200 protein-coding genes, 1 tRNA gene and 2 pseudogenes (2 of these 203 running past the window's edge) are annotated in these 230,686 nt (G+C 59.5%); 97 read left to right on the top strand and 106 right to left on the bottom strand.

Annotated features, from left to right (window positions below; translation table 11 throughout):
* Together fadD1 and fadD2 are read right to left on the bottom strand one after the other, a co-directional pair.
* Positions 1-434, bottom strand: the 5' end (the start) of a protein-coding gene (gene fadD1 / locus B723_RS29720) for a long-chain-fatty-acid--CoA ligase FadD1 (protein ID WP_017340415.1). 1,267 nt of this gene lie to the left of the window's left edge; 434 of the gene's 1,701 nt are visible here — the first part of the coding sequence; it begins with the start codon at positions 432-434; its stop codon lies off the left edge, out of view.
* Between the two features lie 359 nt (positions 435-793).
* Entirely contained in the window at positions 794-2,482 is a 1,689-nt protein-coding gene (gene fadD2, locus B723_RS29725) for a long-chain-fatty-acid--CoA ligase FadD2 (protein ID WP_017340416.1), read from the bottom strand.
* 227 nt (positions 2,483-2,709) lie between these two features.
* On the opposite strand from fadD2, the gene B723_RS29730 reads away from it, so the two are divergent.
* Complete coding sequence (locus B723_RS29730) at positions 2,710-3,654, top strand: alpha/beta hydrolase (RefSeq protein WP_017340417.1); 945 nt, start codon at positions 2,710-2,712, stop codon at positions 3,652-3,654.
* Between the two features lie 40 nt (positions 3,655-3,694).
* The gene (locus B723_RS29735) at positions 3,695-4,165 is read left to right on the top strand and encodes a MaoC family dehydratase (protein ID WP_008151121.1); all 471 of its coding nucleotides are present in this window, start codon (positions 3,695-3,697) and stop codon (positions 4,163-4,165) included.
* A 153-nt stretch (positions 4,166-4,318) separates the two neighbouring features.
* Here B723_RS29735 and B723_RS29740 read toward each other — a convergent pair whose 3' ends face one another.
* The 4 genes from B723_RS29740 to B723_RS29755 form a co-directional block, all read right to left on the bottom strand.
* A complete protein-coding gene (locus B723_RS29740) occupies positions 4,319-5,182 on the bottom strand; it encodes an efflux RND transporter periplasmic adaptor subunit (protein ID WP_017340418.1) in 864 nt (287 codons plus the stop codon).
* 10 nt (positions 5,183-5,192) lie between these two features.
* Positions 5,193-5,399, bottom strand: coding sequence for a DUF1656 domain-containing protein (locus B723_RS29745; protein ID WP_017340419.1), 207 nt, complete (start codon positions 5,397-5,399; stop codon positions 5,193-5,195).
* The gene (locus B723_RS29750) at positions 5,386-7,374 is read right to left on the bottom strand and encodes an FUSC family protein (protein WP_017340420.1); all 1,989 of its coding nucleotides are present in this window, start codon (positions 7,372-7,374) and stop codon (positions 5,386-5,388) included. The genes B723_RS29745 and B723_RS29750 overlap by 14 nt, the downstream gene beginning before the upstream one ends.
* Positions 7,375-7,530: 156 nt before the next feature.
* Positions 7,531-7,998 carry a ferritin-like domain-containing protein gene (locus B723_RS29755; RefSeq protein WP_017340421.1) on the bottom strand — a complete coding sequence of 156 codons (468 nt, stop codon included), beginning with the start codon at positions 7,996-7,998 and terminating at the stop codon, positions 7,531-7,533.
* 203 nt (positions 7,999-8,201) lie between these two features.
* Here B723_RS29755 and B723_RS29760 point away from each other — a divergent pair, with 203 nt between their 5' ends.
* Complete coding sequence (locus B723_RS29760; protein ID WP_017340422.1) at positions 8,202-8,438, top strand: DUF3820 family protein; 237 nt, start codon at positions 8,202-8,204, stop codon at positions 8,436-8,438.
* A gap of 9 nt (positions 8,439-8,447) precedes the next feature.
* Positions 8,448-9,629, top strand: a complete 1,182-nt coding sequence (locus B723_RS29765) for an aminotransferase class V-fold PLP-dependent enzyme (RefSeq protein WP_017340423.1) — start codon at positions 8,448-8,450, stop codon at positions 9,627-9,629.
* 2 nt (positions 9,630-9,631) lie between these two features.
* Here B723_RS29765 and B723_RS29770 read toward each other — a convergent pair whose 3' ends face one another.
* The 4 genes from B723_RS29770 to zwf form a co-directional block, all read right to left on the bottom strand.
* Positions 9,632-10,357 carry an intradiol ring-cleavage dioxygenase gene (locus B723_RS29770; RefSeq protein WP_017340424.1) on the bottom strand — a complete coding sequence of 242 codons (726 nt, stop codon included), beginning with the start codon at positions 10,355-10,357 and terminating at the stop codon, positions 9,632-9,634.
* Positions 10,358-10,561: 204 nt separating this feature from the next.
* Positions 10,562-11,227: a bifunctional 4-hydroxy-2-oxoglutarate aldolase/2-dehydro-3-deoxy-phosphogluconate aldolase gene (locus B723_RS29775; protein WP_017340425.1), complete on the bottom strand. Its 666-nt coding sequence runs from the start codon at positions 11,225-11,227 to the stop codon at positions 10,562-10,564.
* Positions 11,228-11,244: 17 nt separating this feature from the next.
* On the bottom strand, positions 11,245-11,958 hold the full coding sequence (gene pgl, locus B723_RS29780) for a 6-phosphogluconolactonase (RefSeq protein WP_017340426.1): 714 nt from the start codon (positions 11,956-11,958) through the stop codon (positions 11,245-11,247).
* The gene (gene zwf, locus B723_RS29785; protein ID WP_017340427.1) at positions 11,945-13,414 is read right to left on the bottom strand and encodes a glucose-6-phosphate dehydrogenase; all 1,470 of its coding nucleotides are present in this window, start codon (positions 13,412-13,414) and stop codon (positions 11,945-11,947) included. Before zwf ends, pgl begins: the two co-directional genes overlap by 14 nt.
* Before the next feature lie 226 nt (positions 13,415-13,640).
* Between zwf and B723_RS29790 the strand changes: the two genes are divergently transcribed.
* Entirely contained in the window at positions 13,641-14,501 is an 861-nt protein-coding gene (locus B723_RS29790; RefSeq protein WP_172825977.1) for a MurR/RpiR family transcriptional regulator, read from the top strand.
* Positions 14,502-14,654: 153 nt separating this feature from the next.
* Here the strand turns inward: B723_RS29790 and B723_RS29795 are convergent, their stop codons facing one another.
* The 11 genes from B723_RS29795 to edd form a co-directional block, all read right to left on the bottom strand.
* Positions 14,655-15,509: a D-hexose-6-phosphate mutarotase gene (locus B723_RS29795; RefSeq protein ID WP_017340429.1), complete on the bottom strand. Its 855-nt coding sequence runs from the start codon at positions 15,507-15,509 to the stop codon at positions 14,655-14,657.
* Positions 15,510-15,623: 114 nt separating this feature from the next.
* Positions 15,624-16,970, bottom strand: coding sequence for a carbohydrate porin (locus B723_RS29800; RefSeq protein ID WP_017340430.1), 1,347 nt, complete (start codon positions 16,968-16,970; stop codon positions 15,624-15,626).
* Between the two features lie 217 nt (positions 16,971-17,187).
* Positions 17,188-18,348 (bottom strand): ABC transporter ATP-binding protein, encoded by a 1,161-nt coding sequence (locus B723_RS29805; RefSeq protein WP_017340431.1) that lies wholly within the window; start codon positions 18,346-18,348, stop codon positions 17,188-17,190.
* A gap of 2 nt (positions 18,349-18,350) precedes the next feature.
* A complete protein-coding gene (locus B723_RS29810) occupies positions 18,351-19,196 on the bottom strand; it encodes a carbohydrate ABC transporter permease (protein WP_017340432.1) in 846 nt (281 codons plus the stop codon).
* Positions 19,189-20,097, bottom strand: a complete 909-nt coding sequence (locus B723_RS29815; RefSeq protein ID WP_017340433.1) for a carbohydrate ABC transporter permease — start codon at positions 20,095-20,097, stop codon at positions 19,189-19,191. The genes B723_RS29810 and B723_RS29815 overlap by 8 nt, the downstream gene beginning before the upstream one ends.
* A 141-nt stretch (positions 20,098-20,238) precedes the next feature.
* The gene (locus B723_RS29820) at positions 20,239-21,540 is read right to left on the bottom strand and encodes an ABC transporter substrate-binding protein (protein WP_017340434.1); all 1,302 of its coding nucleotides are present in this window, start codon (positions 21,538-21,540) and stop codon (positions 20,239-20,241) included.
* 117 nt (positions 21,541-21,657) lie between these two features.
* Positions 21,658-22,917: an AGE family epimerase/isomerase gene (locus tag B723_RS29825; RefSeq protein WP_017340435.1), complete on the bottom strand. Its 1,260-nt coding sequence runs from the start codon at positions 22,915-22,917 to the stop codon at positions 21,658-21,660.
* A 224-nt stretch (positions 22,918-23,141) separates the two neighbouring features.
* Positions 23,142-24,611, bottom strand: a complete 1,470-nt coding sequence (locus B723_RS29830) for an ATP-binding protein (RefSeq protein WP_017340436.1) — start codon at positions 24,609-24,611, stop codon at positions 23,142-23,144.
* Positions 24,601-25,332, bottom strand: a complete 732-nt coding sequence (locus B723_RS29835; RefSeq protein WP_007903365.1) for a response regulator — start codon at positions 25,330-25,332, stop codon at positions 24,601-24,603. The genes B723_RS29830 and B723_RS29835 overlap by 11 nt, the downstream gene beginning before the upstream one ends.
* A 213-nt stretch (positions 25,333-25,545) precedes the next feature.
* Entirely contained in the window at positions 25,546-26,505 is a 960-nt protein-coding gene (locus tag B723_RS29840) for a glucokinase (RefSeq protein WP_017340437.1), read from the bottom strand.
* On the bottom strand, positions 26,502-28,328 hold the full coding sequence (gene edd / locus B723_RS29845; RefSeq protein ID WP_017340438.1) for a phosphogluconate dehydratase: 1,827 nt from the start codon (positions 28,326-28,328) through the stop codon (positions 26,502-26,504). The genes B723_RS29840 and edd overlap by 4 nt, the downstream gene beginning before the upstream one ends.
* A 220-nt stretch (positions 28,329-28,548) precedes the next feature.
* Here edd and gap point away from each other — a divergent pair, with 220 nt between their 5' ends.
* From gap to B723_RS29890, 10 genes and pseudogenes are all read left to right on the top strand, one after another.
* Complete coding sequence (gene gap / locus B723_RS29850; protein ID WP_017340439.1) at positions 28,549-29,550, top strand: type I glyceraldehyde-3-phosphate dehydrogenase; 1,002 nt, start codon at positions 28,549-28,551, stop codon at positions 29,548-29,550.
* Positions 29,551-29,696: 146 nt separating this feature from the next.
* On the top strand, positions 29,697-30,161 hold the full coding sequence (locus tag B723_RS29855) for a methylglyoxal synthase (protein WP_017340440.1): 465 nt from the start codon (positions 29,697-29,699) through the stop codon (positions 30,159-30,161).
* A 77-nt stretch (positions 30,162-30,238) separates the two neighbouring features.
* Positions 30,239-30,757 carry an RNA polymerase sigma factor gene (locus tag B723_RS29860; RefSeq protein WP_017340441.1) on the top strand — a complete coding sequence of 173 codons (519 nt, stop codon included), beginning with the start codon at positions 30,239-30,241 and terminating at the stop codon, positions 30,755-30,757.
* A gap of 81 nt (positions 30,758-30,838) precedes the next feature.
* Positions 30,839-31,804: a FecR family protein gene (locus tag B723_RS29865; protein ID WP_017340442.1), complete on the top strand. Its 966-nt coding sequence runs from the start codon at positions 30,839-30,841 to the stop codon at positions 31,802-31,804.
* A gap of 122 nt (positions 31,805-31,926) precedes the next feature.
* Positions 31,927-34,518, top strand: coding sequence for a TonB-dependent receptor (locus B723_RS29870; RefSeq protein WP_017340443.1), 2,592 nt, complete (start codon positions 31,927-31,929; stop codon positions 34,516-34,518).
* A 114-nt stretch (positions 34,519-34,632) separates the two neighbouring features.
* The gene (locus B723_RS29875) at positions 34,633-35,241 is read left to right on the top strand and encodes a biliverdin-producing heme oxygenase (RefSeq protein ID WP_017340444.1); all 609 of its coding nucleotides are present in this window, start codon (positions 34,633-34,635) and stop codon (positions 35,239-35,241) included.
* A 158-nt stretch (positions 35,242-35,399) separates the two neighbouring features.
* On the top strand, positions 35,400-35,795 hold the full coding sequence (locus B723_RS29880; RefSeq protein ID WP_017340445.1) for a YbaN family protein: 396 nt from the start codon (positions 35,400-35,402) through the stop codon (positions 35,793-35,795).
* 472 nt (positions 35,796-36,267) lie between these two features.
* Positions 36,268-37,227 (top strand): annotated as a pseudogene (locus B723_RS34250) (chemotaxis protein); the annotation flags it as partial.
* Positions 37,228-37,605: 378 nt separating this feature from the next.
* Positions 37,606-38,133 (top strand): annotated as a pseudogene (locus B723_RS34255) (methyl-accepting chemotaxis protein); the annotation flags it as partial.
* 135 nt (positions 38,134-38,268) lie between these two features.
* Positions 38,269-39,600: a CoA transferase gene (locus B723_RS29890; RefSeq protein ID WP_017340447.1), complete on the top strand. Its 1,332-nt coding sequence runs from the start codon at positions 38,269-38,271 to the stop codon at positions 39,598-39,600.
* A gap of 168 nt (positions 39,601-39,768) precedes the next feature.
* Here the strand turns inward: B723_RS29890 and B723_RS29895 are convergent, their stop codons facing one another.
* Both B723_RS29895 and arcD (B723_RS29900) read right to left on the bottom strand, forming a co-directional pair.
* Positions 39,769-40,632: a DNA-3-methyladenine glycosylase family protein gene (locus B723_RS29895; protein WP_017340448.1), complete on the bottom strand. Its 864-nt coding sequence runs from the start codon at positions 40,630-40,632 to the stop codon at positions 39,769-39,771.
* Positions 40,629-42,056: an arginine-ornithine antiporter gene (gene arcD, locus B723_RS29900; RefSeq protein ID WP_017340449.1), complete on the bottom strand. Its 1,428-nt coding sequence runs from the start codon at positions 42,054-42,056 to the stop codon at positions 40,629-40,631. The genes B723_RS29895 and arcD (B723_RS29900) overlap by 4 nt, the downstream gene beginning before the upstream one ends.
* 538 nt (positions 42,057-42,594) lie before the next feature.
* Here arcD (B723_RS29900) and arcD (B723_RS29905) point away from each other — a divergent pair.
* The 12 genes from arcD (B723_RS29905) to B723_RS29960 all read left to right on the top strand — a co-directional run bounded on the left by arcD (B723_RS29905) (position 42,595) and on the right by B723_RS29960 (position 57,253).
* On the top strand, positions 42,595-44,022 hold the full coding sequence (gene arcD / locus B723_RS29905; RefSeq protein WP_017340450.1) for an arginine-ornithine antiporter: 1,428 nt from the start codon (positions 42,595-42,597) through the stop codon (positions 44,020-44,022).
* 24 nt (positions 44,023-44,046) lie between these two features.
* On the top strand, positions 44,047-45,303 hold the full coding sequence (arcA, locus tag B723_RS29910) for an arginine deiminase (protein WP_017340451.1): 1,257 nt from the start codon (positions 44,047-44,049) through the stop codon (positions 45,301-45,303).
* Between the two features lie 68 nt (positions 45,304-45,371).
* Entirely contained in the window at positions 45,372-46,382 is a 1,011-nt protein-coding gene (locus tag B723_RS29915) for an ornithine carbamoyltransferase (protein WP_017340452.1), read from the top strand.
* A gap of 179 nt (positions 46,383-46,561) precedes the next feature.
* A complete protein-coding gene (arcC, locus tag B723_RS29920; RefSeq protein WP_017340453.1) occupies positions 46,562-47,491 on the top strand; it encodes a carbamate kinase in 930 nt (309 codons plus the stop codon).
* 12 nt (positions 47,492-47,503) lie between these two features.
* A complete protein-coding gene (locus B723_RS29925) occupies positions 47,504-47,866 on the top strand; it encodes a DUF5064 family protein (RefSeq protein ID WP_017340454.1) in 363 nt (120 codons plus the stop codon).
* A 242-nt stretch (positions 47,867-48,108) separates the two neighbouring features.
* On the top strand, positions 48,109-49,617 hold the full coding sequence (locus B723_RS29930; protein WP_017340455.1) for a sigma-54-dependent transcriptional regulator: 1,509 nt from the start codon (positions 48,109-48,111) through the stop codon (positions 49,615-49,617).
* 440 nt (positions 49,618-50,057) lie between these two features.
* Entirely contained in the window at positions 50,058-50,441 is a 384-nt protein-coding gene (gene gcvH, locus B723_RS29935) for a glycine cleavage system protein GcvH (protein WP_007949423.1), read from the top strand.
* 11 nt (positions 50,442-50,452) lie between these two features.
* Positions 50,453-53,305 carry an aminomethyl-transferring glycine dehydrogenase gene (gene gcvP / locus B723_RS29940; RefSeq protein WP_017340456.1) on the top strand — a complete coding sequence of 951 codons (2,853 nt, stop codon included), beginning with the start codon at positions 50,453-50,455 and terminating at the stop codon, positions 53,303-53,305.
* A gap of 202 nt (positions 53,306-53,507) precedes the next feature.
* Complete coding sequence (locus tag B723_RS29945) at positions 53,508-54,884, top strand: L-serine ammonia-lyase (protein WP_017340457.1); 1,377 nt, start codon at positions 53,508-53,510, stop codon at positions 54,882-54,884.
* Between the two features lie 42 nt (positions 54,885-54,926).
* Complete coding sequence (gene gcvT / locus B723_RS29950; protein WP_017340458.1) at positions 54,927-56,051, top strand: glycine cleavage system aminomethyltransferase GcvT; 1,125 nt, start codon at positions 54,927-54,929, stop codon at positions 56,049-56,051.
* A 404-nt stretch (positions 56,052-56,455) separates the two neighbouring features.
* The gene (locus B723_RS29955) at positions 56,456-56,668 is read left to right on the top strand and encodes a cold-shock protein (protein ID WP_007977299.1); all 213 of its coding nucleotides are present in this window, start codon (positions 56,456-56,458) and stop codon (positions 56,666-56,668) included.
* Between the two features lie 96 nt (positions 56,669-56,764).
* Positions 56,765-57,253, top strand: a complete 489-nt coding sequence (locus B723_RS29960; protein ID WP_017340459.1) for an RDD family protein — start codon at positions 56,765-56,767, stop codon at positions 57,251-57,253.
* Positions 57,254-57,348: 95 nt separating this feature from the next.
* Here the strand turns inward: B723_RS29960 and nadA are convergent, their stop codons facing one another.
* The 19 genes from nadA to B723_RS30055 form a co-directional block, all read right to left on the bottom strand.
* Entirely contained in the window at positions 57,349-58,407 is a 1,059-nt protein-coding gene (gene nadA / locus B723_RS29965; RefSeq protein ID WP_017340460.1) for a quinolinate synthase NadA, read from the bottom strand.
* A gap of 273 nt (positions 58,408-58,680) precedes the next feature.
* Positions 58,681-58,756, bottom strand: a tRNA-Lys gene (locus B723_RS29970).
* Between the two features lie 63 nt (positions 58,757-58,819).
* Positions 58,820-59,512: a 7-cyano-7-deazaguanine synthase QueC gene (gene queC / locus B723_RS29975; RefSeq protein ID WP_017340461.1), complete on the bottom strand. Its 693-nt coding sequence runs from the start codon at positions 59,510-59,512 to the stop codon at positions 58,820-58,822.
* A gap of 1 nt (position 59,513) precedes the next feature.
* Positions 59,514-60,161: a 7-carboxy-7-deazaguanine synthase QueE gene (queE, locus tag B723_RS29980; RefSeq protein ID WP_017340462.1), complete on the bottom strand. Its 648-nt coding sequence runs from the start codon at positions 60,159-60,161 to the stop codon at positions 59,514-59,516.
* A gap of 166 nt (positions 60,162-60,327) precedes the next feature.
* Entirely contained in the window at positions 60,328-61,167 is an 840-nt protein-coding gene (gene ybgF, locus B723_RS29985) for a tol-pal system protein YbgF (RefSeq protein ID WP_017340463.1), read from the bottom strand.
* A 6-nt stretch (positions 61,168-61,173) separates the two neighbouring features.
* A complete protein-coding gene (gene pal, locus B723_RS29990; protein WP_003178634.1) occupies positions 61,174-61,671 on the bottom strand; it encodes a peptidoglycan-associated lipoprotein Pal in 498 nt (165 codons plus the stop codon).
* Between the two features lie 52 nt (positions 61,672-61,723).
* Entirely contained in the window at positions 61,724-63,004 is a 1,281-nt protein-coding gene (gene tolB, locus B723_RS29995) for a Tol-Pal system beta propeller repeat protein TolB (RefSeq protein ID WP_191623732.1), read from the bottom strand.
* Between the two features lie 17 nt (positions 63,005-63,021).
* The gene (gene tolA, locus B723_RS30000; RefSeq protein ID WP_017340465.1) at positions 63,022-64,101 is read right to left on the bottom strand and encodes a cell envelope integrity protein TolA; all 1,080 of its coding nucleotides are present in this window, start codon (positions 64,099-64,101) and stop codon (positions 63,022-63,024) included.
* Positions 64,101-64,553 (bottom strand): protein TolR, encoded by a 453-nt coding sequence (gene tolR, locus B723_RS30005; protein ID WP_162491085.1) that lies wholly within the window; start codon positions 64,551-64,553, stop codon positions 64,101-64,103. The genes tolA and tolR overlap by 1 nt, the downstream gene beginning before the upstream one ends.
* A 23-nt stretch (positions 64,554-64,576) precedes the next feature.
* Positions 64,577-65,272: a protein TolQ gene (gene tolQ / locus B723_RS30010; protein WP_017340467.1), complete on the bottom strand. Its 696-nt coding sequence runs from the start codon at positions 65,270-65,272 to the stop codon at positions 64,577-64,579.
* Positions 65,262-65,729, bottom strand: coding sequence for a tol-pal system-associated acyl-CoA thioesterase (gene ybgC / locus B723_RS30015; RefSeq protein WP_017340468.1), 468 nt, complete (start codon positions 65,727-65,729; stop codon positions 65,262-65,264). Before ybgC ends, tolQ begins: the two co-directional genes overlap by 11 nt.
* A 127-nt stretch (positions 65,730-65,856) precedes the next feature.
* Positions 65,857-66,918: a Holliday junction branch migration DNA helicase RuvB gene (gene ruvB / locus B723_RS30020; protein ID WP_017340469.1), complete on the bottom strand. Its 1,062-nt coding sequence runs from the start codon at positions 66,916-66,918 to the stop codon at positions 65,857-65,859.
* Complete coding sequence (gene ruvA / locus B723_RS30025; protein WP_017340470.1) at positions 66,919-67,536, bottom strand: Holliday junction branch migration protein RuvA; 618 nt, start codon at positions 67,534-67,536, stop codon at positions 66,919-66,921. It abuts the gene before it with no gap.
* A gap of 114 nt (positions 67,537-67,650) precedes the next feature.
* Complete coding sequence (gene ruvC / locus B723_RS30030; RefSeq protein WP_017340471.1) at positions 67,651-68,175, bottom strand: crossover junction endodeoxyribonuclease RuvC; 525 nt, start codon at positions 68,173-68,175, stop codon at positions 67,651-67,653.
* A 157-nt stretch (positions 68,176-68,332) separates the two neighbouring features.
* Entirely contained in the window at positions 68,333-69,079 is a 747-nt protein-coding gene (locus tag B723_RS30035; protein ID WP_017340472.1) for a YebC/PmpR family DNA-binding transcriptional regulator, read from the bottom strand.
* A 120-nt stretch (positions 69,080-69,199) separates the two neighbouring features.
* Positions 69,200-70,975 (bottom strand): aspartate--tRNA ligase, encoded by a 1,776-nt coding sequence (aspS, locus tag B723_RS30040; protein ID WP_017340473.1) that lies wholly within the window; start codon positions 70,973-70,975, stop codon positions 69,200-69,202.
* Positions 70,976-71,075: 100 nt separating this feature from the next.
* Entirely contained in the window at positions 71,076-71,297 is a 222-nt protein-coding gene (locus tag B723_RS30045) for an FmdB family zinc ribbon protein (protein WP_010457489.1), read from the bottom strand.
* 137 nt (positions 71,298-71,434) lie between these two features.
* Entirely contained in the window at positions 71,435-71,773 is a 339-nt protein-coding gene (locus B723_RS30050; RefSeq protein ID WP_017340474.1) for a ribbon-helix-helix domain-containing protein, read from the bottom strand.
* Positions 71,774-72,029: 256 nt separating this feature from the next.
* Complete coding sequence (locus B723_RS30055) at positions 72,030-72,500, bottom strand: Dps family protein (RefSeq protein WP_017340475.1); 471 nt, start codon at positions 72,498-72,500, stop codon at positions 72,030-72,032.
* A gap of 308 nt (positions 72,501-72,808) precedes the next feature.
* On the opposite strand from B723_RS30055, the gene B723_RS33960 reads away from it, so the two are divergent.
* Complete coding sequence (locus B723_RS33960) at positions 72,809-73,411, top strand: cold-shock protein (RefSeq protein ID WP_017340476.1); 603 nt, start codon at positions 72,809-72,811, stop codon at positions 73,409-73,411.
* 87 nt (positions 73,412-73,498) lie between these two features.
* Here B723_RS33960 and B723_RS30065 read toward each other — a convergent pair whose 3' ends face one another.
* Together B723_RS30065 and B723_RS30070 are read right to left on the bottom strand one after the other, a co-directional pair.
* Entirely contained in the window at positions 73,499-73,705 is a 207-nt protein-coding gene (locus tag B723_RS30065) for a SlyX family protein (protein ID WP_008029236.1), read from the bottom strand.
* A 3-nt stretch (positions 73,706-73,708) separates the two neighbouring features.
* Complete coding sequence (locus B723_RS30070; protein ID WP_017340477.1) at positions 73,709-74,134, bottom strand: HIT domain-containing protein; 426 nt, start codon at positions 74,132-74,134, stop codon at positions 73,709-73,711.
* 902 nt (positions 74,135-75,036) lie between these two features.
* Here B723_RS30070 and B723_RS30075 point away from each other — a divergent pair.
* Entirely contained in the window at positions 75,037-76,308 is a 1,272-nt protein-coding gene (locus B723_RS30075) for an OprD family porin (protein WP_017340478.1), read from the top strand.
* 153 nt (positions 76,309-76,461) lie between these two features.
* Here B723_RS30075 and B723_RS30080 read toward each other — a convergent pair whose 3' ends face one another.
* Together B723_RS30080 and B723_RS30085 are read right to left on the bottom strand one after the other, a co-directional pair.
* Positions 76,462-77,304 (bottom strand): mechanosensitive ion channel family protein, encoded by an 843-nt coding sequence (locus B723_RS30080; protein WP_017340479.1) that lies wholly within the window; start codon positions 77,302-77,304, stop codon positions 76,462-76,464.
* A gap of 137 nt (positions 77,305-77,441) precedes the next feature.
* The gene (locus B723_RS30085) at positions 77,442-77,927 is read right to left on the bottom strand and encodes a YajQ family cyclic di-GMP-binding protein (protein ID WP_007906601.1); all 486 of its coding nucleotides are present in this window, start codon (positions 77,925-77,927) and stop codon (positions 77,442-77,444) included.
* A gap of 140 nt (positions 77,928-78,067) precedes the next feature.
* Between B723_RS30085 and B723_RS30090 the strand changes: the two genes are divergently transcribed.
* The 3 genes from B723_RS30090 to B723_RS30100 are packed head-to-tail and all read left to right on the top strand — an operon-like array spanning position 78,068 to position 81,652.
* A complete protein-coding gene (locus B723_RS30090; RefSeq protein WP_017340480.1) occupies positions 78,068-78,985 on the top strand; it encodes a putative 2-dehydropantoate 2-reductase in 918 nt (305 codons plus the stop codon).
* Between the two features lie 46 nt (positions 78,986-79,031).
* On the top strand, positions 79,032-81,068 hold the full coding sequence (locus B723_RS30095) for a sensor histidine kinase (RefSeq protein ID WP_017340481.1): 2,037 nt from the start codon (positions 79,032-79,034) through the stop codon (positions 81,066-81,068).
* A 2-nt stretch (positions 81,069-81,070) separates the two neighbouring features.
* The gene (locus B723_RS30100; RefSeq protein ID WP_017340482.1) at positions 81,071-81,652 is read left to right on the top strand and encodes a cob(I)yrinic acid a,c-diamide adenosyltransferase; all 582 of its coding nucleotides are present in this window, start codon (positions 81,071-81,073) and stop codon (positions 81,650-81,652) included.
* 108 nt (positions 81,653-81,760) lie between these two features.
* Here B723_RS30100 and B723_RS30105 read toward each other — a convergent pair whose 3' ends face one another.
* From B723_RS30105 to secA, 4 genes are all read right to left on the bottom strand, one after another.
* Positions 81,761-82,705, bottom strand: a complete 945-nt coding sequence (locus B723_RS30105) for a Nudix family hydrolase (RefSeq protein WP_017340483.1) — start codon at positions 82,703-82,705, stop codon at positions 81,761-81,763.
* Positions 82,702-83,334 carry a glutathione S-transferase family protein gene (locus tag B723_RS30110; RefSeq protein WP_017340484.1) on the bottom strand — a complete coding sequence of 211 codons (633 nt, stop codon included), beginning with the start codon at positions 83,332-83,334 and terminating at the stop codon, positions 82,702-82,704. Before B723_RS30110 ends, B723_RS30105 begins: the two co-directional genes overlap by 4 nt.
* A gap of 137 nt (positions 83,335-83,471) precedes the next feature.
* Entirely contained in the window at positions 83,472-84,689 is a 1,218-nt protein-coding gene (argJ, locus tag B723_RS30115; RefSeq protein ID WP_017340485.1) for a bifunctional glutamate N-acetyltransferase/amino-acid acetyltransferase ArgJ, read from the bottom strand.
* 122 nt (positions 84,690-84,811) lie between these two features.
* The gene (gene secA, locus B723_RS30120; RefSeq protein ID WP_031319088.1) at positions 84,812-87,547 is read right to left on the bottom strand and encodes a preprotein translocase subunit SecA; all 2,736 of its coding nucleotides are present in this window, start codon (positions 87,545-87,547) and stop codon (positions 84,812-84,814) included.
* A 307-nt stretch (positions 87,548-87,854) separates the two neighbouring features.
* Between secA and B723_RS30125 the strand changes: the two genes are divergently transcribed.
* Complete coding sequence (locus tag B723_RS30125; RefSeq protein ID WP_017340487.1) at positions 87,855-88,310, top strand: DUF721 domain-containing protein; 456 nt, start codon at positions 87,855-87,857, stop codon at positions 88,308-88,310.
* A gap of 19 nt (positions 88,311-88,329) precedes the next feature.
* Here the strand turns inward: B723_RS30125 and B723_RS30130 are convergent, their stop codons facing one another.
* Positions 88,330-89,817: a helicase HerA-like domain-containing protein gene (locus B723_RS30130; protein ID WP_031319089.1), complete on the bottom strand. Its 1,488-nt coding sequence runs from the start codon at positions 89,815-89,817 to the stop codon at positions 88,330-88,332.
* A gap of 174 nt (positions 89,818-89,991) precedes the next feature.
* Between B723_RS30130 and B723_RS30135 the strand changes: the two genes are divergently transcribed.
* The 4 genes from B723_RS30135 to B723_RS30150 all read left to right on the top strand — a co-directional run bounded on the left by B723_RS30135 (position 89,992) and on the right by B723_RS30150 (position 94,998).
* Entirely contained in the window at positions 89,992-91,881 is a 1,890-nt protein-coding gene (locus tag B723_RS30135; RefSeq protein WP_017340489.1) for a methyl-accepting chemotaxis protein, read from the top strand.
* A 234-nt stretch (positions 91,882-92,115) separates the two neighbouring features.
* Positions 92,116-93,237 (top strand): glycosyltransferase family 4 protein, encoded by a 1,122-nt coding sequence (locus B723_RS30140; protein ID WP_017340490.1) that lies wholly within the window; start codon positions 92,116-92,118, stop codon positions 93,235-93,237.
* Positions 93,230-94,006, top strand: coding sequence for a DUF2334 domain-containing protein (locus B723_RS30145; protein WP_017340491.1), 777 nt, complete (start codon positions 93,230-93,232; stop codon positions 94,004-94,006). Before B723_RS30140 ends, B723_RS30145 begins: the two co-directional genes overlap by 8 nt.
* A complete protein-coding gene (locus tag B723_RS30150) occupies positions 94,003-94,998 on the top strand; it encodes a lysylphosphatidylglycerol synthase transmembrane domain-containing protein (RefSeq protein WP_017340492.1) in 996 nt (331 codons plus the stop codon). Before B723_RS30145 ends, B723_RS30150 begins: the two co-directional genes overlap by 4 nt.
* A 78-nt stretch (positions 94,999-95,076) precedes the next feature.
* On the opposite strand, the gene B723_RS33875 is transcribed toward B723_RS30150, so the two are convergent.
* A complete protein-coding gene (locus B723_RS33875) occupies positions 95,077-95,268 on the bottom strand; it encodes a hypothetical protein (protein WP_017340493.1) in 192 nt (63 codons plus the stop codon).
* 85 nt (positions 95,269-95,353) lie between these two features.
* The gene (gene purU, locus B723_RS30160) at positions 95,354-96,202 is read right to left on the bottom strand and encodes a formyltetrahydrofolate deformylase (RefSeq protein WP_017340494.1); all 849 of its coding nucleotides are present in this window, start codon (positions 96,200-96,202) and stop codon (positions 95,354-95,356) included.
* Positions 96,203-96,541: 339 nt separating this feature from the next.
* Here purU and mvaT point away from each other — a divergent pair, with 339 nt between their 5' ends.
* Positions 96,542-96,919: a histone-like nucleoid-structuring protein MvaT gene (gene mvaT, locus B723_RS30165; protein ID WP_007933316.1), complete on the top strand. Its 378-nt coding sequence runs from the start codon at positions 96,542-96,544 to the stop codon at positions 96,917-96,919.
* An 87-nt stretch (positions 96,920-97,006) separates the two neighbouring features.
* Here the strand turns inward: mvaT and sbcB are convergent, their stop codons facing one another.
* Complete coding sequence (sbcB, locus tag B723_RS30170) at positions 97,007-98,437, bottom strand: exodeoxyribonuclease I (protein ID WP_017340495.1); 1,431 nt, start codon at positions 98,435-98,437, stop codon at positions 97,007-97,009.
* Between the two features lie 184 nt (positions 98,438-98,621).
* On the opposite strand from sbcB, the gene B723_RS30175 reads away from it, so the two are divergent.
* The 6 genes from B723_RS30175 to B723_RS30200 all read left to right on the top strand — a co-directional run bounded on the left by B723_RS30175 (position 98,622) and on the right by B723_RS30200 (position 105,532).
* A complete protein-coding gene (locus B723_RS30175) occupies positions 98,622-99,347 on the top strand; it encodes an RDD family protein (protein WP_017340496.1) in 726 nt (241 codons plus the stop codon).
* Entirely contained in the window at positions 99,344-100,321 is a 978-nt protein-coding gene (locus B723_RS30180) for a stage II sporulation protein M (RefSeq protein WP_017340497.1), read from the top strand. Before B723_RS30175 ends, B723_RS30180 begins: the two co-directional genes overlap by 4 nt.
* Positions 100,308-101,852, top strand: a complete 1,545-nt coding sequence (locus B723_RS30185) for a DUF4129 domain-containing protein (RefSeq protein WP_017340498.1) — start codon at positions 100,308-100,310, stop codon at positions 101,850-101,852. Before B723_RS30180 ends, B723_RS30185 begins: the two co-directional genes overlap by 14 nt.
* Entirely contained in the window at positions 101,849-103,012 is a 1,164-nt protein-coding gene (locus B723_RS30190; RefSeq protein ID WP_031319090.1) for a DUF4350 domain-containing protein, read from the top strand. The genes B723_RS30185 and B723_RS30190 overlap by 4 nt, the downstream gene beginning before the upstream one ends.
* Positions 103,009-104,010 carry an AAA family ATPase gene (locus B723_RS30195; protein WP_017340500.1) on the top strand — a complete coding sequence of 334 codons (1,002 nt, stop codon included), beginning with the start codon at positions 103,009-103,011 and terminating at the stop codon, positions 104,008-104,010. The genes B723_RS30190 and B723_RS30195 overlap by 4 nt, the downstream gene beginning before the upstream one ends.
* Positions 104,011-104,200: 190 nt before the next feature.
* The gene (locus tag B723_RS30200) at positions 104,201-105,532 is read left to right on the top strand and encodes a DUF58 domain-containing protein (protein ID WP_017340501.1); all 1,332 of its coding nucleotides are present in this window, start codon (positions 104,201-104,203) and stop codon (positions 105,530-105,532) included.
* Here the strand turns inward: B723_RS30200 and B723_RS30205 are convergent.
* From B723_RS30205 to B723_RS30225, 6 genes are all read right to left on the bottom strand, one after another.
* Positions 105,527-106,105 carry a hypothetical protein gene (locus B723_RS30205; protein ID WP_017340502.1) on the bottom strand — a complete coding sequence of 193 codons (579 nt, stop codon included), beginning with the start codon at positions 106,103-106,105 and terminating at the stop codon, positions 105,527-105,529. The two genes, B723_RS30200 and B723_RS30205, sit on opposite strands and share 6 nt — an antisense overlap.
* Positions 106,106-106,146: 41 nt before the next feature.
* Positions 106,147-110,775, bottom strand: coding sequence for a neuraminidase-like domain-containing protein (locus tag B723_RS30210; protein WP_017340503.1), 4,629 nt, complete (start codon positions 110,773-110,775; stop codon positions 106,147-106,149).
* Between the two features lie 106 nt (positions 110,776-110,881).
* Positions 110,882-116,107, bottom strand: coding sequence for a Tc toxin subunit A (locus B723_RS30215; RefSeq protein WP_017340504.1), 5,226 nt, complete (start codon positions 116,105-116,107; stop codon positions 110,882-110,884).
* Between the two features lie 87 nt (positions 116,108-116,194).
* Complete coding sequence (locus B723_RS33285; RefSeq protein WP_144425288.1) at positions 116,195-116,575, bottom strand: hypothetical protein; 381 nt, start codon at positions 116,573-116,575, stop codon at positions 116,195-116,197.
* A gap of 340 nt (positions 116,576-116,915) precedes the next feature.
* Complete coding sequence (locus B723_RS30220) at positions 116,916-117,275, bottom strand: PilZ domain-containing protein (protein ID WP_031319091.1); 360 nt, start codon at positions 117,273-117,275, stop codon at positions 116,916-116,918.
* A 233-nt stretch (positions 117,276-117,508) separates the two neighbouring features.
* A complete protein-coding gene (locus B723_RS30225; RefSeq protein WP_017340506.1) occupies positions 117,509-117,886 on the bottom strand; it encodes a tetratricopeptide repeat protein in 378 nt (125 codons plus the stop codon).
* 157 nt (positions 117,887-118,043) lie between these two features.
* Between B723_RS30225 and pyk the strand changes: the two genes are divergently transcribed.
* The gene (pyk, locus tag B723_RS30230) at positions 118,044-119,495 is read left to right on the top strand and encodes a pyruvate kinase (RefSeq protein WP_017340507.1); all 1,452 of its coding nucleotides are present in this window, start codon (positions 118,044-118,046) and stop codon (positions 119,493-119,495) included.
* 172 nt (positions 119,496-119,667) lie between these two features.
* Here the strand turns inward: pyk and B723_RS30235 are convergent, their stop codons facing one another.
* The 3 genes from B723_RS30235 to B723_RS30245 all read right to left on the bottom strand — a co-directional run bounded on the left by B723_RS30235 (position 119,668) and on the right by B723_RS30245 (position 122,515).
* Positions 119,668-120,417 carry an enoyl-CoA hydratase-related protein gene (locus B723_RS30235; protein ID WP_017340508.1) on the bottom strand — a complete coding sequence of 250 codons (750 nt, stop codon included), beginning with the start codon at positions 120,415-120,417 and terminating at the stop codon, positions 119,668-119,670.
* Positions 120,418-120,480: 63 nt separating this feature from the next.
* Positions 120,481-121,416 carry an iron-sulfur-binding ferredoxin reductase gene (locus B723_RS30240; RefSeq protein WP_017340509.1) on the bottom strand — a complete coding sequence of 312 codons (936 nt, stop codon included), beginning with the start codon at positions 121,414-121,416 and terminating at the stop codon, positions 120,481-120,483.
* On the bottom strand, positions 121,409-122,515 hold the full coding sequence (locus tag B723_RS30245; RefSeq protein ID WP_017340510.1) for a GGDEF domain-containing protein: 1,107 nt from the start codon (positions 122,513-122,515) through the stop codon (positions 121,409-121,411). Before B723_RS30245 ends, B723_RS30240 begins: the two co-directional genes overlap by 8 nt.
* 471 nt (positions 122,516-122,986) lie before the next feature.
* On the opposite strand from B723_RS30245, the gene B723_RS30250 reads away from it, so the two are divergent.
* From B723_RS30250 to B723_RS30280, 7 genes are all read left to right on the top strand, one after another.
* The gene (locus B723_RS30250) at positions 122,987-124,510 is read left to right on the top strand and encodes a fumarate hydratase (RefSeq protein WP_017340511.1); all 1,524 of its coding nucleotides are present in this window, start codon (positions 122,987-122,989) and stop codon (positions 124,508-124,510) included.
* A gap of 182 nt (positions 124,511-124,692) precedes the next feature.
* Entirely contained in the window at positions 124,693-129,339 is a 4,647-nt protein-coding gene (locus B723_RS30255) for a SpvB/TcaC N-terminal domain-containing protein (RefSeq protein ID WP_017340512.1), read from the top strand.
* Positions 129,339-131,999, top strand: a complete 2,661-nt coding sequence (locus tag B723_RS30260; protein ID WP_017340513.1) for an RHS repeat domain-containing protein — start codon at positions 129,339-129,341, stop codon at positions 131,997-131,999. The genes B723_RS30255 and B723_RS30260 overlap by 1 nt, the downstream gene beginning before the upstream one ends.
* A gap of 97 nt (positions 132,000-132,096) precedes the next feature.
* The gene (locus B723_RS30265) at positions 132,097-133,863 is read left to right on the top strand and encodes an ATP-binding protein (protein WP_017340514.1); all 1,767 of its coding nucleotides are present in this window, start codon (positions 132,097-132,099) and stop codon (positions 133,861-133,863) included.
* On the top strand, positions 133,857-135,191 hold the full coding sequence (locus B723_RS30270) for a sigma-54-dependent transcriptional regulator (RefSeq protein WP_017340515.1): 1,335 nt from the start codon (positions 133,857-133,859) through the stop codon (positions 135,189-135,191). The genes B723_RS30265 and B723_RS30270 overlap by 7 nt, the downstream gene beginning before the upstream one ends.
* A 299-nt stretch (positions 135,192-135,490) precedes the next feature.
* Positions 135,491-136,813 carry an MFS transporter gene (locus tag B723_RS30275; protein ID WP_017340516.1) on the top strand — a complete coding sequence of 441 codons (1,323 nt, stop codon included), beginning with the start codon at positions 135,491-135,493 and terminating at the stop codon, positions 136,811-136,813.
* A gap of 176 nt (positions 136,814-136,989) precedes the next feature.
* Entirely contained in the window at positions 136,990-137,619 is a 630-nt protein-coding gene (locus B723_RS30280) for a flavin reductase family protein (protein WP_017340517.1), read from the top strand.
* Here B723_RS30280 and B723_RS30285 read toward each other — a convergent pair whose 3' ends face one another.
* Both B723_RS30285 and B723_RS30290 read right to left on the bottom strand, forming a co-directional pair.
* Positions 137,620-137,850, bottom strand: coding sequence for a hypothetical protein (locus B723_RS30285; protein WP_017340518.1), 231 nt, complete (start codon positions 137,848-137,850; stop codon positions 137,620-137,622). It abuts the gene before it with no gap.
* A gap of 41 nt (positions 137,851-137,891) precedes the next feature.
* On the bottom strand, positions 137,892-138,245 hold the full coding sequence (locus tag B723_RS30290; RefSeq protein WP_017340519.1) for a putative quinol monooxygenase: 354 nt from the start codon (positions 138,243-138,245) through the stop codon (positions 137,892-137,894).
* Positions 138,246-138,579: 334 nt separating this feature from the next.
* Here B723_RS30290 and B723_RS30295 point away from each other — a divergent pair, with 334 nt between their 5' ends.
* The gene (locus B723_RS30295) at positions 138,580-139,509 is read left to right on the top strand and encodes an AraC family transcriptional regulator (protein WP_017340520.1); all 930 of its coding nucleotides are present in this window, start codon (positions 138,580-138,582) and stop codon (positions 139,507-139,509) included.
* 151 nt (positions 139,510-139,660) lie between these two features.
* On the opposite strand, the gene B723_RS30300 is transcribed toward B723_RS30295, so the two are convergent.
* The 6 genes from B723_RS30300 to B723_RS30325 form a co-directional block, all read right to left on the bottom strand.
* On the bottom strand, positions 139,661-140,716 hold the full coding sequence (locus tag B723_RS30300) for an ABC transporter ATP-binding protein (RefSeq protein ID WP_017340521.1): 1,056 nt from the start codon (positions 140,714-140,716) through the stop codon (positions 139,661-139,663).
* Between the two features lie 17 nt (positions 140,717-140,733).
* Entirely contained in the window at positions 140,734-141,582 is an 849-nt protein-coding gene (locus B723_RS30305; protein ID WP_017340522.1) for an ABC transporter permease, read from the bottom strand.
* On the bottom strand, positions 141,579-142,487 hold the full coding sequence (locus B723_RS30310) for an ABC transporter permease (protein ID WP_017340523.1): 909 nt from the start codon (positions 142,485-142,487) through the stop codon (positions 141,579-141,581). Before B723_RS30310 ends, B723_RS30305 begins: the two co-directional genes overlap by 4 nt.
* Before the next feature lie 204 nt (positions 142,488-142,691).
* Positions 142,692-143,795, bottom strand: coding sequence for an extracellular solute-binding protein (locus tag B723_RS30315; protein ID WP_010457579.1), 1,104 nt, complete (start codon positions 143,793-143,795; stop codon positions 142,692-142,694).
* A gap of 217 nt (positions 143,796-144,012) precedes the next feature.
* A complete protein-coding gene (locus B723_RS30320; protein WP_017340524.1) occupies positions 144,013-145,461 on the bottom strand; it encodes an aldehyde dehydrogenase family protein in 1,449 nt (482 codons plus the stop codon).
* A complete protein-coding gene (locus tag B723_RS30325; RefSeq protein ID WP_017340525.1) occupies positions 145,458-147,095 on the bottom strand; it encodes a 5-guanidino-2-oxopentanoate decarboxylase in 1,638 nt (545 codons plus the stop codon). Before B723_RS30325 ends, B723_RS30320 begins: the two co-directional genes overlap by 4 nt.
* A gap of 160 nt (positions 147,096-147,255) precedes the next feature.
* Here B723_RS30325 and B723_RS30330 point away from each other — a divergent pair, with 160 nt between their 5' ends.
* Entirely contained in the window at positions 147,256-148,137 is an 882-nt protein-coding gene (locus B723_RS30330; protein ID WP_017340526.1) for a LysR substrate-binding domain-containing protein, read from the top strand.
* A gap of 60 nt (positions 148,138-148,197) precedes the next feature.
* Here the strand turns inward: B723_RS30330 and B723_RS30335 are convergent, their stop codons facing one another.
* Together B723_RS30335 and B723_RS30340 are read right to left on the bottom strand one after the other, a co-directional pair.
* Positions 148,198-148,812, bottom strand: coding sequence for an NAD(P)-dependent oxidoreductase (locus tag B723_RS30335; protein WP_017340527.1), 615 nt, complete (start codon positions 148,810-148,812; stop codon positions 148,198-148,200).
* A gap of 174 nt (positions 148,813-148,986) precedes the next feature.
* The gene (locus B723_RS30340; protein ID WP_017340528.1) at positions 148,987-149,871 is read right to left on the bottom strand and encodes an MBL fold metallo-hydrolase; all 885 of its coding nucleotides are present in this window, start codon (positions 149,869-149,871) and stop codon (positions 148,987-148,989) included.
* A 114-nt stretch (positions 149,872-149,985) separates the two neighbouring features.
* On the opposite strand from B723_RS30340, the gene B723_RS30345 reads away from it, so the two are divergent.
* Together B723_RS30345 and B723_RS33525 are read left to right on the top strand one after the other, a co-directional pair.
* Positions 149,986-150,891 (top strand): LysR family transcriptional regulator, encoded by a 906-nt coding sequence (locus tag B723_RS30345; protein ID WP_017340529.1) that lies wholly within the window; start codon positions 149,986-149,988, stop codon positions 150,889-150,891.
* Between the two features lie 133 nt (positions 150,892-151,024).
* Positions 151,025-151,201 (top strand): hypothetical protein, encoded by a 177-nt coding sequence (locus B723_RS33525; protein ID WP_017340530.1) that lies wholly within the window; start codon positions 151,025-151,027, stop codon positions 151,199-151,201.
* Between the two features lie 9 nt (positions 151,202-151,210).
* Here the strand turns inward: B723_RS33525 and B723_RS30350 are convergent, their stop codons facing one another.
* Positions 151,211-152,107, bottom strand: a complete 897-nt coding sequence (locus tag B723_RS30350) for a helix-turn-helix domain-containing protein (RefSeq protein WP_017340531.1) — start codon at positions 152,105-152,107, stop codon at positions 151,211-151,213.
* A gap of 179 nt (positions 152,108-152,286) precedes the next feature.
* Here B723_RS30350 and pobA point away from each other — a divergent pair, with 179 nt between their 5' ends.
* Complete coding sequence (gene pobA / locus B723_RS30355; RefSeq protein WP_017340532.1) at positions 152,287-153,480, top strand: 4-hydroxybenzoate 3-monooxygenase; 1,194 nt, start codon at positions 152,287-152,289, stop codon at positions 153,478-153,480.
* Positions 153,481-153,559: 79 nt separating this feature from the next.
* The gene (locus B723_RS30360) at positions 153,560-155,077 is read left to right on the top strand and encodes an MDR family MFS transporter (protein ID WP_017340533.1); all 1,518 of its coding nucleotides are present in this window, start codon (positions 153,560-153,562) and stop codon (positions 155,075-155,077) included.
* Between the two features lie 133 nt (positions 155,078-155,210).
* Here B723_RS30360 and B723_RS30365 read toward each other — a convergent pair whose 3' ends face one another.
* From B723_RS30365 to B723_RS30380, 4 genes are all read right to left on the bottom strand, one after another.
* The gene (locus B723_RS30365) at positions 155,211-156,059 is read right to left on the bottom strand and encodes a cache domain-containing protein (RefSeq protein ID WP_017340534.1); all 849 of its coding nucleotides are present in this window, start codon (positions 156,057-156,059) and stop codon (positions 155,211-155,213) included.
* A 259-nt stretch (positions 156,060-156,318) separates the two neighbouring features.
* Positions 156,319-157,197: an ATPase gene (locus tag B723_RS30370; protein WP_017340535.1), complete on the bottom strand. Its 879-nt coding sequence runs from the start codon at positions 157,195-157,197 to the stop codon at positions 156,319-156,321.
* A 116-nt stretch (positions 157,198-157,313) separates the two neighbouring features.
* The gene (locus B723_RS30375) at positions 157,314-158,306 is read right to left on the bottom strand and encodes an NAD-dependent epimerase/dehydratase family protein (RefSeq protein WP_017340536.1); all 993 of its coding nucleotides are present in this window, start codon (positions 158,304-158,306) and stop codon (positions 157,314-157,316) included.
* 54 nt (positions 158,307-158,360) lie between these two features.
* A complete protein-coding gene (locus tag B723_RS30380; RefSeq protein WP_017340537.1) occupies positions 158,361-159,254 on the bottom strand; it encodes a LysR family transcriptional regulator ArgP in 894 nt (297 codons plus the stop codon).
* A 96-nt stretch (positions 159,255-159,350) separates the two neighbouring features.
* On the opposite strand from B723_RS30380, the gene B723_RS30385 reads away from it, so the two are divergent.
* From B723_RS30385 to B723_RS30430, 10 genes are all read left to right on the top strand, one after another.
* The gene (locus tag B723_RS30385; protein WP_017340538.1) at positions 159,351-159,752 is read left to right on the top strand and encodes an ACT domain-containing protein; all 402 of its coding nucleotides are present in this window, start codon (positions 159,351-159,353) and stop codon (positions 159,750-159,752) included.
* Positions 159,753-159,758: 6 nt separating this feature from the next.
* Complete coding sequence (locus B723_RS30390) at positions 159,759-160,361, top strand: LysE/ArgO family amino acid transporter (RefSeq protein ID WP_017340539.1); 603 nt, start codon at positions 159,759-159,761, stop codon at positions 160,359-160,361.
* Positions 160,362-160,537: 176 nt separating this feature from the next.
* On the top strand, positions 160,538-161,134 hold the full coding sequence (locus B723_RS30395) for a superoxide dismutase (RefSeq protein ID WP_017340540.1): 597 nt from the start codon (positions 160,538-160,540) through the stop codon (positions 161,132-161,134).
* 467 nt (positions 161,135-161,601) lie between these two features.
* On the top strand, positions 161,602-163,653 hold the full coding sequence (locus B723_RS30400) for a putative bifunctional diguanylate cyclase/phosphodiesterase (protein ID WP_017340541.1): 2,052 nt from the start codon (positions 161,602-161,604) through the stop codon (positions 163,651-163,653).
* 301 nt (positions 163,654-163,954) lie between these two features.
* Positions 163,955-165,298, top strand: coding sequence for an imelysin family protein (locus B723_RS30405; RefSeq protein WP_017340542.1), 1,344 nt, complete (start codon positions 163,955-163,957; stop codon positions 165,296-165,298).
* 210 nt (positions 165,299-165,508) lie between these two features.
* A complete protein-coding gene (locus tag B723_RS30410; protein WP_017340543.1) occupies positions 165,509-166,936 on the top strand; it encodes a di-heme oxidoredictase family protein in 1,428 nt (475 codons plus the stop codon).
* A 27-nt stretch (positions 166,937-166,963) separates the two neighbouring features.
* On the top strand, positions 166,964-168,028 hold the full coding sequence (locus B723_RS30415) for an imelysin family protein (RefSeq protein WP_017340544.1): 1,065 nt from the start codon (positions 166,964-166,966) through the stop codon (positions 168,026-168,028).
* A gap of 14 nt (positions 168,029-168,042) precedes the next feature.
* Positions 168,043-169,140: a DUF1513 domain-containing protein gene (locus tag B723_RS30420; protein WP_017340545.1), complete on the top strand. Its 1,098-nt coding sequence runs from the start codon at positions 168,043-168,045 to the stop codon at positions 169,138-169,140.
* Between the two features lie 173 nt (positions 169,141-169,313).
* A complete protein-coding gene (locus B723_RS30425) occupies positions 169,314-170,462 on the top strand; it encodes an efflux RND transporter periplasmic adaptor subunit (protein WP_017340546.1) in 1,149 nt (382 codons plus the stop codon).
* Between the two features lie 13 nt (positions 170,463-170,475).
* A complete protein-coding gene (locus tag B723_RS30430; protein WP_017340547.1) occupies positions 170,476-173,511 on the top strand; it encodes a multidrug efflux RND transporter permease subunit in 3,036 nt (1,011 codons plus the stop codon).
* A 114-nt stretch (positions 173,512-173,625) separates the two neighbouring features.
* Here B723_RS30430 and B723_RS32680 read toward each other — a convergent pair whose 3' ends face one another.
* The 5 genes from B723_RS32680 to colR form a co-directional block, all read right to left on the bottom strand.
* Positions 173,626-173,853: a hypothetical protein gene (locus tag B723_RS32680; protein WP_017340548.1), complete on the bottom strand. Its 228-nt coding sequence runs from the start codon at positions 173,851-173,853 to the stop codon at positions 173,626-173,628.
* Between the two features lie 2 nt (positions 173,854-173,855).
* Positions 173,856-174,566, bottom strand: a complete 711-nt coding sequence (locus B723_RS30435; protein WP_017340549.1) for a lipopolysaccharide kinase InaA family protein — start codon at positions 174,564-174,566, stop codon at positions 173,856-173,858.
* A gap of 3 nt (positions 174,567-174,569) precedes the next feature.
* Positions 174,570-175,238 (bottom strand): class I SAM-dependent methyltransferase, encoded by a 669-nt coding sequence (locus tag B723_RS30440; RefSeq protein WP_031319094.1) that lies wholly within the window; start codon positions 175,236-175,238, stop codon positions 174,570-174,572.
* A gap of 177 nt (positions 175,239-175,415) precedes the next feature.
* The gene (locus B723_RS30445; RefSeq protein ID WP_017340551.1) at positions 175,416-176,684 is read right to left on the bottom strand and encodes a sensor histidine kinase; all 1,269 of its coding nucleotides are present in this window, start codon (positions 176,682-176,684) and stop codon (positions 175,416-175,418) included.
* Positions 176,674-177,357: a two-component system response regulator ColR gene (gene colR / locus B723_RS30450; RefSeq protein WP_008032118.1), complete on the bottom strand. Its 684-nt coding sequence runs from the start codon at positions 177,355-177,357 to the stop codon at positions 176,674-176,676. The genes B723_RS30445 and colR overlap by 11 nt, the downstream gene beginning before the upstream one ends.
* Positions 177,358-177,573: 216 nt before the next feature.
* On the opposite strand from colR, the gene B723_RS30455 reads away from it, so the two are divergent.
* Entirely contained in the window at positions 177,574-178,317 is a 744-nt protein-coding gene (locus B723_RS30455; protein WP_017340552.1) for a phosphatase PAP2 family protein, read from the top strand.
* A 105-nt stretch (positions 178,318-178,422) separates the two neighbouring features.
* Here the strand turns inward: B723_RS30455 and groL are convergent, their stop codons facing one another.
* From groL to B723_RS30475, 4 genes are all read right to left on the bottom strand, one after another.
* On the bottom strand, positions 178,423-180,066 hold the full coding sequence (gene groL, locus B723_RS30460; RefSeq protein WP_008032122.1) for a chaperonin GroEL: 1,644 nt from the start codon (positions 180,064-180,066) through the stop codon (positions 178,423-178,425).
* Between the two features lie 49 nt (positions 180,067-180,115).
* Positions 180,116-180,409, bottom strand: coding sequence for a co-chaperone GroES (locus B723_RS30465; protein WP_017340553.1), 294 nt, complete (start codon positions 180,407-180,409; stop codon positions 180,116-180,118).
* 247 nt (positions 180,410-180,656) lie between these two features.
* Positions 180,657-181,133, bottom strand: coding sequence for an FxsA family protein (locus tag B723_RS30470; RefSeq protein ID WP_017340554.1), 477 nt, complete (start codon positions 181,131-181,133; stop codon positions 180,657-180,659).
* 66 nt (positions 181,134-181,199) lie between these two features.
* The gene (locus B723_RS30475; RefSeq protein WP_017340555.1) at positions 181,200-181,931 is read right to left on the bottom strand and encodes a HugZ family protein; all 732 of its coding nucleotides are present in this window, start codon (positions 181,929-181,931) and stop codon (positions 181,200-181,202) included.
* Positions 181,932-182,086: 155 nt separating this feature from the next.
* Here B723_RS30475 and B723_RS30480 point away from each other — a divergent pair, with 155 nt between their 5' ends.
* The gene (locus B723_RS30480) at positions 182,087-182,845 is read left to right on the top strand and encodes an SDR family oxidoreductase (protein ID WP_017340556.1); all 759 of its coding nucleotides are present in this window, start codon (positions 182,087-182,089) and stop codon (positions 182,843-182,845) included.
* Positions 182,846-182,976: 131 nt separating this feature from the next.
* On the opposite strand, the gene apbC is transcribed toward B723_RS30480, so the two are convergent.
* Positions 182,977-184,071, bottom strand: a complete 1,095-nt coding sequence (gene apbC, locus B723_RS30485) for an iron-sulfur cluster carrier protein ApbC (RefSeq protein ID WP_017340557.1) — start codon at positions 184,069-184,071, stop codon at positions 182,977-182,979.
* Between the two features lie 328 nt (positions 184,072-184,399).
* Between apbC and metG the strand changes: the two genes are divergently transcribed.
* From metG to B723_RS30525, 8 genes are all read left to right on the top strand, one after another.
* Positions 184,400-186,451 (top strand): methionine--tRNA ligase, encoded by a 2,052-nt coding sequence (metG, locus tag B723_RS30490; protein WP_017340558.1) that lies wholly within the window; start codon positions 184,400-184,402, stop codon positions 186,449-186,451.
* A gap of 139 nt (positions 186,452-186,590) precedes the next feature.
* Positions 186,591-187,160, top strand: coding sequence for an Rnf-Nqr domain containing protein (locus tag B723_RS30495; protein WP_017340559.1), 570 nt, complete (start codon positions 186,591-186,593; stop codon positions 187,158-187,160).
* A complete protein-coding gene (gene rsxB, locus B723_RS30500) occupies positions 187,157-188,371 on the top strand; it encodes an electron transport complex subunit RsxB (RefSeq protein WP_017340560.1) in 1,215 nt (404 codons plus the stop codon). Before B723_RS30495 ends, rsxB begins: the two co-directional genes overlap by 4 nt.
* Entirely contained in the window at positions 188,358-189,347 is a 990-nt protein-coding gene (locus B723_RS30505; protein WP_017340561.1) for an RnfABCDGE type electron transport complex subunit D, read from the top strand. The genes rsxB and B723_RS30505 overlap by 14 nt, the downstream gene beginning before the upstream one ends.
* Positions 189,344-189,952: an RnfABCDGE type electron transport complex subunit G gene (locus B723_RS30510; RefSeq protein WP_017340562.1), complete on the top strand. Its 609-nt coding sequence runs from the start codon at positions 189,344-189,346 to the stop codon at positions 189,950-189,952. Before B723_RS30505 ends, B723_RS30510 begins: the two co-directional genes overlap by 4 nt.
* Positions 189,949-190,458, top strand: a complete 510-nt coding sequence (locus tag B723_RS30515; protein WP_017340563.1) for an Rnf-Nqr domain containing protein — start codon at positions 189,949-189,951, stop codon at positions 190,456-190,458. Before B723_RS30510 ends, B723_RS30515 begins: the two co-directional genes overlap by 4 nt.
* Before the next feature lie 25 nt (positions 190,459-190,483).
* Complete coding sequence (nth, locus tag B723_RS30520; RefSeq protein WP_008032146.1) at positions 190,484-191,122, top strand: endonuclease III; 639 nt, start codon at positions 190,484-190,486, stop codon at positions 191,120-191,122.
* Between the two features lie 107 nt (positions 191,123-191,229).
* The gene (locus tag B723_RS30525) at positions 191,230-191,409 is read left to right on the top strand and encodes a PA3496 family putative envelope integrity protein (RefSeq protein ID WP_017340564.1); all 180 of its coding nucleotides are present in this window, start codon (positions 191,230-191,232) and stop codon (positions 191,407-191,409) included.
* An 89-nt stretch (positions 191,410-191,498) separates the two neighbouring features.
* Here B723_RS30525 and B723_RS30530 read toward each other — a convergent pair whose 3' ends face one another.
* A complete protein-coding gene (locus B723_RS30530; protein WP_017340565.1) occupies positions 191,499-192,125 on the bottom strand; it encodes a response regulator transcription factor in 627 nt (208 codons plus the stop codon).
* A 477-nt stretch (positions 192,126-192,602) separates the two neighbouring features.
* Between B723_RS30530 and B723_RS30535 the strand changes: the two genes are divergently transcribed.
* Positions 192,603-193,229, top strand: coding sequence for a hypothetical protein (locus B723_RS30535; protein ID WP_017340566.1), 627 nt, complete (start codon positions 192,603-192,605; stop codon positions 193,227-193,229).
* A 150-nt stretch (positions 193,230-193,379) separates the two neighbouring features.
* Here B723_RS30535 and B723_RS30540 read toward each other — a convergent pair whose 3' ends face one another.
* Both B723_RS30540 and B723_RS30545 read right to left on the bottom strand, forming a co-directional pair.
* Positions 193,380-194,597 (bottom strand): argininosuccinate synthase, encoded by a 1,218-nt coding sequence (locus tag B723_RS30540; protein ID WP_007898502.1) that lies wholly within the window; start codon positions 194,595-194,597, stop codon positions 193,380-193,382.
* Positions 194,598-194,726: 129 nt separating this feature from the next.
* A complete protein-coding gene (locus B723_RS30545; protein ID WP_017340567.1) occupies positions 194,727-195,635 on the bottom strand; it encodes a flagellar protein MotY in 909 nt (302 codons plus the stop codon).
* 159 nt (positions 195,636-195,794) lie between these two features.
* On the opposite strand from B723_RS30545, the gene pyrC reads away from it, so the two are divergent.
* A complete protein-coding gene (gene pyrC / locus B723_RS30550; protein ID WP_017340568.1) occupies positions 195,795-196,841 on the top strand; it encodes a dihydroorotase in 1,047 nt (348 codons plus the stop codon).
* The gene (rnt, locus tag B723_RS30555; RefSeq protein ID WP_017340569.1) at positions 196,838-197,515 is read left to right on the top strand and encodes a ribonuclease T; all 678 of its coding nucleotides are present in this window, start codon (positions 196,838-196,840) and stop codon (positions 197,513-197,515) included. Before pyrC ends, rnt begins: the two co-directional genes overlap by 4 nt.
* Positions 197,516-197,649: 134 nt before the next feature.
* On the opposite strand, the gene B723_RS30560 is transcribed toward rnt, so the two are convergent.
* Positions 197,650-198,252: a peroxiredoxin gene (locus B723_RS30560; protein ID WP_017340570.1), complete on the bottom strand. Its 603-nt coding sequence runs from the start codon at positions 198,250-198,252 to the stop codon at positions 197,650-197,652.
* A 315-nt stretch (positions 198,253-198,567) separates the two neighbouring features.
* Between B723_RS30560 and B723_RS32685 the strand changes: the two genes are divergently transcribed.
* Together B723_RS32685 and bfr are read left to right on the top strand one after the other, a co-directional pair.
* Complete coding sequence (locus B723_RS32685) at positions 198,568-198,786, top strand: bacterioferritin-associated ferredoxin (protein ID WP_008032160.1); 219 nt, start codon at positions 198,568-198,570, stop codon at positions 198,784-198,786.
* 199 nt (positions 198,787-198,985) lie between these two features.
* A complete protein-coding gene (gene bfr / locus B723_RS30570) occupies positions 198,986-199,459 on the top strand; it encodes a bacterioferritin (RefSeq protein WP_017340571.1) in 474 nt (157 codons plus the stop codon).
* Between the two features lie 134 nt (positions 199,460-199,593).
* On the opposite strand, the gene grxD is transcribed toward bfr, so the two are convergent.
* The 3 genes from grxD to B723_RS30585 all read right to left on the bottom strand — a co-directional run bounded on the left by grxD (position 199,594) and on the right by B723_RS30585 (position 202,563).
* A complete protein-coding gene (gene grxD, locus B723_RS30575) occupies positions 199,594-199,935 on the bottom strand; it encodes a Grx4 family monothiol glutaredoxin (protein WP_016773402.1) in 342 nt (113 codons plus the stop codon).
* Positions 199,936-200,032: 97 nt separating this feature from the next.
* Positions 200,033-202,138, bottom strand: a complete 2,106-nt coding sequence (locus B723_RS30580) for a molybdopterin oxidoreductase family protein (RefSeq protein ID WP_017340572.1) — start codon at positions 202,136-202,138, stop codon at positions 200,033-200,035.
* 134 nt (positions 202,139-202,272) lie between these two features.
* Positions 202,273-202,563 carry a hypothetical protein gene (locus tag B723_RS30585; RefSeq protein ID WP_017340573.1) on the bottom strand — a complete coding sequence of 97 codons (291 nt, stop codon included), beginning with the start codon at positions 202,561-202,563 and terminating at the stop codon, positions 202,273-202,275.
* A gap of 405 nt (positions 202,564-202,968) precedes the next feature.
* Between B723_RS30585 and argF the strand changes: the two genes are divergently transcribed.
* The gene (gene argF / locus B723_RS30590) at positions 202,969-203,889 is read left to right on the top strand and encodes an ornithine carbamoyltransferase (RefSeq protein ID WP_031319095.1); all 921 of its coding nucleotides are present in this window, start codon (positions 202,969-202,971) and stop codon (positions 203,887-203,889) included.
* Positions 203,886-204,995 carry an ABC transporter ATP-binding protein gene (locus tag B723_RS30595; protein WP_017340575.1) on the top strand — a complete coding sequence of 370 codons (1,110 nt, stop codon included), beginning with the start codon at positions 203,886-203,888 and terminating at the stop codon, positions 204,993-204,995. Before argF ends, B723_RS30595 begins: the two co-directional genes overlap by 4 nt.
* Positions 204,996-205,092: 97 nt before the next feature.
* Here the strand turns inward: B723_RS30595 and B723_RS30600 are convergent, their stop codons facing one another.
* Together B723_RS30600 and ybaK are read right to left on the bottom strand one after the other, a co-directional pair.
* On the bottom strand, positions 205,093-205,875 hold the full coding sequence (locus B723_RS30600) for a PhzF family phenazine biosynthesis protein (protein WP_017340576.1): 783 nt from the start codon (positions 205,873-205,875) through the stop codon (positions 205,093-205,095).
* Positions 205,876-205,890: 15 nt separating this feature from the next.
* The gene (gene ybaK, locus B723_RS30605) at positions 205,891-206,361 is read right to left on the bottom strand and encodes a Cys-tRNA(Pro) deacylase (protein ID WP_007971306.1); all 471 of its coding nucleotides are present in this window, start codon (positions 206,359-206,361) and stop codon (positions 205,891-205,893) included.
* A gap of 369 nt (positions 206,362-206,730) precedes the next feature.
* Between ybaK and B723_RS30610 the strand changes: the two genes are divergently transcribed.
* From B723_RS30610 to B723_RS30655, 10 genes are all read left to right on the top strand, one after another.
* Complete coding sequence (locus tag B723_RS30610; RefSeq protein ID WP_017340577.1) at positions 206,731-207,582, top strand: MIP/aquaporin family protein; 852 nt, start codon at positions 206,731-206,733, stop codon at positions 207,580-207,582.
* 75 nt (positions 207,583-207,657) lie between these two features.
* Positions 207,658-209,163 carry a glycerol kinase GlpK gene (glpK, locus tag B723_RS30615; protein ID WP_017340578.1) on the top strand — a complete coding sequence of 502 codons (1,506 nt, stop codon included), beginning with the start codon at positions 207,658-207,660 and terminating at the stop codon, positions 209,161-209,163.
* A 95-nt stretch (positions 209,164-209,258) separates the two neighbouring features.
* The gene (locus B723_RS30620; protein ID WP_017340579.1) at positions 209,259-210,014 is read left to right on the top strand and encodes a DeoR/GlpR family transcriptional regulator; all 756 of its coding nucleotides are present in this window, start codon (positions 209,259-209,261) and stop codon (positions 210,012-210,014) included.
* 328 nt (positions 210,015-210,342) lie between these two features.
* Positions 210,343-211,881: a glycerol-3-phosphate dehydrogenase gene (glpD, locus tag B723_RS30625; protein WP_017340580.1), complete on the top strand. Its 1,539-nt coding sequence runs from the start codon at positions 210,343-210,345 to the stop codon at positions 211,879-211,881.
* A 356-nt stretch (positions 211,882-212,237) separates the two neighbouring features.
* The gene (locus B723_RS30630) at positions 212,238-213,152 is read left to right on the top strand and encodes a glutamate/aspartate ABC transporter substrate-binding protein (protein WP_031319096.1); all 915 of its coding nucleotides are present in this window, start codon (positions 212,238-212,240) and stop codon (positions 213,150-213,152) included.
* Between the two features lie 192 nt (positions 213,153-213,344).
* A complete protein-coding gene (locus B723_RS30635) occupies positions 213,345-214,091 on the top strand; it encodes an amino acid ABC transporter permease (protein ID WP_017340582.1) in 747 nt (248 codons plus the stop codon).
* On the top strand, positions 214,091-214,762 hold the full coding sequence (locus tag B723_RS30640) for an amino acid ABC transporter permease (RefSeq protein ID WP_017340583.1): 672 nt from the start codon (positions 214,091-214,093) through the stop codon (positions 214,760-214,762). The genes B723_RS30635 and B723_RS30640 overlap by 1 nt, the downstream gene beginning before the upstream one ends.
* Positions 214,759-215,493 (top strand): amino acid ABC transporter ATP-binding protein, encoded by a 735-nt coding sequence (locus B723_RS30645; protein ID WP_017340584.1) that lies wholly within the window; start codon positions 214,759-214,761, stop codon positions 215,491-215,493. Before B723_RS30640 ends, B723_RS30645 begins: the two co-directional genes overlap by 4 nt.
* 234 nt (positions 215,494-215,727) lie before the next feature.
* On the top strand, positions 215,728-217,629 hold the full coding sequence (locus B723_RS30650; RefSeq protein WP_017340585.1) for a sensor histidine kinase: 1,902 nt from the start codon (positions 215,728-215,730) through the stop codon (positions 217,627-217,629).
* Positions 217,626-218,954: a sigma-54-dependent transcriptional regulator gene (locus B723_RS30655; protein ID WP_017340586.1), complete on the top strand. Its 1,329-nt coding sequence runs from the start codon at positions 217,626-217,628 to the stop codon at positions 218,952-218,954. The genes B723_RS30650 and B723_RS30655 overlap by 4 nt, the downstream gene beginning before the upstream one ends.
* A gap of 132 nt (positions 218,955-219,086) precedes the next feature.
* Here the strand turns inward: B723_RS30655 and B723_RS30660 are convergent, their stop codons facing one another.
* The 5 genes from B723_RS30660 to metE form a co-directional block, all read right to left on the bottom strand.
* Positions 219,087-219,992 (bottom strand): hypothetical protein, encoded by a 906-nt coding sequence (locus B723_RS30660; protein WP_017340587.1) that lies wholly within the window; start codon positions 219,990-219,992, stop codon positions 219,087-219,089.
* A complete protein-coding gene (locus tag B723_RS30665) occupies positions 219,989-220,684 on the bottom strand; it encodes a hypothetical protein (protein WP_017340588.1) in 696 nt (231 codons plus the stop codon). Before B723_RS30665 ends, B723_RS30660 begins: the two co-directional genes overlap by 4 nt.
* A gap of 100 nt (positions 220,685-220,784) precedes the next feature.
* Entirely contained in the window at positions 220,785-221,450 is a 666-nt protein-coding gene (locus tag B723_RS30670) for a DsbA family oxidoreductase (RefSeq protein WP_017340589.1), read from the bottom strand.
* Between the two features lie 134 nt (positions 221,451-221,584).
* The gene (locus tag B723_RS30675) at positions 221,585-222,619 is read right to left on the bottom strand and encodes an alpha/beta fold hydrolase (protein ID WP_017340590.1); all 1,035 of its coding nucleotides are present in this window, start codon (positions 222,617-222,619) and stop codon (positions 221,585-221,587) included.
* Between the two features lie 157 nt (positions 222,620-222,776).
* Positions 222,777-225,089 carry a 5-methyltetrahydropteroyltriglutamate--homocysteine S-methyltransferase gene (gene metE, locus B723_RS30680; RefSeq protein WP_017340591.1) on the bottom strand — a complete coding sequence of 771 codons (2,313 nt, stop codon included), beginning with the start codon at positions 225,087-225,089 and terminating at the stop codon, positions 222,777-222,779.
* 121 nt (positions 225,090-225,210) lie between these two features.
* Here metE and metR point away from each other — a divergent pair, with 121 nt between their 5' ends.
* Entirely contained in the window at positions 225,211-226,128 is a 918-nt protein-coding gene (gene metR, locus B723_RS30685) for a transcriptional regulator MetR (protein WP_017340592.1), read from the top strand.
* Between the two features lie 156 nt (positions 226,129-226,284).
* Here the strand turns inward: metR and B723_RS30690 are convergent, their stop codons facing one another.
* From B723_RS30690 to B723_RS30705, 4 genes are all read right to left on the bottom strand, one after another.
* A complete protein-coding gene (locus B723_RS30690) occupies positions 226,285-226,800 on the bottom strand; it encodes a GNAT family N-acetyltransferase (RefSeq protein WP_031319098.1) in 516 nt (171 codons plus the stop codon).
* 2 nt (positions 226,801-226,802) lie between these two features.
* On the bottom strand, positions 226,803-227,441 hold the full coding sequence (locus B723_RS30695) for a LysE family translocator (protein WP_017340594.1): 639 nt from the start codon (positions 227,439-227,441) through the stop codon (positions 226,803-226,805).
* A gap of 24 nt (positions 227,442-227,465) precedes the next feature.
* A complete protein-coding gene (locus B723_RS30700) occupies positions 227,466-227,900 on the bottom strand; it encodes an NUDIX hydrolase (protein WP_017340595.1) in 435 nt (144 codons plus the stop codon).
* A gap of 258 nt (positions 227,901-228,158) precedes the next feature.
* A complete protein-coding gene (locus tag B723_RS30705) occupies positions 228,159-229,538 on the bottom strand; it encodes an HD domain-containing phosphohydrolase (protein WP_017340596.1) in 1,380 nt (459 codons plus the stop codon).
* 259 nt (positions 229,539-229,797) lie between these two features.
* Here B723_RS30705 and B723_RS30710 point away from each other — a divergent pair, with 259 nt between their 5' ends.
* On the top strand, positions 229,798-230,686 hold the beginning of the coding sequence (locus B723_RS30710) for an EAL domain-containing protein (RefSeq protein ID WP_031319099.1). It continues 1,376 nt past the right edge of the window; the window shows 889 of its 2,265 coding nt (coding positions 1-889); it begins with the start codon at positions 229,798-229,800; its stop codon lies off the right edge, out of view.

The following is a 230,686-nucleotide window of genomic DNA, read 5'->3' on the forward strand; positions in this document are numbered from 1 at the left end:
ACGCCGGTTTTCGGCACGACGGTCTCGGCCAGGTGCGCCATGTTGGCCAGGCAAACCAGGGCTTTGGCGCCGGAGTCGTTGAACTGGTGTTCCATTTCCCGCGCGGTGTACAGCGGGTTGGTATTGACCACGATCAGCCCGGCGCGAATGGCACCGAACACAGCGACCGGGTACTGCAAGACGTTGGGCAGCTGCACGGCGATTCGATCGCCCGGTTGCAAGTCGGTATGCTGTTGCAGGTAAGCGGCAAAGGCACCGGACAATTCGTACAGTTCACCGTAGGTAATTGTCTTGCCCAGGTTGCTGAATGCCGGTTTGTCGGCGAAGCGTTGGCAGGACTGTTTCAGCACTGCCTGAATATTCGGATACTCGTCCGGATTGATGTCGGCAGCAATCCCGGCAGGGTACTTATCCTTCCAGAAGTCTTCGATCATGGAAGCCCACTCCTCAGCAACGCGAATTCAAATACCGCATTTTGATGCGGTTATTATTGGTGTTTGATTATGGGTGAGTCTGGCTGTTAAAGCCGCCGAGAGGTCCCAAAGCGCGCCGAGAGTAGCAGCTTTGCAAAGGGCCGACTAGAGCCAAAAGCGGCCTCTACAGTCACTTTTGTGACTCGAGAATAACAAGCGGTCATTTTAGAGCAATAATTCTATAAATCCCTGAAAGCCTTTAAAACCGCGCCATAAAAGCAAAAGATCGCAGCCTTCGGCAGCGCCTACGGAGGAATACGATTCCCTGCAGGCGCTGCCGAAGGCTGCGATCTTTTGGGACCGCCCGGATCTATGACCGATCAGGCGATATCCCGCAACTCCCGCCGCAGAATCTTGCCCACCGGCGTCATCGGCAACGACTCACGCAACACAATGTGCTTGGGGACTTTGTACGCCGTGAAGTTTTCCTTGCAGTAGGCCTTCAGCTCTTCAAGGCTGACCCCCGACTCTCGCGCCACCACAAACAACTTCACCGCTTCGCCCGAACGTTCGTCCGGCACACCAATGACCGCGCAGTTGGCGACTTTCGGGTGAGCCATCACCACGTCTTCGATCTCGTTCGGGTACACGTTGAAACCCGAGACGATGATCATGTCTTTCTTGCGATCGACGATGCGCACAAAACCGTCCGGATCGATCACGGCGATGTCGCCGGACTTGAACCAGCCTTCGGCATCCAGCACTTCGGCAGTGGCCTCGGGTTTCTGCCAGTAGCCCTTCATGATCTGCGGACCCTTGATGCACAGTTCGCCGCGCTCGCCCATTGGCTGCTCGACGCCTTCATCGTTGATGACTTTCAGCGTAGTGCCCGGCACCGGCAGGCCGACCGTGCCGATCCGCGATTTGTCGCCGTACGGGTTGGTGCACGCCACCGGCGAGGTTTCGGTCAAGCCATAGCCTTCGGTGATGCGGCACCCGGTCAGTTGCTCCCAGCGCTCCGCGGTGGCCTTGACCAGCGCAGTGCCGCCGGAGTTGGTCAGTTTCAGGCTGGAGAAATCCAGGGTCTTGAAATCCGGATGGTCCATCAACGCAACGAACAGCGTGTTGAGTCCCAGCAATGCCGAAAACCGCCAGTTCTTCAGTTCCTTGATGAAGCCCTTGATGTCCCGTGGATTGGTGATCAGCACGTTATGGTTGCCGGTCACCATCATGCACATGCAATTCGCGGTGAAGGCATAGATGTGATACAGCGGCAGCGGCGCGATCATCACTTCCTGGCCTTCGCGCAGCAGCGGCTGGCCATCGTTGCCGAACTGCCCCAGGCACGCCCGCGCCTGCTGCATGTTCGCCACCAGGTTGCCGTGGGTCAGCATCGCGCCCTTGGCCAGGCCGGTGGTGCCGCCGGTGTATTGCAGCACGGCGATATCGCTGAGGCCGGCGTCCAGCGGCTTGATGCCCAGGCCCCGGCCCATGCGCAACGCGCTCTTGAAGGAAACGGCCTGCGGCAAGGAATAGTCGGGGACCATTTTCTTGACCTTGCTCACCAGGGTGTTGACCAGCCAGCCTTTGGCGGTGGGCATCATGTCGCCCATCTTCGCTTCGATCAGGTACTGGATGTCGGTGTCGGCCAGCACTTCCTGGACCTTCTGCCCGAACATGTTCAGGTAGACCAGCGCCCGGGCACCGGAATCCTTGAATTGGTGACGCATTTCCCGTGCGGTGTACAGCGGGTTGGTGTTGACCACGATCAGCCCGGCGCGCAACGCACCGAACACGGCAATCGGGTAGTGCAGGACGTTGGGCATCTGCACCGCGATGCGATCCCCCGGCACCAGGTCGGTGTGGGCTTGCAGGTAACCGGCGAACGCGGCGCTGTAGCGTTCCAGTTCGGCGTAGGTCAGGGTCACGCCCATGTTGCTGAAGGCCGGGCGGTCCGCAAATTTTTTGCAGGAACGCTCGAACACCTCGATCACCGACTTGTAAGCCCCTTGATCAATGTCCAGGGGTACGCCGGCCGGGCGTTTGTCATTCCAGAAATCAGGTTGCATTGTTCTTGTCCTCTTTACCTGAACCGATCCGGGGCCACTCTCTGCACTGTCAGAAAAACAAAAAGCAAAAAGCGGAGCTTCACGGACACTAGCAGCTATGACGAATCAGGCAAATATGCCAACGTCCGTCATTGATCGTGTGAATCTTGGTGCCGTGGCGTGGCCTGATCAGACGCCCGGTGAAGGATGCGCTATACAATGCACCGAGCCCATGCAAAGGAATCGCCATGATCCACGACACCTTCTGGTTGACCGCGAGTGACCGCAGCCGCCTCTTCGTCAACCAGTGGCTGCCCGGCGCACCGTTGAAAGCGGTGATCCTGGTGGCCCACGGCATGGCCGAACACAGTGCCCGCTATGCCCGTCTGGCGGAAAAATGCTGTGAACAGGGCTATGGCGTTTACGCACCTGACTTGCGTGGACATGGCAAAACTGCCGAAAACGGGACACTCGGACATTTCTCCGATGACGATGGCTGGTGCAAGGTCGTCGGTGACCTCGCCAGCCTCAATCAGCACATCGGCCAGCAGCATCCCGGCGTGCCGATCGTGCTGCTCGGCCACAGCATGGGCAGTTACATCGCCCAGGCCTATCTGCTGCATCACAGCGCCAGCCTGTATGGGGCGGTGCTCAGTGGTTCGAACTTTCAACCGGTGGCGCTTTATCGCGCCGCCCGGCAAATCGCCCGCCTCGAACGCTTGCGCCAGGGGCCGAAGGGGCGCAGCGCGCTGATCGAATGGCTGTCGTTCGGCTCGTTCAACAAGAAGTTCAAACCGGTGCGCACCGCGTTCGACTGGCTCAGCCGCGACCCGGCCGAAGTCGACAAATACGCCAACGACCCGCTCTGCGGCTTTCGCTGCACCAATCAGTTCTGGATCGATTTGCTCGGCGGCTTGCAGCAAATCAGCAAAGCGTCCAATCTCGCCCAGATCGATCCGGGCCTGCCACTGCTGGTGATTGGCGGTGAATGTGATCCGGTGAGTGAGGGCAAGCGTCTGAAAGATCTGGCCGATGCACTGCGTGCCGCTGGCAGCCAGAGCCTGCAACTGAAGATTTACCCGCAGGCACGGCACGAACTGTTCAACGAGAGCAATCGCGATGAAGTGACAGCCGATGTGCTGAGCTGGATCGCGCACGCCCTGAGCCACCGCCGCCCACCCCGATCCGAATAGTTTTTTGTGGTTTTTTTATTTGTCACAGGAATTGAAACCGATGACCCAGGTTACCAACACCCCTTACGAAGCCCTTGAAGTCGGGCAGACCGCCAGCTACAGCAAGACGGTCGAAGAGCGCGACATTCAACTGTTCGCCGCGATGTCCGGTGATCACAACCCGGTGCACCTGGACGCTGAATTCGCCGCTGGCACCATGTTCAAGGAGCGTATCGCTCACGGCATGTTCAGCGGTGCACTGATCAGCGCCGCCGTTGCCTGCGAGTTGCCTGGGCCGGGCACCATTTATATCGGTCAGCAGATGAGCTTTCAGAAGCCGGTAAAAATTGGCGACACGCTGACGGTGCGCCTGGAGATCCTGGAGAAACTGCCGAAGTTTCGTGTGCGCATTGCGACGCGGGTGTTCAACCAGCGTGATGAGTTGGTAGTGGATGGCGAAGCGGAAATTCTGGCACCGCGCAAACAGCAAACCGTGACGTTGCCAACGTTGCCGGCGATCAGCATCGGCTGATTCACCGCTCCCCTGTGGCGAGGGAGCTTGCTCTCGCTCGGCTGCGAAGCAGTCGCAATAAACGTCACCTCGGTTCACCAGATTAAACGCGGTGCCTGATTTTGGGGGTGCTTCGCACCCCAGCGGGAGCAAGCGCCCTCGTCACAGGGACTGCTACCGGTCGCCTTCCTGCACCTGCACACTCGCCGTCATCCCCGAACTCAAATTGATCCCCTCGGGCACTTTGTCCAGTTTGATCCGCACCGGAATCCGCTGCGCCAGTCTCACCCAGTTGAACGTCGGCTCCACTTCCGCCAGCAACTGCCCATCCGGCGTGGTGTTGCGATCGGTGATCCCGCGGCTGACGCTTTCCACATGCCCTTGCAGCGCCTCGCCCGCACTCATCAACCAGACCTTGACCGGATCGCCAACGCGAATCCTCGGCAGTTTGGTTTCTTCGAAGTACGCCTGCACATAGAACGTTGAATCGTCGATCAGCGCCATCACCGCTTGCCCGGCATTCACGTAATTGCCCTGGGCCAGACGCAAGTTGGTGATGTGGCCGCTGCGCGGCGCGTGGACCTCGCTTCGGGCGAGGTTGAGTTCAGCGACCTTGGCTTCGGCCTGGGCTTCGCGCAGTTCACCACGGGCGATGCCGGCGTTGATTTGCGCGTTCTCGCGCAGCTCGGCACTGATCGCTTGCGGGCCGAGGGCAGCACGGCGACTGGCTTCGCGCTCACGCAGATTGAGTTGCTGCTGACGGGTTTGCACCACCGCTTGCGCCTTCTCCAGCGCGGCTTCGAACCGGTCGCGGTCGATGCTCAGCAACAGGTCGCCCGCCTTCACCGACTGGTTGTCGAAGGCCTTGAGCTCACGCACCCAGCCTGACACATCCGGAGCGATCACCACCACATCGGCGCGAATCCGCGCATCCCGGGTCCACGGCGTGAGCATGTAGTACTGCCACAAATGAAAACCGGCAAAAATCGCCACCGCCACCAGGCACAGGGTAACCGCGACACGTACGGATGTACGCATGTTCAACTCCTTATAAAGGTCCGAGGACGACGGTGATCAGGGTCAATACACAGACGTACAAGGCGCAATCGAATAACGCTTCGTGCCAGATCCAGCGGCCGGCCGGGGTCAGGCGCAACAGCAGGCGCAAGGCCCCGGTGACGAGCAGCGCCAGCAGCACATAAATCAGAAACGGGCTGAGCAGCACGCCCCCCACCGACCATTCACGCAAGCCCATGGCTTTGCTCCTGTTGACGGCACCACGCGCGCCAGCTGTTCTGCAATTGCAGCACCGCGCCCTGTGCCAGTTTCACGGCATCGCTGGGCGGCAACGCGTACAAGGTGTTCAAGAATGCTTCGCTGGGCTGTTCCAGGGCATCGGCATAACGACCGCTCGGGCCCTGTTCGAGGACTTTTTCCAGTGCCTCGAGATAGCGGCGCTGCGGCGCACTGACCGGCACCTGCGCCACGGCCAGGCTCAAGCGCAAATGCAGCAGTTCGTCGCCGATGTCCAGACCGAGCAAGCCGTCATCCCAGCGACTGCGCGCCGGCTCCGGCAACTCCGGATGGTGCCGCGCCAGTTGCAGCAAACGGTCGGCCATGCGCCCGCCGAACCAGCTTTCAGCGCCAGGCAAATTGCGCCGGGTCAAGCGCACGAGATCGTCGAGGGTCGCTGCCAGCAGACGTCGCCCATGCCAGGCCGGGTTGCGCAGGATCAGCAAGTGAAACGCCAACACTGCCGCGCCGACGCCGACCACCATGGCTTGAGCGCTGTTGAAGAACGTCGCGACGTCGAACTTCATCGCGTTGAGCGGTGACACCAGCACGATGAAATGCAGGCAAAACGAAGTGGCCGTGGCGCCGATCTGCGGCTTGGCCATGCCCAGCGCGCCCAGAAACAACGGCACGCCCATGCCCATGCAAAGCAACGCAAAACCACTCCATTGCGGCAGCAGAATCTGCCCGACAATAAACGCCGCCGGGATCGCCAGAAAAATCCCGCGCATGAAACTCATGCCGATCTGCGCGCCGTTCTCGCGACTGGCGAACAGGCTGCACACCACGCAGGTCAGCACCAATGCGCCCGAGGCGGCGGGCCAGGCCGTCGCCAGCCAGAAACACGACACCACCAGAAACGCCAAGGCACTGCGCGCCCCGAAGACCAGCGCCAATGACAGGTCGCGGTGCGGCGTCAGGGTGCGCGGCGGTTCAACGGTTTCCTTGCCCTCCTCCACCGCCTTCAACGCCGCGTTGGCCGCCATCGCGGTATCCATCAACAATGTGAAACGGACCAGGCAATAACTCTGCGCAGAGCTGATCCGTGGATCATGGGAGGCATCGAGCAAACGCGGTCGCAAGGCTTGCAACGTCGCTGTATCCGGGCTGGCGAGCGCTTCCTGAACCTCAGTCATCCACGGCGCCAACTGTACGGCTTCCTGCGGTTCCAACTGCTTCCACTGACGCCGTACTGAACGGGCGATGCGCAGCAGCATCAACAGTTTCTGGCTCAGTCCGCTGATGGCCCGCGCACGTTGCCGGCCGAGTCCGCCTTCGAACCAGGCGTGCTCGCGCTGGGCATCCACCGCGACAATTCGACCGAGGATTTCCAGCAGGCCCTTGCGCGCCTGACCGTCGCCGGCCAACGTCGCGCGCGCGGCATTCATGCCACTCTGCCACGCGGCTCGCGCCTGATCCGCCAGTTGCCGTTCAACCCGCATTGGCCACAGCAAGGCACTGGCGGCGGTGGCGCAGAGAATGCCCAGACAGATTTCCGTGCAGCGCGCCACCGCTTGATCGAACACCGTCAGCGGGTGAGTGATGGCGGGCAAGGCGATGATTGCGACCGTATAACCGGCCAACACAAACGAATAGGACCAGGCACTGCGCAGCAAGGTCGAACTCGCCGTACACAGCCCGAGCCACAACGCCAATGCCAGAAGAAACAACCACGGCGTCTGTGCGAACAGGCTCATGAACACCACCGACATGATCGTTCCGATCAGCGTCCCCAACAGCCGCGCCAAGCCCTTCTGCACCACCATCCCGGACAGCGGCTGGGCGACGATGAACGCCGTCATCAACGCCCAGGCCGGTTGCTCCAGCCCCCAGCGCAATGCCAGCCACAACGCGAGGCCGCCGCCGAGCAGGGTCTTGATCGCGAACTGCAGGGCACGGCGGTCGGGCGCAAACAAAGCCTGCAAAGTGATAGGCACGTAAAGCACTCTTCAAAGGACGATTTAACGATAGTCGGGTTCACCGAAGTGACTTGAAATCAAATTATTAGCTGGCTATCTATCTATCGTCCAGCGCTAAAAGCCGGGCACAAAAAAACGCCAGACTGGCTGGCGTTTCTGACAGGCTTTGCGCGCTTACGAGCGTGCGCGAGCCTGGTTACGCAGGGCTTTCACCTGATCGTGATTGCGTTGCACGCCGTGGTACTGACGTTCAACCAGATCACGAATGCCCACCAGGTTGTGCTTGTTGATTTTTTCGATGGCTTCTTTGTAAGCCTTCAGCGCATGGTCTTCACCGCGTTCGGCTTCGTTCAGCACAGCTTCTTCATCCTTGCCGGTGAACATGGCTTTCACGTCGACCCAGCGACGGTGCAGATCACCGCTGACGCTGGTGGAAGTTTCCGGATCGCCACCCATCGAACGCACAGCCGCTTGCAGCTCCGAAGCGGCCGTAGCGCAGTCGGCGGAGCGCTGGATGAACAGCGTTTTCAGTTCTGGGTGCTTGATGTCTTCAGCGCAAGTCTTGAACCCTTCCTGACCGTCTTTGCTGGTTTCAATCAGGTCATTGAGTACAGAGATCGCTTCTTTATTCATGTCGGTCATTTTCAATTCCTCGCGGGTTGATGAAAGATGCAATAGCTATTGCACCCTGCATGCCAGCTTTGAATTGATAATTTATTGCTTACATTTCAATAACTTAACTTTTACCCAGAAATCTGTATCCGCGTTATTTGCATGATCTGTCAATTGGCCTGCATGCAGAATGCCTGTATTTTCCAGCCTGACCGATTCAAGACGACTGATTGATGAACCCTGAAAAACTCGAACTGCTGATTACCCGTCAAATGCCCTTCGGCAAGTACAAGGGCCGCATCATTGCCGACCTGCCCGGCCAATACCTGAACTGGTTCGCCCGGGAAGGTTTCCCCCATGGCGAACTGGGCGGACTGCTGGCCTTGATGCAGGAAATCGATCACAACGGCCTGTCGGAGTTGCTTGAACCGCTGCGCGCCAAACACGGCAAACCCGCCCCTCGCCACTGAGCCATCCCCATGCCCGATAACACCCGCCGCGCCCGTGATGAAATGTTTTGGCAGACCTTTGCCGACCGCTATGCCGTCGAACCCGGCCCGATAAACCTCGAGAACGGCTATTTCGGACGCATGTCGCGCACGGTGATTGAGGAATACCAACGCAACATCGAACTCATCAACCGCAGCAACTCGGTCCATGTACGCCAGCGCTTCGAACGGGACGAAAACCTTGCGATCCTGGCCCAGCTCGCCGACCTGATTGGCGTGGCCGCAGAATCCGTTGCCCTCACCCGCAACGCGTCGGACGGTCTGCAATCGCTGATCCGCAATTACAACCGACTGCAGCCGGGCGATCAGGTGCTGATCTGCGATCTGGAGTACGACACGGTCAAAGGCGCCATGCGCTGGCTCGCGCGGCATCGCGGTGTTGAAGTCATCGAGATCGATCACGCGCACCCCGCCAGTTTCGACAGTTTGCTGGCCACTTATCGCGATGCATTCGCGCGTTATCCGAAGCTCAAGCTGATGGCCCTGACCCACGTCACTCACCGTACCGGGCTGGTGATGCCGGTGAAGGCGATTGTCGCTGCCGCCAGGGAACACGGGATCGACGTGATCCTCGATGGCGCTCATGCACTGGGCCAGATCGAATTCAAACTCGATGACCTCGGCGTCGCATTCGCCGGTTTCAACCTGCACAAGTGGATCGGTGCGCCGCTGACCCTGGGCTTCATGTATATCGCTCCCGAGCGCCTGGCCGACATCGACCCGGACATGGGCGAGATGCATTTCCCGGTCACTGACGTTCGCGCCCGCACGCCATACAGCACCCCCAACATCCCGGCGTTGCTGACCCTGCCGCTGGTGTTCGAGGAGCATCGGGCCATGGGCGGTTCGGCCGCCAAGGGTGCACGGCTCAATTACCTGCGCAACCGCTGGGTCAATGCGGTACGCGATCTGGCGGGCATCGACGTCATGACCCCGGACGACCCTCGACTGTATTGCGGCATCACGGCGATGCGCTTTACCCGGCACGCCGATCAGCAGGCAATGGCCGAGCGGCTGCTCAAGGACTACAACCTGTTCACCGTGACGCGCAGCGGTGCAGCGAGTGGCCCGTGCATCCGCATCACACCGGGGCTGACCACCACCGCTGCGCATATGGACGTGTTGACCCAGGCACTGCACGAACTGCGGTGACGTCAGACCGTGTATTTGTCGAAGTCCTCCGGTTTGATCTGCGATGACGCCGCGAACGTGTCGATGCCAATGGTCATTTGGCCGAAAAACCCGTCTTCTTTCGAGTCTCGACTGAGGGTGTGAACGGTCAGGGTCGAGGCTTCGCCGCCCATGGTTTCATAGAGAACATCCTGATCGTTGGTCAGTGGCGCGACGCTTCGGCCACTGTATTGCCGGGTGTTGAGCACCGAACGCGAAGCCGCTTCAGGGAAGTACAGCTGGCCGACCCAGGCGACATGCCGTTCTTCGAGATAGTTGTTGCCTGCGGTGACTCGGACTGCGACGTGGATGTGCAACGCGCGTCCGGCATAGAAACCCGGATAGATCGTGGTAAAGCGCACGATGCCTTTCTGATCCGTGAACTGCCCGCCGCGCAGGTAGGTATCGTCATCGGTACGCGGGATCGCGCCGATATCGCCGTTGTCGACTTCCTTGTCCGGGTCGATCCTGCTCCAGCCCGAATACGCACCACGCGCATTGCAATGCCAGATATCGACGATGGCGCCGGTGACCGGCTGGCAGGTCATCGCATCGACGATCGTCAGTTTCAGCACCAGAGGAACGCCGTCCATGCCTTCGCTGATGTTTCGCCTGATCAGTTTAGGGTTTCGAAAATACGGGCCGGCGATCTGTTCGGGTGACAGCAGGCAAGCCGGTTGTGCGGATGTCACTGAGGTGTTGTCGTCCATGACGTTCTCTCTTCCATAAGATGAACGCAGGTTAACGCCGGATGAGCGGCGAGATGCGGTAACTATGTATCGCGTGATGTCCTGTCTCGAATGCCACCCTCGCCACAGGTTCAGTGGTTTCCATTGGGCAAAAAAAAACGGTGCACCGACCAAGCGCACCGTTAAAGCCGTAGAACACACAACGAAGTGTCAGGTAAAAGCAGATCAGTCCAGCAGCGCCAAGGCCTCGGCGGTGCATTCCTGAATGCGGGCCCAGTCACCGTTCTTGATCCACTCCGGATCAAGCATCCAGCTACCGCCCACGCACATCACGTTTTTCAACGCCATGTAGCTCTTGATGTTGGCCGGGCTGACGCCGCCGGTCGGGCAGAATTTCACTTCGCCGAACGGGCCGCCCAGGGCTTTGATCGCCGCGACGCCGCCGCTGACTTCCGCCGGGAACAGTTTGAAGCGGCGATAGCCCAGACCGTAGCCTTCCATGATGCCCGAGGCATTGCTGATGCCCGGCAACAGCGGGATCGGGCTGTCGACGCTGGCTTCGAGCAAGTCACGGGTGATGCCCGGCGTGACGATGAACTGCGACCCGGCAGCTTCTGCGGCAGCCAGCATGTGGCGATCGAGCACGGTGCCGGCGCCGGTCACCAGTTCCGGACGCTGCTCGCGCAGGATCTGGATGGCCTTGAGGCCGAACTGCGAACGCAGGGTCACTTCCAGGGCTGTCAGGCCACCGGCCGCGAGGGCGTCGGCCAGCGGCAGCACGTCCTGTTCGCGAGCAATGGTGATTACCGGCAGGATCCGCGCCTTGGCGCAGAGGCTGTCGATCAGGGCAACTTTGTCCGCCATGGAAACGGTCGGGGATGGGGTTGTCATAGCGGCTGTTCCTTGGCTCATGGGCACCAGTAAATCTCTAACGTAGGTTGCAGAAACGCGCGAATCGGCATGGCGGCGACATCGTCACCGGCCAATGCGGCACTCAGGGTGGTCAGCTTGGACTGACCGGAAATCGATAGAACGGTGTGTTTGGCCGAAGCCAGCAGCGCGCGACTCATGGTCAGGCGCTGATGCGGCACGGTCGGCGCCAGCATCGGGTAGCAACGACGTGTGCCGTCGACTTTCAAGGCGTCGGCCAGGTTCGGACTGTTCGGGAACAACGACGCGGTGTGGCCGTCGTCGCCCATGCCCAGTACCAGCACGTCGATGGCAGGCAACTCGGCGAGCAAACGGTCGGCTTGCTCGGCCGCTTGTTCAAGGTTGGCGCTGGCGCTGTACAGACTCAGGAACTGAGCCTTCGCCGCCAGACCCTGCAACAGGTAACGCTTGAGCAGACCGGCGTTGCTGTCGGCGTGTTCCACCGGCACCCAACGCTCATCAGCCAGGGTCACGACGACCTTGGACCAATCCAGTTTCTGTTTCGCCAGGTTCTGGAAAAACGCCACCGGGCTGCGTCCACCGGACACCACCAGCGTCGCGGTCCCGCGAGCGTCGATAGCGTCACTCAGTTGCTTGGCCACCTTCAGCGCCAAACCATCGGCGAGCAACACCGGGCTCTTGAACTCATGGGCGCTGACGCCCTGAGGCAGTTTCAAATTAGATATCGCCATACCACGACCTCCCGTCCCGCGTGATCAGAGCAATGGAGCTCATCGGTCCCCAGGACCCGGCCGCGTACGGCTTGGGCGCATCACCGGATTTCTTCCACCCGGCGATCAACTGGTCACACCACTTCCACGCGGCTTCGATTTCATCTTTACGGACAAACAGGTTCTGATTGCCGCGCATCACTTCCAGCAACAACCGCTCGTAGGCATCGGGAATCCGTGCGCTGCGCCAGGTGTCGGAAAAATTCAGCTGCAACGGACCGCTGCGCAGCTGCATGCCCTTGTCCAGGCCTTGTTCTTTGGTCATCACACGCAAGGAAATGCCTTCGTCCGGTTGCAGGCGGATAATCAGTTTGTTGCTGATTTGCAGGCGCTGCTCGGGGGCGAAGATGTAGTGCGACGGTTCCTTGAAGTGGATAACGATCTGCGACAGTTTCTGCGGCATGCGCTTGCCGGTGCGCAGGTAAAACGGCACGCCGGCCCAACGCCAATTGCGGATGTCGGCACGCAGGGCGACGAAAGTTTCCGTGTCGCTCTGGGTGTTGGAATTCGGCTCTTCCAGGTAGCCGGGAACCGGTTTGCCTTCGCTGTAACCGGCGATGTACTGGCCGCGCACCACTTGGGTGGTCAGGCCTTCCGGGCTGATGGGCGCCAGCGCCTTGAGCACTTTGACTTTCTCGTCGCGGATGCTGTCGGCGGACAGGTCGGCCGGAGGGTCCATGGCGATCAGGCAAAGCAGTTGCAACAGGTGATTCTGGATCATGTCCCGCAGCTGACCGGCCTTGTCGAAGTAGCCCCAGCGGCCTTCGATCCCGACCTTTTCAGCCACGGTGATTTCCACGTGGGAGATGTAATTCTGGTTCCACTGGGTTTCGAACAGGCTGTTGGCAAAACGCAGGGCGATGAGGTTTTGAACGGTCTCTTTGCCCAGGTAGTGGTCGATGCGGTAGGTGCGGTTCTCCGGAAAGAACTGCGCCACGGCGTCGTTGACCTTGCGCGAGGATTCCAGGTCGGAACCGATGGGTTTTTCCAGCACCACACGGGTGTTCTCGGCCAGACCGACCTTCGCCAGGTTTTCGCAGATCGCGCCGTAGACAGCGGCCGGCGTGGCGAAGTAGGCGATCACTCGCTGGGCGCTGCCGGCCATTTCGGCCAGGGCCACATAGTCTTCGGACTTGAGGAAATCGACGTGCAGATAGGTCAGGCGGGCCAGAAAACGTTCGACCACCGCTTCGTCCAGCTCTTTGGCGCCGACGTAGCGGCGCAGCTCGGAAGCGATGAACGCCAGATGCTCCTGCTCGCTGCCCGGCTCACGGGCCAGCGCGATGATGCGCGTGTCCTCGTGCAACAGGCCTGCGCCATCGAGTTGATAGAGGGCAGGAAACAGCTTGCGCAAGGCCAGATCGCCAAGCGCGCCGAACAAGGCAAAGGTGCACGGTTCAACCGTAATCGAAGGCATGATGTTTGTTCTTTTATCAAGTTAAGCTACAAATACCTTTTTTCAAGGCATCGCTCAAGCAAAAATGTAGTAATAACCACAACATTTTCGCAAAATACAGATTCCGAGTGGTGGTCAGTCGGAGCCATCAGTAGGATAGGCCACCGCTTGGGGTCGCATCAAAGGCCCAATTTGCATAGCCGAGCCCTTATTTGCATTGCAGAACCTAGGAAATCATATGGACCGCGTGCGAAATCTGCTGGAACAGATCCAGAATCGCCTTGAAGACCTGAACAAGGCCGAACGCAAAGTCGCCGAAGTGATCCTGCTCAACCCAGAGCAGGCCACCCGGTTCAGCATCGCCGCCCTCGCCCAGGCCTCCAAGGTCAGCGAGCCGACGGTCAACCGCTTCTGCCGTTCGTTCGGCGTCAGCGGCTACCCGGAACTCAAACTTCAGCTGGCCCAGAGCCTGGCCAGTGGCGCAGCGTATGTCAGCCGTGCGGTCGAGGCCGACGATAATCCGGAAGCCTATACCAAGAAGATTTTCGGCAGCGCCATCGCGTCGCTGGACAGTGCCTTGCAGGCCCTGGACCCGAATCTGATCAGCCGCGCCGTCGACCTGTTGATCCAGGCCCGGCAGATCCACTTCTTCGGCCTCGGCGCATCAGCCCCGGTGGCGCTGGACGCGCAGCACAAATTCTTCCGCTTCAACCTCGCCGTCACCGCCCATGCGGATGTGCTGATGCAGCGCATGATTGCGTCGGTGGCCCACACCGGCGAGTTGTTCGTGATCATTTCCTACACCGGCCGTACTCGCGAACTGGTGGAAGTGGCGCGTATCGCCCGGGAAAACGGCGCTTCGGTGCTTGGGCTGACAGCCGAAGGTTCGCCGTTGGCCAAGGCCAGTACGCTGAGCCTGAACATCCCGCTGCCGGAAGACACCGACATTTATATGCCGATGACGTCGCGGATCATTCAATTGACGGTGCTGGATGTGCTCGCCACCGGCATGACGTTGCGCCGTGGTGTGGATTTCCAGCCGCATTTGCGCAAAATCAAAGAGAGTTTGAATGCGAGCAGGTATCCGGTGGGGGATGAGTTCAACTGATCCGAAATCTCTACTGACCGGTTCGGCCTCATCGCGAGCAGGCTCGCTCCCACATTGGATCTTCGGTGAACACAGCATTTGTGTTCAAAACCAATCCCCTGTGGGAGCGAGCCTGCTCGCGATGGCGGTAGTCCAGACACTGCCGCACCTGAACTAAACTCCCACCCGCGCCTGCAAACTCAAATGCGCCTTCTGCCCCGGCGCCAGGCTCAAGCTATCGGTCCCGCCGCTTGCCGCTTCCACACAGACAAACTCGGAAATCTCGTTCCAACTGACGCCCAATAGCGGACGCGAACCGGGATGCCAGACCACCGTGTCCGCATCCTCCCCGGTATCAATGCACAATTCCCGCTGCCAGGCGTGATCCCTGAGCTGCAATTCGCCGTCATGCTGGAACACGCGTTGACAGCCACCCTCCACCCGCAACTCGCCTTCCTGCTGGCAAGCCTGGCGGTTCAACTGGTCATAACCTTGCGCACCGTCGAGCCCAGACAGCGCTATCTCGCCAACATCGCCAATACGCCAGTAAGCATGCAACGCCTGACTCAATTGGCACGGCAGGCTGTCCTGATGCTCGGTACTCAGGCGCAACGCCATGCGTTCGCCAAGGTGGGCATGCAGGTCTACTTGCCAGTCACACAACTGCAGTTGCCAGTGCAGGTGCACGCCGTCGTCGTCATGGCTGCTGTCGAGCAGTTTCCAGTCGAGCAACCGCGCCCAGCCATGGGATGGCCATGCGTTTTCACTCGGATGCCGTCCGTACCATGGCCAACACACCGGCACGCCGCCACGAATCGCACCCACGTGGGGCCACTTCGCCGCGCACCAGAGCCACGGTTTCTGCCCTTTGGGCTGGAAGTGCAGCAATTGCGCGCCCTGCCGACTGAACACCGCCTGACACAGCGGATGATCGATCACCAGCACATCGCGCATCTGATAGCGCTCCCACGCAAACATCGGACGTTCGCGCAAGGATTTGAAGAAGCGTTGTAGCGGATGCTCATGCATGTGCCACTGTCCTGAAAATCATCTGTCACCGGGGTGCGCCGCCCCCAAAAAAAAGCGGACAGCCTGGGCTGTCCGCAAAAATGCGCACATAGAGAGGAGCTTATCGCAACAGCGTTAGAACACCGACTGAATTTTCAGGCCGGCCACCAGCGCGTTGTCGACTTCATCCACACCGCCCGGGTGAGTGATGTATTGCAGGTTGGGACGCACGGTCAGCCAGTTGGTAACGTGGAAGCCGTAGTTGATCTCGTAGTTGTATTCAGTGTCACGCAGTGGCGCAAACCGCGGATCTTCGTACTGGGTGACACCATTGTCGGCGTTGACCAGCTCGGCGTTTTTCTTCACGTCATCGTTGACATGGATACGGGCGAAACCGATACCGACGTCATCTTTCGGACGTGCATCGAACGGGCCCTTGTACACAAACATCAACGACTGATAGTTGTCGACGATGTTGGTGTCCTTGTCGTGGAACGTGGCGTTGGCCGATACGGTCAGACCACGGCTTTTGTCACCGTTGTGGTCGGTCAGCTGTTGCTGCGCCACGAACCAGTAGCCGGACTTGCTGCTGTGGCTGCGGTAAGCGTTGCCGCTGGTGGCCGCATCATTGCCGTTGTCGTCTTCACGAACGTCATCGGCGCTGGCCGTGCTTTTGTAGTAACCGACACGGTATTCGCCCGGCAGGTTGTTCAGGTTAGGCAACCAGACCAGTTCGACCGGCAACACGGTGCCCTTGGTACCACTGCCGCTAAGCTTGAAGCCGTTGCCGTGTTCCAGTTGCGACGGGTTCTGGTTGTACGCGCCGATCTGCGCATAGAACTCGGGCGAGATGTTGTACTTCACGCGGATTGCGGCCTGGCTGACGGGCCAGTTGTACCAGATGTTGGTCGCCCAGTTACCCACCTGGGAACCGCAGAATGCCAGGTTCTGGAATTCGCAAGGGAAGGTGTTGAAGTCTTCGCCTTCGCCGAAGTAACCGGCCTTGACGTCCAGTTTGCCGTCGAGGAACTGGTGCTTGATCCACAACTGGGTCAAACGAACCATATGGCCGCGACCGTAGACTTCCTGGGAGGAACTCAAGGTGCCGGCACGCGGGTCGCCAACACGGTCATTGGAGATGTTTTCACCATTACGGTTGGTCAGCTGGATCTTCGCCTGAGTGTTATCCCAGCCCCACAGCTTTTGCAGGTCGAGCGCCACGCCCAGGCCGAACTGGTCGGCGTAACGCGCCGTCTTGTCGTTGTTGTAGCCGCCGTGGAGGTTGCTGCCCACTTCACCGACGTAGTCCATCTTGATGTCGATGCCCTGCTCGATCAGCTTGGTCCGCTCACCACCCCAATCGCCGGTCATCCATTCGGAATCGGCGCTGAACGCGTCAGCCGCGTGCACACTGCCAGCCAGCATCATTGCCGCAATCGCCGACAACTGGCAGATAAGCTGAGCGTTTTTGTTCTTCTTCATCCCTACATCCTCGTTTTATTGTTATTAACTGTTTTTATCTAACGCGGTTACATCAGTTGCGAAGAGCGACAGGCCGCTCACCGCATATGCCCCTGTGAGACCGGGCTTGTGGGAGCTGGCCTGCCGGCGATGCAAACGACTCGGTTTAATGTCGAACCGATTTGATGCCATCGCTGGCAGGCCAGCTCCCACACAACCCCATTCCCACATTTGATCTTCAGCGGCCTTTGAATTGAGTCACGTTGGCGCTGTGCACTTCGGTCTTTGGCAGACCGGCCACCCCCAGGCGCTCCCCGGTCTTGGCATCGAACAGCAGCACTTTCGATGGATCGAATTGCAGGGTCAGGGTCTCGCCCACGGCCGGTGCAACGTCCGGCGCCAGGCGGCAGCAGACTTTGGTGTCGTTGAGATTGACGAAAACCAGTGTGTCGGGACCGGTCGGTTCGGTGACCTGGACTTCGGCGCGAATGGTCGGCAAACCGTTCGGCTCGCTACCCGCCAGCACGATCTGTTCCGGACGCATGCCGAGGATCACTTCGCGGTCTTCGAGCCCTGCGTCCTGCATGCCCAATGGCAATTCGCAACGCGCCTGACCGCTGTCGAGCAGCGCCACCAGACGACCGTCCTTGCGCTGCAAACGCAGGGGGATGAAGTTCATCGGCGGCGAACCGATGAAGCTCGCCACGAACAGGTTGGCCGGGTTGTTGTAGATGTCTTTCGGCGTGCCGAACTGCTGGATGATCCCGTCCTTCATCACCGCCACTTTATCGCCCAGCGTCATCGCTTCGATCTGGTCGTGGGTCACGTAGACCGTGGTGGTTTTCAGGCGCTGGTGCATCAGTTTCATTTCGGTGCGCATCTCGACGCGCAGCTTGGCGTCGAGGTTGGACAGCGGTTCGTCGAACAGGTAAATCTTCGGCCGCCGCGCCAACGCACGGCCCATCGCCACGCGCTGTTGCTGGCCACCGGAGAGCTGGCCCGGCTTGCGATTGAGCAAGTGTTCGATCTGCAACAGCTTGGCGACCCGCGCCACTTCCGCTTCGATATCGGCGGCAGGCATTTTGCGGATTTTCAAGCCGAAGGCGATGTTCTCGCGAACGCTCATGGTCGGGTACAGCGCGTAGGACTGGAACACCATGGCGATGTCACGGTCTTTGGGGCTCATGCCGCTGACGTCCTGATCACCGATCATGATCGCGCCGCCGGTGATGGTTTCCAGGCCGGCGATGCAATTCATCAGGGTCGATTTGCCGCAGCCCGAAGGGCCGACCAGGATCAGGAACTCACCGTCCTTGATCGACAGTTCGATGTTCTTGAGGGTGTCCGGCAGGCCTGGGCCATAAGTCTTGTTTACGTTGCGAAGTTCGAGCGTTGCCATGATTACCCCTTGACTGCGCCGGCCGTGAGACCGCGCACGAAATACTTGCCTGCGACCACATAGACCAGCAGGGTCGGCAGCCCGGCGATCATCGCCGCCGCCATATCAACGTTGTATTCCTTGGCCCCGGTACTGGTGTTGACCAAGTTGTTCAGCGCCACCGTGATCGGTTGCGAATCACCGCTGGAGAACACCACGCCGAACAGGAAGTCGTTCCAGATCTGGGTGAACTGCCAGATCAGGCAGACCATGATGATCGGGGTGGACATCGGCAGGATGATCAGCCGGAAGATGGTGAAGAAACCCGCGCCATCCAGCCGTGCGGCCTTCACCAGCGCATCGGGAACGCTGACGTAGTAGTTGCGGAAAAACAGCGTGGTGAACGCCAGCCCGTAGACCACGTGCACGAACACCAGGCCCGTGGTGGTGCTGGCCAGGCCCATTTTGCCGAGCGTGAACGAGGCCGGCAGCAGGACGGTCTGGAACGGCAGGAAGCAACCGAACAGCAGCAGGCCGAAGAACAACTGCGAACCGCGAAAGCGCCACATCGACAGCACATAGCCGTTCAGCGCGCCGATGGCGGTGGAGATCAGCACCGCCGGGACGGTGATCTTGATCGAGTTCCAGAAATACCCGTCGACGGTGCCCCAGGCCTTGACCCAGCCAATGCCGCTGACCACGGTCGGCCAGCTCAGCAGGTTGCCGGTGTTGATGTCTTCCGGTGTCTTGAAACTGGTCAACAGCATGACCACCAGCGGTATCAGGTAAAGCAATACCGCCAGGATCAGCACGCCGTAGATCGCGATGCGACTCAGGCTGATGGAAGGTTTGGCAGCGAAACTAGTCATGACGCTTGGTCCTCAGCTCGGAGTACAGGTAAGGCACGATGATTGCGAGAATCGCACCGAGCATCAGAATCGCACTGGCCGAGCCCATGCCCATCTGGCCGCGACTGAACGTGAAGGAGTACATGAACATCGCAGGCAGGTCGGAGGAGTAACCCGGGCCACCGGCCGTCATCGCCGCCACCAGGTCGAAACTCTTGATCGCGATGTGAGCGAGGATCATCACGGCGCTGAAGAACACCGGACGCAGGCTCGGCAACACCACTTTGAGGTAGATGCGCGGCATGCTCGCACCATCGATCTGGGCGGCACGGATGATCGATTGATCAACCCCACGCAGGCCGGCGAGGAACATCGCCATGATGAAGCCCGAGGCTTGCCATACCGCAGCGATCACCAGGCAATACACCACGCGATCGGGATCGATCAGCCAGTCCAGGCGAAAGCCTTCCCAGCCCCAGTCACGCAACAATTTGTCCAGGCCCATGCCCGGGTTGAGCAGCCATTTCCAGGCCGTGCCGGTGACGATCATCGAGAGCGCCATCGGGTACAGGTAGATGGTGCGAATGAAGCCTTCGCGGCGAATACGCTGGTCAAGAAACACCGCCAGCAGCACACCGATCACCAGGGTGATGCCGATGAACATGCCGCCGAACACCGCGAGGTTCTTGCTCGCCACCCACCAACGGTCGTTGTCGAACAGCCGCTGGTACTGCGCCAGACCCGCCCACTTGTAAGTCGGCAGAAAGGTCGAACTGGTGAACGACAGCACGAACGTCCACAGGATGTAGCCATAAAAGCCCACAAGAACGATGAACATGCTGGGCGCCAGCACCAGTTTGGGGAGCCAGCGCTGCAATGCATCGAACGGCGAGGCCTTGCTGAACACAGCAACAGAACTCATGGGAAAATCCAGTATGTAGAGAAAGGATTACAAGCGCATTCCCTGTGGGAGCCAGCCTGCTGGCGATTGCGCTGTGTCAGTCGCACATTGAGTACCTGACACTCCGCTATCGCGAGCAGGCTCGCGCCTACAGGCCAAGCATTACTTGGCAGCCTTGATGGCCGTGCCCAGTTGCTTGGCGGCCGTGGCCGGATCGGCTTTCGGGTCGTTGATGAAGTTGGTCACGACATCAAAGAACGCACCCTGTACCGCCAGCGTGGTCGCCATGTTGTGCGCCATGCTCGGCTGCAGGCCGCCGGACTTGGCGTCTGCCAGGAAGTCCTTGGCCGCGGTCTGGGCGCAGGCGTCGAAACCGTACTTGCCCATGTCGCTCAGCATGTCGTTTCGAACCGGGATCGAGCCCTTGTTGATGCTGAAGACTTTCTGGAAGTTTTCACCCAGCACGATTTTCGCAATGTCCTGCTGAGCGGCAGCAGTACCTTGGTCTTTCTGCTTGAACACGGCCAGGGAGTCGATGTTGTAGGTGAACGCTTTTTCGGTGCCCGGGAAAGCTACGCACTCGTAGTCCTTGCCGGCGACTTTCTTGGCCGCTGTCCACTCGCTCTTGGCCCAGTCACCCATGATCTGCATGCCGGCCTTGCCGTTGATGACCTTGGCCGCTTCCAGGTTCCAGTCCTGGCCTTTGCCATCGACGTCCATGTAGGTCGCGACTTTCTTCAGCTCGGTCAGCGCCTTGACCATGTCAGGGCCGGTCAGCGCAGCGTTGTCCAGGTCCACCAGGGCTTTCTTGTAGCCGTCGACGCCCATGACCGAAAGCACCACCGCTTCGAACACGGTGCTGTCCTGCCAAGGCTGGCCGCCGTGGGCAAGGGCGATGAAGCCTGCTTTCTTGAGTTTGTCGCCAGCGGCGTAGAACTCTTCAAGGGTGGTCGGGGCTTTTTCGATCCCGGCTTTCTTGAAGACTTCCGGGTTGATCCACAGCCAGTTGACCCGGTGAATGTTCACCGGCACGGCCACGTAGTCACCCTCGTATTTCACGGTATCGGAGACTTTCTTGTCGAGCAGGCTGTCCCACTTCTCGGATTTAGCGGTGTCTTTCAAGACGTCGGTATCGAGCAAGCCGGTGGACGCCCATTCCTGGATGTCCGGACCTTTGATCTGCGCTACGCCCGGCGGGTTACCGGCAACGGCGCGGCTTTTGAGCACGGTCATGGCCGTCGCACCGCCACCACCGGCAACAGCGCCGTCCTTCCAGGTGAAGCCGTCTTTTTCGACTTGGGCCTTGAGCACATCGACCGCAGCCTTTTCGCCGCCGGAGGTCCACCAGTGAACGACTTCTACCGAACCCTTGGAATCGGCGGCAAGTGCACTGAGGGGGAATGCAGAGATTGGAAGCAATGAGGCAAGAGAAATGACAGTAGCGAGGCGAGAAATCGCATTCATCTAGAATTACCTTTCTTGTTGTTATGCATGCAAGTCTGGTGCTTGCGCTGCATAGGATTTTAAACAGGAGTCATCCCCTCGCAGGTAACGAAGGGACGCGTGAATGTCACCGCATGGTTACATAGAACCGCTCTGGGACAACCTCGCCAAGGCACTGGCCATGCTCGGCGCCAGTGGCAGGCGCGGAATCAGCACGGCTTGCCAGGCGTGATAGAGATCGGGTTTACCGGCCCAGATATCCGCACTCGGACGGTTCTGCGGATCGAGTTCATGGTGCCAACTGCCATCGCATCGATCGATGAAATGACGGTCACAAAAGTCCCAGAACAGTCGGTACCAGGTTTCGTAGTGCGCCTCGCCCGTGCGTTTGAGCAACGCGCTGGCGGCGGCGCTGGCTTCGCAATGGGTCCAGTGCAGGCGATGGCGAACCACCGCGCGATTGTCCCAGTCGAGGGTGTAGACAATCCCCGGCAGACCATCGATTTCCCAGCCGTGACGGCAGTTGTGTTCGAAGAGTTTTTGCGCCTCGGTGGCAAGCCAGCCCGGCGTCAGCATCCCCGCCTGCACCCGCGCCGCTTCGAGGTGCAGCAATAGCCGCGCCCATTCGAAACCGTGGCCTGGCGTGGTGCCGTAAGGACGAAAACCGTCGGCCGGGTTGTCATGGTTGTACTCGCGCAGCGGCTGCCAGTCGTGGTCGAAATGCTCGACCACCAGGTAATCGTTGGCGGCGGCGTGACCATGGATCACGCGCTCGACGATCCGTTGCGCGCGGCACAACCAGCGGTTGTCTTCAGTGACATCGGCCAATGCGAGGAAGGCTTCGGTGGCGTGCATGTTGCTGTTGGCACCGCGGTAGCGTTCTTCTTCACTCCAGTCGCGGTTGAAGGATTCACGCATCGCGCCCTCCTCCTCGCTCCAGAAATGCGCGTCGATGATGTTGATCGCGTCATCGAGCAAGGCTTGCGCGCCGGGGCGTTGCGCGACTACCGCAGAACTGGCAGCGAGGGCGACAAACGCGTGCAGGTACGCCGCTTTGCCGCTGTTGCCGTCGCGGTGTTCGGGGGTGGCGAACCAGCCGCCGTGTTCGACATCCTTCAACGGGCCGCTGAGTGCCTGGACGCCGTGATCCACCAGCTCGGCGAAACCCGGCAGGCCCTGGATATGCGCCATGGCAAAGCTGTGGGTCATGCGCGCGGTGTTCATGGTTTCGGCGTGGGCGTTGGCCGGGAGGCGGCCTTTTTCATCGAGATTGCCGAAGCCTTCGGGGAGCTTCGAGGCCTTGGCAAACGCCAGCATGCGCAGGCCTTCGGTAGCGAGCCATTGCTGATGGGCCGGTGCGTTCAGCCAACTGCTGAAGGCGGGTTGGAAGGTGTCCATGGGGTGCCTTTTTTGTTGTTATGACTGCGGGCAGTCTAAACAACGGGCGGGGACGGGCTTGTAACGAAGGGGGCGAGTTATGTCACCGGGTGGTGACATTCACTGCAGCGAGTGATCACCTGTGGCGAGAGAGCTTGCTCCCGCTGGGGTGCGAAGCGCCCACAAAAAAATAGGGACTGCTGCGCAGTCCAGCGGGAGCAAGCTCCCTCGCCACAGGGTCGGTGTCAATCGACTGAGCGCGGCAACTGCAAGGTCACCCGCAATCCACCTTCACGCAAATTCTGCAGGCTGACTTCCCCGCCATGGCTATGGGCAATGTTGCGCGCAATCCCCAACCCCAACCCATAACCCTGCTGCTGCCCGGCCAGGCGAAAGTGCGGCTCGAACACCTGCTCCAGACGCTGCTCCGGCACACCCGGACCTTCGTCATCGACATGCAGGACAAATGCGTTCTCGTCGTCATCGATATGCAAGTGCGCGTTCTGTCCGTACTTCAGGGCATTGTCGATCAGGTTGCCGATGCAACGCTTGAGCGCCAGCGGCTTGCCCGGATACGCCGCCAGCGCCCGCCCCTGCTGGGTCACGCGACCATTGCCGTTGGGCGCCAGGTACGGCTCCACCAGGCAATCGAGCACATGGTTGAGGTCTACCGGTTCGATGTTTTCGTGGATGTCGGTGTCTTTCACGCATTGCAACGCGCCTTTGACCAGCAGCTCCAGCTCATCCAGATCGCGCCCGAACTTGGCTTGCAGCTTTTCGTCTTCGAGCAATTCAACCCTTAGCCGCAAGCGGGTAATCGGTGTGCGCAAATCATGGGAGATCGCGCTGAACAACTGGCTGCGTTCAGTCAAGTAACGGCTGATGCGCTCGCGCATGGCATTGAAAGCGCGGCCCACTTCAACCACTTCACTGCCGCCGCCCTCGGGCACCGGTTCGACCTCGGCACCGAGGGACATGTCTCGCGCTGCCCGCGCCAGGCGTTTGAGCGGACGACTTTGCCAATGCACCAGCAGGCCGATGAACAACAGCAAGAAACCGCTCGTGAGGACGATGAACCAGACTTGTTGCGCTGGCAGACCTTGCTCCTCAAGGCTGGTGTACGGCTCGGGCAGCAGCGAAGCGATGTACAGCCATTCCCCCGGCGCCATCTGGATTTGCGTGACCAGCACCGGCGGGTTCACTGGCTCCAGGGTCAGTGCGTAATGCGCCCAGGAACGCGGCAGCTCATCGAGTTTCAGGCCGCTATTGAAGATCCGCAGATCCTCGGGGCTGACGAAGGTCACCGAAATATCCGTGTCGTGGCCGAGGGAATCGCGCAACACCTGATCCACCGCCTTGAGCACCGCTTCTTTGCGCGGGGTGACCGGCAGCACATCCATGCCCAAGGGTTTGTCGTTGAGGGTCACGACAAAACGGGTGCCGCCCATGCTGCGTAACTGGTCAAGCACCAGCGGCCTGAAGGCAACCGGCAACGAGCGGAAATAACTGACACTGGCGGTCATCGAATGGGCGAGGCTGCGGGCGCTGGTGACCAGGCCTTCGAGCTGTGTAGCGCGCAGTTGCGAAACCCAGATCACACTCGACAACGCCTGGGCGAACAGCACCGCCAGCAACGTCAGCAACAACATCCGCCCGAGCAGCGAACGTGGCACGGGCACCTTGGCCGCAAGCTTGCGGAAAAACTCAGTGACCATTGCTGGCAACCACATTGGCTGCCAGTTGGTAGCCGCTGCCACGCACCGTGCGGATCAGCCGCGGCGGTTTTTCGGTATCGCGCAGGCGCTGGCGCAAACGGCTGACCGCCATGTCGACGATCCGGTCCAACGGCATCAGGTCGCGGCCACGGGTGGCGTTGCCGATGGTGTCGCGGTCGAGGATTTCCTGGGGGTGATCGAGGAACAGTTTCAGCAGGGCGAAATCGGCGCCGGACAGAATCACTTCCTCGCCATCGATGTGGAACAGCCGATGGCTGACCATGTCCAGCCGCCAGTCATCGAACGCCAGTACTTCACTGCCGGAACGCTCCTGACCGAACTGCGCACGACGTAACAAGGCTTTGATGCGCGCCTGCAATTCACGGGGGCTGAAGGGCTTGCCGAGGTAGTCGTCGGCGCCCAGTTCCAGGCCGATGACGCGGTCGGCTTCATCGGAGCTGGCGGTGAGCATGATGATTGGCACCTGCGCCTGCCGCGGGTGCTGGCGGATCCAGCGGCAGAGGCTGAAGCCGTCTTCGTCGGGCAGCATCACGTCGAGGATCACCAGATCGCTCGGCGCCTCGTTCAGCGCCTGGCGGAAACCGGCGCCGTCGGGCGTGGTGCGCACCTGAAAACCCGCGCGGGTCAGGTAGGTGTCCAGCAACTCGCGTATCTCTTGATCGTCATCGACCAACAAAATCGACTTGTTGACTGAGCTCACGGGGCGGCGTCCTTGTTATTGGAATTGGGCGGATTATGCCTGATGAAGATTTGAAAACGAGTAAGCATTTGTGGCGAGGGAGCTTGCTCCCGCTGGAGCGCGAAGCGCTGCCAAACCTGATGATTACAGCCTGACTGACGACGCCTGGTGTCAGGTTTTGCGGCTGCTGCGCACCCCTGCGGGAGCGAGCTCCCTTGCCACACGTTATTTTTTTCAGGCGAGGCTGGATTGTTCCAGCGCCACACCCGCGCCCACCAGCCCGGAATACGGTGCTGTCACCAGCCACACCGGAATCCCCTTGAAGTAATGGCTCATGCAGCCTTTGTCAGCAAAACACCGGGCAAAACCGCTTTCAATGAAAAAATCGGCAAACCGTGGAATCACCCCACCAACGATGTAAACACCGCCTCGTGCACCCGTAGTCAGTACGTTGTTGCCGGCCACTCGACCGAGCCAGCAGCAGAACTGCTCCAGCACTTCCAGCGCAATCGGATCACCCGCCAGACCGGCAGCGGTAATCGCTTCCGGCGTTTCGAGCACAGGCGTGTGCCCGTCCACCGCACAAATCGCCCGATAGACGCGCGGCAAGCCGCCGCCGCTCAACGCCGTTTCAGCGCTGACATGCCCAATCTCATTGAAGATGTGCTGCCACAATTGCGTTTCACGCAGGCTGCTCAATGGCAAATCGACGTGACCACCCTCGCCCGGTAACGCAGCAAAACGGCCCTCGCCCAGGTCGAGCAAGGTGCCAACGCCCAGGCCCGTGCCGGGACCAATCACCACCGCCGGCCGCAACGGTTCCGGCGTGCCTTCGCACACCACGCGGAATTCGCCCGGTTGCAAACGGGTCATGCCCAGCGCCATCGCCGAGAAGTCATTGACCAGCAGCAGTTGATCGACCTGCAAGGTCTGGCAAAACGCCTTGCGGCTGAGGCGCCAGTGATTGTTGGTGAACTTGAATTCATCACCGCTCACCGGTCCCGCCACCGACAGGCACACCGAACCGATCGAACCCGGCGCCAGACCGAGCCCGCCCAGGTAGATCGCAATCGCCTCTTCCGGGCTGGCGTGATCGGCCGTCGCCAGCACCTGGACCGATTCCAGTTGCTGGTTTTTCCACAACGCGAATCGTGCGTTGGTCCCACCGATGTCACCGACCAAAGCCAGTTTCAATTAAGCGTCTCCAGGGCAGAAGTAAAGGCGCTGGCGCCCTGCTCTGCGGAGCTGAAGGCCATGCGCATGAAACCAAACAGCTCACGACCGCTGCCAATGTTGTTGCCCAGCAGGCCCTTGGCAGGTTCGCGCGCCGCGAATTCGTCGGCGTCCACCTTAAGCTCCAGGGTGCCTTTGACGCCATCGACGCGAATGATATCGCCCTCTTGCACCCGCGCCAAAGCACCGCCCACATGAGCTTCAGGGCTGACGTGAATCGCCGCCGGGATTTTCCCCGACGCACCGGACATGCGCCCGTCGGTGACCAGCGCGACTTTGAAGCCGCGATCCTGCAGCACGCCAAGGAACGGCGTCATCTTGTGCAGTTCCGGCATGCCGTTGGAGCGCGGGCCCTGGAAGCGCATCACCGCGACAAAATCTTTCTCCAGCAAACCGGCCTTGAACGCATCGGCCAGGTCCTGCTGATCCTGGAACACCATTGCCGGTGCTTCGACGATCTGGTTTTCCAGTGCCACCGCCGAGACTTTCATCACGCCGCGACCGAGGTTGCCTTCCATCACCCGCAAACCGCCCTCAGGCGAGAACGCTCGAGCGACTGGACGCAGGATGGTTTCGTCGAGGCTTTCGGTCACGCCTTCGCGCCAGACCAACTCACCGTTATCGAGGAACGGTTCCTGGGTGTAGCGGCTCAGGCCATGGCCCAGGACCGTGTTGACGTTTTCGTGGAGCAGACCGGCGTCCAGCAGCTCGCGGATCAGGAACGACATGCCGCCCGCGGCCTGGAAGTGGTTGATGTCGGCTTTGCCGTTCGGGTAGACGTGGCTCAGGGTCGGCACGACTTCGGAGAGGTCGGCCATGTCCTGCCAGGTCAATTGAATACCGGCGGCCATGGCGATGGCCGGCATGTGCAAGGTGTGGTTGGTCGAACCGCCAGTGGCGTTCAGTGCCACGATGGAGTTGACCAGTGAACGCTCATCGACGATTTCGCCGATCGGCATGAAGTTGCCATTCTGCTTGGTCAGGCGCGTCACTTGATGCGCCGCTTCGCGGGTCAGGGCATCGCGCAGTGGCGTGTTCGGGTTGACGAAAGACGAGCCCGGCAAGTGCAGACCCATGACTTCCATCAGCAGCTGGTTGGTATTCGCGGTGCCGTAAAAAGTGCAGGTGCCGGGGCTGTGATAGGAATTCATTTCCGATTCCAGCAGCTCTTCGCGAGTGGCCTTGCCTTCGGCATAGCGCTGGCGCACATCGGCTTTCTGCTTGTTGGAGATGCCCGAGACCATCGGCCCGCCCGGCACGAAGATCATCGGCAGATGACCGAAACGCAGCGCACCCATCATCAGGCCCGGGACGATCTTGTCGCAGATGCCGAGCATCAGCGCGCCGTCGAACATGTTGTGGGAAAGGGCAACAGCGGTGGACAGCGCGATCACTTCACGGCTCGGCAGGCTCAGTTCCATGCCCGGCTCGCCCTGGGTCACGCCATCGCACATGGCCGGGGTGCCACCGGCGAACTGGCCGACAGAGCCAATCTCGCGCAGGGCTTTCTTGATCTGTTCAGGGAAGACTTCGTACGGCTGGTGCGCCGAAAGCATGTCGTTATATGACGAAACAATCGCAATGTTTGCGGAGTTCATCATCCGCAGGCTGTGCTTGTCTTCAGTGCCGCAGCCGGCCACGCCATGGGCGAAGTTGGCGCATTGCAGCTTGCCGCGCATCGGACCGTCGCTGGCTGCACCGCGAATGAGCGCAAGGTAAGCCTCGCGGGTTGCGCGGCTGCGGGCGATAAGCCGTTCGGTGACCTCAAGGACGCGGGGATGCATGTGTAGAACTCCAGGCTAACGGATGTGGCGACCTGATTGTCTATGCTGAGCAAGAGCCGTTGTTGTCGGGATGACAGACGGTTTTCTTGATCGGTCGGACCAGTTGATTCAGGTCACTCGTTGTAGATTGAACAAAATATTGCCATTAAAAAGGCTTGTTTTCTATTTTTATGCGAATAATCTTGTAATTCCAACAACAAAACGACGGCGGCCCTGTTAAATGACTCTTCGAATCGCAATCAATGGTTTTGGCCGAATTGGCCGCAACGTCCTGCGCGCACTGTATACCCAAGGCTATCGCCAGGATCTGCAGATCGTGGCTATCAACGATCTGGGCGACAGCGCAATCAATGCCCATCTGCTCAAGTACGACACCGTTCACGGCACGTTCGATGCCGATGTCCAGCACGATCAGGAAAGCCTGACCGTCAACGGCGACCGTATTGCTGTCAGTGCCATTCGCAACCCGGCCGAGCTGCCCTGGGCCGCTGAAAAGATTGACGTCGTGTTCGAATGCACCGGTTTGTTCACCGACCGGGCCAAAGCCGCTGCGCATATTACGGCCGGCGCACGCAAAGTAATCATCTCGGCCCCGGCCAAAGGCGCCGACGCCACCGTGGTTTATGGGGTTAACCACGACATATTGCGCCAATCCCACCAGATTATTTCCAACGCGTCGTGCACCACCAACTGTCTGGCGCCAGTGGCTCAGGTCCTGCACCGCGAGCTGGGCATTGAAAGCGGCCTGATGACCACGATTCACGCCTACACCAACGATCAGAACCTGACCGACGTCTATCACACCGACCCGTACCGCGCCCGTTCGGCCACTCAGAACATGATCCCGAGCAAGACCGGCGCCGCTGAAGCGGTCGGCCTGGTGCTGCCGGAACTGGCGGGCAAACTGACCGGCATGGCCGTGCGCGTTCCGGTGATCAACGTCTCGCTGGTGGACCTGACCGTGCAACTGAAACGCGAAGCGTCGGCCGATGAAGTGAACGCGCTGCTCAAGGAAGCCAGCCAGCATTCGAAAATTCTGGGCTACAACACCCTGCCGCTGGTCTCCAGCGACTTCAACCACAACCCGCTGTCGTCGATTTTCGACGCCAACCACACCAAGTCCAGCGGCAAGCTGCTCAAGGTACTGGCCTGGTACGACAACGAATGGGGCTTCTCCAACCGCATGCTCGATAACTGCCTGGCGCTGTGCAACGCCGAGTAAGCAAAGCTTACGAGTAGGCGCTGCCGCAGGCTGCGATCTCTTGATCTTGATCTTTTCGGGATTGCTGAAAATCAAGATCAGAAGATCGCAGCCTGCGGCAGCTCCTACAGGTATTGCGTCGTTCATTACGTCCTGGAGCAGCACCCATGATCGGAATCAGCTTTACGCAAAAGACCGTGGCGGCGCGCAAGCGTATCGCCCTGGTCGCCCATGACCACTGCAAGGTGTTTTTGCTGGACTGGGCCGAGCGGCACAAAGACAAGCTCGCTCAACATGAGCTGGTCGCCACTGGCACCACAGGGCTGTTGTTGCAACAACGCCTCGACCTGCCGGTGGAGAGCATGATCAGCGGTCCATTGGGCGGCGACCAGCAACTCGGCGCGCGAATCGCCGAACAGCGGGTCGACATGCTGGTGTTCTTCTGGGACCCGTTCGAACCGCAACCCCACGACCCGGACATCAAGGCGTTGCTACGGGTTGCTGCGGTCTGGAACATTCCGGTGGCCTGCAACGAATGCAGCGCCGACTACCTGCTCAGCAGTCCACTGATGGAGCAGGCGCACTCACAACGCATCCCCGATTACGCGACTTATTTGCTGGGCCGAGCTTAAACCTTCACAAATGAATACTTGACCACTCGAGCGGATGATAAGCATTATCATTTGCTCGAAATGGATCAGGTCCCCCCGTGAGTCAATCGCTCTTCAATCACGTCTTCATCGCCCAGCGGGTTTCCTTGCTGCGCACATTGGAGCGGATGGTCAACAATCACAGCACCGCCGAAGACCTGCTGCAGGAAACCTACCTGCGCGTGACCCGAGCGCTCGGCGAGCGATCCATCGATCACCTTGAACCCTTCGTTTTCCAGACCGCCCGCAACCTGGCGCTGGACCATTTGCGTGCGCGGCGCATTCAGTCCCGCACGATGCTCGACGACGTGCCGGCGGACGTGGTGGAAAGTATCGCCGCCCCCGCCAGCAGTGCCGAGGACGCCGCCCATGCCGAACAATTGCTGGAGCGTTTGAACGTGAGCCTCGGTGAACTCAGTGCCCGCCAGCAACAGATCTTCATCCTCAGTCGCCTGCACGGGCACAGTTATCTGGAGATCTCCGAGAAGCTCGGTGTGTCGTTGAGCACCGTGCAAAAGGAGTTGAAGCTGATCATGGCCATCTGCATCGGTGTCGCCGAGCGGTTAAACGGCGACTGAGCACGCCAGGCTTTGCTACCCTTGCCCGTTTTCAGGCTTCACTAAAAAACAGCCGTGCACAGACACCGCCGAGGAAACACCGTGACGGACACCCACCGCTCCCCTCCGCCCTCCCCGGCGCGGGACGCCGCAAGCGCGATGGACCAGGCTTTGGACTGGTTGATCGTCATGGGCAGTCCGAGCGAAGAACAGGCTCGCCAGTTCCACGAATGGCTGGACGCCGCCCCCTTGCATGCCGAGGCGTTCGCCAAGGCCCAGGCAATCTGGGATGGCCCGCAAGTCGTGCACTGTGCGCAAAACCTGGCCACCCTGCCACCCAAGGTGACCGTGCTGTCGCGCCTGCGCCCGCATTGGAAACCGTTGGCCACCGCTGCCGTGCTGATCCTCGGTTTGTTCAGCTTCAGCAGTTTGCCGATGCGCCTTCAGGCCGATCACTTGACCGTGGTCGGTGAACGTCAGCGCCTGCAACTGGAAGACGGCTCGAAGGTCCTGCTCAATACCAATTCGGCGTTCTCCAGCACTATCAATGATCAAAGGCGTGTCGCCCGCTTGTATCAGGGCGAAGCGTTTTTCGACGTGCCGGCCCGTCTCGGCCAGCCATTGGAAATCGATGCCGGCCCGGTGAAGGCCAGCGTGCACGACACGGCGTTCGCCGTGCGTTACCTCGATGGCGTGACCCAGGTTCGCGTGCAGCGCGGCGATGTCGATTTGCGCGCGACTCGCGACGACGCGCGAATCCGCTTGTCCGCCGGCGAAAGCATCCGCATCGGCCCCAACGGTTTCGACCGGCCCGCCAAGCTCGATGCCGCGACGGACCTGGCCTGGGTCCAGGGCCGACTGGTGTTCGAGAATTGCCCGCTAAGCCAGGTGCTGGCGGAGCTGCGGCGCTACTACCCGGGCTGGATCATCAACACCAACGAACAGTTGGCAGACGTCGCCGTAACCGGCAATTACCGTCTCGACCAGCCGCTGGACGTGGTCCGCTCGCTGGCGCACATCACCTCGGCGAGGCTCCAGGAATTCCCGGCGCTGGTGATCCTGAACTAAATGAGAATTATTTTTACTCGATAGCCGAAGCCCGTACGTCTCGTTATAGCCAATGCAATTGATTCGCATCTTCAGATGCCAGTCAGCACCTATAAAGATTCGTGCGACACGGAGCGCTATCGATGTCCTCTCGCCTTACCCGCCACTCCTCTTCACCGTCCCGCGTGCTCTCGCTGTTGACCGCCGCGATCCTCATGGCCGGCAGCGCGCCGCTCATGGCCGCCACCGCCCCTGAGCAGCCGACACGCAACATGGGCGATTACGCGTTCGCCATCCCGCAACAGTCGCTGGTCTCGGCACTCAATGCCTTTACTGCCGTGACGGGCTGGCAGGTCGGCTTGCCGGCGGAGCTGGGGCAAGGCGTGGCATCGCCGGGCGTGCGCGGGTCCCTGTCGCCGGAGAAAGCCCTGGATCGCCTGTTGGTGGGGACCCAACTGAGCTATCGCAAACTGGGCAACAACAACATCGTCCTGGAGAAGCGCCAGAGCAGCGGCGCCCTCAACCTGCAACAGGTGACCATCAGCGCCACTCGCCAGGAACAAAGCGTCGAAAGCGTGCCAGGCACCGTCACTGTTCACACCCGCGAAGAGCTGGACCGCAACAACGTCAACACCATCAAGAATCTGGTGCGCTACGAACCCGGTGTTTCGGTGGGTGGCGCCGGTCAGCGCGGCGGGATCAGTGGCTACAACATCCGTGGCATCGACGGTGACCGGATCCTGACCCAGGTCGATGGCGTCGAAGTGCCGAACGATTTCTTCAACGGCCCCTACGCCAAGACCCAGCGCAACTACGTCGACCCGGAGATCATCAAGCGCGTCGAAATCCTGCGTGGTCCGGCCTCGGTGCTCTATGGCAGCAACGCCATCGGTGGCGCGGTCAGCTATTTCACCCTCGACCCGGACGACATCATCAAGCCCGGCAAGGACGTCGGCGCCCGCCTGAAAACCGGCTACAGCTCCGCCGACGACAGCTGGCTGAAGTCTGCCACCGTGGCCGGTCGCGCCGACCAGTTCGATGGCTTGCTGCATTACAGCCAACGCGACGGTCACGAAACCGAATCCTACGGCAGCCACAACGGCACCGGCCTGGCGCGCACCGCCGCCAACCCGGAAGACGTGCGCACCAGCAACGTGCTGGCCAAGATCGGCTGGAACTACAACGAAGATTCGCGTTTGGGCCTGACCTACGAAAAGTACAAGGACGATCGTGACACCGATCAGAAAAGTGCCTACGGCGGTCCTTACTTCCAAGGCGCACCGACCGTTCCGAACAGTACGCTGCCCGGCGGCATGTACCAGTGGCGCACCGGCAATGACACCGTCACCCGCGAGCGTTTCGGCCTGGAACACAGCTTCGCCCTCGACAGCCTGCTGGTCGACAACGTCAAGTGGAGCCTGAACCATCAGGTCGCCAAAACGGACCAGAGCACCGAAGAGTTCTACTTCCCGTTCTCGCGCAAAGTGTTGCGCACCCGGGAAACCCTCTACGAAGAAAAGCAGTGGGTGTTTGACGCACAACTGGACAAGGCTTTCAGCATTGCCGACACCGAGCACCTGCTGACCTACGGCACCACGATCAAGCAACAGAAAGTCACCGGTTCGCGCAGCGGCAACGGCACCTGCTACCAGTCCTTTGGTACCTGCCGCGTCGTCGGTGCCGTCAGCCCACTGGATGTCCTGAAAAAATCCAGCGACTTCCCGGACCCGACCGTCAATACCTACAGCCTGTTTGCCCAGGATCAGATCAGCTGGGACAAATGGACCTTCCTGCCGGGCCTGCGCTACGACTACACCCAGCTCAAGCCGCACATCACCCAGGAATTCATGAATACGGTGGCGGCTACCCCTGGCGGTACTGTCAGTGACGACACCAAGACCTGGCACCGCGTGTCGCCGAAATTCGGTCTGACCTACGCCCTGACCGACCACTACACCTGGTACGGCCAGTACGCCGAAGGCTTCCGCACGCCGACGGCCAAGGCACTGTTCGGGCGCTTCGAGAACACCACCACCGGGTATCGCGTGGAACCGAACCCGAACCTCGAGCCGGAAACCAGCAAAGGTTTCGAGACCGGCCTGCGCGGTCAATTCGAATCCGGCTCCTTTGATGTCGCCGTGTTCTACAACAAGTACCGCGATTTCATCGAAGAGGACGCCATCACCCCCGGTTACAGCGAGCTGACTTTCCAGAGCGCCAACATCAAGCACGCCACCATCAAGGGCGCAGAGGTCAAGGGCCGTCTGAACCTCGACGTATTCGGCGCGCCACAAGGGCTGTATACCCAAGGCTCGGTGGCCTATGCCTACGGTCGCAACAACGACAACGGTGAACCGATCAACAGCGTCAACCCGCTGACCGGTGTGTTCGGCCTCGGTTACGACCAGGACAACTACGGTGGCTTGCTCAGCTGGACGCTGGTGAAAAAGAAGGATCGTGTCGACGACAGCACATTCAAGTCGCCGGACGGCGTCAGCAGCCAGTTCAAATCGCCGGGTTTCGGCGTGCTGGACCTGACCGGCTTCTACAAGGTGACCGACGACGTGACTGTCAGCGCCGGGGTCTACAACCTGACCGACAAGAAGTACTGGCTGTGGGATGACGTGCGCGGTTACGACGGCGTCGGCGAGGCGTCGGTCATCAGCCCGGCCAACCTGGATCGCCTGACTCAGCCGGGGCGCAACTTTGCCGTCAACGTGGTCTGGGACATCTGATCCTGCCCTCTCGCTGCGCGGCATTTTATAGAGCCGCACAGTGAGTTTTTTTTACGCTCAGGCGCCTTCCTGTTCGTCTCGTTACCAGGCGCCTCTTTTCTTCAAGGATTTCTCATGACGACCCAGGACACTGCTCAACGCCCGGCTTTGCGTTCGCAACGTTTGAACCAGATCACCAACGAACCCCACACCAGACTCGATGAGCTGGTCAAAGCCCACGCGCAGTTCGAAACCCAGGCCAGTTTCGCCCGTTTCGTGGTGGCGCAGTATTGGTTCCAGTCGGAACTGGTGGGGCTGTACAACGATGCCGAACTGATCGCCATCATTCCTGATCTGGCGGCACGCTGCCGTGCCGAAGCGGCCAAGGCTGACCTGGCCGATCTGGAAACCGAAGTGCCGGCGCCCGTCGCGGGCGCAGTGAAGAATCCGGGCAAGGCCGAAGCATTGGGGTGGTTGTTTGTTTCCGAAGGCTCGAAGCTTGGCGCAGCGTTCCTGATCAAACGTGCGGTCGGCCTGGGCCTGAGCGAAACCTTCGGCGCCCGTCACCTCGGCGAACCGGCCGGTGGCCGCGCCGAAGGCTGGAAAAGCTTCGTCAAGACCCTGGATGGCCTGGAGTTCACCGAGCAGGAAGAGGCCGAGCTGGATAAAGGCGCCATCGCTGCGTTCAACCGGTTCACCGTGTTGCTTGAACAGGCTTACGCCACCACCCCCGAACTCGCCTGACTGAATGCACGCCCTTGCGGGGGCTTGCCCGCGAAAGCGATATAACATTCAGCCTCTGTGTTGAATGTTAAGCCGCCATCGCGGGCAAGCCCACTCCCACAGAAACTGAGCAACTCGCAAGATTCTCCATCAAGCCTGACACGCGTTCGCCCGAGCCCATGCCTCTACCCGTTCCCAACAAACTCGCCCGCCTTCTCTTCGGTCTACTGGCTTACATCAGTCTGGGTATCGGCCTGGTCGCCATCGTCGTCCCCGGCCTGCCCACCACCGAGTTCATCCTGCTGGCCGCCTGGGCCGCGACCAGGAGTTCGCCGCGCCTGAGCGCCTGGCTGGAACACCACCGATTGTTCGGTCCTATCCTCTGCAACTGGCGCAACGGCAAGATCGTCGCACGTCGCGCCAAGGTCAGCGCCACCCTCAGCATGCTGCTGTGCGCCGCTGTGATGTGGCTCATGCTCGATCACGGCTGGCCGGTTTACCTCGCCATCGCCGGCATGAGCCTGGGCAATCTGTGGATCTGGTCACGCCCGGAATCAATGCCGTCACCCTCCTGACAACACCGCGATTTTCCTCCGTTTTACGCCGCTTTTCGGCACATTTTTCCGCGCAAACGTTAAACCATGACCGTTCGTCGGAGCCACCATCATGCATCCCCGCCCCTCGCCGATTGCAATGAATGGCGCTGAATGGATTTGGCGAACCGGGTCGACCTCGACTCACAGTCACCACCTCATTCATTTGCGAGCTCGTCCTATGTTCGACTCTCTGTCCATCCGCCTGAAAATCGTTCTGCTCTCCGGACTCTGCCTCCTGGGCGTGATCGCCCTGATCGTCAGCATGAACTTCTACGAGACCAACCAGAACGACGAACTGGTCAGCACCTCCAGCAGCAAAATGCTCACCGACAGCGTGCAGGACCTGCTTCAGGCCAAGGCCGCCGAGCAGGCGGTGCGGGTGCAGAAAACGTTCGGCGAAAGCCTGCTGGTGGTGACCGCCCTGGCGGACCAGATCAAGGACATGCGCAACATGGCGGCCAAGCGTTCGCTTGAAGCCGGTGCCCTGCGTGAAGAGTTGAACCAGAGCCTGAAAACCGCGTTCGAGCGCAATAGCAAAGTGCTGGGGATCTGGCTGGCGTTCGAGCCCAACGGCCTGGACGGCAAGGACAGCGAGTTCGCCAATGACGCCGCTCGCCAGTCCAACGAAGCCGGTCGTTTCGCCAGTTACTGGAGCCGCGCCGGCGGTGCCGCGCTCAACACGATCATGGTCGAAGACGACATGACCAAAACCACCTTGAGCCTCAGCGGCACGCCTTACAACAGCTGGTACACCTGCCCTCGCGACAGCAAGCGTACCTGCCTGCTGGACCCGTACGCCGACACCGTCGGCGGCAAGGAAATGCTGATGACCACCATTTCCGTCCCGCTGCTGGTGGACGGCAAATCCATCGGCGTGGTCGGTGTGGACATCGCCCTCGACGCGCTGCAGGCCGCGGCTGTCGATTCCCAGCGTGACCTGTTCAACAACGCCGGGCACATGCTGATTGTCTCCGGCAGCGGCGTGCTCGCCGGTTACAGCATCGACGCGAGCAAGGTCGGCAAAAGTATCGGCGACACCCTGGGTGCAGAGGGCAAGGATGTCCTGCAATTGCTCAGCGGTGGCGCACCGAAAATTCTCGAACAAGGTGATTTGATTCGTGCGGTGTACCCGGTCAGCCCGATCAGTGACTCCAGAGCCTGGGGCGTGGTGATCGACCTGCCGAAACAAGTGCTGCTGGCCGATTCGGTGAAGCTGCAAGCGGTCCTCGATGACGCCCAGCAAAGCGGCACGATCAAAGCGGTGCTGGTGGCCGTCGGCGCCGGCCTCGTCGGTCTGTTGCTGATCTGGCTCACCGCATCGGGCGTGACCCGGCCGATCAACAGCGTGGCCGAGATGCTCAAGGCAATTGCCAGTGGCGACGGCGACCTGACGCAGCGTCTGCACTACAGCAAGAAAGATGAACTGGGGGAACTGGTCAGCTGGTTCAACCGTTTCCTCGACAAGCTGCAACCGACCATCGCCCAGATCAAACAGAGCATCACCGACGCCCGTGGCACCGCCGACCAGTCTTCTGAAATCGCCCGCCAGACCAGCGAAGGCATGCAGGTGCAGTTCCGCGAAATCGACCAGGTGGCCACGGCCTCCAACGAAATGAGCGCCACCGCCCACGATGTCGCCAACAGCGCCTCGAGCGCGGCAAACGCGGCCAAAGGTGCGGATCAATCAGCCCGCGATGGCATGTCGATCATCGAACGCAGCACTCGCGATATCAATCAACTCGCCGACGAAGTCAGCAAGGCGGTCACCGAAGTCGAAGCCTTGGCGGTCAACAGCGAGCAGATCGGTTCGGTACTCGAAGTCATCCGCAGCATCGCCGAACAGACCAACTTGCTGGCGCTGAACGCCGCCATCGAAGCGGCCCGTGCCGGGGAAAGCGGTCGCGGCTTTGCGGTGGTGGCCGACGAAGTGCGCAACCTCGCCAAACGCACCCAGGATTCGGTGGAAGAAATCCGCCTCGTCATCGAACGCATCCAATCGGGCACCCGCGGCGTGGTCGCCACCATGCATTCGAGCCAGACCCAGGCCCACAGCAACGCCGGGCAGATCCAGCAAGCCGTGCAAGCCTTGAGCAAAATCAGCGACGCGGTCACCGTGATCAGCGACATGAACCTGCAAATCGCCAGCGCCGCCGAACAGCAAAGCGCCGTGGCCGAAGAGGTCAACCGCAACGTCTCGGCGATCCGCACCGTCACTGAAACCCTCACCGGCCAGGCCACCGAATCGGCGCAGATCAGCAGCCAGCTCAACGCCCTGACCAACCACCAGATGAAATTGATGGATCAGTTCCGGGTGTAGAGAACCCGCACACAATACGGTGGGAGCAGGCAAGCCAGCTCCCACGGGTTCAGATGTTCGGTCGACACTTGGGGATTTCATCCGGCCGGGCATTTTTTTGATCTATGATCGGGCTCTCGTTCCGGAGGGCCTTCGATGACTGGTTTACTCACGTCCATTCAAGCCGCACTCGGCTTGCCCCGCACCCCGATTCCGTTCACCTCGAGTGGCGCCCTGCCCTCGGCGTTCGCCGTCACCGACCTCGCCTGCGCCAGCATCGCCGCCGCCGGCCAGGCTGCCAGCGCATTACTGCAGCAGCAGACCGGTCGCTTGCCCAACCTTGAAGTCGACCGGCGCCTGGCCTCCTTCTGGTTCGCAACGTCGATCCGCCCCGTCGGCTGGAGCGTTCCACCACTGTGGGACCCGGTTGCCGGCGACTATGCGACCAAGGATGGCTGGATCCGCCTGCACACCAACGCACCTCATCATCGCGCCGCCGCCGAAAGCGTGCTCGGCGCGTGTGCCGACCGCGCAGACGCGGCGAGCAAGGTTGCGCAATGGTCGAAAACCGATCTGGAACAGGCCGTGGTCGACGCCGGTGGCTGCGCCGCTGAAATGCGTACCTGGGCGCAATGGCAAGCGCACCCCCAGGGCTTGGCCGTAAACGCCGAGCCGTTGATTCAGTTCAGCGCCGGTAACCCGCAACCACCGAAATCCTGGAAAGGCTCGGTGGCGCAACCGCTGGCCGGGATCAAAGTGCTGGACCTTACGCGCGTGCTCGCGGGGCCCATTGCCAGTCGTTTTCTCGCGGGCCTCGGCGCCGATGTCTTGCGCATCGACCCGCCGACCTGGAACGAACCGGGCGTGGTGCCGGAAGTCACGCTGGGCAAGCGCTGCGCAAGGCTGGACCTGCACAACCCTGACGATCGAGCCGTGTTCGACAGCCTGCTCAAGGACGCCGACATTTTGCTCCACGGCTACCGCGCCGACGCACTGGAAAGGTTGGGTTACGGTGTCGCCGAGCGGCAAAAACTGGCGCCCGGCCTGGTTGATGTGTGCCTCAACGCCTACGGCTGGAGCGGTCCGTGGCAGAACCGTCGCGGCTTCGACAGCCTGGTGCAGATGAGCAGCGGGATCGCCGAGGCGGGGATGCGGTGGAAGAACGCGGACAAGCCGATGCCCTTGCCGGTGCAAGCGCTGGATCATGCGACCGGGTACTTGATGGCGGCGGCGGCGATTACTTTATTGGGACGTGCTGGGTCAGCCAGATTGTCGTTGGCGCGCACGGCGAAGTTGTTGATTGAAAACGGTGCAGGAACGGATGAAACGCTGCGTGCTGAGGACGACAAGGATCAAGGCCTGTTGGTTGAGCAAACGCCCTGGGGGCCAGCACATCGGCTGCATGTGCCGCTAAAAATCACCGGAACACCGTTGCAGTGGGCCCTTCCAGCAGCTGAACTGGGTTCCCATCGCGCGCAGTGGTGGTGACCGTTCTGGCCCCATCGCCAGCAGGCTGGCTCCCACAGTGAATCTGCATCATTCACAAAACCTGTGGGAGCCAGCCAAACCAAATCATCACAATCAAGACAGTTGATTTATGTCGATCACAAAACCTGTGGGAGCCAGCCTGCTGGCGATGAGGCCGGAACAAACAACTCAATCCATCCGGCTCAGCGATATCCAAAGAAGCTGCGCCGCATACCCTCGAAAAGGTCGCCAGTCCTGAGCCCGCGCCGACAACTCCCTAGCCGTCACCCGCTCACCTTCAAGCGCAACCAGCGCCTTGATCAACCCCACATCCCCCGATGGAAATGCATCCATCTCCCGCAACTGCCGCAACGCAATGTACTGCGCCGTCCAGTCGCCAATCCCGTTCAACGCCAGCAACCGTGCCACGCCGCCCTCACGCCCCGGCTCAAACAACAGCGGATCATCGAGCAACGCCTGAGCCACACCCGACAACGTCCGGCCACGAGTTTTCGGCATGCCCAGCGTCGCCAGATCCGCCACTGCCAAAACGGTCGCTTCAGGAAACACAGACGTGACGCCGGGCAAAACAGACGCCAAGGGCTGTCCATACTGTGCAACCAGTTTCCCCGCCAACCGGATCGCCGCGCTCACCGTAATCTGCTGACCCAGCACCGCACGAATCGCCAGTTCCAGGCCGTCCCACGCCCCCGGCACCCGCAACCCCGGCCGTTCGGCAATCAACCGCGCCATCAACGGATCTGTCTTCAAAGGGCGATGGATCGTCGGCAGGTCCGCATCCAGATCAAACATTCGCCGCAACCGTGCAACGATCTCCGGCACCGCCGCCGCGTCAGGAAAATCCAGCGTCACTTGCAACGCATCGCCCGCCACCGGCGTGATCGAAAACGTACCGTGAACACCGTTCAACCCGATGCTGCGCGAGTACACGCCATCGACAATCGCTTCCATCCCGACCACGGCCCGCGCCGACAGAAAACCCAGCATCGCCGGCCAGTCATAGGGCGGCCGATACGCCAGCAACAACCTCACAGCGACAACAAGCCGCTGTACAACCCATACGCCGCCAGCCCGGCGCCACTGATGACAGCGGTAAAAATACCTGTCTCGATTGGCGTAAACAGCGGTTCACCCTGCTCATGTTTGGCCTTGGCGAACAAGATCACCCCCGGTGCGTACAGCAACGCTGACAGCAGCAAATACTTCACCCCGCCGGCGTACAACAGCCACACCGCATAACTCAGCGCGATGCCGCCAATCAGCAAGTCTTTGGTGCGCTCCGCCGAAGCGTGTTCGTAGGTTTCCCCCCGCCCGCTCAACAGCACCGCATACGCCGCCGACCACAGATACGGCACCAGGATCATCGACGACGCGAGGTAGATCAGGCTGGTGTAGGTACCGGCGGAAAACAGCGTGATCAGCAGGAAAATCTGGATCATCACGTTGGTCAGCCACAGCGCGTTGACCGGCACATGATTGGCGTTTTCCTTTTTCAGGAAGGCCGGCATGGTGTTGTCTTTCGCCGTGGCGAACAGGATCTCGGCGCAGAGCAGCGCCCAGGACAGCAGTGCACCCAGCAGCGAAATCGCCAGGCCAATGCTGATCAACAAAGCGCCCCAAGGCCCTACGACATGCTCCAGCACGGCCGCCAGCGACGGGTTCTGCAGGTTGGCCAGTTCCGGCTGACTCATGATCCCCAGCGACAACACATTCACCAGCACCAACAGCGCCAGCACGCCAAGAAAACCGATGACCGTCGCCCGCCCGACATCCGAACGTTTCTCCGCCCGCGCTGAATAGACGCTCGCGCCTTCGATGCCGATAAACACGAACACGGTGACCAGCATCATGTTGCGCACCTGATCCATGATGCCGCCAAAATTCGGGTTGCTGCGGCCCCAGACGTCACGGGTGAAGATGTCGGCCTTGAACGCCACGGCGGCGATCACGATGAACATGATCAGCGGCACGATCTTGGCCACGGTGGTCAGCTGATTGATGAACGTCGCTTCCTTGATCCCGCGCATCACCAGAAAGTGCACAGCCCACAGCAGCACCGACGCGCAGCCAATGGCAACGGGCGTGTTGCCCTGGCCAAACACCGGAAAGAAATAACCGAGGGTGCTGAACAGCAACACAAAGTAGCCGACGTTGCCCAGCCAGGCGCTGATCCAGTAACCCCAGGCGGACGAGAACCCCATGTAGTCACCGAACCCCGCCTTGGCGTAGGCATACACCCCGGAATCCAGCTCGGGCTTGCGATTGGCCAGCGTCTGGAACACGAAGGCCAGCGTCAGCATGCCCACGGCGGTGATCGCCCAACCGATCAAGATCGCCCCGGCGTCTGCTCGGGCGGCCATGTTCTGTGGCAAGGAAAAAATCCCGCCGCCAATCATCGATCCCACCACCAGCGCGATCAGCGCACTCAGAGGAAGTTTTTGCGTCGGTTGCGACATCCCAGCGTCTCCCTTTTTCTTGCACTGAACCTGTGGCGGGGTGCTTGTCGGAACGCCGCACCGTCCCGCCGGGTTGCGGAACGACCTCAACAAAAGGAACTGCTTCGCAGTCCAGCGGAAGCAAGCTCCCTCGCTACAAGTGGATAACTTTAACTAAATAGGTAAACGGTAATAACGTTAGTTAATTAATGGCAGCTCACGTCTTTTATTTATAGCCGATACTTCTATGCCCATAGCCGGCAATAGCAGTCTTGTCTGTAGATCCTAATAAATCAATTCGACACTGCAACAACCGTCCAAAAATTTGCGGAAACCGTAAAACCAACTAGCGTAAAAACTCCAAGCAATACCCGTTATTCCCGCCTGACTTATCCGAGGCCTCTGGAATGGGCTTTTCCGGCGATACCTTTATGCCCGGGAAAGATTCATAAGTCTTTCATTAACAATGGAATGTGAGCATGCACTGATCTATGTCAGATGATCGAATGGCTAACGGAATTAATCTGTCGTCTCTTTTCTCCTGCATTGGAGTCATGCAATGTCTGAATCCCCCGGAAAACTGAAACTCGGTGCACTGGTTGCGTTGGTTGTCGGCTCAATGATTGGTGGCGGGATCTTCTCTTTGCCGCAGAACATGGCCGCCAGTGCCGACGTCGGCGCCGTGCTGATCGGTTGGGCCATCACCGCCGTCGGCATGTTGACGCTGGCCTTCGTGTTCCAGACGCTGGCCAATCGAAAGCCTGATCTGGACGGCGGTGTCTACGCCTACGCCAAGGCCGGTTTCGGCGACTACATGGGCTTCTCGTCCGCGTGGGGTTACTGGATCAGCGCCTGGCTGGGAAACGTCGGTTACTTCGTTCTGCTGTTCAGCACCCTCGGTTACTTTTTTCCGATCTTCGGCGAAGGCAACACAGTTGCTGCGGTGATCGGCGCTTCGGTGCTGCTCTGGGCCGTGCATTTCCTGGTGCTGCGCGGGATCAAGGAAGCAGCGTTCATCAACCTGGTGACCACCGTCGCCAAGGTCGTGCCGCTGCTGCTGTTTGTGTTGATCGCAGTTTTCGCATTCAAACTGGACATCTTCACGGCCGACATCTGGGGCCTGAAAAACCCGGACCTGGGCAGCGTGATGAACCAGGTGCGCAACATGATGCTGGTCACCGTGTGGGTGTTCATCGGCATCGAAGGCGCGAGCATTTTCTCGGCCCGCGCGGAAAAACGCAGCGACGTCGGTAAAGCCACCGTGATCGGTTTCATCACCGTGCTGCTGTTCCTGGTGCTGGTGAACGTGCTGTCGCTGGGCATCATGACCCAACCGGAACTGGCCAAGCTGCAGAACCCGTCAATGGCAGCCGTGCTGGAACATGTGGTCGGTCCGTGGGGCGCGGTGCTGATCAGCGTCGGCCTGGTCATCTCGTTACTGGGAGCACTGCTGTCGTGGGTGCTGTTGTGCGCCGAAATCATGTTCGCCGCCGCCAAGGACCACACCATGCCAGCGTTCCTGCGCAAGGAAAATGCCAAGCAAGTGCCGGTCAATGCCTTGTGGCTGACCAACGCGATGGTGCAACTGTTTCTGGTCATCACCCTGTTTTCGGCCAGCACTTACCTGTCACTGATCTACCTCGCCACCTCAATGATCCTGGTGCCGTACTTGTGGTCGGCGGCATACGCGCTGCTGCTGGCGGTGCGTGGCGAGAGCTATGAAAACGCCGCGGCCGAACGCCGCAAAGACCTGATCATCGGTGCCGTCGCGTTGATTTACGCGGTCTGGCTGATCTATGCCGGCGGCGTCAAATACCTGCTGCTCTCCGCCCTGCTCTATGCCCCCGGCGCGATCCTGTTCGCCAAGGCCAAGATGGAACTCAACAAACCGGTTTTCACCAACGTCGAGAAGCTGATTTTCGCCGCAGTGATCGTCGGCGCCCTGGTGGCGGCCTACGGCCTGTATGACGGCTTCCTGACCCTGTAATTTGTTATCTGGAGGATCACGGTAATGACCACCGAAAAAGTTAAGTACGGCGTCCATTCCGAAGCCGGCAAACTGCGTAAAGTCATGGTTTGCTCCCCCGGCCTGGCCCATCAGCGGCTGACCCCGAACAACTGCGACGAACTGCTGTTCGATGATGTGCTGTGGGTGGCCCAGGCCAAGCGCGACCATTTCGACTTCGTCACCAAAATGCGTGAACGCAACGTCGATGTGCTGGAAATGCACAACCTGCTGACCGACATCGTCGCCATCCCCGAAGCCCTCGACTGGATTCTGGAACGCAAGGTCACCGCCAACTCGGTCGGCCTCGGCCTGATCAACGAAGTGGGTTCGTGGCTGCGCAGCCTGGAGCCCCGCCATATCGCCGAGTTCCTGATCGGCGGCGTCTCCGCCGATGACTTGCCGGACAGCTTCGGCGGCAAGACCATCCAGATGTTCCGCGATTTTCTGGGCCACTCAAGCTTCATTCTGCCGCCGTTGCCCAACACTCAGTTCACCCGCGACACCACCTGCTGGATCTACGGTGGCGTGACGTTGAACCCGATGTACTGGCCGGCGCGCCGCCAGGAAACCCTGCTGGCCACCGCCATCTACAAATTCCACCCGCAGTTCACCAACGCCGATTTTGAAATCTGGTATGGCGACCCGGACCAGGATCACGGCAGCGCCACCCTGGAAGGCGGCGACGTGATGCCAATCGGCAACGGTGTGGTGTTGATCGGCATGGGCGAGCGGTCGTCCCGTCAGGCCATCGGCCAATTGGCGGTGAACCTGTTCAAGAACAAAGCCGTGGAGAAAGTCATCGTCGCCGGCCTGCCGAAGTCCCGCGCAGCAATGCACCTGGACACGGTGTTCAGTTTCTGCGACCGCGACCTCGTCACGATCTTCCCGGAAGTGGTGAACCAGATCGTCGCCTTCACCCTGCGCCCTGACGAAAGCAAGCCGGGCGGCGTCGACATCCGCCGCGAAGAAACCAACTTCCTCGACACCGTCGCCAAGGCCCTCAACCTCAAAGCGCTGCGCGTGGTGGAAACCGGCGGCAACAGCTTCGCCGCCGAACGCGAGCAATGGGACGACGGCAACAACGTGGTGGCCGTGGAGCCCGGCGTGGTGATCGGTTATGACCGCAACACCTACACCAACACCCTGCTGCGCAAGGCCGGTGTGGAAGTCATCACCATCAGCGCCGGCGAACTGGGACGCGGCCGTGGCGGTGGCCACTGCATGACCTGCCCGATCATTCGCGACCCTATCGACTATTAATGCTTATCCCTGCTTCGCGCCCATAAAGCGTGAAGCAGGCGGATAACCGAAACCCAAGGAGATCCAAAATGGCTTTCAATATGCGCAACCGCAGCCTGCTCTCGCTGATGCACCACACCACTCGCGAGCTCAACTACCTGCTGGACCTGTCCCGCGACCTCAAACGCGCCAAGTACACCGGCACCGAGCGTCCGCACCTGCAAGGCAAGAACATCGCGCTGATCTTCGAAAAAACCTCGACCCGCACCCGTTGCGCCTTCGAAGTGGCGGCCCATGACCAGGGCGCCCACGTCACCTACATCGACCCGGTGTCGTCGCAGATCGGCCACAAGGAAAGCATGAAAGACACCGCTCGCGTGCTCGGGCGGATGTTCGATGCCATCGAGTACCGTGGCTTCGAACAGGAAATCGTCGAGGAGCTGGCCAAGTTCGCCGGCGTGCCGGTGTTCAACGGCCTGACCGCTGAATTCCACCCGACGCAGATGATCGCCGACACCCTGACCATGCGCGAACACAGCGACAAACCGCTGCATGACATCAGCTACGCCTACCTCGGCGACGCTCGCTACAACATGGGCAATTCGCTGTTGATGATCGGCGCCAAACTGGGCATGGACGTGCGCATCGCCGCGCCGAAAGCGCTCTGGCCACACGCTGATTTCATCGCCCAGTGCAAAGCCTTCGCCGAAGAAAGCGGCGCGCGCATCACCATCACCGAAGACCCGAAAGCAGCGGTCAAGGGCGTGGACTTCATCCACACCGACATCTGGGTGTCGATGGGTGAGCCGGTTGAGGCGTGGGACGAGCGTATCGAGCAACTGCTGCCGTACCAGGTCAACGCCGCGATGATGAAAGCCTCCGGCAACCCGCGGGTGAAATTCATGCACTGCCTGCCGGCGTTCCACAACAGCGAAACCAAGGTCGGCAAGGACATCGCCGCACGCTATCCGCACCTGGCCAACGGCGTGGAGGTGACTGAAGAAGTCTTCGAATCGCCGGCCAACATCGCCTTCGAGCAAGCGGAAAACCGCATGCACACCATCAAGGCGATTCTGGTGTCGGCGTTGGCGGATATCTAACGGCCCACCCGGCTCTCCCGGCTGGAACAAAGCCCCTGAGGGAGCGAGCCTGCTCGCGAAAGTGGAGTAACAGTCAACGTCTCTGTTGAGTGTTAAATAGTCATCGCGAGCACGCTCACTCCCACACTGATCGGGTTTCACCAGGGAGACCGAGTCACCTTATTTAGAAGGACTGCATTATGCGTATCGTCGTTGCCCTGGGCGGTAACGCCCTGCTCCGCCGTGGTGAACCCATGACCGCGGACAATCAGCGCGCCAACATCCGCGTCGCCACCGAACAGATCGCCAAGATTCATGCCGGCAATGAACTGGTCATCGCCCACGGCAATGGCCCGCAAGTCGGCCTGCTGTCGCTGCAAGCGGCGGCCTACACCTCGGTTTCGCCGTACCCGCTGGACGTGCTCGGTGCCGAAACCGAAGGCATGATCGGCTACATCATCGAACAGGAACTGGGCAACCTGCTGGACTTCGAAGTGCCCTTCGCCACCCTCCTGACCCAGGTCGAAGTCGACGCCAATGACCCGGCCTTCCAGAACCCGACCAAACCCATCGGCCCGGTCTACGCCAAGGCCGAAGCGGAAAAACTCGCCGCCGAAAAAGGTTGGGCGATTGCCCCGGACGGCGACAAATACCGTCGTGTGGTGGCCAGCCCGAGACCGAAACGCATCTTCGAAATCCGCCCGATCAAATGGTTGCTGGAAAAAGGCAGCATCGTGATCTGCGCGGGCGGTGGCGGCATCCCGACGATGTACGGCGCCAGCGGCAAACTGCAAGGTGTGGAAGCAGTGATCGACAAAGATCTGTGCTCGGCGCTGCTGGCCGAACAGCTGGAAAGCGATCTGCTGGTGATCGCCACCGACGTCAACGCCGCCTGCATCGACTTCGGCAAACCGACCCAGAAAGCCATCGCCCAGGCCCACCCCGACGAAATGGAAAAACTCGGCTTCGCCGCCGGCTCCATGGGACCGAAGGTGCAGGCCGCCTGCGAGTTCGCCCGCCATACTGGAAAAACCGCGGTGATCGGTTCACTCTCGGACATCGAAGCGATCGTCCAGGGCACGGCCGGCACGCGCATCAGTACGGCGACACCTGGCATTACTTATTTATAAGGAGAAACGTCAATGGCAACGTTCGCCCCCGGTCACTTGCACATCGAGCGCCACGCGCTGACCTCGGATGATGTCAGCTACAACCTGCACTTCGACTATGAGGTCAGCAATAACGACAAAGGGGAAAAAGGCATCCAGTTCACCATGCATGGCAGCATTCTGGGAAAGGATATGAGCGAAACCTTCTTTCTTCCCAAGGTTGAGGCCTACAACTTCGCCAACAACATAACGAATATCGCCGAGAAGTACGGTATTCCAAGGACCCACAGCCAAATCGGCTCGGCTCACAAAAATTACGACCAGGTGTTTGAAGACATTCGGAAGAAGCTGGATATGAAATCCGGCGACCCGGTAGACCTCAAAAACTTTGAGTAGCCTGCGTCCCCTTGTGGGAGCGGGCCTGCTCGCGATGACGGACTTTCATTCGCTATGGATGCCGACTGAAAGACTGCGACCCCACGACCTGTAGGAGCGAGGCTTGCCCGCGAAGCTTTTAGCCGTCTTGATGGCCTCTTCGCGGGCAAGCCTCGCTCCTGCAGGTTGAACACGTGCATTTCACCTGAGACCCGCCCCAAGGCATACTTGCCCCCTCCGCTTGCCAGATTGAAAACCGCCCCATGCGTATCCACGTCAGCTTCATCGACCGCGTCGGCATTACCCAGGAAGTCCTGGCCCTGCTCGGTGGGCGCAATCTCAATCTGGATGCGGTGGAAATGGTCCCGCCCAATGTTTACATCGATGCCCCGACCCTGAGCCCGGAAGTCCTCGAAGAGCTGCGCGATGCGTTGCTCAGCGTGCGTGGCGTGCAAGCGATGACGGTGGTCGACATCCTTCCGGGGCAACGGCGGCACTTGCAGCTCGATGCGCTGCTCGCCGCCATGACCGACCCGGTGCTGGCCCTGGACAGTGACGGCAAAGTGTTGCTGGCCAACCCGGCGCTGATCGCGTTGTATGGTCGCGAACCGGCCGGTGAAAGCATCGCCGATCTGTTTGCCGATCCCGCCCTGCTCGACACCCTGCTGGAACAAGGCTTTCGCCTGCCGCTGCGCGAGATCACCGTCAACGGCCAGACCCTGCTGCTGGACGCGACACCGATCACCGATGCCGGCGCGTTGCTGACGCTGTATCAACCGAACCGCATCGGCGAACGCCTCTCGGCGCTGCACCACGACCATGCCGAAGGGTTTGACGCGCTGCTGGGCGAATCCCCGGCCATTCGCACCCTCAAGGCCCGCGCCCAACGCGTGGCAGCCCTTGATGCGCCGCTGTTGATCCAGGGCGAAACCGGCACCGGCAAAGAACTCGTCGCCCGCGCCTGTCACGCCATCAGTGCGCGGCACAGTTCACCCTTCCTGGCGCTGAACTGCGCGGCATTGCCGGAGAACCTCGCCGAAAGCGAACTGTTCGGCTACGCCCCCGGCGCTTTTACCGGTGCGCAACGGGGCGGTAAACCGGGACTGATGGAACTGGCGAACCAGGGCACGGTATTTCTCGATGAAATCGGCGAAATGTCACCGTACCTGCAGGCGAAACTGCTGCGGTTTTTGAACGACGGCAGCTTCCGCCGCGTGGGCGGCGATCGTGAGGTGAAGGTCAACGTGCGGATCCTCAGCGCCACGCACCGTGACCTGGAAAAAATGGTCAGCGAAGGCACGTTCCGCGAAGACTTGTTCTATCGCCTCAACGTCCTGAATGTCGAAGTCCCGCCGCTGCGCGAGCGTGGCCAGGACATCCTGCTGCTGGCCCGTTATTTCATGCAGCAGGCCTGTGCGCAAATCCAGCGACCGGTGTGTCGTCTGGCGCCGGGGACTTATCCTGCACTGCTGGGTAACCGCTGGCCAGGCAACGTGCGGCAATTGCAGAACGTGATCTTCCGCGCTGCCGCGATTTGTGAGAGCAGCCTGGTGGACATCGGCGACCTCGACATTGCCGGCACCTCCGTGGCGCGCCAGAGCGACAGCGAAGTCGACAGCCTGGAGCAGGCAATGGAAGAGTTCGAAAAGACCCTGCTCGAAAAGCTCTACGTCAGCTACCCCTCGACCCGGCAACTGGCCAGCCGCCTGCAAACTTCCCACACCGCGATTGCTCATCGGTTGCGCAAGTACGGCATTCCAAACAAACCCTGAAGTCCCCAAAACACCGCAGCCCCCCTGTGGGAGCCAGCCTGCTGGCGATTGCGGTGTAACAGGCAAAAAGGTGTCGACTGGCATGGCCTCATCGCCAACAGGCTGGCTCCCACAGCTTTTCTGTTGTCACAGGAAATCCCTCTCCAAATACGACCTCCACCTGTACTGAAAGCGCTACAGCGGAACGATATCGATACAGCTCTTTCTAATCAGCGCTGTACAAGGCTTTGATCCCATTACGCTTTTTTCTTCGCTTCCGGCTGTAGCGATTTCGCTACAGTCATTCCATTCGCTCGCACCTCAAAAATACTCAAGGCACTGATTTATAAGGATTTATTAACATTGGCCGCGATCTTGCTTAGTAGCCACGTATAAAGAAGGGCTTTTGCCCAAGCATTCAATCGCGTCCACCAGACGAGTCTGGCCCCCTAGGAGTTTCCATGAGCGAGTTGCGTTTTACTGAAGATCACGAATGGCTGCGCACCGAAGCTGACGGCACTGTCACCGTCGGCATCACCGCTTTCGCGCAGAATGCCCTGGGCGACGTGGTTTTCGTACAACTGCCTGAGCTGCAGTCCTACGACAAAGGCGCAGAAGCCGCCACCGTGGAATCGGTAAAAGCCGCCAGCGGCGTGTACATGCCACTGGACGGTGAAGTGTTGGAAGTGAACCCGGCGCTGGACAGCAGCCCTGAACTGGTCAACGAAGATCCGCTGGGCGAAGGCTGGTTCTTCCGCTTCCAGCCAACCGACGCCTCGGCAGTTGCCAAACTGCTGGATCAGGACGCCTACGACCGTCTGATCAAAGCCAACGCCGAAGCCTGAGGAGCGCTGACATGACTCAAGTAAACCTTACGACCGCTAACGAATTCATCGCGCGCCACATCGGCCCGCGTTCCGGCGATGAGCAAGCCATGCTCAACAGCCTCGGCTTCGATTCGCTGGAAGCCCTGAGCGCCAGCGTCATTCCGGAAAGCATCAAAGGCACCAGCGTCCTCGGCATGGACGACGGCCTGAGCGAAGCCGACGCCCTGGCGTTGATCAAAGGCATCGCCGCCAAAAACCAACTGTTCAAGACTTACATCGGCCAGGGCTACTACGGCACGCACACGCCGTCGCCGATCCTGCGCAACCTGCTGGAAAACCCGGCCTGGTACACCGCGTACACCCCGTACCAGCCAGAAATCTCCCAGGGCCGTCTCGAAGCGCTGCTGAACTTCCAGACCCTGATCAGCGACCTGACCGGCCTGCCGATCGCCAACGCCTCGCTGCTGGATGAAGCCACCGCCGCTGCCGAAGCCATGACCTTCTGCAAACGCCTGAGCAAGAACAAAGGCAGCCACGCGTTCTTCGCATCGGTTCATTGCCACCCGCAAACCCTCGACGTGCTGCGCACCCGTGCCGAGCCGCTGGGCATCGACGTCGTCGTCGGCGACGAGCTTGAACTGACAGACGTAACGCCGTTCTTCGGCGCGCTGCTGCAATACCCGGCGAGCAACGGTGACGTGTTTGATTACCGTGAACTGACCGAACGCTTCCACGCCGCCAATGCTCTGGTAGCGGTGGCTGCTGACCTGCTGGCCCTGACCGTGTTGACCCCACCGGGCGAGTTCGGCGCTGACGTGGCCATCGGCAGCGCACAACGCTTCGGCGTTCCGCTGGGCTTCGGTGGCCCGCACGCCGCTTACTTCTCCACCAAGGATGCATTCAAGCGCGACATGCCGGGCCGTCTGGTCGGTGTCTCCGTGGACCGTTTCGGTAAGCCGGCCCTGCGTCTGGCGATGCAGACCCGCGAGCAACATATCCGCCGCGAGAAGGCCACCTCGAACATCTGCACCGCCCAGGTCCTGCTGGCCAACATCGCCAGCATGTACGCCGTGTATCACGGCCCGAAAGGCCTGACGCAGATTGCCAACCGCATTCATCACCTGACCGCGATCCTTGCCAAAGGCTTGAGCGCACTGGGCCTGACCGTCGAACAAGCCAGCTTCTTCGACACCCTGACCCTGAACACCGGCGCCAACACCGCCAAACTGCACGACAAGGCACGTGCGCAGCAGATCAACCTGCGCGTAGTCGATGGCGAGCGTCTGGGCCTGTCCCTCGACGAGACCACTTCGCAAGCTGACGTCGAAACGTTGTGGGCCTTGTTCGCCGACGGCAAGGCACTGCCGGACTTCGCCGCCCTCGCCGCTGCAGTGGTCAGCACCCTCCCGGCCGCTCTGGTTCGCCAATCGCCAATCCTCAGCCACCCGGTGTTCAACCGTTATCACTCGGAAACCGAGCTGATGCGCTACCTGCGCAAGCTCGCCGACAAGGACCTGGCCCTGGATCGCACCATGATCCCGCTGGGTTCGTGCACCATGAAACTCAACGCCGCCAGCGAAATGATCCCGGTGACCTGGGCTGAGTTCGGTGCCCTGCACCCGTTCGCCCCGGCCGAGCAAAGTGCCGGTTACCAGCAACTGACCGATGAACTGGAAGCGATGCTCTGTGCCGCCACCGGTTACGACTCGATCTCCCTTCAACCGAACGCCGGTTCGCAAGGTGAGTACGCCGGTCTGCTGGCGATTCGCGCCTATCACCAGAGCCGTGGCGAAGACCGCCGCGACATCTGCCTGATCCCGTCGTCCGCCCACGGCACCAACCCGGCCACCGCCAACATGGCTGGCATGCGTGTGGTCGTGACCGCGTGCGATGCCCGCGGCAACGTCGACATCGAAGACCTGCGCGCCAAGGCCATCGAGCACCGCGAACACCTCGCCGCGCTGATGATCACCTACCCGTCGACCCACGGCGTGTTCGAAGAAGGCATCCGCGAAATCTGCGGCATCATTCATGACAACGGCGGCCAGGTGTACATCGACGGCGCCAACATGAACGCGATGGTCGGCCTCTGCGCACCGGGCAAGTTCGGCGGCGACGTGTCCCACCTGAACCTGCACAAAACCTTCTGCATCCCTCACGGCGGTGGCGGGCCAGGCGTTGGCCCGATCGGCGTCAAGTCGCACCTGACGCCGTTCCTGCCGGGCCACGCCCAGATGGAGCGCAAGGAAGGCGCGGTTTGCGCGGCACCGTTCGGCAGCGCGAGCATTTTGCCGATCACCTGGATGTACATTCGGATGATGGGCGGCGCGGGTCTCAAGCGCGCTTCGCAACTGGCGATCCTGAATGCCAACTACATTTCCCGTCGCCTCGAAGAGCACTACCCAGTGCTGTACACCGGCAGCAACGGCTTGGTAGCGCACGAATGCATCCTCGACCTGCGTCCGTTGAAAGACAGCAGCGGCATCAGCGTCGATGACGTCGCCAAGCGTCTGATCGACTTCGGCTTCCACGCCCCGACCATGTCGTTCCCGGTGGCTGGCACACTGATGATCGAGCCGACCGAAAGCGAATCCAAGGAAGAACTGGACCGCTTCTGCGACGCCATGATCCGCATCCGCGAAGAAATCCGCGCAGTGGAAAACGGCACGCTGGACAAGGATGACAACCCGCTGAAAAACGCTCCGCACACCGCGGCGGAAATCGTTGGCGAGTGGACGCACCCGTACAGCCGCGAGCAAGCGGTGTATCCGGTCGCATCGCTGATCGAAGGCAAGTACTGGCCGCCGGTCGGTCGCGTCGACAACGTCTTCGGCGATCGCAACCTGGTTTGCGCTTGCCCGTCGATCGAAAGCTACGCTTAAACGAATGAGGGGGCGGGTTCGCTCGCCCTCACCTTCGAGAACACTGCAAGACTCTGTGGGAGCTGGCCTGCCAGCGATAGCGGTGGGTCAGTCGACATTTTCGCTGTCTGACACTCCGTCATCGCTGGCAGGCCAGCTCCCACAGAATCGTGCCTAGCCTGAAATTCCGTGAATTCCTATAACAAGAAACCGGAGAACAACCATGTCGTTAAGCGTGTTCGACCTGTTCAAGATTGGCATCGGCCCCTCCAGCTCCCACACCGTCGGCCCGATGCGCGCCGCTGCGCGTTTCGCCGAAGGTCTGCGCCGTGAAGGGCTGCTGACCGCCACCACCTGCGTCAAAGTCGAGCTCTACGGCTCGCTCGGCGCTACCGGCAAAGGACACGGAAGCGACAAGGCTGTGTTGCTGGGCCTGGAAGGTGAACACCCGGACACCGTGAACACCGAGACCGTCGCCGCCCGTCTGCAAGAGATTCGCGGCAACGGTCGCTTGAACCTGCTCGGCGAACACAGCATTGCGTTCAACGAGAAAGAACACCTGGCGATGATCCGTAAACCATTGCCCTATCACCCCAACGGCATGATCTTTCGCGCCTTCGACACAGCGGGCCTGCAGATCCGCAGCCGCGAGTACTACTCGGTTGGCGGCGGTTTCGTGGTCGATGAAGACGCCGCCGGCGCCGACCGCATCGTCGAAGACGCCACGCCGCTGACCTTCCCGTTCAAAAGCGCCAAGGACCTGCTCGGTCATTGCACTACCTATGGCTTGTCGATCAGCCAGGTGATGCTGACCAACGAAAGCGCCTGGCGTCCGGAAGCGGAAACCCGCGCCGGCCTGCTGAAAATCTGGCAAGTGATGCAGGATTGCGTCGACGCCGGTTGCAGGAACGAAGGCATCCTGCCCGGCGGTTTGAAGGTTAAACGTCGAGCGGCAGCACTGCATCGGCAACTGTGCAAGAACCCGGAATCGTCGTTGCGCGATCCACTGTCGGTGCTGGACTGGGTCAACCTCTACGCCCTGGCGGTCAACGAAGAAAACGCCAACGGCGGGCGCGTGGTCACCGCGCCCACCAACGGCGCAGCGGGTATCGTCCCGGCGGTTTTGCATTACTACATGCGCTTCATCCCCGGCGCCAACGAAGATGGCGTCGTCCGTTTTCTGCTGACGGCCGCGGCCATCGGCATTCTCTACAAAGAGAACGCCTCGATCTCCGGCGCCGAAGTCGGCTGTCAGGGTGAAGTCGGCGTGGCCTGTTCGATGGCCGCCGGCGCCTTGTGCGAAGTGCTTGGTGGCACCGTGCAACAAGTGGAAAACGCCGCCGAAATCGGCATGGAACACAACCTCGGCCTGACCTGCGATCCAATTGGCGGGCTGGTACAAGTGCCTTGCATCGAGCGCAATGCCATGGGTTCGGTGAAGGCGATCAATGCGGTGCGCATGGCCCTGCGCGGCGACGGTCAACATTTCGTCTCCCTCGACAAAGTCATCCGCACCATGCGCCAGACCGGCGCCGACATGAAAAGCAAATACAAGGAAACCGCCCGTGGCGGTTTGGCGGTCAACATTATCGAGTGCTGATGCGCGCTCATTCGCATCTGCACACATTTTCAGGAGCTGGATATGTCCACCGAACAACTGTTGAAAACCCCGTTGCACGCACTGCACATCGAACTCGGCGCCCGCATGGTGCCGTTTGCCGGCTACGACATGCCGGTGCAATACCCGCTGGGCGTGATGAGAGAGCACCAGCACACCCGTGATCAGGCCGGGCTGTTCGATGTCTCCCACATGGGTCAGATCCGCCTGACCGGCGCCAATGCCGCCAAGGCTCTGGAAACCCTGGTGCCAGTGGACATTATCGACCTGCCGGTGGGCATGCAGCGTTACGCCATGTTCACCAACGAAACCGGCGGCATCCTCGACGACCTGATGGTCGCCAACCTCGGAAACGACGAACTGTTCCTGGTGGTCAACGCCGCCTGCAAGGATCAGGACCTGGCGCATCTGCGTCAGCACATCGGTGATCAGTGCACCATCGAGCCGCTGTTCGAAGAGCGCGCCTTACTGGCGTTGCAAGGTCCGGCAGCAGTCACCGTGCTCGCACGCCTGGCGCCTGAAGTGGCGAATATGACCTTCATGCAGTTCACCCGTGTGAAATTGCTGGGTGTGGACTGCTTTGTCAGCCGCTCCGGCTACACCGGTGAAGACGGTTTCGAAATCTCGGTGCCGGCCGCCAACGCCGAAGCCCTGGCTCGCGCTCTGCTGGCCGAACCGGAAGTCGCGGCCATCGGCCTCGGCGCCCGTGATTCACTGCGCCTGGAAGCGGGCCTGTGCCTCTATGGCCACGACATGAACACCGAGACCAGCCCAATCGAAGCCAGCCTGTTGTGGGCCATCTCCAAGCCTCGTCGTGCCGATGGCGCACGGGCTGGCGGCTTCCCTGGCGCTGAAACCGTGTTTACCCAGCAACAAGCCGGTGTCAGCCGCAAGCGCGTAGGCCTGCTGCCTCAGGAACGTACGCCCGTGCGCGAGGGTGCAGAGATCGTCAATGACGCGGGCGAGATCATCGGCACCGTGTGCAGTGGCGGGTTCGGTCCGACCTTGGGCGGCCCCTTGGCCATGGGTTACCTCGACAGCGCCTACATCGCCATCGATACACCTGTGTTCGCGATCGTTCGTGGGAAAAAGGTGCCTCTGCTTGTAAGCAAAATGCCATTTGTTCCACAACGCTACTATCGTGGCTGATTGACTGTTTCTATAAGTAACGAGGTTGCGTTAACAGTGCACTAATGTGTAACGCAACCGCCATAAAACAGTGCATTCCTTTAGCTCTAAGCTTCGTTTATGAACTTTGCTTATAACGATCGAAAACAATTGAACACCTCCTTCGCATAAGCCAGCGCTAGTTGGCGCTCGAAGGCCACCAACGCGAGCAAAACCGGGCCTTTCACAGGGCTTGTTTTTTCTCCCGTAGTTGGCGTAGAGTTTGTTCACTGTGTTTGCATGGGTCGCTTGGAATCGTGACCTGGGCAGTAGCCTACAAGTTAGCTACATCCCGTTCGACGTCTTCTTACTCTCCTGCAACCAGCACCAGTACTCTTTCATGAGAAGGAGACTGTCATTAATTTTTGCGTCAAAGGAAATAAGAAATGTCCCAACGTCAGAGCGGTACCGTCAAGTGGTTTAACGACGAGAAAGGTTTTGGTTTTATCACTCCAGAAAGCGGTCCGGATCTGTTCGTGCATTTCCGCGCTATTCAGGGCAACGGCTTCAAGAGCCTGAAAGAAGGCCAGAAAGTGACCTTCATCGCCGTGCAAGGCCAAAAAGGCATGCAGGCTGACGAAGTACAAGCAGAAGCCTAACCTTCTGTTACGAAAAAGCCCCTGATGCTGACATCAGGGGCTTTTTTGTGCGCGTAAATCCGTAAAATGGCTTCTTTTTTCGTCGAGAGCCCTGCCATGTCGAAACACTTGCTCAACCCTCAGGGCGACTTTCCCGCCGCAACCCTGGGTCGTCGCCTGGCAGCGATGTTCTATGACTTCCTGCTGTGCACCGCCCTGCTGATCGTCACCAGCGGCGTTTACAAGATGATCCAGATGGCGATCATCGGCGAAGACAAAATGCGCACCCTGACCGAAGCCGGCGCGCTGGACGGCGATCCGTTGTTGTCGACGGTGCTGTTGTTCGTGCTGTTCGGCTTCTTCGCCAAGTTCTGGACCTGGTCCGGCCAGACCCTGGGCATGCAAGTGTGGTGCATCCGCGTACAGAACGCCGACGGCTCATCCATCAGCCTGTGGCAGGCACTGCTGCGGTTCGTGGTGTCGATCGCGTCGCTGCTATGCGTTGGGCTGGGGTTCATCTGGTCACTGTTTGATAAACAGAAACGCAGCTGGCATGACATGTACTCCAACACCCAACTGGTGCGCATCCCGAAGAAAACCAAATAACGGCCACAAAAAAGATCGCAGCCTGCGGCAGCTCCTACACGGTTTTTTGTTCACCTGTAGGAGCTGCCGAAGGCTGCGATCTTTTGATCTTGCCTTTAAGCGTTACCGGCCAGCTTCATCCGCGCTGCTTGCGTGAAGTCGAGCATCCGCTTCAACGGCCGAATTGCCTGAGGAATCAACGCCGGATCAACAAAGATCTCGTTCGTCCCTTCTTTCAAGCTCTTCAGCACGCGCTCAAGCGTATTCATCGCCATCCACGGGCAATGTGCGCAACTGCGGCACGCCGCGCCGTTACCCGCCGTTGGCGCCTCGATGAAGACCTTGTCCGGGCACAACTGCTGCATCTTGTAGAAGATGCCACGGTCGGTGGCGACGATCAGCGTCTTGTTCGGCAGGCTTTGTGCCGCAGCAATCAGCTGACTGGTGGAACCGACGGCATCCGCCAATTCGATCACCGAGGTCGGCGATTCCGGATGCACCAGAATCGCCGCGTCCGGATACAGGGCCTTCATGTCTTCAAGCTGCTTGGACTTGAACTCTTCGTGAACGATGCAGGCACCGTCCCATAGCAACATGTCCGCGCCAGTCTTGCGCTGGATGTAGGTGCCGAGGTGTTTGTCCGGCCCCCAGATAATCGTTTCGCCGTTGTCCATCAGGCTTTCGACGATTTCCAGCGCACAGCTAGACGTCACCACCCAGTCCGCCCGGGCTTTGACTGCTGCCGAGGTATTGGCATACACCACGACGGTACGTTCCGGGTGCTGATCGCAGAACGCCGAAAACTCGTCTACCGGGCAACCCAGGTCGAGCGAACAGGTCGCTTCCAGGGTCGGCATCAGCACCCGTTTTTCGGGGTTGAGGATTTTCGCGGTTTCGCCCATGAACTTCACGCCGGCGACCACCACGGTCTTGGCCGGGTGAGCATTGCCGAAGCGGGCCATTTCCAGCGAGTCGGAGACACAGCCACCGGTTTCTTCAGCCAGGGCTTGAATAACCGGATCACAATAAAAGTGGGCAACCAGCACCGCGTCCTGAGCCTTGAGCTCGGCGGCAATGGCAGCACGGTAATAGGCCTCTTCCTCGGCTGTCAGCGGCTTGGGCTGCTTGGCGTCGAGGTGGGCTTGAACCAGAAGGCGTTCGGAAATCTGCGTCATGTTCGCAAGACCTGCAAGCGCTTACGCGCGAAAGTCGAGTATACACCCGGCTCCGGCCCCTTCAGGGGTACCGCCGGGAGAGTGGGTAATCATCAGGCACGGATAGCGTTGAAGCTGCGCAAGGCTACAGAATATCCAGTGGATGCAAAAGATGATTCTGACCTGTGTCACGCAGTGCAGCCCGAACGGCGTCGACCTTAAATCGCGGGCAAAAAAAAATCCGGAAATCCTCACTTGCGTGGGCCTTCCAGACTTTTAAAACTGCTATAAAAATGGTGGGTCGTGTGGGATTCGAACCTACGACCAATTGGTTAAAAGCCAACTGCTCTACCAACTGAGCTAACGACCCGCTGTGTGGTGGCGCGTATAATACTGATTTTTAAGGACTATTCAACACCTAATTTGAAATAAATCAAAAATAAGGTGTTGGATCGCTGATTCCGGCCGCTGCGAAGCCTTCAGCACGCAGCCTGCAGCTGTCGCATTTACCGCATGCACGGCCATTATCGTCGGCTTGATAGCAGGAAACAGTCAGCCCGTAATTGACGCCCAGCTTAACGCCCGCCTGGACGATCTGCGCCTTACTGAGGTTTTGCAGTGGCGCCTGGATACGGAAACCATTGCCCTCTACACCGGCCTTGGTCGCCAGATTGGCCATGCGCTCGAAGGACTCGATGAATTCCGGACGGCAGTCTGGGTAGCCGGAATAATCGACGGCGTTGACACCGATAAAGATGTCACGCGCACCGAGCACTTCAGCCCAACCCAACGCCAGCGACAGGAACACCGTGTTGCGCGCCGGTACATAAGTGACGGGTATGCCCTCCCCCAACTCCTCGGGGATGTCGATGCTTCTGTCGGTGAGTGCCGAGCCGCCCATACCGTTCAGATTCAGGCCGATCACCTTGTGTTCGACCACACCCAAATCCCGGGCAACACGCTCGGCGGCGTGCAATTCGGCATGCGACCGCTGACCGTAGTCGAAACTCATGGTGTAGCAGCTGTAGCCTTCGGCCCGGGCCATGGCCACAACAGTGGCCGAATCCAGGCCGCCGGACAGCAAAATGACCGCACGTTTTTCAGTGGTGTTCAATTGTTCAGTCATATCAGCGCCCCGGCTCGTCATTCCAAAGATATTTATGCAGCTGCAATTGCAGGCGCACTGGCAGGTTGTCCGCCACCACCCAATCCGCCAGGTCCCGAGCATTCAGGTCGTGGTGGCTTGGCGAGAACAGCACTTCGCCGACACGCCGGTCCAGACCGTACTGAATCAGCTTCGATACGGCCCAGTCGTAGTCTTCCCGCGAACAGATGACAAATTTCACCTGATCGTTGGGCGTGAGCAGCTCGATGTTCTCGTAAAGGTTGCGATGCGCTTCCTTCGAACCCGGGGTTTTCAGGTCGACAACACGACTGACCCGTGAATCTACCGCCGAGATATCCAGCGCACCACTGGTTTCCAGTGACACTTCGTAACCGGCGTCGCACAACTGCTGGAGCAATGGGATGGCGTTAGGTTGCGCCAGCGGCTCGCCGCCGGTGACACACACATAACGCGGGCGGAACCCGGCCACTTGCTCGAGGATATCGTCGAGCGTGCGGACAGTGCCGCCAGAGAACGCATAGGCGCTGTCGCAGTATTGGCAACGCAATGGGCAACCGGTCAGGCGCACAAAAACAGTGGGCAGCCCGGCAGTCCGCGTTTCACCCTGCAACGAGTAGAAAACTTCGGTGATTCTCAATGTGTCTTGCATAGTCGCCACGGGCGTAACAGCTAAACAGGCTGTCCGCCTCCGTCAGGCACTTCAAGGAACCCCGCCAATGCGCAGATCCCAAAAAGCGTGTTTCATAAAAAGGGCGTGAATTCTAACGAAAAAACCCGCGACAAGCGCGGGTTTCTTCGAAATGGGTCAAGCGGGCTTACATGCGTTGCAGATCGCGTTGGGCCAGCTGAGCGGCGGAAGTGCCCGGATATTGGGACACCACCTGCTGCAGAATGCCTTTGACCTTGTCGGGATGACCGAGGCGGCGCTCTACATCAGCCAGCTTGTACAGCGAGTCAGGCACTTTGTTGTGCTTGGGGTACAACTGCGACACCTTGGCAAAGGCTTGACCTGCACCTTGCAGATCGCCTTTGGCCAGGTTCACTTCGCCCAACCAGTACTGGGCGTTACCCGCGTACTGGCTGTTCGGGTATTTGCGCAGGAAAGCGGCAAAAGCCTGGCTGGCCTTGTCGAAATCCTTGGCCTTGATCAGGTCGAAGGCTGCATCGTAATACAGTTTTTCCTTCGCCGGATCCGCCGGTTCGCTACCCGCGGCAGGCGCTTGAGCGGCAGCCGCCCCTGCACCTGCACCCGCTGCAGCACCGGGGGCGTTCAAATTGCCACCGGAGGAAGAATTCTCAGGAGTCGCGGCTGGTGCAACGCCGGTTCCTATGCGCCGATCAAGATCCTGATATCGCTCCAGGTTTTCCTGCTTCATGCGCGCTACATCATTTTGCAGAACTTCGATGATGCCTTGTTGGCGCGAGATCTGCTCCTGCATCGATTGCAGTTGGTTGAACAGCTCGCCCTGTGCCGAGACAGGGGCCGAAACCCCTCCCCCGGCATAGGCGCCGTTCGTACCGTAACCCGCAGGCGGATAACTGCTCCCGCTATTGTTATAGCCGGAGTTGTCCTCGACCACAGGAACCGCAGCCCACACCGCAAGCGGTGCGAGGCTGAGAGCCAAAACAGTTACAGCACGACGGCACGTTCGCATGACGAATTACTTACGCAGTTCGACGCGACGGTTTTGAGCCCAGGACTGCTCGTCGTTGCCGGTAGCAACTGGACGCTCTTCGCCGTAGGAAACCAGTTCCAGCTGAGCTGGGGAAACACCTTGCAGTACCAGGTAGCGTTGAACGGCTTTCGCACGACGCTCGCCCAGTGCCATGTTGTACTCACGAGTACCACGTTCGTCGGTGTTGCCTTCCAGAACAACGCGAGCGCCGTTTGCTTTCAGGTCTTTGGCGTGAACGTCCAGAGCGCGCATGGCTTCTGGCTTCAGGTCCGAGCTGTCGTATTCGAAGTAGAAGGTGGTGATTGCGCGCAGAGCAGCTTCTTCGCTCAGGGAGCCATCAACGGCACCAGTGTTAGCGCCGTAACCAGCGTTTGGATCAACAGCGCCTTCACCGGCGTTGTCGCCGCCTTTGGACGAGCAACCTACAGCTACAGCCATGGCCAGAGCCAGCGCAGCAAATTTACCAAACTTCAGCATTTCCATCGTGAAACTCCTAATGAACCCCAGTGTGTTAAGTAAAACGTATAGCGCCGCGTCAGTTCAGGTAAGGGGACCAGGAAGGTTCTCTGACTTCGCCTTGTGCGGTAGGAAGCGGGAGCCTTACGCGTCCATTAATGGACACGAGCATCAAGACTCCCCGGCCCTGCTGGCGGGTGGCGTAGATTACCATGGTGCCGTTGGGCGCAACAGTAGGCGACTCGTCCAGAGTGCTATCAGTGAGGATTTTTACGCTTCCGCGCTGCAAATCCTGGGCCGCCACCTTGAAATTAGTGAAACCATCCTGGCGATGGATCATCACCAGGGTCTTTTCATCAGCCGAAAGCTTCGGGTTGGCGTTGTAGTTACCGATAAAGGTCACACGCTCCGCACCGCCGCCGCTAACGCTGGACTTGTAGATCTGTGGCTTGCCGCCACGGTCTGACGTGAAGTACAGGGTCGAACCATCCTTGCCCCAGAACGGTTCGGTGTTGATGCCGGGACCGTTGGTGACGCGAGTGATCTGACGCGAACCCAGGTTCATCACATAGATGTCCGGGTTACCGTCTTTCGACAGCACGAACGCCAGGCGATTGCCATCCGGCGACCAGGCTGGTGCGCCATTCAGGCCTTCGAAGTTGGTGATCTGCTCACGGCGACCGGTGTCGATGTTCTGCATGAAAATACGTGGACGCTTCTGCTCGAACGACACATAAGCGATGCGCTTGCCATCCGGTGCGAAACGCGGCGACAGGATCGGCTCGCGCGACTGCAGCAGGGTCACGGCGCGGGCACCGTCATAATCCGAACGTTGCAGCGTGTAGCGCGTGTTCTTCTCGGAGAAACGCTCCGCAGTCACGTACAGCAGACGAGTCGAGAACGCACCTTTGATACCGGTGAGTTTTTCGAACGACTGGTCCGCAATGTAGTGCGACATGTCGCGCAGTTGATCAACGCTGCCCGACACGCTGCCGGTCAGCACTTGCTGTTCGGTGGCGACGTTGAACAGAGCATATTGAACCTGCAGGCGACCGCCCGCTGGAGCAATGCTGCCGACCATGACGTACTGGGCGCCCAGCGCCTTGAAGTCACGGTAGATGATTTCGCTGGCCTGGCTCGGCTGGCTGATCATGTTCTGCTTTGGAATCGGCGAGTAGTAACCCGAGTTGCGCAGGTCGTTACCGATGATTTCGGCCATGTCGTCCGGCAGCACGCTGCCGCCCTGGTTGCCGAACGGTACAACGGCGATCGGAGTTGCCCGATCGCTGCCGCTCGTGACCAGAATGTTTTTTTCATCTGCCGCCGCTATCCCTGCCATGCAGCAGATCACGACAAGCATTCCTCGAAGAAGGTTTCTCACAAGGCTAGATCCTCAGGTGTGAATGTCATCTTGAATGAACGATACGGGGCGAAATCGCCCGGCTTCATTCCCTGCATTTCTGTCAAACGTCCAATATTCTTCACCGCCGCTACAGCCGAAGCGTCAAACGGACCATCACCACTGGACTTGGACACAGTGACCGAAGTCACCGTACCGTCCGGCAACATGCCGATTTGCAGAACGACCGTCATGCCTTTGCGTGCCGAAGGAGGACGAGCCCAGCCTTCCGCTGCACGAGCACGAATCAAATCATCGAAACTGCCGGCGACTTCGTCACCCTGCTCATCCGCCAAGGCCTGCTGGCGCTGCGGCGTGTCGGAAAGCAAATCTGCCAGGGCCTGAGCCTTTTTCTCTTCGGCGGATTTACGTGCCGCTTCCTGCGATTTCTTCTTCGCAGCATCGGCAGCAGCTTTCTTCTTCGCGTCTTCGGCGACTTTCTTTTTCGCCTCTTCAGCTTCAGATTTCTTCTTGGCGTCTTCCGCGGCTTTCTTCTTCGCGTCTTCGACAATCTTCTTCTTGGCTTCTTCCGCGGCCGCTTTCTTGGCCTCTTCTTCAGCCGCTTTCTTGGCTTCTTCTTCAGACTTCTTCTTAGCTATATCAGCCAATTGTTTCTCTTCGGCCTTTTTGGCTTCCGCGGTCTTCTTCGCTTCATCGGCTTTTTTGGCTTCGTCAGCCTTTTTAGCCTCTTCCGCTTTCTTGGTCTCGTCGGCTTTCTTGGATTCTTCGGCTTTTTGAGCCGCGTCTTCCTTCTTTTGTTCCGCGGCTTTGATCGCTTCCTGCTCGATCAACTTCTGCTCCATCTGTTCGACTTCGGTCTGGCGCGCGGCGGATTTCTTCGCCTCACCCGCAATCTTCTGATTGGTCTGGGTGGTCGCCTGACTTTTCGACTTCAGCTGGTACAGGGTTGCCTGGACAATCGGCTTGGCCGGCGGGAGCTCCGGTGTGAAGGCGAAACTGACGAACAGCATGCCGAAAACCAGCACGTGTAAGACAATCGCCCAGACACTAGGCCAGAAGTAGCTTTCCGAGGCTGTTGGCTCTCGCTGTTGCTGCATCAGGGCGCCTCGGTAATCAGGCCAACGTTACCGACTCCGGCTTTCTGCAACCCGCCCATCGCCCCCATGACGGAACCGTAATCAACGGTCTTGTCGCCGCGGATGAACACTTGGGTACGCTTGCCGCCTTCAGTACCGGCGCGAATGATCTTGGTCACAGCGTCAGTCATTTGCGGCAAGGTCATTGCCTTGTCCTGCTGCTTTTGCGTGTCGACTTCGCTGCCAAGGTTCCAGTAGTAGGTCTTGTCAGCCTTGATCGAAATGGTCAGGACCTGGGTGTTGTTGTCCTGCGGCAAGGCTTCGCTGGAAACCTTGGGCAGATCAACTTTCACGCCCTGATTGAGCATCGGCGCGGTCACCATGAAGATGACCAGCAGTACCAGCATCACGTCGATGTAAGGCACCACGTTCATCTCGGCGACCGGCTTGCGCTTTTTGCGAGCTCGAGCGATTAAAGCCATTGGAAATTACCTGCTTATTCTTCGCTGGTGTGCACTTTGCGGTGCAGGATCGCCTGGAATTCATCGGCGAAGGTGTAGTAACGGCTGATCAGCGTTTCGCTGCGAGCGGCAAAACGGTTGTAAGCGATAACGGCCGGGATGGCTGCGAACAGACCGATCGCGGTGGCAATCAGCGCCTCGGCAATACCTGGAGCCACGGTGGCCAGGGTCGCTTGCTGGGCAGTCGCCAGACCACGGAAGGAGTTCATGATGCCCCAGACCGTACCGAACAGACCGATGTACGGGCTGACGGAACCGACGGTGGCAAGGAACGGCAGGCTCTGCTCGAGCTTTTCTTCTTCGCGGGAAATGGCTACGCGCATGGCACGGGCCACGCCTTCCATGACCGCTTCCGGGTCAACGCCTGGCTGCTGGCGCAGACGGGAGAATTCCTTGAAGCCGGCACGGAAGATCTGCTCAACGCCCGAATCCGGATCAGGGTTGCTGCCGGCCTGACGGTAGAGCTTGGACAGGTCGATGCCCGACCAGAAGCGCTCTTCAAAGCTCTCCAGGGCACGTCGACCCGCGCGCAGCAAGTTGCTGCGCTGAAAGATCATGATCCATGAGGTCACCGATGCGGCTACCAGGATCAGCATTACCAGTTGCACCACGATACTGGCATTGCTGACCAGGCTCCACATGGAGGAATGGTCGACGACGTTAGCTTCCACGCTTTATCTCCTGCTTTGAGTGAGTACCCGCGCCGCTCACGTCGGCAAAGGCCGCACGTAGAGCTTCGGGAATGGCCCGGGGTTTTAAACTTTCAGTGCGCACACAGGCCACCAGAAACTGCCCTTCGCAGAGCAGCACATTATCCGTGGCTCGCCTGACCTGCTGCTTGAAGCGCAGGCTGACACGGTTCAATTCGATTACTTCAGCGCTTACCAGGAGTTCGTCGTCCAGTCGCGCCGGCGCGTGATAACGCGCTTCGCTGGAATGCACGACAAACAACAGGTCCTCTCCTGCCAGCTGGGATTGGGCAAAGCCCAGCTCCCGGAGCCGCTCGGTTCGAGCCCGTTCCATAAACTTGAGGTAATTAACGTAATACACGATGCCGCCCGCATCGGTGTCCTCGTAATAAACGCGACAACGAAGTGCGAAAGGCTCAAGCCCGTTTTGCGCGCGCATACTCTAGTGCTTACTCCTCAGGTTGCCAATCCGGCCAGGCAACTGTTTTTCATTGATTCACGGCTTTCTCGCGAAAGTACGGTCCTAGGACAGCACAATGCCCGAAAATTCTGCCCGCAAATGTTAATTAATCGTCCACGGCATCAAGGAACTCGTCTACCACGGGCATCTCGCCCAATCGTGACGGAATATTTAAACCGAAATGCAGATAGGCATGCCGGGTGACCACCCGCCCCCGCGGTGTGCGCATGATGTAGCCCTGCTGGATCAGGTACGGTTCCAGCACGTCTTCGATGGTGTGACGTTCTTCGCTGATCGCAGCAGCCAGGCTGTCGACGCCGACCGGCCCACCGTCGAACTTCTCGATCATGGTCAGCAGCAGACGTCGGTCCTGGTGGTCGAAGCCACGCTCATCGACATCCAGCAGATTCAAGGCCAGATCGGCAATCGGTTTGGTGATGTGGCCCTGGGCGCGAACTTCAGCGAAATCGCGCACCCGACGCAACAAACGGTTGGCAATCCGCGGCGTTCCACGGGCACGACGGGCGATTTCGAAGGCGCCTTCCGGGTCCAGCGGCAAGCCGAGGATGTTCGCCGAACGACTGACAATCGTCGCCAGATCAGCCGTGCTGTAAAACTCGAGGCGCTGGACGATCCCGAAGCGGTCACGCAGCGGGTTGGTCAGCATGCCGGCGCGAGTCGTCGCCCCTACCAGCGTAAACGGCGGCAAATCCAGTTTGATCGAACGCGCAGCCGGCCCTTCGCCAATCATGATGTCGAGCTGGAAATCCTCCATGGCCGGGTACAGCACTTCTTCGACAATCGGCGACAGCCGATGGATTTCGTCGATGAACAGCACGTCGTGAGGCTCAAGGTTGGTCAGCAGTGCGGCCAGGTCACCGGGACGCTCAAGGACCGGGCCCGAGGTGCTTTTGATCGACACACCCATTTCCTGGGCGATGATGTTGGCCAGGGTAGTTTTACCCAGGCCTGGCGGGCCGAAGATCAGCGTGTGGTCGAGGGACTCATTACGTCCACGGGCAGCCTGGATGAACAGCTCCATTTGCTCGCGAACGGTCGGCTGACCAATGTATTCGGCCAGACTGACAGGACGAATCGCCCGGTCCTGGACTTCCTCACGGTCGCGAGGGCCAGGCGTGGCGGCTATCAGACGATCAGCTTCAATCACTTAGATCATTCCCTTAAGGGCACGACGAATCATGTCTTCACTGCTCAAACCTTTCTCCTTGATCGCGGAAATCGCCTTGCTGGCTTCCTGCGGCTTGTAGCCCAGGGAGATCAGCGCGCTGACCGCGTCATTTTCGGCGGTAGCAACCGGATGCGGCGCATCTGGCCCGCCCGGCTGATTGGGCACCAACGCGAACATCGCCGGTACGGTTTCCCAGGCTTTGAAGCGATCCTTGAGTTCCACCAGCAGACGCTCGGCCGTCTTCTTGCCCACGCCCGGCACCTTGGTCAGCGCCGAGGTGTCCTGGGATTGCACGCAACGTACCAGTTCGTCGACTTCCAGGCTCGACATCAAGGCCAGCGCCAGTTTCGGCCCCACACCATTGAGACGGATCAACTCACGAAAAAAGTCTCGCTCACGCTTGCTGGCGAAACCATAGAGTAACTGCGCGTCTTCGCGTACGACCAAATGGGTGTGCAGCGTCAGCGGTTCACCGACCGACGGCAAGCGATACAGCGTAGTCATGGGCACTTCAAGCTCATACCCCAGACCGTTTACATCCAGAATCAGGTGCGGCGGCTGTTTCTCAGCCAGTGTGCCGCGCAAGCGTCCAATCACGTTTCAGATCCTTGAGCGTTGGCCAGACCGGTGCTGGCGACTGACAGAACAAGGGTTTTGCGCCGACAACACAGGCGCAAAACCCTCATTCCGTAAAAATGACTGCTGATGCTATCAGAGACGCAGGCGCCCGCCACGACTGCGTGCCGTGCCCAAGCCATGTGGCAGAAGGCTGGAACGGGTATGAGCATGGCATATGGCAATCGCCAGGGCGTCCGAAGCATCGATTTGCGGCTTGCTGATCAGTTTCAGCATGTGCATGACCATCATCTGCACCTGCTCTTTATTGGCCGCGCCGGTCCCGGTCACGGCTTGCTTGACCTGGGTCGCGGTGTATTCGGCGATTTCGAGGTTTTCTTCGGCGCCGGCAACGATTGCCGCACCGCGCGCCTGGCCGAGTTTCAACGCAGAGTCGGCGTTACGCGCCATGAACACCTTTTCGATGCCCATGGTCACCGGGCCGTAGGTCTGGATGACTTCTCGAACGCCGCGATAGACGATTTGCAAACGCTCATGCAGCTCGCCCGAGCCGGTGCGAATGCAACCCGACGCGACGTACACGCAGCCACGCCCGGTATCGCGTACCACGCCGTAACCGGTGATGCGCGAACCGGGGTCGATACCAAGAATTAAAGTCATAACGCCTGCGGGTTAGGTAAAAGCACGATATCCAATACACGAATAACAAGTGTGGGAGCGAGCCTGCTCGCGAAAGCGGTTTTATATTCAGCAACGATACTGCCTGAATATCCGCATTCGCGAGCAGGCTCGCTCCCACATTGGATCTTAGTCGCCCTTAACCGAGCTGCGCAGCCACCGATTCGGGGATGTCGGCATTGGAATAGACGTTCTGCACATCATCCAGGTCTTCAAGCATGTCGATCAGCTTGAGGACTTTCTCGGCGCCTTCCAGGTCCAGTTCGGCGCTGGTGGTCGGCAACATGACGATTTCCGCATCATCACCTTTGAAACCCGCCGCTTCCAGCGCGTTGCGCACGGAGTAGAACCCGGCGAACGAGGTGAACACGTCGATGGAACCGTCTTCGTTAGTCACCACGTCATCGGCGTCCGCGTCCATGGCCGCTTCGATCAAGGCATCCTCATCAACGCCCGGCGCGAAGGAAATCTGCCCCTTGCGCTCGAACAGATAGGCCACGGATCCGTCGGTCCCCAGGTTGCCGCCGCACTTGCTGAACGCGTGGCGAACAGCTGCTGCGGTGCGGTTACGGTTGTCGGTCATGCACTCGACCATCACCGCCACGCCACCCGGGCCGTAGCCTTCGTAGCTCAGTTCGACCATGTCGTCGGTATCGGCGGCGCCGGCACCGCGGGCCACCGCCCGATCGATGATGTCGCGGCTCATGTTTGCGCCCAGCGCCTTGTCCAGGGCCAGGCGCAGACGCGGATTGGAGCCCGGATCACCGCCGCCCTGACGGGCCGCAACGGTCAGCTCACGAATCCACTTGGTGAAAATCTTGCCCTTCTTGGCATCCTGACGTTCTTTGCGGTGCTTGATGTTCGCCCACTTGGAATGACCCGCCATAACTCGCTCCGAATTCTCTTTGAAACGTTGCCCGCTGTGCACGATGCGCCAGCCAGCAATACAAAAATCCTGACCTAAAGAAAAGGCGCATCCGGGAAGGATGCGCCTTTGCGGTCAGCCTTACTCAGCTTTTGGCGTTTCGCGCAGACGAATATGAAGCTCGCGCAGCGCCTTGGCATCCACCACGCCCGGTGCTTGCGTCATCACGTCCGCAGCACTCTGGGTTTTCGGGAAGGCAATCACTTCACGGATCGACTGGGCGCCGGTCATCAGCATCACCAGACGGTCCAGGCCGAACGCCAGGCCACCGTGTGGCGGCGCGCCGTATTTCAGGGCGTCGAGCAGGAAGCCGAATTTCTCTTCCTGTTCCGCTTCATTGATACCCAGCAGACGGAACACCGACTGTTGCATTTCCTTGCGATGGATACGGATCGAACCGCCACCCAGCTCAGTACCGTTGAGCACCATGTCGTAGGCACGGGACAAAGCGGTCGCCGGGCTGGCTTCCAGTTCTTCCGGGGTGCACTTCGGTGCGGTGAACGGGTGGTGCAAGGCGCTGAAGCTGCCGTCGTCGTTCTCTTCGAACATCGGGAAGTCAACGACCCACATTGGCGCCCACTTGCAGGTCAGCAGCTCCAGGTCGTGGCCGAGCTTGATCCGCAGCGCGCCCAGGGCCTCGCTGACGATCTTGGCTTTGTCGGCACCGAAGAACACGATGTCGCCATCAACCGCGCCAACGCGATCAAGGATCACATTGAGGTTGGCTTCAGGGATGTTCTTGACGATCGGCGATTGCAGACCCTCGACACCCTTGGCGCGCTCGTTGACCTTGATGTACGCCAGGCCCTTGGCACCGTAGATGCCGACGAACTTGGTGTAGTCGTCGATCTGCTTGCGCGGCATGCTCGCCGCGCCTGGAACGCGCAAGGCGGCAACACGGCATTTCGGATCGTTGGCAGGACCGCTGAAGACTTTGAAGTCGACTTCTTTCAGCTGGTCGGCAACGTCCACCAGCTCCAGCGGGTTACGCAGGTCCGGCTTGTCGGAACCGTAACGACGCATGGCTTCTTCGAAGGTCATGTGCGGGAATTCGCCGAATTCCAGATCCAGCACTTCCTTGAACAGGGTGCGGATCATGCCTTCGGTGAGGCCCATGATGTCTTTTTCATCGAGGAAGCTGGTTTCGATGTCGATCTGGGTGAATTCAGGCTGACGGTCGGCACGCAGGTCTTCGTCGCGGAAGCATTTGGCGATCTGGTAGTAACGGTCGAAGCCGGCGACCATCAGCAATTGCTTGAACAGCTGAGGCGATTGCGGCAGGGCGAAGAACGAACCGGCGTGAGTACGGCTTGGCACCAGGTAGTCACGTGCGCCCTCAGGCGTGGCACGGGTCAGGATCGGCGTCTCGACGTCGAGGAAGCCGTTCTCGTCCAGGTAACGGCGGATGCTGGTGGTCATGCGCGAACGCAGACGCAGTTTCTCGGCCATTTCCGGACGACGCAGATCAAGGAAACGATAACGCAGGCGGGTTTCTTCACCGACGTCGGAGAACTCGTTCAGTGGGAACGGCGGGGTTTCCGATTCGTTCAGCACTTCAAGTTCGTAACCCAGGACTTCGATCATGCCCGAGGCCATGTTGGCGTTCGTGGCACCGGCCGGACGCAGGCGCACCTTGCCGGTGATCTTCACGACGTACTCGCTGCGCACGCGATCGGCGGCGGCGAAGCTCTCGGCGCGGTCCGGGTCGAACACCACCTGGGCCAGACCGTCACGATCACGGATATCGAGGAAAATCACCCCACCGTGGTCACGGCGACGGTGAACCCATCCGCAAAGGGTAATTTCCTGGCCTTCCAGGCTTTCGTTCAGTTGGCCGCAATAATGGCTGCGCATCATGGTAGTGGTTTCACTTCTCGTAATTCGAAATTCGGTTGGAGGCCTTGCATTCAGGATGATGCAAGAGCTCGCACGTGTCGTTCAACTCAGGTTCCAGACCCTAGTCGGCTTTGTCGCCGCCGGCCAGATTCTTCTTGGAACCGGTCTTGAAATCGGTTTCGTACCAGCCGGTGCCACTGAGGCGGAAGCCCGGCATGGACAGCATCTTCTTTAGCTCTGGCGCCTGGCAGGCAGGGCAGTCGACCAGCGGTGCTGCGCTGATCTTTTGAATGGCTTCCAACTGATGACCACAGGAAGCACATTGATAGTCGTACATCGGCATGGGGGTTGTCTCGGCGATCAGATTGCTACCGCGCACGCTGGGTTTTGCGGCAAAGAGCGGGATTATATCCATTAAATGCAGCCTGTGCAGCCGTAAGACTGCACAGACCGACACTCGACGCATTGCGCTGCCACGGGTTACGCCATGACGACGCAATTCCCTTCCTTGAGGCTGTGCACCACGCAGACAACCCGCACCAGCCCGCTGAAGTTCTTTACCCCACCGTGGCGCAAATGCACTTCGCGATCCACGTGGGACAGCAGGGCACTGACCGAGCAGCAATTGATCCTGGCCATTTCCCCCAAAATATCCCAATACACCTGCTCCAGTCGCAAGCAGGTGGCAAAGCCATTCAAACGTATCGACCGGGATAATGGCCGAGCCAGGCCCATGTCGAATTCACTGATAAACGGATCGATCCTTACTTCCTTGAACGGCCCCACCCTTGCGTCGTTTAACCTGCTTTCATAAACCATCCGTTGACACTCCTTTGCCATCCCTGGTTTCGATAAGAGCCATGTTGCGGGTCTTATAAAAGCGCAGGCGCAAAGTTATATCCAGATGACTTTATGACCATCGACGTAGGATAAGCCAACAACTGAAGGCAGATCATGGAGACCGTCCTAGTCGGGACAAAGTCCTACACAATCGGGGGCAAGATCGCTCAACTAACTGCCCCCCAAGACAGGGCGCGCACAACACAGGAACAGCGTGATCCGCGCTCTGGCAGCGTTACTGGTCCAGCAATGAACGCAACATCCACGCGGTTTTCTCGTGAACCTGCATGCGCTGGGTCAGCAAGTCCGCCGTTGGCTCGTCACTGACTTTGTCGAGCAGGGGAAAGATCCCGCGCGCAGTCCGCGTGACAGCTTCCTGCCCTTCGACAAGTTGCTTGATCATGTCTTCCGCAGTGGGCACACCCTCCTCTTCCTTGATGGAAGACAGGCGCGCATAAATCGAATAGGCGCCCGGAGCAGGAAAGCCAAGCGCACGAATTCGTTCGGCAATCGAATCGACCGCCAGGGCCAACTCGTTATATTGCTCCTCGAACATCAGATGCAGAGTCCGAAACATGGGACCGGTGACGTTCCAGTGAAAGTTATGGGTTTTCAAATAAAGTACATAAGTGTCCGACAGCAGACGCGAGAGTCCTTCGACGATGGACTTGCGGTCCTCTTCACTGATACCGATATCGATTGCCATGTTTTTCCCCTAAAGGTGATGAATTTCATCCGACAGGTGCAGGACCACTCTAGCAAGCCTGCCGCGCAACCGCAGCCCGGATTGCCCTCCAGGCCTGCGACAAATCGCCCCCGATGCACCGCTGGACTCCCTGATTTGAGTAGCTGCAAGCTTTGCTGTTAAATAGGCAGTGTGTCGCAGGTGCCTATTTTTTCGGGCGCTGCGCATAGGCTGATACCGGGTGCGTGCCCAACGCCTCCTATAGTTCTGAAGCGAACCGCGCCCCATCAGCTCTTCCTTGCGATCCGTCTTAACGTGAGTTAATCAAAATGTTGAAAATCGTCCACCTGCTAATGGGCGCAGCAGCCCTGCTCCTGTCCTTCATCCCTAGCCTGCGTTCCGAGGCTGTTCCTTACCTGCAACAACCCGATGCGCTGTACCTGGCCTTTTTCGGCCTGCTCAACCTCACCCTCGCACCTGTCATCCCATACTGGAACAAAGGTCCGCGTCATCAACTGCAAAACCTGGTCAGTGCCCTGCTGGTTCTGACTGTTGTTCTGCAAACCCTGACGCTGCTCGCGCCGATGCCTGTCATCGCCGGTCAACCTGCCGTTCTGTTCAGCCTGGTGGCTGCCCTGATCGCCGTTCTTCTGCACCTGGCCATCAGCTTCTACAAATCCTCACCGGCCACCGCCTCGCCAAGCTATGACATGAGCAACCGCGATACCGGCACCGTCAAGTGGTTCAACACATCCAAGGGCTTCGGCTTCATTTCCCGTGATTCCGGCGATGATATTTTCGTGCATTTCCGGGCCATCCGTGGCGAAGGCCATCGCGTTCTGGTCGAAGGCCAGCGCGTGGAATTCTCCGTCATGAATCGTGACAAGGGCCTGCAAGCCGAAGACGTGATCGCCGCGCTGCCGCGACGCTGACTCAAGGCTAAAAAAAACCGCGAGCAGCCTGGCTGTTCGCGGTTTTTTATTGCCTTTTGTTCAAACGAAAAAGCCTTGAAACAAAAGCTAGTAATGCGGCGGTGGCGCTTCTTCTTCAAAAGTCTCGAACTGGCCAGCCATTTCCTCCTGCCGCTTAAGCAGGGCGGCCATTTGCAGTTGCAAGCGTTCCACGGCGCGCTGCTGCGTCGCCAGCACATCGCTCAATGCCTGGATGGTGTCATCCTGAAACGCCAGCTGGCTCTCCAGATCGGTAACGCGTTCTTCCAGGCTCATGATTCAACCCTCCAGAAACGTGAAGTCTTCAGTCAACACAAGACGCAGCCGCTCGCGAATGACCGCGATCTGCTCCGCCGTGTACGGTTTGGCCGGGTGTTTGCCCCACACCGGCGCGGGCCAGGCAGCATCCTCGCGCTTGCGCACAATCACATGCATGTGCAACTGACTGACAACGTTACCCAGGGCCGCAACATTCAACTTGTCCGCGTCGAACGAGTCCTTGAGCATTTCCGCCAGCGCGGTCGTTTCCTGCCACAGCTGCCGCTGATCGGCGACATCCAACTGAAATATCTCGCTGATATCGTCGCGACGCGGCACCAGGATGAACCACGGGTAGTTCGAATCATTGGACAACAGCAACCGGCTGAGCGGGAAATCCCCGATCTGTAACGTGTCTTGTTGAAGTCGTGGATCTAAAGCGAACACTGCGCGCACTCCCGGTAGCTCATCATTTTCAGCTTAGCGCCCATCCCGTGAGATGGCGCACCAAGCGACAAGAAGGCAGCATACCTGCGAACGTCGCTGGCTTCACGACGCACGACTGTCGAAGCACAGGCATCGACGCCGAGAGCGCTCCGACATGAGACATTTTTTGCGCGAGCGCACCATTACAGAACCGTCAGCCACGCAAAAAACACTCAAGTGACCAACAAACCAAGGCCTGTTCACGTTTCACAACAGGCAACACTGTATGAATTCAGGACGGCGATTAAAATTTTTTGCACCAAAACCGCACAGTGCGTCTACGCTCTGTGCGTCGGGCATCCGCCAAGTACTCACCGCGGGGTGAACCGGTAACGTTTTTGGTTGTCGCGCAGTCGGCCAGGGAGGTGCAACACCATGCAAACCATGGCGTCAAGCCCCATCAAAAAGTGCTTGTAACCCCCGGTTTTATGAGGTTTTTACGGTAACAGGCAGACGTTCAGAAAAAAAAACAGCGAATTGCTGATTTGTGCACGCTTGTTGCATTCACACTCACATCGCCTTCGAGGCGTCCGCTGGAAGTGGACGCCTCGAAGGCAATAAAAACAGTGGCAGGGTTGCCCGATGGAGATTCACACGTTTCACCAAGGACTCTTTTTACCGATGCTCAAGCCCCGGAAAACAGCGCTGAAGTTGTCATTCCTATTGCATTGGGGCTGTAAATTTGCGACATCTACCAAGCCGTTTGCGACAGGGTCGTAAAGAAGCTGAAAGGTTAGATGCGCAAGTATCGCCAACATGGTCGGCGTGATATAAGTTTGCGCCGACACAAAAAGAAAGAGCCGCCCAGATAATAAAACAGGTGGGACGGCAGTACTCTTCTAAAACCAAAGGAGCAAATCACGATGCGCGTGATGAAGTGGAGCATGATCGCACTGGCTGTTTCGGCCAGTACTTCGCAGTTCGCAATGGCGTCCTCTCAAGAGGAATCCAAGGGCTTTTTTGAAGATCAGAGCCTGAATGTACATAGCCGTATGCTGTACATGAACCGTGATTTCAAAAACAACCCTAGCACTTCGCAAAGTTATCGCGAAGAGACTGGCCTCGGCGTACGTACCACGTACGAGTCCGGCTTCACTCAGGGCACCGTAGGCTTCGGTGTGGATGCCTTGGTCAATAGCATGGTCAAACTGGATAGTGGCCGTGGCCGCACCGGCAATGGCATGTTCGGTCGTGATAGCGAAGGCCGCCCGGAAGACACCCAATCCAAGGCTGGCGGTGCAGTTAAGTTCCGTCTGTCCGACACTGTACTGAAATATGGCAACCAATACGTTGCCAGCCCGGTATTCTCCACTGACGACAGCCGTCTGCTGCCAGAAGTTGCTACCGGCACCGTCATCACCAGTAAAGAGATCAAAGGACTGGAGCTGACCGCAGGTCGTTTCACCGCCCTGAGTTCGCAGACTGGCATGGGCCGTGACAGCATCAACGGACCGCACAACCCTGGCCTGACCAGTGCCAACATTGCCGGCGCTACCTACCAGTTCACCGACAATTTTGTAGCCGGCTTGGCTGCTTCCGATGTAGACGACTACTTCAAGAAGCAATACATCAACGCCAACTACACCCTGCCGATCAACGAAGATCAGTCCCTGAACTTCGACTTCAACGGCTATCGCTCCAAGAGCCAGGGTCAAGAGCTGAGCGGTGATGTTGACAACCGCATCTGGTCCCTCTCCGCTGCCTATAGCATCGGCGCCCACAAGTTCACCGTGGCGCACCAACGTTCCAGTGGTGATACCGGCTACGTTTATGGCGTTGACGGCGGTGGTACTATCTTCCTCGCCAACTCCATTCAGTACTCTGACTTTAACGGTCAAGACGAGCGTTCGTGGCAGGCTCGCTACGACCTGAACATGAAAACCTATGGCGTTCCAGGCCTGAGCTTCATGACTCGTTACGTTCGGGGTGACAACATCACCACTGGCGCCGAAGAAGGTAAAGAACACGAGCTCGACTTCGAAACCAAGTATGTTATGCAAAGCGGCCCGGCCAAAGACTTGTCTTTCCGCGTACGTAGCGCGTTCTACCGTACAAACTCCTCTTACAACGCCATCAATGGCAACGACAACAACGACTTCCGCTTCATCGTCGAATACCCTCTGAGCATCTTGTAATCTCTCAGCGGTAGTTCGATAGCTTCAAATCTGCACTAACAAAAAACCGCTCACCTGATCCAGGTGAGCGGTTTTTTTTGTATCCGGGCTCCCTACAGGCCTACTTAGTTGCATAGCAACCTAACAAAAAGCCGACCAATCCGCCAAGAACCGTTATTGCGCCACTCCTTCGTGGAGCATACGGATAACCCGCTGCGGAAACGGAATATCAATACCGGCAGCCTTCAAACGATCACGCGATTGTTCGTTAAACATGAACATCACATCCCAGTAATCCGCCGTCTTCACCCACACTCGCAGGGAAACCGTAATCGAGCTGTCCCCCAAGGTCGAAATGACCGCCTGCGGAGCCGGTTCGGCCAGGATGCGCTCATCCTTGGCCAGATCCAGCAACACTTCGCGAGCCTTCTGCAAATCCGCCTCGTAATCAACGCCCACATCAAACACAACCTTGCGGGTCGGCTGGCGGTTAGTGTTGGTGATGATGCCATTCGACAGGTTGCCGTTAGGCACGATGATGGTTTTGTTATCGCCTGTACGCAGCACCGTGTGGAAGATCTGAATGCTGTCGACCGTACCGGCAACACCCTGAGCTTCGATCCAGTCACCAATACGGAACGGACGGAACAACAGAATCAGTACGCCACCCGCGAAATTCGCCAGGCTGCCCTGCAACGCCAGACCAATGGCCAGGCCCGCCGCACCGATCGCCGCGACGAAGGAGGTGGTTTCCACGCCGATCATCGAGGCTACGCTGACGATCAGCAAAACCTTGAGAATAATGTTCGCCAGACTGCTGATGAACCCTTGCAGCGCCAGGTCGGCGTTTCGCAGCGCGAGCAAACCGCCCAGTTTCTGCGTCACTTTATTGATCAGCCACCAGCCGATGGCCAGGGTGATGATCGCCAGCAGTACGCGGCTGCCGTATTCCATGATCATCGGAATCCAGGCTTGGGACGCCTTGACCAGGTTGTCCACTTCAGCATTCAAATCCATCTACGTTCTCCTGATTTCCGGCTACCCGGCACGCGAAAAATGAGCGGCAGAAAGACCGGCCCCTTGCGGACCCGATCGTTTCTGCCGTTACTTGGGCCTCGGACGCCGAAAACGCCGAGAGGTTCCCGCTTGAACAATCAGTCGCGGAAGTTGTTGAACTGCAGCGGCATGTCGAATGTCTTGGCTCGCAGAGCCGCGATGGCTTCCTGCAAATCGTCACGCTTCTTGCCGGTGATGCGCACCTGCTCGCCCTGAATGGCCGCTTGAACCTTGAGCTTGGCGTCCTTGACGTGAGCGACGATTTTCTTCGCCAGCTCTTTGTCGATGCCTTCCTTGAGGACGGCTTCCTGCTTCATCAGCTTGCCCGACGCGTAGGCATCCTTGACTTCAAGGCACTGCACGTCGATTTTGCGCTTGACCAGCGCCAGCTTGAGGATCTCAATCATCGCTTCGAGCTGGAAATCGGCTTCAGCGGTCAGGTTGACGGTCAGGTCCTTTTCCTTGAACTCGAAGGTGCCCTTGCCTTTCAGGTCATAACGACGATCGAGTTCCTTGACGGCGTTTTCGACCGCGTTGGTGACTTCGTGTTTGTCCAGTTCGGATACCACGTCGAACGACGGCATGTAATCTCTCCAATAAAGGGCGCGCTCGATCACGATGGAGCACGCCTGGCTTGCGGTTAAAATCCGCGCTGATTATAACGGGTCTTTCCCATCATTCACTGCGAGCCTCCGATGCACGCCTTAAACAGAGCAAAAAGCTGATGTCCACCACCTGGCATGTCCTGGGCGCCGGCAGCCTCGGCACCTTATGGGCCACGCGCCTGGCGCGGGCCGGGGTGCCGGTCAGGCTGATTGTGCGGGATGCGGCGCGTTTACAGGCTTATCAGGCAGCGGGCGGCCTGACGCTGGTGGAGCATGGCGAAGCAACCACCTGGGACATACCCGGCGAAACCGCCGACAGCGACGAGCCGATAAACCGCCTGCTGGTGGCCTGCAAGGCCTACGACGCCGAGCAGGCCGTGGCCCGACTGGCGCCGCGCCTGGCGCCCGACGCCGAATTGATTTTGCTCCAGAACGGCCTCGGCAGTCAGGACGCCGTTGCCGCACAGGTTCCGCAGGCACGCTGTATTTATGCTTCGAGCACCGAAGGCGCGTTTCGCGACGGTGACTGGCGTGTGGTGTTCGCGGGTCACGGCTACACCTGGCTGGGGGATGCCGGACATCCGGTGGCGCCGATCTGGCTGGATGATGTCAGCGCAGCAGGCATTCCCCACGAATGGAGCACCGACATTCTCACCCGGCTGTGGCGCAAACTCGCGCTTAACTGTGCGATCAATCCGCTGACCGTGCTGCACGATTGCCGTAACGGCGGCTTGCAAGACCACCACTGCGAAGTCGCCACCCTCTGCGGTGAATTGACCGAAGTGCTTGAACGCTGTGGCCAGCCGGCAGCGGCCGAGGACCTCCAGCAGGAAGTCGAGCGGGTAATTCACGCCACCGCGGCCAATTTCTCCTCGATGTACCAGGACGTCGCGAATCGGCGCCGAACCGAAATCAGCTACCTGCTGGGCTATGTCTGCAAAGTTGCCTCGCGACATCAGTTGAACCTTCCGCACCTCAACCAGTTGCAACAGCGGCTGATCACCCATCTGCACAGCCTTGGATTGCCCAGCGACTGAGCAGCGGCTACGCTGGCCACTTGTTCCTTTTCTGCGATAAAAACTGATGCCATTGCGCCAGCGCCTCGAAAACCTTCCGGTCGGCCAGAAACTACTGGCCGCCCTGCTGGTGCTGTTGACCACCGTTTTGCTGGTCGCCAACCTGACCTTCATCAGCGCCGCGTACTACATTTCCCAGGAAAGCATGGCGCCCCAGGCCTTGCAGACCATCGGCCGGCTGGTGTCCAACCCGAGCCTGGTGGCTGATGCGCTGCAATCGCCACAAAATGCCGAACGACTGCTGAATGAGCTCAACAGTTATTCACCGCTGCGCGCGGCAGCCCTGTATGACGGCAAAGGCGAAAGACTGGCGCAGTTGCAGCGCGGCGATCATTTGGGCCTGCCGGAGCGTTACCGCCACATCGAAGCCTGGCAGGCCACCGAATTTCGCAGCAATCAAGTGATCACCCTGCCCCGCCCCGGCACCGCGCCCGGCCACCTGCTGTTGGTCGCCAGCAGCGAACTGCCGATGGCCTTCTACACCGGGACCCTGACCGCCAGCCTCGGGATCCTGATCTTCAGTGTGCTGTTGTGGCTGGTGATCGCCCGGCAGATCAAACGCCTGATTACCCGGCCGATCCATCAACTCGAAGAACTGTCCCGGCAAGTGACCCGGGAAGAGAACTACGCCCTGCGCGCCTCCCGGGGCAATCACGACGAAATCGGCAGCCTGGCCGAGGCCTTCAACACCATGCTCTCGCGAATCGAAGCGCGGGAGCAGCAACTCAAACGCGCGCGTGACGATTCCCAGGCGGCCTACGACCAGGCCCAGGGGCTGGCCGAGGAAACCCGTCACACCAACCGCAAACTGGAACTCGAAGTCCAGGTGCGCAGCAAGATCGAGAAGAAACTTACCGGGTTCCAGAACTACCTCAACAGCATCATCGACTCCATGCCATCGGCGCTGATCGCCCTCGACGAGCAGCTCTACGTAACGCAATGGAATCAGGAGGCCAGCGCCCTCTCCGGCACGCGACTGGACGAGGCGCTGAACCAGCCGATCTTCCTCGCCTTCGAACCGCTCAAGCCGTTTCTGCCACAGCTCAAACAGACCGTCGAGCAACACACCGTGGCAAAGATCGAGCGCGTGACCTGGCTCAAGGATGACGAACCCAAGCATTACGCCCTGACCTTTTACCCGCTGATGGGCGGCGCGGGACGCGGTGTGGTGATCCGGATCGACGACATCACCCAGCGCCTGTCCCTGGAAGAAATGATGGTTCAGTCGGAAAAAATGCTCTCGGTCGGCGGCCTCGCCGCCGGCATGGCCCACGAGATCAACAACCCGCTGGGTGCGATCCTGCATAACGTGCAGAACATTCGCCGACGCCTGTCCCCCGATCTACCGAAAAACCTCGAGCAAGCCGAGCAAATCGGCATCGAGCTGGACACCGTTAACGAGTACCTGAAAGCACGGGAAGTGCCGCAGTTACTCGACGGTATTCAGCAGGCCGGCGCCCGGGCGGCGAAGATCGTGACCCACATGCTCAGTTTCAGCCGTCGCAGCACCCGGCAAATGGCTCCGTGCGATCTGCCGGCACTGATCGATCAGGCCGTGGAAATTGCTGGCAACGATTTCGATCTGGCGATCGGCTTCGACTTCAAGGGCCAGGCGATCATTCGCCAGTTCGATCCGGCGCTGGGCCCGGTGCCCGGCACCGCCAACGAACTCGAACAAGTGCTGCTCAACCTGCTGAAAAACGCCGCGCAAGCCATTCACCAACGTGAAGATGACCGTGAGCCCGGGCGGATCATCCTGCGTACCAAGCTGAATCCGCCGTGGGCGGAAATCCAGGTCGAAGACAACGGCATCGGCATGAGCGAGAGCGTGCGCAAACGCACCTTCGAGCCGTTTTTCACCACCAAGGAAATCGGTCAGGGCACCGGGCTTGGGCTGTCGGTCTCGTATTTCATCATCACCAACAACCACAAGGGGCAGATGGAAGTGCAATCGACACCAGGCCAGGGCACGTGTTTCACCTTGCGCCTGCCGTTGGCGAGCACCCCGCTCGTCTCTCAAGAATTCAATCAGCTATCGAGGTAACCATGGGCTTTCGCTTGTCGAAGATTTACACCCGCACTGGCGACAAAGGCGAAACCGGATTGGGCGACGGCCGCCGCGTGACCAAGGACCATCCCCGGATCGAGGCCATTGGTGAAGTCGATACGCTGAACAGTCAGGTAGGCGTGCTGTTGGCCGGGCTGGAAGCGCAACGTGGCCAGTTTCCAGGATTGAACGAAGTGATCGAGGTGTTGGCGCCTTGTCAGCATCGGCTGTTCGATCTCGGTGGAGAGCTGGCGATGCCGGTGTATCAGGCACTGAACGCGGCAGAAATTGAACGCCTGGAAGCGGCGATCGATGTGTGGAATGAAGAGCTGGGACCGCTGGAGAATTTCATTCTGCCGGGCGGTTCGGCGCTGATTGCCCAGGCCCATGTGTGCCGGAGCCTGGCGCGGAGTGCCGAGCGCAGGTGTCAGCATTTGAACGCGATTGAACCGTTGGCCGGGGTCGGGTTGGCATACATCAATCGACTGTCGGACTTGTTGTTTGTGGCGGCGCGGTTGATTGCCAAGCGCCAGGGGATTGCAGAGATTCTTTGGCAGGCGGCGGCGAAACCTCAGGTTTGACCGGCGCCTGTCTGGGCCACATCGCCAGCAGGCTGGCCCCCACGGGAGACTGAGTTTATCTGTGGGAGCCAGCCTGCTGGCGATGAGGTCATCCGCTTCAACGCAAAATCATGCGTCAGGCCAGAACGCTCGAATCCCCGCGACACCTTGGGCGCCCGCCTCCCAAGCCTTTTGTTGCTCAGCTGGCCCAACACCACCCAGCAAGAACACCGGTTTGCTGAAGCCTTCGATCAGGATCGACGCCTGCTCCCAACCCAACGGCTGAGCCCCCGGGTGAGTCAGGGTCGGCTCTACAGGTGACAGCGTCACAAAGTCCACGCCCATCTGCTCGGCCAATGCCAACTCTTCAGGGTTATGGCAGGACGCCGCCAACCAGCGCGACGCCGGCAACGGACGACCTGCCGCCGCGTATTTGCGCAGTTGTGCCGAGGTGATGTGCCAACCGGCGGACGGAAAATCGCCCAGCCACTCGAACGGCCCCTTGATCATCAACTGTGCCTTGCCGGCACACAGCCCCGCCGCATCCACCGCCAGATCGCGGTATTTCGGGTCGTAGCCGTTGGGCGCCCGCAGCTGGATCAGCTTGATCCCGCCGGCGATGGCTTTCTGGATACCGCGCAGCAGCGCCGGGGTTTCCAGGTCTTCAGGCGTGATCAGGTACTGCGCAGGCAAGCGTGCGGCCGCAACGATCGGCTGGTTGGCCGCCGGGAATTCGTAATTCAACAGATCACGGGGCGCAACCCATTCCAAAGGCTGGCCTTCGGCACCGTGGGGTTCACCGGTGAAATTCGAGACTTCCCAGACATCGAGCAACACTTGCTTGTCCGGGTAGTCATGGCGGACCTTGATCAACGGACGCGCCGCGCTGACCACAATGCCCAACTCTTCGTGAAGCTCGCGGGCCAGGGCGGTTTCGACGGATTCGTCGACCTCGACCTTGCCACCGGGAAACTCCCACAAACCGCCTTGGTGCTGTGTGTCGGCACGGCGGGCGATGAGGATCTTGCCGCTGTTATCGCGGATGACGGCGGCCGCTACGTGTACTCGTTTCACTGCCCGATCTCCTCCAGACCTGCCTTTTGCCACGCCTTGAAGGCTGGCCATTGGTAGATCGTTTCGACGTAGGCCTCATCCGCCGCCGGCAATTTCACCTGATAGGTGCGCAGGCGTACGGCAATGGGGGCAAAGAAGGCATCGGCGAGTGTCGCGCGGCCAAACAGGAACGGACCGGTTTCGGTCGCGGCTGCGCGGCATTCGGCCCACAAGGCCTGCATGCGTTCGATGTCCGCCTGGACGTCGGCCGGGGCCGGCGACAACGGTGCGTCGCGACTCAGGTCGAACGGCATGTTGCCGCGCATGGCGAAGAACCCTGCGTGCATCTGCGCGCACGCCGAACGCGCCTGGGCGCGGGCGGCGACATCTTTGGGCCAGAGGCCAGCATCCGGGAATTGTTCGGCCAGGTACTCGGCAATCGCCAGGGAATCAGCAATGGTGCCGTGTGCGGTTTTCAGCAGCGGGACTTTACCGGTGGGCGAATGCTTGAGCAGACGTTCACGGGTGTCCGGCTGGTTCAGCTTGATGAGCTCTTCGGTGTACGGAGCGCCGGCCAGATCGAGGGCCAGGGCGCCGCGCAGGGACCAGGAGGAAAGCAGTTTGTCGCCGATGATCAGGTGGAGGCTCATGTTCGGGACCTTTTGATGAGGGGTACAGACCCGCCTCTTGAGTGTCTGGTCTGTCGTCATCGCGGGCAATCCCGCTCCCACAGGATTTGCGCTAACCCTGAGGGAGCAGGCTCGCCCGCGAAGGGGTCGACTCGGTATTAAGTACGGTACTCGGCGTTGATCTTCACGTATTCGTGGGACAGGTCGGTGGTCCAGATGGTTTCGCTGCAATCGCCGCGACCCAGCTCTATACGGATGGTGATCTCTTCCTGCTGCATCACCGCTGCGCCCTGGGCTTCGGTGTAGGTCGATGCGCGGGCGCCACGGCTGGCGATGCAAACGTCGCCGAGGAACACGTCGATCTTGCTCACGTCCAGGTTCGGTACGCCGGCACGACCAACGGCAGCCAGAATGCGCCCCCAGTTCGGGTCGGATGCGAACAGCGCGGTCTTGATCAGCGGCGAGTGCGCCACGGTGTAACCGACGTCCAGGCATTCCTGGTGATTGCCGCCGCCGTTGACTTCAACGGTGACGAACTTGGTCGCGCCTTCGCCGTCGCGAACGATGGCCTGGGCCACGTCCATGCACACTTCGAACACGGCCTGTTTCAGCTTGGCGAACAACTCACCGCTCGCGGAGGTGATTTCCGGCAAGGCCGCCTGACCAGTGGCGATCAACATGCAGCAGTCGTTGGTCGAGGTGTCGCCGTCGATGGTGATGCGGTTGAACGACTTGTTGGCGCCGTCCAGCAACAGGTTTTGCAATACGTCGCGGGAGACTTTGGCGTCGGTGGCGATGTAGCCGAGCATGGTGGCCATGTTCGGACGGATCATCCCCGCACCTTTGCTGATGCCGGTGACGGTGATGGTCACGCCGTCATGCTGGAACTGGCGGCTGGCACCCTTCGGCAGGGTGTCGGTGGTCATGATGCCGGTGGCGGCAGCTTCCCAGTTGTTCACCGACAGATCGTCGAGCGCGGCTTGCAACGCGCCTTCGATCTTCTCGACCGGCAGCGGCTCGCCGATCACGCCGGTGGAATACGGCAGCACCAGGCTGGCGTCGACGCCGGTCAATTCAGCCAGTTTGGCGCAGGTGCGTTCGGCGGCAGCCAGGCCAGGTTCGCCAGTGCCGGCGTTGGCATTGCCGGTGTTGGTCAGCAGGTAACGCACCGGACCTTGCACGCGCTGCTTGGCCAGGATCACCGGCGCTGCGCAAAAGGCGTTCAGGGTGAACACGCCTGCGACGGTAGAACCTTCGGCGCAGCGCATGACCACGACATCCTTGCGCCCGGGGCGCTTGATGCCGGCCGAGGCGATACCGAGTTCAAAACCGGCAACCGGGTGCAACGTTGGCAAAGGACCAAGACCAACAGCCATGAATGCGCTCCTTAATAAATGATGTCAGCACCGCTTTCAGGAAGAACGGTGGTGTAAATGGCAAAACGCCGCGACGGCTGATGCCGGTCGCGGCGCGGGTATTTCAGCGTATGAAACGGGTTTTACTGGATCTGCCCGTGGCAATGCTTGAATTTCTTGCCCGAACCGCAGTAGCACAGCTCGTTACGGCCCAGCTTCTGTTCGTTGCGAACCGGTGCGGTGGCGAGGGCTACATCGACCTCTTCACCGAGCAGGTCCGGCTGCTCGAGACCCGGTGCTTCGTCGTGCTGGAACTGCATGCGCGCCGCCAGTGCTTCGGCTTCCTGACGCAGGCGTTGCTCTTCTTCGATCGGGTCTTCGCGGCGAACCTGGACGTGCGACAGCACACGGATCGAATCGCGCTTGATCGAATCCAGCAGCTCGGAGAACAGCGTGAACGACTCGCGCTTGTACTCTTGCTTCGGGTTCTTCTGAGCGTAGCCACGCAAGTGGATGCCATGACGCAGGTGGTCCATGGTCGACAGGTGATCTTTCCACAAGTCGTCCAGCACGCGCAGAACGATTTGCTTCTCGAAGGTGCGCAGCGCATCGGCGCCGGCCTGGTCTTCTTTCTCGTTGTACGCCGCAATCAGCTCTTGCATCAGCTTCTCGCGCAGGGTTTCTTCGTACAGGTGATCGTCTTCGTCGAGCCATTGCTGGATCGGCAGCGAAACACCGAAGTCGCTCTGCAATGCCGCTTCCAGACCGGCCACGTCCCACTGCTCGGGCAGCGATTGCGGTGGAATGTGTGCACTGACAGTCGCGTTGAGTACGTCCTGACGGAAGTCGGCGATGGTTTCACCGATGTTGTCGGCGGCCAGCAACGTGTTACGCATGTGATAGATCACTTTACGCTGTTCGTTGTTGACGTCATCGAACTCGAGCAGTTGCTTGCGGATGTCGAAGTTGCGGCCTTCAACCTTGCGCTGGGCCTTCTCGATGGCGTTGGTCACCATGCGGTGCTCGATCGCTTCACCGGACTGCATGCCCAATGCTTTCATGAAGTTCTTCACCCGGTCAGAGGCGAAGATGCGCATCAGGCTGTCTTCCAGCGACAGGTAGAAACGGCTGGAACCGGCGTCACCCTGACGACCGGCACGACCACGCAGCTGGTTGTCGATACGGCGCGATTCGTGACGTTCGGACGCAATCACCTGCAAACCGCCCGACTCGAGCACTTGCTGGTGACGTTTCTGCCAGTCGGCCTTGATCTGGGCAATCTGCTCCGGCGTCGGGTCTTCGAGCGACGCGACTTCCACTTCCCAGTTACCGCCCAACAGGATGTCGGTACCACGACCGGCCATGTTGGTGGCGATGGTCAGTGCGCCTGGGCGACCGGCCTGGGCAATGATCTCGGCTTCTTTTTCGTGGAACTTGGCGTTCAGGACCTTGTGTTCGATACCTTCTTTCTGCAGCAGCGCAGACATGTGCTCGGACGTTTCGATGGTCGCAGTACCCACCAGCACCGGACGGCCCTGGGTCATGCATTCCTTGATGTCGTTGATGATCGCCGCGTATTTCTCGTCGGCGGTCAGGAACACCAGGTCGTTGTAGTCTTTACGCGCCAAAGGCTTGTTCGGCGGGATGACCATGACCTGCAGGCCGTAGATCTGGTGGAATTCGAACGCTTCGGTGTCCGCGGTACCGGTCATGCCGGACAGCTTGTTGTACAGACGGAAGTAGTTCTGGAACGTGGTCGACGCCAGTGTCTGGCTTTCGGCCTGGATGTTCAGGTTTTCCTTGGCTTCGATGGCCTGGTGCAGGCCTTCGGACAAACGACGACCCGGCATGGTACGACCGGTGTGTTCGTCGACCAGGACGACCTGACCGTCCTGCACGATGTATTCGACGTTGCGGTTGAACAGCTTGTGAGCGCGCAGGCCGGCATAAACGTGGGTCAGCAGGCCCAGATTATGCGCCGAATACAGGCTCTCGCCTTCTGCCAGCAGGCCGACGCGGGTCAGCATGTCTTCGATGAACTGGTGACCGGCTTCGTTGAGTTCGACCTGACGGGTCTTTTCGTCAACGGTGTAGTGGCCGGCCTTGGTGACTTCGCCTTCGACCTCTTCGACATGCAATTCAAGCTGCGGGATCAGTTTGTTGATCTCGATGTACAACTTGGAGCTGTCCTCGGCCTGACCGGAAATGATCAGCGGGGTACGGGCTTCGTCGATGAGGATGGAGTCGACTTCGTCGATCACGGCAAAGTTGAGTTCGCGCTGGAATTTTTCTTCCATGCTGAACGCCATGTTGTCGCGCAGGTAGTCGAAACCGAATTCGTTGTTGGTGCCGTAGGTAATGTCGGCGGCGTAGGCCTGACGTTTCTCTTCCGGCGGCTGGAATGGCGTGACCACACCGACCGTCATGCCGAGGAATTCGTAGAGCGGACGCATCCAGTTGGCGTCACGGCGGGCCAGGTAGTCGTTCACGGTCACAACGTGCACGCCCTTGCCGGACAGCGCGTTGAGGTAAACGCCCAGTGTGGCCACCAGGGTCTTGCCTTCACCGGTACGCATTTCCGCGATCATGCCTTCATGCAAGGTCATGCCGCCGATCAGCTGGACATCGAAGTGGCGCATACCCATCACGCGCTTGCCGGCTTCGCGGGCGACCGCAAAGGCTTCTGGCAGCAGCTTGTCGAGGGTTTCCCCTTTGGCGATGCGGGCCTTGAACTCATCTGTCTTGGCACGCAATTGATCGTCCGAAAGGGCCACCATTTGCTCTTCGAAGGCATTGACGAGTTGCACCGTCTTGAGCATGCGTTTGACTTCACGCTCGTTCTTGCTTCCAAAAAGTTTCTTTAACAAAGGCGCAAACATATCGGCAGGATCTTCCACACTAAAGGGATGGAGGGCGGCCCCGTGAGTCGCCCGTGCAGCCCTCATGGCCGCATGCGAACGAGCATTCTACCCGGAAACGATGGTGAGGAAAGTGGCGTTGTTCCACGATGCATGCACTGCGCTGTAACGGGGCTCACTTAAAATAAGGGCGTTTTGCTGAACTTCAAGCCAGTTACGGCAGAAGTTACTTGTTGATTTAATGGGTAAAGCGCGCGCAAAGCAATGGGTCGGGTGCATCCGGTGCTTTCTGCTACCATGGCGCCTCTGTTACTTCAGGTGTCTGATCATGGCATTTCGCCCTCTTACGGCCAGAGCACCCGCCGTTCTGCTTCGCGAAGCCAAACCGCTGAAAGCCATTTTTGGCCATGCTCAACGCCTGGGTCATTTACAACGTCTGCTGGAAAGCCAATTGCAGCCTGCCGCCCGCGAGCATTGCCACGTGGCATCGTGGCGCGAAGGCAGTTTGTTGCTGATTGTCACCGATGGTCATTGGGCAACTCGTCTGCGTTATCAACAGAAGCGTCTGCAACGGCAGTTACAGATGTTTGATGAATTCGCCAGCCTGACCCGGATTCTGTTCAAGGTGCAGCCACCGACCGTTCAGCAAGGGGCGGCGGGGCATACCATCAGTTTGTCCAGCGATGCGGGCGCGACCATTCAGGCCACGGCGGAGGGGATCAGTGATCCGAATCTGCGAGCGGCGCTGGAGCGATTGGCGGCGCACGCCAAACCCAAGGATTAAAGGCTGCGATCTTTTGCTTTCAGCGGCGTTTACTGCCACCGAGCAGCGAGCCCATCAACCCGCGCACCAACTGCCGCCCCAACTGATTGGCCGCCTGTCGCATTGCCGATTTCAGTGCCTGCCCTGCCGCCGTGCCGAGGAACTCCCCAGCCTTGTCGGTGAAGCTCGGTTCCTCCGCCGCAGGTTTGCCCGGCGCCGCTTCGGGCTCTGGCGCCAATCCTTTACGCCCCATCAACACTTCATACGCCGATTCCCGATCAACCGGTTTGTCGTACCGCCCCTTGAACGGCGAGCCGGCGATCAGCAGCGTGCGTTCCGTCTCGGTTAGCGGCCCGATCCGCGATTGCGGCGGCGCGACCAATACGCGCTGGACCATCTCCGGCGTGCCCTTGTCCTGCAACGTGCCGACCAGCGCTTCGCCAATCCCCAGTTCAGTCAACACCGACAAGGCGTCGAATGCGGGGTTCGGACGGAAGCCTTCGGCCACGGCCCGAAGGGATTTCTGTTCCTTGGCCGTGAACGCGCGCAAGCCATGCTGGACGCGCAGGCCAAGTTGAGCCAACACGTCATCCGGCAAGTCGCCCGGCGACTGGGTGACGAAATACACGCCGACGCCTTTCGAGCGAATCAGCCGCACCACTTGCTCCAGACGCTCCTGCAATGCCTTGGGTGTATCGGCAAACAGTAAATGGGCTTCATCGAAAAACAGCGCCAGCAACGGTTTGTCAGCATCGCCGCGCTCCGGCAGTTGTTCGAACAGTTCGGCCAGTAGCCACAAAAGGAACGTCGCGTAGACCTTGGGCGCCTCGTGCACCAGGCGACTGGCATCCAGCAAATGAATGCGCCCCCGCCCCTCGGCGGTCGGCTGCAAAATGTCTTCGAGTTGCAACGCTGGCTCACCGAACAGTGCTTCGGCGCCCTGTTGTTCCAGAATCGCCAGGCGCCGCAACAGGGCCTGACTCGATCCCGTGGTCATCAGCGCGGCGTCGTCCCCCAGCGATTCGGGGTGGTCGCGCAGGTGATTGAGCAGTGCCTTGAGGTCCTTCAAATCCAACAGCAGCAAGCCTTCACGGTCCGCGACCTTGAACGCGGCGTACAACGCCGACTGCTGACTGTCAGTCAGTTCCAGCAGGGCGCCGATCAATAACGGTCCCATTTCGCTCAAGGTTGTGCGCAATGGATGACCGGACTGGCCGTGAATGTCCCACAGGGTGACCGGATAGGCCTGAGGCGTGTGGTTCAGCCAGGGCATCCCGGCGATGCGCTCGGCAACTTTGCCTTGAGGGTTGCCGGCCGCGCCAAGACCGCACAGGTCACCCTTGATATCCGCGGCAAACACGGCCACGCCAGCATCGCTGAACGCCTCGGCCAGTTTTTGCAAGGTGACGGTCTTGCCGGTCCCGGTAGCGCCCGCGACCAGACCGTGACGGTTCGCCAGGCGCATGGCCTGGGCGATCGGCTTCCCCGCGAGATCGGCACCGATAACGAGTTGCGATGAATCAGGCATTTGGTCACCCATGGTTAATCTTTAATGCTGCACGGCCGATATAAAAGACTGAAAAGCGTCGGTAATCCCCCTAAGGAGAGGACGGAAATATCAGCTTGTTTTCATGATCGCCCACTGCGCTTTTTCCTATAAAAGCACGCCTTGGGCCTTAAGACCTTAGCGGAACCCCGAGCCATGAACAAAAATCTGCGCTTCAGCCATAAAATCCTGCTCGCCGCGGCACTCATCGTCATTGCCGCGTTCGCCTCGTTCACACTGTACAACGACTATCTGCAGCGCAACGCCATTCGCAAGGACCTGGACAACTATCTGCAAGAAATGGGCAGTGTGGCTGCCAACAATATCCAGACCTGGCTGAGCGGACGCAGCTTGCTGATCGAAAACCTCTCACAAAGCATCGCGCTGAACGCCGACATCGACAACGTCGCCAAGCTGCTGGAGCAGAAAGCAGTGACGTCGACCTTCATGGGTGCCTATCTGGGCAACAAGGATGGCACCTTCATCATCCGGCCGGACAGCAAAATGCCGGAGGGCTATGACCCCCGCGCCCGTCCCTGGTACAAAAGCGCCCAAAGCACCAGCGGCCCGGCACTGACTGAACCCTACATCGATCTGGCCTCCGGCCAGCTGGTCATCTCCATCGTCAATAGTGTCCTCAAGGACGGTCAGAACATCGGCGTGGCCGGCGGCGACCTGAGCCTGCAAGTGATCGCCGACAGCCTGAATGCGATGGACTTCAACGGTATGGGTTATGCGTTCCTGATCAGCGCCGACGGCAAGATTCTGGTGCACCCGGACAAAGCGCTGGTGATGAAATCACTGGCCGAGGCGTACCCGAAAGATACACCGCGCATCAGCAGCGATTTCAGTGAAGTTGAAGTCGATGGCAAAACCCGCATCGTCACGTTCACGCCGATCAAAGGCCTGAATTCCGTCAACTGGTACATCGGTCTGTCGGCGGATAAAGGCAAAGCCTTTGCGAAGCTCAGCGAATTCCGCGCCTCGGCGGTCGTGGCGACCATCATCGCGGTCGCCATCATCATCGCCCTGCTGGGCATGTTGATCCGCCTCCTGATCCAGCCGCTGCACGTCATGACGCGCGCCATGGCCGATATCGCCGACGGTGAGGGCGACCTGACCAAACGCCTGACTATCCAGAACAATGATGAATTCGGCGTGCTCGGCACCGCGTTCAACCGTTTCGTGGAGCGCATTCACGGTTCGATCCGCGAAGTGTCTTCGGCCACCGGGCAGGTCAACGAAGTCGCCCTGCGCGTGGTCGCGGCCTCCAACTCGTCGATGTACAACTCCGACCAGCAAGCTTCGCGCACCAGCAGCGTCGCCGCCGCCATCAATCAGCTCGGTGCCGCGGCCCAGGAAATTGCGCGCAACGCCGCCCAGGCCTCGAGTCAGGCCAGCGACGCCCGCAGCCTCGCCGAAGACGGCCAGCAAGTGGTGGATCGCAGCATTGTCGCGATGAACCAGCTGTCGAGCATGCTCAGCGCCTCCAGCACCAACATCGAATCGCTGAACAGCAAAACCGTGAACATCGGGCAGATTCTCGAAGTGATCACCAGCATTTCCCAGCAAACCAACCTGCTGGCGCTCAATGCTGCGATCGAGGCCGCCCGTGCCGGTGAAGCCGGGCGTGGTTTCGCCGTGGTGGCCGATGAGGTGCGCAACCTGGCGCACCGCACGCAGGAATCGGCGCAACAGGTGCAGACCATGATCGAGGAGCTGCAAGTCGGCGCCCGCGAATCCGTCAGCACCATGAGCGACAGCCAGCGTCACAGCCAGGACAGCGTGGAAATCGCCAACCTGGCGGGAGAGCGCCTGAACAGCGTGACCTTGCGCATTGGCGAGATCGACGGGATGAACCAGTCGGTGGCCACGGCAACCGAGGAACAGACGGCGGTGGTCGAGTCGATCAATGTCGACATCACCGAGATCAACACGCTGAACCAGGAAGGCGTGGAAAACCTGCAATCGACCTTGCGGGCGTGTTCGGACCTGGAGCAGCAGGCGGCGCGCCTCAAGCAATTGGTGGGCAGTTTCCGTATTTAGTGTTTCCCGGACCTGTGGTGAGGGAGCTTGCTCCCGCTGGGTCGCGAAGCGAGCCCAACATTCTGTGGGTGTGTCAGATCTGACGCACCGTCTGAATGACGACGGCTTCGCAGCCGAGCGGGAGCAAGCTCCCTCGCCACATAACGGTCCAAAGTTCCAGCCCCCGCCACAAAACCCCAACCGAACATCTATCCTTCATAAAGGTCAACCAACGGAGAACAACGGATCGGAGGAATGCTCATCGTGCATATCGCTGACATCACCATGTTCTACGCCCCTGCCAGCGGTGGCGTGCGCACGTATCTGGATGCTAAACACCGTCGCTTGGGTATCAAGCCCGGCATTCGTCACAGCCTGCTGATCCCCGGCGCACACCTGGGTGAACAGGATGGTATTTACACGGTTCCAGCCCCCGCCCTGCCCTTCGGCAAGGGTTACCGTTTCCCTCTGCGCCTCGCGCCCTGGCGCAATGTCCTTCAGGATTTGCAACCCGATCTGATCGAAGTCGGCGACCCGTACCTCACGGCCTGGGCCGCGCTCGACGCCCGGCGACAACTCGATGTGCCAGTGATCGGCTTTTATCACTCGGACCTGCCGCTGCTGGTCAGTAACCGCATGGGCAACTGGGTCACCACCAATGTCGAGGCCTACGTCAGCAAGCTGTACGGTAATTTCGACCGGGTGCTGGCGCCGAGCCGGATCATGGCCGACAAATTGATTACCCTGGGGGTGAAGAACGTTTTCGTCCAACCCCTGGGTGTCGACCTGCACACCTTCCATCCCGATGCACGAGACCCGGGCCTGCGCGCAGAACTGGGCATCGATGAAAATACCCATCTGCTGATTTTCGCCGGACGCGGCTCCAAGGAAAAGAACCTGCCAGTGTTGCTCGACTGCATGAGGCGCCTGGGCCGCCGCTATCACTTGTTGCTGGTGGGTTCGTCGATGCCGGCGGTGGTGCCGGACAACGTGACGGTGGTCGATGAATTCTGCCCGGCGACGCAAGTGGCACGGCTGATGGCCAGTGCCGACGCGCTGCTGCATGCCGGCGATCAGGAAACCTTCGGCCTGGTGATTCTCGAAGCCATGGCTTGCGGCATTCCGGTGGTGGCCGTGGCAGCCGGGGCCTTTCAGGAAATCATCAACTCAGACTGCGGCCTGCTTTGCGCGCCGAACAACTCAATGGCGATGGCCAACGCCGTTCGGGAGTTGTTCGGTTCGGGCAGTGCCGTTCTGGGCCAACAGGCTCGCAGTCATGTCGAGCGCCATTATTCCTGGGACACGGTGGTCAACAGTCTGCTGGGCCATTATTACGCCGTCCTCGGCAGCCAATGGCCGCGGATCGCCAATGGCTGAGCCCATGAACGCGCCCAGCCTGCTATTGGTGTTGCATGACGTCGCCCCACAAACCTGGGCCGACTACCAACCCTTTGTCGAAGCCGTCGACGCCTTGGGCGCAGTGCCGATGACCTGGCTGGTGGTGCCGGACTTTCACAAACACAACGATCTTGAGGCCCATCCGGGATTTCGACGGATGCTCACCCGCCGTGTCGCCCGAGGTGACGAACTGGCGCTGCACGGCTATTTTCATTGCGATGAAAGCCCGCCCCCCCACACACCGCGAGACTGGTTCATGCGTCGCATCTACACCCACGAGGGCGAGTTTTACAGCCTGTCTCAGGAAGCCGCCCTCGCACGTCTGCATGCCGGCATTGAAGTGTTCCATCGCTACCACTGGCCGCTGGAGGGTTTTGTCGCCCCGGCCTGGCTGATGAGCGAAGGAACGCGCCAGGCCTTGCGCCAGTTACCCTTGAGTTACACCAGCGATCCGCAGCACCTGTATCGCCTGCCGGATTTCACCCCGGTCGATGCGCCGGGGTTGGTGTGGAGTGCACGCAGTGCCTGGCGTCGGGGTGTGTCGAAGCTGGTCAGCGATCAGCGTGAACACCGCTGGCGTCGCGCTGCGGTGATTCGCCTGGGGTTGCACCCGGTGGACATGCGTCACCCTTTCTCACGCAATTATTGGCTGCAAACCCTCAAGCGCCTGCTCGACGAGGGCCGTGTGCCGATGACCAAGGCGCGGTGGCTGACGCTGCACACCGACCGCGTCGGTCGCGCCGCATGAGCCGCGCAATTGTGTTGTTTGTCGCGCTGCTCGTTGCGGTGCTGATTCCTCTGTTACTGGGCGGTAACCAGACCTGGTCGCGACTGCAGAGTTTTCCATTGAACTGGCTGTTGATCATGTTCGGCATGATCCTGCTGTGCTGGGTGGTGAACACGATGCGCTTGCGTCTGTTGCTGGGTGATCAGCGCGACAAGGTCAGTCCGGTCAAAAGCCTTGGCGTGGTGATGGCGGCCGAGTTCGCCTACTGCGCCACGCCGGGCGGCAGCGGCGGACCGCTGACGATCATGGCGCTGCTGGCACGCAACGGCGTGCGCCCGGCACGGGGTAGCGCCGTCTTCGCCATGGATCAACTGAGCGACCTGCTGTTCTTTCTCTGCGCGTTAATCGGGATTCTGATTTATGCGCTGTTCCAGCACCTCAGCGAACGCATGGAATGGCTGCTGACGGTCAGTGCCATTTCGATGTTTGGCGGGCTGCTCAGTTGCGTGGTGATCGCGCGCTATCATCGGCTGCTGATTCGCCTGAGTGGACGCTTGCTCGTGCGCCTGAATGTCAAAGGCAGCACGCGAATGCGTTGGGCACGAAAACTCCTGCATTTTCTGGCGGCATTCACTGACACGCTGAAGTTGCCCGCTCAGACGTTGATCAAGGTGTTTGTCCTGACCTGTGTGCATTGGGTCCTGCGCTATAGCGTGTTGTACCTGGCGTTGCGCGGGCTCGGTGCGGATTTGCAGTGGGCCTGGAGTTTTCTGATCCAGATGCTTTCGCTGAGCGCGGGGCAATTCAGCCTGTTGCCGGGTGGCGCAGGGGCTGCGGAATTGACCTCGGCCGCGCTGCTGGCACCCATGGTGGGGAAATCCACGGCGGCGGCGGCGATTCTGATTTGGCGGGCGGTGACTTATTACTTTTATCTGGTGGTTGGGGGACCGGTGTTTTTGTTGATGCTTGGGCGGCCGTTGTTGAAGAAGTTGATGAGGTTTAGGCAGGCTTAGGGGGGGTGTTTTTTGTTGTGAACATATCCGGTGCTGCAGCAACGGATATGCACACAAAAAGCGACCGCACGCCAAACCTCAAGACCGCTTCACCGGCAATCCAGCTCCTTCAGGGCCAGAATCCGGATTCAACGCCTCCCACAACTCCGCCGCCCCCGGAAACTCCGTCCCGTCTTCAGGGCTCAAGTCATCCGGGTCGTAGCGGCTCAAACACCCCTCCCCCAATGTCGCGGGGGCCTTGGAAGTAGCTTTGTCCAGCGGATCGGCCATGGTCATGTCCTCAGTGCAGAAACGGCGAAGGGCCTGAGCGATTGAACGCCCAGGCCCTTCGAATTTCAACCGTGTCGTGCGGGGATCAGAACACCACGGTCTTGTTGCCATGCACCAGCACCCGGTCTTCCAGGTGATAACGCAGACCACGAGCCAACACCATCTTCTCGACATCACGCCCGAAACGCACCATGTCTTCGATGCTATCGCTGTGGCTGACACGCACCACGTCCTGCTCGATGATCGGGCCGGCATCCAGCTCTTCAGTGACATAGTGGCACGTCGCACCGATCAGCTTTACCCCACGCAGGGAAGCCTGGTGATAAGGCTTGGCGCCGACGAACGACGGCAGGAAGCTGTGGTGAATGTTGATGACCTTGTGCGCATATTCACTGCACAACTCGGGCGGCAGGATTTGCATGTAACGGGCAAGTACCACCACTTCGGCTTCGTGCTGTTTGACCAGGCGCGAGACTTCGGCGAACGCCGGTTCTTTATCCTGTGGATTGACCGGCACGTGGTAGTAAGGAATACCGTGCCACTCGACCATGCTACGCAAATCGTCATGGTTGGAAATCACGCAGGAGATTTCGCAGTCCAGTTCATCGCTGTGCCAGCGGTGCAGCAAGTCGGCCAGGCAATGAGACTCGCGGCTGGCCATCAACACCACGCGCTTTTTCTGCGCGGTATCAGTAATGCGCCAGTTCATCGAGAACTCTTCGGCAATCGGCGCGAACGCTTCGCGGAAGGCCTCGATACCAAAAGGCAGCGAATCGGCCCGAATTTCGTGACGCATGAAGAACCAGCCACTGAGATTATCCGAGTGATGGCTCGCTTCAGTGATCCAGCCGTTATGTGACGCCAGAAAGTTACTGACTTTAGCAACGATGCCGACGCGGTCCGGGCAAGCAATCACCAGCCGAAAAGTGCGCATGGGGGGGAAACTCCAGAACTTCGCAAAGGCCGCATTCTAGCGATTGCGCGGAAAAACTGCAGTATAGATGACACCTTGCGTTGTGCGGGGATGGCAGGCACACGCGTTGAAAGCACTCGCTCACCCGCGCAATGGTGCTCTTGTTGCCAATCTTCAAGTGCTCAATTGTGAATATCTGTGATACCTGGGTCACACTATTTAACTGCGCATCCAGCGTGCGCCCTATTCACGACAACTAATTCAAATAAACTCCGGTTTAATTGTTTACTTGATGAAACACCCTGACTATTATTGCCGCACTGTCACCTGCCATCCAGCGCTTAACATAAGGTAGTCCCCATGTCCTTGATCAACGAATATCGCGCCACCGAAGAAGCTATCAAAGAGCTGCAAGCCCGTTTGAAGAACCTGTCCCAAGACGACAAACTGCAAACCGAGCTGGAATTCGAAGGCAAACTGCGCACCCTGATGGGCGAATACTCCAAGTCCCTGCGTGACATCATCGCGTTGCTGGATCCAGAATCCAAAACCAAGGCACCACGCGGCGGCGCAGTAAAAACTACTGGCACCAAGCGTGCTCGCAAAGTTAAACAATACAAAAACCCGCACAACGGTGAAGTCATCGAAACCAAAGGTGGCAACCACAAGACTCTGAAAGAGTGGAAAGCCAAGTGGGGCGGTGACGTGGTTGAAGGCTGGGCTACCCTGCTGGGCTAAGCCACAACGCTTTTCGCTGCAAAAAAAGAACGCCAGCAAACGCTGGCGTTTTTTTATGCCCGGCATTCAGTGCCGGGCATTTCAGTTTCAAAGATTCAAACGTTTGCGCAATGCCTGGACATAATTGCTCCACTCGTTGAGCACCTCTTGCTGGAATGGCGTCGCCGTAATGTTCAAGTGGGCTGCGGCCTCTGCAAAAGTTTCCAGCGTATTGGGCGCTCCCCACTCAGGATCTGACAAACGTTGCTGACAGAATATTCGCCAACGTTCTTGCTCTTCGAAACTCAACGTGTCGGGAAAGTTACGTGCTCGATATCGAAACAATAATTCGGGTAAACGTTCATCATCGAAAGGCCATTGTACCTTTGCTAATTGCGCCGGGTCAGCTGCCCGGACTTGCTCACAAAGGCGCCGATCCCGATCACCAATAAAACCATCGTATAACTGTTGCTCGGGGTCTTTGCTCTGGGTGAAATCCTCGCTGGCATAAATGGCCTGAACTTTATCTCGCCAAACTTGCTGTGCGTCACTTAGCCGCAGCGTGCGCTCCTGATATAACGCCATGTCCAGCCCCAGGCGTTGCTGATCAACGGGACGAAGTACCGACAGGGGCGCGACCACCGGGCATTTGTTGATGTGGATAAGCTTGAGCGGCACCGGCAACTCGCCCTCGGCCAGATCATCGCGACGGGTATACAGGCGCTGGCGCAAGGCGTCAGCATCCAGATCAAGCAAGCCCTGGGGATCCAGGTGCAAGTCGCAGACAATCAACGCGTTCTTGTTGCGCGGGTGCCAGGCCAGCGGCAGCACCACGCCGACATAACTGCGTGCGGCCGAAAAGCGCCCGGAAATGTGCACCATCGGCTGCAACAGCCGAATCTGATCCATCACTTTTTGTTTACCGCGCAACTGAAACAGCCAGTCGTACAGCTTCGGTTGTTTCTCTCGAATCAGACGCGCCAGCGCAATGGTCGCTCGAACGTCCGACAGCGCTTCGTGAGCATTGCCGTGATCGATGCCATTGGCGGCGGTCAGGCGTTCGAGTTTGAGCGTTACCCGCCCCTCGTCATCCTTGGGCCAGACGAGGCCATCCGGACGCAAGGCATAGGCGGCGCGCACCACGTCGATCAAATCCCAACGACTGTTACCGCCCTGCCACTCGCGCGCGTACGGGTCGAAAAAATTGCGATACAGGCTGTAACGAGTCATCTCGTCGTCGAAGCGCAAGGTGTTGTAACCCGCGCCACACGTGCCCGGCGCCGCCAGTTGGGCATGCACCCGGGTCATGAAATCCGCTTCGCTCAAACCGTGCCCGGCCAATTGGCCCGGTGTGATGCCAGTGATCGCGCAAGCCGCCGGATGCGGCAGGATGTCCTCGCTGGGCTGGCAGTAAAGATTGACCGGCTCGTCGATGACATTGAGATCGAAGTCAGTGCGAAGGCCCGCCACTTGCAGCGGACGGTCGCAACGGGGGTTGATGCCGGTGGTTTCATAGTCGTACCAGAAGATCGAGGTCACGGGCTATTCCTGAACTGAAGATCGGCGAAGTCTAGGCGTTTGCATCCCGCCCCGGCCAGTGATCTTGCATTCAATCACCTCTCGCCACGCACCGTGCAATACATAGTTATGTCGTTTTCCCCCAAGAGGCTGCTAGCATCGGCCGGACAGAGAATCCCGATCAGGCCACATCATCAGGTTGCCCATGCTCGAGACCGCAGCACTGCCAAGGAAAGCGACGCTGTCCCCGCCACTGGATACGCGGTATCAGGTTGAAACGCCGGAAGGCATCGACTTGCCACTGCGCCCGGCCGGGTTGATGGTGCGTGCGCTGGCGTTCTCCATCGATCTCGGACTGCGCGGCTTGATCCTGGGCCTGCTGTTCATTGTCCTCGCGTTCCTGGGAAAACTTGGCGCCGGGCTGGGCTCGATCCTGCTGTTCGGGGTGAGCTGGTGGTACATGGTGCTGTTCGAGGTGCTCAATCACGGGCGCTCGCCGGGCAAGCAATGGATGGGCCTGCGGGTGGTGCAGGACGATGGCACGCCGATCGGCTGGTCCGCATCGTTGTTGCGCAACCTGCTGCGCTTTGTCGACCTGTTGCCGTTCGGCTATTTCCTCGGCGCCATCAGTTGCCTGCAACACCCCAGCTTCAAACGCCTCGGCGACCTGGCCGCCGGTACGCTGGTGATCTACCGCGAGCAGCCGCTCACCCGACCGCAACTGCCGGACGCCGAGCCGCGGCGTCCGCCGTTTGCCCTGACGCTGCCCGAGCAACGCGCCATCCTCGGGTTTGCCGAACGCCAGGGCGAACTCTCCGAAGCGCGGGTCACGGAACTCGCTTCCATCCTCGCGCAACCGTTGAAGGTTTCAGCACCACGCGCCGTGGCGGAACTCAACGGCATCGCCCGCGGCTTGTTGGGCCCCGCATGAAGCAAAGTCTTTTCGAGAATCGCCACAAGGCTGAATGGGCGCAATTTTCCCTCCTGCTCGACAGGCTGGAGCGGAACAAGGACACCACACGGATCGCCAGTTTTCCGAAAGACTATCGGAGGCTCTGCCAGCATCTGGCTCTGGCCCAGGAACGCGGCTACAGCAGTTTTCTGATCGACTCGTTGCAGCAACAGGTGCTGCGCGGGCACCAACAGCTTTATCAGCATCGCAGCCGACTGGGTGCAAACGCGCTGGGTTTCATCCTGGCGGATTTCCCGCGACTGGTACGTGAGCAGTGGCGTTTCGTGCTCGCCGCCAGCCTGATGTTTTTTGGCAGCCTGATCGGCTTTGCCGTGCTGGTGTATCTGTTCCCGGACCTGGTCTACAACCTGATCCCGGCCGAACAGGTCAGTGAAATGCAAGGCATGTACGACCCTGTCGCCGGCCACCTTGGACGCTCGGCGGAACGGGCGGCCAGTGAAGACTGGGTGATGTTCGGTTTCTACATCATGCACAACATCGGCATTGCCTTTCAGACCTTCGCCAGCGGTTTGCTGTTTGGCCTGGGCAGCGCGTTTTTCCTGTTCTTCAACGGTTTGATGATCGGCGCGGTGGCCGGGCATCTGACTCAGATCGGCTACGGACAAACCTTCTGGTCCTTCGTGATCGGCCACGGTGCCTTCGAACTCAGCGCCATTGCCCTGGCAGGTGCCGCCGGCCTGCAACTGGGCTGGGCCTTGATTGCACCGGGACGACTGCCGCGCGCCGAAGCCCTGCGCGTGGCGGCGCGCAAAAGTGTGCTGCTGATCTGCGGGGTCATGCTGTTTCTGTTGATCGCGGCCTTTATCGAAGCCTACTGGTCGTCGATGACCGGGCCAGCACCGATGACCAAATATCTGGTCGGCGCGTCGCTGTGGTTTTTGGTAGCGATGTACCTGCTGTTTGCTGGACGGACCCGCCATGCGCCTGAGTGACGCGACCGTGGTGATCCGCCCTCGAACCACCTGGGAAGCCATGGACCTGGGCGTGCTGCTGAGCCAGCGGCACCGACGCCTGCTGATGGCCAGCTGGGCCATCATGACCCTGCCGGTTTTCGCCCTGCTCACCTTGCTGCTGTGGGATTCTCCCTCACTCGTCGCGTTTATCTTCTGGTGGCTGAAACCGGCGTTTGAACGTCTGCCGCTGCACATACTCTCCAAAGCGATGTTCGGTGAAACGCCCACGCTGAAACAGGCGTTGCGCCAGTGGCCACGCCTGCTCAAGCCGCAACTGCTGGCCAGCCTGACCTGGCGACGCTTGAGCCTGAGTCGCAGTTTCCTGTTGCCGGTGGTGCAACTCGAAGGCCTGAGCGGTCAGGCACGACAACAGCGCTTGCAAGTGCTGTTGCAACGCGACGGCGGTGCAGCGCGGTGGCTGACGATCATCGGCGTACATCTGGAAAGTGCGCTGTGGATCGGCCTGATGGTGCTGTTCTACCTGCTCCTGCCGCCACAAGTCGAACTCGACTGGAGCTGGCAGACCTTGCTGTCCGCCGCCACACAGGACTGGCGCTGGCTGGAGCACCTGACGAATGCGTTTTACGTGATGGTGCTGGTGGTGTGGGAACCGATCTACGTGGCCTGCGGGTTCAGTCTTTACCTGAACCGGCGCACGGTGCTGGAGGCCTGGGACATCGAGCTGGTATTCCGCCGCCTGCGCCAACGGGTGAGCGGTGCCGCCCTCACGCTACTGCTGGCAGCATTTCTATTGATGCCAACCGGGCAAAACCTCTGGGCCGCCGAACCGGCCATTGCTCCCGACAGTCCACGTCTGCTGGGCCAGCCACTGACCAGCCAGGCGTCCCGGGACAGCATCAAGGCGATCCTCGATCAGCCACCGTTCAAGAACAAGGAAACCGTCACGCGCTATCGTTTTGGCGAGGACAAGCCATCCGCCGAAAACCCTGACGATGGCAAAGCCCCTGAATGGCTGAAGACCCTGTTCAAGTTGCTGGACAACCAGCGCTTCGGTGCGTTGGCGACCTTGATTGAAGTGCTGCTCTGGGGCGCCGTCATCGGCGCGATCGGTTTATTGATCTGGCGTTACCGGGCATGGTTGCAGGCCTTCGTCAGTCGCCGACCGGCGTTGAAGGGCAAAGTCACGCGGCCGGTACCGCAGCAGGCATTCGGCCTGGACCTGAGCCGCGAAACCCTGCCCGCAGACATTGCTGCCAGCGCCGAAAGCCTCTGGCAATCCAGCCCTCGCGAGGCGCTCGGCTTGCTGTATCGCGCGCTGCTCAGTCATTTGCTGCACGATTACAACATGGCGCTGAAACCTGCCGACACCGAGGGCCAGGTGCTGGAGCGTGTCGAACAACTGCAACAGCCCGCCCTGTTGGCCTTTAGCAAAAACCTGACCGGGCACTGGCAAAACATGGCCTATGGGCATCGCCTGCCACCGGCACATTTACAACAGGAACTGTGTGACGGCTGGCGGACCTTGTTCGGTCCGGGGGCTACGCATTGAACCGCCGATTGTGGCTCGCCGCCGGCGTATTCATCGCCGTGCTGCTGGGCGCGTTGAGTCTTTATCTGTACGCCAGGGCGACGCCCTATCAGGCAGATATCGATCACGGCCCTTCACCCGAAGCCCAGGCCAACCCTTATCTGGCCGCCGAACATTTCCTGCGCAAACAGGGCCTGACCGTCAGCCACGCCAACAGCCTCGATCTCCTGCCCACGCTGGAGCCTCGGCAACGCAGCCTGTTGTTGCTCGGCGACCGCTCCGGCATGACCCCGCGCCAGATCGATCAAGTGCTGAACTGGACCCGCGCCGGTGGCCGTCTTCTATTCATCGCCGAGTCGTTGTGGGATGAAAAACTGGGCCAGAGCAATGACCTGTTGCTCGACCGGGTCCAGCTGCACCAGTCATTGAGCAAGGACCTCAAGGACCCGCCGCCCGACACCGGCAAGGACCCCTACCCCAAACTGACCAAGCTGTACCTCGAGGACGAAGACGCGCCAGCCTATGCCACCTTCGATACCGCGTTCCATCTCGAAGACCCGAAAAATCTCGCCCAAGCCTGGGCCAACAGCGGCAAGGCCACGCACATGATGCAGCTGAACCACGGGCTCGGTTCGATCATCGTGGTCACCGATGCCGACCTGTGGAAAACCCCGGCCATCGACCGGTACGACAACGCCTGGCTGCTCTGGTACCTGACCGCGGACACGAAGGTGACCCTGCTGTTCAACACCGATCACGACAGCCTGCTGGCGTTGTTGTTGCGTTACTTCCCCCAGGCGCTGGTGGCCCTCATCGCCCTGATCGGCCTGTGTCTGTGGCATGTCGGCGTGCGCCACGGCCCGTTGATCGAACCCGCCCCGAGCGCTCGCCGGCAACTCCACGAACACTTGCGAGCCAGCGCCTATTTCATGTGGCGCCGCACCGGCCAAGCCAGCCTGTTGCAAGCCTTGCAGCAGGACATCCTGCGCCGGATGCGGCGCCGTCATCCCGGTTTTGAACAACTCGGCGTCGCCGAACAATGGCTGGTGCTCGCACGCCTGACCGGTCAACCCACACGCGCTATCAGCCAGGCCATGAGCCCGCGACCGAAGCAACGGCTGTCCAGCGTTGAATTCAGCCGTCAGGTCGCCCACCTGCAAACCTTGAGGAATGCCTTATGAGTGAACAGATCGAGCCCGGCGCACCGAGCCATGCCGCGCAGCAACGCCAGCGCGCCAGTCAGTTGGCCCAAGCGGTAAGAGCGGAGCTGCAAAAAGCCGTCATCGGCCAGAACACGGTGATCGACGATGTACTCACCGCGCTGATTGCCGGCGGCCACGTGCTGCTCGAAGGTGTGCCGGGGTTGGGCAAGACCTTGTTGGTGCGCGCCCTCGCCCGCTGCTTCGGCGGCGAATTCGCGCGTATCCAGTTCACCCCGGACCTGATGCCCAGCGACGTCACCGGGCACGCGGTTTACGACCTGCAGACCGAGCAATTCAAACTGCGCAAAGGTCCGTTGTTTACCAACCTGCTGCTCGCCGACGAGATCAACCGCGCCCCGGCGAAAACCCAGGCCGCATTGCTCGAAGCCATGCAGGAACGGCAAGTCACCCTCGAAGGCCGGGCCCTGCCCATCGTGCAGCCGTTCATGGTGCTCGCCACGCAAAACCCCATCGAACAGGAAGGCACGTATCCCCTGCCGGAAGCCGAGCTGGACCGCTTCATGCTCAAAGTGCGCATGGACTACCCCGACGCCGATCAGGAGTTGGACATGGTGCGCCAGGTCAGCCGCTCGACCCGGGCCGACATGCTCGACGTGCAACCGCTGCGCACTGTGTTGCAAGCCAAGGACGTGCTGGCCCTGCAGCGCATCGCCAGCGATCTGCCGCTGGACGACCAGGTTCTCGATTACGCCGTACGCCTCGCGCGCACGACCCGCAGTTGGCCCGGCCTGACCTTCGGCGCCGGGCCTCGGGCCTCCATTGCGCTGGTGCGCTGCGCTCGGGCGCGCGCCTTGCTGCGTGGCGGCGAATTCGTGATTCCGGACGACATCAAGGGCTGCGCGCTGGCGGTGCTGCGCCATCGCGTACGCATCGCACCGGAGCTGGATATCGAAGGGCTGGAGGTCGATCACGTGCTACAGCAATTGCTCGATCAAGTGCCGGCGCCGCGCTTGTGATCACATCTCTGTCACACACACACCCTGTGGCGAGGGAGCTCGCTCCCGCTCGTCTGCGCAGCAGTCGTAAACCCGGCGGTTACGATGTGCCTGACAAACCACGTCGACTGATTTTGGGGCTGCTGCGCAACCCAGCGGGAGCAGGCTCCCTCGCCACAAAAAGAACTCCGGCGACAAAAGGTGTGCGCAGATGAAACCCTCGCGTCTGCTGCTGATCTGGCTGGCATTGCTGCTGGCCATTGGCATCGTGCTCGGTACATTGCGGGCGCTGGACATCGCCGTTTCATCCACGCTGTTGTCGATCAACTGGGGGTTGCTGCTGGCGCTGCTGGCCCTGGCAATACTCGATGCTGTACGCCTCAAACGCCTGCCCTCGCCCCGGATAACAAGACAAATGCCCGGCAGCCTGGCACTCGGCCGCTGGAGGGAAGTGCGACTGGAGGTTGAACACGACTTTCCCCAGCCACTGACTATCCGGATTTTTGACCACGTACCCGACGGCCTGAGCTTCGAAAACCTGCCCTTGTCGCTCGAACTTCAACCCGGCCAGCACAGCCAGGCCGGCTATCGCCTGCGTCCGCTCAAACGCGGCCACTTCACCTTTGAACACTGCGAAATCAACCTGCCGAGCCCCTTGGGCCTATGGTCCGGCAAACGTCTGCCAAAGGTGTCCGACCACACCCGCGTGTACCCCGACTTCGCCCGCCTTTACGGCGGCCAACTGTTGGCTGTGGACAACTGGCTCAGCCAGCTCGGCGTGCGCCAGCGGCAGCGACGCGGCCTGGGCCTGGAGTTTCATCAGCTACGGGAATTTCGCGAAGGCGACAGCTTGCGCCAGATCGACTGGAAAGCCACCGCTCGCCAACGCACACCGATTGCCCGGGAGTATCAGGACGAACGCGATCAGCAAATCATTTTCATGCTCGACTGCGGTCGACGCATGCGCAGCCACGATGGTGAATTGGCGCATTTCGATCACGCGCTTAACGCGTGCCTGTTGCTTAGTTACGTGGCGTTGCGTCAGGGGGATGCGGTGGGGCTCTGCACCTTCGCCAGCGATCAGCCACGTTATCTTGCGCCGGTGAAAGGCACTGGCCAACTCAACGTATTGCTCAACACGGTCTACGACCTGAACAGCACTCAACGCAGTGCGGACTATCAAGCGGCTGCAACTCAACTGCTGGCCCGACAAAAACGCCGGGCATTGGTGATTCTGGTCACAAATCTACGCGACGAAGACGATGAAGAACTCCTCACCGCCGTCAATCGGCTGAACAAGCAACATCGGGTACTTGTCGCCAGCCTGAGAGAAGACGTACTCGACAGCCTGCGCGAGTCCCCCGTGCAAACGTTGAACGAAGCGCTGACGTATTGCGGGACCGTGGATTATTTAAATGCGCGGGCCGAATGCCATGAGCGGTTGAACGCTCATGGCGTGCCGGTGGTGGATACACGTTCCAACACGCTAGGCGCACAACTGGTAACGCACTATCTGAGCTGGAAGCGGGCCGGAAAACTATGACACCGCCGACGTGGAAAAAACGGCAGGTAGAATCTCTCGGCCATCCAATAACATCGACCTCAACTCCAAAGGAGCCAGTCGCAGATCAAACTTGAAGTCCGTGACGTTGATACCTTCACGACTCCCTCCCGTGGCAGCGGTCACCACCAGATCGATCTTTTTATCCGTGGGTAATAGTCCTTCAAGTTCTATTGGCGGATAAGGTCTAAGTTCAGCCAATGGTGCAGGATCTGCCGTCCCTGAGTTGTCTTGTGATTTTCTGCTCATGAAAGCCTCGTCAAAAATGACGTCTCCGCTCTCGTTTTGTATCGTGACGTTGCTGGGTCTGGCGCCCAACCCCTCATAGCTGAACGAAAACCAATAGAGAGCCTTCTTATCGGGAGCTGGAGCTATCGGCAGATCAACACTGCAACGGACAGTCGCCTCGTTGTTGAGTTGTAGATAAAACTTGCCCGTCACACTGTCCTCACGCACCAGATGTGAACCCTCGACAGTCCAGGTATCTTGCCACCCGGAGGAGAAGCCGCCGTGCTCAATCAAATTCCTTCCTTCGACCAACTCATTACTAGTCATGATGACCTCTCCTCTGTTGTCGTTAGTAACAGCTTCCACGTTCAAACATTTATCGACGATGAAACGGGTTGGTTTTGCGGTGGCAGCAATCGCACATTCGCACGGCTGCCTTTGAGCTTCTCGATCACGGCCTGGGTGTACGCTGTGTTACCGGCAAGCGCCAGGTAGCGGACACGAATGATGATGTCCGTCAGGCTGCTAGTGAGTGCCTGCTGCGTATGGTCTTTGCCCATCGGCAACTCGAGCTTCCATTTCGATACCGCGCCGGTACCTTCATAAGGCAGGTAACGTTCATCCTGCTGCATGTTCCCGCCGAGATCGTCCACGCCGCTGGACACGGCTATTTGTTGGCTGTTACGCAGATTGAGCTTGATGTCCAAAGGCGTGCGCGCGGCATCCGGGGCATACAAGTAATCCAGCGAACTCTCGACCGGCTTTACCGCCGTGGTACTGGAAAGTTGGGTAAGAATGGCGCGAGTATCCTGATAGGGACCCAACACTGCGGGGAACGTCACCTCAACGGTCATGATCTGCCGGCAGTAGTGACCGGGATAATCCAGGTCAAACATCTTCTGGGTAAATTCAAAGTCGACTACCCCGTCGTCGCCAAATTTTTTCAGAACTTTTTCCCAATTATCTTCACTCCCTTCTTCCGCTGCCTTGGCATCGAACAACTGACGCAAGGAAATGGTTTTAGTCATTTCCAGACGCCGCTCGTGCCGGTGGAGAAACGCGGATTCCATGCGCAACAGATCAAGGGCAATCGATTCGCCAGCCATCAACCCGTGATGTTTGTCCATCCAGACATTGGGGCGAACGAAGGTGGTGTCGTAGTCGCCCATTTCATACTGCCAGGAAGCCTGGGTGCTCAGGCACATGCCGACCACGGCATCGTGGGCCTGGTAGTAATGGGTCGCCATCTGGCTCACCAGCCAGCGATACAACTCGACGTTGGTGGTTCGGGTCTTGTGGAACGAGTAAATGGCCTGGGCTTGTTCGGCGCTTTTCTTGGCATGGCGCAGACTGGCTTCGGCACCATGAATCGCAGATTCCTGTGCGATGATTTGCTGATCAATTACTTCAATTTCTGCTTGGGCTTGTTGCTCCTGAAAACGCCATTCAGCAGACCGGCGATCATTGAAAGCCGTGATTCGTAAGCTTTCAGAAACCCCATAACTAATAGCCCCTGATCCGGCTAGAATTGAAGCCATGTGCGCAGGAGGCGCCCCTTTATCCCCAGTTTCACTTGTGGCAGAAATGAACGGCACGCCGAAAATCAACCCAGCCATTCCACCAACCTTCTGAAAAATCCTGCCGACCCCGGCGACGACCTCAGGAATAAAGGCTCCCGCACTTGTTACCCGACTAGCGACAGCCAAGCCGTCCGCAGCCTTTTCCCTTTCTATCAGCCCATCCTTTTGCAAGTCCTTGTAGTAGTTTTCCCGTTGCTCGATAACCGCTTTACTCTTGCTCAACCCTTCCTTCGCCGCTTTCAACTGATCAATCGTCGCCTGTTGAATTTTCGTGGCGAATTTACTCAATTCCATCACATGAACCTGGTGCAATTCCTCCAGTTGCCTGCTGTCACGCTGCTCCATGAACTGCAGCACCTGCTGGCCGAAACGCATCAAGGTCTGCACCGCATTCTGTGTCGAGGACAGCATCGGGCGAAAACGGTAATGCGGAATGTTCAACCAGCCACCAGCGCTGCGCGATGCTCCGGAAGATCCCCCTGCCTGAGCCCGTAACAAATCCAATGGGTTGGTTGGTGGCGCGAACAAGGGCAGAAACATGGGCTTGCCATCGATGGTCAAGTTGTTTGCCATGTTGCTCAGGCATTGCTCGATATGCAGCCACAAACCCAGCAGCATCTCGTTTATCGGCGGACGGAACTCATCCAGTTCAAGGCCGGCCAGCTGCGGCGTGCCAACAACCCGTTCGGGCAATGTTGCGACATTGACCTCGATCTGTTGCGCAAACAGTTCCAGCTTCGAAGGCCCGCGAGGCGTGGAGGGCGTGAGAATATCCTTGACCGATTTCGGCACCCAGTGACTCATGGGGGCAGCATCAGGTTTGGGCCCGAGCAGCGCCAGAGCTCGCTCATAGAGCAACTTCGCGGCCACCAGATCATCGCGTGTCAAGCGGCGGTAAAGTTCATCGGCGTTGGTCAGGATGCAGCGCACATAGTTCATGAAGATGGTTTTGCGATAGATGACAGGGCAGGCGTAGGCCATGGCATCCGGGTCTACCAGATTGTTCGCTTCGGCACCGGCATAACCGGGCTCCAGCAACGGACGGCAGTACCAGTGCAGATCAATGTTGGTCGACTCTTCTTCACGCTTGTTCTGCGGGTCGAACAGGTAGTGATACCAGCGTTGGGACTCAAGATAATTGCGTTCTTCACACAATCGATGGGCGATCAGAAATGGCAGGTGGAAGAACAGTTCCCAGTAAAAAACCCCATGAGCGCTTTTGAAATCCATGGGTACAGAAGCATAACCACCAGCAACGGCAGTTGGCGCAGGCTCTGGAGAGTGCTGGGTTTCCCAAGACAATAACTCATCAATCGACACGGCCACTTTCGATTTCAGGACCGGACCAAACAGCGAGTTGAGGCGAACCCAGCGCAGTTTACTCAAACCCAGCGCCTGCAAATCCAGAAACTGTGCACCCGAGGCCTGCGTGTCGAGCAGCGGCAGGCTGCTGGCCGTGGGCGCCTGGTTGATGGTCACCTCATACTTGTCACGGCCGCGCGCGCCCTTGTCATCACCCCAGGTTACATTCAGTATTTTGCCAGCCGGGTCTCCGGACCATTTGTATTCAATCCAGCCAGAGGCATACCAGTTCACCAGATCGAACGTGAACTCCTGCCCCTTAACCTTGTTTGCTCCATCGAACAGGCTCAAACCGAATGTCAACTTTTGAGGCTGTGCATTGACGCTGATTTTATTAACCGAATCGCTGAATCTGGCCGCACCCTGTGGCGTGCGAATTGACAATCCAGCGCCAGTGAACGCTTCGTCTGGTCGTTTGAGGGCCAGTTGCTCCAGCGTTTGCTGCGACAACTGAATCTCCTTCGTCGCGCGCCACCACCTTCCCTCTACCGCAGTGAACTCCGCGGCCGGGATACTACCCAGGACACTTTCCTGCCCGGCGATATTGTTGAACAGCAACTCGATGTGCATCGCAGCAGGTGTCAGAAGATGACATGTCAACAGAACAGACCAGGGCCCGGCGTATGAAATTTCGAAGAAAGCCGGTTCCCCTTCAAATCTGTGCTGAGAAAGCAGCACGATTTCCTTCAAATCGAAATCGAGCCGCGACGCCTGACACACCCCCTGGACCTGCAGTGTGTTCTGAATGACGTTCTGCGCATCCAGTCGACTGTCGAAATTAAGGCTGATCCCCAGCGTGCCACTTAGATCACCCTCGACAGTTCCTCCACTGGCCGGTGCCGCGAGGACCCGATCAAGTGCCGCGTATTCATCACGAATGACTTTGTGCTGCAACAAACGCTGATCTTTGAACCGCCCACTGGACCAGCTCTGCAACGTCGCAACCTTGATTGCCTGTGGCTGGAACAAAGCATCGACACAGGCAAACAGCCAACCCGGAGCGGTATCATCACGCCAGGCTTGCACACCCGGGGCTGCATCGAGGGAGGTAAAACTGACGGCCAGCCAGTCCTCGACATCTTTGCGCGAGCCCGCGACCGTGACGGCCACCAAACGCATGGTTTCTTTTTTCAGAATGGCGAATTGCTCTTTGCGCAAGCTGACCGGCGTGGACCAGATGTCGTTCAACCCCAGCCAGGCAAGCTTGGCCTCTACCGTCCATGCGCCAGGCTTGGTGACAATGCCGTCCTTATCCTTCTCATCCGGGGCTTGTTCACCTTCGATATACACCACGCTCAAACGACCACCGAACACCACCAGGCGAACCGCCAGCACCTCTAAACCTGAGGGCAACTGCAACTCTTCCCATTCTGTCCAGTCTGCCGGATTGAGGTATTCCGTGTCCTGGTTCGCCTGATTAATGTGCACTCGAACCTTGCGCCAGTAGTAAGCGTAAGGTTGCTCGGTCTGCCGGCCGATCATGTAATAGAAGGTGTTCCGGAAAGTGGGCTCATCAGGTTTATCGACTGGGGCTGGTTTGTCGGTGCTGTCGATGTACCCGGAAATCAACTGCAAGTTGCACACTTTTTCAAATTTGCCCAAGTGCTCATACAAAGCAGTTTGCACCGACGCGTCACTGATACGGGCTTGTGACAAGTTGTTTTCAAGGTCGATAAATGACTTGGTTTTTTTCAGCCGAAGACCGGGTGAAATGTAATTATGCGGGTCATTCTGCAGCATCTTGTAACCCGACCAATCGCTGATATTGCACAAGCGCTTGTACCAGTACTCCAGGTCATCGTCAGAAAACTTCTTGTCGTAGCCGGGCTCCATCCGGTTATAGATTCTTCCCAGGTAACGCTGCAGGCAGGCAATCGCCTCCGCCAAGGGTGACGTGTCGACTTTGTCGGTCATCTGGGTGTCCATCAGCAGATACTGTTCGATTTCGGCAATGGTTTTCAGCCCCAACACCGGGTTAGCGACGTGTCCACGATAGTAATCCACCAGCGCATCACGACGGCGCTCTTCCAATGCCCCGATAACGGACTTTTTCATTATCAATTCTCCATTCACGCCGTAATGTCTGTGAGTTACGCCGCAGGGCGCTATGCCTGTTGTAAGGTCAATGCAAACTCAATAGGTCGATGATCTCAGGGAAGCATCAGGGGTCTTTTTTATTGGGGGCAGAGGCGACGACTTCGACGCCGTATTGAACTGTCATCCAGCCTGAATCGCCGATACCGGCAACAGACAATTTCGCATTGAGACTGTAACTTCCCGGCTGCTCCATATCTTTTGATTGCAACTCCCAACCTCCGCTTGGCATAACGGCGGCGGTGCCATAAATAATTGTCGGCTCCCCCCCCTTGACCAGTGTCACGGTGGCTCCAGGGCGGCCGAATCCGGAAAATACGGGATTGGCAGCAACTTTGGCGCCGTTGAGGGGTGACTGGATATGGGGCGGTTTAAAGTAATTCTCTTTAACGGTAACCATGACATCCGGTGCCCAATACTCGGCACCCGCGGCAGACAACTGCTTGACGGACAGCGTGCACGGACCCGCCGCTTGGGGTTGCGGTAGCTGGACACACCATCGACCCTGATCATCGACTTGAGTCCGTGCCCGATAAGGCAAATCCTTGCCGATAAAAACCTCAACAATGCTGCCTTTCGCGCCCGTACCTCCCACCACCATTCGTTGCTCCACCTCCGAACCGGGCAGCGGATGCTGGACCACGGCCGCGCCGGACCACAAATGCCCCTTCAATACCAGCGTCTGATCAATCCGGTTGCACAACCAGGTCAATTCGAAGCTGCCATCGCGCAAGTCGGCGCAATCGATGGACCAACTCATGGTCTCGCCCGAAACGATGGTGTATTCCCCCGTGAGTGGTGCAAACGTCATCCCCATGGCTTTCGCGGAGAAAGGCGCACTCCAGCCCAGCGCAGCACGTGCCCCATTGAGGTCATGCGTGGTTTCAGGAGTAAGATCGAGTCGATACTTGCGATTGCGGGTAAGGTTCAGGAGGTCACCCGGCTCGATGGTTAGCTCGACAGGGGCTGCGTCGGTCAGGTCGATGAGCTTGATGCGCCACTGCAGCGGCTCAACCACTTCAAGGTCGAATACCCGCTTGTCAGTGCGCCCCTGCATGCGGGCCGTGACTTTATAGCGCCCCGCTTTGGCAGCAAGGAACGGGAACATCGAACGACCGTCGCTATCGGTAGGCACCAAAGCTTCTTCAGGTAGCTCGGGTTGCTCCCCCTCTTCCGGTGGATCCAGAAACTCAACAACCCACTCAATCGGATAACGGGCGATCGGCGAAGCGTCGTTGTCCGCCAGCTCCCGGACTTCAATCCACAATTGGCTGGCGCGGTCAGAACCTGCAACCGGCAAGAGATAATCGGCCGATTGACCATGCATCACAGCGCCGCTGGCCACCTCGAGCTCAAGGGATTTACTGCCGTGGGTTACAGAGGCCTTCACTGTCAGCGGCCCAGCTGTAACGGATGACACGGTGAACGTCGCTTCACCGTTCTCGTCGCTGTCGTCGCTGCCAAGCAGGGTTTCGCCCCGGTAGAAAGTGACTCTCGCACCCTGATAAGGCCTGCCATCCAGTCCAATCACTAGACAGCTCAACTCCAGCGACAGTCCCGCCACAGCAGGTGACAACACCTTAAGCACCGTAATGCGAGGCCGATCAACAAAACTGATTTTTTCGAATCTCACAGGGTCCTTGTCTTCGTACCGCGCGGTGACTGTGAGATCGGCCACCGCTTCCCGGCTGCGCAAACGGGTTCGGGCAAAGCCGTCCTTGTCGGTATAAGACACCACCGGGTCCAGAGTTCCACCTGTACATGCCCATTGAATAGGGCGATCTGCAGCAAAATTATAAAACCTGTCATCCAGCCTTACCTGAAGCTCAAGGTATTCGAGGTTCCCGGCCAGTTTCGGCTCGAAAGGCCCAGTGCTGGTGTCCTCTTTTACGAAGTCGATAGTACTTTCGTCACAGTCAATCAAAATAGGTTCGGCATACACCCGCTGCCCCAGGCCATAGCGGGCAACGACTTTGGCCAGGCCCATCCAGTTTCCCGCCTTGAAGCGCACGCTCGCTCTCCCTGCGTGATCGGTGACCGACGTCACCTCTTGCAAGCCGCTGCGTTCACACTCCCAGGTCACTGTAATGTTGGCCAGAGGCTCGCCCTGGAAGTCTCGCAGCATGACTTCGATCCGCGCGTACTCGCCGGGTGCGTTAGCGATCAGTCGGTTAGTCGAGACCGTCGTAGTGCCCGTTACACTTTGTCCAACCTCACCAAACTCCTGTGCTTTGCTCTGGATAGCCGACTCAGACAAACACTGCACGGCGTGCTCTGCCGCCTGGCGACAGCTCTGCACATCGCTTTCCGGACTCAGCATGCCCAATTCCAAAATGGCCTTGGCGTCCAGGCCTGTGGTCGCGGCACAGCCTCGCGCACGGATCACAAAGTCAATCTGCGACAACTCACGAATCAGTGGCAGATCGGGCGCCAGATAATTCGCACACTCCAATACTTCCTTGATGCCCCATTTGACTGCCTGTGCCAGTGAGCTCGCTGCACCATCGCGAATAAGCCGAATGTCCTCCGGGGTCAGTTGGGGCGGAAGCTCATTGACCAGTTTCAAATACGCCAGCAGTTTCTCGGCCGGCTCCTCGGTGTGAATGACTGCGCGACCGTAGATGGTCAACAAGTAGAAGGTATCGAGGGTCAGTTCCTCGATTTGCCGAAGCCCGAACCAGCGCCAATGCTCTTGGGTCGTCAGCGTGGCCAGCATCGCGGAACTCAATGCCAGTTTTTTCACCACGGCGGTACGGCGAACCAGATGCGCCAGCATCTTGAGAATATCGTCACCGACGGCGATGGTTTGTTCCGCTTGTGTCGCATCGCCCAACACCCGCATCGTTTCATTGAGCAGCAGGAAGACCCCGTCCGACTCTACCCACCGCAGCACGGCCAGGGCCTGGTCCTGTTCGACATTGAGATAAACCGCCAGACTCTCTTGCACGACGGCACTCTGCGCCGCCCGGGTCTGCAACACGACCGCCAGAACGGTCGCCCGTACTCGCTCAGCCTGTGTTTCATCAACCTCCGCCATTTCGACCGCACCGTTGATTTCGTCTTTGGCCCAGCTTTCGTACGACGCGTCATCTACAGCATGACCTTTGACGATCAAGCCCTTTTCTTCAACGATCTCGTTCAGCAAGGCCAGCCAATTCGTGCCGAGCTCTGCACGAACCGGTGGAATGCCTGCGCCCAACAGCGCTTCTTCGGTCAGGCGAGTCGGTTCCAGACGCTTGCGCAATTCTTGCAACAGCGCCAATTCGGCTTCTGAAGCCGCTGTCGGCACCTCGACCGGCGACACGTGTTGCACCAGCCAGATCACCTCAAGGTTATTTTCCCGGCACCATTTCACGCAGGACTGAACGGCATGCAGTACATCCAGCACGTCGGCCCTGCCGATCGTTCTATAGCTACCAATGTGGGGGTGCCCCAACAACTCACGCAGCCAATCGCTGCCCATGGGGCTCATGGTTTCCAGCAGCGCTGCCAGCTCTATCGAGGTCACCCCACAGAAAGACGACAGCCTGACCAGTCGATAAAAGCTTGAGACGACCCTGACACTACGCTCCAGCTCATTGCGCATGCCGTAACATTCGGCGACCACTCGAGCGAGATAACGCCAGGTTTCCAGATTAATGCCCAAGCCACTACAGATCTGATCTACCGTGCGACGATCACTGTCGGTTTGCGGGTGAATGGCAAACTTGCCGCCATCGAGGCGAAGCGGTGTGTCGAACAACGATTGGCCGTTAAACACGCGGTCAAACTGAGATTGCTCTTCGCCGCGAGCACAGACGCTCATCTCGTCGATCAATGCCGCAAAATCCTCGGCTGTGCATCTGAACTCCCGACGGAAATCCTGAAAAAGCCCAATGGCTCGCAGCGTACTGTCGGTGATTTTGTAGGATTGAGTCGCTAGCTCTTTTGCCACAGGCTCATTCGCCGATTTGCGTGCCTGGGCACGGCCGGCGGCCACCAACAGCAGATCGCATTCGTCGTACGGCAGATCGATGTGCCGAGCCAGGCGAAGCATGCGGTTAATCAGGTCGAAGTGCCGTTTGGTCGCGTTTATCAGTTTCCTGTCTGTCACCGCGCCCGAAGGTTGGGACACGCTGATTGCATCTGCATTGCCTTCCGCGTTGATAAACACCGAGCCGAACGTTTTCGCGTCCGCCATGGGAGGGGAGGAGACATTCGGAGAAATGTGGGGGGCATAACGTTCAATCGACAACAAGCTGGCCAACTGATCCGAATTGATCGAGGTCTGGGTGCAAAACGTCACTACATCAAGCAAATCGTCGTAATTGGCACCGAAATTGTCTTTGAAAAAATCGTCGTTGGTGGCTTGCGGATCAGGATCGATACGGCCTGTACGGCGATCCACTCGCTGGAGCTTCACTTCCTCGGGCTCCTCCGTCATGACGTACTTATTCTCCGACAGCAACGCCTGCATCGCCGGTCCCAGGCCGCTGGCCTGGCGCATGGCAATACTGGAGCGCCCTCCGTGAGCCCCTGCTTCTTTCCAGTACGGATATTTCGGATCGGCGATCCGCACCACATCCCCCAGGCTCAAACCCTTTTGCTGCAGCACATGGTTCCATTGCACCCGGTACCATTCGAACGGCAACGTGGTCATGGGATAGCGTGCCTGGAGCAGCCGGTCCTCAACAACTTCATCGGCCAGAAGAGGGTCTTCAGGCTGATTTTCGATGATGTGACTCAGTACTTTGTTCACCAACACCACCGTCGGTGTCATCTGGTAAGCCATTGTCGGATCGATGACACGGGTTCCCAGATCAGGCCGCCGGACCGCCATTGTTATTTTTTTTGCACAACCTGCATCTGCGCGCACTTCGAGTTCAAGGGCCTTGGTGAACAGCTCCACGAAGTACGCCACCGGTGCATCGTTGGCATCAAGGTTACCCGGCAGCGTGGTCTCACCCCAGGCGGGATTGAACAGTTTTTCATGGTTCGGGCCATCGACCAGCGCGCTGATGCCGGTGTAGTGCAAAGCGTTGCGCGGTGTATGGCGAGTCAATCGGTGATTGCGAAACTGGCGTGCAACATGCACCAGCACACTGTTGGATTTGTTCTGTACAAGTCTGGCTTCATGGCTGGACAGGCCGAACGTATCCATCAATCCCTGATGCCCCATCCGCACCAGTTGCAAGACCGAGCAGTTATCAGCGGTGAGTTGCTGGTCTTGCGTCAGGCTTTGCATCCGCTCCTGGCCGACCGTCGAATCGAAAAGTTGTGAAATGAGTGAATTACCGCTGGTTTCCTTTGTCATGGGAGATTTCCTGAAAGCGACGGGGGAGACTTCGTGCTACAGGTTTAAGCGATTCAGGAGCAAGCCGTAACCTGTGATAAATGACAGTCACGATGAACGGTCTTCGATCTTGTGCGGTGCATAGTCCAGAGAGGATGTCGCAGGGGGGGTCAATACATAGAACCATTCAACAAAGGTCCAAGGGGAATTATCCTGATCTTGCCGTTTACTGACCGCATGCAGTTGGTGGGGCCCCGGCGACAGATCCTGCCAAAAGTGCCTATCGTGTAGATTTTTGTATGTTCCCATAGGCCCAGAAGGATGAAAGTCGATCTGAAAACCATCAGGTGTTAAACGCCCTCCTTCTCCTTCCTCAAGTTCAACTCTCAGGCTACGACCAGCATGGGCGTAGTAGGCCTTATGAGATTGAGGTGTGTTTACAACAGGGGCCGCTAGATTGGATTTCGGGTCATTCTGAACTGCTGTCATGTTTTCGCTCTCCTGCGGTTGAATAGCGTTCTCCTGGCTATTGCTACCTAACCAAACAGCGAATGGCTACCTGTAATAACTGACAGTCCCGACGAGTGGCTCCCCTCAGGCAGCTTGATTTGGCCGAGAGCCTTGAAGACAATCCCCCGGCATCTGGCAGTGGCGATTTAACAATTGAGTGAGTTGGGTTGTTGCGGGTGGAGAAGTCGCTGGAAAACGGACAGGCGTTCAGCGCGGCTTAGTCTCTATACGTTCAGGATGTGTTGTTTGGTCCGGCGCTTTCGCGAGCAAGCTCCGGGCGGCGTTTCGACGAAAGCAATTGCACCGGCGCCGCAAAACGTCAGGCCGAAGCCGGCAACGGCTGAAAACTGAAGTACTGCTTCAACGCCGCCACCAGTTGCCCATACTCCGGCGGTGCCCATTGCAGGCTGAACCCGGCGTCATAGTGGTGAGGTGTCGCGTCTTCGTGGCACCACAGGCAGCAGGCCTTGAGGTCGATGACCTGCTGGCAGCCATCGGCCATGGGGATTTTCAAGCGCAGATCAAAATCGGCGCCGATCATCATCGGTAACTGACTGATGAGCATCAGCCCGTCTTCAGAGACGTTGCCCAGGAAACCAATCGGTTTGTCAGTGACGCTGTTGAACACTTTCAGAAAATACGGCAGTTGATGCCGCTCGATCCGGCGGTCAGTGAACATGCGCAATTCGCCCAGCAAGGCCCTTAAGCAGGGCCGCACTAATGCTTCGGAACGGGCCTGCCTTTATAGATAGGCAATGGGCGCGCTCTCCCCGATCCCGGTGCGACAGTCCATGGAACCGCTGTCGCTTACTCCTGCCGATCACAGGTGTTACGTCGGCTTGACAGCAAGGCTCTAAACCGGCTTATTCGACTATAGCTCACCACCGCCAGTGAGCCAGCCGCTGGATGCAATCAGAACCGGGTCGGGCGAACCACGGCGGCAGAGTTGCGCAGCGGGTAATGACCCAGCGACTGCAAGGTTTCCAGTCGGGCGCGGGCACGATAGGCGTACTCGCTTTGCGGGTAGGAGGCGATGATGAACTGGTAGGTCTGCGCCGCATCGACAAACAGCTTTTGTCGTTCCAGGCACAAACCGCGCAGCATCGACACTTCCGGCCATACGTAAGACCGCGCGCGGCTGGCGCGTTCGACTTTGGACAGTTCAAGCGTCACTTGCTCGCAATTGCCACGGTCATAAGCCTTGTAGGCATTATTCAAATGATGGTTCATCGAAAAACGGGTGCAGCCCACAACACTGAGGGCAAGAATGGCTATGAGCACGAATCGCATGGGGGTTCTCCTGTCTTGAGTTCTGTATCGACCCGTGGCGCAAAATCTTCAAGATTGTTCGTTTAAAGATATAAACGAATAAGTAGTGCAAACGAACAATGACTACAACCGGAGACCATAGTAGCCTCACTCAGCGCTTGAACTCAGGAGTCTATGCATGTCCGTCCGTCGCACCAAAATCGTCGCTACCCTTGGCCCGGCCAGTAACTCGCCGGAAGTTCTCGAACAGCTGATTCTGGCTGGCCTGGACGTCGCCCGCCTGAACTTCTCCCACGGCACCCCCGACGAGCACAAGGCTCGCGCGAAGCTGGTGCGTGACCTCGCTGCCAAGCACGGCCGCTTCGTGGCCCTGCTGGGTGACCTGCAAGGCCCGAAAATCCGTATCGCCAAATTCGCCAACAAGAAGATCGAGCTGAAGATCGGTGATCAATTCACCTTCTCCACCAGCCATCCTCTGACCGAAGGCAACCAGCAAGTGGTCGGCATCGATTACCCGGACCTGGTCAAGGACTGCGGCGTGGGCGACGAGCTGCTGCTCGACGACGGTCGTGTAGTGATGCGCGTCGATACCGCCACCGCCACCGAACTGAACTGCACCGTGACCATCGGCGGCCCGCTGTCGGACCATAAAGGCATCAACCGTCGCGGCGGTGGCCTGACTGCTCCGGCCCTGACCGAGAAAGACAAGGCCGACATCAAGCTCGCCGCAGAAATGCAGGTCGACTACCTGGCCGTGTCCTTCCCCCGTGATGCGGCCGACATGAACTACGCCCGTCAACTGCGCGACGAGGCCGGCGGTACTGCCTGGCTGGTGGCGAAAATCGAACGCGCCGAAGCCGTGGCCGACGATGAAACCCTCGACGGTCTGATCCAGGCTTCCGACGCGGTGATGGTTGCCCGTGGCGACCTGGGCGTGGAAATCGGCGACGCCGAGCTGGTGGGCATTCAGAAGAAAATCATTCTGCACGCACGCCGCCACAACAAGGCTGTGATCGTGGCGACCCAGATGATGGAGTCGATGATCCAGAACCCGATGCCGACCCGTGCCGAAGTGTCCGACGTGGCCAACGCCGTGCTCGACTACACAGACGCCGTGATGCTGTCCGCCGAATCCGCCGCCGGCCTGTATCCGCTGGAAGCCGTGCAAGCGATGGCACGCATTTGCGTCGGCGCTGAAAAGCACCCGACCGGCAAGACCTCCAGCCACCGCATCGGCAAGGAATTCACCCGCTGCGACGAGAGCATCGCGCTGGCGACCATGTACACCGCCAACCACTTCCCGGGCGTCAAAGCGATCATCGCATTGACCGAAAGCGGCTACACCCCGCTGATCATGTCGCGTATCCGTTCTTCGGTACCGATCTATGCGTATTCGCCCCACCGCGAAACCCAGGCGCGCGCAGCGATGTTCCGTGGCGTGTACACCATTCCGTTCGACCCGGCCTCGCTGGAGCCACACGAAGTCAGCCAGAAGGCGATCGACGAGCTGGTCAAGCGCGGCGTCGTGGAGAAAGGCGACTGGGTCATCCTGACCAAGGGCGACAGCTATCACACCACCGGCGGCACCAACGGGATGAAAATCCTGCACGTTGGCGATCCGCAGGTCTGAGTGAGCGGCTGCTGAAAAAACAAAGCCCTGCCATGTGAATGGCGGGGCTTTTGGTTTCTGATCCTGAAGCTGCAGTGTCTGGGCGGACCTCATCGCGAGCAGGCTCGCTCCCACAGGGGATTTGTGGTGTACCGAGCCTGCTCGCGATGAGGCCCGACCGGCCCCCGTCGATTCAATGTCGGTTGATAAACCCCGACAACGCCGCAAGCGCTTCCGGCGAGCGCAGCCGTTGGGTGAACAACGCGCCCTCTTCTTCTATCACCTTGCGCAATTGCTCGCGATCCGGGGTTTTCATCAATTGCTTGCTGATGCGCACCGCTTCCGGTGGCAGCGATTCGAAACGCAGCGCCATCTCCCGCGCCTTGGCCAATGCGGCTTCGCCACTGCCCAAAGCCTCGGTCGCAATACCCCACTCGGCCGCTTGCTCTCCACTGAAACCTTCACCAAGCAGCAACAGTTCCGCCGCTTTGGCATGCCCGAGCAATCGAGGCAAAAGCAGGCTGGAGCCAAACTCCGGGCATAAACCGAGGTTGACGAAGGGCATGCGCAGTCGAGCGTCGCGGCTGATGTAGACCAGATCGCAATGCAGCAGCAACGTCGTGCCGATCCCCACCGCTGCACCTGCCACGGCAGCGATCACCGGCTTGCGGCATTCAAGCAAGGTGAGCATGAACTGAAACACCGGGCTGTCGAGGTTGCTCGGAGGCGCTTGCAGGAAATCGGCAATATCGTTGCCGGCGGTGAAGCATTCGCTGCTGCCAGTGATCAGCACCGCGTTGATTTCGGGGTCGGTGTCAGCCTGTTCCAGCGCTTCGGCCAAATGGCTGTACATGGCGCGGGTCAGGGCGTTTTTCTTGTCGGGGCGGTTCAGGCATAGCGTCAGCAGGCCGCGTTCGCGTTCAATCTGGATGGCATCGGGCATGGCGTGTCCTGATCTGAGAGGATCAACTGTGGCGAGAGTGCTTGCTCGCTACAAAGTCAGCGCTCAACCGCGAGGCAGGAAGACGTCGGCCAGCAGTTGATTGCGCGGCAGTCCCGCCAGATACAGGCGCCGGGCAAAGGCATCGACGCTGTCGGGGGACCCGCAGAGTAAGGCTAGGGTTTGCCGGGAAACAAGCCGCAGTTGCGCCAAAGCCGCGGGCAACTCGGTCGGCGTCCACAGTTCGATACTGAGGTTCGGGCGGCTGGCGGCCATGGCCTGCAGAGGTTTGGCCAGATAATGCTCATCGGCATCATGGGCGAGGTGAATCACGCGGATGCCGCCCTGGTGATCCTGGCGCAGGGCTTCGCGCAAGACGCCGAACAACGGGCCCAGCCCGGTTCCGGCGGCCATCAGCCAGAGTGGCCGGGTGTGCCAGTCCGGATCGTAATGCAAGGCCCCGCCGCGCAATTCGCCGAGACGCAGCGGATCGCCGATTTTCAACTGACGCGCCGCCTCACTGAATTCGCCCGGTTGGCGACAGTCGACATGGAACTCCAGAAAGCGGTCTTCTTCCGGCAGGCTGGCCAAGGAATAAGGCCGCGCCACGTTGCCGCTCCACAACACCAGATGCTGCCCGGCGCTGTAGCGCAACGGGCGTTGCGGCGTCAGGCGCAGACGCAAAACGCTGCTGCTCAACCAATCGACGGCGGCGACCTCGGCCGGACGACCGTCCTGTTGCGGGTCGAAAGCATGCACCTGCAAATCCTCAACCACCTGGCACTGACACGCCAGGCGCCAGCCTTGCTGACGCTGCTCTGCGCTCAGGGCATCGGGCCGGCTGTCGCTCGGCAATCCTTGCGTGCATTGCACCAGACACGCATGACAACTGCCGGCGCGGCAGCTGTAAGGAACGGACACGCCGTTTTGATTCAACGCATCAAGCAGGTTGCTGCCAGACGCCACCGACCATTGACGATCGCCGACCCGTAACTCAGGCATCGACGTTCTCCCACGCCGCCGCGCAACGATTGCGGCCGTCGCGCTTGGCGCGATACAGCGCCTGGTCGGCGCGCTGCAAAGCGTCGTCGAGATCATCGCCCAGCTCCAGCAGGGTCATGCCTGCCGACAGGCTGAGATTGCCGACCTTCAGGCCGATCAACTCGACGTCGGTGAAAGCAATCCGCAACCGCTCGCAGCAGGAAGTCAGGCGTTCCGGGCTGCAGTCGGGCAGCAGCAACACGAACTCTTCGCCGCCATAACGAGCCAGCACGTCCCCCTCACGCAGACAGGCGCTGGCCACACCGGCAAAGGCTTGCAGCACCTGATCGCCGGCAGCGTGGCCGTGCACATCGTTGATGCGTTTGAAATGGTCGAGGTCGATCAGCGCCAGGCCATGCACCACGCCGAGCTCCATGGCGTTGAGTTCGCGTGAGGCCAGGCGCAGGAAATGCCGACGGTTGAACAGCCCGGTCAACTCGTCGGTGGCGACCAGGTCTTCGAGCTGGCGCATCATTCCGCGCAGGGTGTCCTGATGCGCCTGCAAGGCGAAGCGGCGTTGGCGCATCCGTTGGCGTGACGCCTGTACGTAGCGGGCGTAAAGCTCCAGCCAGACCAGCACGATAAACAGTACGCACACCTGCAACGCGGCCAGTGCCGGGTCGGTCAACTGGAAGTGGTAGCCCTCCCACAGCGTGATCGCGCTGAAACTGAAAAACACCAACAGCGCGCACCGCACAAAGGCCCGGCGCGACAGATGAAACAGCCCGAACAGCAAAATCAGCACGTAGAACACCAGAAAAGCGCCGCGTGCCTCATCCAGATTGGCAACCAGCCAGGTTTGCCAACCCAGCCCCAGCAACACTTGCGCTTCGGTCAGGCTGGGGTCGGAGAACCGCAGGTTCCAGCCACTGTAGAAGACCGCGAACAACGTCGCCTGGCTGATGACCACCAGCGCGCTGCCGACAGCGACATTGGCCAGGGGCTCATCGTAATGGCCGGTAAAAAACGCCAGCCACAGCAGCAGCAGGGCCAGGGCGTAGGTGCCGGCTGCGAGGGCAAAACGTTTGAGCAAAAGGCGCTGGATGGCGTTATGGGTCAATCGTTGACTCACCGTGCGAAAGGAGGCTGACCGAGTGTCCTACTCTACAGACCGAATGCCACTTTAGTGGCGTGTCTGACAAATGACCATTCAATTTTCAACGCATAAAACTGGCGTCAAAGCGATGACCCGATGTTGCAAGAATCCTGTGGCGAGGGAGCTTGCTCCCGCTGGGCTGCGAAGCGGCCCCTGCATTTTTTTCCGTTGATTCTATTGCGACTGCTTCGCAGCCGAGCGGGAGCAAGCTCCCTCGCCACAATGGTTCCTCTGCAATATTCATATGTGGGCGGTATGCGACCAACGATTGACTGCCGGCGCGTGTGCCCGCCTGCGAGGCGCGTTATACTGCCGCGCCTTTTTAGCGTCGCGCCAGCATGCCCGGCGTGCCTTGAAAGGTGCTTGCAACCGACCGATGCACCCAAGCTGCAAGCACCTTATTGAATGTTCCCGTCTTTTAGAGGAGCGCGACTCATGACCGTGATCAAGCAAGACGACCTGATTCAGAGCGTTGCCGACGCCCTGCAGTTCATATCCTATTACCACCCCGTTGATTTCATCCAGGCGATGCACGAAGCCTACCTGCGCGAAGAATCGCCAGCGGCCCGTGACTCGATGGCGCAAATCCTGATCAACTCGCGCATGTGCGCCACCGGCCACCGCCCGATCTGCCAGGACACCGGCATCGTCACCGTGTTTGTCCGCGTGGGTATGGACGTGCGTTGGGATGGCGCCACCATGGGCCTGGACGACATGATCAACGAAGGCGTGCGCCGGGCTTACAACCTGCCGGAAAACGTCTTGCGTGCCTCGATCCTCGCCGACCCGGCGGGCGCTCGTAAAAACACCAAGGACAACACCCCGGCTGTTATCCACTACTCCATCGTTCCGGGTAACACCGTGGAAGTGGACGTGGCGGCCAAGGGCGGCGGCTCCGAGAACAAGTCGAAAATGGCCATGCTCAACCCGTCCGACTCGATCGTCGACTGGGTATTGAAGACCGTTCCGACCATGGGCGCCGGCTGGTGCCCACCGGGCATGCTCGGCATCGGCATCGGCGGTACCGCCGAGAAAGCCGCGGTGATGGCCAAGGAAGTGTTGATGGAATCCATCGACATTCACGAGCTGAAAAAGCGCGGCCCGTCCAACCGTATCGAAGAGATGCGCCTGGAGCTGTTCGAGAAGGTCAACCAGCTGGGCATCGGCGCCCAGGGCCTGGGTGGCCTGACCACCGTGCTCGACGTGAAGATCATGGATTACCCGACCCACGCCGCTTCGTTGCCGGTGTGCATGATCCCGAACTGCGCCGCCACCCGTCACGCGCACTTTGTATTGGATGGCTCCGGCCCGGCGACCCTGGAAGCGCCACCGCTGGACGCCTACCCGGAAATCGTCTGGGAAGCCGGCCCGTCGGCCCGTCGCGTCAACCTCGACACCCTGACCCCGGAAGACGTGCAGAGCTGGAAGCCGGGCGAAACCGTCCTGCTCAACGGCAAGATGCTCACCGGTCGCGACGCCGCGCACAAGCGCATGGTCGAGATGCTGAACAAGGGTGAAACCCTGCCAGTGGACCTCAAAGGTCGCTTCATCTACTACGTCGGCCCGGTTGATCCGGTGCGCGAAGAAGTCGTTGGCCCTGCCGGTCCGACCACTGCAACGCGGATGGACAAGTTCACCCGTCAGATCCTCGAGCAAACCGGCCTGCTGGGCATGATCGGCAAATCCGAGCGCGGCCCTACCGCGATCGACGCGATCAAGGACCACAAGGCCGTTTACCTGATGGCAGTGGGCGGCGCGGCTTACCTGGTGGCGCAAGCGATCAAGAAGTCTCGCGTGGTGGCTTTCGCCGAACTGGGCATGGAAGCGATCTACGAGTTCGACGTGAAAGACATGCCGGTGACGGTTGCGGTGGATAGCAAGGGTGAGTCGGTGCATATCACTGGGCCTGCTATCTGGCAGAAGAAGATCAGTGAGAGTCTGGCGGTGGAAGTGCAGTAAGTTACGCTGCCCCCCCTGAAAAGAACCGGCCTGTTGGTGACGACAGCCGGTTTTTTTTCGCCTGGAGTAGCCAGGGATTTTCCCGGCCAACAAGGCAGACCTGTCAGATATGACAGGTCACAACCACCGCCTCCCCTGATAAGTTGAATGCACTTGTGCGTCCTTGTCAGGTGGAAACGGAAATGGCCACGGAAGAACAAAAAGGCACTATCAATATTTCAGCTCCCGCCCAACCGAAAATCGGTGGCGCCATTGCCAGCTTTGGCGGCTGGGGGGCAGTGGGCACGACAGGTTCGGCCTCGTTGGCCATACCGCTGCCCGTTTCCCAGGCGCCCAACCGGGAAATGGTGCCGGCCCTTTCGCTTGGCTACAGCAGTCACGTGGGCAACAGTATTTTCGGTATTGGCTGGCATTTGACCGTGAATGCGATAACGGTGCGCACGAGCAAGGGCGTTCCGCTGTACGACAAGCGCAAGGATCTGCTGGTCGGCGCCGACGGCGAAACCTGGATGCCGGAGCTGGATGCCGACGGCGAGATCGTTGACAGACTCGTCACCCTCGGGACAACCAGCTATCGAGCCATTCGCTATCAGCCACGCATCGAGGGCGGTTTTGCCAAAATCGAACGGCTGATCAGTGACGACGATGCGGCAGGTTTCTGGCTGATTCATAGCGCCGATGGCAATCGCCATGTCTATGGCAAGACACTGGCGTCGCGCCGGGCGGAACCAAGGGACGAGAGCAAAGCGCTGGAACCTGAACGCGTCGGGGTCTGGCTGCTGGACGAAACCGTCACTCCCCGCGGTGAGCACATCGTCTATGAATACAAGGCCGAAACGGAAAAACCGGTCGCGCCGGATTTTCGCGACTATCGTGCCCAGCGGTATCTGCACCGGGTGCTCTATGGCAATGCAGTGGCGGAGCCTGAACTGTACTCGCTGAAAGTCGGTGAATGGAAAGACGTCGACTTCCATTTTCATCTGCTGTTCGATTACGGCGAACGCAGTCACGACCTGACGCAAATACCGGTATACGGTCCACCTTACACATCGGGCGGCGATCAGTACGGCGAATGGCTGGAACGCAGCGACCCGTTCTGGAATCACGATTACGGATTTGAACTGGGCACTCGACGTCTGTGCAGACAAGTCATGATGTTTCACCATTTCCGCGACGAACTGGGTAACTCACCGAAACTGGTTCAACGGCTTCTTCTGGAGCACCACCAAGGCGCGCTGGACTACAACCATCTGACTGCCGCTCATCTTCAGGCTTACGGCAAGCAAGACGATATCGAGAGCCGGCCACCGTTCGAATTCAACTACGCGCCCTTCGATCTGGAAAAAGCTGATCAACCCGGCTGGAAAGCGTTCCCGCAGATGCCAGGCCTCAATGACGGTCAGCGTTACCAGTTGGTGGATTTGTACAGCAAAGGTATGCCCGGCATTTTATGCCGCTATGACAAGGCCTGGTATTACCGCGAACCGTTGCGCGATAACTACCCCAGCGATGACGTTCGCTACGGCGACTTGAAAGAACTGCCATACATTCCGCTGGCCGACAGCAGTAAATCGCTGCGTCAGACGCTCACTGACCTGAACGGTGACGGCAAGCTCGAATGGGGCGTACACGCCCCGACCATGAACGGCTGTTTCACCCTGAATCCTGACCGCCAGTGGTCAGGATTTGTCCCCTATAAAGCCTTTCCGCTGGAATATTTCCATCCTCAGGCGCAAATGACCGATCTGGTCGGCGACGGTCGCACTCACGTGGCCCTGATCGGCAGCAACAGTGTGCGTTTGTACACAAATCTGGGCGATGACCAGGGGTTCAGTGCCGGCCGGAATGTTGAACACGACAAAGACGATGCCCTGCCACTGCCGAGCAATTCAGAAACCGAAGTGGTGGGCTTCAGTGATGTACTGGGCAGCGGCAAACAGCACCTGTTCCGTATCCGTCACAACAGCCTGGAGTGCTGGCCCAACCTCGGCCATGGGCGCTTCGGGACAAGAATCGTGCTCAGCTCACCAACGTTTCCTTACGAGACATTCAATGCCTCGCAAGTGCTCCTGGCGGACCTCGACGGTTCAGGCGCAACGGACCTGATCTACCTGCAATCCGACGGATTTCTGATCTTCATGAACCACTGCGGCAAGGGCTTCGTCACCGAACCTGTCGAAGTGCCCTGGCCCGAAGGCGTGCGCTACGATCGGTTGTGTCAGGTCACCACGGCGGACCTGCTGGGAATGGGTTGCACCAGCCTGATCCTGACCGTACCGCACATGTCTCCCCGGCACTGGCGCTACGATTTCGTCAACGCCAAGCCCTACCTGGTCAACCGCAGCAACAACAACATGGGCGCCCTCAGCTTTATCGACTATCGCAGTTCGGCGCAGGAGTTCCTCGATGAGGAATACGAACATCACCTGATCGACAAGGACGCCGTCGTCGAGTCCGAACTGCCATTCGCCATGCATCTGGTCAAGCGCCAGACTCAGGTCGATGAAATCACCGGCAATAAACTGACCCAGCTCATGAGTTACCGCCAGGGTTACTACGACCCCTTCGAACGGGAGTTTCGCGGTTTTGGCCTGTTATTGCAGACCGACACCGAAGCCACCGAAGCGGTACGTGCAACCTTGGGGTTCACCGCTCCGATCCTGAGTAAAACCTGGTTTCACGTTGGCAAATCCATTAATCAGCCAAGGGTCGGGTATTACAGCGACGATGCGCAGGCTGTTGCGCTGCAACCGACCAAACTGGAACGCTTCCACCTACGGGACAGGGTTGGAGAACCGCTTGAGCCTGACGAGGAAACGACCCGCCAGATCGCACGATCGCTCAGTGGCTCGACATTGCGCTCTGAAGTGTTCGCTTTGGATAATCCAGTGGTGCCCTATGCGGTGACGGAAGCTCGCTTTCTGGTGCGCCTGCTGCGGGCGAAAAGCGAGCACTACCCCTATGCCGTGCTGCAACCCATGGCGCTGGAATCGATCAGCTATCAGTACGAACCTGAAATGCCCGACGATCCACGCTGCGAGCACACCCTCAATCTGAAATGGGATGAGTTCGGCAGTCCGCTGCACGCCTTCATCGTCTACTACGCACGGCGCAAAACCGACGAAACACCGCCCTTCGACGACGAGCATGACAACCGATACTGGAAGGACGCCCACGATGAGGCGCAACAGCGCTGGTATCTGACCGAGTCCAAGGCCGAACTCATCCATCTGTACGATGAAGCGACCTGGAAACCGGGAACGCCTTTTCGACTGGGGTTGCCGTATCGCGAGCGCGGGAATGCGCTGGTACTGGAAAAGGCGCAGTTAAGTATCAAGGATATCCATCACGAGAATTTCCTGGCGTGGAGCGAGGACGAGGGGGAGTGGGCGAAGCAGTCGGTGCTCGCCGGCATGTCGATGCAGTTATACATTGACCCTGCCACCCACCAGACCATGGAAAAAGGCGACGCGACAATTCACGCGCTGCCTGGCTACGTGGAAATCGCCGAACTGGATGCCCACGCCTTGAGCGCTTACGACAAACTCAAGGATGATCAGGGGCAGATGCCTTTCAATCTCAAGGAGAAGCTTGAATCCCCCGAAGTGGGCTATCACATCATGAAGTGGTTCCTGCCCGAGGTGGAACAGGCCGAGCCTGATGATCCGACCGATGCGAAAAACTACCTGTGGTCCGTGCACCGTGGTTTCCCGCGCTACCTTGGTCCGGAGGGTTTCTACAATGTCGAATCCTTCCAGCAGACGCAAAGTCACGGCGTCACGAAAGTCACGTATGACCCCTACTGGTGCCTGCACACGGCAATCGAGTTACCGGACGGTTGTGTCACCCAGATCCTCGATGTCGATTACTGCACGTTCTTGCCCGCAGCCATCAAAGACCCCAACCAAAACACTCAGGAAGCGTGTTACAACGCCTTTGGCGAAGTGTTGGTCACCAGTTTTCATGGCACCGAACTGGGCCTGCCAGTGGGCTTCGATCCGCTACAGGACTACGTGCGCCCTACAGATCGCAGCCCGGCTCACGCCATCGAATCGCCCAAGGTTGCCATCGGCAACTTCGCCATGGCCATGTTCAGCGATGCATTGAGCTGGATGGGGCAAATCCCCAAGACCGAGTCACCGGGTGCGCAATGGTTGGCCTGGGCACGGGAACAAGGCTTTGTGTTGCCCAGCGGGCATCTCTGCGATCGCGCCCGCCAGCACGTGCTGGCGCTCGAAAACCCGAGTGCGCAAGAACAGCTTCTTCAGCAATACGTCGACGCCGCCCACCGAGAACCTGTTCACGTCGCCACCTTGCAAGCGGACCGTTACCCGGGTGATCCGGAGTTACAGATTCGCATCGCCATCCTCCATCAGGATGGCTTTGGCCGGGTGCTGCAAACCAAACAGGAAGTCGAGCCTGGCAAGGCCTGGGTGGTGCTGGAAGACGGCACGCTGAAACTCAAGGAAGATGGCCAGCCGGAAGAAGCCGAAGCCACACGGCGCTGGCGGGTCAGCGAACCGGTCGAATACAACAACAAGGGCGAGAAAGTGCGCATCTACCGGCCTTACTTCGCGGATCAGTTCCGACGTATCAACGATGACTCGCTACGCGTGTTCGCCTATCACGACCAGCAGTTCTACGACGCCGCCGGCCGACCGACCCACACCATCCTGGCAAAAAAAATGCCGCAAGGCGAAAATTCGGAACTCAAACCGTTGCGCCGGGAACAGCGCTACCGCTGCTGGTACGTCATCGCCTTCGATGAAAACGATCTGTTTGATGAACCACCCGCAGCAACACGGCGCCTCAACAGAACGCTGCATTGATGCCAGCCATTGATGAACAAACTCCACACGTTGGAGTCATCGACAACCGTAACCTGTCAGTACGTGAGGTGGCGTACTGGCGGCGGGACGCCAGCGAACTCAAGCCTGAATCGCGGGTGACGGCTCAGCAGTACGACGCGGCCGGCCGTTTGGTTGCGCAACGGGATCCGCGCTTCCTCGCGCCTGGGTCCCGCCCGAACACGGCCACGGTTTACAGCTTGTCCGGCACTGCGTTGTGCACTGAAAATCTCGACGCCGGATGGCGCCTGGGTTTACCGGACGGGACCGGGCAAATGCGCGAGCATTGGGATGGTCGAGGCAGTCATTGGCAGCTTGATTACGACGTACAGCGACGGCTGACAGCAGTCCATGAGCACATGCAGGGCTTGACCGTACGCACCGTTGAACGCCTGACCTATGCCGACAACGCGGGCGAATTTGCCAAGCGCAACCAGTGCGGGCAACTGATCCGCCACGATGATCGAGCCGGTGCAGTGTGGCTCGACCAGCAGGCACTCAGCGGCGGAGTCGTCCGGCAACGTCGACGGTTTTTACCGGACCAATGCGAAGTCCATCCCCACTGGCCCGTTGTCGAAGCGGAACGCGACACCCTGTTGCAACCCGGCGTGGGGTACACCACCACCGCCCGCTTCGGGTCGCTGGGACAAGTGCTTGAGCAAACCGATGCCGGAAGTCACCGACAGCACTTCAGCCTTGATCGCGCCGGGCAATTGCAGCGCATTGACCTGACCCTCGAATCTCAAGGCCGGCAACCGCTGTTGAAAGCGGCGAGCTACAACGCCGAAGGCCAACTGCTGACTCAGCTGACCGGCAACGACGTCACCAGCAGTGCGACCTACGAGGCAGCAGGCGGTCGGCTGGAACGCTTGACCGCCATCACCTCGGCAGGCGTTCGTTTGCAGGATCTGCGCTTTGAGTACGACCCGGTCGGCAACATTCTGCGACTGCTGGACCACACCCAACCCATCACGTTTTTCGCCAACCAGCGTGTAGAGGCAGCAAACACTTTTTCCTACGACAGCCTTTACCAGCTGACCTGCGCCACGGGTCGTGAGACCGCCAATGCCGGTCAGCCCCCCGGTTTGCCGGAACTCATCATTCCCAGTCCCATCGATCCTGGCAGGCTACTCAACTACACCGAGTATTACGAGTACGACGCGGGCGGTAACCGCACCGGGTTGCGCCATGTCAGTGATAGAAATCCGTTCAGGCAACAGCTGCGCGTCGATCCGCACAGCAACCGCGCCTTGCCCTGGAACGAGGGTGACGACGAACCGGACTTCCTGCGTGACTTCGACGCGAATGGCAATCTGCAACGGCTGGTTCCCGGTGCTCAGGCGATGAACTGGGATGCGCTGAATCAGCTACAAAGCGTGACCACCGTTCGCCGCACGACCGCCGCCGATGACGGTGAAGGGTATCGCTACAGCGCTGGCGGTGAACGGGTCGTCAAATTCAGTGCCCAACAGGGCAGCGCCGTTACCCACCGACGTGTCGTCCATTACTTGCCCGGACTGGAAGTGCGCACAACCGAAGACGACGAAGAACTTCAGGTCATCTGCGTTCCACTGGCTCGTGGCAGCGTGCGGTGCCTGCATTGGGTCAAGGGCAAACCCGATGATATCGACGCTGATCAACTGCGCTACAGCGTCGACGATCATGTGGGGTCTTGCAGTCTGGAACTGGACGAGCACGCAGGTGTGATCAGTCATGAAGGCTATTACCCATTTGGCGGTACAGCCTGGTGGGCGGCTCGTTCGCGTGTTGATGCCGATTACAAGACCATTCGGTATTCGGGCAAGGAACGGAATGCTTGCGGGCTTTATTATTATGGGTTTCGGTATTACGCGCCGTGGTTGGGGCGATGGGTGAATCCGGATCCCGCTGGCTCGGTGGACGGCCTCAACTTGTATTGGTTCTGCGGCAATAACCCCGTCTGCAGGACAGATTCTGATGGGCGTACGTGGGGGCCGGCTGACGATGAGTATGTAGAAGAATTATTCAAATATAGAGTTGAATATGAAGCGCTGCCTTCTCCTGCACCCGAACTGAATGATGAGTCCATGGATTATCAGGACTCTGCTAAAAGCCAGGTCCCGCCGCCCCCACCGACGGCTGATCAAAAGGCCGTCCTCGACATTCTGAATGCGGACCCCGATCAACCCGATCACCATTGGAACGATGCAAACTTGCTGGAAAGAACCAGCTTTGGCGGCAAAGTGTACCGGGCAGATCGGCGTAAGCCTGAAGAGGTGCTAAACGAGGGGTTCGAAGCTTCAACTGAGTTCACTGCCGTCAGTAAAATGATCTGTAACGAGGCGTTGATTGTCGCGGAGACGCTCGAAGGGGCGCTTTTTTACGCAGCACAATCGCCAAATGGTTATTATTTCTATGAGATCGATGCCAAAGATGTAGGTGGCGTCTCCTTGCTTGAAAACCTGATACTCAATACACCAAGAATGCTTCAACACCTTGATGCCGAACCCACCAGCAGCCCGTCCAGTCAAACCGGGCTGGCCAACAGAATGCATGAAGCACATTTGAGTATTGATGATCTGAGATCGAACAGACGTGCTGTAGTGTCGTTGGGGCAACTGCCACAAGAAATGGAACGCATGCGCCAGAGAATCAACTTCTGATAAGTCAAGAAGGCGGCCGATGTCATGAGATGATCGCTGGCGCAAGACAGCCCACATGCTATCTTGCGCCTCCTATCGTCAGTCTGACTCGCGCTCCATGATTCCGATTTCCCGAACCCTGCGCCTGACGCTGTACACCTTTCTTATCCTCGCCGGTGCAGCCCTCGCCGCCACCCTGGCCATGCGTCACGCCGAGCGTCAGGCCTTGGTGGAAGACGCGGCCCGCGCCAATCTGCAATTGGGTTTGTACGCCACCTCCCTGCATACCCTGATCGAACGCTACCGCGCCCTGCCCGCCGTGCTGGCGCTGGACCCGGAACTGCGTTCGGCGCTCAAAGGGCCGGTAACGCCCGAACAACAGGATGTGCTGAACCGCAAACTGGAAAAGATCAACGGTGCCGCGCAATCCTCCACCCTGGAACTGCTTGATCACACCGGCCTTGCCGTGGCGGCGAGCAACTGGCGTTTGCCCAGCAGTTATGTCGGCCACAACTACGGTTTTCGTCCCTATTTCAGCCAGACCCGAACCCAGGGCACCGGGCGCTTTTATGCAGTAGGGGTGACCAGCGGGATTCCGGGGTACTTCCTGTCCAGCGCCGTCACGGGTGACGACGGGAAGTTTCTCGGCGCGATGGTGGTGAAACTCGAGTTTCCGGAACTGGAACGCGAATGGCGTCAGGGCAGCGACACGCTGCTGGTCAGCGATGCACGCGGAATCATCTTCATCGCCAATCGGCCGGGCTGGCGCTATCGCCAATTGAAACCGCTGAGCGAGAGCGATCACGCCGAGCTCAAGGCCACCCGCCAATACGACAAGCAACCGCTGACACTGCTGGACTATCAATCGCTGCGCCGCTTCGACGACAACAGTGAGCTGGCGCAGGTCGATGGCCCGGACGGCAAAACGGATTACCTGTGGGAATCCCTGCCGCTGACCACCGAAGGCTGGACCCTGCACCTGCTGCGCCGCCCCCAGGTGGCGTTCGAAGACAGTCGCAACGCCGCACTCGCCGCTGCCGGCCTGTGGCTGACACTGGTGTTTCTCCTGCTCTTCCTCAACCAGCGCTGGCGCCTGGCGAAAATTCGCCAGCGCAGTCGCGAAGAGCTCGAACAACTGGTGGAAGAACGCACCCGCGACCTGCGCACGGCTCAGGACGGCCTGGTGCAATCGGCCAAACTCGCGGCCCTCGGCCAGATGTCTGCCGCCCTGGCCCATGAAATCAACCAGCCACTGACCGCCCAGCGCATGCAACTCGCGACCTTGCGTCTGCTGCTCGATCACGGCCGCATCGACGACGCCTACAAGGCACTGAAACCGGTGGATGACATGCTGACGCGCATGGCCGCCCTCACTGGCCACCTGAAAACCTTCGCCCGCAAAAGCCCCAGCGGCTTGCGCGAACGCCTGGACCTGGCAGCGGTGGTGGATCAGTCGCTCGAGCTGCTCGACACGCGCCTGCGCGATGAACAGGTCAGCACCGTGCTGCACCTGACGCGCCCGGCCTGGGTGCGCGGCGATGCGATTCGTCTGGAACAGGTGCTGATCAACTTGCTGCGCAATGCGCTGGATGCGATGCAGGACAAACCCTGCAAACGCCTGGAAATCCGCCTCGAAGCCGACGAACAACTGTGGCGCCTGAATGTCATCGACAACGGCAGTGGCATCGCCGAGGAAAATCTTGCGAAGGTGTTCGACCCGTTTTTCACCACCAAACCGGTGGGCGATGGCCTGGGCATCGGTCTGGCCGTATCCTTTGCCATTGTTCACGAATCGGGCGGACGCTTGAGCGCCGATAATCACGACAACGGCGCGGTGTTCACACTCACCCTGCCCATCGACCCGGAGGCGCCTGGCGCATGCTGAATTCAGTGATGGTGGTCGACGACGAAAGCAGTATCCGCAGCGCCGTCGAACAATGGCTGAGCCTGTCGGGTTTCGAGGTGCAACTGTTCAGCCGCGCCGAGGAGTGCCTGGCGCAGTTGCCGAAGCATTTCCCCGGCGTGATCCTCAGCGACGTGCGCATGCCCGGCATGACCGGGCTGGAACTGCTGGCCGAAGTGCAGCGCCGTGACGCCGATTTGCCGGTGATTCTGCTGACTGGCCACGGCGATGTGCCAATGGCCGTCGATGCCATGCGCGATGGCGCTTACGATTTCCTCGAAAAACCCTTCAGCCCGGAAACCCTGCTGGGCAGCCTGCGCCGGGCGCTGGACAAGCGCCGGCTGGTGCTGGAAAACCGCGCCTTGCATGAGCAGGCCGACAACCGCGCCAAACTCGACGCGACGCTGCTGGGTGTGTCCCGTGGCTTGCAGACGCTGCGTCGGCAAGTGCTGGACCTGGCGGCGTTGCCGGTCAACGTGTTGATCCGTGGTGAAACCGGCAGCGGCAAGGAGCTGGTTGCCCGGTGCCTGCACGACTTCGGGCCGCGCGCCGGCAAACCGTTTGTCGCGCTCAATTGCGCGGCGATTCCCGAGCAGTTGTTCGAGGCCGAGCTGTTCGGTCACGAGAGCGGCGCTTTCACCGGCGCTCAGGGCAAACGCATCGGCAAGCTCGAATACGCCGATGGCGGCACGCTGTTTCTCGATGAAATCGAAAGCATGCCGCTGGCCCAGCAGGTGAAACTGTTGCGGGTGTTGCAGGAGCAGAAGCTGGAACGGTTGGGTTCCAATCAGAGCATCCGCGTGGACTTGCGGATCATCGCTGCGACCAAACCCGATCTGCTGGATGAGGCGCGGGCCGGGCGGTTTCGCGAGGATCTGGCCTATCGGCTGAACGTCGCCGAATTGCGCTTGCCGCCGCTGCGTGAGCGTCGCGAAGACATTCCGCTGTTGTTCGAGTCGTTTGCGCACAGCGCTGCCGAACGATTGGGCCGCACGTTCCCGCCGTTGAGCGGCCCGCAATTGAGCCATCTGCTGAGCCATGACTGGCCGGGCAATGTGCGTGAACTGGCGAACGTGGCCGAGCGGCAGGTGTTGGGTCTGGGTGAGCCGGAACCGGTCGGGATGGATCCCGGCCAATCGCTGGCGGCGCAAGCGGAAGCGTTCGAAGCACATTGCCTGCGCGCGGCGCTGACCCGACACAAGGGCGATGTAAAGGCAGTGCTTGAAGAGCTGCAACTGCCCCGTCGGACCTTTAATGAAAAGATGCAGCGGCATGGGCTCACGCGGGAGATGTTCCTGCAAGACAGCTGATTTTTTGTTGCCTGATCCGGCCTCATCGCGAGCAGGATCGCTCCCACATTTGAACTGTGTACACCGGCCCCTTGTGGGAGCGAGCCTGCTCGCGATGAGGCCGGCACACACAAACACAAATCCCAGGGCCATAAGCGATTATCCGCTCACCCCCAATTCCCAATAAGCGGATTTCCGCTCACTTAAACCTCAACACCCCTCTAAACCGGCCCTCATTCCGTTGGCACAGCTCCTGCTATAGCCCACGCAGGCTGCGTTTCAACGCGCTCCACAAAAACAATTAAACGAAGGATCCTTCAATGGATAACTCCAACGCCCTGCCCCTTGGGTCGGCTGCCGTGCCGGCCAAAGAAAGAACCACCGCCAGTCGCATCAAATCGATTTTCAGCGGCTCGGTCGGCAACATGGTCGAGTGGTACGACTGGTACGTCTACGCCGCCTTCTCGCTGTACTTCGCCAAAGCCTTCTTCCCCAAAGGCGACACCACCGCGCAACTGCTGAACACCGCTGCGATCTTCGCCGTGGGCTTTCTGATGCGCCCGATCGGTGGCTGGCTGATGGGTCTCTATGCCGACAAGGCCGGGCGCAAGAAAGCGCTGATGGCTTCGGTGTACCTGATGTGCTTCGGCTCACTTCTGATCGCCCTGAGCCCGGGGTATGAAACCATCGGCATCGGCGCGCCGATCCTGCTGATTTTCGCGCGTCTGCTGCAAGGCCTGTCGGTCGGCGGCGAGTACGGCACTTCGGCCACCTACCTCAGCGAGATGGCGACCAAGGACCGTCGCGGTTTCTTCTCCAGCTTCCAGTACGTGACCCTGATCTCCGGCCAGCTCATCGCGCTGGGCGTGCTGATCGTGCTGCAAAACTTCCTGACCACCGAAGAGCTGTATGCCTGGGGCTGGCGCATCCCGTTCGCCATCGGCGCACTGTGTGCCGTGGTCGCGCTGTACCTGCGTCGTGGCATGGAAGAGACCGAGTCGTTCACCAAGGTCAAGAAAGAGAAAAAAGAAAGCGCCATGCGCACGCTGATGCGCCATCCAAAGGAACTGATGACCGTGGTCGGCCTGACCATGGGCGGCACCCTGGCGTTCTACACCTACACCACGTACATGCAGAAATACCTGGTGAACACCGTCGGCATGAGCATCTCCGACTCCACCACCATTTCCGCTGCCACGCTGTTCCTGTTCATGTGCCTGCAACCGATCATCGGTGGGCTGTCGGATAAAGTCGGTCGTCGGCCGATCCTGATTGCCTTCGGCATCCTCGGCACGCTGTTCACCGTGCCGATCCTGACCACCCTGCACACCATCCAGAGCTGGTGGGGCGCGTTCTTCCTGATCATGGCGGCGCTGATCATCGTCAGCGGCTACACCTCGATCAACGCGGTGGTGAAAGCCGAGCTGTTCCCGACCGAAATCCGCGCACTGGGCGTTGGCTTGCCGTATGCGCTGACCGTGTCGATCTTCGGCGGCACCGCTGAATACATCGCGCTGTGGTTCAAGAGCATCGGCATGGAAACCGGTTACTACTGGTATGTCACCGCGTGCATCGCCGTGTCGTTGCTGGTGTACATCACCATGAAAGACACCCGCAAGCATTCGCGAATCGAGACGGACTGAGTTCGTTAGCGCCACAAAAACAGGGGCAGACCTTAACGGGTCTGCCCCTTTTCTTTGCCCGACACAAAACCCTGTGGGAGCGAGCCTGCTCGCTCCCATATTTGAATCTCATCGCTGGAAATTATCCGTTCGTCCTTGCACCATGACTGCCTCCCGATCCTCCCGGAATATATGCCATGCCCGACGACATCCACTACTACGAACCCGCCAACGGCCACGGCTTGCCCCATGACCCGTTCAACGCCATCGTCGGCCCGCGCCCCATTGGCTGGATTTCTTCCCAGGATGCCGACGGCCGCCTGAACCTGGCGCCGTACAGTTTCTTCAACGCCTTCAATTACATTCCGCCGATCATCGGGTTCTCCAGCGTCGGGCGCAAAGACAGCCTGAACAATATCGAGCAGACCGGCGAGTTCGCCTGGAACCTGGCGACCCGGCCACTGGCCGAACAGATGAACCAGAGCTGCGCGATGGTCGGGCCGGAGGTCAACGAGTTCGAGTTGTCCGGGCTGACGCCTGTGGCGTCGAAAGTCATTCAGGTGCCACGGGTTGCCGAAAGCCCGGTGTCCTTCGAGTGCAAGGTCACGCAGATCATTCAGTTGCAGCGGGCCGACGGCAACGTAGTGCCGAGCTGGCTGATTCTCGGCGAAGTGGTGGCCGTGCACATTGCCAAATGGCTGCTGAAGGACGGCGTGTACGACACCGCCGCGGCAGAACCGATTCTGCGCGGTGGCGGACCCGCGGATTATTTCCAGCTGGGGCCGGAGGCCTTGTTCAAGATGTTCCGCCCGGGGGCGGTCAAGTAGTTACCAGATCAGCTCGCCGTCTTCGCCGACGCCCTTGAGGTGCGTCAGTTGCAGGGCGGCAGCCTCGTCCGCTTCTCTGGCGGTCTTGAAGGTTTGCTCTTCCAGCAATTTGTTGAAGCGCGGTGCACCCGAGCCACCGATGGCTTTGGTGGCAATCGCCGCGTAGTAACCGCCTTCGCGGGGCACTACAGCGGATACGGCTTCGAAGGTGTCAAAGGCTTTGCGTGCCATGTCGCGGATCCTGGCTGATGGAAAGTCGAGCCATTAAACCCTCAACCCGCCATTTTGTGTACCCAGGACTGGGTCTGACCCAGCGCCTGGACAGCCGAGACCTCTTTGAAGGTATGAAAATCGAGGCTGTTGACCACCAGTTCCTGCACCAGCTCGGCGAAAATCTCCATCGCCGGCGTGTTGAAATAAGCGGTCATGGCTTGCTGATGGGTCCAGAAACCGGACACCAGCCACAACTCCGGATCGCATTGCGAATGCTGCAGGGTAAAGCTCAGGCATCCGGGCGCGGTGCGCGATGGTTCGATCAAGGCGCTGAGGCGCGCACCGAGCTCCGCCGAACGCCCGGCGCGGGCGCGGACAAAGGCCATATGACTGACGGGGATCTGCGTAGACATGTTCAACCCTCCCAGGTACTCGAGTGGCAGCCGTGGGACGGGCTGCGACAGGATCCAAGGTTAAGCGCCCGCACGCTGCCCTGTTAGTCGATTCCTGCCGGCTTGTTGCACAATCCTGCGAAGCTGCCTTCAGCACCTGTAACAATGTGTAAAACCTGTCACGGCGCTGAAACACGAGGTTCGAGCAAGTTTTCCCTGTGCTAAACCGCCAGAACCACCCGCCTCTGCAACCTCGTGCAGAATCAGGCAAGCTTTTGGCAGGATGTGTCTACCGCTGCGCCTTGCACAAATTTAAGCTCAGCTCATTCCCACTGCTTCGCCGAGGATGCCCTGCATGTCGTCGCTCGATCACTTTCAAGCCCCGCTGGACGCCGACATGGAGAAACAGCGCGCGGAACTGGCGGCCATCATCCGTCGTAACACCACGGAGGATGGCAATTATGAGACCGCCGTCGGTTCGCTGTTTCTGGGCAAACACAGCAAGTCCCATGACTTCGCCCCGGTGCTGGCGCAACCGGCGTTGTGCATCATGGCGCAGGGGCGCAAAGAGGTCAGGCTGGCGGACGAATTCTTCAATTACGATCCGCTGAATTACCTGGTGGTGTCGGTTTCCATGCCCCTGAGCGGGCGGATCGTGAACGTCACGTCTGATGAACCGATCCTCTCGGTACGGCTGGACATCGACCCGGCGGAAATCACCGCGCTGATTGCCGACGCCGGCCCGCTCGGCGTACCAACCCGTCCGACCGGGCGTGGCCTGTATGTCGAACGGATCGACACGGCGATGCTCGACGCGGTGCTGCGCCTGGCGCGATTGCTGGACACACCGAAAGACATCGCCATGCTCGCGCCGCTGATTCGTCGGGAGATTCTCTATCGGTTGTTGCGCAGTCAGCAGGGCTATCGGTTGTATGAAATTGCCATCGCCAACAGTCAGAGCCATCGCATCAGCCAGGCGATCAAATGGCTCAATGGCAATTATGAGCAGCCGCTGCGCATCGATGATTTGGCCAGGGAGGTGAATTTGAGCGTGTCGACGCTGCATCACCGGTTCAAGGCCATGACGGCGATGAGTCCGTTGCAGTATCAGAAGCAGTTGCGGTTGCAGGAAGCGCGGCGGTTGATGCTGGCGGAAGGATTGGAAGCGTCGGCGGCGGGGTATCGCGTCGGGTATGAAAGCCCGTCACAGTTCAGCCGGGAGTACAGCCGGTTGTTCGGGGCGCCGCCGTTGCGGGATTTGGCGCGGTTGCGGTTGACGGTCTGATTCAGCCTTGAGGGGGTAACGGATGGCCCCATCGCTGGCTGGCCAGCTCCCACAGGGATTGTGGGTGATCACAAAATCGTGTGAACACCGATAAACCTGTGGGAGCTGGCCTGCCAGCGATGGGGCCAGTAAGGCCGACATCAAATCCGGATCAGGCACCCAGTACGCGGCAAGCCTCAGCCGGCAAGGTCACCGACACCGGGTTGCCAATGCTCAGCCCAAACCCCTGGCACGGCGTGCTCAACGCCGTAAACGACACGCCCGAACACTCAACGGTCGTCTCGATCGTCGCGCCGATATCACGCACGAACGTCACCTTGCCCAGCAACCGATTCCCCGCCGTCGCCTGCGGGTGCGACAGCTGCAGGTCTTCAGGGCGGATCAGCATTTTCACTTTCTCACCGACCACGATACTGCTGCAGATCGGCACTTCCAGTGCATCACCGCCGGGCAAACCCACCTTGCCGTTACCCAGCGCCGTGGCCGGAAAGATGTTGCCCGAGCCGATGAAGTCCGCGACGAATTCGTTGGCCGGATGACGATAAATTTCGATCGGCGTGCCGACCTGCTGCACGCGATGCTCACCCAGCACCACGACGATATCGGCCATGGTCATGGCTTCACGCTGATCGTGGGTCACCATGATGGTAGTGATGTTCAGGCGCTGTTGCAGTTGACGGATTTCCACCTGCATCGACTCGCGCAGCTTGGCGTCCAGCGCCGACAGCGGTTCATCCAGCAGAAGGATTTTCGGGTGGTTGGCAATCGCCCGGGCGATCGCCACGCGCTGGCGCTGGCCGCCCGAGAGTTTCGCCACCGGGCGATCAATCATTTCCTTTAACTGAATCAGTTCCAGCAATTCCACCACCCGCGCCTGCTGGTCAGCCTTGCTGACCCCGCGCAGTTTCAGCGGATAAGCGATGTTCTCCCCCACGGTCATGTGCGGGAACAGCGCCAACGATTGAAACACCATGCCGAAATTGCGTTGATGCGCCGGTGTGTGGCCGATGTCTTCACCGTCCAGGCGAATCTCGCCGCCGGTCAGGGTTTCGAGCCCGGCGATCATCCGCAGCAGCGTGGTTTTGCCGCAACCCGAAGGGCCGAGGAAACACACCAGTTTGCCTTCCGGCAAATGCAGGTTCACATCCTTTACCGCACAGGCCGAGCCGTAATGTTTCTCGACGTTTTCCAGAATCAGACCAGACATATGAATCACCTCAAGAATCAGAACGAAACGCCACCTTCACCGACCAGCTTCTCCAGCGCCCAGATCAGGACGAAGTCGATCAGCACGATCAGCACGGCAAACGAAAATACGGTGGGGTCGAGCGACGACACAGTGCGGCTGTACATCCAGATCGGCACGGTCATCACGTCGATGGTGTAGAGAAAATAGGTCACGGTGAATTCGTTGAACGAGACGATGAACGCCAGCAGCATCCCCGCCAGAATCCCCGACTTCATCAGCGGCACCACCACATCAATGATCGCTCGCGTTGGCGAAGCACCGAGCATTTGCGCGGCTTCTTCGACTTCGCTGCCGATGGAAAGCATCGCCGCGGTGCAGTTTTTCACCACAAAGGGCAGCGCCAGGATCACGTGGGCAATCACCAGTCGCGAGGTGGTCATCTGAAACGGCAGGCTGTCGAACACCAGCAACAACGCCAGGCCCAACACCACCATCGGAAACACCAGTGGCAGCGACATCAATTGCAGCGCCACGGCTTTGCCACGGAACTCGCAACGGGTCAGCGCATAAGCCGCCGGCACCGCGATGATTGTGGCGAAGACCATGGTCAGGCACGCGACCATCAGGCTGGTGGTCATGGCTTTGCCGAGGCTCAGCACATCGCTGGAATCCGGCGAAACGAAGGTGTGCCAGGCGGCCTTGTACCATTGCAGGCTGTAGCTGCTCGGCGGGAAGTCGAGGTTCGACGCACCGCTGAACGACATGACGATCATGGTCAGGATCGGCAGCACCGCCAGCAGCAGGATGAAACCCGAGAGGATGCCGGCGAACTTGCCGGTATCCCCCGGCAACAGTGAATGACGCTTCTTGATCACAGCGCTCATTGCGAAGCCTCCAGCATGCGGCGACGACGGCCGGTGATGTATTCGGAGAAGGTCATGATCGCGAGCGTGGTGACAATCAGCACCACACCGGCGGCGGACGCAGCGGGCCAGTTCATCAGCGGGGCGATCTGGTCATGCACCATCACCGCCAGCATCGGCACGCGCCGGCCGCCGAGCAGCAAAGGCACCACGAAACTGCTGGCGTTGTAGGCGAATACCAACGTCGCACCGGTGATGATCCCCGGAAAACTCATCGGCAACACCACCTGACGGAACACCTGCAAACGACTGGCGCCCAGCGTGGCGGCGGCCTCTTCGTAGGTACGGGCGACGCCGCGCATGGCGCTGGCGATCGGCAACACGGCCAGCGGGAACGCGGTTTGCACCAGGCCCATCAGCACGCCGTTCTGGTTGTACAGCAGCATGATCGGGCGCTTGATCAGGCCCAGGCCCATCAGTGCCTGATTGAGCATCCCGCCCGGGCCGAGAATCACCAGCCAGCCGTAGCTTTGCAGCAGCAGGTTGACCAGCAATGGCAAGAGCACGGCGGCGAGGAAGATCCGGCGCACGAACGGTGAGGTCAGGCGCGACATGGTGTAGGCCACCGGGATCGCCAGCACGACGGCGATCACTGCGCTGATCAGCGCCAGACGCAAGGTCAGCAGCAGGGATTTCAGGTAGTACGGTTCCAGCAACTGGGCGTAGCTGGCCAGGCTGAACCCGGTCCATTCCGCGCCTTTGGTGCCCACGCTCATGCGCAGCACCAGCAGGCTGGCGGCAATCAGCACGCCCAGAAACAGCATCGACGGCGAGAGGAAAAACCAGGCGCGAGTCGTCGGCGAAACACCCCGATGGGCGCGCGCCGGAGCGGTAACGACCGGATGAGTCAGAGGTTGGTGTTCCATAGCAAGGGTCTCGTCAATGGAAAGCAGCAAGACTGAGATAAGGCAAAAACCTGTGGCGAGGGAGCTTGCTCCCGCTGGGTCGCGAAGCGGCCCTGATCATTCACCGCGCCCGTTCAGACAAAACGCGGTGTCAGGTTTCGCGGCTGCTACGCAGCCGAGCGGGAGCAAGCTCCCTCGCCACAATGGATCTTCAGACCTCAAGAATCAGGAAGAAAAGATTTCCGTGTAGCGACGAATCCATTGGTCATGCACGGAGGCCAGGAAGGCGTTGTCGTGCATGATCGCCTTCTCGGCAATCTGCTCTGGCGTGAGGATGTACGGGCTCTTGCGCGCTTCGGCGGAGATGATCGCCTTGGCGTTGACCGGGCCGTTGTAGATATCTTCAGCCATCTTGCCCTGCACCAGCGGGTCCAGAGAGTGGTTGATGAAGGCGTAGGTCAGGTCGGTATCGCCCGGACGATTCTTCGGCATTACCGAGAGCATCAGGTCGGTGTAGAAACCTTCCTTCATGCCGAACGTGGCACCCAGGCCGTAGGCCGGATCGCGGATCTGTTTCGGGAAGAAGGCCGGGGCGTACAGGCCACCCATGTCCAGGGAACCGGTGCGGAACAGCTCGGCGATCTGGTTCGGGTTTTCACCCAGGGTCACCACACGGTCTTTCAGCTCGGCGAGTTTCTTGAAGCCTGGCTCGATGTTGTGCTCGTCACCACCGGCCAGTTTGGCGGCGATGATGATCAGGTCCATGGCCTCGGTCCAGTTTGGCGGCGGCAGGAAGATGTTCGGCGACAGCTCCGCGTCCCACAGGGCAGCGTAACTGTCCGGCGCTTCCTTGATGGTGCGGGTGCTGTAGACCAGGCTGTTGCACCAGAGCAGGTAACCGATCCCGTGGCCGTTGGCGCCGGTGCGGTATTTCTCCGGGACGTCGACCAGGTTGGGAATGCGGTTGAGGTCGGGTTTTTCCAGCAGGTTGGCGGCGGCCAGGCCTTCGGCGCCGACGCCGGCCAGGGTGATGATGTCGTACTGCGGACGATCACCCGCGGCCTTGAGTTTGGCGACCATTTCCGAGGTGCTGCCGGTGCGGTCAGCGATGACCTTGCAGCCGTACTTGTCTTCGAAAGTCGCCGCAATGTTGCGCAGCGCAGCCAGGCCGGTGTCATCAGACCAGGTCAGCAAGCGCAGGGTCTTGCCCTGGAAACGGGTGTCGCTGGCATTGGCCTTGACGAAGGGCAAGCTCATGGCCGCCGCTGCAACCGAAGCCACGCCCACGGTTTTGATAAATTGACGTCTGTTCAGATCATGCTCGCCCATTACGGACTCCCTTTGTTTTTGTAGGTATAAGGCAGGTCGAAACTGTTGCATCCGCGCGGCCGGACCAGCGCTATCCCTCGTATTTTCGGGGGTTTGGCTGAACCAGTGAGTTCATCCTGAGGTCGTGCAAAAAAGCTGACTATCGATAAAAACTCATCGAAGCCATGACATCAGTGCATGCCTCTATACGAAGCATGCACTCACCTTTTTCGTGCCGTCAGACGGCGCGAATCACGTGTTTGATTTCCTGGAAAGCCTGCAAGCCCCACGGCCCCAATTCGCGGCCGATGCTGCTCTGCTTGTAGCCGCCCCAGGCGGTCTGCGGGAAGATCACTTGCGGCGCGTTGATCCACACAAGTCCCGCCTGCAAAGCGTTGGCGACCCGATCCGCCGCCTCGGCGTCGCGCGTCACAACGCTGGCGACCAGACCGAACTGGCTGTCGTTGGCCAAGGCAATCGCCTCGGCTTCGGTGGTGAAACTGCGCACACAGATCACCGGGCCGAAAATCTCCTCACACCACAACGCACTGTCGAGGGGCACTTCGGTAAAAATCGTCGGTTGCAAAAAATATCCGCGGGGCAGGTCTGCGGGGCGATTGCCGCCGCAAATCAGCTTGGCGCCGGCACTCAAACCGCGATCGATGTGACCGAGCACGCGCTGGTATTGCGCCTGATTGACCAGCGCGCCCATTTCCACGTTCGGGTCGAACGGGTCGGCAACGCGAATGGCTTCGGCGCGGGCCTTCAGGCGCAGGAGGAATTCGTCGGCCAGTTCATCGGCGACCAGCACGCGGCTGGTGGCCGAGCACATTTGCCCGGCGTTGAAGAAACCACCGCCACAGGCCACTTCCACCGCCAACGCGATGTCGGCGTCCTTGAGCACCAGCAACGAAGATTTGCCACCCAGTTCGAGACTCACGCCCTTCACGGTTTCGGCGGCGCGTTGCATCACTTGCACGCCGACCGCATTGCTGCCGGTGAAGGAAATCCTGGCAATGCGCGGGTCTGCCGAGAGGGGCGCACCCACTGCCAGGCCGGTGCCGCAGACCACGTTGAACACGCCCTTCGGCAATCCGGCGTCGGCGATGATCGCCGCCAGTTCCAGCTCCGGCAGTGGCGTTACTTCGGACGGTTTGAGCACTACGCAGCAACCGGCGGCCAGGGCCGGGGCGAGTTTCCACGCGGTGGTGACCATCGGGAAATTCCACGGCACGATCAGGCCGACCACACCGCACGGCTCGCGGCGCACACGGGCGCTGAAGTCATCGGTGGGCAACTCGACATTGCTGTCTTGTTTGGCATCGAGGCCTTCGGCCAGACCGGCGTAATACTCGAACGTGGCAATCACGTCATCGACGTCGATGGCCGCTTCGAACAGCGGCTTGCCGTTGTTGCTCGACTGCAACTGCATCAACTGCTCGCGACCGGCCTGCACGCCGGCGGCAATCTTGCGCAGGATCGCACCACGCTCGGTGCCGGTGGTTTGCGACCAGGCCAAGAAGGCTTCGGTCGCTGCGTTCACGGCATCATCGACGGCGTTTGCATCGCCGCCGTTCACGGTGGTCAGCAGCGCTTCGGTGGCCGGGTTGATCACGCGCAGATGTTCGCTGCCGGCCGACCATTTACCGTTGATGAACAAGCCATCCAGGGTGGTTGGAAAACTCATTTCGACACCGCCTTCATCCACTGGGTCTGATCGATTTCGATCAGGGTCGGGCCTTGGCGATCGGTAGCGCAGCGCAGTGCATTGCGCAATTGATCGACACCGTTGACCGCTTCAGCCGCGCAGCCCAGCGCCTTGGCGACGCCGATGAAGTCCGGGGTGTAGATGTCCACGCCAACCGGTTCGATGGCGCGGTTGACCATGTATTTCTTGATCTCTTCGTAGCCCTGGTTATTCCACAGCAGGACGATCACCGGCGTGCGCGCTTCAACGGCGCTGGCCAGTTCCGGCAGAGTGAATTGCAGACCGCCATCACCGATCAGACACACCACCGGAGGACGTGCGCCACTTTCAACGCTGCCGCCGAGCCAGGCGCCAATCGCCGCCGGCAAGGCGTAACCGAGGGTGCCGTAGCCGGTGGACGAGTTGAACCAGCGGCGCGGGCGTTCCGGGTTGAAGGTCAGGTTGCCGGTGTACACCGGTTGGGTCGAATCGCCGACGAACACGGCGTCCGGCAATTCGTGCAGGACGGTTTCGAGGAAGCGGGTCTGGGCCAGGGTCGGGGCATCCCAGGTGGCGGCGAGGTCTTCACGCAGACGTGCGGCGCGGACCTGGCCCCAATCGTTGCGGCGCTCGGCCAGCGACTTGTGGGACAGCGCGCTCAACAAGGCTTGGGCAGCGTTGCGCGAATCGGCCACCAGGGCGACTGTCGGCGGGTAGTTGCGCACGGTCTGGTCAGGGTCGATGTCCACGCGCAACAGCGCACCGGGAATCTCGAAACCGCCGGCGAAGGTGACGTCGTAGTCGGTTTCCGCCAGTTCGGTGCCAATCGCCAGCACCACGTCGGCCTCGGCCACCAGGGCGCGGGTCGCGACCAGGCTTTGGGTCGAGCCGATCAGCAGCGGATGGCTGGATTCGAGCATGCCTTTGGCGTTGATGGTCAGGGCCACCGGCGCGTCGAGCAGTTCGGCCAGCTCCGTCAGTTCCGCGGCAGCATCGATGGCGCCGCCACCGGCAAGAATCAGCGGGCGCCTGGCGCCGGCGAGCAGCTCGGTCATGCGGCTGATCGCGCTTGGCGAAGCACCGGCGCGGTCGATGTTGACCGGCCGGCTGGCGAGCAGGTCATCGGCCTCTTCGACCAGCACGTCCAGCGGAATTTCGATGTGCACAGGACGCGGGCGACCGGCCTGGAACAGGGCAAAGGCGCGGGCCAATACGCCCGGCAATTCGGACGCCGACATCAGGGTGTGGGAGAACGCTGCCACGCCACCGACCAATGCGCCCTGGTTCGGCAGCTCATGGAGCTTGCCGCGACCGCCGCCCAACTGGTTGCGGGTCTGCACGCTGGAGATCACCAGCATCGGAATCGAGTCGGCGTAGGCCTGGCCCATGGCGGTGGTGATGTTGGTCATGCCAGGGCCGGTGATGATGAAGCACACACCCGGTTTGCCGCTGGTGCGTGCATAGCCGTCGGCCATGAAACCGGCGCCCTGTTCGTGACGCGGAGTGACGTGGTTGATGCTCGAACGGGCCAGCCCGCGATACAGCTCCACGGTGTGAACCCCGGGAATGCCGAACACCTGCTCAACCCCGTAGTCTTCGAGTAACTTGACCAATACTTCGCCGCACGTCGCCATGTCTTTTGCCCTTTTTGTTCGTTTGAGACGCCGGGCCTGCGCAGTGTTTATGATGAATGGGCAGGTCCAGGGATGGCCTCATTGGAACGGGCGACACGTAGCCGTAACAATGGATAAAAAGTCATACTAGCCATGTCCTCACGTCATACCTTGGATCCCAATGAAACGATTGCCTCCCCTGCCGGCGCTGCACACTTTTCTGATCACCGCGCAGTGCTGCAACTTCACCCGAGCGGCCGAACAGCTGTTCATCACCCAGGGCGCGGTGAGTCGGCAGATCGCCGGGCTGGAAGAACATCTGGGTTATGAGCTGTTCATTCGCCAGGCCCGCGGCCTGGATTTGACGGCTGAAGGGCGGGAGTGGCTGCCACGGGTGCAGCAGATTTTCGGCTTGATCGACGAGGCAGTCGAACAGATCGGCGAGAAGCGCGAAACCCTGCAACTGAAGGCACCGACCTGCGTGATGCGCTGGTTGTTGCCGCGTCTGTTGCAGTGGCAACGGGAGCGTCCGGACGTGCCCGTGGAATTGACCACCACGGTGAAGCACGGTGTGGATTTCCATCGCGAACAGTTCGATGCGGCGGTGATGTATGGCGCGCCACCGGACCGTGCGTTGACGTCTTATCTGCTGTTCGATGAGCAACTGACGCCGGTGTGTTCACGGCCGATGCTGGACGGGCCGATGGCGTTGCAGACACCGGCAGATCTGCAACAACACTTGTTGCTGCACCCGACACGGGATGAGCGCGACTGGAATGCCTGGTTGAAAGCGGCGGATCTTCAATTGAGCAACGTCAGCAAAGGCCAGCATTTCGAGACCCTGGACCTGGCGATGTCGATGGCGTCCCAAGGGACCGGTGTGGCGATCGGCGATTGGTCGTTGATCGGCGACGACCTGAGTGCCGGGCGGCTGGTCATGCCGTTTGAATTGAAGGTGAAGACGGGGTTGGCGTATTACCTGGTGTTCCCGGAGAAACCGGCACCTTCACCGCAGTTGCGCGAGTTGATGGGGTGGTTGGTAGCGCAGGCTCAGGCCCGCTGAGCGGACAAACTCCGTAGGAGCTGCCGAAGGCTGCTCCTACGGATGGGCGGTGTTTCTGGATCAGTAGCCGACTGTAAACCGCTGACGGGAATGCTTCGGCGCTTCCACTTCATCGATCATCGCAATCGCATAGTCGGCGAAGGTAATCCAGCTGCGCCCTGCACCGCTCACCAGCAAATCGTCCTTGCCAATCCGGAACGTACCGGTGCGCTCACCTTCGACAAACTCCGCCGACGGCGACACAAAGGTCCAGTCCAGTTCGTTTTCCTGACGCAGGTTCTCCAGGAATTGAGCACCGGCACTGGCCTCGGTTTTGTACGCTTCAGGGAAACCTTTGCTGTCGATCACGCGAGTACCGTCCGGCAGCAACAGCGAACCCGCACCACCGACCACCAACAGACGTTTCACCCCGGCCTGTTTCACCGGCCCGATGACGGCGCGGGCTGGAAGGGTCGCAAAGTGCGCGGCGCTGATCACCACGTCATGACCTGCGACCGCCGCTTGCAACGCTTCGGCATCGAGGGCATCAACTTTCTTGCTGACGACTCCGGCACGCTGACCGATCTTCGACGTATCGCGGGCAATGGCCGTGACGCTATGGCCTCGGCGCAGGGCTTCTTCCAACAGCTGGCTGCCGGCACGGCCGGTGGCACCGATGATTGCGATGTTGCTCATGATGTTCTCCAGTTGGCTTGGGTGATCTTTGCAAATTTGAATGGTAGAAGGGCTTTTGTGGCGAGGGGATTTATCCCCGTTCGGCTGCAAAGCAGTCGTCAAAGCTTGGGACTGCTGCGCAGTCCAACGGGGATAAATCCCCTCGCCACAGGTGTGCGTGTTCATCACATAAATTCACTCACCCCACTTCATCTCGCCCTTGGCGACCTTGGCGCTCAGCTCCAGTGAGCTTTCTTCGCCGAGGGTCGGGAAGCGTTTTTTCATCGCAGCAATCAACGCCGCAGCGTCTTTGGCCTTGGCGGTTTCTTCGTCGAAGGCCTTGATGTAGTCCGCAGTGAATTGCACAGCGGCCAGGGAGCGCGCGCTCTTGCCGAGGTAATGACCCGGCACGAGAGTATTCGGTTTCAGGGTTTCAATGCTGTGCAGCGTAGCCAGCCAGTCGGTGTGGGATTGTGCGGTTTGGGTGTCGGCCATCCACACGTGAATGTTTTCCGCGACCACCACGCCCCCGACCACCGCCTTGATCGACGGGATCCACACAAAGGTGCGATCCGGTTGCTTGCCCTCCAGCCCCACCACCTGCAACTTCTGCCCTTCGAGTATCAGGCTGTCGCCCTCAAGCACGCCCGGCACGATGGTTCTGGCCGGTACATCGGCGCCCATTTTCGGGCCCCAGAACGCCAGTTTGCCGTCGACGGTTTTCTTGATGTGATCCACTGTCGCTTGCGAAGCGAGCACCTTGGCGTGGGGGAACGCAGCGGTCAGGGTGTCGAGGCCGAAGTAGTAATCCGGGTCACCGTGGCTGATGTAAATGGTGGTCAGTTGCTTGCCACTGGCGCGGATTTTTTCAACCACTTGCTCGGCCTGGGATTTGCCGAATTGCGCGTCCACCAGGATCGCGTCTTTCTCGCCACTGACCAGAACCGAGGTCACCGGGAAGATCGCCTTGTCGCCCGGGTTGTACACATCCAGTGTCAACGTCGATGCCGCCGCGTGAGCCGCGAAGCCAAGGGTGGCCGTGGCCAGCAAAATACGCTTGATGGAAGTGAAACCGATCATCTGTTGCTCCGTTGTCCGAGTGCCGTGCTTGGCGATGGAACAGAGCTTAGTTGCACGACTCAGTACAAAAAATGCGATGCTGGAACATAGTTTGTTTCTGAAATCGGGCAAATCATGGATCGTCTACAAGCAATGCGGGTGTTCGTCACGGTGGTCGACCTCGGTAGCCAGTCGGCCGCCGCCGATCATCTGGAGCTCTCACGGCCGGTGGTTTCGCGGTATCTGGCAGAACTGGAAGACTGGGTCGGCGCGCGCCTGATGCACCGCACCACACGCAAGTTGAGCCTGACCGCCGCCGGCAGCGAGATCCTGCCACGGTGTCGGCAGATGCTCGACTTGTCTTCGGACATGCAGGCTGCCGTCAGCGAGCCGGACGATGCACCGCGCGGCCTGCTGCGGATCAGCGTCAGCACTTCGTTCGGCCAGGCACAACTGGCCGATGCCATGGCGGCGTACGTCAAGCGTTACCCCGGCGTCAGCATCGACCTGCAGATGCTCGACCGCACGGTGAACCTGGTGGACGAGCGCATCGACCTGGCGATTCGCACCAGCAATGACCTGGACCCGAACCTCATTGCGCGGCGGCTGACGGTCTGCCGCTCGGTGATCTGCGCCGCTCCCGCTTACCTGGACGAGCACCCGACGCCAATACGGGTGGAAGACCTGAGCCTGCACAACTGCCTGACGCACTCCTATTTCGGTAAAAGCCTGTGGCATTTCGAACAGGATGGAGAACAGGTCTCGGTACCGGTGCAGGGCAACATCAGCGCCAATGAAGCCAGTACGTTGCTGCGCGCGACGATGGCCGGCGCCGGGGTGGCGATGTTGCCGACTTATCAGGCCGGTGTGCATATCCACCGTGGTGAACTGATCCGCCTGCTGCCCCAGGCCGAACCACGCCGGATGAACATCTACGCGGTGTACGCCTCTCGCAAACACATGCCGGCGGCACTGCGCAGCGTGCTGGATTTTCTGGTGCTCAGATTCCCCGAAGACCCAGCCTGGGATATCGGACTTTAAGAGGCCCGCTCCCACGGGGAACATCAGTGTTCTGAATGTCGGCCTACATGCGCAGAACGCGTGACTGGCAACTCACTGCCGCTGACCTATGCTGAAATAAGTACCGAAGGGTATTCGTTCAGAGGTCAACGCCATGAACATCAAAACAAGAAGATACCTCGCGATTTTCATCACCTGCGCGGCCACGCTGGCGCTGTATGGCACGGCGGCCTGGCGCGTCGAGCAGTTGCGACAACTGCCCCGTGAATACGCGAGCTGTAACTTCGAGCGTTGCATCCCCCACAACGCGACCCTCAACGCCCTTCGATAACGAAGCGGATCAGGCCTCGTTGTCCTGATCGGCCTTCAAGCGGTCGCGAAAAGCCTTGGGCGAGATCCCCACCCGGCGCCGGAACAGGCGCGTGAAGTTGGTCGGATCGGAAAACCCCAACACGTCGGACATTTCGTAAATGGTCATGCTGGTGTAGGTCAGCAAACGCTTGGCCTCCAGCAATTGCCGCTCGTGCATGATCTGCAACGCCGGTTGTCCTGCCAACTCACGGCAGGTGCCGTTGAGGTGCGACACGGAAATTCCCAGCCGATGCGCCAGGTCCTCTACCTTGACGTGTTGGCGATACGTCTCTTCCACCAGCTGGATGAACCCGTTGAGGTATTCCCGCGCACGCTGCGGACGTTGACTGGCGGAGCGACGTTGAAGCGCCTGACGGCTGACCCACACCATGATCACGCTGACCAGCGAATGCATGAGCATTTCCCGGGCCGGTTGATGGCCGGTGTACTCGTTCTGCAATGCAGAAAACAGACTGTTGAGGTACTCACCGTCATTGCCGGCCGGATAACTTTCGGCCTGGGCCAGGGCATTCACCGAGTTGCCCAATTGCGCCTGGAGATGAGCGACCAGCGGCGCGGCCAGGGTCACGACAAACCCTTCGACATCCTCGGAAAAACGATAACCGTGCACCGATAACGGCGGCAGAACCAGGATCGCCGGTTCGCTCAGCTGCGTGCGTTTGCCTTCGATTTCAAGCTCTGCCTGACCTTTGAACACGAAGAGCAACTGGCACAGATCGGCGTGGCGATGGGGTTTGATTTCCCACTGATGTTCGCGGCTGCGTTTGGAGATGGTTTCGCAGTGCAACAAGTCCGGGGTCGGCCATTCCAGGCTTTCACCATAGAGCTTGAACACCGGTATCGAAGGCAGGTCAGGCTTGTTCATAACTTCAATCCAGGCCTCGGAAGGTGGTGGGCGATAATCGCACCGATTGGCAGAATGTACAGCTATCGGCTCAGTTTTCACCTTCAATTGACAGACCCGCAAGTGAAAAATGCAAGCACTCGATCCATAAAAATAATTCACCGACTCTGGTCGCGTGGAGCTTGCGAGTCATAAAAACAATGAAAACGCTGAAAACCCAAATCGCCATCATCGGTGCCGGCCCGTCCGGATTGCTGCTCGGCCAATTGCTGCACAACGCCGGTATCGACACCCTCATCCTCGAACGCCAGACCCCGGACTATGTGCTCGGGCGAATCCGCGCCGGTGTTCTCGAACAAGGCATGGCAGAGCTGCTGCGTCAGGCCGGCGTCGGCCAGCGCATGGACGCCGAAGGGCTGGTTCACGGCGGCTTCGAACTGGCCCTCGACGGGCGTCGGGTGCACATTGATCTGCAGGCCCTGACCGGGGGAAAAACCGTGATGATCTACGGGCAGACCGAGGTCACCCGTGACTTGATGGCCGCTCGTCGGGAGGCCGGCGCGCAGACGATTTACGAAGCCGGCAACGTCGTACCCCACGGCATGAAAACCGATGAAGCCTTCGTGACGTTCGAAAAGGATGGCGAAACCTGGCGGCTCGATTGCGACTACATCGCCGGTTGCGACGGCTTCCATGGCGTGGCGCGGCAATCGATTCCCGCCGAGAATTTGAAGGTGTTCGAACGGGGTTATCCATTCGGCTGGCTTGGGATTCTCGCTGACACCCCCCCCGTCCACGATGAGTTGGTCTACGCCCGTCACGAACGCGGCTTTGCCCTGTGCAGCATGCGCTCGGCGACGCGTACCCGGTATTACCTTCAGGTTCCTGCCGACGAACACGTCGAGAATTGGTCCGATCAGCGTTTCTGGGATGAGCTCAAGTCCCGGCTGCCTGCTGCGTTGGCAGAGTCTTTGGTGACCGGGCCGTCCATCGAAAAAAGCATCGCGCCGCTGCGCAGTTTCGTGGTCGAACCGATGCAGTACGGGCGGATGTTTCTGGTCGGCGACGCCGCGCACATCGTGCCGCCCACCGGCGCCAAAGGCCTGAACCTGGCGGCGAGCGACGTCAGTACGTTGTTCAATATTCTGCTGAAGGTTTACCGCGAAGGCCGGGTCGACTTGCTGGAGAAGTACTCTGAGGTTTGCCTGCGCCGGGTCTGGAAAGCCGAGCGGTTTTCCTGGTGGATGACCTCGATGTTGCATCGCTTTGACGATCACGACGGGTTCAGCCAGCGCATCAGTGAGTCGGAGCTGGACTACTTCGTCAGTTCTGAGGCGGGTCGAAAAACCATTGCAGAAAATTACGTCGGACTTCCGTACGAGGCTATCGAATAGCCTCCTATCGACTTACACTGGCGAGCATCCCCGCTCGCCCATGCCTCTTGCGGGACCCTCACTGCCCGCAGGTTCTCCCGTGACCAATCTCAACCAGCCTGACACGCCCAAACCGGCCATTCGCAGCGTGCTGATCGCCCTGATGCTGGCGATTTTTCTCGGCGCACTGGACCAGACCATTGTCGCCGTATCGATGCCGGCCATTTCCGCGCAGTTCAAGGATGTCAGCCTGCTGGCCTGGGTGATTTCCGGCTACATGGTGGCGATGACCGTGGCGGTGCCGATCTACGGAAAACTCGGCGACCTGTACGGTCGGCGCACGTTGATGCTGTTCGGCATGGGGCTGTTCACGATGGCTTCGTTGTTCTGCGGCATAGCCCAGAGCATGGAGCAGCTGGTGCTGGCGCGGATTGTTCAGGGCATCGGTGCCGGCGGGATGATTTCGGTCAGCCAGGCAATCATCGGCGATATCGTGCCGCCTCGCGAACGGGGTCGCTATCAAGGTTACTTCAGCAGCATGTACGCGGTGGCCAGCGTGGCCGGTCCGGTGCTCGGCGGTTACATGACCGAATACCTGTCGTGGCGCTGGGTGTTCCTGATTAATCTGCCACTGGGCCTGGGGGCGTGGCTGGTGGCCAATCGCACGCTGGTGGGGCTGCCCGTACCACAGCGCAAGCCGATCATCGATTACCTTGGCACGCTGTTAATGATCATCGGCCTGACGGCCTTGTTGCTCGGTATCACCCAGTTCGGCCAGGGGCATTCGTGGCGCAGCGCCGAAGTGTTGGGCTTGCTGGGTTGTGCGGTGGTGGTCCTGGCCTTGTTCGTCCGGCATGAGCGCCGTGCGCAGGAGCCGTTGCTGCCCATGCACCTGTTCGCCAACCGCAATGCGATCCTGTGCTGGTGCACGATTTTCTTTACCAGTTTCCAGGCGATCTCGCTGATCGTGCTGATGCCGTTGCGCTTCCAGAGCGTCACGGGCGCCGGGGCTGACAGTGCCGCGCTGCACCTGTTGCCATTGGCCATGGGATTGCCGATCGGTGCGTATTTCGCCGGGCGTCGGACCTCGGTGACCGGGCGCTACAAACCGATGATCCTCACCGGTGCGATCCTGATGCCAATGTCGATTCTCGGCATGGCGTTCAGTCCGCCCCAGGCGGTGGTGCTCAGCAGCTTGTTCATGGTGCTCAGCGGTATCGCCTCTGGCATGCAGTTCCCGACCTCACTGGTCGGGACACAGAATTCAGTGGAGCAACGGGACATCGGCGTCGCGACCAGCACCACCAACCTGTTCCGTTCCCTGGGCGGTGCGGTGGGGGTGGCGTTGATGTCGGCGCTCTTGCTGGCGTTGCTGCAAGACTCGAGTTTCGCTCACCTGGCTGGCTCGACACTGATTGCCGAGGGCCGTTCGGGGAACGTCTTGCTGGACGGCCTGAACGCAGCGCCGGGGGATGCGCAGAACGCCTTGCGCGCTGAGCTGCTGCTGACCTTCCGGCATTTGCTGATGGTCAGTGCGGCGGTGTCGCTGCTGGGGTTGGCGGCGGCGATTGCCATGCCGAACCGGATGTTGCGGGGGCGCGAAGACAAGGCTCGATAGATAGACCGAGTCGCCTGCAATCGCGAGCAGGCTCGCTCCCACACTTGATCTCTGTCGCACACAATGCTGTGATCACTGGAGATCTACTGTGGGAGCGAGCCTGCTCGCGATTGCGGTCTGTCAGTCACCACCATCAAGGGCTGTAATACCCGACCGCCACCAGAAAATGCCCGACCTTTTTCAGGTACGCATGCTTGTTCTCGATCTTGCCGGTCACCGGGTTTTTCCACCGATATTCGTATTCGCCATAATCCTGTTCAGCCATCAACCCCAGGATCGGCTCGCCCACCGGCTTGCCTTCAGGGTCCTTGATCTTGCCGAAATCGGTATTGATCAGCCGCAGGTTGGTGCCGTGCGCGACATAGCGCTGGGTGTCCAGGTCGACGACGAACACATACAGGTCATCCTGCAAATAACCACCCTTGAGTGAGTTGATGGCGGTGAGCGTGCCCTTCTCGTCCCTGGCCAGGTCGGTTGCCGCTTTGTTCAGCAGCGCCATCGCCTGCTCCGCCGACGCCCGTGGCAGGTAATAACCCACTGCCAGAATGCGCTGGCCGATCCGTTGGTAGAACACATGCTTGCGTTCGACCTTGCCGTCTGACCAGTTCTGCCAGCGATATTCCGCCTGCTGGATGCCATTGCCCTCCGGCACTTTCAACGCGTCCTTGAAGGCTTTCTGCACATCCGGGCCGAGCACCTCAGACACATCGCGCCCGATCAACGCCGAAGACGGCCCGCCGCTGGCGAGCATCACACCTTTGGTATCGACGACGAACACGTAGCGGTCCTTGTCGACAAACTCGCCCTGGCGGCTGAAGGCCGCGAACGCCTTGTCACCGTTGTCGTGGTAATAGGCCAGGGCTTTTTCCAGCAAGGCGATGGCGGCCTGGCTGTCATCCTTCTCGGTCCCGGCAGCTTGAGCCTGCCCCAGACACAGCAACAGCATCCCGCCCAGCAGGGCCAACCTGTGCAAAAACCCCATTGCGCATTCCTCATTCTTGTCGATGTTTCAAGAGCGTAGACGGCTTGGGGATATGTACGAACATTCAGGGAACGGTGTGAGGGTGGGGAGCTGAGGTTTTTGTGGCGAGGGAGCTCGCTCCCGCCGGCCGATCCGCGTCCGGGCGCAGCAGACGCAAATCAGGCACCGCGGATTATCTGAGAATCCGCGGTGGATGCTTTGGGGCGGCTTCGCCCCCAGCGGGAGCAAGCTCCCTCGCCACACGTATTCGCGTGCAGGGTTATTGCGCTCGGGCACGCAACTGCTGCTGCAAATTCTGGATCTGCGCCTGCAGGGTGTTGATGTTGCGGGTGACAGAAGCACGGAAAGCGTCGAACTCGGCCGTGCTGGACGAGGCAGGCCCGGCGGCCGGGCGGTTGTCCTGTTCGCTTTTGAGCACAATCATGTCTTGTTCCAGACGTTCAATGGCGGCGCTCGGGTTGCCTTGTTTTTTCAGCGCAACGATGTCGGCACCGAGGCTTTTCAGCTGAGCGTCGAATTTGTCAGTGTCCGCCGGCGCGCTTTTCAGGGCGGCCAGTTCACCGCTCAGGGCTTTGACCTGGGCCTGCAATTGCGTGTTGGCGGTCTGGTGCTCGGTGTTCTGGGCGGTGGCTTGCGCCAGGCGCTTGTCCAGATCGGCAGTTTGCGCGGTCATTTGCGCCAGGCGCTTGTCCAGGTCGGAAGTCTGGCCGACAACGCCCTGCTGCTGCTTGCTCTGATCCTGGAGTTTGCTTTCCAGCTGCTTGATCTGCAGTTTCAGTGCTTCGCTGTCGCTGGTGACGTTGGTCTGGCTGGCGACGACCTTGCCGGAAATGTCCTGCAAGCGCCCCGCCGCATCCTCACTGATGCGCGCGAAACTTTCCTGGGTCGCCACCAGTTGCTGTTCCATCAGCGAGATCTGCTGGAAGCTCCACCAGGCAAGGCCGGCGAAGGCAAAAAACAAGGCGCCGACCAGTGCCCACAACGGGCCGGTGCTGGCAGCCTTGACCTTGACCACCGGCGGGGTGCGCGAATGCACGGCGGTGCGGGCGGAGGGCACAAAATCATCGTCGTCGAGGCTGTCGGCACGCAGGCTCGGTACATCGTCGAAGTCGTCGTTGGCATCGTTACGCATGGACATTGAGTCAACCTTTGTGGAACGCGGTGATGGCTTGATGGGGCGAAGTATAAACCCGTCAGCCGCATCGATTGACCCTTGATTCCCGGACTCGGTTCAGTATCGGGACTGCCTGTGTGTCAGCGAATGTCCTGAGCCTTCCACCAGCCGCAGAATTCATCGAGGGCGGTCCAGAGACTGACCTTCGGATCGTAGTCCAGATAATGCCGCGCGCGGCTGATGTCCAAGGTGAAATTTTTGTTCATCACCTGCATGCCCAGGCGCGACAGGGTTGGCTCGGGACGACCCGGCCAGAGCTTGCACATGCCCTCGTTGAGCGCCGCCACGGTGTAGGCCAGGCCGTAGGAACGGTAGCGGGTCACCTGTGGGACATCCATCTTGCGCATGACGTAATTGACCACGTCCCACAACGGGATCGGCGTTCCGTTGCTGATGTTGTAGGCCTTGCCCAACGCCGATCCGCCGGCCAGCAAACTGCTGAGCAACGCCTCGTTGAGGTTTTGTACGCTGGTGAAATCGACTTTGTTCAAACCGTTGCCGACAATGGCCAGCCGCCCCTTGCGTTGCATCGTCAGCAGACGCGGGAAGATGCTCATGTCGCCCGCACCGGTCACGAAGCGCGGACGCAGGGCCAGGGTTTCGAGGCCGAATTCCTGGGCACCGAAGACCTTCTGCTCGGCCAGGTATTTGGTCGCGGCGTAGGGATGTTTGAAGCGCTTGGGGACCTGCTCTTCGGTCAACCCGAGGTGATCGCGGCCATCGAAGTAGATCGACGGCGAGGACAAGTGCACCAGCCGCCGGACACGCTGTTTCAGGCAGGCTTCGACGATGTTTTCGGTGACCTGCACGTTGCCCAGATGAAAGTCCTGATAACGTCCCCACACGCCTACAGCGCCGGCGCAATGCACCACGGCTTCGACGTCGGAACACAGGTTGCGCGCCAGTTCCGGGTCGCTCAAGTCACCCTGCACGAACTCGGCGCCTCGGCGCACCAGGTGTTCGACGCTTTCGGCCCGGCGACCGTTGACCCGCACGTCCAGGCCCTGCTCCAGGGCGAAACGCGCAAAGCGTCCGCCGATGAAGCCGCTTGCGCCGGTGACCAGAATCTTCATGTAGTGCTCCGAATATTTCGTTTTGCGTAGTGCGTGAGGTCTTGACGCTGCCGGTCAGTCCAACGGCACCAGCCATTGCTTCGACGAGCGCACCAATTGATCGGTCAGCAACCCCAGCAACTGACCGCCATTGCGCCAATGATGCCAGTACAGCGGCACATCGATGGGCTTATCTGGCAAAAGCTCGCGCAAAACCCCGCGTTCCAGCTGATCGCGCACCTGCAATTCAGGCACCAGCCCCCACCCCAGGCCGGCTTCGGTCAGGCGAATGAAGCCTTCGGACGACGGGCACAAATGGTGTTCGAAACCGCCATCTACGCCGAGGGACGCGAGGTAGCGATGCTGCAGGAAATCGTCCGGGCCAAAGACCAGCGCCGGCGTTTTCGACAACTGATCGGCGCGAACGCCTTGCGGAAAATGCCGGGCGATGAAGGCCGGGCTGGCCAATGCGCGATAACGCATGGCGCCCAACAGAACGCTGCGCGCCCCGGCGACCGGACGTTCGCTGGCACAGACACACGCCGCCACTTCGCCTGCGCGCATGCGTTTGAGGCCGACGGTCTGGTCTTCGACCACCAGATCCAGCAACAGGTGTTGTTCGGCGCAAAAATCTCCGACCGCTTCGGCCCACCACGTGGCGAGGCTGTCGGCGTTCAGGGCGATGCGCAGACGTTCCGGCAGGCCTTCTTCATCCAGCGCCGGAACCAGGGTTTGCAGGTCCCGCTCCAGGAGGCGCACCTGCTGCACATGGTTGAGCAAACGCCGACCGATTTCAGTCGGCGCCGGCGGTGTCATCCGCACCAGCACCGGTTGGCCGACCCGCGCTTCCAGCAGTTTGATGCGCTGGGAGATCGCCGATTGCGACAAGCCGAGCACTTGGGCGGCGCGTTCAAAACCGGCCTGCTCGATCACGGCGGCCAACGCGGAAAGCAATTTATAGTCGAACATCAGTTTTCCTAATGAGCGATCAGCATGATTGGTTTTTCTTATACCGCTTGTGGACGGAGAATGGCCAGCAAGAACTCTTGAGCAAGGAACACCGACATGGCTGGCGAAACTTCATTGGCAACGCTTTTGCGCAGCATGAGCCCGCAACTCAACGCTGGCGAGTATGTGTTCTGCACGTTGCGCGACGGCCATTTGCCGCCGGGTCTTGAGATCATCGGCAGTTTTCGCGAGCAGGAAGGCCTGACGGTGATTCTGGAACGCTCCCAGGCCGAGAAGGCCGGTTTCAGCTTCGACTACGTTGCCGCCTGGATCACCCTGAACGTGCACTCCGCGCTGGAAGCCGTCGGCCTGACCGCCGCCTTCGCCACGGCATTGGGCCAGGCCGGTATCAGCTGCAACGTGATCGCCGGTTATTTCCACGACCATTTATTCGTCGGCCAGGCCGATGCCGAACGCGCCCTGCACGTGTTGCGGGATCTGGCAGCGAACGCGGAGTAAATCCTTATGTGGCAAAGCTATGTAAACGGCCTGTTGGTGGCCGCGGGGCTGATCATGGCGATCGGCACTCAGAACGCGTTTGTGCTGGCCCAGAGCCTGCGGCGTGAACATCACCTGCCGGTGGCGGCGCTCTGCGTGACGTGCGATGCGTTGCTGGTGGCTGCCGGCGTGTTCGGTCTGGCCACCGTGCTGGCGCAAAATCCGACATTGCTGGCGGTGGCCCGTTGGGGCGGCGCGGTGTTCCTGATCTGGTACGGCAGCCTCGCGTTGCGCCGGGCCTTCTCGAAACAGAGCTTGCAACAGAATGAAAACCAGACCGTACGTTCACTGCGCGCCGTGCTGCTCAGCGCCTTGGCGGTCACCCTGCTCAACCCGCACGTTTATCTGGATACCGTATTGCTGATTGGCTCCCTTGGCGCACAACAGACCGAGCCTGGTGCCTATGTCGTGGGCGCGGCCAGTGCGTCGTTGCTGTGGTTCTTCACGTTGGCGCTGGGCGCTGCATGGCTGGCGCCGTGGCTGGCTCGGCCGAGCACCTGGCGGATTCTGGATCTGTTGGTCGCCGTGATGATGTTCACCGTAGCCTTTCAATTAATCATCGTCTCCTGATTATTCCAAAAGGCTCTGGAACCTCTATTCCACACAGTTGTTGCGTGGTTATGCCGCACCCCCGGTGCTATGATCCGGTTCGATGCGCCGCAAAGAGTACAAACTCCCCGGCGCTTGTCTGGCCGCCCGTGATCGGCCTTGCGACCACCGCAACTGACCTGATTAGGAGAATCATCATGGCTTTCGAATTGCCGCCGCTGCCCTACGCACACGATGCCCTGCAGCCGCACATTTCCAAGGAAACCCTGGAATACCACCACGACAAGCACCACAACACCTACGTCGTGAACCTGAACAACCTGGTGCCAGGCACCGAGTTCGAAGGCAAGACCCTGGAAGAAATCGTCAAGTCTTCCTCGGGTGGCATCTTCAACAACGCCGCTCAGGTCTGGAACCACACTTTCTACTGGAACTGCCTGGCGCCAAACGCCGGCGGTCAACCAACCGGCGCACTGGCTGAAGCCATCAACGCAGCCTTCGGTTCGTTCGACAAGTTCAAAGAAGAATTCAGCAAAACCTCCATCGGTACCTTCGGTTCCGGTTGGGGCTGGCTGGTGAAAAAGGCTGACGGCTCCCTGGCCCTGGCCAGCACCATCGGCGCCGGCAACCCGCTGACCAGCGGCGACACCCCGCTGCTGACCTGCGACGTCTGGGAACACGCTTACTACATCGACTACCGCAACCTGCGTCCGAAGTACGTAGAAGCGTTCTGGAACCTGGTCAACTGGAAATTCGTGGCTGAGCAGTTCGAAGGCAAAACCTTCACCGCTTAAGATCGACGCCAGTCAAGAAACCCGGCTTTTGCCGGGTTTTTTTTGGGTTTTGGAATGCCTGCCGAATTCGAGTACAGCCGAAGAATATCTGTCCTCTATCAGGTCGTCATCGCTGGCAAGCCAGCGCCCACAAGGTCCGAGGACACCCGCGAAAATCGGGCCGCCCTCACAAGCAGTCTCGTCCCCGCACAAAGGCCGATTTCCCACAATGAAACCAGCCTTCCCCCCCTTGCCCCACCGCCATAGCCGTCTAACATCAACCAAATGGAAAATATCTCTACCCTCCCCTCAAGTTGAAGGACTCGACTACCGACACAGTACTAATAGGACAAATACTCCAGGCAACAGCATTTCGGCCAACCCACAGGCAAATTCCCCTGTGTTTGATTGTCCCTTTGACTGCCATCACGGGATTGCCAATACTCATGGCAACTTGATGCTACCTGCACGGAACAAGGAATGACTCTTTGAAGCTGGAACTCAAGAACAGCTTGTCGGTAAAGTTGCTCCGGGTCGTGCTCCTGTCGGCATTGATCGTCGGCGTGGTCTTGAGCTGCGCGCAGATCGTTTTCGATGCCTATAAAACACGCCAGGCCGTGGCCAGCGATGCCCAGCGCATCCTCGACATGTTCCGCGACCCCTCGACCCAGGCCGTCTACAGCCTGGACCGGGAAATGGGCATGCAGGTGATCGAAGGCCTGTTCCAGGACGACGCTGTGCGCCAGGCCTCCATCGGCCATCCCAATGAAGCCATGCTCGCGCAAAAATCCCGCGACCTGCAGCAATCCAGCAGTCGCTGGCTGACCGACCTGATCCTGGGCAAGGAACGCACCTTCACCACTCAACTGGTGGGTCGCGGCCCCTACAGCGAGTACTACGGCGACCTGAGCATCACCCTCGACACCGCCACGTACGGCGAGGGATTTATCGTCAATTCGGTGATCATCTTCATTTCCGGTGTATTGCGGGCCCTGGCCATGGGGCTGGTGCTGTATCTGGTCTATCACTGGCTGCTGACCAAACCGTTGTCGCGGATCATCGAGCACCTCACCGAAATCAACCCGGACCGCCCGAGCGAGCATAAGATTCCGCAGCTCAGGGGCCACGAAAAAAACGAACTGGGCATCTGGATCAACACCGCCAACCAGTTGCTCGAATCCATCGAACGCAACACGCACCTGCGCCACGAAGCGGAAAACAGCCTGCTGCGCATGGCCCAATACGACTTCCTCACCGGTCTGCCGAACCGCCAGCAACTGCAGCAACAACTGGACAAGATTCTCGTCGACGCCGGCAAGTTGCAGCGGCGGGTTGCGGTGCTGTGTGTCGGCCTCGATGACTTCAAGGGCATCAACGAACAGTTCAGCTATCAGACCGGCGACCAGTTGCTGCTGGCCCTGGCTGATCGCCTGCGGGCCCACAGCGGTCGCCTCGGCGCCCTCGCCCGCCTCGGTGGCGACCAGTTCGCCCTCGTTCAGGCCGATATCGAACAACCCTACGAAGCGGCCGAACTGGCCCAGAGCATTCTCGATGATCTCGAAGCGGCGTTCGCCCTCGATCATCAGGAAATTCGACTGCGCGCCACCATCGGCATCACCCTGTTCCCCGAGGACGGTGACAGCACCGAGAAGCTGCTGCAAAAGGCCGAGCAGACCATGACCCTGGCCAAGACCCGCTCGCGCAACCGTTATCAGTTCTATATCGCCAGCGTCGACACTGAAATGCGTCGCCGTCGCGAGCTGGAAAAAGACCTGCGCGACGCCCTGGCGCGCGACCAGTTCTATCTGGTCTACCAACCGCAGATCAGCTACCGCGATCATCGGGTAGTGGGCGTCGAAGCATTGATTCGCTGGCAGCATCCCGAACATGGGCTGGTGCCACCGGACCTGTTCATCCCGCTGGCCGAGCAGAACGGCACCATCATCGCCATCGGCGAATGGGTGCTGGATCAGGCCTGCAAACAATTGCGCGACTGGCATGACCAGGGTTTCACCGACCTGCGCATGGCCGTGAACCTGTCCACCGTCCAGTTGCACCACGCCGAACTGCCGCGAGTGGTCAACAACCTGCTGCAGATGTACCGCCTGCCACCCCGCAGCCTGGAGCTGGAAGTCACCGAAACCGGCCTGATGGAAGACATCAGCACCGCCGCCCAGCACCTGCTGAGCCTGCGTCGCTCCGGCGCGCTGATCGCCATCGACGACTTCGGCACCGGGTACTCATCGCTCAGTTATCTGAAAAGCCTGCCACTGGACAAGATCAAGATCGACAAGAGCTTCGTTCAGGACCTGCTCGATGACGACGACGATGCGACCATCGTCCGGGCCATCATTCAGTTGGGCAAGAGCCTGGGCATGCAGGTCATTGCCGAAGGTGTGGAAACCATCGAACAAGAGGCCTACATCATCTCTGAAGGCTGCCATGAAGGTCAGGGCTACTTCTACAGCAAACCGCTGCCGGCGCGAGAACTGGGCGCTTACCTGAAACAGGCCCAGCGCAGTAATGCCGCGATCCTCTGAACCTGTGGCGAGGGAGCTTGCTCCCGCTGGGTGGCAAAGCCGCCCCAAATCCTGCCCCCACGGTTCTGACAGAAAATTCCAGTCGACCTGATTACGACTGTTGCACTTTCCAGCGGGAGCAAGCTCCCCTCGCCACAGTGATTGCCAGCTGATACAGGTCATGCTGCTGGCATTCATTCGTGTGAATAAGACATATTTACAAGCACAACCCTTTACAGATAATGCGAAAGATTTGCATTATGTCGCAGTTTCGCGCGCTTGCTGCGCCATTCCACCCCCCTTTCGAAGCAGGATGTTCGCCATGATTCGTATGCCTCTGGCTACCGCCAGTCTGTTGGCCATCGCTATTTCCCTCGCCGGTTGTGGCGAAGGCAAAGACAAAGCTGCCGCTCCAGCGCCGACTCCGTCCGCCAGCAACGCTGCACCGGCTGCCGCACCCGCAGCGACCAGTAAAGTCGACGAAGCCGCCGCCAAAGCCGTTGTCGCGAACTACGCCGACATCGTCTTCGCCGTTTACAGCGATGCCGAATCCACTGCGAAGACCCTGCAAACCGCTATCGACGCTTTCCTCGCCAAGCCGAACGCCGACACCCTGAAAGCCGCCAAGGCTGCCTGGGTCGCAGCTCGCGTTCCTTACCTGCAGAGCGAAGTGTTCCGCTTCGGCAACACCATCATCGACGACTGGGAAGGTCAGGTGAACGCCTGGCCACTGGACGAAGGCCTGATCGACTACGTCGACAAATCCTACGAGCACGCCCTGGGTAACCCGGGTGCCACGGCCAACATCATCGCCAACACTCAGGTTCAGGTCGGCGAAGACAAGATCGACGTCAAGGACATCACCCCGGAAAAACTCGCCAGCCTGAACGAGCTGGGCGGTTCCGAGGCCAACGTCGCCACCGGTTACCACGCCATCGAATTCCTGCTCTGGGGCCAGGACCTGAACGGCACCGGCCCTGGCGCCGGCAACCGCCCAGCTTCCGACTACCTGGAAGGCAAAGGCGCTACGGGCGGTCACAATGATCGTCGTCGCGCTTACCTGAAGTCGGTGACCCAGCTGCTGGTCAGCGACCTTGAAGAAATGGTCGGTAACTGGAAACCGAACGTGGCCGACAACTACCGCGCCACCCTGGAAGCGGAACCGGCTGAATCCGGCCTGCGCAAAATGCTGTTCGGCATGGGTAGCCTGTCCCTGGGCGAACTGGCGGGCGAGCGGATGAAGGTTTCCCTGGAAGCCAACTCCCCGGAAGACGAACACGACTGCTTCAGCGACAACACCCACAACTCGCAGTTCTACGATGCCAAAGGCGTTCGTAACGTGTACCTGGGCGAATACACCCGCGTCGACGGCACCAAAATGACCGGCGCCAGCCTGTCGTCCCTGGTGGCCAAGGCCGACCCGGCTGCCGACACCGCGCTGAAGGCCGACCTGGCTGCGACCGAAGCCAAGATGCAGATCATCGTCGATCACGCCAACAAGGGTGAGCACTACGACCAATTGATCGCCGCCGGCAACACTGCCGGTAACCAGATCGTCCGTGACGCCATCGCTTCGCTGGTCAAACAGACCGGTTCGATCGAAGCCGCCGCCGGCAAACTGGGCATCAGCGACCTGAACCCGGACAACGCTGATCACGAGTTCTGATCAACGCTGGCTGAACAAAAGGCGACCTTCGGGTCGCCTTTTTTATTGGTCCGAACACCGCTCCCACATTGGACGGTGCTGAATCAGTAAGAGTGATGACAGTTTTGAAAAACCCTGCTCCACATCAACCAAACGATAATTCCTCTTATTCAATCTCCACTGCCCTGTTAGACTTTGCGCCCTTGTTTTGCTCGTCTTGCAGGATGTCTGATGCCCTCGCTGCCTCTTCGCTTGTCCGCACTGTTTCTGGCCCTGGGCTTGAGTGCCTGCGATGACGCCCCGCGTTTTACCAAAGCCGAACCCGGTGAAGCCCGGTCCGGTGGCGCCGCGACCGTGCGCAAGACCGATCAGAACGCCTTCTCCCTGCCCTCCGCCAATCTGCCGCCCTCCCGGCGTGTGGACTTCAGCGTCGGCAACAGCTTCTTCCGCAACCCGTGGGTGATCGCCCCGTCGACCACCACCGCCCGGGATGGCCTCGGGCCGTTGTTCAACACCAACGCCTGCCAGAACTGCCACATCAAGGACGGCCGCGGTCATCCGCCCGCGCCTGATGCGCAGAGCGCCGTGTCGATGCTGGTGCGCCTGTCGATCCCCGATGCGCCGGCCTACGCCAAAATCATCGAACAGCTCGGCGTGGTTCCCGAGCCGGTCTACGGCGGGCAACTCCAGGACATGGCCATCCCCGGTGTACTTCCGGAAGGCAAGGTGCGGGTCGACTACACGCCGGTGCCGGTCCGCTTCAAGGACGGCACCGAGATCGAATTGCGCAAACCCAGCCTGAACATCACCCAACTGGGGTACGGTCCGATGCACCCTGACACCCGTTTCTCGGCCAGGGTCGCGCCACCCATGATTGGCCTCGGCTTGCTTGAAGCCATCCCCGATGAGGCGATCCTGGCCAATGCCGAGGCTCAGGCAAAAGAAAAAAACGGTATCGCCGGACGCCCGAACCAGGTCTGGGATGACGCCCAACAGAAAACCGTCCTCGGACGATTTGGCTGGAAGGCCGGGCAGCCGAACCTCAATCAACAAAACGTTCACGCGTTTTCGGGAGACATGGGCCTCACCACAACCCTGCGGCCGATGGACGACTGCACCGATGCACAAACCGCGTGCAAACAAGCGCCCAGCGGCAATGGCCCGGAGGGCGAACCGGAAGTCAGCGACAACATCCTGCGTCTGGTGCTGTTCTACAGCCGTAACCTGGCCGTACCGGCCCGACGCGACGTCGGCACGCCTGAAGTGTTGGCCGGCAAGAGCCTGTTTTTCCAGGCCGGCTGCCAGTCCTGTCACACACCGAAATACACCACTGCCGCCAACGCGGCAGAACCTGAACTGGCCAATCAAGTGATTCGCCCCTACAGCGATCTGCTGCTGCACGACATGGGCGACGGACTGGCTGACAACCGCAGCGAATTCCAGGCCAGTGGCCGCGACTGGCGCACCCCGCCGTTGTGGGGCATCGGCCTGACGCAGGCGGTCAGTGGCCATACCCAATTCCTGCATGACGGCCGCGCTCGCAATCTGCTCGAAGCCGTGCTCTGGCATGGCGGCGAGGCGCAGGCCGCGCAGCAACAGGTTTTGTCTTTCAACGCCGAACAGCGCGCCGCGTTGCTGGCATTTTTGAATTCTCTTTAAACACTTATAAAGAATCGGGAGCCCGACATGTTCCGTCCCAAGTTGTTATTCACCAGCCTTGCCGCACTAGCCCTTGGCGCCTGCTCACCGCAGGATCCGCAAGCTGTCACGTCCGCGGCCATTGCCAAGTCGGTGATCCTGCCGACCTACACCCGCTGGGTTGAAGCCGACCGCCAACTGGCTGTCAGCGCGCTGGCCTACTGCGAAGGCAAGGAAAATCTCGACACCGCCCGCGCCGACTTCCTGCACGCGCAGAAAGCCTGGGCCGAGCTGCAACCGCTGCTGATCGGTCCGTTGGCTGAAGGCAATCGCGCCTGGCAGGTGCAGTTCTGGCCGGACAAGAAAAACCTTGTCGGCCGTCAAGTCGAGCAACTGGTCGACGCCCAGCCGCAGATCGATGCCGCGGCGCTGGCCAAATCCAGCGTCGTGGTTCAGGGCCTCTCGGCCTACGAATACATCCTGTTCGACAACAAGCCTGACGTGGCCAACGACGCGCAGAAAGCCAAGTACTGCCCGCTGCTGAAAGCGATTGGCGAGCGCCAGAAACTGATGGCCGAAGACATTCTGAAAAGCTGGAACAACACCGACGGCATGCTCGCGCAGATGAGCAAGTTTCCGAACCAGCGCTACGCCGATTCCCACGAGGCAATCGCCGATCTGCTGCGCGTGCAGGTCACCGCCCTGGACAGCCTGAAGAAAAAACTCGGCACGCCGATGGGCCGTCAGAGCAAGGGCGTGCCGCAACCGTTCCAGGCCGATGCATGGCGCAGCCAGTCTTCCCTGACCGGCCTCGAAGCCAGCCTCGCCGCCGCCAAAACCGTCTGGGAAGGTGTCGACAACAAAGGCCTGCGCGGCTTGTTGCCGAGCGAGCAGAAGCCGTTGGCCGACAAGATCGACACCGCTTATGCCTCCTCGCTGAAACTGTTCGCCAGCAACCAGCGCTCACTGACCGAGATGCTCAACGACGACGCCGGTCGCCAACAGCTCAACGACCTCTACGACAGCCTCAACGTGGTCCATCGCCTGCACGAAGGCGAGCTGGCCAAGGCGCTGGGCATCCAACTGGGCTTCAACGCCAACGACGGTGACTGATGAGGGCGAGTGCCATGCTGCGACGACAGGCTCTGACGTTAGGTAGTTTGCTGCTGGGAGCAGTGACACTGGGCGGCTGGACGCTGTTCAAGCAAAAGGACAAGAGCCCGCTATTGCTCTCGGCGCGGGACGATACGGATGGCAAGCATTACGCCGTCGGATATCGGTTGGACGGTACACGGGTATTCGCTACCCAGGTCGGTCAGCGTTGCCACGACATCATCAATCATCCGGCCCTGCCGATTGCGCTGTTTGTCGCCCGTCGCCCAGGCACCGAGAGCTACCTGATCGACCTGCGCGACGGCACGCTGTTGCAAACCGTAGCCTCGCAGCCGAACCGCCATTTCTATGGTCACGCGGTGATTCACCACAGCGGCGACTGGCTGTACGCCACCGAGAACGACACGTCCGACCCGGGTCGCGGCTTGCTCGGTGTGTATAAGTTCGAAGGCGAGCGCCTCGTGCACAGTGGCGAAATGTCCACCCACGGCATCGGCCCGCATCAGGTGTCGTGGATGCCCGATGGCGAAACCCTGGTGGTGGCCAACGGCGGGATTCGCACCGAGGCGGAAAGCCGGGTCGAGATGAACCTGAACGCCATGGAGCCGAGCCTGGTGCTGATGCAACGCGACGGTACTTTACTGAGCAAGGAAACCCTCGCCCAGCAGATGAACAGCGTGCGGCACCTGGGGATCGCCAGTGACGGCACCATCGTCGCCGGTCAGCAATTCATGGGCCCGTCCCACGAATCTTCGGAACTGTTGGCCATCAAGCGGCCCGGTCAACCGTTCGTGGCGTTCCCGGTGCCCGAGCACCAGTTGCAGGCGATGGGGCATTACACCGCCAGCGTCGCGGTACACAGTGACTTGCGGCTGGTCGCGTTGACCGCGCCACGGGGCAATCGCTTTTTCATCTGGGACCTGGACAGCGGTGAAGTGCGCCTCGATGCGCCACTTCCCGATTGCGCCGGGGTCGGTGCAGTGGCTGACGGTTTTGTCGTGACGTCGGGTCAAGGGCGTTGCCGTTACTACGATTGCCGCCAGACCGATCTGGTTGCTAAACCGTTGGAGCTGCCTGCGGGGCTTTGGGACAACCACCTTCATTTGATCTGACGCCACCTCCCTTTCGGTGGATCTACCCTGTGGTGAGGGAGCTTGCTCCCTCACCACAGTTTTTTTGTTCCCCCGCAGTGCATGCTCGCCTGTGAAAAGTGGCAGTTGGATTCACTGCCGCTCTCGGAGTAATGTTCCCGTCTGTCTCATGATTTCTCCAAGGAACTGGAAATATGCTGCGTCGCCGCATGCTGATCATGTTGGGTGTTGTTCTGCTGGTCGTGCTGGTCCTGGCCGGTTATAAAGCCTTCTCCATCTACACGATGATTCAAGGCTTCTCCGCGCCGAAACCGCCTATAAGCGTTGCCGTGGCCACGGCCATCGAACGGCCCTGGCAAGCCCGCCTGCCTACCGTCGGCACGCTCACGGCGCTGCAAGGCGTAGACCTGAGCCTGGAAACCGACGGCACCGTCATCGATTTGCAGTTCGAGTCAGGGCAGAAGGTCAAGGCCGGCCAACCCCTCATGCGTCTCGACAGCGCCGTGGAAACTGCCTTTCTGGAAACCGCCCAGGCCGACCTCGGGCTGGCCCAGCTCGATTACGGTCGCGGTAGCCAACTGGTGGGCAGCCAGGCCATTTCCAAAGGCGAATTCGACCGACTTTCGGCGGTGCTGAAAAAAAGCAAAGCCACCGTCAATCAACTCAAGGCTGCGCTCGGCAAAAAAAGCATCGTTGCGCCCTTCAGCGGCACTATCGGCATTCGCCAGGTGGACGTTGGCGACTATCTTGCCAGCGGCACCATGATTGCCACTCTGCAAGACCTCAGCAGTCTCTACGTCGACTTTTTCGTGCCCGAGCAGTCGGTGCCGAAGATCGCCATCGGTCAGCCGGTCGAAATCATTGTCGCGGCCTACCCGACGCAGACCTTCCCCGGCACCATCAGCGCGATCAATCCGAAACTCGAGAACAGCACGCGCAACATGCAGGTCCGCGCGACCCTGGCCAACCCCGACGGCAAACTGTTGCCGGGCATGTTCGCCAACCTGCAGGTGATATTGCCCGACCCGCAGTTACGCGTCGTCGTGCCGGAAAGCGCGATCACGTACACGCTGTACGGCAATTCGCTGTACGTCGTCGCACAGAAAAAAACCGAAGACGGCCAGGTTGAAAAAGACGCCAAGGGTGAACCCATCCTGATCGCCGAACGCCGTTTCATCGAAACCGGTGAACGCCGCGACGGTGTGGTGGTGATTACCAAAGGTGTACGCAACGGTGAAAAAGTGGTCACCGCCGGCCAGATCAAACTGGACAACGGCGCACACATTGCCATCAGCGACGACAAGACTTTAGCCGAGCAGAACAGCCCGCCGCGCGCGGACTGATCAAGGAATCCCCATGGCTTTTACCGACCCGTTCATCCGCCGCCCGGTGCTCGCCTCCGTGGTCAGCCTGCTGATTGTGCTGCTGGGTTTCCAGGCCTGGAGCAAGCTACCGCTGCGCCAGTATCCGCAAATGGAAAACGCCCTGATCACGGTGACCACCGCGTATCCCGGCGCCAACGCCGAAACCATCCAGGGCTACATCACGCAACCGATGCAGCAAAGCCTGGCGAGTGCCGAAGGCATCGACTACATGACCTCGGTCAGTCGCCAGAACTTCTCGGTGATCTCGATCTACGCGCGCGTCGGTTCCAACAGCGACCGATTGTTCACCGAGTTGCTGGCCAAGGCCAACGAAGTGAAAAACAAGTTGCCTCAGGACGCCGAAGACCCGGTACTGAGCAAGGAGGCCGCCGACGCCTCGGCGCTGATGTACATCAGCTTCTTCAGCAAGGAACTGAGCAACCCGCAGATCACCGACTACCTGTCGCGGGTCATCCAGCCCAAACTTGCCACCTTGCCGGGCATGGCCGAGGCCGAGATTCTCGGCAACCAGGTGTTCGCCATGCGCCTGTGGCTGGACCCGGTGAAACTGGCTGGCTTCGGCCTGAGCGCCAGCGATGTGACCGATGCCGTGCGCAAGTACAACTTCCTTTCCGCTGCCGGTGAAGTGAAAGGCGAGTACGTGGTCACCAGCATCAACGCCAACACCGAGCTCAAATCCGCGCAAGCCTTCGCTGCGATTCCACTCAAGGTCGATGGTGACAGCCGCGTGCTGCTCAGTGATGTCGCGCGGGTGGAAATGGGCGCGGAGAACTACGACACCATCAGCTCCTTTGGTGGCACGCCCTCGGTCTACATCGGCATCAAGGCCACCCCCGGCGCGAACCCGCTGGACGTGATCAAGGAAGTGCGCAAGATCATGCCGGACCTTGAGGCCCAGCTGCCGCCGAACCTCAAGGGTGAAATCGCCTACGACGCCACACTGTTCATCCAGGCTTCGATCGACGAAGTGGTGAAAACCCTGTTCGAAGCGGTGCTGATCGTGATCGTGGTCGTGTTCCTGTTCCTCGGGGCGCTGCGCTCGGTCGTGATCCCGGTGGTGACGATTCCGCTGTCGATGATCGGCGTGATGTTCTTCATGCAGATGATGGGCTACTCGATCAACCTGCTGACCCTGCTGGCGATGGTGTTGGCCATCGGCCTGGTGGTGGACGACGCCATCGTGGTGGTGGAAAACATTCACCGGCACATCGAGGAAGGCAAGCCCCCGCTGGACGCGGCTATCGAGGGTGCACGGGAAATCGCCATGCCGGTGGTCTCGATGACCATCACCCTGGCGGCGGTCTACGCGCCCATCGGTTTCCTGACCGGCCTCACCGGAGCGCTGTTCAAGGAGTTCGCCCTGACCCTGGCCGGGGCGGTGGTGATCTCCGGCATCGTCGCCCTGACGCTGTCGCCGATGATGTGCGCCTTCCTGCTGCGCCACGACGAAAACCCCAGCGGCCTGGCTCACCGGCTGGACCTGATTTTCGAAGGCCTCAAGCGCCGCTACCAGCGTCTGTTGCACGGAACGCTCAACACGCGGCCGGTGGTGCTGGTGTTCGCGGTGATCGTACTGTGCCTGATTCCGGTGCTGCTCACCTTCACCAAGTCGGAACTGGCACCGGACGAGGATCAGGGCATCATCTTCATGCTGGCCAGCGCCCCGCAGCCAACCAACCTTGATTACCTGAACACCTACACCGACGAATTCATCAGCATCTTCAAGGCGTTTCCCGAGTACTACTCCTCGTTCCAGATCAACGGCTTCAACGGCGTGCAATCGGGGATTGGCGGTTTCCTGCTCAAACCGTGGAACGAGCGCGATCGCACGCAAATGGAAATCCTGCCCGAGGTGCAGAGCAAACTGGAGAGCATTCCGGGATTGCAGGTTTTCGGCTTCAACCTGCCCTCCCTGCCGGGCACCGGCGAGGGGCTACCGTTTCAGTTCGTCGTCAATACCGCCAACGATTACGAGTCGCTGTTGCAAGTGATGGACCGGGTGAAGAAACGCGCGATGGCGTCCGGCAAGTTCGCCTTCGTCGACGTCGACCTGGCGTTCGACAAACCCGAAGTCGTGGTCGATATCGATCGCGCCAAGGCCGCGCAGATGGGTGTGTCGATGCAGGATCTGGGCGGGACATTGGCGACGTTGCTGGGTGAAGCGGAAATCAACCGTTTCACCATTGAAGGCCGCAGTTACAAAGTGATCGCGCAGGTTGAACGGCCATTCCGGGACAACCCCGGCTGGCTGAACAACTATTACGTGAAAAACACCAAGGGTGAGCTGCTGGCCCTGTCGACCCTGATCACCGTTTCCGACCGGGCCCGCCCACGGCAATTGAATCAGTTCCAGCAGCTCAACTCGGCCATTCTCTCCGGGGTTCCGCTGGTGAGCATGGGTGAAGCCCTCGACGCGGTGCGGCAGATTGCCCGGGAAGAGGCGCCGGCGGGTTTTGCCGTCGACTATGCCGGGGCATCGCGGCAGTACGTTCAGGAAGGTAGCGCGCTGTGGGTGACGTTTGCCCTGGCGCTGGCGATCATTTTCCTGGTGCTGGCGGCTCAGTTCGAAAGTTTCCGCGACCCGTTGGTGATTCTGGTGACGGTGCCGCTGTCGATCTGTGGTGCGTTGATCCCGCTGTTCCTCGGCTGGTCGAGCATGAACATCTACACCCAGGTCGGGCTGGTGACGCTGATCGGGCTGATCAGCAAGCACGGGATCCTGATCGTCGAATTCGCCAACCAGCTGCGCAAGGAAAAGGGCCTGACGCCGCGCGAGGCGGTCGAGGAGGCAGCGGCCATACGCCTGCGCCCGGTGTTGATGACCACCGCGGCGATGGTGTTCGGCATGGTGCCGTTGATCATTGCCTCCGGCGCGGGCGCTGTCAGCCGGTTCGACATCGGCACGGTGATCGCTACGGGGATGTCGATCGGGACGCTGTTTACGTTGTTCGTATTGCCGTGTGTGTACACGTTGTTGGCTAAACCCGATAAACCTGTAAACGCTTGACCCTTGCAGGAGCCGGAAAGCCGGCTCCTGCAAGGGTCGACGCAGGTCTCGAGTCATCGGGCATAAACAAAAGGCCTCGCATATGCGAGGCCTTTTATTTGGGCTTCAATCTGGTCAACTCTGCGGCCTCAGTCCTTGAGAAAGTCCGAACATGAACAGCAATAAATCATGATCGGGTTGGGTTGCAACGGTTGCCTTCGCAACCCGTGGCATCGGACAACGCGTGTCCCCGTTCACTGAACTGAGGACTTGCGTGCGGGGCTGCTCCCAAGCCGCCACCGCCAGTGAAGCAACTGCCAAGGCTCCTATTAAAAACAAACCTCGTGCAATTTCGAGTTTCATTGCTATAAACCCTTGATAGCGCTGCCAAACGCTGTCTCATAAAGGTAGACGAGTTTCTTCCAGTCTGTCGTGCTGAACGACGAGTGGCGACGCAGTTGCTTCAGGTCATGGGACGCGGCGCGACGGGCGGTCAAACGCTGACGGCATTTCTCCAGATCGATCAACGCAACTTCGACTTTCGTCGCCTCGCCCTCACCGGTAACCCGGACAAAGACGTGCTTGATGTAGAGGCAACTGTGCTGCCACCGCCCCTTGTGCATGCGCACCAGGTTATCGGCCAGTTCCTTCAGCACGCGATCATGCACCGCCTCGCCATGACGTTCGCGGCCACCGCCTGCGTACCAGTGCTCGATTTCCTCAAAACCGTCCAGAGCCTTGGTCACCAACAACGCGCGCCACTTGTGGACAGGATCGCGTTGCGCACCACAGAAAATTATCTCCGGAACACGCACGCCGATCCGACTCAACCCGATGAGCGCGTCCCGCTCACGCAGCACCGTCGGCCGACCCAACGGGTACTGCCAGCTGAGATAGACATGCCCGTTCTGACGCTTGGCGTAGAACAACTGTCCATCAATGCTCCTGATGCGTTGCACACCACTTTCACCACCGCGACGAACGTTAGGCTCTTCAACCCATTCGCCCTGCTGGTTCCAGTAATAGTCAAAGTCCCGGGAATCGATGTCCGCATCTGCTGCATATTGCACTGCCATCAGTTACCTCTTGCGTAATACATAAACCCGCCACATGGCATAGAGCGGTATAAAGTCCAGTTGTTCCTGAATACAGAACCCCGCCTGCTCGAATTCCTTTTCGACCGTAGCAGCCGGTAACACAAACCGATTTTGGTAACCTTCCTGTTCACGCTTTTTCTCGGAGCGCTTGCGTTTCCAGGCTTTGAAATTGCCGTCGACCCATAACGAAAGGATCACGCTGTCACGGCTGACGCGCTCGAATTCACGCAGAATGGCCAGTCGATGCTCGGCTTCACCGATGTGGTGCAGCAAACGCATGCAAAAAATGCTGTCGACGGCGTTATCAGGCAAGGCGATGTCGAATGCAGAAGTGTGCAAGGGTTGTACCCTTTTCACGACTTGCGCGGGTTGCGCCTGCAAAGCGATCTTGAGCATGGATTCGGAGTTGTCCGCACCGATGATCACCCGGTTGGTTTTTTCCGCCAGCAATGGCCAGAAACGTCCGGCACCACAGGGTAGATCGAGGACAAGTCCGGGTTCGCCGACCAACGCCAGTGCCTTGCGCGCCAGTTGTTCATCGCGCCAATGGGACAGTCGACGGCCGAGGCCGTCCTGATGTTTTTGCAGGTATTTCCGAGCGTGCTGATCGTCGTACTTATCGGAAAAATCGAGTTTGATCGGGGCGGCCATCATCAAGGACTCCTGAACGTCTGATGACAATTACCTTAGGTAGCGCCGTGTCAGCGTCCGGTCATGCCTTTGTGAAAAAATTGTCATGTTAACCCCCGAATTATTTCAGGGTTTTACATGAGCAAAATGATGGCTTAGGGCCACCCAACACCAGGCGTTCGATCAGTACGAGGGTGGTTAACCCAGTTCCACCTGAAACCGACAGCCGTGAGGCTCCATGTTGGTCAGACTGACGCTCCACCCCTGGTTTTCGCAAATCCGCTGCACCAGCGACAGGCCCAGTCCCAGGCCCTCGCCGCGTTTTTCATTACCCCGCACGAAAGGCTCGAACATCGCTTCGCGTTTTTCCTCGGGAATGCCTACGCCACTGTCTTCGACCCGGAAACCCGTAGTGGTCAGGGTCAAGCGAATGAAACCCTGTTCGGTGTAATGCAGCGCATTGCGCAACAGGTTGCCCATGACCGCGTGCAGAAGCGTGGCGTTGTAGCAGGTGCTGTCCGGATTGCCCGGTTCGAACATCAGCGACAGCCCTTTGGCCTCGATCGGTTCGCGCCACAGGTTGAGCAGACCGTCGGCGACCTGGGCCAGCGACTGTTGCGGCGCCATACTGGCGTCTTCACGTTGGGCGCGGGCCAGCATCAGAAAGGTCTGCACCAGCTCGCGCATCTCTTCGCAGGCACGGGCGATTCGTTCGACCTGAGCCCGACCGCGCTGGTCGATGCCGGAGTTTTCCAGCAACAGCTCACAGGAACTGGCCAACACCATCAACGGGGTGCGCAACTCGTGGCTGACGTCACTGGTGAACAAGCGCTCCCGGGTCAATGCCTGGCGCAGGCGACCGAGGGTGGCGTCGAAAGCCACGGCCAGCTCGCCCACTTCATCCGCGGCATAGTCCGGTGCCAGCGGTGGCGCCAGCCCCAGCAACTGGTCGCGGTGGCGCACCTGACGGGCCAGCCGCACCACAGGCGCCATCACCTTGCGCGCCAGGATCCAGCCGAGGAATACCGCCAACGCCAGACTCAGGACGAAGCCCACCAGCACCACGGCGAACAACACCCGCTCCCGTTCTTCGAAATCACTCTGGTCCTGCAGCAACACATAACGCCGGCCATCGACGACTTCGACCATCGCGTGATACGACAGCTGCTCGCGAAACACTTCGTGGAAACCCGGATCAAGATGGCGCAAATCCTTGGGCAGCTCGAAATCGCCCGGTCCGCCGCTGAAATAGAACAGCTGGTCCGGCTCGGGGCGATGGCTCCAGTCCGACACACTGTCCATCAACAGCAGGCGTTGCAAATCCCCGCCGAGGCCTGCCGAAATCAGTTTTTCTTCTACCAGGTGCACGGTCGCCACAATCCCCATGGCGAAGGCCCCGGCCACCAATGCGCTCATCAGCGCAAAGGCGATGATGATCCGTTGAGCAAGGCTCTGTCTAAACTCCATCACGGCCCTCGGCCAAGCGATAACCCACACCGTGCACGGTTTGCAGCAAAGGCTTGGCGAACGGTTTATCGATCACCTGACGCAATTGGTGGACGTGGCTGCGCAGGCTGTCACTGTCCGGGCAATCATCGCCCCACAGGGCTTCTTCGAGAATTTCCCGGCGCAGGACGTGCGGGCTTTTCTGCATCAGCACAGCCAGCAACTTCAGGCCCACCGGGTTGAGCTTCAGCAAGCGCCCTTCGCGGGTGACTTCCAGGGTATCGAGGTCGTAACTCAAATCCCCGACCTGCAAGGTACGACGGCCGCCGCCCTGTGCCCGACGCATCACGGCTTCGATCCGCGCAGCCAGTTCAGACAGGGCAAAGGGTTTGATCAGGTAATCGTCGGCGCCGGACTTGAAGCCTTGCAGGCGGTCGTCCAGTTGATCGCGGGCCGTGAGCATGATCACCGGCGTGTCGCGACGGGCGTCTTCGCGCAGGCGTTTGCACAAGGTGTAGCCGTCGATGCCGGGCAACATGATGTCGAGCACGATCAAATCGTAGTGCTCGGTGGCCGCCAGGTGCAGGCCTGACAAACCATCCTGCGCGCAATCCACGGTGTAGCCCTTGAGCCCCAGGTAATCGGCCAGATTGGCCAGGATATCGCGGTTATCTTCAACCAACAGAATGCGCATGGGCACCTCCTCCGTACACAGTAACGGCCGTCTTGGCCCGCGCAGCTTAAGGCCTGGCGTGGCTGAGGGCTAGGACTGCGTGCAGTGGAAAACCCTGCCGGCAAACCTGTCGAGCCCTTGACGACTTTTTCACTATCGATTCACACAGCAGCGACACAACCGGGTTCAAACTCCGCGCGGCTGCGCTCTCAAGAACTTACCGACTAAGGAACTGCCATGGTTTCGACCCTTGCCCGCCCCGCCTCTCGCCCGCTCAATTTCTGGGTGTGCCTGGGTGTTCCCGTCGTTGCGGCGATCATTCTGGTGCTGCTCGAACTGACGTCCCTGGACATGGACCTGGCCCGGCTGTTCTATGACCCGGCGGCTGGAGACTTCATCGGGCGCCACAGTTTTTTCCTCGAAGACATCCTGCATGACCGTGCCAAGCAAGTGGTCATCGCCTTCTCGGTGTTCGCGATTTTCGGTTTCATCGGTGCCTTTTTCATCGACTGGCTCAAACCGTTCAAACGGGAATTGGGTTGTATGGTGCTGTCCCTGGGACTGGCGACATCCTTTGTCACGCCGATGAAAGCGGTGACGGCGGTTCAATGCCCGTGGAGTCTGGAACAATTCGGCGGTCATGAGACCTACAGCGAACTCCTCAGCCCTCGCCCGCAGACGGACAAACCCGGCCGTTGCTGGCCCGGCGGGCATGCCGCGACCGGGTTCACGCTGTTTGCCTTGTTCTTTGTGCTGCGGGATCGGCGTCCGCGTCTGGCACGTAAAGCCTTTATTTTTGCCTTCACGTTGGGCACGGTGTTTTCCGTGAGCCGGATGATGCAGGGCGCGCACTTTTTCTCGCACAACGTGTGGACGGCGATTTTCTGCTGGCTCATTTGTCTGGGATCGTACTACTACACCCTGTATCGCCCGGCTACCAACGTTGAGCGGGTTACCAAGTCACAAGCGGTTAGCGTTTGAACTGACATCATCGCGACTCGGTCTCCGGACGGCCCCACATCAAAGGCAATAAAAAACCCCGCCTGCTTTCGCAGGCGGGGTTTTTTCGTACGGGGTAAGGCTGGCTTACATCATGCCGCCCATGCCGCCCATACCGCCCATGTCTGGCATACCGCCGCCAGCTGGTGCGTCTTCCTTGATCTCGGCGATCATGGCTTCGGTGGTGATCATCAGGCTGGCAATCGACGAAGCCGCTTGCAGAGCCGAACGAGTCACTTTGGCCGGGTCCAGGATACCCATTTCGATCATGTCGCCGTATTCGCCGGTGGCAGCGTTGTAACCGTAGTTACCCGAACCCTGCTTGACCTTGTCGACCACTACGCTTGGCTCGTCGCCGGAGTTGGCAACGATCTGGCGCAGTGGCGCTTCAACAGCGCGGCGCAGCAACTGGATGCCAACGTTCTGGTCATCGTTGTCGCCTTTCAGCTCGGAGATTGCCTGCAGAGCGCGAACCAGTGCCACGCCGCCGCCAGGTACCACGCCTTCTTCAACGGCTGCACGGGTAGCGTGCAGGGCGTCTTCAACGCGGGCTTTCTTCTCTTTCATTTCAACTTCGGAACCAGCGCCAACCTTGATCACAGCAACGCCGCCGGACAGTTTGGCCAGACGCTCTTGCAGTTTTTCACGGTCGTAGTCGGACGAAGTGTCGGCCACTTGCTGACGGATCTGCAGAACGCGAGCCTGGATGTCAGCCTCAACGCCGGCGCCGTCGATCACGGTGGTGTTTTCTTTGGACAGGATCACGCGCTTGGCATTACCCAGGTGTTCCAGGGTAGTGCTTTCCAGGCTCAGACCGATCTCTTCGGAGATAACGGTACCGCCAGTCAGAACAGCGATGTCCTGCAGCATGGCCTTGCGACGGTCGCCGAAGCCTGGAGCCTTGACGGCTGCGACTTTGACGATGCCACGCATGTTGTTCACAACCAGAGTCGCCAGGGCTTCGCCTTCAACGTCTTCAGCCACGATCAGCAGTGGACGGCCGGCTTTGGCAACGGCTTCCAGGACTGGCAGCATTTCGCGGATGTTCGAGATCTTTTTGTCGACCAGCAGGATCAGCGGACCGTCCAGCTCGGCAGTCATGGTCTCTGGCTTGTTGACGAAGTACGGGGACAGGTAGCCACGGTCGAACTGCATGCCTTCAACAACCGACAGTTCGTTTTCCAGGCCCGAGCCTTCTTCAACGGTGATCACGCCTTCTTTACCGACTTTTTCCATGGCTTCGGCAATGATGTCGCCGATGGAGTTGTCGGAGTTGGCCGAGATGGTGCCGACCTGAGCGATGGCCTTGGTGTCAGCGCAAGGCTTGGACAGGGCTTTGAGCTCTTTGACGATCGCGATGGTCGCTTTGTCGATACCGCGCTTCAGGTCCATCGGGTTCATGCCGGCAGCGACGGCTTTCAGGCCTTCGTTGACGATCGACTGAGCCAGAACGGTAGCGGTGGTGGTGCCGTCGCCTGCGTCATCGTTGGCACGGGAGGCAACGTCTTTGACCAGCTGCGCGCCCATGTTTTCGAAACGGTCTTTCAGTTCGATTTCTTTAGCGACGGACACGCCGTCCTTGGTGATGGTCGGAGCGCCGAAGCTCTTCTCGATGATCACGTTGCGGCCTTTAGGGCCCAGGGTCGCTTTTACTGCGTCAGCCAGGACGTTGACACCGGCGAGCATTTTCTTACGGGCGGAATCGCCGAATTTAACTTCTTTAGCAGCCATGATCGATATTCCTTAAATACTTTGTAGTAGCGGGAAAATGAGCGGGAAATCAGCCTTCGACAACAGCGAGGATTTCGCTCTCGCCGATGACCAGCAGGTCTTCGCCGTCAACTTTCACAGTGTTGCTGCCGGAGTAAGGGCCGAACACAACCTTGTCACCCACTTTCACGGACAGCGCACGCACTTCACCGTTTTCCAGAACTTTGCCTGGGCCTACAGCGAGGACTTCGCCCTGGTTTGGCTTTTCAGCAGCCGAACCTGGCAGGACGATACCGCCAGCGGTTTTCTTTTCTTCTTCGCTGCGACGGACGACGACGCGGTCATGCAGAGGACGAAGCTTCATTGTCGATCTCTCCTAATTGTGGTTTTCATCGGCCGGTGTATTCCCGGCGGGTTTAACAAATCCGGCAGTGCCGGGTGCGGTTCGTCAAGCGAACCGCGGAAGTCTGTCTGGCATGATCGCCAGAAACCTTGCGGTGACCGTTACATAAGGGCGCATAAGCTTATTACAAGGGCGCGGATCGAAAATTTTTACATCCATGACCCGAAAACGAACACGGCACCCGAAGGTGCCGTGCAGGTGAAACGGTTTACTTGGAATCCCGGTGCTCGAACTCGCCTTCGATCACGTTCGGCTCGCGGCCCAGCGGCTGCTGCGGGGCAGGACCGCCCCGAGGCTGAAGGTCATCGGCGAACGCACGCTGACGGATCGCCGCCTCTTCGGCGCGCTGGCGCATTTTATTGGCCAGCAACCGGCGAGAGATCGGCAGCAACATGATCAGGCCCAGCACGTCGGTGACGAAGCCCGGCAGAATCAACAAACCACCCGCCAGGGCCAGCATCAGGCCTTCGAGCATGGTCTGGGCCGGCAGCTCGCCGCGGTTCAGGCTTTCACGCGCACGCAGCGCGGTTGCCAGGCCGGCGATACGCAGCACGAACACGCCGAGCATCGAGCCGAGAATGACCAGTAGCAGGGCCGGGAAAAACCCGATTGCACCGCTCACCTTGACGAATACGAACAGCTCCAACACCGGAAACAGTACAAAGAGCAATAAAAAAGGGCGCATCAAATGGTTCCTCAACGCAAGAATGCCTTGCCAGTGTTCCCTAGATGACGTCGCCATTGCGTGAATTCAAGCGTCGGCCACTTCATTTTTCGGCCAATGCTCGGCGTGAGCCAGAAAAACCAAGGCTTCGCGTACTTGTGTCGGCGTATTACATGGGGCTTGGAACGGTAGCCAGTAGAGCCCCTGGCCGATGCGCAGGTGCATGCCTTCCGAGTCGATCCCGGCCAATTGCGCCGGCTCGGTGTCCGGCAGGCCGGCGAGCTCGACATAGTGGGCGATGGCTTTGGCGTGGTCGGCATTCATGTGCTCGACCATGCTCACTTCCGCCTTGCCCGCGAAAGGATTGGCCAGTGTCAGCTGATCGACCCAGTGAATCGCACCAAAACCGCCGATGTAGCGGTGACGCACAGGGTTGAGCACCCAGAAATCGAAATCGTGGGCCTTGTGGTAGCTCTGCGAATCCGGGAAATAGCGGTAGTAACGCTCGGCCGCCGCATCGATGGCGGCCTCGTCCTCAAGCTTTTGCGCTTCGGCGAGGTAAGTCAGGCGACCGACGGCTTGCACGTCTTCGGCTTCACGCTCGCCCACGAACAGCGAACATTTCGGGTCTTTTTGCAGGTTATGCGTGTGCTGGGCGATGCGGCTGATCAGGATCAGCGGCCGACCCTGCCCGTCCAGGCAGTACGGAACCACCGAGCCAAACGGGAAGCCGGGCATCGCCTTGGAGTGCGTCGAGAGCACTCCACGGTATTCCTTGAGAAGCAATTCTCGGGCATTCTTGGCCGCTTCAACGCTCAATTTATGACTCCTTATATAGAATCCGTCGAAAAAACGGACAGGCGACTGATGAAAGTTACAGTCCGCCATCGGGGCAGTTCTCATGTGCACGTCCGGTGCAGATCGAGAGGCTCTCTTGCAGGAAGACCACTTCAACCTGTTACCGGGGCATGCGAATGCAACTCACTGACAAAGTAATCATTATCACGGGCGGTTGCCAGGGTTTAGGCCGCTCCATGGCCGAGTATTTCGCCGGCAAAGGCGCGAAGCTTGCGCTGGTTGACCTGAACCCGGAAAAGCTCGATGACGCCGTTGCCGCGTGCAAGGCCAAGGGTGTCGAGGCCCGCGCCTACCTGTGCAACGTCGCCAATGAAGAGCAAGTGACGCACATGGTCGCCCAGGTGGCCGAAGACTTCGGCGCGATCCATGGTCTGATCAACAACGCAGGGATCCTGCGCGACGGCCTGCTGCTGAAGGTCAAGGACGGCGAGATGACCAAGATGAGCCTGGCTCAATGGCAGGCGGTCATCGATGTCAACCTGACCGGCGTGTTCCTGTGCACCCGTGAAGTCGCGGCGAAAATGGTCGAGCTGAACAACAACGGCACGATCATCAATATCTCGTCGATCTCCCGTGCCGGCAACGTCGGTCAGACCAACTACTCCGCTGCCAAGGCCGGTGTCGCGGCAGCGACCGTGACTTGGGCAAAAGAGCTGGCGCGCTACGGCATTCGTGTGGCGGGTATTGCGCCGGGCTTTATCGAAACCGAGATGACGTTGGGCATGAAGCCTGAAGCGCTGGAGAAAATGACGTCCGGGATTCCGCTCAAGCGGATGGGCAAGCCGGAAGAAATCGCCCACTCGGCGGCGTACATTTTCGAGAATGACTACTACACCGGCCGGATTCTGGAGATGGATGGCGGGTTGCGGATCTAAAGCCCGACGCAAAACAACTGTGGGGGAGACGGACCTGCTCGCGATAACGGTGTGCCATTCAACAGTTGAGTTGACTGATCTAACGCTATCGCGAGAAGGCTCGCTCCCACAGGGGATCGTATTTCAGATCATCAATCGTCGCTGATGGTGATGTTCGGCATCGCCGGGGTCGCTGCTTCCTGCAACACAATCCGCGCGCCGACATGGCGGGCGAGTTCCTGGTAGACCAGCGCGATCGGGCTGTCCGGCTCGGCGATCACCGTTGGCTTACCGCCGTCGGCCTGTTCGCGAATGGCCATTGCCAGCGGCAACGAAGCCAGCAGTTCAACGCCATATTGGTTCGCCAGCTTCACACCACCGCCCTCACCGAACAGATGCTCGGCATGCCCGCAGTTCGAGCAGATGTGCACGGCCATGTTTTCCACCACGCCCAGCACCGGGATGTTGACCTTGCGGAACATCTCCACGCCTTTGCGCGCGTCCAGCAACGCCAGGTCTTGCGGGGTGGTGACAATGACCGCGCCGGCCACCGGGACTTTCTGCGCCAGGGTCAGCTGAATGTCACCGGTGCCTGGCGGCATGTCGATGACCAGGTAATCCAGGTCGCCCCACGCGGTTTGCGTGACCAGTTGCAACAGCGCGCCGGAAACCATCGGACCGCGCCAGACCATCGGCGTGTTGTCGTCGGTCAGGAACGCCATGGACATCACTTCGACGCCATGGGACTCGATTGGCACGAACCACTTCTGATCCTTGACCTTTGGTCGGGTGCCTTCGGGAATACCGAACATGATGCCCTGGCTCGGCCCGTAAATGTCCGCGTCGAGGATCCCGACCTTGGCGCCTTCGCGGGCCAGGGCCAGCGCGAGGTTGGCGGCGGTGGTGGATTTGCCCACGCCGCCTTTGCCGGACGCCACGGCGACAACATTCTTGACGTTGGCCAGGCCCGGAATCTGCGCCTGCGCCTTGTGCGCGGCGATCACAGTGGTGATATCAACGCGGGCACTGGTGACGCCGTCGAGGCCTTCGATGGCCATCTGCAGCATCTGTGCCCAGCCACTTTTGAACAGACCGGCGGCGTACCCCAACTCCAGCTGGACGCTGACGCGATCACCCTGGATGTCGATGTTGCGCACGCATCCGGCGCTGACCGGGTCCTGGTTCAGGTAAGGGTCGGTGTACTGGCGAAGGACGGTTTCCACCGCTGCGCGATTGACGGCGCTCATGGGCAACTCCGATAGCAAGACTGGAAAATCAGGCAGGTATCCTACGCCGGACATACATTTGTGGCGAGGGAGCTTGCTCCCGCTCGGCTGCGAAGCAGTCGCAATCAGGCAGACGCACTCCTTCCGCCGAAAACGGGTTGCAGGGTTTGGGGCGGCTTCGCCACCCAGCGGGAGCAAGCTCCCTCGCCACACACAAGCATTTTCACGCTGTTACTGCCTGTTCACAGGTTTGGGCATTCGATGCAACCGGAAACAGGCTGACGGGGTGAAAAATATGCGCCAGCGCTTTATAGTGGCCGACCTCCGTTTCATCAAGTAGCCGAGCCCCATGTCCGAGCCACGCAAGATCCTCGTCACCAGCGCCCTGCCCTATGCCAATGGTTCGATCCATCTTGGCCACATGCTGGAATACATCCAGACCGATATGTGGGTGCGCTTCCAGAAGCACCGCGGCAATCAATGCATCTATGTCTGCGCCGACGACGCCCACGGTTCGGCCATCATGCTGCGTGCGGAAAAGGAAGGCATCACCCCGGAACAACTGATCGCCAACGTCCAGGCTGAACACAGCGCCGACTTTGCCGAGTTCCTGGTGGACTTCGACAACTTCCACTCCACTCACGCCGAAGAAAACCGTGAGCTGTCGAGCCAGATCTACCTGAAGCTGCGTGACGCCGGGCACATCGCCACGCGCTCGATCACGCAATACTTCGACCCGGAAAAGAAAATGTTCCTGGCCGACCGCTTCATCAAGGGCACCTGCCCGAAATGCGGCACTGAAGACCAGTACGGCGACAACTGCGAAAAATGCGGCGCGACCTACGCACCGACCGACCTGAAGGATCCGAAGTCGGCGATCTCCGGCGCTACCCCGGTGCTCAAGGATTCCCAGCACTTCTTCTTCAAGTTGCCGGACTTCCAGGAAATGCTGCAAGCCTGGACCCGCAGCGGCACACTGCAAGACGCCGTCGCGAACAAGATCGCCGAATGGCTGGATGCCGGCCTGCAACAGTGGGACATTTCCCGCGATGCGCCGTACTTCGGTTTCGAAATTCCGGGCGAGCCAGGCAAATACTTCTACGTCTGGCTGGACGCGCCGATCGGCTACATGGCCAGTTTCAAGAACCTCTGCAACCGTAAGCCGGAGCTGGATTTCGATGCGTTCTGGGCCAAGGATTCCACGGCCGAGCTGTATCACTTCATCGGCAAGGACATCGTCAACTTCCACGCCCTGTTCTGGCCCGCGATGCTCGAAGGCGCCGGTTTCCGCAAACCGACCGGCATCAACGTGCACGGCTACCTGACCGTCAACGGTCAGAAAATGTCCAAGTCCCGTGGCACCTTCATCAAGGCCCGGACTTACCTGGATCACCTATCGCCGGAATACCTGCGTTATTACTACGCGGCCAAGCTGGGTCGTGGCGTCGATGACCTCGACCTGAACCTCGAAGACTTCGTGCAGAAGGTCAACTCCGACCTGGTCGGCAAAGTCGTCAACATCGCCAGCCGCTGCGCCGGTTTCATCCACAAAGGCAACGCCGGCGTGCTGGTAGCGGGTAACGCCGCACCGGAACTGACCGAAGCGTTTCTTGCCGCAGCGCCAAGCATCGCCGAAGCCTACGAGGCTCGCGACTTTGCCCGTGCGATGCGCGAAATCATGGGCCTGGCCGACCGCGCCAATGCGTGGATCGCCGACAAGGCACCGTGGTCGCTGAACAAACAGGAAGGCAAGCACGACGAAGTCCAGGCCATCTGCGCCCTGGGCATCAACCTGTTCCGCCAACTGGTGATCTTCCTCAAACCGGTGCTGCCATTGCTGGCCGCCGATGCCGAGGCGTTCCTGAACGTCGCGCCGCTGACCTGGAACGACCACGCGACCTTGCTCAGCAACCATCAGCTGAACGAGTTCAAACCGTTGATGACCCGTATCGACCCGGTGAAAGTGCAAGCCATGACCGACGCTTCGAAAGAAGACCTGACCGCGAGCCAGACCGACACGGGCGAAGCGGCACCTGCCGGCAACGGCGAACTGGCCAAGGATCCACTGTCGCCAGAGATCGATTTCGACGCCTTTGCCGCGATCGACCTGCGCGTCGCGCTGATCGTCAAGGCCGAACATGTAGAAGGTGCCGACAAACTGCTGCGCCTGACCCTGGACATCGGTGACGAGCAACGCAACGTGTTCTCCGGAATCAAGAGCGCTTACCCGGACCCGTCCAAGCTCGATGGTCGCCTGACCATGATGATCGCCAACCTCAAGCCACGGAAAATGAAATTCGGGATCTCCGAAGGCATGGTGATGGCGGCCGGCCCTGGCGGTGAAGAAATCTACCTGCTCAGCCCCGACAGCGGCGCCAAGCCGGGTCAGCGCATCAAGTAAGGTTCTGCGCGAAACCGATCCCACAGTCGTGCCCGGCGTGACTGTGGGATTTTCATGTCTGGCCCATAATGTCTCTGAAGTCGGGCTGCTCCTGCAGAGTTATCCAGCAACCAGCAATAATGTATGGATACAGACGATCATGACCGAGATTGTTCTTACGCTTATCAGCGCCGCCCTGATCAACAACTTCGTGTTGCACTGGCCGCTGGGCGTCGATCCGCTACTGAGCGCCGAGCGCCGCCAGGTGCATGCGCTGGGTATAGCGACGACCTGCCTGATGCTGATCGTCGGCATGCTCGGTCATGCCCTTTACCACGGACTGCTGGTGCCGTTGGGGTTGAGTTCGCTGGGCCTGTTCGTGTTTTTACCCTTGAGCGTTTTGCTGATCGCGCCACTGCTGACGTTGCTGCCGAAGGTGTTTTCCACGCTTTCGTTCGAAGGTCTCTGGCCATTGCTTCTCGGCAATGCCGGCGTCCTGGGGCTGGCGTTGATCAACGTGCGGGACGACGAGGGGTTTTTCCACGCTACAGCCCTGAGCCTCGGCGCCGGGCTGGGTTTCTGGCTGGTGCTGAGTCTGTTCTGCGACTTGCGCCAGCGCACCCTCGATAACGATGTTCCCCTGCCCTTTCGCGGCCTGCCGATCGACCTGATCGGCGCCGGATTGATTGCAGTGGCTTTTCTCGGATTCAGCGGACTGATCAAAACATGAGTCTGATTCAACGCATCGACGCGCTTTTGCCGCAGACCCAGTGCGGCAAGTGTGGCCACCCCGGATGCAAGCCGTACGCCGAGGGCATTGCCAGTGGCGAGCCGATCAACAAGTGTCCGCCGGGGGGCAGCGAAACCATCTCGGCGCTGGCCGAGTTGCTGAAAGTACCGGTGCTGGAACTGGACGTCAGTCGCGGTCCGGCACCGGCGCAAATCGCCTACATTCGAGAGGCCGAATGCATTGGCTGCACCAAATGCATTCAGGCCTGTCCGGTAGATGCCATCGTCGGCGCCGCGAAGTTGATGCACACGGTGATCATCGACGAATGCACCGGTTGCGACCTCTGCGTGGCGCCTTGCCCGGTGGATTGCATCGAGATGCATCCGTTGCCGCTGGCCACGGTGTTGCCGATTGTCGGTGGCCTGGCGTTCAGCCCTGAAGAACAACAGGCGCGCACCGCCAAACGCAATCACGCACGACGCCGTTTTGAACAGCGCAATGCACGTTTGCATCGCGAAGAAGAACAGAAACTCGCCGAGCGCCAGGCTCGGGCACACCGCGCGGCGCAACACACTGAAGTGACAACGCTCAACCCGGTTCAGGCCGCGCTGGAAAGGGTTCGTGCGCAAAAAGCGGCGAATGCCGACGCTGCGTTGAAAAAAGCCAAGATCGATCTGGCAATGAGCCGTGCCCAACTGAACAAATCGCTCAAGGCGTTCGGCCATCCGCCGACCTTCGAACAGCAATCGCAACTGATTGTCCTGCAACAGCAGTTTGAGGCGTCCGAACAAGCGCTGGCGCAGTTGGAAAGCAGTGCACCGCCAGCCGCTGTGCCCACGGCGCCAGTGAAGGACGCCGAGCTGAAACGGGCGAAAATCCAGCTGGCCATGCGCCGCGCCGAACTCAAGAAAGCCCAGGCCAGCGAGGCGCCGGCCGAGCAGATCAAAGCCTTGGAACACGCACTCGGCGACGCCGAAACAGCCCTCCACACCGCGGAGGCTGCGAGCGAACAACCTTTACCTGACCTGGCGCGTGTTGAAAAACGCCCCATCGACAACCAGCTTCGTCAGTTGAAAACGGAATTGGCCTACGCTCGCGCTGACGTCAGCAAACTCGAACGACGCAACGACACACCTGCCGAGCTGATGAACAAGGCGCGCGCCCGTCTCCAGGAAGCCGAGCGTCAGGTGGATGCCTATGTCGCCCCTTGAATCGGTCGACGAGCGCCTGCAGCAAGCCATGAAGTTGGTGTTGCTGGCCACCCTGCCTGGCATGCTGGTGTTGTTCTGGCTGTATGGCTGGGGGGTATTGATCAACCTGATGCTGGCCGGCGTTACTGCGTTGGCCGTTGAAGCGGTGGTGTTGCAGTTGCGCAAGCGGGAGCTCAAACCCACCTTGAGCGACGGCAGTGCGTTGGTCAGTGCGACGTTGCTGGCCCTGGCCTTGCCACCGTATTGCCCGTGGTGGCTGACGGTCTGTGCCGCGGCGTTCGCGCTGTTTGGCAAACAGCTGTATGGCGGAGTCGGGAAAAATCCGTTCAACCCGGCGATGCTCGGTTTTGCCCTGGTGCTGGTGACGTTTCCCCAGCAGATGACCCATTGGCCGTCCTCCCACGGCATGGACCTGCTCGGTGGTTTGCAACAAGTGTTCGGTTTCAGCCTGAGCCAGACGCCGGATGCCTGGGTCCAGGCGACGGCGCTGGACAGTCTGCGAATCAACAAAAGCCTGACCATGGACGAACTCTTCGCGGGCAATCCGGCCTTCGGCCACGTCGGTGCGCGCGGTGTGGAATGGGTCAACCTCGCCTTTCTGGCGGGCGGCATGTTTTTGCTGCAACGACGGGTGTTCAGTTGGCATGCGCCGGTGGGCATGCTTGTCAGCCTGTTCGTCATCAGCCTGCTGTGCTGGAACGGCTCGGGATCCGATTCCCATGGCTCGCCACTGTTTCATCTGCTCACCGGCGCAAGCATGCTGGGGGCGTTCTTTATCGTCACGGAGCCGGTGTCGGGCGCCAAAAGCCCTGGCGGGCGACTGCTGTTCGGCGCGGGTGTGGGGCTGCTGACCTACCTGATTCGAACCTGGGGCGGTTATCCGGACGGCGTGGCGTTTGCGGTGCTGCTGATGAACCTCTGCGTGCCGGCGCTGGACCGGTTTGTCACGTCGAGACAGGAGCGAGTTGCGCCATGAGCCGAGTGTCGAGCGTGGTGATTCTGGTGGTGCTGGCAGGCGTGGGGATTGGCGCAACTTACCTTGTGCAGCACAGTAGCGCGCCACGCATTGCGAACGAACAGCGCCTGATCGACAGCCGCAACCTGCTGGACCTGCTGCCCGCTGACAGCTACGACAATCAACCGCTGGAACAACCGTTGCGCCTCGACGATACGGGATTGACCAATAGCACATTGCTAGGCGGCTACCTCGCGACCAAGGCCGGCCAACCCAGTATCGTTTTGTTGCGCAGTCAGGCATTGGGTTATGCGGGCAGCATCGACTTGTTGATCGCCATAGGCGCAAACGGCAAGTTGGTGGGGGTCAAAACCCTCAGGCAATCCGAGACTCCGGGGCTGGGCGCGCGCATTGCCGACTGGCCAAATGCCTGGCTCAATGACTTTGCCGGCAAATCGCGAAGCGAACCGGCTGACAATGGCTGGGCGTTGAAAAAAGATCAGGGCCAGTTCGATCAGATCGCAGGGGCGACCATCACTTCAAGAGCCGTGATCAACGCCATCCACGATGCCTTGCGCTACTTCGATGAACATCAGAAACAGTTGATCGGGAACAGCCCCCCATGAATAAGTCATCGACGCTGCAAAACTCGCTGATGCTCGCACCGCTGATCGGCGCCACCGGCACATGGATGACCGCGCTGGGCCTGTGGTTGATGTTCATTGTGGTGATCAGTGCCTACGGCGTCGGCATGGCGGCCCTGGGACCACGACTTGTTCCGTCTGCCCGTTTGTTTGCCGGCATTTTGCTGGCCGCCACGCTGACCAGTTGCGCGGAGATCGCCGCACAAGTCTTATCACTCAAATGGCATCAGCAGGTGGGAATCTATGCCGGACTGATCGCCTTGCAATGTGTCGTTCTTGATCACATAGGCTTCTTCCAGAGCGCATTACGTGACCGCCTTCGCCTGTGTGGCCTGTTCGGTGCGCTGATGGTGGGCTTGGGCCTGCTGCGCGAACTCATCGGCTATGGAGGCCTGCACCTGGTCACTCTGGTCCCCGGCGGATTCATTTTGCTGGGTCTGGTGATCGCTGCATGGCAGGCCTGGTCCCGCCCGAATCCCTCACACTGACCGCTTTCGAGGAAATGCACTGCCCATGAATGCTGCAAAACGTCTGGAAATTTTCCGCAGGCTGCATGAAGACAACCCGGAACCGAAGACCGAACTGGCTTACTCCTCGCCCTTCGAATTGCTGATCTCCGTGATTCTCTCAGCGCAATCGACCGATGTCGGCGTTAACAAGGCCACCGCCAAGCTCTACCCGGTGGCCAACACGCCGCAGGCGATTTATGCACTGGGTGTCGAGGGATTGTCGGAATACATCAAGACCATCGGCCTGTTCAACAGCAAGGCAAAAAACGTGATCGAGACCTGTCGCTTGCTGGTGGAACGCCATGGAGGCGAAGTACCGCAGACCCGCGAAGAGCTGGAAGCGCTACCCGGCGTCGGCCGCAAAACCGCCAACGTGGTGCTCAACACTGCCTTTCGCCAACTGACCATGGCTGTGGATACCCACATTTTTCGGGTCAGTAACCGTACCGGCATTGCGCCGGGTAAAAACGTGGTCGAGGTCGAGAAAAAACTGATGAAGTTTGTGCCCAAGGAATACCTGCTCGATTCCCATCACTGGCTGATTCTTCACGGACGTTACGTCTGCCTGGCCCGCAAGCCCCGTTGCGGCAGTTGCCGGATCGAAGACCTATGCGAATACAAGCACAAGACTTCGGACGATTGAGGCGCTATTAGGTTTTTTGATTTATCGATTGAAAAAATCTTTTTTACCCACGCAGAGATTGTCGCTATAAGGGGCGCCAAAGGCAGTCTTAGCCTGGAGTTAACCTTATGAGCACTGGCAAAGAGCAATTGGACGTAGAAGAGGACTTCACACCCATTGAGGCCGATGACGCGGAACCGGTGGTTGAAGTGGCAAAGACCAACCTGAGCAAACGCCGCACGATCGACAACCTGCTGGAGGAGCGCCGACTGCAAAAACAGTTGGCCGATTACGATTTTGACCTATAACACCTGAAAGCCTCCCGAAACGGAGGCTTTTTTTAAGTGCGAAACCTCGAAAACACCCATTCACCCAGTCCCGTGAAGCGCTGGTGCAGTCACACCAGCCCATTGCGTTGAGCCAGTTCGATCAAGTCCACCAAGGACCGCGCATTGAGCTTTAACAACAGGCGAGTCTTGTAAGTGCTGACGGTTTTATTGCTGAGGAACATTCCATCGGCAATTTCCTTATTGGTCTTGCCTCGGGCCAACTGTTGCAAAACCATCATTTCCCGCCCCGACAAACGATCCACCATATCGGCTTCACTGGCGTTCCCCAGACTGGCACGCACTGTATGCAAAGCTTGATTGGGAAAATAACTGTAGCCAGACAATACTGCTTTTATTGCACTGAGCAACTCAGTGAGATCCTGTTGTTTGCAAACATATCCGGCAGCGCCAGACTGCATGCAACGCATCGAAAAATGTCCAGGTGCCTGGGAAGTCAATATCAGTACTTTCATTGGCATTGCTGCCGAGACAAGGCGCGCAATGACTTCCAGTCCATCCAGCTTCGGTATTCCTATATCCAGGATGACAATATCCGGCATATGTTCACGAGCCAGTTGTAATGCATCCACGCCATTATCTGTTTCTGCAATGACCTCGTAGCCATGACGTTCCATCAGCATACGTACCGCAAGACGAATGACGGGGTGATCATCCACGATCAGCACTTTATTCATGGGCAAGTCCAATTTTCGCTGTTCGAATTTTTAGAGCCCGCACAATAGCCTAGTCGTTTCACCCATGGCACGCCGCCCCTCCCGGTCACCCACACCGAGAGACATTCCCTACAAACAATGAGGAATATTCTTACAAGAAACCTTCGAGAGCTGCACGTCGGAAACTTTATTTGCTTTATGACATTACACTCTTCAACAAATTTTTTGTATCAATTTGAAAAATCAAAACCAAAATAATAAATCGATATCGGTGGTCCGACCTGCGCCTACAGTTGAGCTACCCTTAACGGACACCTGCATTTCAGGGTTCGCGAGACACATTGAAAACAACATATACAAAATCTTACAGTCCACAACAACTTAACCGAAATAAAACAGACATAGGCCAACAATAAATTCACAGCTAATATAAAAACTGCAAAACAACTATCAGCCATTAACCAATAGAGAAAAGACAAACCTATATGAGTACGAAACATGACAAAACCCAAACAAAGAATCACCACCCCCATGACAGTCATCGCCATATTCGCAACACTGTCTGAAACGTCGGCAGCCGTCTCCCTGCCTTTCCTCGATAACAAGGAAAGAGAACTCTACATCTGGTTTTTGATCAGCTTTCCGTTTTATTTGCTTCTACTGTTCTTCGCCACACTTAACTTCAATTATCGATCGCTCTATGCGCCGTCCGATTTTGAGAAAGGAAAACACTTCATAAAAGTCATGGACAATGCCGAGCGTCCGGATATTGCTCAAGGCACGCCAGGCGAGAACAGAGGGCGAGAAAGTCTATCGGTCCAGCATCACATCGAATTGCCGGAGAAATTGAAGGACCTGCACATCATTGATGCAAGATGGATGAACAGAAAATTCGAATTCCGCGAGCTTCTGGAAAGGATTCGATTGCCCAAGGGCGATTCGGCGCAAGTGGTCGTGTTTCTCACCAGTGCCGAGTCAGAGAATCTGCTGAAAGAAAACGCGCTCAAATTTTTCAGACACGTAAAGAAACGCAACGGTGCACCGTTTTGCATTGCTTACAACGTGAGCTCACGCCATGTGACGGTCATTGATCAACTCGCCAGACTGACCCACAGCGGTCAGTAGCGTTTACGATCGAAAGGAGAGAAGCAGGCAAAAATGCCGCTTGCGAAAACAAGAAGAAAGATGAATCGCAATGTCAGAAAAAAACCCTATTCCCACATTTGTGGCCTTGTCGAAAACAAGGCCACAAATTCCATCAAGGCGTCAGAAACTTCAGAAAAGCTTCCGGCCTTTGTTCGCCGCAATGCGCATGCGCAGGGCGTTTAGCTTGATGAAGCCAGCCGCATCCGCCTGATTGTAAGCGCCGCCATCTTCTTCAAATGTCGCAATGTTGGCGTCGAACAACGATTCGTCGGACTTGCGCCCCGTGACGATCACATTGCCCTTGTACAGCTTCAGGCGCACAACGCCGTTCACGTGTGCCTGGGAAGCATCGATCATCTGTTGCAGCATCAGACGCTCAGGACTCCACCAGTAACCGGTGTAGATCAGGCTGGCGTATTTAGGCATCAACTCGTCTTTGAGGTGAGCCACTTCGCGGTCCAGGGTGATCGATTCGATCGCACGGTGGGCGCGCAGCATGATGGTGCCGCCTGGGGTTTCGTAGCAGCCACGGGACTTCATGCCCACGTAACGGTTCTCGACGATGTCGAGGCGGCCGATGCCGTGTTCGCCACCGATACGGTTCAGGGTCGCCAGCACCGTAGCCGGAGTCATTTCGACGCCGTCCAGTGCAACGATGTCGCCGTTGCGATAGGTCAGTTCCAGGTATTGCGCTTTATCTGGAGCCTTCTCCGGGGAGACGGTCCATTTCCACATGTCTTCTTCGTGCTCGGTCCAGGTGTCTTCCAGCACGCCGCCTTCATAGGAGATGTGCAACAGGTTGGCATCCATCGAGTACGGGGATTTTTTCTTGCCGTGACGCTCGATCGGGATGTTGTGCTTTTCAGCGTAATCCATCAGCTTTTCACGGGACAGCAGGTCCCATTCGCGCCACGGTGCAATCACTTTTACACCTGGCTTCAAGGCGTAGGCGCCCAGTTCGAAACGAACCTGGTCGTTGCCTTTGCCGGTGGCGCCGTGGGAAATGGCGTCAGCGCCGGTTTCGTTGGCGATTTCGATCAGGCGCTTGGCGATCAACGGACGAGCGATGGAAGTACCCAGCAGGTACTCGCCTTCGTAAACGGTGTTGGCGCGGAACATCGGGAAAACGAAATCGCGCACGAATTCTTCGCGCAGATCGTCGATGTAGATCTCTTTCACGCCCATGGCCTGAGCCTTGGCACGTGCAGGTTCGACCTCTTCGCCCTGACCCAGGTCAGCGGTGAAGGTCACGACTTCACAGTTATAAGTATCCTGCAGCCACTTGAGGATCACCGAAGTGTCCAGGCCGCCGGAATACGCCAGAACGACCTTGTTTACGTCCGCCATGCCATCACTCCACGGGGTTCTACGGAAAGCCGGGAAGTCTACCGCTCATACGGAATAATTTACAGTGGCGCGACAGCTTATGACGACGAAGCGACAGATTATGTCGACCGCGCGACGATGACCGACGGGTCAGGAAGTCTTCGCCGCGCTCGCCGATGCTGTTGATTGAGGCGCCGGCGGCTCGATGGGGGCGACTCGCGCGAGGTGCACATTGACTCGACGATTCTTCGCCCGATTGGCCGCATTGGTGTTGGGTACCAATGGATAACGCTCACCATGAAAGCGCACGGTAATCTGCGATTCCTGCACACCGTTGGCCTTGAAGAACTCCATGACCGCCAGGGCCCGACGCCGCGACAGGTCTCGATTGGTCAGGCGGTTGCCGCTGTTGTCGGAGTGGCCGTCAAGCTCGATGTGATTGACCGTGGGATCGGCCTTCATGAACTCCAGCATCACCTGCAGCTGAGCCTTGGCCTGCGCGTCGAGGTCCAGGCCATCGCCGGGAAAGCCGATCTGCGTTTGCTTGATCTGCTCGAAATTCTTCGGCAGCAGTTTCGCCACGCAGCCCTGATAATCGTTGAACGCCTTGCTGAACTTGACCGGCAACAGCCGCACTTCCGAGACCCGGCCATCGCCCGAAGAATGCCGGACGACCGGGCTGCGCCCATCCATCAAGCCACTGATCAAGCGCCCGGCCTGAACCTGCGAACTGTTGAACAGCACATTGCCGCTGCCAATCCGCACGGAACCGAGATTGATGTCGCCACGCCCCGGCTGCCAGGGTGCAGCAGCCGCCAATAAGGTCGCCGAGCCGCCGCCGACCATCGAGTTATAAGCTTTCAGACGAAACGTCGCCTGCTCGCCGGCGCGACGCACGAACTCACCCGAACCGAAATCGGTGATCGGTTGAATCAGGCGGCACTCGAACTTGTCCCCTTCGACCGTCCACTCGATGCTCTCCAGACGGGTCTGGAAAGTGAGCGCCATCGCGGGAAGGCTGGCAAACACACTGAGCAAGGCTAAATAACGCTGGCGCACGGGAGGCTCCACTGGCTTCTACAACAAAAAGACCGACACACACATGTTTACGGCGTACCTGTTGGATATCGGAAGCTTCCCGCAAAACTTGATAGCGAGTGCCTGAGAGAGTCTTTTCCGGTAGCATTCCCCTGAGTTTGACCCGCCTGGAATCCCCTCATGTCCGACCGCCTGACCCTGCTGCGTCCCGACGACTGGCACATTCATCTTCGCGATGGTGCCGTGTTGACCAATACCGTTGCGGATGTCGCGCGCACCTTTGGTCGCGCCATCATTATGCCCAACCTGGTACCTCCGGTGCGCAACGCCGCTGAAGCCGACGGCTATCGCCAGCGGATTCTCGCTGCACGTCCGGCCGGCAGCCGTTTCGAACCGTTGATGGTGCTTTACCTGACCGACCGCACCCAGCCCGAAGAAATTCGTGAAGCCAAGGCCAGCGGTTTCGTGTTCGCCGCCAAGTTGTACCCGGCCGGCGCGACCACCAACTCGGATTCTGGCGTCACCAGTATCGACAAGATTTTCCCTGCGCTCGAGGCCATGGCCGAAGTCGGGATGCCTTTGTTGATTCACGGTGAAGTCACCCGTGGCGATGTCGACGTGTTCGACCGCGAAAAAATCTTCATCGATGAGCACATGCGTCGTGTGGTCGAGCGTTTCCCGACGCTCAAAGTGGTGTTCGAACACATCACCACCGCGGACGCCGTGCAGTTCGTCAACGAGGCTTCGGCCAATGTTGGCGCGACCATCACCGCGCATCACCTCTTGTACAACCGCAACCACATGCTGGTCGGCGGAATTCGGCCGCACTTCTACTGCTTGCCGATTCTCAAGCGCAACACCCACCAGGAAGCGCTGCTCGACGCCGCCACCAGCGGCAGCGACAAGTTCTTCCTCGGCACCGACTCGGCACCGCATGCCCAGCACGCCAAGGAAGCCGCTTGCGGTTGTGCCGGTTGCTACACCGCTTATGCGGCGATCGAGATGTACGCCGAAGCGTTCGAACAGCGCAATGCGCTGGACAAGCTCGAAGCCTTCGCCAGCCTTAACGGCCCGCGCTTCTATGGCCTGCCGGTGAACACCGATCGCATTACCCTGGTCCGCGACGAGTGGACCGCCCCAACCAGCCTGCCATTTGGCGAGCTGACCGTTATCCCGCTGCGCGCCGGTGAAAAACTGCGCTGGCGCCTGCTGGAGGAACACGCGTGAGTGAAGACCATTTCGATGACGAACAGGACGGTCAAGGCGGCGGAAGTGGTCCACGCCACCCGATGGCAGCTCGATTCCGTGGATACCTGCCAGTCGTTGTCGACGTTGAAACCGGTGGTTTCAACTCTGCCACTGACGCTTTGCTGGAAATAGCCGCCACCACCATCGCCATGGATGAGAAGGGCTTTGTATACCCTGATCACACCTACTTCTTCCGCGTCGAGCCGTTTGAAGGCGCCAACGTCGAAGCGGCCGCCCTGGAGTTCACCGGGATCAAACTCGATCACCCGCTGCGCATGGCAGTAAGTGAAGAAGCGGCGCTGACCGATATCTTCCGTGGTATCCGCAAGGCGTTGAAAGCCAACGGCTGCAAGCGGGCGATCCTGGTCGGGCACAACAGCAGTTTCGACCTGGGCTTCCTGAACGCAGCGGTTGCGCGCCTGGACATGAAGCGCAACCCGTTCCATCCATTCTCCAGCTTCGACACGGCAACCCTCGCCGGTCTGGCCTACGGTCAAACCGTGTTGGCGAAAGCCTGTCAGGCCGCCGACATCGACTTCGACGGTCGCGAGGCTCACTCGGCTCGCTACGACACCGAGAAGACGGCTGAGCTGTTCTGCGGCATCGTCAATCGCTGGAAGCAGATGGGCGGCTGGGAAGACTACAACGACTGATCCAACACTTGTGGCGAGGGAGCTTGCTCCCTGGCCACAGACTCAGCGTCGTGCTTGAGCGAACGGCATCGGTTTTATCCCGCCCATAAAAAAACCGGCCTCGACGGCCGGTTTTTTTATGCCTCGAACGCGCCTTACAGGGCAGCAGCGTTCTCGGTCAGGTAGGCTGCGACGCCTTCGGTCGAAGCGGTCATGCCTTTGTCGCCTTTTTTCCAGTTGGCAGGGCAGACTTCGCCGTGCTCTTCGTGGAATTGCAGAGCGTCGACCAGACGGATCAGCTCTTCCATGTTACGGCCCAGCGGCAGGTCGTTGATGATCTGCGAGCGGACAACGCCTTTGTCGTCGATCAGGAACGCGCCACGGAAAGCCACGCCGCCTTCGGACTCAACGTCGTAGGCCTTGGCAATTTCGTGCTTCATGTCGGCAGCCATGGTGTAGCGAACCTGGCCGATACCGCCATTGTTCACCGGGGTGTTGCGCCATGCGTTGTGAGTGAAGTGCGAGTCGATCGAAACGGCGATCACTTCAACATTGCGTGCCTTGAAGTCGGACATGCGGTTGTCCAGAGCGATCAGCTCGGATGGGCACACGAAGGTGAAGTCCAGTGGGTAGAAGAACACCAGGCCGTATTTGCCTTTGATGGCCGACGACAGGGTGAAGCTGTCGACGATTTCGCCATTGCCGAGTACGGCCGGTACGGTGAAGTCAGGGGCTTGCTTGCCTACGAGTACGCTCATTGAATATCTCCTGGTGTAAAAACGTGAAGTTCCGGGTTGGCGCCAGCCTGCCACCCTCAGGCGACAGCCCTGTGACACCCACCCGCTTCATAAGGACCGGCCATCATACACTGCGTTTTTGAGCTGTCCTCAACGGTTTTTCGTCAACACCTCAAATTGCTGTCTTCGCGATTACTGGCAGATTGCCCTGGGGAAAACCGTTCGTCAGCCACGCACGTTTATAACGCAAAGCTTTCAGAAACCACTTTGACAATCATTCTCGTTAACATTAAGATCCATCGCAACTGAGTCACCACCAGCGACGGTTCTTAGCTTATGTATGTCTGCCTCTGCACTGGCGTCACCGACGGACAAATCCGCGAAGCGATCTATGAAGGATGCTGCAGCTACAAGGAAGTCCGCCAGGCTACCGGCGTAGCCAGCCAATGCGGCAAATGCGCCTGCCTTGCCAAGGAAGTGGTGCGTGAAACCCTGACCAAATTGCAAACAGCCCAGGCAGCAATTCCTTTCCCTGTAGAATTTACTGCCGCATAGATACCCTATTCCAAAGAACCGGACTTCATGTCCGGTTTTTTTATGCCTGAAAATCAATTGGTTACGGGTCAGACGCGGAACACAAACATTCTTATTCCGATTAATTTTCATATAAGTTTCAATAACTTAGGTTTGACACTCTTAGTTGTGCGGCTCAGACTCCGCTTTATAGACAGCTAATACAGGGCAGGACCCCATCATGAAAGGCGACATTACAGTCATCCAGCATCTCAACAAGATCCTTGCCAATGAACTGGTCGCGATCAATCAGTATTTTCTGCATGCGCGCATGTATGAAGATTGGGGCCTGAACAAGCTCGGCAAGCACGAATACCACGAGTCCATCGACGAGATGAAACACGCGGACAAGCTGATCAAGCGCATCCTGTTCCTGGAAGGCCTGCCGAACGTGCAGGACCTGGGCAAGCTGCAGATCGGCGAGCACACCCAGGAAATGCTTGAGTGCGACCTGCGCATCGAACGTACCGGCCACGCCGACTTGAAAGTTGCGATTGCTCATTGCGAAACGGTTGGCGATTTCGGTAGCCGTGAACTGCTCGAAGACATTCTCGAATCCGAAGAAGAACATATCGACTGGCTGGAAACCCAACTGGGCCTGATCGATAAAGTCGGTCTTGAGAATTATCTGCAATCGCAGATGGGCGAAGAATAATTAGCGCCCGCTAACTCGAGACAATAAAAAGCCCCGCTCTCTTTTAAAGAGGCGGGGCTTTTTCATGCCCGGAATTTCGGCTCACCTGAATCGTGCAGGAGCTGCCCGCAGCAAGCGGGCTCCTACAAGGTGAATCAGGCTTCGGACTTGTTGGCAGCAGCCGCTTCAACAGCAGCCTTGATGGTGCTTTGCAGCGAACCGTCTGCAGCCATCTCGGTCATGATGTCGCTACCGCCGACCAGTTCACCACCAACCCACAGTTGCGGGAAAGTTGGCCAGTTGGCGTATTTTGGCAGGTTGGCGCGGATTTCCGGGTTCTGCAGGATGTCCACGTACGCAAACTTTTCACCACATGCCATCACGGCCTGCGCGGCTTTCGCAGAGAAGCCACACTGCGGGGCATTCGGCGAACCTTTCATGTAAAGCAGAATGGTGTTGTTAGCAATCTGCTCTTTAATCGTTTCGATGATATCCATGGAGCACCTCGGCTGAACTTTCCGACTCAGGGGTCGGCACGGTGGCGCATTGTAACGGAAACCCGAGCGCCATGCTCGGTCTCCCCGACAGACTCAATCAAGCCGCCGCCACGGTCACCGGCACACCGTTCAACGCCGCATTACCCGACAACTCGTCGAGCAGACATTCATCGGTCAGGTCATTGGCGCTGGAACCTGGCTGGCTGCTGGCAATCGTCAGCTGCACGCCAGGCCGCGCATGACCCCAACCGTGCGGCAGGCTGACCACGCCTTTCATCATATCCAGACTGCCCAGCACTTCCACCTCGATCATGCCGACCCGGGAACTGACCCGCACCCGCTGCCCGTCGCTGAGGCCGCGACTGGCCAGGTCGTCCGGATGCATCAGCAATTGATGGCGTGGCTTGCCCTTCACCAGTCGATGATAGTTGTGCATCCACGAGTTATTGCTGCGTACATGACGACGGCCAATCATCAGCAATTCATCGGCGGCCGGCGCTTGCAGCGCGGCGAAGCGAGCCAGGTCGGCAAGGATGGCTGCGGGGGCTGCCTGGATGCGCTGGTTAGGGGTTTTAAGGCGCGGAGCCAGGTTGGTTTTCAACGCTCCAAGATCAACACCATGCGGATGATCGAACAACGTCGCCAGGGACAACCGGTGCTCCGAGGCATCGCCATACAAGCCCATGCGCAAACCACGATCAATCATCTGTGCGGGCGGGATCGTCGGTTTAAGTTCCTTGCCGGTCTTCGCGGCAAAGGCCTTGGCCAGCCCGACAAAAATTTCCCAGTCGTGCAGTGCGCCTTCCGGTCTGGCCAGGATCGCGCGGTTGAACCGGGTGACGTTACGCACCGCGAACATGTTGAAGGTGGTGTCGTAGTGATCGTTTTCCAGGGCCGATGTCGACGGCAGGATCAGATCGGCATAGCGCGTGGTTTCGTTGATGTAGAGATCGACACTGACCATGAACTCCAACCCGTCCAGCGCCTGTTCAAGCTGTCGACCATTAGGCGTCGACAGCACCGGGTTACCGGCCACGGTGATCAGTGCGCGGACCTGCCCTTCCCCTTCGGTGAGCATCTCTTCGGCCAGCGCCGACACCGGCAACTCGCCGCCGTATTCCGGACGCCCGGAAACGCGGCTCTGCCATAAGTTGAAATGCCCGCCCGAGGTGGACGCTACCAGGTCCACTGCGGGTTCTGTGCACAACGCGCCACCCACGCGGTCGAGGTTGCCGGTGACCAGATTGATCAGTTGCACCACCCAATGGCACAACGTCCCGAACGCCTGGGTCGAGACACCCATTCGGCCGTAGCAGACGGCTGTCGGGGCCGCGGCGAAGTCCCGCGCCAGTTGGCGAATCTGCTCGGCCGGCACAGCGCACAGCGGGCTCATGGCCTCGGCAGTGAAACCCGCGACGGCGGCGCGCACTTCATCCAGACCGTCCACCGGCAGATGGCTGCCGCGGGTCAGGCCTTCGGCGAACAAGGTGTTGAGCAGCCCGAACAACAGCGCCGCATCGCCACCGGGACGCACGAACAGATGCTGATCGGCCATCGCCGCCGTTTCGCTGCGGCGCGGGTCGACCACCACCACTTTGCCACCCCGGGCCTGAATCGCCTTCAGGCGCTTTTCCACGTCCGGCACGGTCATGATGCTGCCGTTGGAGGCCAGCGGGTTACCGCCGAGGATCAACATGAAATCAGTGTGATCGATGTCCGGGATCGGCAACAGCAGACCGTGGCCGTACATCAAATGGCTGGTCAGGTGATGGGGCAACTGATCGACCGACGTCGCGGAAAACCGGTTGCGGGTTTTCAGCAGGCCGAGGAAGTAATTGCTGTGGGTCATCAGCCCGTAGTTGTGCACGCTGGGGTTGCCTTGGTACACCGCCACCGCGTTCTGCCCGTGCCGCGCCTGAATCCCGGCCAGGCGTTCGGCGACCAGGTTGAAGGCGTCTTCCCACTCGACAGGTTGCCATTCGCTGCCGACCCGCAGCATCGGCTGACGCAAGCGGTCCGGATCGTTCTGGATATCTTGCAGGGCGACAGCCTTGGGGCAGATATGCCCGCGACTGAACGTATCCTGGGCGTCGCCCTTGATCGAGGTGATCCGGAGATCGCCATCGACCTCGGTGGTCTCGATGGTCAGGCCGCAGATGGCTTCACACAGGTGGCAGGCACGGTGATGGAGAGTCTTGGTCATGGCCAGTCTCTGTTTTGTTCTGGGCGGGCAATATCGGCCGCGGGATCAAAACTATGGCCTGCACTCCGCCGCTGCGCCAGCGACGTTCATCTTGTGAATCGGCGACCATCAGGCCAGCCGATGGCCGACAGGGATCACTTGGGCAGCAGCCTCGCCGGCGCCTGCAGCTGGATCTCCTGAACGGTTTCGATCTGCTCGTGGGCGACATGCACCCCGGTGAGTTCGCCGATCAGTCGCCAGTGCTCGTCGAGACCTGCACTGATGGTGGCCATGCGATCGATCATCCGCCGTCCAGCGGCCTTGGTCACTTCGTCGTTGCTTCGCAAAAGCTCGAAGGACATCGAGGTCATGGAGGCCGTGAGATGCGTCAGTGAGCGGGCCGTGAGGCCGAGCAGTTCCATGAGTTGCTGTTCTTTCGATTCCATTCCGAAGGCTTCCTGCGTCATTCGTGACTTAGTTATAACCCAGCACATTGCATTAGCAAGTGTTTCAGACGAGGCACATTGCCATCTGACACCCTGTATACCGTACCGGAAACCGACCATCAGTAAACCATGCCCGCCCCGCTTGATTGCAAAGCCCCGCAAGCCCAGTGTACAAATGACGGGCTGCTGTCAGGAAACCGGCTTCAAATGCGCTACTGCGGTCACCCCGTAGCCCCTCTGAAATCCCCTAAACACCGTAGCCTATTGGAAAAACGCGACATTTAATGTCAAGATCGCGCCTTCCCTATTTCGTCGCCCCGTGCGGCTTACGCCGCAGGTCTCGCCCGTTTTTCAATTAAACAAGGCTTTGAGTATCTGCGGTCTGTTGCAAAAAGGTAGTCAATGATGAGCGCAAGGCACTTTCTCTCCCTGATGGATTGCACGCCCGAAGAGCTGGTCAGCGTGATCCGTCGAGGCGTTGAGCTCAAAGACCTGCGTAACCGCGGCGTACTGTTCGAGCCTCTGAAAAACCGCGTACTCGGGATGATTTTCGAGAAATCCTCGACCCGCACCCGTATCTCGTTCGAAGCCGGCATGATCCAGCTCGGCGGCCAGGCCATCTTCCTGTCGCCGCGCGACACCCAACTGGGTCGCGGCGAGCCGATCGGCGATGCCGCCATTGTCATGTCGAGCATGCTCGATGCGGTGATGATCCGTACATTTTCCCACAGCACACTGACCGAATTCGCCGCCAACTCGCGCGTCCCGCTGATCAACGGCCTGTCCGACGATTTGCACCCGTGCCAGTTACTGGCCGACATGCAAACCTTCCTCGAGCATCGCGGCTCGATCCAGGGCAAAACCGTAGCCTGGATCGGAGATGGCAACAACATGTGCAACAGCTATATAGAAGCGGCGATCCAGTTCGACTTCCAGCTGCGCATCGCATGCCCTGAAGGCTATGAACCCAACCCCGAATTCGTGGCCAAGGCCGGCGATCGGGTGACCATCGTTCGCGACCCGAAGGATGCCGTGCGTGGCGCCCACCTGGTGAGCACCGACGTCTGGACCTCCATGGGCCAGGAAGAAGAAACCGCCAAGCGCCTGAAGCTGTTCTCGCCGTTCCAGGTCAATCGCGCGCTGCTGGATCTGGCCGCCGAGGATGTGCTGTTCATGCATTGCCTGCCCGCCCACCGTGGCGAAGAGATCAGCCTCGACCTGCTCGATGACCCGCGATCCGTCGCCTGGGATCAAGCGGAAAACCGTCTCCACGCACAAAAGGCCCTGCTCGAGTTTCTCGTCGAACCGGCGTATCACCACGCATGAGCCAGCCATTACTGCTTAATCTGCGCAATCTCGCTTGCGGCTATCAAGACCAGCGCGTTGTGCAGAACCTCAACCTGCATTTGAATGCCGGCGACATCGGTTGCCTGCTCGGCTCTTCAGGCTGCGGCAAAACCACCACCCTGCGGGCGATTGCCGGTTTCGAACCGGTTCATGAAGGTGAAATCACCCTGGCAGGCGAGACAATCTCCAGCGCCGGCTTCACCCTCGCCCCGGAGAAACGCCGGATCGGCATGGTGTTCCAGGATTACGCCCTGTTTCCACATTTGAGCGTGGCCGAGAACATCGGGTTCGGGATCCGCAAGCACCCGCAGAAGGATCGCGTTATCGAAGAACTGCTGGAACTGGTCAACCTGAAAAACCTCGGCAAGCGCTTCCCGCACGAGCTATCGGGTGGCCAGCAACAGCGTGTCGCTTTGGCCCGCGCCCTGGCGCCCGAGCCGCAGTTGCTCCTGCTCGACGAACCGTTTTCTAATCTCGACGGTGAACTGCGGCGCAAGCTCAGCCACGAGGTGCGCGACATCCTCAAGGCCCGTGGCACCAGCGCAATTCTGGTGACCCACGACCAGGAAGAAGCCTTCGCGGTGAGCGATCATGTGGGGGTCTTCAAGGAAGGTCGCCTGGAACAGTGGGACACGCCCTACAACCTGTATCACGAACCGCTGACGCCCTATGTGGCCAGTTTCATTGGTCAGGGTTACTTCATTCGCGGTCAGTTGAGCAGTCCGGAATCGGTGCAGACCGAGCTGGGTGAGTTACGCGGCAATCGGGCTTACACTTGGCCGATTGGTGGCGCGGTGGATGTGCTGCTACGTCCGGACGATATCGTTTATGCACCGGACAGCGCCTTGAAGGCGCGGATTATCGGCAAGTCGTTCCAGGGTGCGTCGACGTTGTATCGGTTGCAGTTGCCAACAGGCGCGCAGCTGGAGTCGATTTTCCCGAGCCATGCTGATCATCTGGTCGGTGCAGAAGTTGGCATTCGCGTGGCGGCCGAACATCTGGTGTTGTTCCAGGCGTCCGGTAGCACGGCGGCGCAGATTCCGGCGGTAGACTCCGGCGTCCGTCGCTACAGCACTGCCAGCTGACGAAAGATCAAAAGATCAAAAGATCGCAGCCTTCGGCGGCTCCTGCAGAAACACGCGTTCCATGTAGGAGCTGCCGAAGGCTGCGATTTTTTGCTTCCTAACCCAACATCAGCGTTCCGCTCGCCACCAGCGTCGCATTCCCGCCGATCTTGACCCGATCCCCTTCTAACCGACAGAACAACTCCCCGCCGCGTTTCGAACACTGAAACGCTGTCAGACTCGACTTGCCCAAACGTTTCGACCAGTACGGAATCAGGCTGCAATGGGTGGAACCGGTCACCGGGTCTTCATTGATGCCGATCGCCGGTGCGAAGTACCGAGACACAAAATCATGCTTGCTGCCCTTGGCGGTGACGATGGCACCCGGCCACGGCAGTTTGGCCAAAGCCACCATGTCTGGCTGACAATCGAGCACCGCCTGCTCCGACTCCAGCACCACGAACAATTCATTCGAACCCAACACATCGACCACTTCGACGCCCAAGGCGCGTTCGACATCCAGTGTCACGCCCACTTCAGACGGCACGATTGCCGGGAAATCCAGCCAGAAGCGACCGCCCTCACGACTTACGCTCAACGGGCCGGATTTACAAATGAAGTCCAAGCGTTCGACCGGTTCTTTATAGATCTCGAACAACACGTAAGCGCTGGCCAGGGTGGCATGCCCACACAAAGGCACCTCGGTGGTGGGAGTGAACCAGCGGATGTGCCAGCCCAGCCCTTCACGCACCACAAAAGCAGTTTCAGCGAGGTTGTGCTCGGCCGCGATCTTCTGCATCAACTCGTCGGCGAGCCAGGCATCGAGCCGATAGACCATCGCCGGGTTGCCACTGAACGGCCGATCACTGAACGCATCGACCTGATGAAACTCAAGCTGCATAACCTTCTCCCTGATTCAGGCGCGGCCGATATCGGCGAACTTGGCCTGCGTGTGTTCGGCCAGTACTGCGGGGGCCAGTTCCACTTCCAGACCGCGCCGACCGGCACTGACAAAAATGCTGGCGAAGGGCTGGGCCGAATTGTCGATAAACGTGCGCAAGCGCTTTTTCTGCCCCAGCGGGCTGATGCCACCCAACAGATAACCCGTCGAACGTTGCGCCGCGGCCGGATCGGCCATTTCGACTTTTTTCACCCCAGCCGCATGCGCCAGGCCCTTCAAGTCGAGACTTCCGACGACCGGCACCACAGCCACCAGTAATTCCCCTTTCTCGCTGGCCGCCAGCAATGTCTTGAACACTTGCGCCGGGTCCAGGCCCAGTTTCTCCGCGGCCTCCAGCCCATAGGATGCTGCCTTCGGATCATGTTCATAACTGTGCACGCGATGTTCGGCACGAACTTTTTTCAACAAATCCAATGCGGGGGTCATGACAGCTCCAGACTGGGCGGCAGAGAAAAAATACTGCGCTGGATTCTAGGACATTGCTGCATAAAAGGCTCTATCACGGCAGCGTTTCCACAGCCTGGCGCTGGTTTTTACCGTTCGTCAGAGATCGCCTCGCCCGCCAAACAAAACGATCATTCATGTGACTAATAGTTTCAATGTGACCGGTAGTTCACTTTCGACCTTTGACAGCAGTGTTTCTTGTCTATATTTTTTCGAATCTGAATACCGTACAACGTGAAAACGCAGCAACCAGCAGTAAGCCGGGAACAGGATGGGGATCCTGCCTCGGTGAAAATCGCGCTTTGGCCATGACGAAAAAAGCGCCAGACAACAAAAACAAAGAGGTTTTCGATGACAACTGCTTTACAACAACCGTCGCTCTCCAGCCAATGCATGGCCGAGTTTCTGGGTACTGCACTGCTGATCTTTTTTGGTACCGGTTGCGTTGCCGCCCTCAAGGTCGCGGGTGCCAGCTTTGGCTTGTGGGAAATCAGCATCATCTGGGGCGTCGGCGTCAGCATGGCGATCTACTTGACCGCCGGGGTTTCCGGGGCTCACCTCAACCCTGCCGTCAGCATCGCGCTGAGCATTTTCGCCGACTTCGAAAAACGCAAACTGCCGTTTTACATTCTTGCCCAGGTGGCTGGCGCGTTCTGTGGCGCGTTGTTGGTTTACACGCTGTACAGCAATCTTTTCTTCGATTACGAACAAACCCACCATATGGTTCGTGGCACTCAAGCCAGCCTCGAACTGGCGTCGGTGTTCTCCACGTTCCCCAACCCAGCCCTGTCCACGGCCCAGGCCTTCCTGGTTGAAGTGATCATCACCGCCGTCCTGATGGGCGTGATCATGTCCCTGACCGACGACAACAACGGCCTGCCTAACGGGCCCATGGCGCCACTGCTGATCGGCCTGCTGATTGCGGTGATTGGCAGCTCGATGGGGCCGCTGACCGGCTTTGCGATGAACCCGGCGCGTGACTTCGGACCGAAACTGATGACTTTCTTTGCGGGCTGGGGTGAAATTTCCTTCACCGGTGGACGCGATATCCCGTACTTCCTGATTCCGATTTTTGCACCGATTGTCGGTGCCTGCCTCGGTGCTGCCGCGTATCGCGGGCTGATTGCCCGTCATCTGCCCAGCGCCATACCTGCTACAAAGGACGCAACACCGGCCATTGACGGCAAACCAAGAACTTCTTGATACCGTAGGCGCGCGACTCTGCCCATTTGGTCCCGCGCCTGACCTCACTCCCTTATTTCGTCCAAGGCAATCGACATGACCGACATTCAGAATAAGAACTACATCATTGCCCTCGATCAGGGTACGACCAGTTCCCGCGCGATCATTTTCGACCGCGACGCGAACGTGGTTTGCACGGCCCAGCGCGAATTCGCCCAGCATTATCCGCAAGCCGGTTGGGTCGAACACGACCCGATGGAAATCTTCGCCACCCAAAGCGCCGTGATGGTCGAGGCCCTGGCGCAAGCCGGCCTGCATCACGACCAGGTCGCGGCGATCGGTATCACCAACCAGCGTGAAACCACCGTGGTCTGGGACAAGACCACCGGCCGCCCGATCTACAACGCGATCGTCTGGCAGTGCCGGCGCAGCACCGAGATCTGCCAGCAACTCAAGCGTGACGGCCACGAGCAATACATCAGCGAAACCACCGGTCTGGTCACCGACCCGTACTTCTCCGGCACCAAACTCAAGTGGATCCTCGACAACGTCGAAGGCAGCCGTGAACGTGCGCGCAAGGGCGAGTTGCTGTTCGGCACCGTCGACAGCTGGCTGATCTGGAAATTTACCGGCGGCAAAGTGCACGTCACCGACTACACCAACGCCTCACGCACCATGCTCTTCAACATCCACACCCTGGAGTGGGATGCGAAGATGCTGGAGGTGCTGGATATTCCGCGCGAAATGCTGCCGGAAGTTAAGTCCTCGTCGGAAATCTACGGCCACACCAAAAGCGGCATCGCCATCGGCGGTATCGCGGGCGACCAGCAGGCCGCCCTCTTCGGCCAGATGTGCGTTGAGCCAGGCCAGGCGAAAAACACCTACGGCACCGGTTGCTTCCTGCTGATGAACACTGGCGACAAAGCCGTGAAATCCAAGCACGGCATGCTGACCACTATCGCCTGCGGTCCGCGTGGCGAAGTGGCCTACGCACTGGAAGGCGCTGTCTTCAACGGTGGCTCAACCGTTCAGTGGCTGCGTGATGAATTGAAAATCATCAATGACGCCCACGACACCGAATACTTCGCCAACAAGGTCAAGGACAGCAATGGCGTGTACCTGGTACCGGCCTTCACCGGTCTGGGCGCACCGTATTGGGACCCGTATGCCCGTGGCGCACTGTTCGGACTGACCCGCGGTGTACGCGTGGATCACATCATTCGCGCAGCGCTCGAGTCGATCGCCTACCAGACCCGCGACGTGCTCGACGCCATGCAACAGGATTCCGGCGAGCGCCTGAAAGCCCTGCGCGTGGATGGCGGCGCGGTGGCGAACAATTTCCTGATGCAGTTCCAGGCCGACATCCTCGGCACCCGGGTCGAGCGTCCGCAAATGCGCGAAACCACCGCGCTGGGCGCCGCTTACCTCGCCGGTCTGGCGTGTGGTTTCTGGGGCAGCCTGGAAGAGCTGCGCGGCAAGGCGGTGATCGAGCGCGAATTCGAACCGACGCTGGACGAAACCGCGAAGGAAAAACTCTACGCCGGCTGGAAAAAAGCGGTCAGCCGCACGCGTGATTGGGAACCTCATGAAGGCGCTGAATAAGCCAACGTAAGTACTCGTATCTGTATGTAACTGGTAGGGAGCAGATTCCTGCGGCATCATGGGCAAATTTTGCACGGCAGCCCAAAGGAAGCCCCATGAATCTGCCTCCCCGTCAGCAGCAAATCCTCGAACTGGTTCGCGAACGCGGCTATGTCAGCATCGAGGAAATGGCCACGCTGTTCGTCGTTACACCGCAAACCATCCGCCGCGACATCAATCAGCTCGCGGAAGCCAATTTGTTGCGTCGCTACCATGGCGGCGCGGCCTACGATTCCAGTGTCGAAAACACCGCCTACGCCATGCGCGCCGATCAGATGCGCGATGAAAAGCAGCGTATCGGCGAAGCCATTGCCGCCCAGATCCCCGATCACGCCTCGCTGTTCATCAACATCGGCACCACGACCGAATCGATTGCCCGGGCGCTGCTCAACCACAATCACCTGAAGATCATCACCAATAACCTGCACGTGGCCTCGATGCTCAGCGCCAAGGACGACTTCGATGTCCTGCTGACCGGTGGCAATGTGCGGCGTGACGGGGGTGTGGTCGGTCAGGCGAGTGTCGACTTCATTAACCAGTTCAAGGTCGATTTTGCCTTGGTCGGCATCAGCGGTATCGATGAAGACGGCAGCCTGCTGGACTTCGACTACCAGGAAGTACGGGTGTCGCAAGCGATCATTGCCAATGCCCGGCAGGTGATTCTGGCGGCGGACTCCAGCAAGTTCGGGCGCAACGCCATGGTTCGCCTGGGGCCGATCAGTTTGATCGATTGCCTGGTGACGGATCAGCAGCCTGTGCCGGCGTTGGCGCAGCTGTTGAGTCAGCACAAGATTCGACTCGAAGTGGTTTAACCCCTTTCGAAAACTCCACGCTCCCCTGTGGCGAGGGAGCTTGCTCCCGTTCGGCTGCGTAGCAGGCGCAGTTCAGACAACATGCTCCTCCTGAAAAACCGCGTTCGCCGGTTCAGGCTGCTTCGCAGCCCAGCGGGAGCAAGCCCCTCGCCACAAAAGCCTCCAACAGCATCATTAATGTTCGGAAATTTTCCTTTGACGGCCCGTCGATCAGTATTTTCAATCGAAGTTGACTGGCTGTGTGCGTCTTTATGGGCTACCATTTTCGCAAATGAACATTTATGTTCGAAATCCAATACCGAAAATCATAAAAGCCCGAGGCCAGCCGATGCCCACTTCTACCTTGCCTACGCCCCCTCTCGCTGAGGTCTACGACATTGCCGTCATCGGTGGCGGGATCAATGGCGTGGGGATCGCAGCGGATGCCGCCGGCCGCGGTCTTTCGGTGTTCCTTTGCGAAAAGGATGATCTTGCCAGCCACACCTCGTCGGCCAGCAGCAAACTGATCCACGGTGGCCTGCGCTACCTCGAACATTACGAATTCCGCCTGGTGCGTGAAGCCCTCGCGGAGCGCGAAGTGTTGTTGGCCAAGGCGCCACACATCGTCAAGCAAATGCGTTTCGTGCTGCCGCACCGTCCGCACCTGCGTCCGGCGTGGATGATCCGCGCCGGTCTGTTCCTTTATGACAACCTGGGCAAACGGGAAAAACTGGAAGGTTCGAAAAGCCTGAAGTTCGGCCCGGACAGCCCGCTGAAAAGCGAAATCACCAAAGGCTTCGAGTATTCCGATTGCTGGGTCGACGATGCTCGCCTGGTGGTCTTGAACGCCATGGCCGCCCGCGAAAACGGCGCCCACGTTCACACTCAGACCCGCTGTGTCAGCGCTCGTCGCACCAAAGGCTTGTGGCATTTGCACCTGGAGCGCGCCGACGGCAGCCTGTTTTCGATCCGCGCCAAGGCGCTGGTGAATGCGGCAGGCCCGTGGGTCGCCAAGTTCATTCGTGACGACCTGAAAATGGAATCGCCCTATGGCATCCGCCTCATCCAGGGCAGCCACCTGATCGTGCCGAAGCTGTACGAAGGCGAACACGCGCATATTCTGCAAAACGAAGATCAGCGCATCGTGTTCACCATCCCGTACCTGAACCACTTCACCCTGATCGGCACCACCGACCGCGAATACACCGGCGATCCGGCGAAGGTCGCAATCACCGAAGGTGAAACCGATTACCTGTTGAAAGTGGTCAACGCTCACTTCAAAAAGCAGATCAGCCGCGACGACATCCTGCACAGCTATTCCGGTGTTCGTCCGCTGTGCAATGACGAATCCGACAACCCGTCGGCCGTCACCCGCGATTACACCCTGGCCTTGTCGGGCACGGGCGAAGAAGCGCCGCTACTGTCGGTGTTCGGTGGCAAGCTGACCACCTACCGCAAACTGGCCGAGTCGGCGCTGGCACAACTGGCGCCGTACTTCACCCACATCAAGCCGAGCTGGACCGCCACCGCGACCCTGCCGGGCGGCGAAGACATGACCACCCCGCAGGCGCTGAGCTCACGGATTCGTGACCAGTTCGACTGGGTGCCGACTGAAATATCCCGCCGCTGGGCCACGACCTACGGCAGCCGCACGTGGCGCATGCTCGAAGGCGTGCAGAGCCTCAGCGATCTGGGCGAACACATTGGTGGCGGTCTCTACACCCGCGAAATCGATTATCTGTGCAGCGAAGAGTGGGCGACCACGGCGCATGACATTCTGTGGCGCCGCAGCAAGCTAGGGTTGTTCACCACCCCGGATGAGCAACAGAAGCTCGCGGATTATCTGAGCAAGGTCGAGCAGAACCGCAGCAAGATCGAAGCGGCCTGATCTCATCCGCGCTAAACGAAAGCCCCTGAATCTCGCGATTCAGGGGCTTTTTTGCATTCATGTCGCTCCCTCGCTCCCGCAGAGAATATGCAGGCACAAGATTTCGTTCGGTTTTCCGAACGCGACTTGTCGGTCTATTCGGTTAACCGGATTCTCTAACCCAAAATGACACGCCATGAATATTTAATATCGTTATAAATCAATGAATTAATCTTAACCACCTGGCCTGGCACGAGTCATGCTCTACACTTTTGGACGAATGCTTGTTGCGCGGTCCTTAGAAGCCGACGGACATTCGAAGCACAAAAGGGCCGATGAACTGGCTCCATAAAAAAAACAATGTCGAGGAAAATTTGATGCGCATCGTTCCCCATATCCTGGGCGCAGCCATTGCTGCCGCTCTGATTACCACTCCAGTTTTCGCTGCCGAACTCACCGGCACACTGAAGAAGATCAAAGAGTCCGGCACCATCACCCTCGGGCATCGTGACGCTTCCATTCCGTTTTCCTATATCGCGGACGCTTCCGGCAAACCGGTTGGCTACTCCCACGATATCCAGCTGAAAATTGTTGAAGCGATCAAGAAAGACCTGGACCTGCCTAACCTTCAGGTCAAATACAACCTGGTGACCTCGCAAACCCGTATTCCGCTGGTGCAGAACGGCACCGTGGACCTGGAATGCGGTTCCACCACCAACAACGTCGAGCGTCAGCAGCAAGTTGACTTCTCCGTCGGCATCTTCGAAATCGGCACCAAGCTGCTGGCCAAGAAGGATTCGCCGTACAAAGACTTCGCCGATCTGAAAGGCAAGAACGTAGTGACCACAGCGGGCACCACGTCCGAGCGTATTCTGAAATCGATGAACGCCGACAAGCAGATGGGCATGAATGTCATCTCCGCCAAGGACCACGGCGAATCCTTCCAGATGCTGGAATCGGGTCGTGCCGTTGCGTTCATGATGGACGACGCACTGCTGGCCGGTGAAATGGCCAAGGCCAAGAAGCCGACTGACTGGGCTGTGACGGGCACTGCACAATCCTACGAAATCTACGGCTGCATGGTCCGCAAGGGCGACGAGCCGTTCAAGAAGGCTGTAGACGACGCCATTGTGGCGACCTACAAATCCGGCGAGATCAACAAGATCTACGAAAAATGGTTCATGCAGCCAATCCCGCCTAAAGGCCTGAACCTGATGTTCCCGATGAGCGACGAGCTCAAGGCCCTGATCGCCAATCCGACCGATAAAGCGGCTGACGACAAGAAATCCTGATTTCTGACTAACCTTACCTCCTGAGAGGGCTACTACTCTTTCAGGAGGTTGTCACTCCCTGCTGGCATTTCTGGAAACACTCGAACAGGCGGCTGTCGAGCCGATCGCGTGTGCCTGACTCTCAAGTCGGGCGGGAACGGAGCTTCCCCAGGCGGGCACTAGTACATCGATCGAATCCGAGGGGAGACCCTAATGAATTACAACTGGGACTGGGGCGTGTTCTTCAAGTCTACCGGCGTGGGCAGCGAAATTTATTTCGACTGGTACCTCACCGGCCTGGGCTGGACCATCGCCATCGCCATCGTGGCCTGGATCATCGCCCTGACGCTGGGCTCGATCCTGGGCGTCATGCGCACCGTACCGAATCGCATCGTGTCGGGCATCGCAACCTGCTACGTCGAACTGTTTCGTAACGTGCCGCTGCTGGTGCAGCTATTCATCTGGTACTTCCTGGTGCCCGACCTGCTGCCACAAAACCTGCAGGACTGGTACAAACAGGACCTGAACCCGACCACCTCGGCGTTCCTCAGCGTTGTTGTCTGCCTGGGCCTGTTCACCACGGCTCGCGTTTGCGAACAAGTACGCACAGGCATTCAGGCGTTGCCGAAAGGCCAGGAAGCCGCTGCTCGCGCCATGGGCTTCAAGCTGCCACAGATCTACTGGAACGTGCTGCTGCCCCAGGCTTACCGGATCATCATTCCGCCGCTCACCTCGGAATTCTTGAACGTGTTCAAGAACACCTCCGTCGCCTCGCTGATCGGTCTGATGGAGTTGCTCGCACAGACCAAACAGACCGCCGAGTTTTCCGCGAACCTGTTCGAAGCCTTCACCCTGGCAACGCTGATCTACTTCACCCTGAACATGGGCCTGATGCTGCTGATGCGCCTGGTCGAGAAGAAAGTCGCCGTACCGGGCCTGATCTCTGTAGGGGGTAAATGATGGAATTCGACTTCTCGGGCATCATCCCGTCCCTGCCAGGACTGTGGAACGGCATGGTGATGACCCTGCAACTGATGGCGCTGGGCGTTATCGGCGGGATCATCCTCGGCACGGTCCTCGCGCTGATGCGCCTGTCCCACAGCAAACTGCTGTCGAACATTGCCGGCGCCTACGTTAACTACTTCCGTTCGATCCCGCTCCTGCTGGTCATCACCTGGTTCTACCTGGCGGTGCCGTTCGTGCTGCGCTGGATCACTGGCGAAGACACGCCGATCGGCGCGTTCGCTTCATGCATCGTGGCCTTCATGATGTTCGAAGCGGCGTACTTCTGCGAAATCGTCCGCGCCGGCGTGCAGTCGATTCCCAAAGGCCAGATGGGCGCTGCCCAAGCCCTGGGCATGACGTACGGCCAGATGATGCGTCTGATCATCCTGCCGCAAGCGTTCCGCAAGATGACCCCGCTGCTGCTGCAACAGAGCATCATTCTGTTTCAAGACACCTCACTGGTGTATGCGGTCGGTCTGGTGGACTTCCTCAATGCCTCGCGTGCCAGTGGCGACATCATCGGCCGCTCGAATGAGTTCCTGATCTTCGCAGGTCTCGTGTACTTCACAATCAGCTTTGCCGCCTCGCTGCTGGTCAAGCGTCTGCAAAAAAGGTTTGCCGTATGATCTCTATCAAGAATGTCAACAAGTGGTATGGCGACTTCCAGGTACTGACTGACTGCAGCACCGAGGTCAAAAAAGGCGAAGTGATCGTGGTTTGCGGCCCGTCCGGTTCCGGCAAATCCACCTTGATCAAATGCGTCAACGCGCTGGAACCGTTCCAGAAAGGCGACATCGTCGTCGACGGCACGTCCATCGCCGACCCGAAGACCAACCTGCCGAAACTGCGTTCTCGCGTGGGCATGGTGTTCCAGCATTTCGAGCTGTTCCCGCACCTGACCATCACCGAAAACCTGACCATCGCGCAGATCAAGGTGTTGGGCCGCAGCAAGGAAGAGGCCACCAAGAAAGGTCTGCAATTGCTCGAGCGCGTGGGTCTCTCGGCCCACGCTCACAAGCATCCGGGTCAGCTCTCCGGTGGTCAGCAACAGCGTGTGGCGATTGCCCGTGCACTGGCGATGGACCCGATCGTCATGCTGTTTGACGAACCGACCTCGGCGCTCGACCCTGAAATGGTCAATGAAGTACTCGACGTGATGGTGCAACTGGCCCATGAAGGCATGACCATGATGTGCGTGACCCACGAAATGGGCTTCGCCCGTAAAGTGGCGGACCGGGTGATCTTCATGGACGCCGGCAAAATCATCGAAGACTGCAAGAAAGAGGAGTTCTTCGGCGACATCAGCCACCGTGCCGAGCGTACCCAGCATTTCCTCGCCAAGATTCTGCAGCACTAAAACGGTACTGCTCTCTCAGGAGGGCAGGATTGCTCTTGTGGCGAGGGAGCTTGCTCCCGCTGGGTCGCGAAGCGGCCCCAAACCCGGCAAATGCATGTATCTGACACACCGCATTTACCGGTTTTACGACTGCTTCGCAGTCGAGCGGGAGCAAGCTCCCTCGCCACAGGTTCCGCGTTCGACTGGAAACCAGAGCAAGCCCGTTGCCAAGCTGGTTGACCCAAGGCATCTGTGATGAAATGCGACCCCACTCTCTATCGCGCAGCAAAGCCATCACTCGCCGTGAAACCCCGTCTGATCCGCCATCTGTTCCTGCCGCCGCTGGTCATCGCTCTGATGATCGGATTGGGTTTTCTCGGCTTCTGGGTCAGTGAGCACTACGGAATCCGCAGCCTCAGCGAGAACGGCCAGCGTCAGCTCGAACTGCACGCCCGCGCCGTCGAGAGCGAGATCAGCAAATACACCTACCTGCCCAGCTTGCTGGAACTCGAATCCAGCGTCTCGAAGCTGTTGGCCGACCCGTCTCCGGAACACCGGCAAACGGTCAATGAATACCTCGAAGGCCTGAACCGGCGCAGCCGCAGTCGGGCCATCTACGTGATGGACACCACCGGTCGTGTCATGGCCACCAGCAACTGGCGCGACGTCGACAGTTACCTCGGTGAAGACCTGTCCTTCCGCGCCTACTTCCAGAACGCCGTGCGCGGCCAGCCCGGCCGTTTCTATGGCATCGGCAGCACCAACGGCGAACCCGGTTATTACCTGGCCCATGGCCTGGAAGAACACGGCAAGATCATCGGTGTCGCGGTGGTCAAAGTCCGCCTCGAAGCCATGGAAGAACGCTGGCAGCGCGCGCGCCTCGAAGCCTTTGTCAGCGACGAAAACGGCATCATCATTCTCTCCAGCGATCCGGCGCGCCGGCTGAAATCAGTCGTGCCACTGAGCGACGAGACCAAGGAGAAACTCGCCCGCAGTCTTCAGTACTACTGGTTTCCACTGAACGAACTGCAACCGCTGGCCCGGGAAAAACTGGCCGAAGGCGAGGAAAAACTGACCTTCCCGGCCAACAGCGAAGTGGAGTCCGACGAAGAGGACATCAGTTACCTCTCGCAAACCCGCCCCTTGAGCGACACCCCGTGGAATTTCACCCTGCTCACGCCGCTGCAGGATTTGCGTCGCGAAGCGATCAATCAGGGGATTCTGGTGGCCGTGGCGTTTGCCCTGGTGGCGTTCCTGCTGATTGCCTGGAACGAGCGGCGCAAGGTGATCGCCACCCGCCTCGCCGCCCGGGAAGCCTTGCAGGAAGCCAACAATCAACTGGAGCGTCGGATTACCGAACGCACCACCGATCTGCGCGCCAGCAACGAGCGACTCAAGGGTCAGATCCGCGAACGCCGTCAGGCCGAAGAGACATTGCGGCGCGCCCAGGATGAACTGGTGCAGGCCGGAAAACTCGCCGCCATCGGCCAGATGTCCACCAGCATCGCCCACGAATTGAATCAACCGCTGGCGGCGCTACGCACCCTGTCCGGCAACACCGTGCGCTTTCTCGAGCGCGGGCAACTGGATGTGGCCAGCACCAACCTCAAGACCATCAACGAACTGATCGATCGCATGGGCCGGATCACCGCCAGCCTGCGCTCCTTTGCCCGGCGCGGCGACGACAAGGGCCAGGCCTGCCTCGGCAAAGCAATGGACGCCGCGCTGCAACTGCTCGGCGGACGCGTGGAAAGTGTCCCGCTGCAATTGCATCGAGAATTCGCCGACGTACAGGTGCAGATTGACCAGACCCGCCTGGAGCAGATTCTGGTCAACCTGATCGGCAACGCCCTCGATGCCATGCAGTCGCAGCCCCAACCGGAGCTGTGGCTTGAAGGCGAAGAGTTCGATGGCAAATATCGCCTGCGGGTCCGCGACAACGGTCATGGCATCGACGCCGAAGCGCGCAAGCACCTGTTCGAACCGTTCTTCACCACCAAACCCGGTGAGCAGGGTCTGGGCCTAGGCCTGACCCTTTCCGCCAGCCTGGCCGCCGCGACGGGCGGACATTTGGGTGTCGAGCACCCGGCCAGCGGTGGTACCACCTTCGTCCTCAGTTTACCGTTGGTAAGCCCTACTCCTGCCGAGCCAATATGAACAACGACCTTAGTGTGCTGATCGTCGAAGACGACCCCCATGTGCTGCTCGGCTGCCAACAGGCGCTGACCCTGGAAGACATTCCCTGCGTCGGCGTGGGCAGTGCCGAAGAAGCGCTGGAGCGGGTCGGCGACAATTTTGCCGGCATCGTCATCAGCGATATTCGCCTGCCCGGCATCGACGGCCTCGAACTCCTGACCCGGCTCAAGGCTCGCGATCGCAGCCTGCCGGTGGTGCTGATTACCGGCCACGGCGACATCTCCATGGCCGTCGGCGCAATGCAGAAAGGCGCCTATGATTTCATGGAGAAACCCTTCTCCCCGGAACGGCTGGTGGATGTCGCACGTCGTGCGCTGGAACAACGCAGCCTGGCGCGGGAAGTGTCTTCGCTGCGTCGGCAACTGGCGGAACGGGATTCCCTGGAAGGCCGGATCATCGGCCGCTCGCCAGCGATGCAGAACCTGCGGGAGTTGATCGCCAACGTCGCCGACACTTCGGCCAACGTGCTGATCGAAGGCGAAACCGGCACCGGCAAGGAACTTGTCGCACGCTGCCTGCACGACTTCAGTCGGCGTCACACCAAGCAGTTCGTCGCGCTGAACTGCGGTGGACTGCCGGAGAACCTGTTCGAAAGTGAAATCTTCGGCCACGAAGCCAACGCCTTCACCGGCGCCGGCAAGCGGCGGATCGGCAAGATCGAACACGCCGACGGCGGTACGCTGTTCCTCGATGAAGTGGAAAGCATGCCGCTGCCGTTGCAGATCAAACTGCTGCGGGTGTTGCAGGAACGTACCCTCGAACGCCTCGGCTCGAACCAGAGTGTGGCGGTGGATTGCCGGGTGATCGCGGCGACCAAATCCGACCTCGACGAGTCGAGCAAGGCCGGCGAATTCCGCAGCGACCTGTATTACCGCCTGAATGTGGTGACCCTGGAACTGCCGCCGCTGCGCGAACGCCGCGAAGACATCCTGCAACTGTTCGAACACTTCCTGCAGCAGTCGTCCTTGCGCTTCGACCGCGCGGTGCCGGAGCTGGACAACCAGACCCTGTCAAACCTGATGAGCCACGACTGGCCGGGCAACGTGCGCGAACTGCGCAACGTCGCCGAGCGTTTTGCCCTCGGCCTGCCGGCCTTCAAGAAAACCGGTACCAGCGGCAGCAATCAGGGCCTGGCCTTTGCCGAAGCGGTGGAAGCCTTCGAACGCAACCTGCTCAGCGACGCCTTGCAACGCAGCGGCGGCAACCTGACTCAGGCCAGCCTGGAACTGGGCATGGCCAAAACCACCCTGTTCGACAAAGTGAAGAAGTACGGGCTAAGCCACTGACGGACCTGATGCTCAAGGCTGGCTCCGGGCGGTGTTCCGACGAAGACGGCGTGTCAGATACTTCATGACTGTTCCGTCGCCTTCGCCGGCACGTCGGATCACCGCACCGATCGCTCCTGCAGGTTCTGCGTTTTACTGCCCGTAAACCTTCTGCAACTGCGCTTGCGTCAGCGCATCCTCGAACGGCACCGGCACTGATTTCACTGCGCCGTAGAGGTTGCGATAACGCCAATAGGTGCCGTTATTCGCCAACTGATAACCGCGCTCGACCACACGCTGGCCATCGAGCACATACCGCAAGGTTTCCTGGGCGGCCTCCGGCGGTGCCGGCAGCATCAGGTCGGTGGCTAAAACACGCATGGACTCGTCGATGCACTCGTCGAGCACGGCCGTGACCCTCGCCAGATCCAGAGTGCCGTCGTCGATGCATTGCTTGCCGCAACGCCGAACTGGCTGGCTCGCCACTTCAATGCGCATGCGATACAGCGCCGAACCGGCAATGTCCTGGACCTGCACCTGATTGACCAGCACAAAGCTGCCGCGATCGGGGGTGAGCATCAGTTTCGGTTCGATCACCAGCCGCGCGGTGACTTGCCCCTCACCTTGTTTCAGCCCGGCCACTTGCGACGCTTGTTGATAGCGCTGTTGCAGACGTTCCTGCAATGGCACGCCGGCGAGCAGGTCGGCCATCGGACGCGAATCCTTGAGCGCAGAGTTTTCTGCATCGCGCTGCAAGCTGCCGCTGCCCATCTGAGTGTTGATCAGGCTCGCCACCAGCAAACCTGCCAGTCCTGCCGCATTGGCACCCGCCACCAGGTTATGACTCGACGAAGCCGCCTTCTGCGCCGCCTCGGCGTCAATCACCGTGCTGGCACCGACAAACGCCTGCGGCAGTTGCATGTCCACTTTCAGTCCATGAGCCTGGACGTAGGATGCGGCACTCTGCGACTTGAAACCGGCCTCGGGCGCCGGTTTCTGCGCGCAACCGGCGAGCACCAGCAGGGCCAGCGCACTGGCCCCCATGATCGAGCGCTTCATTGCTCGAACGGTGTGATCATTTGCTGACGACTATTGTCCATGGCCTGGTAGAAGGCATTGGACAGGTTGGTGTAGGTCGGCTCATCCCACTCGCCCTGAGCCGCTTGCACCGCCGCGAAGGGTTTGAACCACAACAGTTTGTTGTCGGCCAGATCGACCACCAGGCCCTGCCCGCTCACCTGCGCCATCGGCACGCTGGTCGGCACGAATCCGTAGTAGCTGCGGGTGGCGCCGGTGGCGAAGACATTCACCAGCAACAGGCGATCGACGCCGTAAGCGCCCTTGATCGGAGTCAGGTCCCGGCCCATGTAGCCTTCGCGGAAACTGGTTTGTTTATAGACATTCAGGTCGACCGGCTCATTGATCCTCTTGACCTTGTAGCCCTTGGCCTGCAGTTTGGCGACGATGACATCCGGCAACGTGTTCAGGTCGCGCACTTGCCATTTTTCGACGTTGTCGCTGAGTTTGCTGTTCACGCCCCGATTGATCGCGTAATCGAGCATCCCCTGTTGACCGGTCAGTGCCAGCACAGGCGCCGGCACCACAGTGATGGCCACACCGATGGTCGGCTCCTTGGCATCCCAGAATTGTTTATCCAGCGGAACAGGCGGTTGGATGTGGGCGCAGCCGGTAAGGCTCAGGCAAGCGAGTAAAGTGAGCGCTGCCCACGTGCGAAAGGCGTGAAGAGTCATGGATCAAATCCCTATGATTGAAATCGTTGCTGCCTATATCGGCAAGAACGGCTGAAACCATAGTGGCATATTGATATATTTCTATTCAACTGCGATCCGATCAACTGACCGTGCCGCCCTTCGCCTCGCTCATGATCTGTCGAATCGCCCCGACAAAGGTTTCCACCGGCTGCCCGCCGCTGACCGCGTACTGCCCGTTGAAGACCACGGTCGGCACCGAACTGACGCCGCGGGACAGCCACAACTGCTCTTCCTCCCGCACCTCCCTGGCGAACTCGTCCGATGCCAGAATCGCCTCGGCCCGCTGCCGGTCCAGCCCAACGCTTTGCGCGATCTGCGCCAACTGAGCGTGGTCGGAAGGATTGCCGCCGTCGGTGAAATACGCCTTGAACAGCGCCTCCTTCAGATTGAACTGCAACCCTTCCAGCCCCGCCCAGTACAACAAACGGTGAGCATCGAAAGTGTTGTAGATGCGGCTGTTACCGTCCGTGCGAAAGGCAAAGCCGACTTCGGCGCCGCGTGCGCGAATCATCTCGCGGTTCTTTTGCGATTGCTCCGGGGTCGAACCGTATTTCTCGGTGATGTGTTCGGTGATGTTCTGCCCTTCAGGGCTCATCTTCGGATTCAGCTCGAACGGCTGGAAACGGATTTCGGCCTGGACCTCGTCGCCCAGCAAATCCAGAGCGCGGGTCAGGCCGTACAGACCCACAACGCACCACGGGCAGGACACGTCGCTGACGAAATCGATCTTCAGGGGAGCACTCATCACACACCTCGCAGGCTGAACACAGGCCGAAAATGATGAACGATACACCTGTGGAAGCGGCATGGTTGTCTGTCTGCAAGAGACAGGCCGCCTTCGCCAGAATGCCGGCCCCGTTCCCACAGTGGATTTCGGTGCTACAGAAGGTTGTGTTCAACCACAGGATCAATCTGCGCCCAATGCGAAGTGTCTTCGCGATGAGCCTGCAGATAAGGCAACACCGCCGCCAGCAACGGTGCTTTAAACGCCTCCTGAAAACGATGAGCCAACCCAGGAATCAGCTTCAACTGACTACCGTGAATATGCGCTGCCAAATGCACCCCATGCATCACCGGCAACAGCGGATCGGCAGTGCCATGAACCACCAGCGTCGGCACCCGCAACTGATTAAGCAACGCCACCCGACTTGGCTCCGCGAGGATCGCCATGATCTGGCGCTTCACACCCTCGGGGTTGAACGCCCGGTCATAAGACAGCGCCGCCTGATGCAGCAGGGCCTGCCGATCATCGTTCACCGTCGGACTCCCCAGCGCTGCCAGCAAGTCGGCCTGCTGCTCCAGCGCCACTTCGCGATTCGGCGCACCACGGCGCGAGAGCAACTGCACCAAGGCCGCATTGGGCGCCGGCAAACCTTCGGCACCGGAAGTGGTCATGATCAACGTCAGACTCTCGATCCGCTGCGGCGCCATGGCCGCCATATGCTGGGCGATCATCCCGCCCATGCTCGCGCCCAGCACATGGAATTGATCGACGTGCAACGCATCCATCAGACCCAGCGCATCATCGGCCATGTCCGTCAGGGAATACGGTGCCGAAACCGGCAAACCGAGTTTGTAGCGCAGCACTTCGAAGGTCAGATTGGCGTCGACCGGCGCCTGTCGCCAGGTGGACAGGCCGACATCGCGATTGTCATATCGAATCACCCGAAAGCCCTGCTGGCAGAGCGCAACCACCACCTCGTCCGGCCAGTGAATCAACTGCCCGCCCAGCCCCATCACCAGCAGCAGTGCCGGGTCCGAGGCACGGCCGATGCTCTGGTACGCCAGGCTCACCTGCGCCAGATCGGCGTGTTCGGTCGGAACATTCACATCACATCGAGAGGCCGCAAAGGACGGCAGGCCGAACAACAACGCGGCCAGGAAAACCGCTGTCGAAAAAAAACGTGCACTCATGAAAAAACACCGAAACGCAGAACCCCAGTAGAGCGCGAGTCTGATGAAGTTTGATCAAGCGCGCTGCCACAGTTACGTGACAGTTTGATGAAGAGTGCTGAACGGTCATATTCAACACCGCGCTTTCATTCATCGTCCGGGCAGACGCCACAGAAGCTTAAGCCAACTGACTCCGCAACTGCCGCGCCGCCGCCACCATGTTCACCAACGCCGCTTCCGTCTCCGGCCAAGCCCGGGTTTTCAGACCGCAATCCGGGTTCACCCACAACCGTTCCGCCGGAATCCGCTTCACGGCCTTGCTCATCAACTTGACCATCTCCGCCGTGTCCGGCACCCGTGGCGAGTGAATGTCATACACACCCGGGCCGATATCGTTCGGGTAGTCGAACGCTTCGAAGGCCTCCAGCAATTCCATGTCCGAACGCGAGGTTTCAATGGTGATCACGTCAGCATCCATCGCCGCGATGGCCTCGATCACGTCGTTGAATTCGCTGTAGCACATGTGGGTGTGGATCTGGGTTTCATCGCGCACACCGGACGCACTCAAGCGAAACGCTTGCACCGCCCAATCGAGGTATTCCTGCCATTGCGCCCGACGCAGCGGCAAACCTTCGCGGAACGCCGCTTCGTCGATCTGGACGATCTTGATGCCGGCGTTTTCCAGGTCCAGCACCTCGTCACGCAGGGCCAGCGCCAACTGCTGCGCCTGGACTTTGCGCGAAACGTCTTCCCGCGGGAACGACCACATCAGCATGGTCACCGGACCGGTGAGCATGCCTTTCATGACTTTGTCGGTCAGGCTTTGCGCATAAGTGATCCAGTCGACAGTCATGGCGTTCGGACGGCTCAGGTCGCCGTAGATGATCGCCGGTTTCACACAACGGGAACCGTAGCTCTGTACCCAGCCAAAACGGGTGAACAGGTAGCCGTCCAGCTGCTCGGCGAAATACTCCACCATGTCGTTGCGTTCGGCTTCACCATGGACCAGCACATCCAGGCCCAGGCGTTCCTGGACTTGCACGGCGTGGCGGATTTCGCTGTGCATGGCGTCGGTGTAATCGTTGGCCGACAGCTTGCCTTGCTTGAACGCCTGACGCGCCAGGCGGATCGAACCGGTCTGCGGGAACGAACCGATGGTGGTGGTCGGAAACGCCGGTAGCTTCAACCTTGTGCGCTGTTGCTCGATGCGTTTGGCAAACGGCGAGTGGCGCTGGCTGTCGGCTGCACCGATGGCGTTGATGCGGGCTTGCACTTGCGCTTTGTGGATACGCGGAGACTCGGCGCGGCTGGCCTGAATCGCCCGGCTTTCGCCCAGGGCGGCTTGCACCTTGGGCGACTGCGGGTCGTTAAGTGCATCACGCAGCACAGCGATTTCGCCACACTTCTGCACGGCAAACGCCAGCCAGCTTTTCAGTTCCGGATCGAGTTTGTCTTCACGCTCCAGGTCCACCGGACTGTGCAGCAACGAGCAGGAACTGCTGACCCACAGGTTGTCGCCAAAGCGTTCCTGGGCCAATTGCAGTTGTGCGAGCACCGGCTCCAGTTCGCAACGCCAGACGTTGCGGCCGTTGACCAGGCCCACCGAGAGAATCTTGTAGGTCGGCAGACGATCGAGCACGTGGAGCAGTTGGTCGGGGGCGCGCACCGCATCGATGTGCAAACCTTGCACTGGCAAACCGACGGCCAGACCGAGGTTGTCTTGCAGGCCACTGAAGTAGGTCGCCACCAGCTTTTTCAGCGGCGAATACTGGAGGATGTGATAAGCGCGTTCGAAAGCATTTTTCCATTCTTGCGGCAGGTCGAGGGTCAGGATCGGCTCGTCGATCTGCACCCACTCCACGCCTTGGGCGGCGAGACGACCGAGGATTTCGCCGTAGATCGGCAGCAGGCGTTCCAGCAGGTCGAGCTTGTCGAAGTCGTTGCCTTTGGCCTTGCCCAGCCACAGGTACGTCAGCGGGCCGATGATCACTGGTTTGACGTTATGGCCAAGGGCCCGGGCTTCGTCGACTTCGTCGAACAACTGTTCCCAGCTAAGCTTGAACTGTTGGTCTGCGCTGAATTCCGGGACCAGGTAGTGGTAGTTGGTATCGAACCACTTGGTCAGTTCCTGTGCATATTGCGCCTTGGTGTGTTCGCCGCCGCAGCAGGCTGCAGTTGCACCTCGGGCCATGGCGAACAGCGTGTCCAGCGTCGGCAGGCCGTTGGCGTTTTTGGCACTGTCGAAACGCTCCGGGATCACACCAAAGGTTAGGGAATGGGTCAGCACCTGGTCGTACCAGGCGAAGTCGCCGACCGGCAGCAGGTCGATGCCGGCGTCTTTCTGCAATTGCCAGTGGGTGGCGCGCAGTTGGGCACCGACGTTTTTCAGCGCGTCCTGATCGAGATCGCCCTTCCAGTAGGATTCGAGGGCTTTTTTCAGTTCGCGGTCAGCGCCGATGCGTGGAAAACCAAGTGTGTGGGCCAGAGCCATGGTGAGTTCCTTCCTAGATTAGAGGCCGTAAAACATGGCCCTATTGTCGACAGCCAACCCAACATGAGACAAACTCAACCTTTTCGTGTTGATCACAAGTTTTCCTCATGGAGCCCAACCGGTGCTTGAAATCCGCCACTTGAAGACCCTGCACGCCTTGCGCGAAGCCGACAGCCTGGTCGATGCCGCCGACCGCCTGCACCTGACGCAATCAGCCCTGTCCCACCAGTTCAAGGAGCTGGAAGAGCGCATGGGCATGCCGTTGTTCGTACGCAAGACCAAACCGGTGCGTTTCACCAGCGCCGGTTTGCGCCTGCTGCAATTGGCCGACGCCACTTTGCCGCTGCTACGCGGCGCCGAGCGTGATATCGCGCGGCTGGCCGGTGGCACCGCCGGGCGCTTGCACATGGCAATCGAATGCCACAGCTGCTTCCAGTGGCTGATGCCAACCATCGACCAGTTCCGCGATGCGTGGCCGGAAGTCGAACTGGACCTGGCGTCGGGTTTCTCCTTCGCCCCGTTGCCAGCCCTGGCCCGTGGCGATCTGGATCTGGTGGTGACCTCCGATCCGCTGGAAATTGCCGGTATCACCTATGTGCCGCTGTTCACTTATGAAGCGATGCTCGCGGTGGCCAATCAGCACCGTTTGGCGAACAAGGCGTATATCGTTCCTGAAGATTTGCTGACCGAGACCTTGATCACTTACCCGGTGGAGCGTGATCGGCTGGATATTTTCACCCGTTTCCTGGAGCCGGCCGACATCGAACCGGCCCAGGTCCGCACCTCGGAGCTGACGGTGATGATGATGCAACTTGTAGCCAGCGGGCGTGGCGTGTGCGGCATGCCGCACTGGGCGCTGCATGAATACAGTTCACGGGGCTATGTGAAGGCCAAGCGGCTGGGTGAGAAAGGCTTGTTTGCGACGTTGTACGCGGGGATCCGCGCGGACATGCTGGATGCGCCGTACATGCGTGATTTTCTGCTGACGGCGAAGGACACGTCGTTTTCTACGCTGGATGGGGTCAGCGCGGTTCGATAGCCGATACGGTCCCCTGTGGCGAGGGCGCTTGCTCCCGCTCGGCTGCGCAGCAGACGAAAATCCAGCCTATGCGGTGTACCTGAGAGAATAAGGTTGCAGGTTTTGGGGACGCTTCGCAGCCCGGCGGGAGCAAGCGCCCTCGCCACAATAGCGGCCTTATGCCTCAAGTTCCTGGGCGACCTCCCGCCACATGTGGATCTTGTCGAAGTACTCTTCACCAACCCGCAGCGCCAGCGGCTCCAGGCCGAACTGGATGAAGCCGCATCGCTGGTACAAGTTGAACGCCGCTTCGTTGCCGGCGGTGACAGTCAGCTGAACCAGCCTCAGGACCGGGTGGGTTTGCGCCTCGGCCAGCGCCGCCTGCACCAATTGATAACCGAGCCCGCGCTGACGAACCTGGCCGGATACGTACAGGCCGAACAGCGTCGCCTTGTGCCGGGCCTTTTCACGAGGTTCGAAGGCCAGGCCGACGATGCCTCCCAATTGCCCTTGCTCAAATGCGCCGAACAGCACATCGAGCTTGCTGGTCAGGCGCGCCTCCCACCAGCTCAGCGGCATCGTCGCGCGCTCACGCACGCTGGAGGTGAACGCTTGAGGATGCAAGTCGTAGGCTTCGAGCATCAGCGCCCGATAGGCCAGTGCATGGTTGGCATCAAGCCGTTCAATCCACATGTTCACGCCGCCCTTCGTTGCTCAAGCATCAGCCGCACCGCCAGCGCCGACAGCACGAACCCCATGAAATAGCGTTGCAGCGCCAGCCAGGTCGGGTTGTTGACGAACCAGGACGCGATGCCTGCCGCAAACACCGCGATCAACAGGTTGACGCAGAAACTGACGCTGATCTGGGTCAAACCGAGAACGATGCTCTGGGTGAAGACAGAGCCATGCTCAGGCGTGATGAACTGCGGAAACACCGACAGGTAAAACACGGCGATCTTCGGATTCAAGGCACTGGTCAGAAACCCCATGGTAATCAATTTGCGCGATGAATCCGGCGGCAACTGCTGCGCCTCGAACGGCGACCGCGCTCCCGGTTTGACCGCCTGCCAGGCCAGCCACATCAGGTACAGCGCCCCGGCCCACTTCAACACTTCATAGGCCATCGGCACGGCCAGGAACACCGCGGTCAAACCCGCCGCTGCGGCGAACAGATGCACGAAGAATCCGGCGACCACACCGAGCAACGAAGTCACCCCGGCCTTGCGCCCCTGGCAGATCGAACGGGAGATCAGGTAGATCATGTTCGGCCCCGGCGTCAGTACCATCAGCAACGCGGCAGCGGCGAAGATCAGCAAGTCTTGAAGCGGAATCATGGGCAATCCTTGGTCCGTGAATAATCAGGCGATCGCGGTCAGCGAGGCTCGATAAAACGGCAGGATCAGGTCCCGTGTCAATGGCGCGAGGGTGACATCACCGTCGGTCGCCGGATCGATCCAGCGCACCTCTTCGATCTCCGCTGCCGGGGACACGTCTGCATCGATCGTCAGCTGAAAGAGATCGGCCTGCACGATAAATCCAGGCTCATTGGCGGCCGGTGCCGAGAATTGCCCCAGATACATCGCGTGCGCCGGATCAATGACCAGTCCGAGCTCTTCATCCAGTTCACGGGCCAGCGCACAGACCGGTTGTTCATGGGCCTCGATCTTGCCACCCGGTTGCATGAAGGCCTCGGTGCCGCGTTTGCGAACCAGCAGGGTACGACCATCGGGACCGATCAACAGGGCGGCGGCAATGCGGATGATGCGGGGTGAAGCGGCGGATGAAGGTGTCATGAACAACGACTGCCCTTGGCTAAAAGGCGCTAGGATCCCATGTGCATCGGTGCGTCGTCACGCCGAAAAAATCTCTGCGAAACACGGCCCGCCTGAGCGCGAGCCTGGTGGCGAGGGGATTTATCCCCGTTCGGCTGCGAAGCAGTCGCAAACTAAGTGGATGCGGTTTGTCTGAGATACCGAAGTCACAGGTTTGGGGCCGCTTCGCGACCCAACGGGGATAAATCCCCTCGCCACAAAAGCTCGCTCCCACAATGATCAGTGCAAGGCGTCGGAAGTCTCCCCCCCCTCGAGAATCGCGCCGTTCACGTCTTCCGGCACCTTCACGAAAATGCTGTATTTCGCCCCTTCCATGGCTTCGAAGGCGATCAGCTTCTCCACCAGCGGTCCATTCAATACCTTGCCGGCATTGAGCAGCAGCATGCCGTTGTCGGCATTGAGGTTGCGCGCCAGGATCATCCCCGCTGCCAATTCCCGGGTGGTGATGACCTTGACCGCCGGATCGGCCAGAGAAACATCGCTCAGGTAGGCGGCGCACACCTGAATGAAATCCTCCACCATCCCCGGGTCATAGAGTTTTCCGGCATAGCTGCGGATATACACCAGCGCCTCATCGCTGTTCATCTGCCGTTCCAGGATCAACCCGCGCTGCAACTCGATGAAATCCACCGCCAGCTTCAGTAACCGCGAACCGACGGGAATCGCTTCACCCTTGAGCCGGTCGGGAAAACCGCTGCCGTCCCAACGCTCCTGATGGTGCAGAATCAGACGGGCGGCATCCTTCATCGGATCGAGCGTCATCAACAGCGATTCGCTCTGCTTCGGGTAATTGCGGTAACGCTCACGATCATTGTGATGCAGCAGGTCCGCAGGGGCGGTCATCATGCTGTCGGTCCAGCTGAGCTTGCCGATGTTGTAGAGCGCCGCGGCCATGGTCAGGTCGCGACTGGTGCCCGCATCCAGGTCATGGAGCTTGCAGTACACCCGCACCAACTCGATGATCTGGCGGTTGGTCTGTTTGGCCGGCGGCATGCGCAGGTTGGCCAGCAGCGAGAACATCTCGGTGCCGGTGACGTAGCTGTGCTTGAGCTCCTCATAGGCCAGGTCGAGCATGTCGGCGGTCTGCTGCAACTCGGCAGTGCGGGAGGCGACGCGTTTGTCCAGGGTGGTGTTGAGCCGCCTCAATTCCTGGTTCTGATCCCACGTTTCCTGGACCAGACGCAACCTTTCACGTTCGGAATGCTGGTACGCGAGTGATTGCCGCAATATCAGCAGCATTTCCTCATCGTGCCAGGGCTTGCTGATGTAGCGATGAATCTGCCCCTCATTGATGGCTTTGATAATGGCTGACGGGTCGGCATAACCGGTGAGCATGATCCGCACGGTATCGGGATAGAGCTGGTGGATATGGGCCAGCAGCGTGGCACCGTCCATGTTGGGCATGCGTGCATCGCTCATCACCAGATCGATGGACTGTTGCGCCATGATTTCCAGGGCCTGGGCGCCGCTGGTGGCCAGCAGCACGTCGTAGGGCTGGCCGCGTAACAGGCGACGCAGGCTGTTGAGAATGGGTTCCTCATCATCGACCAGCAACACCTTGGGTTTATAGACGGACGTCGCGGGGAGTTGCTCTTCCATGGCATTACCTCAGGCGAAAACGGGTACAGCATCATGTCGGAATCCGGGCAAACATCCGCTATTGCCGGATCCTGACCTTCAGGCTAGATGATTTTCGTGCCATCACCGCAATGATTCGTTTCAGTCAGTTGCGCGAACTCTGGTCCGGGCGACTATGCTCTGGTGACTCGGATCCATAATCTGTACGTTCGGCCAGGTGGTCAGGGAAAAGGATGACCCTTATGAACACTGCGCATCAAACCGCTGCCGGTCCAGGGATCTGGCGATGAATACGCTGCTGGCGCGAACCAACCGGCGAATTCTCATCGTCGACGACACGCCTTCAATCCATGAGGACTTCATCAAGATCCTCAGCCCGCCATCGTCCGATGACGACAGCCTGACCAGCTCGGAGCAAGCCCTTTTCGGCACTGCGGTGACGGCCACACTCCAGCGTTTCGTACTCGACTCGGCCTTCCAGGGCCTCGAAGCGCTGGACAAGGTCGAAACGGCCCTGGCCAACGACATGCCCTACGCGATGGCGTTCATCGACATGCGCATGCCACCGGGCTGGAACGGCCTGGAAACCATCGAACGCTTGTGGCAAGTCGACCCCAAGTTGCAAGTGGCGCTGTGCACGGCCTACTCCGACTATTCCTGGGAAGACATCGACGAACGCCTGGAGCTGGGCGACCGTCTGCTGATTCTCAAGAAACCGTTCGATGCGATCGAAATCCGCCAGATGGCCAGCGCGCTGACCGCCAAGTGGCAAATGACCGAAGATGCGGAGCTGAAGATGTCGCTGCTCGAGCAAGCGGTCGAGGAGCGCACCCGGGAACTGTCCGATGCCAACATCATCGTGCAGAACAGCCCGACCATTCTGTATCGGCTGCGGGGCGAACCGTCGTTTCCGCTGATGTACATCTCGCACAACATCACCAAGTACGGGCATGTCGCGGCGAAACTGGTCGCCTCGGCCAATTGGGCCCGGGAGTTGATACATCCCGAAGATCAATTGAAGGTCGACACCGCCATGGCCCGGGTGCTGGACCGCCACGCTGCCGGCGCCTCCATCGAGTTCCGGATGCGCACCGGCAACGGTGACTGGCGCTGGGTGGAAAACCGCTACATCCCGGTACGCGACGACGAAGGCCGCCTGCTGGAAGTCG

Origin of the sequence: Pseudomonas fluorescens NCIMB 11764, assembly GCF_000293885.2 — a bacterium.
Lineage (GTDB): Bacteria > Pseudomonadota > Gammaproteobacteria > Pseudomonadales > Pseudomonadaceae > Aquipseudomonas > Aquipseudomonas fluorescens_B.

Excerpts from the sequence above, each read along its gene's own strand:
- fadD2 (WP_017340416.1), bottom strand. The coding sequence starts at position 2,482 with ATGCAACCTGATTTCTGGAATGACAAACGCCCGGCCGGCGTACCCCTG.
- B723_RS29730 (WP_017340417.1), top strand. The coding sequence starts at position 2,710 with ATGATCCACGACACCTTCTGGTTGACCGCGAGTGACCGCAGCCGCCTC.
- B723_RS29735 (WP_008151121.1), top strand. The coding sequence starts at position 3,695 with ATGACCCAGGTTACCAACACCCCTTACGAAGCCCTTGAAGTCGGGCAG.
- B723_RS29740 (WP_017340418.1), bottom strand. The coding sequence starts at position 5,182 with ATGCGTACATCCGTACGTGTCGCGGTTACCCTGTGCCTGGTGGCGGTG.
- B723_RS29745 (WP_017340419.1), bottom strand. The coding sequence starts at position 5,399 with ATGGGCTTGCGTGAATGGTCGGTGGGGGGCGTGCTGCTCAGCCCGTTT.
- B723_RS29755 (WP_017340421.1), bottom strand. The coding sequence starts at position 7,998 with ATGACCGACATGAATAAAGAAGCGATCTCTGTACTCAATGACCTGATT.
- B723_RS29760 (WP_017340422.1), top strand. The coding sequence starts at position 8,202 with ATGAACCCTGAAAAACTCGAACTGCTGATTACCCGTCAAATGCCCTTC.
- B723_RS29765 (WP_017340423.1), top strand. The coding sequence starts at position 8,448 with ATGCCCGATAACACCCGCCGCGCCCGTGATGAAATGTTTTGGCAGACC.
- B723_RS29770 (WP_017340424.1), bottom strand. The coding sequence starts at position 10,357 with ATGGACGACAACACCTCAGTGACATCCGCACAACCGGCTTGCCTGCTG.
- B723_RS29775 (WP_017340425.1), bottom strand. The coding sequence starts at position 11,227 with ATGACAACCCCATCCCCGACCGTTTCCATGGCGGACAAAGTTGCCCTG.
- pgl (WP_017340426.1), bottom strand. The coding sequence starts at position 11,958 with ATGGCGATATCTAATTTGAAACTGCCTCAGGGCGTCAGCGCCCATGAG.
- zwf (WP_017340427.1), bottom strand. The coding sequence starts at position 13,414 with ATGCCTTCGATTACGGTTGAACCGTGCACCTTTGCCTTGTTCGGCGCG.
- B723_RS29795 (WP_017340429.1), bottom strand. The coding sequence starts at position 15,509 with ATGCATGAGCATCCGCTACAACGCTTCTTCAAATCCTTGCGCGAACGT.
- B723_RS29800 (WP_017340430.1), bottom strand. The coding sequence starts at position 16,970 with ATGAAGAAGAACAAAAACGCTCAGCTTATCTGCCAGTTGTCGGCGATT.
- B723_RS29805 (WP_017340431.1), bottom strand. The coding sequence starts at position 18,348 with ATGGCAACGCTCGAACTTCGCAACGTAAACAAGACTTATGGCCCAGGC.
- B723_RS29810 (WP_017340432.1), bottom strand. The coding sequence starts at position 19,196 with ATGACTAGTTTCGCTGCCAAACCTTCCATCAGCCTGAGTCGCATCGCG.
- B723_RS29815 (WP_017340433.1), bottom strand. The coding sequence starts at position 20,097 with ATGAGTTCTGTTGCTGTGTTCAGCAAGGCCTCGCCGTTCGATGCATTG.
- B723_RS29820 (WP_017340434.1), bottom strand. The coding sequence starts at position 21,540 with ATGAATGCGATTTCTCGCCTCGCTACTGTCATTTCTCTTGCCTCATTG.
- B723_RS29825 (WP_017340435.1), bottom strand. The coding sequence starts at position 22,917 with ATGGACACCTTCCAACCCGCCTTCAGCAGTTGGCTGAACGCACCGGCC.
- B723_RS29830 (WP_017340436.1), bottom strand. The coding sequence starts at position 24,611 with ATGGTCACTGAGTTTTTCCGCAAGCTTGCGGCCAAGGTGCCCGTGCCA.
- edd (WP_017340438.1), bottom strand. The coding sequence starts at position 28,328 with ATGCATCCCCGCGTCCTTGAGGTCACCGAACGGCTTATCGCCCGCAGC.
- gap (WP_017340439.1), top strand. The coding sequence starts at position 28,549 with ATGACTCTTCGAATCGCAATCAATGGTTTTGGCCGAATTGGCCGCAAC.
- B723_RS29855 (WP_017340440.1), top strand. The coding sequence starts at position 29,697 with ATGATCGGAATCAGCTTTACGCAAAAGACCGTGGCGGCGCGCAAGCGT.
- B723_RS29870 (WP_017340443.1), top strand. The coding sequence starts at position 31,927 with ATGTCCTCTCGCCTTACCCGCCACTCCTCTTCACCGTCCCGCGTGCTC.
- B723_RS29875 (WP_017340444.1), top strand. The coding sequence starts at position 34,633 with ATGACGACCCAGGACACTGCTCAACGCCCGGCTTTGCGTTCGCAACGT.
- B723_RS29880 (WP_017340445.1), top strand. The coding sequence starts at position 35,400 with ATGCCTCTACCCGTTCCCAACAAACTCGCCCGCCTTCTCTTCGGTCTA.
- B723_RS29890 (WP_017340447.1), top strand. The coding sequence starts at position 38,269 with ATGACTGGTTTACTCACGTCCATTCAAGCCGCACTCGGCTTGCCCCGC.
- arcD (WP_017340449.1), bottom strand. The coding sequence starts at position 42,056 with ATGTCGCAACCGACGCAAAAACTTCCTCTGAGTGCGCTGATCGCGCTG.
- arcD (WP_017340450.1), top strand. The coding sequence starts at position 42,595 with ATGTCTGAATCCCCCGGAAAACTGAAACTCGGTGCACTGGTTGCGTTG.
- arcA (WP_017340451.1), top strand. The coding sequence starts at position 44,047 with ATGACCACCGAAAAAGTTAAGTACGGCGTCCATTCCGAAGCCGGCAAA.
- B723_RS29915 (WP_017340452.1), top strand. The coding sequence starts at position 45,372 with ATGGCTTTCAATATGCGCAACCGCAGCCTGCTCTCGCTGATGCACCAC.
- arcC (WP_017340453.1), top strand. The coding sequence starts at position 46,562 with ATGCGTATCGTCGTTGCCCTGGGCGGTAACGCCCTGCTCCGCCGTGGT.
- B723_RS29925 (WP_017340454.1), top strand. The coding sequence starts at position 47,504 with ATGGCAACGTTCGCCCCCGGTCACTTGCACATCGAGCGCCACGCGCTG.
- B723_RS29930 (WP_017340455.1), top strand. The coding sequence starts at position 48,109 with ATGCGTATCCACGTCAGCTTCATCGACCGCGTCGGCATTACCCAGGAA.
- gcvH (WP_007949423.1), top strand. The coding sequence starts at position 50,058 with ATGAGCGAGTTGCGTTTTACTGAAGATCACGAATGGCTGCGCACCGAA.
- gcvP (WP_017340456.1), top strand. The coding sequence starts at position 50,453 with ATGACTCAAGTAAACCTTACGACCGCTAACGAATTCATCGCGCGCCAC.
- B723_RS29945 (WP_017340457.1), top strand. The coding sequence starts at position 53,508 with ATGTCGTTAAGCGTGTTCGACCTGTTCAAGATTGGCATCGGCCCCTCC.
- gcvT (WP_017340458.1), top strand. The coding sequence starts at position 54,927 with ATGTCCACCGAACAACTGTTGAAAACCCCGTTGCACGCACTGCACATC.
- B723_RS29955 (WP_007977299.1), top strand. The coding sequence starts at position 56,456 with ATGTCCCAACGTCAGAGCGGTACCGTCAAGTGGTTTAACGACGAGAAA.
- B723_RS29960 (WP_017340459.1), top strand. The coding sequence starts at position 56,765 with ATGTCGAAACACTTGCTCAACCCTCAGGGCGACTTTCCCGCCGCAACC.
- nadA (WP_017340460.1), bottom strand. The coding sequence starts at position 58,407 with ATGACGCAGATTTCCGAACGCCTTCTGGTTCAAGCCCACCTCGACGCC.
- queC (WP_017340461.1), bottom strand. The coding sequence starts at position 59,512 with ATGACTGAACAATTGAACACCACTGAAAAACGTGCGGTCATTTTGCTG.
- queE (WP_017340462.1), bottom strand. The coding sequence starts at position 60,161 with ATGCAAGACACATTGAGAATCACCGAAGTTTTCTACTCGTTGCAGGGT.
- ybgF (WP_017340463.1), bottom strand. The coding sequence starts at position 61,167 with ATGCGAACGTGCCGTCGTGCTGTAACTGTTTTGGCTCTCAGCCTCGCA.
- pal (WP_003178634.1), bottom strand. The coding sequence starts at position 61,671 with ATGGAAATGCTGAAGTTTGGTAAATTTGCTGCGCTGGCTCTGGCCATG.
- tolB (WP_191623732.1), bottom strand. The coding sequence starts at position 63,004 with ATGCTTGTCGTGATCTGCTGCATGGCAGGGATAGCGGCGGCAGATGAA.
- tolA (WP_017340465.1), bottom strand. The coding sequence starts at position 64,101 with ATGCAGCAACAGCGAGAGCCAACAGCCTCGGAAAGCTACTTCTGGCCT.
- ybgC (WP_017340468.1), bottom strand. The coding sequence starts at position 65,729 with ATGCGCGCGCAAAACGGGCTTGAGCCTTTCGCACTTCGTTGTCGCGTT.
- ruvC (WP_017340471.1), bottom strand. The coding sequence starts at position 68,175 with ATGACTTTAATTCTTGGTATCGACCCCGGTTCGCGCATCACCGGTTAC.
- B723_RS30035 (WP_017340472.1), bottom strand. The coding sequence starts at position 69,079 with ATGGCGGGTCATTCCAAGTGGGCGAACATCAAGCACCGCAAAGAACGT.
- aspS (WP_017340473.1), bottom strand. The coding sequence starts at position 70,975 with ATGATGCGCAGCCATTATTGCGGCCAACTGAACGAAAGCCTGGAAGGC.
- B723_RS30045 (WP_010457489.1), bottom strand. The coding sequence starts at position 71,297 with ATGCCGATGTACGACTATCAATGTGCTTCCTGTGGTCATCAGTTGGAA.
- B723_RS30050 (WP_017340474.1), bottom strand. The coding sequence starts at position 71,773 with ATGGTTTATGAAAGCAGGTTAAACGACGCAAGGGTGGGGCCGTTCAAG.
- B723_RS30055 (WP_017340475.1), bottom strand. The coding sequence starts at position 72,500 with ATGGCAATCGATATCGGTATCAGTGAAGAGGACCGCAAGTCCATCGTC.
- B723_RS33960 (WP_017340476.1), top strand. The coding sequence starts at position 72,809 with ATGTTGAAAATCGTCCACCTGCTAATGGGCGCAGCAGCCCTGCTCCTG.
- B723_RS30065 (WP_008029236.1), bottom strand. The coding sequence starts at position 73,705 with ATGAGCCTGGAAGAACGCGTTACCGATCTGGAGAGCCAGCTGGCGTTT.
- B723_RS30075 (WP_017340478.1), top strand. The coding sequence starts at position 75,037 with ATGCGCGTGATGAAGTGGAGCATGATCGCACTGGCTGTTTCGGCCAGT.
- B723_RS30080 (WP_017340479.1), bottom strand. The coding sequence starts at position 77,304 with ATGGATTTGAATGCTGAAGTGGACAACCTGGTCAAGGCGTCCCAAGCC.
- B723_RS30085 (WP_007906601.1), bottom strand. The coding sequence starts at position 77,927 with ATGCCGTCGTTCGACGTGGTATCCGAACTGGACAAACACGAAGTCACC.
- B723_RS30090 (WP_017340480.1), top strand. The coding sequence starts at position 78,068 with ATGTCCACCACCTGGCATGTCCTGGGCGCCGGCAGCCTCGGCACCTTA.
- B723_RS30095 (WP_017340481.1), top strand. The coding sequence starts at position 79,032 with ATGCCATTGCGCCAGCGCCTCGAAAACCTTCCGGTCGGCCAGAAACTA.
- B723_RS30100 (WP_017340482.1), top strand. The coding sequence starts at position 81,071 with ATGGGCTTTCGCTTGTCGAAGATTTACACCCGCACTGGCGACAAAGGC.
- B723_RS30110 (WP_017340484.1), bottom strand. The coding sequence starts at position 83,334 with ATGAGCCTCCACCTGATCATCGGCGACAAACTGCTTTCCTCCTGGTCC.
- argJ (WP_017340485.1), bottom strand. The coding sequence starts at position 84,689 with ATGGCTGTTGGTCTTGGTCCTTTGCCAACGTTGCACCCGGTTGCCGGT.
- secA (WP_031319088.1), bottom strand. The coding sequence starts at position 87,547 with ATGTTTGCGCCTTTGTTAAAGAAACTTTTTGGAAGCAAGAACGAGCGT.
- B723_RS30125 (WP_017340487.1), top strand. The coding sequence starts at position 87,855 with ATGGCATTTCGCCCTCTTACGGCCAGAGCACCCGCCGTTCTGCTTCGC.
- B723_RS30130 (WP_031319089.1), bottom strand. The coding sequence starts at position 89,817 with ATGCCTGATTCATCGCAACTCGTTATCGGTGCCGATCTCGCGGGGAAG.
- B723_RS30135 (WP_017340489.1), top strand. The coding sequence starts at position 89,992 with ATGAACAAAAATCTGCGCTTCAGCCATAAAATCCTGCTCGCCGCGGCA.
- B723_RS30140 (WP_017340490.1), top strand. The coding sequence starts at position 92,116 with ATGCTCATCGTGCATATCGCTGACATCACCATGTTCTACGCCCCTGCC.
- B723_RS30145 (WP_017340491.1), top strand. The coding sequence starts at position 93,230 with ATGGCTGAGCCCATGAACGCGCCCAGCCTGCTATTGGTGTTGCATGAC.
- B723_RS30150 (WP_017340492.1), top strand. The coding sequence starts at position 94,003 with ATGAGCCGCGCAATTGTGTTGTTTGTCGCGCTGCTCGTTGCGGTGCTG.
- B723_RS33875 (WP_017340493.1), bottom strand. The coding sequence starts at position 95,268 with ATGGCCGATCCGCTGGACAAAGCTACTTCCAAGGCCCCCGCGACATTG.
- purU (WP_017340494.1), bottom strand. The coding sequence starts at position 96,202 with ATGCGCACTTTTCGGCTGGTGATTGCTTGCCCGGACCGCGTCGGCATC.
- mvaT (WP_007933316.1), top strand. The coding sequence starts at position 96,542 with ATGTCCTTGATCAACGAATATCGCGCCACCGAAGAAGCTATCAAAGAG.
- B723_RS30175 (WP_017340496.1), top strand. The coding sequence starts at position 98,622 with ATGCTCGAGACCGCAGCACTGCCAAGGAAAGCGACGCTGTCCCCGCCA.
- B723_RS30180 (WP_017340497.1), top strand. The coding sequence starts at position 99,344 with ATGAAGCAAAGTCTTTTCGAGAATCGCCACAAGGCTGAATGGGCGCAA.
- B723_RS30185 (WP_017340498.1), top strand. The coding sequence starts at position 100,308 with ATGCGCCTGAGTGACGCGACCGTGGTGATCCGCCCTCGAACCACCTGG.
- B723_RS30195 (WP_017340500.1), top strand. The coding sequence starts at position 103,009 with ATGAGTGAACAGATCGAGCCCGGCGCACCGAGCCATGCCGCGCAGCAA.
- B723_RS30200 (WP_017340501.1), top strand. The coding sequence starts at position 104,201 with ATGAAACCCTCGCGTCTGCTGCTGATCTGGCTGGCATTGCTGCTGGCC.
- B723_RS30205 (WP_017340502.1), bottom strand. The coding sequence starts at position 106,105 with ATGACTAGTAATGAGTTGGTCGAAGGAAGGAATTTGATTGAGCACGGC.
- B723_RS30210 (WP_017340503.1), bottom strand. The coding sequence starts at position 110,775 with ATGAAAAAGTCCGTTATCGGGGCATTGGAAGAGCGCCGTCGTGATGCG.
- B723_RS30215 (WP_017340504.1), bottom strand. The coding sequence starts at position 116,107 with ATGACAAAGGAAACCAGCGGTAATTCACTCATTTCACAACTTTTCGAT.
- B723_RS33285 (WP_144425288.1), bottom strand. The coding sequence starts at position 116,575 with ATGACAGCAGTTCAGAATGACCCGAAATCCAATCTAGCGGCCCCTGTT.
- B723_RS30220 (WP_031319091.1), bottom strand. The coding sequence starts at position 117,275 with ATGTTCACTGACCGCCGGATCGAGCGGCATCAACTGCCGTATTTTCTG.
- B723_RS30225 (WP_017340506.1), bottom strand. The coding sequence starts at position 117,886 with ATGCGATTCGTGCTCATAGCCATTCTTGCCCTCAGTGTTGTGGGCTGC.
- pyk (WP_017340507.1), top strand. The coding sequence starts at position 118,044 with ATGTCCGTCCGTCGCACCAAAATCGTCGCTACCCTTGGCCCGGCCAGT.
- B723_RS30235 (WP_017340508.1), bottom strand. The coding sequence starts at position 120,417 with ATGCCCGATGCCATCCAGATTGAACGCGAACGCGGCCTGCTGACGCTA.
- B723_RS30240 (WP_017340509.1), bottom strand. The coding sequence starts at position 121,416 with ATGCCTGAGTTACGGGTCGGCGATCGTCAATGGTCGGTGGCGTCTGGC.
- B723_RS30250 (WP_017340511.1), top strand. The coding sequence starts at position 122,987 with ATGACCGTGATCAAGCAAGACGACCTGATTCAGAGCGTTGCCGACGCC.
- B723_RS30255 (WP_017340512.1), top strand. The coding sequence starts at position 124,693 with ATGGCCACGGAAGAACAAAAAGGCACTATCAATATTTCAGCTCCCGCC.
- B723_RS30260 (WP_017340513.1), top strand. The coding sequence starts at position 129,339 with ATGCCAGCCATTGATGAACAAACTCCACACGTTGGAGTCATCGACAAC.
- B723_RS30265 (WP_017340514.1), top strand. The coding sequence starts at position 132,097 with ATGATTCCGATTTCCCGAACCCTGCGCCTGACGCTGTACACCTTTCTT.
- B723_RS30270 (WP_017340515.1), top strand. The coding sequence starts at position 133,857 with ATGCTGAATTCAGTGATGGTGGTCGACGACGAAAGCAGTATCCGCAGC.
- B723_RS30275 (WP_017340516.1), top strand. The coding sequence starts at position 135,491 with ATGGATAACTCCAACGCCCTGCCCCTTGGGTCGGCTGCCGTGCCGGCC.
- B723_RS30280 (WP_017340517.1), top strand. The coding sequence starts at position 136,990 with ATGCCCGACGACATCCACTACTACGAACCCGCCAACGGCCACGGCTTG.
- B723_RS30285 (WP_017340518.1), bottom strand. The coding sequence starts at position 137,850 with ATGGCACGCAAAGCCTTTGACACCTTCGAAGCCGTATCCGCTGTAGTG.
- B723_RS30290 (WP_017340519.1), bottom strand. The coding sequence starts at position 138,245 with ATGTCTACGCAGATCCCCGTCAGTCATATGGCCTTTGTCCGCGCCCGC.
- B723_RS30295 (WP_017340520.1), top strand. The coding sequence starts at position 138,580 with ATGTCGTCGCTCGATCACTTTCAAGCCCCGCTGGACGCCGACATGGAG.
- B723_RS30300 (WP_017340521.1), bottom strand. The coding sequence starts at position 140,716 with ATGTCTGGTCTGATTCTGGAAAACGTCGAGAAACATTACGGCTCGGCC.
- B723_RS30305 (WP_017340522.1), bottom strand. The coding sequence starts at position 141,582 with ATGAGCGCTGTGATCAAGAAGCGTCATTCACTGTTGCCGGGGGATACC.
- B723_RS30310 (WP_017340523.1), bottom strand. The coding sequence starts at position 142,487 with ATGGAACACCAACCTCTGACTCATCCGGTCGTTACCGCTCCGGCGCGC.
- B723_RS30315 (WP_010457579.1), bottom strand. The coding sequence starts at position 143,795 with ATGGGCGAGCATGATCTGAACAGACGTCAATTTATCAAAACCGTGGGC.
- B723_RS30320 (WP_017340524.1), bottom strand. The coding sequence starts at position 145,461 with ATGAGTTTTCCAACCACCCTGGATGGCTTGTTCATCAACGGTAAATGG.
- B723_RS30325 (WP_017340525.1), bottom strand. The coding sequence starts at position 147,095 with ATGGCGACGTGCGGCGAAGTATTGGTCAAGTTACTCGAAGACTACGGG.
- B723_RS30330 (WP_017340526.1), top strand. The coding sequence starts at position 147,256 with ATGAAACGATTGCCTCCCCTGCCGGCGCTGCACACTTTTCTGATCACC.
- B723_RS30335 (WP_017340527.1), bottom strand. The coding sequence starts at position 148,812 with ATGAGCAACATCGCAATCATCGGTGCCACCGGCCGTGCCGGCAGCCAG.
- B723_RS30340 (WP_017340528.1), bottom strand. The coding sequence starts at position 149,871 with ATGATCGGTTTCACTTCCATCAAGCGTATTTTGCTGGCCACGGCCACC.
- B723_RS30345 (WP_017340529.1), top strand. The coding sequence starts at position 149,986 with ATGGATCGTCTACAAGCAATGCGGGTGTTCGTCACGGTGGTCGACCTC.
- B723_RS33525 (WP_017340530.1), top strand. The coding sequence starts at position 151,025 with ATGAACATCAAAACAAGAAGATACCTCGCGATTTTCATCACCTGCGCG.
- B723_RS30350 (WP_017340531.1), bottom strand. The coding sequence starts at position 152,107 with ATGAACAAGCCTGACCTGCCTTCGATACCGGTGTTCAAGCTCTATGGT.
- pobA (WP_017340532.1), top strand. The coding sequence starts at position 152,287 with ATGAAAACGCTGAAAACCCAAATCGCCATCATCGGTGCCGGCCCGTCC.
- B723_RS30365 (WP_017340534.1), bottom strand. The coding sequence starts at position 156,059 with ATGGGGTTTTTGCACAGGTTGGCCCTGCTGGGCGGGATGCTGTTGCTG.
- B723_RS30370 (WP_017340535.1), bottom strand. The coding sequence starts at position 157,197 with ATGTCCATGCGTAACGATGCCAACGACGACTTCGACGATGTACCGAGC.
- B723_RS30375 (WP_017340536.1), bottom strand. The coding sequence starts at position 158,306 with ATGAAGATTCTGGTCACCGGCGCAAGCGGCTTCATCGGCGGACGCTTT.
- B723_RS30380 (WP_017340537.1), bottom strand. The coding sequence starts at position 159,254 with ATGTTCGACTATAAATTGCTTTCCGCGTTGGCCGCCGTGATCGAGCAG.
- B723_RS30385 (WP_017340538.1), top strand. The coding sequence starts at position 159,351 with ATGGCTGGCGAAACTTCATTGGCAACGCTTTTGCGCAGCATGAGCCCG.
- B723_RS30390 (WP_017340539.1), top strand. The coding sequence starts at position 159,759 with ATGTGGCAAAGCTATGTAAACGGCCTGTTGGTGGCCGCGGGGCTGATC.
- B723_RS30395 (WP_017340540.1), top strand. The coding sequence starts at position 160,538 with ATGGCTTTCGAATTGCCGCCGCTGCCCTACGCACACGATGCCCTGCAG.
- B723_RS30405 (WP_017340542.1), top strand. The coding sequence starts at position 163,955 with ATGATTCGTATGCCTCTGGCTACCGCCAGTCTGTTGGCCATCGCTATT.
- B723_RS30410 (WP_017340543.1), top strand. The coding sequence starts at position 165,509 with ATGCCCTCGCTGCCTCTTCGCTTGTCCGCACTGTTTCTGGCCCTGGGC.
- B723_RS30415 (WP_017340544.1), top strand. The coding sequence starts at position 166,964 with ATGTTCCGTCCCAAGTTGTTATTCACCAGCCTTGCCGCACTAGCCCTT.
- B723_RS30420 (WP_017340545.1), top strand. The coding sequence starts at position 168,043 with ATGCTGCGACGACAGGCTCTGACGTTAGGTAGTTTGCTGCTGGGAGCA.
- B723_RS30425 (WP_017340546.1), top strand. The coding sequence starts at position 169,314 with ATGCTGCGTCGCCGCATGCTGATCATGTTGGGTGTTGTTCTGCTGGTC.
- B723_RS30430 (WP_017340547.1), top strand. The coding sequence starts at position 170,476 with ATGGCTTTTACCGACCCGTTCATCCGCCGCCCGGTGCTCGCCTCCGTG.
- B723_RS32680 (WP_017340548.1), bottom strand. The coding sequence starts at position 173,853 with ATGAAACTCGAAATTGCACGAGGTTTGTTTTTAATAGGAGCCTTGGCA.
- B723_RS30435 (WP_017340549.1), bottom strand. The coding sequence starts at position 174,566 with ATGGCAGTGCAATATGCAGCAGATGCGGACATCGATTCCCGGGACTTT.
- B723_RS30440 (WP_031319094.1), bottom strand. The coding sequence starts at position 175,238 with ATGGCCGCCCCGATCAAACTCGATTTTTCCGATAAGTACGACGATCAG.
- B723_RS30445 (WP_017340551.1), bottom strand. The coding sequence starts at position 176,684 with ATGGAGTTTAGACAGAGCCTTGCTCAACGGATCATCATCGCCTTTGCG.
- colR (WP_008032118.1), bottom strand. The coding sequence starts at position 177,357 with ATGCGCATTCTGTTGGTTGAAGATAACCGCGATATCCTGGCCAATCTG.
- B723_RS30455 (WP_017340552.1), top strand. The coding sequence starts at position 177,574 with ATGGTTTCGACCCTTGCCCGCCCCGCCTCTCGCCCGCTCAATTTCTGG.
- groL (WP_008032122.1), bottom strand. The coding sequence starts at position 180,066 with ATGGCTGCTAAAGAAGTTAAATTCGGCGATTCCGCCCGTAAGAAAATG.
- B723_RS30465 (WP_017340553.1), bottom strand. The coding sequence starts at position 180,409 with ATGAAGCTTCGTCCTCTGCATGACCGCGTCGTCGTCCGTCGCAGCGAA.
- B723_RS30470 (WP_017340554.1), bottom strand. The coding sequence starts at position 181,133 with ATGCGCCCTTTTTTATTGCTCTTTGTACTGTTTCCGGTGTTGGAGCTG.
- B723_RS30480 (WP_017340556.1), top strand. The coding sequence starts at position 182,087 with ATGCAACTCACTGACAAAGTAATCATTATCACGGGCGGTTGCCAGGGT.
- apbC (WP_017340557.1), bottom strand. The coding sequence starts at position 184,071 with ATGAGCGCCGTCAATCGCGCAGCGGTGGAAACCGTCCTTCGCCAGTAC.
- metG (WP_017340558.1), top strand. The coding sequence starts at position 184,400 with ATGTCCGAGCCACGCAAGATCCTCGTCACCAGCGCCCTGCCCTATGCC.
- B723_RS30495 (WP_017340559.1), top strand. The coding sequence starts at position 186,591 with ATGACCGAGATTGTTCTTACGCTTATCAGCGCCGCCCTGATCAACAAC.
- rsxB (WP_017340560.1), top strand. The coding sequence starts at position 187,157 with ATGAGTCTGATTCAACGCATCGACGCGCTTTTGCCGCAGACCCAGTGC.
- B723_RS30505 (WP_017340561.1), top strand. The coding sequence starts at position 188,358 with ATGTCGCCCCTTGAATCGGTCGACGAGCGCCTGCAGCAAGCCATGAAG.
- B723_RS30510 (WP_017340562.1), top strand. The coding sequence starts at position 189,344 with ATGAGCCGAGTGTCGAGCGTGGTGATTCTGGTGGTGCTGGCAGGCGTG.
- B723_RS30515 (WP_017340563.1), top strand. The coding sequence starts at position 189,949 with ATGAATAAGTCATCGACGCTGCAAAACTCGCTGATGCTCGCACCGCTG.
- nth (WP_008032146.1), top strand. The coding sequence starts at position 190,484 with ATGAATGCTGCAAAACGTCTGGAAATTTTCCGCAGGCTGCATGAAGAC.
- B723_RS30525 (WP_017340564.1), top strand. The coding sequence starts at position 191,230 with ATGAGCACTGGCAAAGAGCAATTGGACGTAGAAGAGGACTTCACACCC.
- B723_RS30530 (WP_017340565.1), bottom strand. The coding sequence starts at position 192,125 with ATGAATAAAGTGCTGATCGTGGATGATCACCCCGTCATTCGTCTTGCG.
- B723_RS30535 (WP_017340566.1), top strand. The coding sequence starts at position 192,603 with ATGACAAAACCCAAACAAAGAATCACCACCCCCATGACAGTCATCGCC.
- B723_RS30540 (WP_007898502.1), bottom strand. The coding sequence starts at position 194,597 with ATGGCGGACGTAAACAAGGTCGTTCTGGCGTATTCCGGCGGCCTGGAC.
- pyrC (WP_017340568.1), top strand. The coding sequence starts at position 195,795 with ATGTCCGACCGCCTGACCCTGCTGCGTCCCGACGACTGGCACATTCAT.
- B723_RS30560 (WP_017340570.1), bottom strand. The coding sequence starts at position 198,252 with ATGAGCGTACTCGTAGGCAAGCAAGCCCCTGACTTCACCGTACCGGCC.
- B723_RS32685 (WP_008032160.1), top strand. The coding sequence starts at position 198,568 with ATGTATGTCTGCCTCTGCACTGGCGTCACCGACGGACAAATCCGCGAA.
- bfr (WP_017340571.1), top strand. The coding sequence starts at position 198,986 with ATGAAAGGCGACATTACAGTCATCCAGCATCTCAACAAGATCCTTGCC.
- grxD (WP_016773402.1), bottom strand. The coding sequence starts at position 199,935 with ATGGATATCATCGAAACGATTAAAGAGCAGATTGCTAACAACACCATT.
- B723_RS30580 (WP_017340572.1), bottom strand. The coding sequence starts at position 202,138 with ATGACCAAGACTCTCCATCACCGTGCCTGCCACCTGTGTGAAGCCATC.
- B723_RS30585 (WP_017340573.1), bottom strand. The coding sequence starts at position 202,563 with ATGGAATCGAAAGAACAGCAACTCATGGAACTGCTCGGCCTCACGGCC.
- argF (WP_031319095.1), top strand. The coding sequence starts at position 202,969 with ATGAGCGCAAGGCACTTTCTCTCCCTGATGGATTGCACGCCCGAAGAG.
- B723_RS30595 (WP_017340575.1), top strand. The coding sequence starts at position 203,886 with ATGAGCCAGCCATTACTGCTTAATCTGCGCAATCTCGCTTGCGGCTAT.
- B723_RS30600 (WP_017340576.1), bottom strand. The coding sequence starts at position 205,875 with ATGCAGCTTGAGTTTCATCAGGTCGATGCGTTCAGTGATCGGCCGTTC.
- ybaK (WP_007971306.1), bottom strand. The coding sequence starts at position 206,361 with ATGACCCCCGCATTGGATTTGTTGAAAAAAGTTCGTGCCGAACATCGC.
- B723_RS30610 (WP_017340577.1), top strand. The coding sequence starts at position 206,731 with ATGACAACTGCTTTACAACAACCGTCGCTCTCCAGCCAATGCATGGCC.
- glpK (WP_017340578.1), top strand. The coding sequence starts at position 207,658 with ATGACCGACATTCAGAATAAGAACTACATCATTGCCCTCGATCAGGGT.
- B723_RS30620 (WP_017340579.1), top strand. The coding sequence starts at position 209,259 with ATGAATCTGCCTCCCCGTCAGCAGCAAATCCTCGAACTGGTTCGCGAA.
- glpD (WP_017340580.1), top strand. The coding sequence starts at position 210,343 with ATGCCCACTTCTACCTTGCCTACGCCCCCTCTCGCTGAGGTCTACGAC.
- B723_RS30630 (WP_031319096.1), top strand. The coding sequence starts at position 212,238 with ATGCGCATCGTTCCCCATATCCTGGGCGCAGCCATTGCTGCCGCTCTG.
- B723_RS30635 (WP_017340582.1), top strand. The coding sequence starts at position 213,345 with ATGAATTACAACTGGGACTGGGGCGTGTTCTTCAAGTCTACCGGCGTG.
- B723_RS30640 (WP_017340583.1), top strand. The coding sequence starts at position 214,091 with ATGGAATTCGACTTCTCGGGCATCATCCCGTCCCTGCCAGGACTGTGG.
- B723_RS30645 (WP_017340584.1), top strand. The coding sequence starts at position 214,759 with ATGATCTCTATCAAGAATGTCAACAAGTGGTATGGCGACTTCCAGGTA.
- B723_RS30650 (WP_017340585.1), top strand. The coding sequence starts at position 215,728 with ATGAAATGCGACCCCACTCTCTATCGCGCAGCAAAGCCATCACTCGCC.
- B723_RS30655 (WP_017340586.1), top strand. The coding sequence starts at position 217,626 with ATGAACAACGACCTTAGTGTGCTGATCGTCGAAGACGACCCCCATGTG.
- B723_RS30660 (WP_017340587.1), bottom strand. The coding sequence starts at position 219,992 with ATGAAGCGCTCGATCATGGGGGCCAGTGCGCTGGCCCTGCTGGTGCTC.
- B723_RS30665 (WP_017340588.1), bottom strand. The coding sequence starts at position 220,684 with ATGACTCTTCACGCCTTTCGCACGTGGGCAGCGCTCACTTTACTCGCT.
- B723_RS30670 (WP_017340589.1), bottom strand. The coding sequence starts at position 221,450 with ATGAGTGCTCCCCTGAAGATCGATTTCGTCAGCGACGTGTCCTGCCCG.
- B723_RS30675 (WP_017340590.1), bottom strand. The coding sequence starts at position 222,619 with ATGAGTGCACGTTTTTTTTCGACAGCGGTTTTCCTGGCCGCGTTGTTG.
- metE (WP_017340591.1), bottom strand. The coding sequence starts at position 225,089 with ATGGCTCTGGCCCACACACTTGGTTTTCCACGCATCGGCGCTGACCGC.
- B723_RS30690 (WP_031319098.1), bottom strand. The coding sequence starts at position 226,800 with ATGTGGATTGAACGGCTTGATGCCAACCATGCACTGGCCTATCGGGCG.
- B723_RS30695 (WP_017340594.1), bottom strand. The coding sequence starts at position 227,441 with ATGATTCCGCTTCAAGACTTGCTGATCTTCGCCGCTGCCGCGTTGCTG.
- B723_RS30700 (WP_017340595.1), bottom strand. The coding sequence starts at position 227,900 with ATGACACCTTCATCCGCCGCTTCACCCCGCATCATCCGCATTGCCGCC.
- B723_RS30705 (WP_017340596.1), bottom strand. The coding sequence starts at position 229,538 with ATGGAAGAGCAACTCCCCGCGACGTCCGTCTATAAACCCAAGGTGTTG.